The organism is Caldanaerobius polysaccharolyticus DSM 13641 (assembly GCF_000427425.1).
GTDB classification, from domain to species: Bacteria; Bacillota; Thermoanaerobacteria; order Thermoanaerobacterales; family Caldanaerobiaceae; genus Caldanaerobius; species Caldanaerobius polysaccharolyticus.
In genome coordinates this window covers 1,017,099-1,226,319 of record NZ_KE386495.1, presented here as the reverse complement: position 1 = coordinate 1,226,319, position 209,221 = coordinate 1,017,099, and the positions used below count along the sequence as shown (strand labels likewise).

Annotated in this window: 245 protein-coding genes, 2 tRNA genes and 2 pseudogenes (1 of these 249 running past the window's edge); 42 read left to right on the top strand and 207 right to left on the bottom strand. The window is 43.2% G+C overall.

Annotated elements, in window-relative coordinates:
• The first annotated feature begins 314 nt into the window (after nt 1-314).
• A complete protein-coding gene (locus CALPO_RS0112760; RefSeq protein ID WP_026487670.1) occupies nt 315-1,550 on the top strand; it encodes an IS110 family RNA-guided transposase in 1,236 nt (411 codons plus the stop codon).
• Nucleotides 1,551-2,209: 659 nt separating this feature from the next.
• Here the strand turns inward: CALPO_RS0112760 and CALPO_RS14040 are convergent.
• Together CALPO_RS14040 and CALPO_RS14320 are read right to left on the bottom strand one after the other, a co-directional pair.
• Nucleotides 2,210-3,421, bottom strand: a complete 1,212-nt coding sequence (locus tag CALPO_RS14040) for a tyrosine-type recombinase/integrase (RefSeq protein ID WP_051585997.1) — start codon at nt 3,419-3,421, stop codon at nt 2,210-2,212.
• Entirely contained in the window at nt 3,411-4,274 is an 864-nt protein-coding gene (locus tag CALPO_RS14320) for a helix-turn-helix domain-containing protein (RefSeq protein ID WP_051585996.1), read from the bottom strand. Before CALPO_RS14320 ends, CALPO_RS14040 begins: the two co-directional genes overlap by 11 nt.
• On the opposite strand from CALPO_RS14320, the gene CALPO_RS15300 reads away from it, so the two are divergent.
• The 14 genes from CALPO_RS15300 to CALPO_RS14025 all read left to right on the top strand — a co-directional run bounded on the left by CALPO_RS15300 (nt 4,174) and on the right by CALPO_RS14025 (nt 17,605).
• The gene (locus CALPO_RS15300; protein ID WP_156940203.1) at nt 4,174-4,545 is read left to right on the top strand and encodes a helix-turn-helix transcriptional regulator; all 372 of its coding nucleotides are present in this window, start codon (nt 4,174-4,176) and stop codon (nt 4,543-4,545) included. The genes CALPO_RS14320 and CALPO_RS15300 overlap by 101 nt on opposite strands.
• A 105-nt stretch (nt 4,546-4,650) precedes the next feature.
• Nucleotides 4,651-4,905, top strand: coding sequence for a helix-turn-helix transcriptional regulator (locus tag CALPO_RS14030; RefSeq protein ID WP_035172645.1), 255 nt, complete (start codon nt 4,651-4,653; stop codon nt 4,903-4,905).
• Nucleotides 4,889-6,454: a DEAD/DEAH box helicase gene (locus CALPO_RS0112730; RefSeq protein ID WP_026487667.1), complete on the top strand. Its 1,566-nt coding sequence runs from the start codon at nt 4,889-4,891 to the stop codon at nt 6,452-6,454. The genes CALPO_RS14030 and CALPO_RS0112730 overlap by 17 nt, the downstream gene beginning before the upstream one ends.
• A gap of 1 nt (nt 6,455) precedes the next feature.
• Nucleotides 6,456-7,325, top strand: a complete 870-nt coding sequence (locus CALPO_RS0112725) for a PD-(D/E)XK nuclease family protein (protein ID WP_026487666.1) — start codon at nt 6,456-6,458, stop codon at nt 7,323-7,325.
• Nucleotides 7,326-7,329: 4 nt separating this feature from the next.
• Nucleotides 7,330-7,530, top strand: a complete 201-nt coding sequence (locus CALPO_RS0112720; protein ID WP_026487665.1) for a hypothetical protein — start codon at nt 7,330-7,332, stop codon at nt 7,528-7,530.
• Between the two features lie 4 nt (nt 7,531-7,534).
• Nucleotides 7,535-8,290 carry an ATP-binding protein gene (locus CALPO_RS0112715; protein WP_026487664.1) on the top strand — a complete coding sequence of 252 codons (756 nt, stop codon included), beginning with the start codon at nt 7,535-7,537 and terminating at the stop codon, nt 8,288-8,290.
• Complete coding sequence (locus CALPO_RS0112710; protein WP_026487663.1) at nt 8,271-8,705, top strand: DUF669 domain-containing protein; 435 nt, start codon at nt 8,271-8,273, stop codon at nt 8,703-8,705. Before CALPO_RS0112715 ends, CALPO_RS0112710 begins: the two co-directional genes overlap by 20 nt.
• A 78-nt stretch (nt 8,706-8,783) precedes the next feature.
• Nucleotides 8,784-11,192 carry a bifunctional DNA primase/polymerase gene (locus CALPO_RS0112705; protein ID WP_026487662.1) on the top strand — a complete coding sequence of 803 codons (2,409 nt, stop codon included), beginning with the start codon at nt 8,784-8,786 and terminating at the stop codon, nt 11,190-11,192.
• A 192-nt stretch (nt 11,193-11,384) separates the two neighbouring features.
• Complete coding sequence (locus CALPO_RS0112695) at nt 11,385-11,831, top strand: RuvC family protein (RefSeq protein ID WP_156940202.1); 447 nt, start codon at nt 11,385-11,387, stop codon at nt 11,829-11,831.
• A 16-nt stretch (nt 11,832-11,847) separates the two neighbouring features.
• The gene (locus tag CALPO_RS0112690) at nt 11,848-14,145 is read left to right on the top strand and encodes a DNA polymerase (RefSeq protein ID WP_026487659.1); all 2,298 of its coding nucleotides are present in this window, start codon (nt 11,848-11,850) and stop codon (nt 14,143-14,145) included.
• Between the two features lie 16 nt (nt 14,146-14,161).
• Nucleotides 14,162-14,386 carry a hypothetical protein gene (locus CALPO_RS0112685; RefSeq protein ID WP_026487658.1) on the top strand — a complete coding sequence of 75 codons (225 nt, stop codon included), beginning with the start codon at nt 14,162-14,164 and terminating at the stop codon, nt 14,384-14,386.
• 86 nt (nt 14,387-14,472) lie between these two features.
• The gene (locus CALPO_RS0112680; protein WP_026487657.1) at nt 14,473-16,659 is read left to right on the top strand and encodes an adenosylcobalamin-dependent ribonucleoside-diphosphate reductase; all 2,187 of its coding nucleotides are present in this window, start codon (nt 14,473-14,475) and stop codon (nt 16,657-16,659) included.
• A 49-nt stretch (nt 16,660-16,708) separates the two neighbouring features.
• A complete protein-coding gene (dut, locus tag CALPO_RS0112675; protein ID WP_218915190.1) occupies nt 16,709-17,269 on the top strand; it encodes a dUTP diphosphatase in 561 nt (186 codons plus the stop codon).
• A gap of 36 nt (nt 17,270-17,305) precedes the next feature.
• Complete coding sequence (locus CALPO_RS14025; protein ID WP_051585995.1) at nt 17,306-17,605, top strand: nucleotide modification associated domain-containing protein; 300 nt, start codon at nt 17,306-17,308, stop codon at nt 17,603-17,605.
• Nucleotides 17,606-17,656: 51 nt separating this feature from the next.
• On the opposite strand, the gene CALPO_RS0112665 is transcribed toward CALPO_RS14025, so the two are convergent.
• From CALPO_RS0112665 to CALPO_RS0112535, 26 genes are all read right to left on the bottom strand, one after another.
• A complete protein-coding gene (locus CALPO_RS0112665; RefSeq protein WP_026487655.1) occupies nt 17,657-18,673 on the bottom strand; it encodes a stalk domain-containing protein in 1,017 nt (338 codons plus the stop codon).
• Nucleotides 18,674-18,688: 15 nt separating this feature from the next.
• Nucleotides 18,689-19,342, bottom strand: coding sequence for an N-acetylmuramoyl-L-alanine amidase (locus tag CALPO_RS14315; RefSeq protein WP_051585994.1), 654 nt, complete (start codon nt 19,340-19,342; stop codon nt 18,689-18,691).
• Entirely contained in the window at nt 19,323-19,751 is a 429-nt protein-coding gene (locus CALPO_RS0112655) for a phage holin family protein (protein WP_035172644.1), read from the bottom strand. Before CALPO_RS0112655 ends, CALPO_RS14315 begins: the two co-directional genes overlap by 20 nt.
• The gene (locus CALPO_RS14310; RefSeq protein ID WP_084295290.1) at nt 19,744-20,136 is read right to left on the bottom strand and encodes an S-adenosylmethionine decarboxylase family protein; all 393 of its coding nucleotides are present in this window, start codon (nt 20,134-20,136) and stop codon (nt 19,744-19,746) included. Before CALPO_RS14310 ends, CALPO_RS0112655 begins: the two co-directional genes overlap by 8 nt.
• On the bottom strand, nt 20,133-21,449 hold the full coding sequence (locus tag CALPO_RS0112645; RefSeq protein ID WP_026487653.1) for a hypothetical protein: 1,317 nt from the start codon (nt 21,447-21,449) through the stop codon (nt 20,133-20,135). Before CALPO_RS0112645 ends, CALPO_RS14310 begins: the two co-directional genes overlap by 4 nt.
• A gap of 262 nt (nt 21,450-21,711) precedes the next feature.
• Complete coding sequence (locus tag CALPO_RS0112640; protein WP_218915189.1) at nt 21,712-25,452, bottom strand: transglycosylase SLT domain-containing protein; 3,741 nt, start codon at nt 25,450-25,452, stop codon at nt 21,712-21,714.
• Nucleotides 25,453-25,851: 399 nt separating this feature from the next.
• Nucleotides 25,852-27,234 carry a hypothetical protein gene (locus CALPO_RS0112635; RefSeq protein ID WP_026487651.1) on the bottom strand — a complete coding sequence of 461 codons (1,383 nt, stop codon included), beginning with the start codon at nt 27,232-27,234 and terminating at the stop codon, nt 25,852-25,854.
• 15 nt (nt 27,235-27,249) lie between these two features.
• Entirely contained in the window at nt 27,250-27,744 is a 495-nt protein-coding gene (locus tag CALPO_RS0112630) for a hypothetical protein (protein ID WP_156940201.1), read from the bottom strand.
• A 69-nt stretch (nt 27,745-27,813) separates the two neighbouring features.
• Nucleotides 27,814-29,853, bottom strand: coding sequence for a LamG domain-containing protein (locus CALPO_RS0112625; protein WP_169736196.1), 2,040 nt, complete (start codon nt 29,851-29,853; stop codon nt 27,814-27,816).
• Nucleotides 29,854-30,392: 539 nt separating this feature from the next.
• A complete protein-coding gene (locus tag CALPO_RS14525; RefSeq protein ID WP_084295289.1) occupies nt 30,393-30,527 on the bottom strand; it encodes an XkdX family protein in 135 nt (44 codons plus the stop codon).
• Between the two features lie 13 nt (nt 30,528-30,540).
• Complete coding sequence (locus CALPO_RS0112615) at nt 30,541-30,804, bottom strand: hypothetical protein (RefSeq protein WP_026487648.1); 264 nt, start codon at nt 30,802-30,804, stop codon at nt 30,541-30,543.
• 15 nt (nt 30,805-30,819) lie between these two features.
• Nucleotides 30,820-31,794, bottom strand: coding sequence for a hypothetical protein (locus tag CALPO_RS0112610; protein WP_156940200.1), 975 nt, complete (start codon nt 31,792-31,794; stop codon nt 30,820-30,822).
• Nucleotides 31,795-31,988: 194 nt separating this feature from the next.
• Nucleotides 31,989-32,375 (bottom strand): phage tail fiber protein, encoded by a 387-nt coding sequence (locus CALPO_RS0112605; RefSeq protein WP_026487646.1) that lies wholly within the window; start codon nt 32,373-32,375, stop codon nt 31,989-31,991.
• A gap of 23 nt (nt 32,376-32,398) precedes the next feature.
• Nucleotides 32,399-32,845: a hypothetical protein gene (locus CALPO_RS0112600; protein ID WP_026487645.1), complete on the bottom strand. Its 447-nt coding sequence runs from the start codon at nt 32,843-32,845 to the stop codon at nt 32,399-32,401.
• A gap of 1 nt (nt 32,846) precedes the next feature.
• Nucleotides 32,847-33,455: a phage adaptor protein gene (locus CALPO_RS0112595; RefSeq protein ID WP_156940199.1), complete on the bottom strand. Its 609-nt coding sequence runs from the start codon at nt 33,453-33,455 to the stop codon at nt 32,847-32,849.
• Between the two features lie 3 nt (nt 33,456-33,458).
• On the bottom strand, nt 33,459-33,824 hold the full coding sequence (locus tag CALPO_RS0112590) for a hypothetical protein (protein ID WP_026487643.1): 366 nt from the start codon (nt 33,822-33,824) through the stop codon (nt 33,459-33,461).
• Between the two features lie 46 nt (nt 33,825-33,870).
• The gene (locus CALPO_RS0112585) at nt 33,871-35,073 is read right to left on the bottom strand and encodes a phage major capsid protein (protein WP_026487642.1); all 1,203 of its coding nucleotides are present in this window, start codon (nt 35,071-35,073) and stop codon (nt 33,871-33,873) included.
• Between the two features lie 27 nt (nt 35,074-35,100).
• Complete coding sequence (locus CALPO_RS0112580) at nt 35,101-35,877, bottom strand: hypothetical protein (protein ID WP_026487641.1); 777 nt, start codon at nt 35,875-35,877, stop codon at nt 35,101-35,103.
• Nucleotides 35,828-37,666, bottom strand: coding sequence for a portal protein (locus tag CALPO_RS0112575; protein ID WP_026487640.1), 1,839 nt, complete (start codon nt 37,664-37,666; stop codon nt 35,828-35,830). The genes CALPO_RS0112580 and CALPO_RS0112575 overlap by 50 nt, the downstream gene beginning before the upstream one ends.
• Nucleotides 37,667-37,668: 2 nt before the next feature.
• Nucleotides 37,669-38,601 carry a hypothetical protein gene (locus tag CALPO_RS0112570; RefSeq protein ID WP_026487639.1) on the bottom strand — a complete coding sequence of 311 codons (933 nt, stop codon included), beginning with the start codon at nt 38,599-38,601 and terminating at the stop codon, nt 37,669-37,671.
• A gap of 6 nt (nt 38,602-38,607) precedes the next feature.
• Nucleotides 38,608-38,874, bottom strand: a complete 267-nt coding sequence (locus CALPO_RS0112565; RefSeq protein WP_026487638.1) for a hypothetical protein — start codon at nt 38,872-38,874, stop codon at nt 38,608-38,610.
• Nucleotides 38,871-39,134: a hypothetical protein gene (locus CALPO_RS14010; protein ID WP_035172638.1), complete on the bottom strand. Its 264-nt coding sequence runs from the start codon at nt 39,132-39,134 to the stop codon at nt 38,871-38,873. The genes CALPO_RS0112565 and CALPO_RS14010 overlap by 4 nt, the downstream gene beginning before the upstream one ends.
• Nucleotides 39,131-39,322 (bottom strand): hypothetical protein, encoded by a 192-nt coding sequence (locus CALPO_RS14005; RefSeq protein ID WP_035172637.1) that lies wholly within the window; start codon nt 39,320-39,322, stop codon nt 39,131-39,133. Before CALPO_RS14005 ends, CALPO_RS14010 begins: the two co-directional genes overlap by 4 nt.
• Before the next feature lie 539 nt (nt 39,323-39,861).
• Nucleotides 39,862-40,170 carry a hypothetical protein gene (locus CALPO_RS0112545; protein WP_026487636.1) on the bottom strand — a complete coding sequence of 103 codons (309 nt, stop codon included), beginning with the start codon at nt 40,168-40,170 and terminating at the stop codon, nt 39,862-39,864.
• A gap of 19 nt (nt 40,171-40,189) precedes the next feature.
• Complete coding sequence (locus CALPO_RS0112540) at nt 40,190-40,486, bottom strand: BppU family phage baseplate upper protein (RefSeq protein WP_026487635.1); 297 nt, start codon at nt 40,484-40,486, stop codon at nt 40,190-40,192.
• A gap of 6 nt (nt 40,487-40,492) precedes the next feature.
• Complete coding sequence (locus tag CALPO_RS0112535) at nt 40,493-41,872, bottom strand: hypothetical protein (RefSeq protein WP_026487634.1); 1,380 nt, start codon at nt 41,870-41,872, stop codon at nt 40,493-40,495.
• A gap of 25 nt (nt 41,873-41,897) precedes the next feature.
• Here CALPO_RS0112535 and CALPO_RS0112530 point away from each other — a divergent pair, with 25 nt between their 5' ends.
• A complete protein-coding gene (locus CALPO_RS0112530) occupies nt 41,898-42,404 on the top strand; it encodes a hypothetical protein (RefSeq protein ID WP_156940198.1) in 507 nt (168 codons plus the stop codon).
• Nucleotides 42,405-42,458: 54 nt separating this feature from the next.
• On the opposite strand, the gene CALPO_RS15380 is transcribed toward CALPO_RS0112530, so the two are convergent.
• The 6 genes from CALPO_RS15380 to CALPO_RS0112495 all read right to left on the bottom strand — a co-directional run bounded on the left by CALPO_RS15380 (nt 42,459) and on the right by CALPO_RS0112495 (nt 46,750).
• On the bottom strand, nt 42,459-42,833 hold the full coding sequence (locus CALPO_RS15380) for a phage tail fiber protein (RefSeq protein ID WP_035172636.1): 375 nt from the start codon (nt 42,831-42,833) through the stop codon (nt 42,459-42,461).
• Between the two features lie 22 nt (nt 42,834-42,855).
• Complete coding sequence (locus tag CALPO_RS0112520) at nt 42,856-44,205, bottom strand: hypothetical protein (protein ID WP_156940197.1); 1,350 nt, start codon at nt 44,203-44,205, stop codon at nt 42,856-42,858.
• Between the two features lie 346 nt (nt 44,206-44,551).
• Nucleotides 44,552-44,929, bottom strand: a complete 378-nt coding sequence (locus tag CALPO_RS14300; RefSeq protein WP_026487631.1) for a hypothetical protein — start codon at nt 44,927-44,929, stop codon at nt 44,552-44,554.
• Between the two features lie 77 nt (nt 44,930-45,006).
• Nucleotides 45,007-45,813: a hypothetical protein gene (locus CALPO_RS0112510; RefSeq protein WP_156940196.1), complete on the bottom strand. Its 807-nt coding sequence runs from the start codon at nt 45,811-45,813 to the stop codon at nt 45,007-45,009.
• Between the two features lie 285 nt (nt 45,814-46,098).
• A complete protein-coding gene (locus CALPO_RS14730) occupies nt 46,099-46,236 on the bottom strand; it encodes a hypothetical protein (protein WP_156940195.1) in 138 nt (45 codons plus the stop codon).
• Complete coding sequence (locus CALPO_RS0112495) at nt 46,229-46,750, bottom strand: thymidylate synthase ThyX (RefSeq protein ID WP_245589956.1); 522 nt, start codon at nt 46,748-46,750, stop codon at nt 46,229-46,231. The genes CALPO_RS14730 and CALPO_RS0112495 overlap by 8 nt, the downstream gene beginning before the upstream one ends.
• Nucleotides 46,751-47,737: 987 nt before the next feature.
• Between CALPO_RS0112495 and CALPO_RS0112485 the strand changes: the two genes are divergently transcribed.
• From CALPO_RS0112485 to CALPO_RS13970, 14 genes are all read left to right on the top strand, one after another.
• Nucleotides 47,738-47,956, top strand: a complete 219-nt coding sequence (locus tag CALPO_RS0112485; RefSeq protein ID WP_026487626.1) for a hypothetical protein — start codon at nt 47,738-47,740, stop codon at nt 47,954-47,956.
• A 616-nt stretch (nt 47,957-48,572) separates the two neighbouring features.
• Nucleotides 48,573-49,028: a hypothetical protein gene (locus tag CALPO_RS0112470; protein ID WP_026487624.1), complete on the top strand. Its 456-nt coding sequence runs from the start codon at nt 48,573-48,575 to the stop codon at nt 49,026-49,028.
• Nucleotides 49,029-49,205: 177 nt separating this feature from the next.
• Nucleotides 49,206-49,559: a hypothetical protein gene (locus CALPO_RS0112460; RefSeq protein ID WP_026487622.1), complete on the top strand. Its 354-nt coding sequence runs from the start codon at nt 49,206-49,208 to the stop codon at nt 49,557-49,559.
• Nucleotides 49,560-49,586: 27 nt separating this feature from the next.
• Nucleotides 49,587-49,844 (top strand): hypothetical protein, encoded by a 258-nt coding sequence (locus CALPO_RS0112455; protein ID WP_026487621.1) that lies wholly within the window; start codon nt 49,587-49,589, stop codon nt 49,842-49,844.
• Between the two features lie 104 nt (nt 49,845-49,948).
• Complete coding sequence (locus tag CALPO_RS0112450) at nt 49,949-50,143, top strand: hypothetical protein (protein WP_026487620.1); 195 nt, start codon at nt 49,949-49,951, stop codon at nt 50,141-50,143.
• 69 nt (nt 50,144-50,212) lie between these two features.
• The gene (locus CALPO_RS0112445; RefSeq protein WP_026487619.1) at nt 50,213-50,473 is read left to right on the top strand and encodes a hypothetical protein; all 261 of its coding nucleotides are present in this window, start codon (nt 50,213-50,215) and stop codon (nt 50,471-50,473) included.
• 54 nt (nt 50,474-50,527) lie between these two features.
• Complete coding sequence (locus CALPO_RS0112440) at nt 50,528-52,138, top strand: hypothetical protein (RefSeq protein ID WP_026487618.1); 1,611 nt, start codon at nt 50,528-50,530, stop codon at nt 52,136-52,138.
• On the top strand, nt 52,135-53,019 hold the full coding sequence (locus tag CALPO_RS13980; protein WP_051585992.1) for a zinc-binding metallopeptidase family protein: 885 nt from the start codon (nt 52,135-52,137) through the stop codon (nt 53,017-53,019). Before CALPO_RS0112440 ends, CALPO_RS13980 begins: the two co-directional genes overlap by 4 nt.
• The gene (locus tag CALPO_RS13975) at nt 53,009-53,254 is read left to right on the top strand and encodes a hypothetical protein (RefSeq protein WP_035172631.1); all 246 of its coding nucleotides are present in this window, start codon (nt 53,009-53,011) and stop codon (nt 53,252-53,254) included. The genes CALPO_RS13980 and CALPO_RS13975 overlap by 11 nt, the downstream gene beginning before the upstream one ends.
• 15 nt (nt 53,255-53,269) lie before the next feature.
• On the top strand, nt 53,270-53,464 hold the full coding sequence (locus tag CALPO_RS0112425; protein WP_026487617.1) for a hypothetical protein: 195 nt from the start codon (nt 53,270-53,272) through the stop codon (nt 53,462-53,464).
• A gap of 3 nt (nt 53,465-53,467) precedes the next feature.
• A complete protein-coding gene (locus CALPO_RS0112420; RefSeq protein WP_026487616.1) occupies nt 53,468-53,653 on the top strand; it encodes a hypothetical protein in 186 nt (61 codons plus the stop codon).
• A gap of 1 nt (nt 53,654) precedes the next feature.
• Entirely contained in the window at nt 53,655-53,993 is a 339-nt protein-coding gene (locus CALPO_RS0112415; RefSeq protein WP_026487615.1) for a hypothetical protein, read from the top strand.
• A gap of 6 nt (nt 53,994-53,999) precedes the next feature.
• Nucleotides 54,000-54,287, top strand: coding sequence for a hypothetical protein (locus CALPO_RS0112410; protein ID WP_026487614.1), 288 nt, complete (start codon nt 54,000-54,002; stop codon nt 54,285-54,287).
• A 30-nt stretch (nt 54,288-54,317) separates the two neighbouring features.
• The gene (locus CALPO_RS13970; RefSeq protein ID WP_035172628.1) at nt 54,318-54,509 is read left to right on the top strand and encodes a helix-turn-helix domain-containing protein; all 192 of its coding nucleotides are present in this window, start codon (nt 54,318-54,320) and stop codon (nt 54,507-54,509) included.
• A gap of 137 nt (nt 54,510-54,646) precedes the next feature.
• Here the strand turns inward: CALPO_RS13970 and CALPO_RS0112400 are convergent.
• The 7 genes from CALPO_RS0112400 to miaB form a co-directional block, all read right to left on the bottom strand.
• Nucleotides 54,647-54,719, bottom strand: a tRNA-Thr gene (locus tag CALPO_RS0112400).
• Between the two features lie 59 nt (nt 54,720-54,778).
• Entirely contained in the window at nt 54,779-55,216 is a 438-nt protein-coding gene (gene rnhA / locus CALPO_RS0112395) for a ribonuclease HI (protein ID WP_026487613.1), read from the bottom strand.
• Between the two features lie 16 nt (nt 55,217-55,232).
• Nucleotides 55,233-56,036, bottom strand: coding sequence for a pyrroline-5-carboxylate reductase (gene proC / locus CALPO_RS0112390; protein ID WP_035172626.1), 804 nt, complete (start codon nt 56,034-56,036; stop codon nt 55,233-55,235).
• 1 nt (nt 56,037) lies between these two features.
• Nucleotides 56,038-56,295 carry an RNA chaperone Hfq gene (gene hfq, locus CALPO_RS0112385; RefSeq protein WP_026487611.1) on the bottom strand — a complete coding sequence of 86 codons (258 nt, stop codon included), beginning with the start codon at nt 56,293-56,295 and terminating at the stop codon, nt 56,038-56,040.
• 55 nt (nt 56,296-56,350) lie between these two features.
• Nucleotides 56,351-57,292, bottom strand: a complete 942-nt coding sequence (gene miaA / locus CALPO_RS0112380) for a tRNA (adenosine(37)-N6)-dimethylallyltransferase MiaA (RefSeq protein ID WP_026487610.1) — start codon at nt 57,290-57,292, stop codon at nt 56,351-56,353.
• Between the two features lie 10 nt (nt 57,293-57,302).
• Nucleotides 57,303-58,190 carry a DNA mismatch repair MutL family protein gene (locus CALPO_RS13965; RefSeq protein WP_245589973.1) on the bottom strand — a complete coding sequence of 296 codons (888 nt, stop codon included), beginning with the start codon at nt 58,188-58,190 and terminating at the stop codon, nt 57,303-57,305.
• Nucleotides 58,191-58,207: 17 nt separating this feature from the next.
• Nucleotides 58,208-59,197, bottom strand: a complete 990-nt coding sequence (miaB, locus tag CALPO_RS13960) for a tRNA (N6-isopentenyl adenosine(37)-C2)-methylthiotransferase MiaB (RefSeq protein WP_051585991.1) — start codon at nt 59,195-59,197, stop codon at nt 58,208-58,210.
• A gap of 243 nt (nt 59,198-59,440) precedes the next feature.
• Between miaB and CALPO_RS0112365 the strand changes: the two genes are divergently transcribed.
• Nucleotides 59,441-61,279, top strand: a complete 1,839-nt coding sequence (locus CALPO_RS0112365; protein ID WP_026487608.1) for an APC family permease — start codon at nt 59,441-59,443, stop codon at nt 61,277-61,279.
• A 38-nt stretch (nt 61,280-61,317) separates the two neighbouring features.
• On the opposite strand, the gene CALPO_RS0112360 is transcribed toward CALPO_RS0112365, so the two are convergent.
• Nucleotides 61,318-62,277, bottom strand: coding sequence for a cob(I)yrinic acid a,c-diamide adenosyltransferase (locus CALPO_RS0112360; RefSeq protein WP_026487607.1), 960 nt, complete (start codon nt 62,275-62,277; stop codon nt 61,318-61,320).
• Nucleotides 62,278-62,456: 179 nt separating this feature from the next.
• On the opposite strand from CALPO_RS0112360, the gene CALPO_RS0112355 reads away from it, so the two are divergent.
• Nucleotides 62,457-62,987, top strand: coding sequence for a DUF6106 family protein (locus tag CALPO_RS0112355; protein ID WP_026487606.1), 531 nt, complete (start codon nt 62,457-62,459; stop codon nt 62,985-62,987).
• A 9-nt stretch (nt 62,988-62,996) separates the two neighbouring features.
• Here CALPO_RS0112355 and CALPO_RS0112350 read toward each other — a convergent pair whose 3' ends face one another.
• The 109 genes and pseudogenes from CALPO_RS0112350 to CALPO_RS0111810 form a co-directional block, all read right to left on the bottom strand.
• Complete coding sequence (locus tag CALPO_RS0112350) at nt 62,997-63,761, bottom strand: protein-glutamate O-methyltransferase CheR (RefSeq protein WP_322786110.1); 765 nt, start codon at nt 63,759-63,761, stop codon at nt 62,997-62,999.
• A 90-nt stretch (nt 63,762-63,851) separates the two neighbouring features.
• On the bottom strand, nt 63,852-64,226 hold the full coding sequence (gene speD / locus CALPO_RS0112345) for an adenosylmethionine decarboxylase (RefSeq protein WP_026487604.1): 375 nt from the start codon (nt 64,224-64,226) through the stop codon (nt 63,852-63,854).
• A 74-nt stretch (nt 64,227-64,300) separates the two neighbouring features.
• The gene (rpsA, locus tag CALPO_RS13955; protein WP_245589972.1) at nt 64,301-65,317 is read right to left on the bottom strand and encodes a 30S ribosomal protein S1; all 1,017 of its coding nucleotides are present in this window, start codon (nt 65,315-65,317) and stop codon (nt 64,301-64,303) included.
• A 10-nt stretch (nt 65,318-65,327) separates the two neighbouring features.
• Nucleotides 65,328-66,179, bottom strand: a complete 852-nt coding sequence (gene ispH / locus CALPO_RS0112335) for a 4-hydroxy-3-methylbut-2-enyl diphosphate reductase (RefSeq protein ID WP_026487603.1) — start codon at nt 66,177-66,179, stop codon at nt 65,328-65,330.
• Entirely contained in the window at nt 66,160-66,762 is a 603-nt protein-coding gene (locus CALPO_RS0112330) for a lysophospholipid acyltransferase family protein (RefSeq protein ID WP_026487602.1), read from the bottom strand. Before CALPO_RS0112330 ends, ispH begins: the two co-directional genes overlap by 20 nt.
• A gap of 24 nt (nt 66,763-66,786) precedes the next feature.
• Nucleotides 66,787-67,779, bottom strand: a complete 993-nt coding sequence (gene cmk / locus CALPO_RS0112325) for a (d)CMP kinase (RefSeq protein WP_084295285.1) — start codon at nt 67,777-67,779, stop codon at nt 66,787-66,789.
• A 6-nt stretch (nt 67,780-67,785) separates the two neighbouring features.
• A complete protein-coding gene (locus CALPO_RS0112320) occupies nt 67,786-68,202 on the bottom strand; it encodes a hypothetical protein (RefSeq protein WP_026487600.1) in 417 nt (138 codons plus the stop codon).
• Between the two features lie 72 nt (nt 68,203-68,274).
• Nucleotides 68,275-68,886 carry a histidine phosphatase family protein gene (locus tag CALPO_RS0112315; protein WP_026487599.1) on the bottom strand — a complete coding sequence of 204 codons (612 nt, stop codon included), beginning with the start codon at nt 68,884-68,886 and terminating at the stop codon, nt 68,275-68,277.
• Nucleotides 68,879-69,754: a MurR/RpiR family transcriptional regulator gene (locus tag CALPO_RS0112310; RefSeq protein WP_026487598.1), complete on the bottom strand. Its 876-nt coding sequence runs from the start codon at nt 69,752-69,754 to the stop codon at nt 68,879-68,881. The genes CALPO_RS0112315 and CALPO_RS0112310 overlap by 8 nt, the downstream gene beginning before the upstream one ends.
• A 58-nt stretch (nt 69,755-69,812) precedes the next feature.
• The gene (locus CALPO_RS0112305; protein WP_026487597.1) at nt 69,813-69,995 is read right to left on the bottom strand and encodes a YpmA family protein; all 183 of its coding nucleotides are present in this window, start codon (nt 69,993-69,995) and stop codon (nt 69,813-69,815) included.
• Nucleotides 69,996-70,071: 76 nt separating this feature from the next.
• A complete protein-coding gene (locus CALPO_RS0112300) occupies nt 70,072-71,463 on the bottom strand; it encodes an oxaloacetate decarboxylase subunit alpha (protein ID WP_026487596.1) in 1,392 nt (463 codons plus the stop codon).
• A 12-nt stretch (nt 71,464-71,475) separates the two neighbouring features.
• Nucleotides 71,476-72,345: an agmatinase gene (gene speB, locus CALPO_RS0112295; RefSeq protein ID WP_407638227.1), complete on the bottom strand. Its 870-nt coding sequence runs from the start codon at nt 72,343-72,345 to the stop codon at nt 71,476-71,478.
• Nucleotides 72,346-72,350: 5 nt separating this feature from the next.
• A complete protein-coding gene (gene speE, locus CALPO_RS0112290; RefSeq protein ID WP_026487594.1) occupies nt 72,351-73,178 on the bottom strand; it encodes a polyamine aminopropyltransferase in 828 nt (275 codons plus the stop codon).
• Nucleotides 73,179-73,262: 84 nt separating this feature from the next.
• Nucleotides 73,263-73,973, bottom strand: a complete 711-nt coding sequence (locus CALPO_RS0112285; protein ID WP_026487593.1) for a pseudouridine synthase — start codon at nt 73,971-73,973, stop codon at nt 73,263-73,265.
• 43 nt (nt 73,974-74,016) lie between these two features.
• Complete coding sequence (locus CALPO_RS0112280) at nt 74,017-75,297, bottom strand: FAD-dependent oxidoreductase (protein WP_026487592.1); 1,281 nt, start codon at nt 75,295-75,297, stop codon at nt 74,017-74,019.
• Nucleotides 75,290-76,261, bottom strand: a complete 972-nt coding sequence (locus CALPO_RS0112275) for a sulfide/dihydroorotate dehydrogenase-like FAD/NAD-binding protein (protein ID WP_026487591.1) — start codon at nt 76,259-76,261, stop codon at nt 75,290-75,292. Before CALPO_RS0112275 ends, CALPO_RS0112280 begins: the two co-directional genes overlap by 8 nt.
• Before the next feature lie 72 nt (nt 76,262-76,333).
• Complete coding sequence (locus tag CALPO_RS14980; RefSeq protein WP_245589971.1) at nt 76,334-76,729, bottom strand: hypothetical protein; 396 nt, start codon at nt 76,727-76,729, stop codon at nt 76,334-76,336.
• Between the two features lie 27 nt (nt 76,730-76,756).
• A pseudogene (locus CALPO_RS14975) lies at nt 76,757-77,340 on the bottom strand (D-alanyl-D-alanine carboxypeptidase family protein); the annotation flags it as partial.
• A gap of 126 nt (nt 77,341-77,466) precedes the next feature.
• Nucleotides 77,467-77,913 carry a GerW family sporulation protein gene (gene ytfJ / locus CALPO_RS0112265; RefSeq protein ID WP_026487590.1) on the bottom strand — a complete coding sequence of 149 codons (447 nt, stop codon included), beginning with the start codon at nt 77,911-77,913 and terminating at the stop codon, nt 77,467-77,469.
• Nucleotides 77,840-78,523 carry a DUF2953 domain-containing protein gene (locus CALPO_RS0112260; protein WP_026487589.1) on the bottom strand — a complete coding sequence of 228 codons (684 nt, stop codon included), beginning with the start codon at nt 78,521-78,523 and terminating at the stop codon, nt 77,840-77,842. Before CALPO_RS0112260 ends, ytfJ begins: the two co-directional genes overlap by 74 nt.
• A 48-nt stretch (nt 78,524-78,571) precedes the next feature.
• Nucleotides 78,572-79,078, bottom strand: coding sequence for an SMC-Scp complex subunit ScpB (scpB, locus tag CALPO_RS13945; RefSeq protein ID WP_245589970.1), 507 nt, complete (start codon nt 79,076-79,078; stop codon nt 78,572-78,574).
• Complete coding sequence (locus CALPO_RS0112250) at nt 79,068-79,820, bottom strand: segregation and condensation protein A (RefSeq protein WP_051585989.1); 753 nt, start codon at nt 79,818-79,820, stop codon at nt 79,068-79,070. Before CALPO_RS0112250 ends, scpB begins: the two co-directional genes overlap by 11 nt.
• A gap of 11 nt (nt 79,821-79,831) precedes the next feature.
• The gene (locus CALPO_RS0112245) at nt 79,832-80,386 is read right to left on the bottom strand and encodes a site-2 protease family protein (protein ID WP_051586022.1); all 555 of its coding nucleotides are present in this window, start codon (nt 80,384-80,386) and stop codon (nt 79,832-79,834) included.
• A gap of 106 nt (nt 80,387-80,492) precedes the next feature.
• Nucleotides 80,493-80,849 (bottom strand): stage V sporulation protein AE, encoded by a 357-nt coding sequence (gene spoVAE, locus CALPO_RS0112240; protein WP_026487586.1) that lies wholly within the window; start codon nt 80,847-80,849, stop codon nt 80,493-80,495.
• A 7-nt stretch (nt 80,850-80,856) separates the two neighbouring features.
• On the bottom strand, nt 80,857-81,870 hold the full coding sequence (gene spoVAD, locus CALPO_RS0112235; protein ID WP_026487585.1) for a stage V sporulation protein AD: 1,014 nt from the start codon (nt 81,868-81,870) through the stop codon (nt 80,857-80,859).
• 19 nt (nt 81,871-81,889) lie between these two features.
• Nucleotides 81,890-82,345 (bottom strand): stage V sporulation protein AC, encoded by a 456-nt coding sequence (gene spoVAC, locus CALPO_RS0112230; RefSeq protein ID WP_026487584.1) that lies wholly within the window; start codon nt 82,343-82,345, stop codon nt 81,890-81,892.
• A 59-nt stretch (nt 82,346-82,404) separates the two neighbouring features.
• Nucleotides 82,405-82,617 (bottom strand): dodecin family protein, encoded by a 213-nt coding sequence (locus CALPO_RS0112225; RefSeq protein WP_026487583.1) that lies wholly within the window; start codon nt 82,615-82,617, stop codon nt 82,405-82,407.
• Nucleotides 82,618-82,910: 293 nt separating this feature from the next.
• Nucleotides 82,911-83,669, bottom strand: coding sequence for an RNA polymerase sporulation sigma factor SigF (gene sigF / locus CALPO_RS0112215; protein WP_026487582.1), 759 nt, complete (start codon nt 83,667-83,669; stop codon nt 82,911-82,913).
• A gap of 4 nt (nt 83,670-83,673) precedes the next feature.
• Nucleotides 83,674-84,105 (bottom strand): anti-sigma F factor, encoded by a 432-nt coding sequence (gene spoIIAB / locus CALPO_RS0112210; RefSeq protein WP_026487581.1) that lies wholly within the window; start codon nt 84,103-84,105, stop codon nt 83,674-83,676.
• Nucleotides 84,102-84,419: an STAS domain-containing protein gene (locus CALPO_RS0112205; RefSeq protein WP_026487580.1), complete on the bottom strand. Its 318-nt coding sequence runs from the start codon at nt 84,417-84,419 to the stop codon at nt 84,102-84,104. The genes spoIIAB and CALPO_RS0112205 overlap by 4 nt, the downstream gene beginning before the upstream one ends.
• Before the next feature lie 92 nt (nt 84,420-84,511).
• Entirely contained in the window at nt 84,512-85,663 is a 1,152-nt protein-coding gene (locus CALPO_RS0112200; protein ID WP_026487579.1) for a D-alanyl-D-alanine carboxypeptidase family protein, read from the bottom strand.
• Nucleotides 85,664-85,743: 80 nt separating this feature from the next.
• Nucleotides 85,744-86,361 (bottom strand): stage II sporulation protein M, encoded by a 618-nt coding sequence (spoIIM, locus tag CALPO_RS0112195; protein WP_026487578.1) that lies wholly within the window; start codon nt 86,359-86,361, stop codon nt 85,744-85,746.
• A gap of 48 nt (nt 86,362-86,409) precedes the next feature.
• Nucleotides 86,410-87,603, bottom strand: coding sequence for an endonuclease Q family protein (locus tag CALPO_RS0112190; RefSeq protein WP_051585988.1), 1,194 nt, complete (start codon nt 87,601-87,603; stop codon nt 86,410-86,412).
• Nucleotides 87,578-88,105, bottom strand: a complete 528-nt coding sequence (locus CALPO_RS0112185; RefSeq protein ID WP_026487576.1) for an NUDIX hydrolase — start codon at nt 88,103-88,105, stop codon at nt 87,578-87,580. Before CALPO_RS0112185 ends, CALPO_RS0112190 begins: the two co-directional genes overlap by 26 nt.
• Entirely contained in the window at nt 88,106-89,188 is a 1,083-nt protein-coding gene (locus tag CALPO_RS0112180) for a DUF3866 family protein (RefSeq protein ID WP_026487575.1), read from the bottom strand. It abuts the gene before it with no gap.
• Nucleotides 89,189-89,197: 9 nt separating this feature from the next.
• Nucleotides 89,198-89,899 (bottom strand): L,D-transpeptidase family protein, encoded by a 702-nt coding sequence (locus CALPO_RS0112175; protein ID WP_026487574.1) that lies wholly within the window; start codon nt 89,897-89,899, stop codon nt 89,198-89,200.
• Between the two features lie 59 nt (nt 89,900-89,958).
• Nucleotides 89,959-90,759, bottom strand: a complete 801-nt coding sequence (locus CALPO_RS0112170; RefSeq protein WP_051585987.1) for a hypothetical protein — start codon at nt 90,757-90,759, stop codon at nt 89,959-89,961.
• Complete coding sequence (locus CALPO_RS0112165; protein WP_026487572.1) at nt 90,756-91,430, bottom strand: glycosyltransferase family 2 protein; 675 nt, start codon at nt 91,428-91,430, stop codon at nt 90,756-90,758. Before CALPO_RS0112165 ends, CALPO_RS0112170 begins: the two co-directional genes overlap by 4 nt.
• An 8-nt stretch (nt 91,431-91,438) precedes the next feature.
• Nucleotides 91,439-92,332: a copper transporter gene (locus CALPO_RS0112160; protein WP_026487571.1), complete on the bottom strand. Its 894-nt coding sequence runs from the start codon at nt 92,330-92,332 to the stop codon at nt 91,439-91,441.
• 10 nt (nt 92,333-92,342) lie between these two features.
• Nucleotides 92,343-93,464 carry a putative cytokinetic ring protein SteA gene (gene steA / locus CALPO_RS0112155; protein WP_026487570.1) on the bottom strand — a complete coding sequence of 374 codons (1,122 nt, stop codon included), beginning with the start codon at nt 93,462-93,464 and terminating at the stop codon, nt 92,343-92,345.
• A 98-nt stretch (nt 93,465-93,562) separates the two neighbouring features.
• On the bottom strand, nt 93,563-94,495 hold the full coding sequence (locus CALPO_RS0112150; protein ID WP_245589955.1) for a SpoIID/LytB domain-containing protein: 933 nt from the start codon (nt 94,493-94,495) through the stop codon (nt 93,563-93,565).
• Nucleotides 94,496-94,518: 23 nt separating this feature from the next.
• Nucleotides 94,519-95,313: a sporulation transcription factor Spo0A gene (gene spo0A, locus CALPO_RS0112145; protein ID WP_026487568.1), complete on the bottom strand. Its 795-nt coding sequence runs from the start codon at nt 95,311-95,313 to the stop codon at nt 94,519-94,521.
• 74 nt (nt 95,314-95,387) lie between these two features.
• Entirely contained in the window at nt 95,388-96,659 is a 1,272-nt protein-coding gene (spoIVB, locus tag CALPO_RS0112140; RefSeq protein WP_051585985.1) for a SpoIVB peptidase, read from the bottom strand.
• Nucleotides 96,660-96,735: 76 nt separating this feature from the next.
• On the bottom strand, nt 96,736-98,433 hold the full coding sequence (gene recN / locus CALPO_RS0112135) for a DNA repair protein RecN (protein WP_026487566.1): 1,698 nt from the start codon (nt 98,431-98,433) through the stop codon (nt 96,736-96,738).
• 16 nt (nt 98,434-98,449) lie between these two features.
• Entirely contained in the window at nt 98,450-98,899 is a 450-nt protein-coding gene (locus tag CALPO_RS0112130; protein WP_026487565.1) for an arginine repressor, read from the bottom strand.
• A gap of 23 nt (nt 98,900-98,922) precedes the next feature.
• On the bottom strand, nt 98,923-99,738 hold the full coding sequence (locus CALPO_RS0112125) for an NAD(+)/NADH kinase (RefSeq protein ID WP_026487564.1): 816 nt from the start codon (nt 99,736-99,738) through the stop codon (nt 98,923-98,925).
• 14 nt (nt 99,739-99,752) lie between these two features.
• Complete coding sequence (locus CALPO_RS0112120) at nt 99,753-100,547, bottom strand: TlyA family RNA methyltransferase (protein WP_026487563.1); 795 nt, start codon at nt 100,545-100,547, stop codon at nt 99,753-99,755.
• Nucleotides 100,528-102,412: pseudogene (gene dxs / locus CALPO_RS13940) on the bottom strand (1-deoxy-D-xylulose-5-phosphate synthase). The gene CALPO_RS0112120 and the pseudogene dxs overlap by 20 nt, the downstream one beginning before the upstream one ends.
• 13 nt (nt 102,413-102,425) lie before the next feature.
• On the bottom strand, nt 102,426-103,004 hold the full coding sequence (locus CALPO_RS0112110) for a hypothetical protein (protein ID WP_084295282.1): 579 nt from the start codon (nt 103,002-103,004) through the stop codon (nt 102,426-102,428).
• Between the two features lie 194 nt (nt 103,005-103,198).
• Nucleotides 103,199-103,348 carry a hypothetical protein gene (locus CALPO_RS14725; RefSeq protein ID WP_156940192.1) on the bottom strand — a complete coding sequence of 50 codons (150 nt, stop codon included), beginning with the start codon at nt 103,346-103,348 and terminating at the stop codon, nt 103,199-103,201.
• 396 nt (nt 103,349-103,744) lie between these two features.
• Nucleotides 103,745-104,623, bottom strand: coding sequence for a polyprenyl synthetase family protein (locus tag CALPO_RS0112100; RefSeq protein ID WP_026487561.1), 879 nt, complete (start codon nt 104,621-104,623; stop codon nt 103,745-103,747).
• Nucleotides 104,613-104,861, bottom strand: coding sequence for an exodeoxyribonuclease VII small subunit (gene xseB / locus CALPO_RS0112095; protein WP_026487560.1), 249 nt, complete (start codon nt 104,859-104,861; stop codon nt 104,613-104,615). Before xseB ends, CALPO_RS0112100 begins: the two co-directional genes overlap by 11 nt.
• Nucleotides 104,842-106,059: an exodeoxyribonuclease VII large subunit gene (gene xseA, locus CALPO_RS0112090; protein WP_026487559.1), complete on the bottom strand. Its 1,218-nt coding sequence runs from the start codon at nt 106,057-106,059 to the stop codon at nt 104,842-104,844. Before xseA ends, xseB begins: the two co-directional genes overlap by 20 nt.
• On the bottom strand, nt 106,031-106,894 hold the full coding sequence (gene folD / locus CALPO_RS0112085) for a bifunctional methylenetetrahydrofolate dehydrogenase/methenyltetrahydrofolate cyclohydrolase FolD (protein ID WP_026487558.1): 864 nt from the start codon (nt 106,892-106,894) through the stop codon (nt 106,031-106,033). Before folD ends, xseA begins: the two co-directional genes overlap by 29 nt.
• Nucleotides 106,894-107,286 (bottom strand): transcription antitermination factor NusB, encoded by a 393-nt coding sequence (gene nusB / locus CALPO_RS0112080; RefSeq protein WP_026487557.1) that lies wholly within the window; start codon nt 107,284-107,286, stop codon nt 106,894-106,896. The genes folD and nusB overlap by 1 nt, the downstream gene beginning before the upstream one ends.
• 11 nt (nt 107,287-107,297) lie before the next feature.
• Nucleotides 107,298-107,807, bottom strand: a complete 510-nt coding sequence (gene amaP / locus CALPO_RS0112075; protein ID WP_169736195.1) for an alkaline shock response membrane anchor protein AmaP — start codon at nt 107,805-107,807, stop codon at nt 107,298-107,300.
• Between the two features lie 65 nt (nt 107,808-107,872).
• Nucleotides 107,873-108,271 (bottom strand): Asp23/Gls24 family envelope stress response protein, encoded by a 399-nt coding sequence (locus CALPO_RS0112070; RefSeq protein WP_026487555.1) that lies wholly within the window; start codon nt 108,269-108,271, stop codon nt 107,873-107,875.
• A gap of 70 nt (nt 108,272-108,341) precedes the next feature.
• Nucleotides 108,342-108,884 carry a SpoIIIAH-like family protein gene (locus CALPO_RS0112065; protein WP_035172616.1) on the bottom strand — a complete coding sequence of 181 codons (543 nt, stop codon included), beginning with the start codon at nt 108,882-108,884 and terminating at the stop codon, nt 108,342-108,344.
• 43 nt (nt 108,885-108,927) lie between these two features.
• A complete protein-coding gene (locus CALPO_RS0112060; protein WP_026487553.1) occupies nt 108,928-109,494 on the bottom strand; it encodes a hypothetical protein in 567 nt (188 codons plus the stop codon).
• A 23-nt stretch (nt 109,495-109,517) separates the two neighbouring features.
• A complete protein-coding gene (spoIIIAF, locus tag CALPO_RS0112055; protein ID WP_026487552.1) occupies nt 109,518-110,027 on the bottom strand; it encodes a stage III sporulation protein AF in 510 nt (169 codons plus the stop codon).
• A gap of 6 nt (nt 110,028-110,033) precedes the next feature.
• Nucleotides 110,034-111,206 (bottom strand): stage III sporulation protein AE, encoded by a 1,173-nt coding sequence (spoIIIAE, locus tag CALPO_RS0112050; protein WP_026487551.1) that lies wholly within the window; start codon nt 111,204-111,206, stop codon nt 110,034-110,036.
• 10 nt (nt 111,207-111,216) lie between these two features.
• A complete protein-coding gene (spoIIIAD, locus tag CALPO_RS0112045; protein ID WP_026487550.1) occupies nt 111,217-111,603 on the bottom strand; it encodes a stage III sporulation protein AD in 387 nt (128 codons plus the stop codon).
• A 15-nt stretch (nt 111,604-111,618) separates the two neighbouring features.
• On the bottom strand, nt 111,619-111,816 hold the full coding sequence (gene spoIIIAC / locus CALPO_RS0112040) for a stage III sporulation protein AC (RefSeq protein ID WP_026487549.1): 198 nt from the start codon (nt 111,814-111,816) through the stop codon (nt 111,619-111,621).
• Between the two features lie 36 nt (nt 111,817-111,852).
• Nucleotides 111,853-112,368 carry a hypothetical protein gene (locus tag CALPO_RS0112035; protein WP_026487548.1) on the bottom strand — a complete coding sequence of 172 codons (516 nt, stop codon included), beginning with the start codon at nt 112,366-112,368 and terminating at the stop codon, nt 111,853-111,855.
• On the bottom strand, nt 112,365-113,318 hold the full coding sequence (gene spoIIIAA, locus CALPO_RS0112030; protein WP_322786109.1) for a stage III sporulation protein AA: 954 nt from the start codon (nt 113,316-113,318) through the stop codon (nt 112,365-112,367). The genes CALPO_RS0112035 and spoIIIAA overlap by 4 nt, the downstream gene beginning before the upstream one ends.
• A gap of 98 nt (nt 113,319-113,416) precedes the next feature.
• Nucleotides 113,417-113,815: a CD1247 N-terminal domain-containing protein gene (locus CALPO_RS0112025; RefSeq protein ID WP_026487546.1), complete on the bottom strand. Its 399-nt coding sequence runs from the start codon at nt 113,813-113,815 to the stop codon at nt 113,417-113,419.
• A 48-nt stretch (nt 113,816-113,863) separates the two neighbouring features.
• Nucleotides 113,864-114,421 carry an elongation factor P gene (gene efp, locus CALPO_RS0112020; RefSeq protein WP_026487545.1) on the bottom strand — a complete coding sequence of 186 codons (558 nt, stop codon included), beginning with the start codon at nt 114,419-114,421 and terminating at the stop codon, nt 113,864-113,866.
• A gap of 19 nt (nt 114,422-114,440) precedes the next feature.
• Entirely contained in the window at nt 114,441-115,511 is a 1,071-nt protein-coding gene (locus CALPO_RS0112015; protein WP_026487544.1) for a M24 family metallopeptidase, read from the bottom strand.
• Nucleotides 115,492-115,944, bottom strand: a complete 453-nt coding sequence (gene aroQ / locus CALPO_RS0112010) for a type II 3-dehydroquinate dehydratase (RefSeq protein WP_026487543.1) — start codon at nt 115,942-115,944, stop codon at nt 115,492-115,494. Before aroQ ends, CALPO_RS0112015 begins: the two co-directional genes overlap by 20 nt.
• Before the next feature lie 69 nt (nt 115,945-116,013).
• A complete protein-coding gene (locus CALPO_RS0112005) occupies nt 116,014-117,270 on the bottom strand; it encodes a glutamate-5-semialdehyde dehydrogenase (RefSeq protein WP_026487542.1) in 1,257 nt (418 codons plus the stop codon).
• Nucleotides 117,271-117,276: 6 nt separating this feature from the next.
• Nucleotides 117,277-118,398, bottom strand: coding sequence for a glutamate 5-kinase (gene proB / locus CALPO_RS0112000; protein WP_026487541.1), 1,122 nt, complete (start codon nt 118,396-118,398; stop codon nt 117,277-117,279).
• 1 nt (nt 118,399) lies between these two features.
• Nucleotides 118,400-119,263: a TIM barrel protein gene (locus tag CALPO_RS0111995; protein ID WP_026487540.1), complete on the bottom strand. Its 864-nt coding sequence runs from the start codon at nt 119,261-119,263 to the stop codon at nt 118,400-118,402.
• Nucleotides 119,263-119,781 carry a shikimate kinase gene (locus CALPO_RS13935; protein ID WP_051585984.1) on the bottom strand — a complete coding sequence of 173 codons (519 nt, stop codon included), beginning with the start codon at nt 119,779-119,781 and terminating at the stop codon, nt 119,263-119,265. The genes CALPO_RS0111995 and CALPO_RS13935 overlap by 1 nt, the downstream gene beginning before the upstream one ends.
• A 1-nt stretch (nt 119,782) precedes the next feature.
• Entirely contained in the window at nt 119,783-120,322 is a 540-nt protein-coding gene (locus CALPO_RS0111985; protein WP_026487539.1) for a pilus assembly PilX N-terminal domain-containing protein, read from the bottom strand.
• 2 nt (nt 120,323-120,324) lie between these two features.
• Nucleotides 120,325-120,777 carry a prepilin-type N-terminal cleavage/methylation domain-containing protein gene (locus CALPO_RS0111980; RefSeq protein ID WP_026487538.1) on the bottom strand — a complete coding sequence of 151 codons (453 nt, stop codon included), beginning with the start codon at nt 120,775-120,777 and terminating at the stop codon, nt 120,325-120,327.
• Nucleotides 120,774-121,085, bottom strand: coding sequence for a hypothetical protein (locus tag CALPO_RS0111975; RefSeq protein WP_026487537.1), 312 nt, complete (start codon nt 121,083-121,085; stop codon nt 120,774-120,776). The genes CALPO_RS0111980 and CALPO_RS0111975 overlap by 4 nt, the downstream gene beginning before the upstream one ends.
• Before the next feature lie 32 nt (nt 121,086-121,117).
• Nucleotides 121,118-121,543, bottom strand: coding sequence for a pilus assembly FimT family protein (locus CALPO_RS0111970; RefSeq protein ID WP_026487536.1), 426 nt, complete (start codon nt 121,541-121,543; stop codon nt 121,118-121,120).
• A gap of 86 nt (nt 121,544-121,629) precedes the next feature.
• The gene (locus CALPO_RS0111965) at nt 121,630-121,908 is read right to left on the bottom strand and encodes a late competence development ComFB family protein (protein WP_035172612.1); all 279 of its coding nucleotides are present in this window, start codon (nt 121,906-121,908) and stop codon (nt 121,630-121,632) included.
• Between the two features lie 3 nt (nt 121,909-121,911).
• The gene (gene pilO, locus CALPO_RS0111960) at nt 121,912-122,664 is read right to left on the bottom strand and encodes a type 4a pilus biogenesis protein PilO (RefSeq protein WP_026487534.1); all 753 of its coding nucleotides are present in this window, start codon (nt 122,662-122,664) and stop codon (nt 121,912-121,914) included.
• Nucleotides 122,665-122,666: 2 nt separating this feature from the next.
• Complete coding sequence (locus CALPO_RS0111955) at nt 122,667-123,206, bottom strand: PilN domain-containing protein (protein WP_026487533.1); 540 nt, start codon at nt 123,204-123,206, stop codon at nt 122,667-122,669.
• On the bottom strand, nt 123,184-124,134 hold the full coding sequence (gene pilM, locus CALPO_RS0111950) for a pilus assembly protein PilM (RefSeq protein ID WP_026487532.1): 951 nt from the start codon (nt 124,132-124,134) through the stop codon (nt 123,184-123,186). The genes CALPO_RS0111955 and pilM overlap by 23 nt, the downstream gene beginning before the upstream one ends.
• A 12-nt stretch (nt 124,135-124,146) precedes the next feature.
• Nucleotides 124,147-124,611, bottom strand: a complete 465-nt coding sequence (locus tag CALPO_RS0111945) for a hypothetical protein (protein ID WP_156940191.1) — start codon at nt 124,609-124,611, stop codon at nt 124,147-124,149.
• A 51-nt stretch (nt 124,612-124,662) separates the two neighbouring features.
• Nucleotides 124,663-125,109, bottom strand: a complete 447-nt coding sequence (locus CALPO_RS0111940) for a pilus assembly FimT family protein (protein WP_026487530.1) — start codon at nt 125,107-125,109, stop codon at nt 124,663-124,665.
• Nucleotides 125,106-125,849, bottom strand: coding sequence for a type IV pilus modification PilV family protein (locus tag CALPO_RS0111935; protein ID WP_026487529.1), 744 nt, complete (start codon nt 125,847-125,849; stop codon nt 125,106-125,108). The genes CALPO_RS0111940 and CALPO_RS0111935 overlap by 4 nt, the downstream gene beginning before the upstream one ends.
• A 2-nt stretch (nt 125,850-125,851) precedes the next feature.
• Nucleotides 125,852-126,604, bottom strand: a complete 753-nt coding sequence (locus tag CALPO_RS0111930) for a prepilin peptidase (protein ID WP_026487528.1) — start codon at nt 126,602-126,604, stop codon at nt 125,852-125,854.
• 30 nt (nt 126,605-126,634) lie between these two features.
• The gene (locus tag CALPO_RS13930; RefSeq protein ID WP_035172608.1) at nt 126,635-127,060 is read right to left on the bottom strand and encodes a type II secretion system protein; all 426 of its coding nucleotides are present in this window, start codon (nt 127,058-127,060) and stop codon (nt 126,635-126,637) included.
• Nucleotides 127,061-127,079: 19 nt separating this feature from the next.
• A complete protein-coding gene (locus CALPO_RS0111920) occupies nt 127,080-128,282 on the bottom strand; it encodes a type II secretion system F family protein (RefSeq protein ID WP_026487527.1) in 1,203 nt (400 codons plus the stop codon).
• A 5-nt stretch (nt 128,283-128,287) separates the two neighbouring features.
• Nucleotides 128,288-129,349 (bottom strand): type IV pilus twitching motility protein PilT, encoded by a 1,062-nt coding sequence (locus tag CALPO_RS0111915; protein WP_026487526.1) that lies wholly within the window; start codon nt 129,347-129,349, stop codon nt 128,288-128,290.
• Nucleotides 129,350-129,356: 7 nt separating this feature from the next.
• Nucleotides 129,357-131,021, bottom strand: coding sequence for a GspE/PulE family protein (locus CALPO_RS0111910; RefSeq protein ID WP_026487525.1), 1,665 nt, complete (start codon nt 131,019-131,021; stop codon nt 129,357-129,359).
• A 4-nt stretch (nt 131,022-131,025) separates the two neighbouring features.
• Nucleotides 131,026-131,907 carry a shikimate dehydrogenase gene (locus tag CALPO_RS13925; RefSeq protein ID WP_084295277.1) on the bottom strand — a complete coding sequence of 294 codons (882 nt, stop codon included), beginning with the start codon at nt 131,905-131,907 and terminating at the stop codon, nt 131,026-131,028.
• A complete protein-coding gene (locus CALPO_RS13920; protein ID WP_245589954.1) occupies nt 131,891-132,394 on the bottom strand; it encodes a YqeG family HAD IIIA-type phosphatase in 504 nt (167 codons plus the stop codon). The genes CALPO_RS13925 and CALPO_RS13920 overlap by 17 nt, the downstream gene beginning before the upstream one ends.
• Before the next feature lie 47 nt (nt 132,395-132,441).
• Nucleotides 132,442-133,137 carry an RNA polymerase sporulation sigma factor SigK gene (gene sigK / locus CALPO_RS0111895; protein WP_051585982.1) on the bottom strand — a complete coding sequence of 232 codons (696 nt, stop codon included), beginning with the start codon at nt 133,135-133,137 and terminating at the stop codon, nt 132,442-132,444.
• Between the two features lie 67 nt (nt 133,138-133,204).
• The gene (locus CALPO_RS0111890) at nt 133,205-134,803 is read right to left on the bottom strand and encodes a peptidoglycan D,D-transpeptidase FtsI family protein (RefSeq protein ID WP_026487523.1); all 1,599 of its coding nucleotides are present in this window, start codon (nt 134,801-134,803) and stop codon (nt 133,205-133,207) included.
• Between the two features lie 39 nt (nt 134,804-134,842).
• The gene (locus tag CALPO_RS0111885) at nt 134,843-136,069 is read right to left on the bottom strand and encodes a peptidase U32 family protein (protein ID WP_026487522.1); all 1,227 of its coding nucleotides are present in this window, start codon (nt 136,067-136,069) and stop codon (nt 134,843-134,845) included.
• Nucleotides 136,066-137,070 (bottom strand): endolytic transglycosylase MltG, encoded by a 1,005-nt coding sequence (gene mltG / locus CALPO_RS0111880; protein ID WP_051585981.1) that lies wholly within the window; start codon nt 137,068-137,070, stop codon nt 136,066-136,068. The genes CALPO_RS0111885 and mltG overlap by 4 nt, the downstream gene beginning before the upstream one ends.
• A 21-nt stretch (nt 137,071-137,091) precedes the next feature.
• Nucleotides 137,092-137,427, bottom strand: coding sequence for a YlbF family regulator (locus tag CALPO_RS0111875; RefSeq protein ID WP_026487520.1), 336 nt, complete (start codon nt 137,425-137,427; stop codon nt 137,092-137,094).
• Nucleotides 137,428-137,440: 13 nt separating this feature from the next.
• The gene (locus CALPO_RS0111870; RefSeq protein WP_035172813.1) at nt 137,441-139,078 is read right to left on the bottom strand and encodes a ribonuclease J; all 1,638 of its coding nucleotides are present in this window, start codon (nt 139,076-139,078) and stop codon (nt 137,441-137,443) included.
• A gap of 143 nt (nt 139,079-139,221) precedes the next feature.
• Entirely contained in the window at nt 139,222-139,665 is a 444-nt protein-coding gene (locus CALPO_RS0111865; RefSeq protein WP_026487518.1) for a Fur family transcriptional regulator, read from the bottom strand.
• Nucleotides 139,666-139,761: 96 nt separating this feature from the next.
• On the bottom strand, nt 139,762-140,064 hold the full coding sequence (locus tag CALPO_RS0111860) for a DUF1292 domain-containing protein (protein WP_026487517.1): 303 nt from the start codon (nt 140,062-140,064) through the stop codon (nt 139,762-139,764).
• 54 nt (nt 140,065-140,118) lie between these two features.
• Nucleotides 140,119-140,538, bottom strand: a complete 420-nt coding sequence (ruvX, locus tag CALPO_RS0111855) for a Holliday junction resolvase RuvX (RefSeq protein WP_026487516.1) — start codon at nt 140,536-140,538, stop codon at nt 140,119-140,121.
• Between the two features lies 1 nt (nt 140,539).
• Nucleotides 140,540-140,797, bottom strand: coding sequence for an IreB family regulatory phosphoprotein (locus tag CALPO_RS0111850; RefSeq protein ID WP_026487515.1), 258 nt, complete (start codon nt 140,795-140,797; stop codon nt 140,540-140,542).
• Nucleotides 140,798-140,824: 27 nt separating this feature from the next.
• A complete protein-coding gene (gene alaS, locus CALPO_RS0111845) occupies nt 140,825-143,518 on the bottom strand; it encodes an alanine--tRNA ligase (RefSeq protein ID WP_026487514.1) in 2,694 nt (897 codons plus the stop codon).
• A gap of 162 nt (nt 143,519-143,680) precedes the next feature.
• A complete protein-coding gene (locus tag CALPO_RS0111840; protein WP_026487513.1) occupies nt 143,681-144,700 on the bottom strand; it encodes an AI-2E family transporter in 1,020 nt (339 codons plus the stop codon).
• Between the two features lie 54 nt (nt 144,701-144,754).
• Nucleotides 144,755-144,901: a hypothetical protein gene (locus CALPO_RS14720; RefSeq protein ID WP_156940190.1), complete on the bottom strand. Its 147-nt coding sequence runs from the start codon at nt 144,899-144,901 to the stop codon at nt 144,755-144,757.
• Nucleotides 144,891-145,367 (bottom strand): PRC-barrel domain-containing protein, encoded by a 477-nt coding sequence (locus CALPO_RS0111830; RefSeq protein ID WP_026487512.1) that lies wholly within the window; start codon nt 145,365-145,367, stop codon nt 144,891-144,893. The genes CALPO_RS14720 and CALPO_RS0111830 overlap by 11 nt, the downstream gene beginning before the upstream one ends.
• A gap of 70 nt (nt 145,368-145,437) precedes the next feature.
• Nucleotides 145,438-146,523, bottom strand: a complete 1,086-nt coding sequence (gene mnmA / locus CALPO_RS0111825; RefSeq protein ID WP_035172606.1) for a tRNA 2-thiouridine(34) synthase MnmA — start codon at nt 146,521-146,523, stop codon at nt 145,438-145,440.
• Nucleotides 146,523-146,909, bottom strand: a complete 387-nt coding sequence (nifU, locus tag CALPO_RS13915; RefSeq protein WP_051585980.1) for a Fe-S cluster assembly scaffold protein NifU — start codon at nt 146,907-146,909, stop codon at nt 146,523-146,525. Before nifU ends, mnmA begins: the two co-directional genes overlap by 1 nt.
• A gap of 3 nt (nt 146,910-146,912) precedes the next feature.
• A complete protein-coding gene (nifS, locus tag CALPO_RS0111815; RefSeq protein ID WP_026487510.1) occupies nt 146,913-148,088 on the bottom strand; it encodes a cysteine desulfurase NifS in 1,176 nt (391 codons plus the stop codon).
• A gap of 16 nt (nt 148,089-148,104) precedes the next feature.
• Nucleotides 148,105-148,554 carry an RrF2 family transcriptional regulator gene (locus tag CALPO_RS0111810; protein ID WP_026487509.1) on the bottom strand — a complete coding sequence of 150 codons (450 nt, stop codon included), beginning with the start codon at nt 148,552-148,554 and terminating at the stop codon, nt 148,105-148,107.
• 129 nt (nt 148,555-148,683) lie between these two features.
• On the opposite strand from CALPO_RS0111810, the gene CALPO_RS0111805 reads away from it, so the two are divergent.
• Entirely contained in the window at nt 148,684-149,445 is a 762-nt protein-coding gene (locus CALPO_RS0111805; protein ID WP_026487508.1) for a threonine/serine exporter family protein, read from the top strand.
• A 6-nt stretch (nt 149,446-149,451) separates the two neighbouring features.
• Nucleotides 149,452-149,883 (top strand): threonine/serine exporter family protein, encoded by a 432-nt coding sequence (locus CALPO_RS0111800; protein WP_026487507.1) that lies wholly within the window; start codon nt 149,452-149,454, stop codon nt 149,881-149,883.
• Nucleotides 149,884-149,895: 12 nt separating this feature from the next.
• Here the strand turns inward: CALPO_RS0111800 and trxA are convergent, their stop codons facing one another.
• From trxA to CALPO_RS0111680, 25 genes are all read right to left on the bottom strand, one after another.
• The gene (trxA, locus tag CALPO_RS0111795; RefSeq protein WP_026487506.1) at nt 149,896-150,213 is read right to left on the bottom strand and encodes a thioredoxin; all 318 of its coding nucleotides are present in this window, start codon (nt 150,211-150,213) and stop codon (nt 149,896-149,898) included.
• A gap of 57 nt (nt 150,214-150,270) precedes the next feature.
• The gene (locus tag CALPO_RS0111790) at nt 150,271-150,546 is read right to left on the bottom strand and encodes a metal-sensitive transcriptional regulator (protein ID WP_026487505.1); all 276 of its coding nucleotides are present in this window, start codon (nt 150,544-150,546) and stop codon (nt 150,271-150,273) included.
• On the bottom strand, nt 150,543-151,328 hold the full coding sequence (locus CALPO_RS0111785; protein ID WP_026487504.1) for a tRNA threonylcarbamoyladenosine dehydratase: 786 nt from the start codon (nt 151,326-151,328) through the stop codon (nt 150,543-150,545). Before CALPO_RS0111785 ends, CALPO_RS0111790 begins: the two co-directional genes overlap by 4 nt.
• The gene (gene aspS, locus CALPO_RS0111780) at nt 151,325-153,100 is read right to left on the bottom strand and encodes an aspartate--tRNA ligase (RefSeq protein WP_026487503.1); all 1,776 of its coding nucleotides are present in this window, start codon (nt 153,098-153,100) and stop codon (nt 151,325-151,327) included. The genes CALPO_RS0111785 and aspS overlap by 4 nt, the downstream gene beginning before the upstream one ends.
• Nucleotides 153,097-154,374 (bottom strand): histidine--tRNA ligase, encoded by a 1,278-nt coding sequence (gene hisS / locus CALPO_RS0111775; protein WP_026487502.1) that lies wholly within the window; start codon nt 154,372-154,374, stop codon nt 153,097-153,099. Before hisS ends, aspS begins: the two co-directional genes overlap by 4 nt.
• Before the next feature lie 24 nt (nt 154,375-154,398).
• Complete coding sequence (locus CALPO_RS0111770; protein ID WP_026487501.1) at nt 154,399-156,564, bottom strand: RelA/SpoT family protein; 2,166 nt, start codon at nt 156,562-156,564, stop codon at nt 154,399-154,401.
• A gap of 27 nt (nt 156,565-156,591) precedes the next feature.
• A complete protein-coding gene (locus CALPO_RS0111765) occupies nt 156,592-157,119 on the bottom strand; it encodes an adenine phosphoribosyltransferase (RefSeq protein WP_026487500.1) in 528 nt (175 codons plus the stop codon).
• A 43-nt stretch (nt 157,120-157,162) separates the two neighbouring features.
• Nucleotides 157,163-159,508 (bottom strand): single-stranded-DNA-specific exonuclease RecJ, encoded by a 2,346-nt coding sequence (gene recJ / locus CALPO_RS14295; RefSeq protein ID WP_051585979.1) that lies wholly within the window; start codon nt 159,506-159,508, stop codon nt 157,163-157,165.
• 21 nt (nt 159,509-159,529) lie between these two features.
• Nucleotides 159,530-160,360 carry an AarF/UbiB family protein gene (locus CALPO_RS14290; RefSeq protein WP_156940189.1) on the bottom strand — a complete coding sequence of 277 codons (831 nt, stop codon included), beginning with the start codon at nt 160,358-160,360 and terminating at the stop codon, nt 159,530-159,532.
• The gene (locus CALPO_RS14285) at nt 160,302-161,183 is read right to left on the bottom strand and encodes an ABC1 kinase family protein (protein ID WP_051585977.1); all 882 of its coding nucleotides are present in this window, start codon (nt 161,181-161,183) and stop codon (nt 160,302-160,304) included. Before CALPO_RS14285 ends, CALPO_RS14290 begins: the two co-directional genes overlap by 59 nt.
• A gap of 68 nt (nt 161,184-161,251) precedes the next feature.
• Entirely contained in the window at nt 161,252-161,545 is a 294-nt protein-coding gene (locus CALPO_RS0111750; RefSeq protein WP_026487499.1) for a phasin family protein, read from the bottom strand.
• Between the two features lie 13 nt (nt 161,546-161,558).
• Nucleotides 161,559-162,461 (bottom strand): protein translocase subunit SecF, encoded by a 903-nt coding sequence (gene secF / locus CALPO_RS0111745; RefSeq protein WP_245589953.1) that lies wholly within the window; start codon nt 162,459-162,461, stop codon nt 161,559-161,561.
• Nucleotides 162,462-162,473: 12 nt separating this feature from the next.
• A complete protein-coding gene (gene secD / locus CALPO_RS0111740; protein ID WP_026487497.1) occupies nt 162,474-163,709 on the bottom strand; it encodes a protein translocase subunit SecD in 1,236 nt (411 codons plus the stop codon).
• The gene (scfB, locus tag CALPO_RS13900; RefSeq protein WP_035172603.1) at nt 163,699-165,087 is read right to left on the bottom strand and encodes a thioether cross-link-forming SCIFF peptide maturase; all 1,389 of its coding nucleotides are present in this window, start codon (nt 165,085-165,087) and stop codon (nt 163,699-163,701) included. Before scfB ends, secD begins: the two co-directional genes overlap by 11 nt.
• Before the next feature lie 76 nt (nt 165,088-165,163).
• The gene (scfA, locus tag CALPO_RS14520) at nt 165,164-165,310 is read right to left on the bottom strand and encodes a six-cysteine ranthipeptide SCIFF (protein ID WP_084295276.1); all 147 of its coding nucleotides are present in this window, start codon (nt 165,308-165,310) and stop codon (nt 165,164-165,166) included.
• Between the two features lie 51 nt (nt 165,311-165,361).
• Nucleotides 165,362-165,742: a TIGR04086 family membrane protein gene (locus tag CALPO_RS0111725; RefSeq protein ID WP_026487496.1), complete on the bottom strand. Its 381-nt coding sequence runs from the start codon at nt 165,740-165,742 to the stop codon at nt 165,362-165,364.
• Between the two features lie 72 nt (nt 165,743-165,814).
• Complete coding sequence (gene yajC, locus CALPO_RS0111720) at nt 165,815-166,099, bottom strand: preprotein translocase subunit YajC (RefSeq protein ID WP_026487495.1); 285 nt, start codon at nt 166,097-166,099, stop codon at nt 165,815-165,817.
• The gene (tgt, locus tag CALPO_RS0111715; protein ID WP_035172808.1) at nt 166,096-167,223 is read right to left on the bottom strand and encodes a tRNA guanosine(34) transglycosylase Tgt; all 1,128 of its coding nucleotides are present in this window, start codon (nt 167,221-167,223) and stop codon (nt 166,096-166,098) included. Before tgt ends, yajC begins: the two co-directional genes overlap by 4 nt.
• Before the next feature lie 17 nt (nt 167,224-167,240).
• A complete protein-coding gene (gene queA / locus CALPO_RS0111710) occupies nt 167,241-168,266 on the bottom strand; it encodes a tRNA preQ1(34) S-adenosylmethionine ribosyltransferase-isomerase QueA (protein WP_026487493.1) in 1,026 nt (341 codons plus the stop codon).
• Between the two features lie 13 nt (nt 168,267-168,279).
• Nucleotides 168,280-169,911: a SpoIID/LytB domain-containing protein gene (locus CALPO_RS13895; RefSeq protein ID WP_051585976.1), complete on the bottom strand. Its 1,632-nt coding sequence runs from the start codon at nt 169,909-169,911 to the stop codon at nt 168,280-168,282.
• 25 nt (nt 169,912-169,936) lie between these two features.
• Entirely contained in the window at nt 169,937-170,152 is a 216-nt protein-coding gene (locus CALPO_RS0111700) for a DUF2905 domain-containing protein (protein ID WP_026487492.1), read from the bottom strand.
• 1 nt (nt 170,153) lies between these two features.
• Nucleotides 170,154-171,167, bottom strand: a complete 1,014-nt coding sequence (gene ruvB / locus CALPO_RS0111695) for a Holliday junction branch migration DNA helicase RuvB (protein WP_035172601.1) — start codon at nt 171,165-171,167, stop codon at nt 170,154-170,156.
• A 2-nt stretch (nt 171,168-171,169) separates the two neighbouring features.
• Nucleotides 171,170-171,730 carry a Holliday junction branch migration protein RuvA gene (gene ruvA, locus CALPO_RS0111690; protein WP_026487490.1) on the bottom strand — a complete coding sequence of 187 codons (561 nt, stop codon included), beginning with the start codon at nt 171,728-171,730 and terminating at the stop codon, nt 171,170-171,172.
• A 4-nt stretch (nt 171,731-171,734) separates the two neighbouring features.
• Nucleotides 171,735-172,232 (bottom strand): crossover junction endodeoxyribonuclease RuvC, encoded by a 498-nt coding sequence (ruvC, locus tag CALPO_RS0111685; RefSeq protein ID WP_026487489.1) that lies wholly within the window; start codon nt 172,230-172,232, stop codon nt 171,735-171,737.
• A gap of 79 nt (nt 172,233-172,311) precedes the next feature.
• Nucleotides 172,312-172,869 (bottom strand): hypothetical protein, encoded by a 558-nt coding sequence (locus tag CALPO_RS0111680; RefSeq protein ID WP_026487488.1) that lies wholly within the window; start codon nt 172,867-172,869, stop codon nt 172,312-172,314.
• A 123-nt stretch (nt 172,870-172,992) separates the two neighbouring features.
• Here CALPO_RS0111680 and CALPO_RS0111675 point away from each other — a divergent pair, with 123 nt between their 5' ends.
• Complete coding sequence (locus CALPO_RS0111675; RefSeq protein WP_026487487.1) at nt 172,993-173,445, top strand: chemotaxis protein CheW; 453 nt, start codon at nt 172,993-172,995, stop codon at nt 173,443-173,445.
• Here CALPO_RS0111675 and CALPO_RS0111670 read toward each other — a convergent pair whose 3' ends face one another.
• Complete coding sequence (locus tag CALPO_RS0111670; protein ID WP_026487486.1) at nt 173,446-174,189, bottom strand: YebC/PmpR family DNA-binding transcriptional regulator; 744 nt, start codon at nt 174,187-174,189, stop codon at nt 173,446-173,448. It lies immediately after the preceding gene.
• A 144-nt stretch (nt 174,190-174,333) separates the two neighbouring features.
• Between CALPO_RS0111670 and CALPO_RS0111665 the strand changes: the two genes are divergently transcribed.
• Complete coding sequence (locus CALPO_RS0111665) at nt 174,334-174,690, top strand: sulfite exporter TauE/SafE family protein (RefSeq protein WP_026487485.1); 357 nt, start codon at nt 174,334-174,336, stop codon at nt 174,688-174,690.
• The gene (locus tag CALPO_RS0111660) at nt 174,687-175,049 is read left to right on the top strand and encodes a sulfite exporter TauE/SafE family protein (protein WP_026487484.1); all 363 of its coding nucleotides are present in this window, start codon (nt 174,687-174,689) and stop codon (nt 175,047-175,049) included. The genes CALPO_RS0111665 and CALPO_RS0111660 overlap by 4 nt, the downstream gene beginning before the upstream one ends.
• Here CALPO_RS0111660 and CALPO_RS0111655 read toward each other — a convergent pair.
• The 3 genes from CALPO_RS0111655 to CALPO_RS0111645 all read right to left on the bottom strand — a co-directional run bounded on the left by CALPO_RS0111655 (nt 175,041) and on the right by CALPO_RS0111645 (nt 176,574).
• Entirely contained in the window at nt 175,041-175,424 is a 384-nt protein-coding gene (locus CALPO_RS0111655) for a CoA-binding protein (protein WP_407638226.1), read from the bottom strand. The two genes, CALPO_RS0111660 and CALPO_RS0111655, sit on opposite strands and share 9 nt — an antisense overlap.
• A 5-nt stretch (nt 175,425-175,429) precedes the next feature.
• On the bottom strand, nt 175,430-176,059 hold the full coding sequence (locus CALPO_RS0111650) for a YigZ family protein (protein WP_026487482.1): 630 nt from the start codon (nt 176,057-176,059) through the stop codon (nt 175,430-175,432).
• An 83-nt stretch (nt 176,060-176,142) separates the two neighbouring features.
• Nucleotides 176,143-176,574 (bottom strand): NUDIX hydrolase, encoded by a 432-nt coding sequence (locus tag CALPO_RS0111645; protein WP_026487481.1) that lies wholly within the window; start codon nt 176,572-176,574, stop codon nt 176,143-176,145.
• A gap of 168 nt (nt 176,575-176,742) precedes the next feature.
• Here CALPO_RS0111645 and CALPO_RS0111640 point away from each other — a divergent pair, with 168 nt between their 5' ends.
• Nucleotides 176,743-177,222, top strand: a complete 480-nt coding sequence (locus CALPO_RS0111640) for a DUF3189 family protein (protein ID WP_026487480.1) — start codon at nt 176,743-176,745, stop codon at nt 177,220-177,222.
• Nucleotide 177,223: 1 nt separating this feature from the next.
• Here CALPO_RS0111640 and ftcD read toward each other — a convergent pair whose 3' ends face one another.
• The 6 genes from ftcD to CALPO_RS0111610 form a co-directional block, all read right to left on the bottom strand.
• Nucleotides 177,224-178,123 carry a glutamate formimidoyltransferase gene (ftcD, locus tag CALPO_RS0111635; RefSeq protein ID WP_035172600.1) on the bottom strand — a complete coding sequence of 300 codons (900 nt, stop codon included), beginning with the start codon at nt 178,121-178,123 and terminating at the stop codon, nt 177,224-177,226.
• A 42-nt stretch (nt 178,124-178,165) separates the two neighbouring features.
• Nucleotides 178,166-179,566, bottom strand: coding sequence for a dipeptidase PepV (pepV, locus tag CALPO_RS0111630; protein WP_026487478.1), 1,401 nt, complete (start codon nt 179,564-179,566; stop codon nt 178,166-178,168).
• A 77-nt stretch (nt 179,567-179,643) separates the two neighbouring features.
• On the bottom strand, nt 179,644-179,850 hold the full coding sequence (locus CALPO_RS0111625; RefSeq protein ID WP_026487477.1) for a hypothetical protein: 207 nt from the start codon (nt 179,848-179,850) through the stop codon (nt 179,644-179,646).
• Between the two features lie 67 nt (nt 179,851-179,917).
• Nucleotides 179,918-180,778: a DNRLRE domain-containing protein gene (locus CALPO_RS0111620; protein WP_026487476.1), complete on the bottom strand. Its 861-nt coding sequence runs from the start codon at nt 180,776-180,778 to the stop codon at nt 179,918-179,920.
• Nucleotides 180,779-180,783: 5 nt separating this feature from the next.
• Entirely contained in the window at nt 180,784-182,583 is a 1,800-nt protein-coding gene (locus CALPO_RS0111615; RefSeq protein ID WP_156940188.1) for a tetratricopeptide repeat-containing glycosyltransferase family 2 protein, read from the bottom strand.
• A gap of 47 nt (nt 182,584-182,630) precedes the next feature.
• Nucleotides 182,631-183,251, bottom strand: coding sequence for a DUF6385 domain-containing protein (locus tag CALPO_RS0111610; protein ID WP_026487474.1), 621 nt, complete (start codon nt 183,249-183,251; stop codon nt 182,631-182,633).
• Between the two features lie 137 nt (nt 183,252-183,388).
• Here CALPO_RS0111610 and CALPO_RS0111605 point away from each other — a divergent pair, with 137 nt between their 5' ends.
• Nucleotides 183,389-184,942 carry a glycosyltransferase gene (locus CALPO_RS0111605; protein ID WP_026487473.1) on the top strand — a complete coding sequence of 518 codons (1,554 nt, stop codon included), beginning with the start codon at nt 183,389-183,391 and terminating at the stop codon, nt 184,940-184,942.
• A gap of 36 nt (nt 184,943-184,978) precedes the next feature.
• Here the strand turns inward: CALPO_RS0111605 and CALPO_RS0111600 are convergent, their stop codons facing one another.
• The 17 genes from CALPO_RS0111600 to nifV all read right to left on the bottom strand — a co-directional run bounded on the left by CALPO_RS0111600 (nt 184,979) and on the right by nifV (nt 204,140).
• Nucleotides 184,979-185,788 (bottom strand): spore coat protein, encoded by an 810-nt coding sequence (locus CALPO_RS0111600; RefSeq protein WP_026487472.1) that lies wholly within the window; start codon nt 185,786-185,788, stop codon nt 184,979-184,981.
• A gap of 24 nt (nt 185,789-185,812) precedes the next feature.
• Nucleotides 185,813-186,043, bottom strand: a complete 231-nt coding sequence (locus CALPO_RS13890) for a ferritin family protein (protein ID WP_245589951.1) — start codon at nt 186,041-186,043, stop codon at nt 185,813-185,815.
• Nucleotides 186,044-186,137: 94 nt separating this feature from the next.
• The gene (pdxR, locus tag CALPO_RS0111590; RefSeq protein ID WP_035172806.1) at nt 186,138-187,574 is read right to left on the bottom strand and encodes a MocR-like pyridoxine biosynthesis transcription factor PdxR; all 1,437 of its coding nucleotides are present in this window, start codon (nt 187,572-187,574) and stop codon (nt 186,138-186,140) included.
• A 76-nt stretch (nt 187,575-187,650) separates the two neighbouring features.
• Nucleotides 187,651-188,226, bottom strand: coding sequence for an orotate phosphoribosyltransferase (gene pyrE / locus CALPO_RS0111585; protein WP_026487470.1), 576 nt, complete (start codon nt 188,224-188,226; stop codon nt 187,651-187,653).
• A 20-nt stretch (nt 188,227-188,246) separates the two neighbouring features.
• Entirely contained in the window at nt 188,247-189,155 is a 909-nt protein-coding gene (locus CALPO_RS0111580; protein WP_026487469.1) for a dihydroorotate dehydrogenase, read from the bottom strand.
• Complete coding sequence (locus CALPO_RS0111575) at nt 189,151-189,900, bottom strand: dihydroorotate dehydrogenase electron transfer subunit (protein ID WP_026487468.1); 750 nt, start codon at nt 189,898-189,900, stop codon at nt 189,151-189,153. Before CALPO_RS0111575 ends, CALPO_RS0111580 begins: the two co-directional genes overlap by 5 nt.
• On the bottom strand, nt 189,897-193,091 hold the full coding sequence (carB, locus tag CALPO_RS0111570; protein WP_026487467.1) for a carbamoyl-phosphate synthase large subunit: 3,195 nt from the start codon (nt 193,089-193,091) through the stop codon (nt 189,897-189,899). The genes CALPO_RS0111575 and carB overlap by 4 nt, the downstream gene beginning before the upstream one ends.
• Nucleotides 193,076-194,158 carry a carbamoyl phosphate synthase small subunit gene (locus CALPO_RS0111565; RefSeq protein WP_026487466.1) on the bottom strand — a complete coding sequence of 361 codons (1,083 nt, stop codon included), beginning with the start codon at nt 194,156-194,158 and terminating at the stop codon, nt 193,076-193,078. Before CALPO_RS0111565 ends, carB begins: the two co-directional genes overlap by 16 nt.
• A complete protein-coding gene (gene pyrF, locus CALPO_RS0111560; RefSeq protein ID WP_026487465.1) occupies nt 194,158-195,018 on the bottom strand; it encodes an orotidine-5'-phosphate decarboxylase in 861 nt (286 codons plus the stop codon). Before pyrF ends, CALPO_RS0111565 begins: the two co-directional genes overlap by 1 nt.
• Nucleotides 195,012-196,298: a dihydroorotase gene (locus CALPO_RS0111555; RefSeq protein WP_026487464.1), complete on the bottom strand. Its 1,287-nt coding sequence runs from the start codon at nt 196,296-196,298 to the stop codon at nt 195,012-195,014. The genes pyrF and CALPO_RS0111555 overlap by 7 nt, the downstream gene beginning before the upstream one ends.
• Nucleotides 196,282-197,217 (bottom strand): aspartate carbamoyltransferase catalytic subunit, encoded by a 936-nt coding sequence (locus tag CALPO_RS0111550; RefSeq protein WP_026487463.1) that lies wholly within the window; start codon nt 197,215-197,217, stop codon nt 196,282-196,284. The genes CALPO_RS0111555 and CALPO_RS0111550 overlap by 17 nt, the downstream gene beginning before the upstream one ends.
• A gap of 173 nt (nt 197,218-197,390) precedes the next feature.
• Nucleotides 197,391-197,924: a bifunctional pyr operon transcriptional regulator/uracil phosphoribosyltransferase PyrR gene (pyrR, locus tag CALPO_RS0111545; protein ID WP_026487462.1), complete on the bottom strand. Its 534-nt coding sequence runs from the start codon at nt 197,922-197,924 to the stop codon at nt 197,391-197,393.
• A 197-nt stretch (nt 197,925-198,121) separates the two neighbouring features.
• Nucleotides 198,122-199,042, bottom strand: a complete 921-nt coding sequence (locus CALPO_RS0111540) for an AEC family transporter (RefSeq protein ID WP_026487461.1) — start codon at nt 199,040-199,042, stop codon at nt 198,122-198,124.
• Between the two features lie 82 nt (nt 199,043-199,124).
• Nucleotides 199,125-200,777, bottom strand: a complete 1,653-nt coding sequence (locus CALPO_RS0111535) for a nucleoside kinase (RefSeq protein ID WP_156940187.1) — start codon at nt 200,775-200,777, stop codon at nt 199,125-199,127.
• Nucleotides 200,778-200,893: 116 nt separating this feature from the next.
• Nucleotides 200,894-200,967: transfer RNA gene (locus CALPO_RS0111530), tRNA-Val, on the bottom strand.
• Nucleotides 200,968-201,044: 77 nt separating this feature from the next.
• Nucleotides 201,045-202,967 (bottom strand): aconitate hydratase, encoded by a 1,923-nt coding sequence (locus CALPO_RS0111525; RefSeq protein ID WP_026487459.1) that lies wholly within the window; start codon nt 202,965-202,967, stop codon nt 201,045-201,047.
• 18 nt (nt 202,968-202,985) lie between these two features.
• A complete protein-coding gene (nifV, locus tag CALPO_RS0111520) occupies nt 202,986-204,140 on the bottom strand; it encodes a homocitrate synthase (protein WP_026487458.1) in 1,155 nt (384 codons plus the stop codon).
• Nucleotides 204,141-204,424: 284 nt separating this feature from the next.
• On the opposite strand from nifV, the gene CALPO_RS0111515 reads away from it, so the two are divergent.
• On the top strand, nt 204,425-204,937 hold the full coding sequence (locus CALPO_RS0111515) for a hypothetical protein (protein ID WP_026487457.1): 513 nt from the start codon (nt 204,425-204,427) through the stop codon (nt 204,935-204,937).
• 26 nt (nt 204,938-204,963) lie between these two features.
• Here the strand turns inward: CALPO_RS0111515 and CALPO_RS0111510 are convergent, their stop codons facing one another.
• Nucleotides 204,964-205,485, bottom strand: a complete 522-nt coding sequence (locus CALPO_RS0111510; protein ID WP_026487456.1) for a nitroreductase family protein — start codon at nt 205,483-205,485, stop codon at nt 204,964-204,966.
• 207 nt (nt 205,486-205,692) lie between these two features.
• Between CALPO_RS0111510 and CALPO_RS0111505 the strand changes: the two genes are divergently transcribed.
• Nucleotides 205,693-206,691, top strand: coding sequence for an inorganic phosphate transporter (locus CALPO_RS0111505; RefSeq protein WP_026487455.1), 999 nt, complete (start codon nt 205,693-205,695; stop codon nt 206,689-206,691).
• Between the two features lie 14 nt (nt 206,692-206,705).
• On the top strand, nt 206,706-207,320 hold the full coding sequence (locus CALPO_RS0111500; RefSeq protein ID WP_026487454.1) for a DUF47 domain-containing protein: 615 nt from the start codon (nt 206,706-206,708) through the stop codon (nt 207,318-207,320).
• Nucleotides 207,321-207,349: 29 nt separating this feature from the next.
• Here CALPO_RS0111500 and CALPO_RS0111495 read toward each other — a convergent pair whose 3' ends face one another.
• The 3 genes from CALPO_RS0111495 to CALPO_RS0111485 form a co-directional block, all read right to left on the bottom strand.
• Nucleotides 207,350-207,727, bottom strand: a complete 378-nt coding sequence (locus tag CALPO_RS0111495; RefSeq protein ID WP_026487453.1) for a desulfoferrodoxin — start codon at nt 207,725-207,727, stop codon at nt 207,350-207,352.
• 18 nt (nt 207,728-207,745) lie between these two features.
• A complete protein-coding gene (locus tag CALPO_RS0111490) occupies nt 207,746-208,249 on the bottom strand; it encodes a rubrerythrin family protein (protein ID WP_026487452.1) in 504 nt (167 codons plus the stop codon).
• 201 nt (nt 208,250-208,450) lie between these two features.
• A protein-coding gene (locus CALPO_RS0111485; RefSeq protein ID WP_026487451.1) for a YitT family protein crosses the window boundary here: on the bottom strand, nt 208,451-209,221 show its 3' portion. The gene runs 75 nt beyond the window's last position; only the last 771 of its 846 coding nucleotides appear in the window; its start codon lies off the right edge, out of view; the stop codon is at nt 208,451-208,453.

The following is a 209,221-nucleotide window of genomic DNA, read 5'->3' as shown; positions in this document are numbered from 1 at the left end:
TTGTATTGTACTACACGTATTCCCTCTTTCTTCTTCAGGTTGTCTCTGTTAAACTATCTCTAGGATTTGGTTTCAGGGTCGCTCTGAACTCCCCCTGAAGTCCCTCCTGTAGGGTACTTCTCGAAAAAGACTGCACCCCTGTTTAGTTCTAACTCGCTTGCTGTCCATGTCTTACTCTTCCGTATGTGTCAGCATCCATACGGTGTATCCTATGAGTATTGACATAGTTCTGATATCGCGAGGCTGTTTCTCGGTAATCTGTCAGGGATCAACCTGGTACTGGTCTCAAATTTTTTGTGAAAGGAGGAATTTACGTGCCCAGTACTTTATTCGTCGGTATCGACATCAGCAGTCAATCTAATTCTGTTTTCTTTATTGATCAAGATGGCAATAACCTCATTAAGAAGCCTTTTTCGGTTTCTAATGATACCCCAGGTGCTGATTCTATCATCTCTGAGGTGATCTCCCATGCTAAAGCTATTGATGCTTCCTGTGTCAAAATTGGCATGGAAGCTACTTCTCATTATGCATGGCACCTCCATCTCCACCTGGCTTTTTCTCCTGACCTGGCATCTTTTAATCCTAAATTCTTTGTCATGAATCCATCTGTCGTCAGTGGTTTTAAAAAGGCTTATACCCATTTGCCTAAAACTGACGATTTTGATGCCAGAGTCATTGCTGATTGCGTCAGATTCGGTAGGGTAAACCCTACTCCCATGCCTGACTTTAAATATGCAGCCCTACAGCGCCTTACTCGCTTTAGATACCACTTGGTACAGACTATATCCAGTGAAAAGAGCAGAGCTTTAAACCTGCTTTATCTCAAGTTCTCTTCATACAAGGAAGACTGTCCTTTCAGCGACGTCTTTGGCTCAGCATCTACTTCTGTTTTTGATTCTTTTACTCCTGATGAGATCGCTGTTATGCCTATGGAGGAACTTGTTGATTTTGTCTTGAGTCATGGTAACAATAGATTGAGCAATCCTGAAGAAATTGCTAAAACACTTAAATCCGCTGCTAACAGGGCATATCGTCTTAATCCCGACATGTGCGATACTGTTAGCATGACTCTGACCATGACTCTTGAAAATATTAGATTTCTTGAATCTCAGCTTAAAAAACTAAATAAAGAAATCTCTAAACAGCTTAATGCCTTTCGCCAAACTCTGACTACTATTCCAGGCATCGGCGATGTATTAGCCGCAGGCCTTGTGGCTGAGATTGGCGATGTTAAGCGGTTTAAAAACGAATGCGCTGTAGCCAAATTTGCAGGCCTCGTGTGGAACAAATATCAATCTGGCAACTTTAGTGCTGAAGACACCTCTTTAGCTAAGTGCGGCAACCAATATTTGAGGTACTATCTTGTAGAAGCAGCCAATTGCGTAAGGATACACGCAAAAGAGTATGCTGATTTTTACTACAAGAAGTACAATGAGGTTACCAAACACCAGCATAAGAGAGCCCTCGTCTTAACGGCACGTAAGCTTGTGAGACTGGTCTTTGCCTTGCTGAGTAAAGGCCAAATCTACCAACCGGGAGGTAATGGATAGATTTAGCAAATACGTTTAACTAAAGATTGCCAAGTTTCCTTCCATTATTATCCAATATATGGTAGGTTTATTAAGTGTTGCCTTTTTTAGAGTTTTTGAGGCCTTTATTTTTCAAGGTTCCAAAAAATACTACTTGACATTACACCGCTTGTCTTCTATTCCAGTGTGACTTGAGATACCCTATATAAAGATCCTTCATGTCAATGGGTTCTCCGAATTTATCAAGCCACTTTTTACCTTTGAGAGGTATCACCTTCGTATAGTGCCGTATCGTTCCGGTTGAACGAATATCAGTTGTACCTATGTAATAGCTGTTCGTCCATAAACTTTCTTTTCCCGTTAAATTTTTGAGATACGAAAACTTTTCTCTGAGATACTTCATTGTATTGAGAATATCTGGTTTTATCCCTACCCATAGTTTAATTGTAACAAAAATTAAAAAGCGCTGCTCTCATCTCCTCTCCTTTAGGGGATGGGATGATAGCAGCGTTTCTATAAACTTTCGCTAGAAGAATGTCAGAAATCAAGCCATTATTATTTTTTAACATTCCTCCAACCCGCATAAATAGCGAGCTAATGAAGGGACTCGAACCCTTGACCTGCTGATTACGAAATACCTGCCCTAATTTGAAAGCTATACTCCCTATTCCCTCTAAGTATCAATTTTCTGCGGTTTTCGCATGTTCATTTTGCTGTTCTTTGTCGTTTATTTCCGTTGCATTTTCACCATTATTGCAGCGAAATTGCAGCAGCTTTTCTGTTATGTCATTTATTTTACCCATTACCTGACGCTTTAGGCCGGGTAAGACGTGGTGGTAAATTACCTCAGTTGTAGTAGCATCGGCATGGCCTAAAAACTCTTGGGCTATACGCGGTTGAATGTCGGCTTCTAACAACCGGGTGGCAAAGGTGTGTCGCAGTATGTGAGGCGATACACCCTCCAACCCGGTCTTTTTGCATATCGTTTGGAAAGTTCGATTGTAATTGCGGGGATGGATAGGCGTACCCTTGCTGGTTGTAAATACTAGTTCCGGTACTTTATCCCAACCCAATACTGTCGCTGCTTCCTCCTGATGGCGGCGGTGTTCTCGCAACAGTTCCAGTACCGGTTGAGGAACTGGCATAGCGCGTGCACCGCTTTCGGTTTTGGTAGGGTGAATACGGATTTTCCCTCCTATCTCTACCAAGGCTTGACGGATGTAAATGACACCTTTATCAAAGTTTATGTCTTCCCAACGCAGTCCTAGAACCTCTCCGCGACGCATTCCGGTAGTTGCCTCAAGTACAATAGCTGGATAGAGTGAATAGTTCGAGGCGGCTTGAAGAAAGCGCTGCAAGTCTTCCACTTCAAGAGCTTTGGCTTTAGGGGCCTTCCACTTGGGCGCTTCCACCAGCTTGGCTACGTTTTTCGGGATTTTTCGCTCTATGGCAGCTTGCTCTAATGACATATAGAGGACCAAGTGGGCTAAAGTTGCTGTTCGTAAAAGCCCACGTTTATGAAGGTCGGCGTATAGCTCCTGAAGATGGAGAGGAGTAAGCTGCTGTAGTTTGATGTTGCCGATGTGCGGTACGATGTGATTACGAATAGTGTTGGAGTAACACCTATAAGTGCTCTCACTTATAGATGGTTTTTTATAAATGTTCAACCAGGTTTCCAACCATTCGGCCAAGGTTAATTTGTTACGTGGTACAAACTCACCGTGTAAGCGGTCGGCCTGCGCCTCTTGGAGTCTTTGCAGAACTTCTTCCCTGTCCTTCCCTGAGAATGTATATCGCTTTCCATTTACTGTTATCTGCGCTACCCAGCGCCCATCATCGGAGCGCTGATAGATTGAGCCTTCGCCGTGTGTTCTCTTCTTTCTACGACCCATTGCTCCACACCTCGGGTGGCGGCGGTGGTGTGCGCTTCCATACTCCTTTCACTACACCGACTATTTCGGCGTTCATATCTTCCGTGACTTTTATAGGTTTGTAGTTCTTATTTGCTGAATAGAGGTACACTTTACCCTTTATCCGTCTGTAGTATTTAACAACACCTTCCCCACCGTTCAACTTAACAGCTACCAAATCACCATCCTTGGCGGTTGCTTTTGTATCAAGTAACACGTAGTCTCCATCGTTTATTCCCACTTCTATTAGGCTGTCTCCATTGACTTCTAGAGCTACGTTAGCTGGGTGGTCTTCTGGAACGGTTACGATGTCTTTGATGTCGTTAGGGTCAATATCGATTATGTCGAGAGGTCTACCACCGTGGTAGCGTGCAGCTACATGCACAGGGATAACCGGTACAGGACGTAATGGATACAGCTCCATGAACGCTTTAGAAAGATACTGAGTTGTTTTCTTCATTTTGTCTTTTGCATCACTTAGCTCAGCGAGAAGTTCCTCCGTAGGGCCTCTACCGGTACTCAGTTCTTCTCCCAGTTTGCTTACGTGGTTTTGATATTGGCGATATTGTTCTTGGCATTGTCTTATCCTTTCATGAGGAGTAAGGACATCGTTGGGCAATACCTGCTTTAGCTCGTCAAACGGTATATTAAAGAGTTCAGCTATTTTGACCAGCAAATCCCTATCCTTAGGGAGGCGACGACCTTGTTCATAGCCTCCCCAAGTGCGTAAAGGGATGCCTAGTTGCTTAGCTACATCCTCTTGTGTCCAATTTCTTGATTCTCTTAAATTACGTAAAAATGCGCCGAACTGCGGGTATTTAACATCCATATTCATTATTCACCCCCTCTTGACAAGTATTCATCCTCTATGTTATACTACAGGTAGGTGTAGACGAATACTTGAAGGAGGCATACCAATCGTGCGACGGCAAAACCTCCGTGAAGCGCGCAAAGCCAAAGGCTTAACGCAAAGGGAAGCTGCTCAAGCGATAGGTGTTAGTGTCCGCACTTGGATGGCTTGGGAATATGGAGTGCGTACACCTACCTTGTCCAATGCTTTCCGAATAGCTGAACTACTCGGGGTACCATTGGAACGCATATTCTAAGATGACTACGCCTACCTGTAGTATTATCCTTTTCGACTACTACTATACGTCTACATTTTTATTTTGTCAAGGCTTTACCACAATTTTTAGTAGGAGGTGTCCGGTATGCATATACAATTTGCCCAAATGCTGCAAAAAGCACGTTTGAGAAAAGGCTTGTCACAAAGCAGGTTAGCTCAATTGGTAGGGGTTTCTCAGCAGAGTATTTCGGCGTACGAGTGCGGCAGGTCCTGCCCACCTGATATAGCTGTTATCTTTGCCCGTGTACTTGACGACTACAGCTTACTACAGCACTACTGTGCGTCATGCTACGTTGGAAAGGTAGGTGGAGGATGTGCCGAGCTTGCACGTTGCGGATGACGGCAGTTTACTGGTACAAAACGCTTATAACTACAAGGAATACTTGAAACAAATAGGCGCTAAATGGATGCCTGAACTGAAGGCGTGGAGGCTCTCACCATACGTAAGCGTAAGTGAACTTATGGCAATTATGCCAGGTCTGGTTATAGATAACGAAGTGGAAAAAATGATTAAGCATGTAAGCAATCTCAAGAAACTACACTTTGCCTCAACTGCTGAAGTAAAACACCCAGATGGCCTTGACTCGTACCAGCGGGTGGGTGTGCGGTTCCTGGCTGACGCTAAAAGAGCTATTTTAGCTGACGACGTCGGTCTGGGAAAGACTGCACAGGCTATACGGGCGGCTATGGAGGTAGACAGCAAGCATGTGCTGGTGATAACGAAGAAGTCGTTGCTACACAACTGGACCGTTGAAATAAAACGATGGGCAAATAGTGAAGCCTTTACTCTTACCACACAAAACACTCTTCCCTACCCTTCTCCAAAGTTCACTGTGACAAATTATGAGGCTGCGGTTCGCCGCTTGGAAGAACTAAAAATGTGTTCCTTTGATGTACTTATTGTAGACGAAGCGGCTGCTATAAAAAACCGTAGAGCGCAGCGCTCTAGGGCAATACACAAACTCGCTAAGGACATCCCTTATGTATGGCTGTTAACGGCTACACCCATGCCTAACAGTCCTGAGGAAATATGGTCTCTTCTTCACTGTATCCGTCCAGATGTATATTCAAGCTACTGGCGGTTTGTGGAGAAGCACTGCGATTACGACTATAACTTCTTCGGCGGTACCGAGATACACGGGTTAAAGGACCCAAACGCTTTCGCCGAGGAAGTTGCGCCACTTATGCTCAGGCGGGATAAATCGCTGCTGAACTTACCGCCGGTAACACAGGAGACTATATGGCTAACTCTCGACGGTGAGCAGCGGCGAATTTACAAGGATATTCGCGACAAGTTCCTGGCAGTGTTGGACGAAGAGCATATTGTTACTGCACCATCGGTACTGGCACAGCTTACGAGGCTAAGGCAGGTGGTGTGCTCTCCTGCCCTGGTTGGCGGTCCAGATGAGAGCGCGAAAACAGAAGCTCTCTTAGAAATTCTTGAAGACCTTACACCAAAGCACAAGGTTCTTGTATTCACCACCTTTGCAGATTACGTCCGATTGCTACTACCAAAGTTAGAACCATTTGGTGTAGTGGCTATCACTGGAGATACACCTGCCCAAGACAGGACAAAGGCAGTTCAAAAACTGAACAAAGACCCGAATTGCAGAGTGTTTATTGGCACTATCCAAGCAGCTGGCGAAGGTTTAAACCTTCAGGCAGCAGACATTGTAATCTTTCTGAACAAATCATGGACACCTGCGGAAAACGAAATCCAGGCTGTAGGACGTGCGCACCGCCGTGGTCAGGTAAATCCTGTCCACGTTATTAACCTGACTGCTGTAAGAACGATTGACGAATACATTGAGGAGGTTCTGCTGGAGAAAAAACATGCGACCGATGCCGTAGAGCACTTGGCCGAACGATTGCGGAAGGAGGTGTTTTAGGGTGCCAGTATTTGAGCTTCATGCAAGTCAGATAACTACTTACCAAACATGCCCGAGAATGTATCGCTATCAATACGTTGAGCATCTGGTTCCAAAAGTCACCAGCCCGAAACTTTTTCTCGGACGCGCCGGTCATGCAGCACTAGCCGCATACTACAGTGGCAAGGATGCCTTAGCAGCGTACGAAGCTGACATAAACCAACAGCTTGCCCAGATAGAGCCGTACGCTAGTCCTGAAGAGTGGGATGAATTCCAGTCTCAGGCTGAACTGGGGCGTAAACTCATAGAGGCTTATGTACCGTGGGCTAGAGCCAACGATACCTTCCGTGTACTGGCCGTTGAACAGTCTTTTGTTGTTCCTATTTGGGGCGAGAAACGCAGAATATCCAACGCCTACTACGTCGGGACTTTTGACGGCATAGCGGAAGATATATATGGCAATATCTGGCTCATGGAGCACAAGTTCTATAAAAGCGTGGTTAGTGAGACGGTGTTGAGGTTAGACAGTCAAGCAGGCTACTACCTTATGGCAGCTAGTCAATTATACCCGGACCGCAAGGTGGTGGGTGTTATTTATACGATTATCCGAAAGGTAGACCCAGTAAGGGCCAGAGGTGGCATAATACACCGCACAAGGGTACTGCGCAACCAGCATGAGATTGAAGGGCTGCGTTATAGGCTGTACCGCATCTATCGACAAATCAAAACAGATAAACTCTTTATCCCAGCGCCGGGTTTCCATTGCGGTTGGAAGTGCCCCTACAGAGAGCTTTGCGTAGCAGAGGAAGACGGCAGCGACGTGGAAGGCATTAAAGATATGCTTTTCACAACGGGTGAGCCAGCGCCGATCCTTGACGAAGAGGCTGTGTAATAAAATGCCAAAGACTTATTTTGTAGAGATACAGATAAGGTACATCGTTAAGGCGGATAACGAAGAAGAAGCGGTATGTAATGTGCTTTCTAAGGTGAAAAACGACAGCAATCATTTTAGTCCAGATGCTGTTGTAGTTAAGGACATTACAGATACACCGCTTAGTGCAGGGATGTTGTATCACGAACCTCTGAAAGGAGTGTGATTTTATGTCAGAGACTGTATTAACCCCGCCCAAGAAACTGCATCCAAAGATAAAGCTCGCCAGTGAGATGACTTTGTACGTGAAGGCGCTTATATACGGCGAGCCTGGTGCGGGCAAAACCTACCTCGCGTGCACAGCGCCAAACCCGCTAGTGCTGCTTACTGAGTATGACGTATCTAAAGCTACTATGCTAAGGGTACAAAAGGACTTGAATAAGGAAATTGCTGTGTGGCCTGTGGCTGCGTGGAGTGACTTGGAGGAGGCCTTTGAGTTTCTTCAGAGCGGTGAGCATGACTTCCAAACGGTCGTTCTAGACAGCCTCACCGACCTTAACCGCAGACTTACACGCTCAATTGTTGAAACTGCTGTGGAGCGCCGACCATCTCATGACCCCGACGTACCTGAGCAGGGCGACTGGTTCAGGGTCAGCGAGAAGCTGCGCCACATGGTTCGTATGTTCAGGGACCTGCCTATGCATGTTGTTATGACCTGCTTAGTGCAGGATGTCCGTCAGGAAATGCTCAAAGTGCCGCTGGTGCAACCGAGGTCTTTGGCGCTTGAGCTTCCAGGGTTGTTTAACCTGGTGGGTTGTTTGAAGGCCGTCGAAACGGATGACGGCCATGTGAGAAAATTGCTGGTTGAAGCTACGGACACTTACGTAGCTAAAAATCCTGGTGGTGTACTGCCGCCGGTTATTGAAAGCCCAAACTTTACAAAAATCTTTGAGGAGGTATGTGGAAATGCCAAAACTGTTGCTTGATTTTACAAATGTCAATATCGACGAGCCCACGCCGGTGCCAGCCGGTGTGTATGATGCGGTGGTTGATGCAAGCCGCATTGAGCTGCGTAACTCGCAAGCCGGTAATGAGGTGCTTAGTGTACCGTTTGTAATTCAGAATCACCCGGAATATAGCGGTCGTGTGGTTTTCGAGAATTATGCACTTACTGACAAAGCGAAATGGAAACTCGGCCAGTTGCTGAAAGCTGTGGGTTTACTAGATAGCGATAATCCTAAGTTCGTATTAGACACCGACTCGCTACACAACAAACGCGTACGTATCCAGGTGGGTATTGAGGACTACAATGGTCGTCAGCGTAACCGTGTACAGCGTGTTGAAGCACCTAACAACGGCGAGGGCAATAGCAGCTCTGCAAAGAAACTTATAAACTTCTAACTTTAAGGGCGTAGAAGCAGGGTTGGCTCCTCTACCCTGCTTCAGCCCATATGTACATACTGATGGGAGGAGCAGTATATGGTGAAGGAAGTTATTGCACTCTGGCAACGTGGATTTAACGTATTACCGATATTACCAAACACGAAAAAACCTGCTTTAGATACATGGAAAGAGCTTCAGCATCGCCGCGTGACTGAAAAAGAAATTCACTCATGGTGGGGTGCTCACCCCGAATTGGGCGTCGCTATAATCACAGGAGCGATTTCAGGAATTGTTGTGGTAGATGAAGATGTCAAACGAGGCGGTGCTGAAGCGCTTAAAAACTTATCTCTACCGCCTACGCTGACAGTAGTTACGCCATCCGGTGGGCGTCACTACTACTACAAACATCCGGGAGGGTATGTACCAAATCAAACAAATATCCTACCCGGTGTAGATATACGAGGCGATGGTGGTTATGTTGTGGCCCCACCAACAACGTTGGCGAATGGTGGCTACGTGTGGTTAGACCAAAACACACCGATTGCTGACTTTCCTAAATGGTTGTTGGAACTAAGCCCTAGTTCAACTACTAGTGAAAATGAAACCTGGTATGAGGAACTGCTTAAAGGCGTAGCACAAGGAGAGCGAGACAACGCTGCTATTCGCCTTGTTGGACGGTGGGTGCGGCGTGGCTTGAGCGATGAAGAGATTTTAGCCTTACTCTTGGTCTGGAACCGCCGAAACAAACCCCCTATGGGGCAACATCCAGGAGACCCGGATGAAGTCGAATGGGCAAAGACGAAAATAGCCAGTGCCCGCAGGATGGAAGAAGAACGCAAGCAGGCAAAACCGCAGGCCGAAGAGCTAATCGAAAAGCTCAGACAGGCAGAGGACCACCAAGCCAAAATACACCTTGTCCAACAGTTAGGGGTAGCGCTACAGGATTTGGGTGAATTAGAGCGAGAGTATTATTCCGAGCTAGCTCGTAAGGCTGGCGGCTTTACCAAAACTGCTTTGCAAAAAATGCTTCAACAAGCTGCCACCATTAAAGAACCAGAACCCGTCCCCTTGGATGAGCCTCGTCGCCCGTATGTCTTAGCCGCACAGGACTTTTATAAAGGTGTTTTCTATTACGGCATGTGGCTACCGACAAATCCGAGGGCGGTGACGCAAGATGAATATGTTTTTAAACTCATTACGTCTGAAAGAACCCTACTTGACCCACCGAAAGGGGTATCCCCACCACAGATGAACCTCGTACTTAGATGGAGCCTTGATAGGGCTACCCCCTACAATGTGTTTGAATGGCTTCATGGGGAACGTACGGTTGATGCCAGGGAACTTCTTGATGAGCTAACAGCGGTCTTTGATGAGTTTATGTGGTACCCTCAGAAAGACACGTCACTAATTCTTGCATTATGGGTTATGAATTCATACGTTTTTACCTGCTTCGACCGCACCAGCTATTTGGCGCTAACCGGTACAAAACGCTCGGGAAAATCAAGAACACTGGACATCCTCGAAAAACTTTGTTACAACGCCCTTGCTACTGCTAACGTGTCAACTGCTGGACTGGCCAGATCGGTAGGTACGAGCCAGTCCACCGTCCTGGCAGATGAGACTGAACTGATGAATTCGTCGATAGTAGCTCAGGGTGGTGTTGACGACCGCTTGGGTCTTCTGCTCAACAGCTATCAGCGAGGCAGGCTTTATGTACGTGCCGAAGGTGAGAACTACACACCACACGGTTACGACGCTTATGCCCCAAAGGCGTTTGCTACGATGAACCGCCTGCCGGACGCTTTGGTAGACAGGGCCATACCAATCCGGGTGGGCCGTCCACCATTGGGAAGCAAAGTCGGCGATTTGGTTCTGATGGAACAGGAACAGCGCTTCCAGTTGCTTCGTAACAAGCTCTACTTTTTCGGCTTAACATACGCCAAACGCATTGTTGAAAGAGTGAAAGAAGTGCTTGGTATCCTTAGGGACTACGGCATTGTAGACAGAGAAAGGGATATATGGTTGGTTCCGGCAACGATAGCCTATGAAATTGGCGGTATGGACCTTTTAAAAAGGGTCATTGACTACAATAAAGCGTGTTTGCAGGAAAAGCGTGGGCAGGAGCAGAGTTCATACACAGTAGCTGTTATTTGGACCTGCTGGAAGTTGCTGACGAAAGGTGGAGATGATGAAGATACCCAGCCCATCGTACCCAGAGGCAGGGATACACCTGATGGGGCCGCGTGGTATACATCAGGCACCATTCGCGAAATCGTTGCCGAATACATGGGGCTTGACCCAGAGCAGTTATCAACCGAGCGAATAGGGCGCGAGTTAGTAGCAACAGGAATAATTGATAACACATCGGATTACACCATTCGCCTGTGGAACAAAAGGCACAGGGGTGAAAGAGCGTACCTTCTCACTAAGGAACGGGTCACCGAAGCGGCCTTGCGGTACGAAGTTGATGAGGTCGTGCAGCTGTTTGGAGGGATGGAACAATGAAACCCGGTGATTTTCGTGACATGGACCCTTATCGCAGGTTGGCACTGAATATAATTTGGCAGGCCATCAAGGACAAAGACGTAGACTTCTTTTACAGTAGGTGGTTTGAGTTCATCGCGGATGCTCTTGGTTATTCCCCTAGTGGTATGCGTGAGTTGGCTTTAGAAAGGATAAGGGGGTGCAAAAAGAAACATGCGCGTCGCGGGCGTAGACCCAGGGCGGAAGAAAACTGGAATGGTATTGCTGGAGGTAAATGAGAAGGATGTAACCTGCCAATACGCCGTTCAAGCTGAAAGCCTTAACGAAGTGCTGGAATATCTGGATGCTTGGGACCCAGATGTAATAGTAGTGGAAGAATTCCGACTGTACCCCTGGAAATCAAAAGCTTTGGGCTGGGACCCAATGGTACCAAGTCAGATAATAGGCGCTATATATACGTGGTCTTACAGAAGAACACCAGAAAAGGCGATAGTAGTAGAGCAACCGGCTTCAATGCGTAAGATTGGCCAGAAACATACCGGCGAACTTGAAAAAACACCGATGTTCAGAGGACTGCCACATGCGAAGGACGCTTTACGTCACGCCGTGTGGTTTGTCATTACGCATTATCCGAGAAAGTCCTTTGTTGTGAAATTCTGAAAGGGGGAGCTTTGGTATGCAACAACTGATACGAGGAAAAGACGCTTGTCCTGTCGGTGCAAATTGCGATTCATGCGGTCTACGGGAATTTCCGTTCGTACCCGGATACGGCCCTGACACGGCGGAGGTTGTGATTGTCGGCGAAGCTCCCGGCGACACAGAGGTTATGCAGGGCAAGCCATTTGTTGGTAAGGCGGGTCAGCTATTAAGTAAAGTTTTAGAGGAAGCGGAAATTGACAGGACTCAGTGCTATATCACAAATAGCTGCTTGTGCCGACCTATCCCTCACAGAGCACCAAAGGCAGCAGAAATAAAGGCTTGCCGCGAAAGGCTTATAGGTGAAGTTAAGGAAAGATTACCAAAAGTCGTTATAGCGCTAGGTAATGCTGCTGTTTACGCACTCATCGGTAGGGCTAACATAAGCGATGTGCATGGCACGATGAACTGGTGTGCTGATGTTAATGCCTATGTTGTGCCAACATACCATCCTGCGGCCGTTTTAAGAAGCCCGAGCCTATACGTTGACCTTATCAGAGACGTGAAGCGTGCCGCATCATTGCTAACCGAAAAGAAGTACGTAACCGTTAGCCCTGATGTCGAATACGTCACGTTGCATACTTACGACCACATCCTCGAGTTAGTAGAACGACTTAAAAGCGTGTCAGAAGTCGCTATCGACGTTGAAACCGCTAGCAACAGTAAACTGTTGTGTATTGGCTTATCCTGGAAATGCAACACGGCTGTCGTCGTAACACAGGAGGCCTTGGCCGACCCACGAACCGTACCGTTGCTAGATGAAGCACTGAAAGACAAGAAGCTAATCGGCCATAATCTGAAATACGATATTCAGGTGTTGTGGCGTAACGGCTTCACCACGCCTCATGTCGGTGCTGATACCATGCTGATGCACTATACCCTCGATGAACGCCCCGGTGAGCACAAGCTAAAGCCATTGGTAAGACGTTACTTAAATCTCGGTGATTACGATGCACCGATAAAAGAGTATTACTCTCACATGGAAGACTGTCCACCTAATGAGCTGTGGAAGTACAATGCGTACGACGCTGCCAGTACGTTGGCCTTACAAAAAGTCCTGGAACAGGAGCTTGATAGTGATGCTACTTGGCTACTGCACAACATGCTATATCCGGCTGCCAATGTTCTCGCCAGAGTGGAATACACAGGTGTTTTGGTAGACCGTCAATATCTGCAAGAGACGGCTACCAAATTGAAGGCAGAGACACAAGCACTGGAGCAGGAGATGTTCCAACTGGCGGGTAGAGAATTCAATCCGCGTTCACCAAAACAGCTCGTACAGCTACTCTATTATGACCTGAAGCTGCCAATACCAAACGGCAAATACTCTACTGATGAAGAATCTCTCATGGCTGTTCAAGAGTTTCACCCATTGCCTGCCAAGATACTGGAATACCGCGGTAAGGTGAAAATGCTTCGTACGTACGTGGATGCCCTTCTTGAAGCTGCCGATGAAGACGGTCGTGTTCGCACTACGTTCAACCTGCATGGTACTGTTACGGGCAGGCTTTCAAGCAGTAACCCTATCAATTTACAAAACATTCCAAAAACACCAGAAGCAAGAAACTCCTTTATTGCCACGCCGGGATACACCTTGGTTGAAGGCGATTTATCACAAGCAGAAGTAAGAGTTCTGGCATGGTATTGTAAAGACCCGAACTTGATAAAAGCGCTGTCTGAAGGTGGCGATATGCATATAAGAACCGCCAGTATCATGTTCCGCAAAAAGCCGGAAGAGGTTACACCTGAAATGCGTCAGGCAGCAAAGCGCATTACGTTCGGACTCATATATGGCAAAACCGTTGAATCACTTGCAAGAGACCTCGGTATCTCTGTCACAGAGGCACAGGAACTCTATGATAGATTCTTTGCCGCCTTTCCACGTGTTAAAGAATGGATACACGCACAGCAACAACTGGTACTTGCAACTGGTGTAACAACTACACCATTCAGGCGCAAGAGACATTTTGACCTCATAACCGGCGAAAATCGTTCCGAAGTAATGAGACAGGCAGTGAACACACCAATTCAGAGTACGGCAAGCGACATAACGCTGAGTGCCATAATCCGCATAGGTCATCAGCTACAGAACAATCCAAATACCAGAATGCTGTTAACCGTACACGACAGTATTCTCCTTGAGACTAAAGAAGACCCCGTAGAAGTTGCTAGATGGCTCAAACAGGAGATGGTCGGCCATGTACTGGATGGCACCATACCATTTGATGCTGAGGTCAAGATAGGTCAAAGATGGGGATCTCTGGAGGAAGTTAAGTAAAGGAGGGTTAGGAAAAGTGGTACAGTGGTTACGAGTACATGATAAGCTGCTTTTAAACCTCTCCACTATAGCCGCCATAGGTGTAGTTGACTGTGATTGTACTCTGCGAGTGCTTCTGAGCAATGGTAAAGACGTAATTATAGGCTGTTATAAGAGTCCTGAAGAAGCGCGTCAAGCACTGGCATCTTTAACAACGGCTATCATAAGCTCCCGCGAGCAGACCGTTATCAATTTCCAATAAACGGTGTACTACACCAAGGGTGCAGGTTCGATTCCTGCCAGGTGCACTTCGCAAACCAACAAAATTACATGGAGGGATGATTTACTATGCTTCCTGCTTGGAATGAGCAGCGTGAAAAAGTATTTCTTAATCGTTACGCCCTGAAGGATATAAAAGGTAGACCGATTGAGCACACGCCGGAGGAAACGTTCAGACGTGTTGCTAATGCTGTTGGCCAAACTGACGCAGAACGAGAAATGTTTTTTAAGGTAATGAATGAGTGGAAATTCATACCGGGAGGTAGAATTCTCGCCGGTGCTGGTAGCGGACATGAAGTGACGTATTTCAATTGCTATGTCATAGCAGTACGTTCAAATGAACTACACAGGGGCAATGATAGTCGTACCGCAATAATGGATACCATAGCAAAAATGCTTGAAATAAATTCCCGCGGTGGAGGTGTTGGTATCAACTGGAGTACGCTCAGACCGCGTGGAGCTTATGTAAGAGGTGTTGGTGGTATATCGTCAGGCGCCGTTAGTTGGATGTTAGCTGCTGATGGTGTAGCCGACCAGGTTGAACAGGGTGGTAGCCGTAGGGCTGCACTGATGTTTATGCTGTGGGATTGGCATCCGGACATTCTTGAATTCATAGAGGTCAAGAAAGACTTAACCAAGTTAAAACATGCTAACTTATCGGTATGTATATCGGACAGGTTTATGGAAGCTGTAAAAAACGATGAAGACTGGGTATTGGAGTTCCCCGATACGAAGCACCCACGGTACGACTTAGAATGGGACGGCGACCTGGACATGTGGAAAGCTGCTGGCTATCCGACGATAATCTACCGTGAAATACCGGCAAGAGAGCTTTGGAACAAGATAATTACGGCAGCATGGGAAATGGGTGAACCCGGTGTAGTATTCCTTGACAGATACAACAAGCTCTATAACGCTTCGTACTGCTCAAAGATTATTGCCACAAACCCCTGCGGCGAGCTAGGCTTGGAGGAGTACGGAGTTTGCGATTTGGGTTCGGTAAATCTCGTAGCATTTGTTGAAAAGGGTATATTCAACTATGAAGAACTAGCGAAAACGGTCAAAATTGGAGTGCGCTTCCTCGACAATGTAATAGACTTGAATAAATACTTTATACTACAAAATGAAAAGCAAAGTAAAAGGCTACGTCGAATCGGGCTTGGCACTATGGGATTGGCAGACACCTTAATACTGTTAAAGATGAGGTATGGTTCGCCTGAAGCTATAAAGTTTACGGAAAAAGTGTTTGCCACAATCTCCGAAGCTGCCTATGAAGCCTCTATAGAACTTGCCAAAGAACGCGGTGCGTTCCCGGCTTTCCACGCACAGGCTTATCTAAGGTCACCATATGTGCAATCTTTACCGGAACACATACGCAAAGGAATTGCAGAACATGGAATACGTAACGCTACACTACTTACACAAGCACCTACAGGAACAACATCAATTATCGCCGGTGTTAGCTCCGGTATTGAACCGAACTTCGCAAAGGAATACGTAAGAAAAGACCGTATTGGCGAACGCGTAATACGCCACTGGCTTGCAGACTGCCCAGCTTTCGTTTGTGCCCATGAAGTTACACCAGAAGAACACGTTAAAATGCAAGCAGTCGTACAGAAATATGTGGACGCCAGCGTATCCAAAACAGTGAATCTGCCAAACTCCGCAAGCGTGGACGATGTAAAGCGCATATACGAACTGGCCTATGAACTTGGGTGCAAAGGAATTACAGTTTACAGAGATGGCTCTCGTGAGGGTGTTTTGGTAACCGCATCATCGCAGAAGCCACAGCAGCCAGAGCAACCCCAGCAGCAGAAAACAGGTAGACCTGCTACACTACACGGTATAACACAGCGTATAGAAACACCCGTTGGCAGGGCTTACGTAACCGTCAATTTCCTGGACAATAAGCCATTTGAGTTATTTGCTAACATAGGCCGGGCTGGTTCCGATATAGCAGCTTTCACGGAAGCTATAGCACGGTTGATTTCTTTAGCGTTGCGAAGTGGTGTATCTGTTGATGAAATCACAGACCAGCTAATAGGTATCGGTGGAGCGAATTCCGTAGGTTTCGGACCCAACCGTGTAACCTCCGTACCTGACGCAATCGGCAAGGTATTACGTGCTTCAACCAATTATGAACCAAAACAATCACAGGGGCCGATTGTAGACATCTGCCCATCGTGCGGAATGGCAACCCTGGTGTCAGGTGAAGGCTGCAAGACATGTCAAAATTGTGGTTATTCTGCCTGCTAAGGAGTGTGACGCAGTGTTGTTCATTACGTATGCAACACTTATAGTTGCTTTGTTAACAAGTCTTTGCCTTGCATATGTTGCAAATCGCTATCGCCAGGTGAAAGAACATGATGAAGTGTTTGCAGACCTTTTAGAAAGCATTGCTGCAATTGCCAAAGAGACGTACAGGGATTTCAAAGAGCAAAGTGAACTAAAAATAGTGCTAATAGACAAGAATTGTGAACCCGTACGCGCTTATCCAACTGACTCTGGTTTGGACTTGAAGGCACGGTTAGACCACGAAGTTGTTTTGCAGCCCTACGAATGCCTTACCGTACCCGTAGGAATAGCCATAGAACTTCCTCCAGGGTATGAAGGACAAATTAGACCAAGAAGTGGATGGAGTAAAGCAGGACTTTTGGCTGTGTACGGTACGGTGGATAATGGTTATCGTGGAGAGCTCATGGTAACTCTATGTAACGTTGTCAAGACACCTCACGTAATCAGGCCATATGACAGAATTGCCCAGCTTGTGGTTGCGCCGGTGCATATACCAAAATTGGTATATGTCACCACCCTATCTGAAACAGAGCGTGGTAGTCATGGGTTTGGTAGCACTGGTGTGAGCTAAACGGTTAATAATGCACTAAGAAAGGAGTGTTTCAGTATGCCAAAAGAGATTACCACATTCAACCAGGCTGTCGATGCAGTCATGCAGGAGCTGAAAGAGCTCCTGATAGCAAAGCAACATGACTATGGTCCAAATAATATTCTTGAGTTCGGTGAATTCGGTGTGTTGGTGCGATTAAACGACAAGGTTTCGAGGTTAAAACACTTGATAATGGATAAGTTAACGCCGAAAAACGAGTCAATTGAAGACACGTGGAAGGACATTGCTAACTACGCCATAATAGGTATTATGCTACGAAGATGCCTATTTGGTTTCCCACTTGAAAAAGAGCAATAAACGCAAAAAGCCCCTACCAGGGTTTCTCCTGGTAGGGGCTTTTTATTTTTGTTACCAAGGCCTTCTCAGTTCTACTATCCTGTTGGTGGGTTGCCAATTAACTATATAGCCTGCTTGCTCGGCTACAAAACGAACTGGAAGAAGTGTCCTGTCATTCTCTATTTTTGGCGGAACATCAAGCTGTACATATTCACCGTCTACAAAAGCGGTTTTGTTGCCTATCTTTAGCAGTATATGCTTGGCCATTTTCGGTGTGAATGGTAAATCGACACAAGCCCATGCTTCAACGATAAACGGCGTATCTGAGTCAATTCGCCAGTTCCATGCCTGATACGGTATCCAGCAGAAGCCTTTTTGTGCCCATGAAGTTCCCCATGAATTCATCATAAGAACGCCACCAGTATACGGGCCGAGCTTAACGTTATCATCGTACCCGCAGGCTACTATAGCGTGTCCGCCGTATACGTCATTACTGGGTTGTGGAATAAAGTCTTTAGCTTTGACAAAGCTGTCCGTAACTATTACCGCCAGTAATACGGGGCCTTGTTCAACGATGGCACGCTTTACTTCTTCTAAGCTGTAGAGTCGGGCGTATGCGCTTACCTTATACGGTTTAGCTGCCTCGATAATGCACGGGTCAGGCTTTGGTAGATTCCTATCTGCCTTTAATTCATTGTATGGAAATACCTGTTCAGGACAATCTCCATAATCCTGAACAACTTTTAGGGCAACACGCGGATAGGTACCTGGCACACCTGGTACGCCATCAAGCTGCTTTGCCATTTGATAAATAAACCGTGGTGATAAACCGCTTTGTGGCGTATCGTTTTGTTGACGTTCCTGCCATTCCTTAATAGCCCATGTGGCAAAACCGACGCAAGTGCCATACGGCCCTTGGTCTCGTACCGGTGGCATCTCATCTTTGCGGCTAAAAGCAGGCGGTAGAGGCTGTGCGCCAGCAAATACTTTATACCTAAAATCCCTTGGGTCTGGCGGCGAAGGTAACAGACCATATGGTTGTTTATACTGTTCAAGTTTGTTCATAAGTTTGCGCCATTCGTCATACATGCTTATACACCCCATTCATCGTTTTAACATTTTATACAGGTTTAAGACGGTTACAGCCAACTCTGCCCTGGTAGCTGGCTGATCCGGTCGAAAACTTCCATCAGCATAACCGTGCATAATACCTAAATCAAGCACCTCTTTTATTGCCTTCTCTGCCCAGTGTCCGACATAATCTGGATTTTTAGCAGACAGTTCTTTACGTAAATTGCTTATAGAAAAGTTTTTACCAGGACAATCAGTAGCGTAATTTACATTGAAGTGAGAAGGCACTTCTTTATGCCCTATTACGTGGTCAACGGGTATATTAAACCTAGTCATCAAGGAACGACACAAGTTGACAAGGCTCTTCCACTGTTTATCGGTAGGTTGTGTTTCCATAAAGTTACCTACCAGGCAAATGCCAATACTTACCTGGTTTGCACCTAAGGCGTGTGCACCTACCATTTGTAATGGTCTACCTGCTTGCACTTCTCCGTCAGGGCCACCGTTACCGTTAGTTATCACGTAATGATAACCTACGTCAGCCCATCCCCGGGCTTTATGCTCCCGGCGAAAAATCTCCACGTTACCAGAAGAAGTAGCAGAATGGTGAACCACAATCCACTTAATGTCACTTAAATTGCGATAATTACCAGACGATTCTACCATTTCACTTAGTTCCATTGTCATCTGTTGACTCACCCCTCTTCTTTAGCTGCTGTAAGGCGTTCATTATAGCTGGAGGTATTGGTACTCCACACTTGCTCAGGTTTTCTATTATACTCAGTCCTTCGTTGGCCAGATAGAACCAAATAGCAAGACTACGAATTACCTGCTGTCCAAGGAGTTGGTCTAAATAGTACGCAACTCCGATAGGTATGAACAGCAAGACCTTACGCGTTATTCCTTTGAATCCGATGTTACTGTCCAGTCGTTTTTCAAAGTATGCGGCAGCAAGCCCTGTGAGGTAATCAAGCACGACGAAAAGAACCAAAACTTTCAGCGCTGCGTCCCAACCTCCTAAGAAGCCCGTCACCAAACCCCCGATTGTAGCTACGGCATACTTGATGCCCTGCAAGAAATCAGCATAACTAGTCATCAAATCTTACCTCCTTGCGAATATATTTGCCTCTGTTGTAAACGTTAAATACTCTATATGCTGATTGAAGGCGGTGGTCGAGGCTTTGCACCGCCTTTATTGCTAGCTCAGGATTACCGCATGTGTACAGGTCCACACTTACAAAGGCATAGTGTGGCCACGTGTGAATAGCAAGGTGACTTTCCGTCATTGGAACAATCAGCGTAATAACGCTGTCACCTGCATCAGCGCTCCAGCTATCCTTACCAAAGTGACGTGCTGCTGTTTCTATCGGTTTCATACCTGCTTCTTTTACGGCGTCTATTGCCATAGACATAAGCTCACTTATCTTCTTAGGTATATTGTGACAGTCGTAAGCATCAAGTGTTACAAGCACACCCATCATGATAACCACCTCCACGCTGCCAATTGTGGAAACTCTTCCATAGCCCTCAAGCCAATGTCCATACGATACTTTTCATACGGAGTCACAGAAATTTGTGAAATAGTGTCGTACGCCTTTGTTCGGGCCTCTTCTATTGACCAGCCAGAACCAGTAATAACCGCAAGATAACCCATGTCTCCTGCCCCGAGAACCTTGCCATCCTCCCAGCGCGCTTCACCAAGCCACACATGCCTGAGACCGGTTTTGTCCAAGCCATGCACGACTGCTGTCTTATTCCGGGTTGGGTGCTGGTCTGGGAATGTTCCAGTTGCTAAAATCAGTGTGCAGACAAAACCTTCGCGCGTTTTAATAGGTTGTGGGTCTCGCTGAGCCATGCGAATGAGGAACTGCCCTACTGGTTCGTCAAGCAATTCACTTATCGAGTACAGTGTAGGATACCCTGGTCGCCCGATGGTAAACTCTAATGGTACCACCTTGTCGGGGCCAGTCACTATGCAGTTGAGGTCGGCGAAACCGCAATAGCCCCATTCGCGCAGCAGAGGCTCTATCTTGGCAAGTGTCTGTTGAAACAACCGTGCGTTAGGCACCACAATGCCGATTTCTCCCATTTGTCCGGTAGAGCGTCCTAATCCACCGTCCAGCTCCTTCTTTTCCTCCTGATTAAGGTAGCAAAACTCACTTCTGAAGCGCTCACCGTCGAAGAAACTCGTAACAGCAAACTCTACTCCCTTGACAGCCTGCTGAAGTACAAAGTCCACCGGTTTACCTTTCGCAAGCTCCTTCCAGTTTTGCTCCAACCAGTCAAGGAACTCTATCACCTCCTCAGGTTTAAAAAACACACCAGCCAGGTCCCTATCAACCTGGCTGTTATGCTTAATTGCCCATCCGCCACCGTTTTTCTCCACAAAATTTTTGGCTTCTTGGAAGTTTGTAAATCGCTGCAAGGGGACGATAGGTACACCAACCTGCTGCAATATCTCCTGAGCAAACATGCGGTCGTTTTCTAGGCGGGCAACATTGGGGTGCCCACCTAATATGAGCTTATCTGGGTATTTCTCACGAACTTCAAGATACCAATTGCCGCTGGCATAAGCAGTTTCACCCTTTTCCTTCTGGTCAACGTCATCAAAAAAGAGTACGTCGCACCAATCGACGTACTCTCGCCAATCGTCAACTTTCTCTATAAAACCATCACCGCAGTCTTTTTCGCTTTTCTCGTGGATATAATATTTCACCTCATGCCCTTCGGCTAAGAGACGAATTGCCAATCCTATCGTTTCGGCTAAAGCGGAAACAATAAGAAATTTTGCCAATCTATCACCCCCAGAATGTGATATAATCCGTTATAAAGGAGGTGGTGCTACATGAAGTCTAAAATAACCCGTTGGGCACCGCTAGTGCTAGCGTTTATCGCTTATACCAATGATTTGCTGGAACAAGGTAAACGTTACTATACTTACAAAATTGAAGATATAGCGTTTATTGCTATTTTTAATGCCTTGTTACATGCGGCGTACATCTTCGTAATAACGTATTTAATTATTCGACTTGTATTATGGCTAGGTGGAAAGATTTCTAGTAGCCTCTCCAAGGCGTCTGCCCGATACCGGGAATCCTCGAAGGATCACCATACCGAGCCTTGATGTAGCGGATTGCCGCAACCATATTGTGCAACGGGTTGTAAATATCGTTCATGCCCGGTGCCGCATATTCCCTAAATGTGCTGGGTTTAGTTTGCATCAAGCCAGCCGCACCGGAATCAGCATTGATGGCATTTGGATTAAACTGCGACTCTACTTGTGCCAACCAACGTAGATACGGCGCCCAGTCCGAAGACACACCGGCAATCTTTATAGCATTTTGTATTACAGTATTTATCTCATCACTGGTAAGGCGTCTGTTAAATCTACGGTTAACACTGGCGGCGGAGGAAGGTGTAATAGCAGCGGTTCCACCACTGGCTTGTGCCTGCTTCATAGTTTTTATTTGTTCAAGGATTTTCTGTAGTGTTCTCGCTTGCGGTGGCACAGCAGGTAAGTCACCACGTTCGAGCTGTGTGTAATGTTCAATTAAATCTGCTGGCCTTAAAGGACGACCAAGGTATATCCGCAAACGTATCAAGTTCTCGGGTGTTATTACCTTACGAATACGCTGCTTAACATCCTCATTGCTACCGTAAAATAAATCAGGATGCTCGTTGACCAAATCCCATACTTTTTTACTGCTACCTTTAGCTAAAAACTCCAGCAATCTGCGTTTCCATTGATTACTTTGTAGTTCCTTTATTACTTGCTGTGCCATAGCGGCTCTATCCAGCTTTTTTATTTCACTTTCAACAGTTTGTGTTTCTGGAACTTCCACACCAGTTTTACGCAGCTCACTAATCAGCTCATTAACAGCACTCTCAGCTTGCACCTGCTCCCTGGCTTGAGCATAAGGCAAGTCATAAACACTCACCGGGGAAACAAGCCCTTTAAGACTATCCGCAAGCGGGTAGGTAGTGCGCGGTCTATCCTCATCATAGGGCGCTCTCAAAATGCCCTCCACTTCCCATGCTGGTACAAAACGTTTGGCGATATTTGTCAGTAACTCTGTTCCGGTTTTAGCGGCTGGCTCACCGGTCGGGCTTACACCGGTACCAAGCTGAATAAGCGTGGTTATTATTGGGCTAAGGTTGCTGGCAATTTCACGCTGCAAACCCTGAACGCCTTTTTCGGAAAGTGCTCCAGCAAATTGCAGAAGTGTCTGTTGCGGTATCTGCGTTGGTACATAGATGATTTTACCGTCTTTGTCCTGCCCCACAATCAATGCCGTTTGCAGCCAGTACGGTAGCTGGCCGCGGTCAACATCAATGTTGTTTTCCTGCTCAAACCATTGCTGTGTTCTAGCAAACGTAGTGGTGAAAATCGGGTTCTCCAGTGGTCCAAGAACTGCTCGCGGTATAGCGTAACGCATCCATGCGTAGAACGGGAAGATGTGACGCATCACGTTGCGTTCAAAAGACGATAACGCCGAGTAATCAAAGAAGTACCGCTTTACCATTTGAGCCGCTTCCCAAGGTGTATAGCCCCTATCAATGAAATTCAAAAAAGCGCCCATGCGAAAGGCGCTATCCGTTGTCTGACCTATCCAGTTCATCAGTTCCAGGCCGGGAACTTTAGAACCGTATCTTGGAAATATTACGGACTTAATTTTCCCTATAGGAGAGCCAATTCTCTCTAAATACCGTTCCAATTCCTTTACAAATTGTGCAGGTGCTTCTATCACGTTATGGAATACACCTTGTCCTTCCAGGCCGTAACGCTGAAACAAATCTACAAGCTGCTTTTCTTCTTTTGTTTTAGGCGACAGCAAAACCTTTATACCCTTCGCCAAGTAGCCGGGTATTTCATCCGGCTTCATCCCAGCCTGCATGGCCAGTGCGACGTTGCCCATAGTATTATAAACGTGAAATTTAGGCCGCAACGTAGTCACCAGTGGACGGAACACATTCATAACGGCCTGACTTGCTTTGGCTAATGCATTAACAGCGTCGTTGTCGTAAGCAAATATCTTTTGTACCTGTTTGACAGCATCGGCTATTTCAGGATGTGCCGCATAGCCTTTCAACCACGGGAATACCTTACCGATGTCAGCCCAGTCGGCAGGAGCTTCACGCATGGGCACGATTAAATTCCTTGCCTGGAGCCAGTCGGTCATGTGTTTGAGCTGTATAAGCCTCTCAGCCTGAGCACGGTGCGCGGCATCCAAGATACGCACGTCTTCCACAGGGTGCAACCCGGCTTTTTTGAGCTGTCCGATGGTCTCTACCAAACGCTCACGCGTAAAGCCCGGTTTGGCACCCGGAGATGACCTTGCCAGCACCTCTGCCAGTTTGGGAACTACTTGCTTAATCTTCTCCGGCGGGTCGGTAACTATATGCGGCAGGTAACCTTCCAAGAAGAACTTCCAACCTTCTGTCACGTCCTGCAAATCACGCCTGAAGTAACTCGACATCTCTGGACCAAAAGCCTCTTCCAATGCTTGCCTTACACCCTGTTCCGAGGTCTTCCATATATCCGCCACTTTTTCAACAAACGGACGTATCTCGGAAGGCAACTTCTGTAGTATCGCATCTTGCTCTTCCCGTCCTTGTAAAAGTGCCTCAACAGCTTCTCCTGCTTGCCATGCCTTGGATGGGATTTTATACTTTGTGCTTTCCTCTAAAGCACGCCTGCCCGTCGCAGAGGCTTCGGAACCGGCTCTACGTAGCCAGTCAAGAGTCATCCGCTTCGCACGTCCGACGCTTTCCGCTTCTCGTGCTGTAATACCCGGTTTATACGCTACAGTGCCCGGACGAAATGCACGGGCCAATACATTAGTAACCTCACGTACTCCCGGCGTATGACTTACTACATACCTGTATGCCGAACCGATGCCCTTACCGATGCGTTCAATCGGTATAGACACAGGCCCTACAAACAGTCGGTATTCACCGCCGGTTCTCAGCGCTTCCAAGTTAGATGCTAGGCGTTGCATACCGCTTTGTACGGCTTGCTGCACCCGCTTCGCTCGAGCTACGTTTTGCTGAGCCTGACGTAGCTGTTCCAGAATCCGCTCACTTGCTTCTCTTCGCCGTTCAATAGCAGGCAGCTCCGTAGAAATGCTGCGAATCTTCTCAAGTGCCGCGATACGCCCTTGCGGAGACAGACGCCTGGCTTCAACCGCGGCCTGTGCCCAGCGCTCCCGCAACCGCTCTATCAGCTCTGGATATTCTTTGTTAATAAAACGCTCTGCTGTTTTAGCTTGCTTACGCAGTCCCTTAACCGTCTCTTCTGCAAGCCTCTGTTCAGACTTAGCACGCCGCAGGGTTTCATGCAACCGCGTTATACCCTGTTCTGCCCTGCGCGCATACTCTTCAGCCGCTAATGCCCGCTTCCCTTCAGGTAGACGGCGTAACCAAGGTAATATCTTTTCAGCCGTATTAGCTACACGAGCCACTTTGACAAGGTTAGATAAATCGAGAGCCGAGCCGACTCCAATGTCAAGGGCAAATTCCGCTGTCTTTCTGAGCCACCCAGGAAGTCGTTTAGGCATCTCTTCTGCTGATATAACGTGCGGATATTTCTTTTCAGCTTCTTCGGGATGTAAAAAACCTTGTGCAGCAGCTCTCAATGCACGTGTAACCATTTCATGGCTCTTACGTTTTAGCTCTCCACTCGGCTTATTAAGAGCACCTGGCCGGTCAACACCAAGCTCTCTGGCAGCCTTACGCAGTTCACCATAACCGCTGGTTAAGGCGTAATATGGCCGTGATAACTGCCGCAGACCCCACACAACAGCCTGCCAAACTTTACTGCCTATGGTGCGGGGAACTGTTTGCCATAACGGTCGAGTGGCTCGTCTTGCAGGTTGCGGTAAACTCCTACCGACACGTTCCGCTTCACTTTTTAATTTTCCGCTTGCCCGTAATGAACGTATACGCTGCGCCACTTCAGGCGCTATTTGCTTCGCGGGTACCCTCGAGCCAGACTTACGTGCTACATCATAGGCGATGAGCTTTTCCTGTGCCCGTTGTTTGGCGCGAGGAGCTTCTATCATAGTTTTCTCGCGCTTTATAGCCGCACGGCCCTGGGAAGCTCTCAGAGGCTCTACTACGTGTTTTTGCCACAGATTGCGAAGCCATGATTTGATGCGGTTCAGCATAACTGAACGTCACCACCTAAACTAACCTTATCACTGACCTAATATTTGTAGTAACTCGCTTAACCACGCGTCGTTAGATGAGCTGCTAGACGTATTCTTCATTTGAGCCAACTCACGTTCCACTTGCAACTGCCTCTCCAAGTTTTGTCTTTCCGCTTGCAATCTCTTTTCCAGTAACTCACGCTGTAAAGCAGCACTGCTGGCTTGGTCTTCTTTTTCAGCTTGACGCTGGCGCTGCCAATCTTCCAATGCAGCTTGACGCTGACGCTGCCAGTCTTCCAGTGCGGCTTTTCGTTGCCTCTCCCAATCTTCTAAATCCCACTGACGTTGGCGCAGTGTCTCTGCAATCTTCTGAGCTTGCTCGGCAGCCGTCTGACGTAGTTTAGACAGCACATCGAAACCCTGCGCCTGAAGGTCAGACTCAGCCTTAAAGCGGTTTTCTGCCAGACCTGAAGTAAGCGTGTACGCTTCTTTTGCCGCCTGCTGTGCCAACTCTATAGGCTTCAGGTAAGCTGTACCGTACATATCTGCTAAACCAGAAGCATATTTGGTGAGATAGTCCGCGTAGCGCAAAGCGGCATCGTAAGCTCTCTGATGCACGTCGTCAAGCCACTGAGCAAGTATCTTTTGCTCCTCTGTAAGTTCACCTTCCCGCATTTTACGTTCCATTTCTGCTGCTAAACCAGATTGATAAATACCACGGCGATTCATCTCCTCGTTTAACTGTTGCAAATTGTCCTGTAAGTTTTTCTGTAATATCGACAGGGATACTTTTACTGTTTCTGGAACGGTAGTATCAGGCGTCATCAGCTTTTGCAATTGCTGCAAAGCCTGTTGGTAGTATTGCTGATAAGTATTAAGCATAGCTAAAGCAGCATCACCATACTGTTTTGTGAAGTTATTAATCTGGTTCATGTAATCCTTGAGTAACTGGTCTTGGTAAGCATAATGTTTAGAAATTGCCTCTTGCTGTTTTGTCGAATAATCCGACCAAAGTTTTTCCACTTCTGCTAACCCAGTTTCATAAGGAGGGCCAACAACAGATTTAGCAGTTTGCGCTTCCGATGGTGATACATAGGCGCGTCCACCGGCAACAATTGGATTAGTGAACGTATAGGAACCGCCAAAAGGATGTGACACCGTAACCTGCCCTGTCTTAGAATTGTAATTATACTGGTATCCAGCACCCTGTGGTATTGCTTCTCGTACCCACTGGTAACCCGCCTTCTCCATTAAACCCGGTAACACCGAAGAATCGAGGTAGGCCTTGCCACCGCGTAACTGATAATTGCTCGGTGAAATATCGTAAGTCTGCCCCTCTTTTTCAATCTTAATGGGCTGCCCTACACCTTGCCATGTAACTTTATAGCCAGCCTTTTCCAAAGTGCTTCTTAATGGAACATCATAGGCCATTTTGCATACCTCCTTTCACGGTTGCCAAATTAACCTAACCGTCCATGCATAGGCCGTAACGGTTGTGGCACTACTAACCAATGTTACAGTAAGCGCTCCGCTAGTGGTAGGCATTGATAAGGCTGAACCACGCACGACTGTCCACTCCGTAGCTTGGGTGCTTACTTCACCTATCACCGCACCACCAAGTTTCAACTGCACCTTTGCAGTACCTCCACCAGCTTGCTTCATCGCTGCCTCCAGATACCACTTTCCACCGGGGAACTTAATCGGGTCCCACACAAAAAAGCCACCACAGTCCAGAGAGCTGGTTGTACTCGCTGGTTGCGGCGGTAGTACCAACGGAAACGGTATTTCAATCCAGTTTAGTGCAGCCACTGGAGTAGAATGGTCAGCTTTCAGTATCTTGCCACCAGATACAGCGTTGGGAAAGTTATTTTCATCCAGCACGTTAAGTGCAAAAGCCATAGACGTTAAGACACTCACTAACTCCGTACGTAAAGCATCCACCGTCTCCTTTAGGTTAGCGCCACGAGCATACTGTAACGGAGCGAGCAAACCTTCATCGAACCACGCCATCTAGAACACCACCCTTGGCCTGATAGCCTGCTGGAAGTAAGTAAGCACCATACCCAACAGCGTCGGTCCGTTTGCTGTAGCCTGTGGCATAACCAACCGTATACCAACCGTACTGGCTTGAGAGGGGGCATAAACACGATATGCAGAGCTAACCTGTTCAGTGTCTACAGTGAACTCTCTCGGCGGTAGTGGTGAGCCATCCACAACAGCACTCACCTGTACCGTAGTCGGTATTGTTGCGCCACCCAACGCTACGTCAACCCACTTGATACGCTTTGCGATTTCCTCGGAAATAAGTGGTAAATGTGCAGTTTCAACGACCGCCTCAAAAGGCTGACCGGCGTCATCGGCGCCTTCGCCTATGGCATACACATTACCTTTGCGAGAATCCCCAAAGAGATACACCCATTTGCCGCGCTCCCAGTAAATCTGGAAACAAGAAGGATACCAACCCTCCCATACCGTCCAACTCTTATGGCGCATATCGTAGACCAACAGCAAGTCGTTATAGTTGCTGCCAGCCCTGGGTACAGCCACCAGTAACTTCTGGTCATAGTAAAACAGCACCGCTTTTTTCAATGCTCTCTGGTTAAGCTGCTTCCACAATCTGCTAATATCCTCACTGATGAGCATACTGCGCCGCAGGTCGGTAGCCCATACACCTTCACGGTCAACTCGGAACAACCCGTAAGGTGTATCAATGATACCCCAGGGAGAAATAGTGCCGCCTTCACCTACCAGTGAAACTTGAAATGTATCCGGAGAATACCCCTGCAACTGATATACACGGTGCTGCTTCACAATAAGCAGTGTGGACGCAGTGGGCAAAAGCGCCATTATCTCATCGCCGTCGCTCGGGTTGACAGCAATAAAGTTTGTTGCAGGCCAACTGTCTACATTAAGTAGATCACTGAAATACAAGTGCGAAAGCTGTAAAGGAGCTTTGGCCATAAATAAGCGGTTGCGCCATACTGTAACCAATGCTGCTCTGGGGGCAGATGCAATATCGGAAATGGTTTCGCCGTCGAACTTCTTAGGCTGGTCCACACCGTTACATATAACAAGCGTATCGTTAAGCTGTGCAAAGGTATAAGAATCTGACAGCGATAATCCGCCATGAAGTAATTCAGCGGTAGGCATACCTTCAAAACTTGCAACTAAACGATTTACAGCAGGAACAGCCGCTTCGTCCAGTGTTTGTAGGATGAACCTTACCTGTGCATACGGGTTAGGAGGTGCTGTTGAAAAATCACCGTTTATCGTGTCGTACCAGAAAGACCAGTTCTGCCCATCTGGTGAAGTACGCACCTGGCACACCACCGCCGTATGAACAGGAACATTATCTTCCCAGTAAGCCACCAGAGAACTATAATCCGAACTTTCAGGAGCCAGAAGAACAGGCGATTGCCATACTCCCTGTCGCACGGCAGGTACATTAAGGTTACCGTCGAAGTGCAACAGGTAAGTGGTATCCACATCCCATTCTAGCGGTGCTCCAAGCACTCCGGCCTCATGGGCAGCCACGAACTCGGCCACTGTTCTCTTACGAGAGCTAATGCGGAATTCCTCTAAAAGCCCATCCAATGAGTTGGCTTGCGAAGCACTACAGCCCACATAGAAATTAGCCCCAAATTCTAAGTTTGGAGCCTGCTCATTAGAGGCAACTAATTGTCCATCTACAAGCAGCGATACACCGTCAGAATCCCAACCAATACCTATCCATGCACTACCATCAGCAGGTAGTTGTGTAGTGGATGTCATAGTCACAGTAGAAACTCCTGTACCATAGGATACCTGCACTCGACCGTCGGTAGTGATGAATACCACTAGATTCTTGTTTGCAGCCCCTCCGCCGTCGAACAGATAACGAATTGCTGAAGCCGCAACTGAGAATGGTTGTATTACAAACTCCAGAGAACCATGCTGAGCGTAGAGCACGCCCGCAGAAGGTATACGTATACCTTCATTATAAGCCGCCCGTATCGCCACGGCCTGCCCAAAAGAGGCATACTTAACACGGGTACGACCAATGACTCCCATAACAGCCACTACAACTGTCGGCGTAACGAAGCACGTAGCCTGCGATACCGCAGTAGCCGTCACAGCCACCAAGGTGCTAGCCTTGCCATACCATAAAGCAGTCGAGTGGGCCTGCCCTGACATCACCGCTGTAGCATGAGTCGCAGCCAGACAAAGGGCAGTGGAAGCGGCCTGACCTACAACATCTACCAACCCAGCAGAACGAACGTCCCGTATTCGATGGACATGGACCCGCGCTACGGCTCCCACGTTGCAAGAGGCAGATGTGTAGCAATTTACCAGTACGTTGGCAGTAACCTTACACACTACTGCCCCTGTAGCCTCAACATTGCGCAAACAAACGACATAACCTACAGTTGCATTGACCTCTACAACCCCTGAAATTGTGAATATCTGCTGGTTAAATGCACTACTATTGTAAAGTGTTAGGCCGTAGCGCACGTAAACCTACCTCCTTCAAAACAAATAGGCTTTACATCTATTCAATAAAAGCCTGGGCAAAACCAGGCTTATTCCATTTGGAATAAATAAAGTAGCAGCTACTTTTTAGCTGCCACTATTTCGTCGTATTCTGCTTGTGTTATCAGACCCTTTGACAACGCCTGTTGTAACAGTTCTAAAGTAATCCACCCATTCACATAGCACATTTTGAAAAATTGAAAATATACTGACATTTTTCCATACCTCCTATTTTAAAAGTAGTTGAGCGACAGTTTGAGCAAGTGTTTGTACTTGTGCTTTCAAATCTGCATTTTCCAATGCTAATTGTGCGATTGTTTGGGCTGTGATTTCGTCGGGTGTCGGTTGTGGTGCTTGAGGTGGTGCTGTGTCAAAAATCAAATATTTTTCATTTAACAAAATTGCATCCTCAATTAAATATTCACCACGAGCCTCAGCTTCATTTAATAATGTTTCTCTTTCCTCACCTGTGTTATAATTTACTTTTCGCATCCGTTTACCCCTCCCTTAATAACATGCTGGCGCTCGTAAAACACTTACTTGAAGAAAATTAGTCATAGCAAAACCGCCCATAGGGTCTCCAAGTATATACACTTGTATAACATCTCCCACGTTCCATTCTGGAATATCCTCAGTATAATTAACGTATGAGGTACTATTTGTAACTCGCTCTGTTCCAACTGGCGATCCATTTTTGTATATTCTACCGCGAACTGTCCGAGTACTACTACTGCTTGCTAAATTAAATGTAATCCTTAAAGTGCCCGAACATCCGCAAGTAAGTTGGTTTGCCAGAACCCATCCTTGAGAATTGTATCCTTCTACATAATTATTTTTGCTACCAATCGGAACATTCCCTGGTTGCACTGTGACGCTATTTGCTTGCCAAAAAGAAGATGCATGTATACCATCCACCGTATCCGCATCCAGCCCTGAACCTGCTCCGTCGTTATTTTCGCTCCAAACTTTTCGCCAAGGCCCAAAAACATCAGCTCCCGTATCTCTTGCTGAACGTATATATAGATATGCTTCTCCACCATCATTACCCGGCCATGCTTGTAAAATCTGTACACACGATGCTCCACTTGTACCTTTGTAAGAAAAAATTGTTCCGTAAGTTACTGGGTAACCATTATTATACACGATACCTGCCACAAAACCTACAGGCCAAGCTGAAGGTGGTGAAGACGATGGGATATTTATCTTTGCAATCAGGCTAGGAACAGTAAGTATCCCAAACATTGTATCTCCTGCTTTGTTAACTGCGCCAATATCAGCAGGGGTAAGAGCATCACTACCTCCAATGGCGTGAGTACTCTTGTGAACAGAAGGCGGAAAAGTGCTAGGCTTCCCCTGCACGTTATTCCATGTGAGGTCGCTTATACTAGCTATCTCACTGTAAGTTCCAGCGGTCCATCGGTTCTCCACGACAGCACCAATGGAGTGCGTCGTAGCAGTAGTTTCTTCTTGCGCACGCAACACAGTAAACGCCTTCAGAGTGGTGTCAACTGCCGTGACCTCCATTATCTCTGCATCCACAGTGATACGAAACGGCGGACTGGGAAACATAGAAACATCCTGCACATAAATAGTAGTATCACTCGTACCAACTGCCTGTGCTAGTACAGTTCTAGCATTGTTAGCCGCTTTTAAACGTGGCATTTAATGTCACCTCACTATACCATGCTAATTGTCAATTGCCCAACAGGTATTTTTAATTGGTCACCGGCGTCAATGGTCTTGGTTACGTCCAAAGGCATATAGTAGAGTAAGTTACCGCCAGCAGCAGCATCACGTATGCCGATATGAGTTACCGTACCCCAAGAAGCTGTAGCCACAGGGAATACTACATCAGCATTGTTTGTTATCTGCCCACCTGAAGCCACATTGAACGTTATCTGCTGACGGGCATATCCTCCACCAGAAACCTCAGTACCAGTATCCCCTGCACCGGGGTTGCTCGTGTAAAGTGCTACATACACCGTAGTCGGCGGTGTATACGCAACATTCCTCAATGTATGGTCAAGCAGCTTATTCGCCAAGTAAGTGCTTATAGCTGCCATTGTTTTCCCTCCTTAAATCCATATTAAATCCACATTTTATCAAAAGTAGCGGTACCAAGAAACGTAGCCTGAGGTGGTGTATATAACTTTACGTCGCCCGGCGATGATTTGGTGTCAAGGTTGGTGTAAACATCGGTCCGCTCCCAGTCAGCCTGACCGTCGAACTCAAAAATGACATGCGGTTTGTCTTTGTAAAGTGCCGTGCCGGAAGCCATCACCAAGTAGCTGGTACGGTCTGATTTGTACAAAACTCCTATTCCGTTCACCGGCTGGTTACTGAAGTCCTGAGCAAACCTCTTTTTCATTCCTGGCCTCGGTTTCACATGACCATCTAGCGTTAGCATCACGTTCTTGGCTTGCACTAACTGATTGGGTTCTAAAGTAGTCGGTGGTTCCGTGCTCAAACCACCTTCAAAAGTGTTAAATTTTACTGCCGAATATACCGGATAAGGATTCTTCTTCCTCGACATATCAATCCCACCAGTTTCGCTCAATTACGGTAGTGGTTGGGTTCTTCATAGCATCAAGCACCATCCACTCACCACGACGTTGATTGTAATAATCCCACATAACCGAAGCCATCGGGTCATTATCAGACAAGTAACACTGCCATGCTGCATAAGCTACAAGAAGGCTGTCGGCGTCCTCCACCGAAGGAACATCATCGTCAGTTTCCATTGGTATAGGACGTTTCACACCTAACAGAGCTAATTGGCCGCCAACAGAAGGTACCGGATAAAGGTAATACATATCCCCAATAACACAGATTTTTTCAGGAACGCCCACGTCCTGGGAAGCTGGGTAGTCATGGCTAAAGTGTAATTGAACACGCTCCCCATTATAAAGGTCAAAATAAGCATATTTAGGGACAAGCAAATCAATTGGACGATTAACCTGCGAAACACCCGCATCAACTGCATATTCCCAAATGTGCAAGCGACGGGAATCCTTTATAAGGTCCAATTGACCGTCGTTCAAGTAACGCTTTATCGTCTCATCCGACCACCTGTAACCATAGGGGTCGTGCACCTCATCCCTAACCGCTGTTATTAACTGGCGCAGGGTCATATCCATCATCATCACCTACCTGCTCCAGCCAGGATATAATGTTCTGCCAAACCAGCGGAAGTCATCCTGCAAAGCGTAATCCAAGTCACGCCAATACTTTACTTCTTCCTCATCCGCCGCATCTTTTCTGCGACGTAATTGACGTAGAAACTCCTTCCACGGTCTACCGGTGTTGTTAGCCAACCAATAACCATATCTTATATCTCTGATTACTCTTTGGTCCAAGTATGAGAAAGAACCTAGTTCATACTCACCATACAAATCCCGACCCCATACCTCGTACTGCTGGGTATCGGTGTTAAAAAACACCCTAAGATTGGGGTCTATTTCTTTAAGACGTTCAGGTATGTTGTAAACGTGCGTCTTTACTTCCAAGAGCACTTGCTTCACCTCACAACAAAACAAAAAGAGACGCAGGGGTTAAACCCTACGCCTCAGTGATGTTTTTAACCACTGCTGTTAAGTTGCGGTGTATCGTGAGCAGGTTCATATCCCAGATGTATACAGCCTTGTAGGTACGGTCGCCAGCCCATTTGAGGATGCCCTCACCAAGGTCCACCCAACCGGGCTCACCGAGCTGACCGAACTGCAAAGCGCCTTCATCGTTGTTCTCACTCAGTTCCAATGCAAGGAAGTATGCCGTACCTTTCGGGCAGTCAGCGTCTTCAGCAAGGGCCACACCGTTCCAGCTTATTGCCACGAAACCACCGGGGAGCTTAATCTTATCGGAATCTACAGGAATGCGCTTAAAGCTCTCGAGGTAGTTCGCAGCAGCCGTCACAACACCGGGGCTTGCAATTATAAGGTCTACGGTACCACCACGTAAACGAATCTCACGGATAGGCCTCTCAAACAACGGCAGAGACACATCGCCACCGGTCTCATCTACGTAGGCAGCACACCACTCTTCAAAACCCGGTGTAGCAGGGTCAATACCACCAACAGCACCGGTCTTGGACACAATCTTAGCTAGACCGTCGCACTCCTTATTGAATGCGCCATAACGGGTGATAATGTGATTAGCGGTAGTTTGTACTGCGGTACCATCAATTGTAATGTCGGTGTCCTTGGTTACAGCGGTTATCTTTCTCTTCTGTGCCAGTACCGCGCCGTTGGATGGGTCAACTATATCAATCACCATACCAACACGCAGATACTTGGTGCTGTCTACAGGAATGGTATTACCGGCAGAACCCATAGCACCGCAAGTAGCTAACCTACCAGAGCCATCGCCGAAGAGCTGCCTGTTAATGTCCATACGCAAATTACGGGTAAGAGATTCAAACTTGAAGGACTGCAAGTCCTCCCAAACAGCCTCCTTACCCTTACCACCCTGAATAGCACGTATGGAAAGCTGCGCTACCGCGGTCTGCTGAACGGAGAAATACTTCGCACCTGCCGTAATCTCATTGGTAGGCTCGGGCAATGGGTCGTATTCACCGCCAGCACCGATACCTTCGTTAAGACCGAGTTCGACAGGCACATAGTAGTACCTACCGCTCATGTCCACGAAGTCGCTTGACTTCTCCAACTCCTGAAGCAACGCCGTTTTGCGCCATATTTGACGCGCGATAACCGGAGCGTAATGCTCCTTGAGTATGGCTTCATAATATTGGATATTCGATGCCATATCTTACCAAACCCCCTTCTATAATTTTCAAGTTGTTGGTCCACCAGCAATAGCTTCCAGAAATTCTTTAGCACGCCTGCGAGCCTCACGGAAGTTCTTCGGCGGCTCTTGCGTGCCTGCGGGTATTCCACCGCCCTTTGTTTCAACCCGAGGTGCCTGGTTATTCTTGGATTGCTCGATTCTGGCAGCGACCAAGCGGTCAGCTACCGAGCCTTCTCCTTCTTGCAGTTTTTGCATTGCCCACAAGTAAAGTGCTTCTTTTAAAGGCAACCCATCATACTGCAAGGCAATCTGTAAAATTTCTTTATCGTTGAGGTCAGGTAGTATTGGAAAGTGCTCTTTAAGCCTCTCATATTCCTGTTTCGTATCAGCCATTTCCCTCTCCAGAGCCATATCAGCCTGACTCTTTTCGAGCCTGGATAAGCGTCCGTCTAAGACCTGCACAAGCGCCATCAACTCCGGCGGCATACCTCCTCCTGGAGTACCTTGCCCTGCTGCACCCGTTGGCGTTAGCGTAGACGGCGATGAAGTTGGAGTTTCCTTTGCCACCTGTTTCTCACCTCCTCCAAAGAACTCCTCTATCACATCCGCCACCCTGTTTGCCAGGTCAGGGTTGCTCCGCAGAAGACCATACAGGTCTTGTACGAAAGCCATATCTTCGCCACCCGTAGCCACACCACCACCACCATCTACATCATTAGCTACTGGCTCGTTCACAGACCCAGCTGTCGGTTCCTCAGTAGATGGTGCAGCATCACCTTGCGGTGCGGCGCTGTTTATTAGCTCCTTCACGTCCTCCGCCATTTAAATCACCTCCTTCAGGTTGTTGCTGTTGTGCTTGTGTAAGAAACTGTTTGTGCTCTTCAACATGCTTCGCAAACATCTCCTTTACTTTATCCGGTAATTTTTCAAACGCTACCGTCTTACGGTAACGGTTGTGTTCGGTAATATGCACTGCATGATTATGGAAATCTTCTACCTTAACTTCCTGACCTTTGGACATTCTTTCGTTTTCCCGCAGCGCCTGGGAAGTATCAAGTTCTAGGTCAGCAAAAACCTCCTGCATGTTGCCGTAGTCAGTCATTCTTAGCAGGAGGCGCGGGTCAGTCAATATCTGTCTGTCCCACAAGCCGTAAAGCTCTTCTTTAATCTTTGCCTTGGACTTCGGCAACGTGGAGTTGGGCTCAACCTGCACTTCCACATCCGCCGGTATATCGGTTGATTGAAATACTTTTGCTTCATAGGACTGGTTTTCTCCAAGTACATGCACCATCCGAGGCACATCGTAAAACTTCTTCGCAAGCCTCAGCATTTTGGTGAGTGAAGCCCCAATCATACGCTCATATTCCTGTGCCGTAACAGAAGCACGCATCTCCTCCTGTTCCAACAAGTGGCCCATAGCCTCTGCTGAACGCACACCTCTCGGTACCATACCGCGGGAGACTTCAGTAATACCTGATACGCTGTCTACCTCCTGAGCCAGACGCACCAGCAAATTCACTAGTTGAGGTGGATAAGGCTCAGGATTCATCCACGTTATTTTGTCAGCACCTGGAACAAACGGGTTATAGTAAATTATCTCTCCCGGCTCAAACCGGGGCGTTTGAAGCAAAGAATTTACCGGAGCCACCATCGGGGGATTAGACAGTTTGGCTGAACTCTCGATTATGTCGCTCTTGAGCTTATTGTAGAGCACGTTGATTTGACGCAAATGCGTTACTGTGCTATCTCCGTAGAACCTCCCTGGTACTATCAAATACCGTACCATATCGAAAGGTATAGGACATATATCCGCATAAGGATTTTCACCTTCGTAAAGCACCTGATTTTGAACCACCACCGCATACCTGCCACGAGGATACTTCGGATTTGGAATCTCCCAATATTCCTTAACGATTGCTGAAGGTATTGTGCCTTCAACATGACCTTTTTCCGAGATGTCATACCATGCCAAGCCGAGTACATCAGCTGTCTCCGCAGGCACTTTGACACCATACTTCATCTCGATATACTCCACAGGGCGAACCCTTGCGTGTATCACCCAAGACGCTTCACTAATATCTCTTGCAAATGGGTCAACCAATATTTCAAATGGCGAGCAGTAATCCACCATTACTTCACCCAATGTGTGCTTACCATCCTCAAGCTCAACTACATCTCCTGCATCAGGGTCCCAGTATGTCTTTGTAAAACCGGTACCAGTGACCAATGCCCACAGAAGAGCCATAGAATACGTATCCCCCAGCCGGTCGCAATCCCAACGGTAATCCAGGTAGTTACGACACGCCTTTGATTTCAACACCGTCTCCTGGTCCGGCCTGCGGGCCACAACCGTGAACTCTGGCTTGCTTCTCGTTAACCTTGCATATTCTATCCTCACAACCGGAAGTATTAAATTGGTCGTCGCTCTGGGCTTGCGGTTGGACGGTATCCATTCCACCACACGCTGGAAGCCATTATCGTAAGTTACCCACTGCCTATTTGTGTAGAATGCCAGATTGAGTTTCCAGTCCTTCTCGTACTTAATCCTGGCCTGCCGCGCTATGCGGTATTTTTTATTTACTTCGTTAACAATGTTCGGTACCCCAAACACGTTTAATCCCCCTTGTTAAGCCGTTCACGAAGGGTATCCAACCGCAATTGCTTCGGATTCACCCCCGCCCTTGTAAGAAGCAATCTCCATATTGGGTCTGCTGCCATCCATGCAGGCACTGCACCTTGTAACGCCGCTTGGAACTGCGGTCCGGCTAGAAATTGCCTAACGCTCTCATCCTCACGCCCCGTAAGTCTACGGTAATAATCGTAAAGAGCCTCCGCTGTTACCGCAGGAGTTGACGGTAGCGTACCACCCTGCAAAACAAAACCAGAAGCACCTTTGGGAGCTTCTGTCTGAGTGGTCTGCTGTTGTGGCTGTGTCTGTTCAACACCTTCTACCGGAACATTTTCCTGCACAGTCTCCACCTTCGTTTCCTGAGTAGGTAATTGTGGCGGTTGTACATTTTGCAATTGCCTTATCAAATCTGACAAAGCCTGATTTTGCGACTGTAGCTGTGATGACATGCTACTCAAAAACTGATTTTGGTTTTGTAAGCTACTAAGTTGCGATTGCAAGGCATTAATACGAGCTTCGCTAGACTGCATATAATCTTGCAAAAACTGTGCCCACCAGTCAGATGGTGTCGTTTGTTGCTGCTGCTGTGTCTGTGGTGTTGAAAACAATTGTGGATAGTTCTGTTTAAACTGCGCCGCTGCCGCTGGGTCATCCAAAGGTATACCAGCTGCTTCCTTCGTCTTTATGGCTTCAGCATACGCTTCAGGACTGCCAAAGAATAGCGTATGTCCAACAGACCTCGCATAATCAGGACTTACATAAGCCCTATTATTAACTAAACTGTAAGTACCTTTTGGAACTGTAGCAGAATGACCTGTCTTAGGGTCAGAAATCGTTATGTTTCCTGTTTTGTTGTCGTAATTAACTTTATATCCTTGCTTTTCAAAGTAGTCCCTCAAACCAATATTTTGGGCCACAGAGTATCACTCTCCCAAGCGACTCCAATCAAAATCTTCATTGTACTTATGCGCTTGTGCTTGTGCAGTCTGCTCCTGTATTCGAGTAGCCACTTCACCCTGCTTATATTCCACAAAGTCGCGGGCCATAACACGGTCAAGAAGCATCTGACGTTCATCAAAGTAGCGCTTTTCCAGTCGTTCAATGTGTTCCGCATGATACCATTCACGGTAAACTAAAAAAGCCACCACTCCTACCAGAGAGGCAGCCAAAACAACAACGGTGATAGTCATTCACTATCACCACCTTTACAATAGCGCTTATGCGCTATCAAAGCCATCCTGTTCTCGAACTCCCTACCGCATGAGGTGCACTTAAACTCCTCTTTAGCCGTAGCCTCCGTAGTCTCCTTCGGAGTGACACATTCTGCTATCCCATTAGCACATGCCATACAGATGAAATCGAAATTTCCAACCACTATTGCCTTTCCGAATATCGGACCACGACATAGAACGCAGCATCCCATTCCGTTTTCAACAACCTCAAACTTCATTTTTTCTTCTTCCCCCTCAGCTTTCTCATTATTGCAGCTCTACGATGCGGGTCTTTGACTTTCTTAGCTGACTTTCTAGCTTGCGAGTAAGCTATGGCCACGGCCTGGTTTTGAGGATAGTTAGAACGTATCAACTCACGAATATTCTGTTTGATGGTTTCTTCAGAATACCCCTGTTTTAAAGGCATAGTCACTCGCCTCCAGTATTAGCAATGGGTTTACAAAGTTTAGTGACATCCAACAAACCCTTCGTTACCAACCTATGACATATAGCACACAAAGGAACAAGGTTTTCAAGAGCGTTGTTATGAGGGTCTCCATCCAAATGGTGAATATCTATACAAAACTCGTATTCCTCATAACCACAATTAGCACACTTGAAACGAAAGCCTATCGCCCTAAGCCAATTACGTAAGTTACGTGAATGATTATTACCGCGCCTTAGCTTCTGTAAAGTCTTCTGTATTTTTCTACGCTCGCGCTCTGTTTTCGCATGGACCTGCCTACAGTCTTCACTACAATACTTCATGCTCACTCTAGAATTACTAACAACAAAAGTCTTACCGCAACCTGCACACACCTTTTGGATATGTTCATATTGTCCGTGATTCTGACAATAACGCGAGCAATACTTGGCAATGTCCTTACGGTATCGCGGTACATAAAATTCCTTGCCACAAACTAAGCATGTCTTGTAAACACCAGAACGCTGTTTCGCCACGCCGCATCACTCCGCATATCCCACAACGGTAATCGCACCGGACTCGTACCGGCTAACCTTCGGGCGCAAGTAGACTATCGGCTCTACTTCAAACACTACATATCCGGGAGCACTCACCACCGCAACCCTACTACCCGCGCCATTAGCCCTACCACTGTAGGAAAAATAGTCTACACCGTCCAAAGAAGCCTCAAAAACCACATCCGCATGGAACTTACCGGTTATACGCAAAAGCGCTCTCTTCTTATTTGTGCAATCCAAAGCTAATCCCGGTCCATTGGCCATCACGTTATTGAGAAGTACAGAAGCAGCCAACTCTTAACACCTCCTATCATCACTCTAAACGCCCTTCTACAACATCCTCGGCGCGCGAAGTTGTGTACCTTCTACCGTCCTCATACTCTATCCTAATCTCCATAAGCAGCCTACCAGCGCTTTCTAAATCACCATCCTGCACCACGTACTTTACAACCCCACCTGTAGGATTAACAACAATACAATCTCGCTCAAAGGTATTACCACCTAATCTCGCAACCAGAGAAACTTTTTTGACACCGGACAAATTCATAGGTTTTCCTTTGTCGTCCCTAATTGTGAAAACAAGTGCTACTCCAACATCTTTTTCTTTCATACCATATCACTCCTCTAGCGCCGTAACGAAGTAATTTCGCTCCGCGCTAACCGTTGTTGCATAATCACGTTTACCAGTTATTCTTACTCCGTAACCATACTGCCAAACTGCCTTAACGACATAAGTAGCGTGTATAGGAGGAGCAACTACAATACCGTTCACAACCAGGTCTACAGTGCCAAACACTATCACAACGGAAATTAAGAACCGTGACGCATCTGCCAGAATATCGGTCAATCCATCTAAAAATATATACGACAGAGCGTACCTTGTACCATCGCCGGATGTAGAATCTTCGCCAGAAACATAAGTTACAACTACTGCAACACGCAACCCTTGAGGCTCTATTTGAATTGTCACACTTACAGCACTAGCACTATCAGCAATTCGAGTACCATCGTTTACATCTACCACAATTACAACTAAAGACGCAGTACCCGGTGCAATTCTAATACTCTCACTCAAAGCACTACCATCGCATACCAAACCTGAAGAACCAACTGCAACGTATATGCTTATACCAGACATTGACAGATATTCTAGTAACAACGGAGCACCGAGAGTAATACGTATAGAAGTACCTGTCGCACCAAGTTCTCCAAGTACCAGAGAAGCCCCAACAGCAATATATAAGCCTTCTCCTATTGCAGGGCTATCCTCATAGATGTCAGAACCATTTACGGCAATATACAAACCACTTCCATCAATTTCTGTATTACCGTAAACCTCAGGTTCACTAACAGCAATATAAGTACCGCTACCATCCTCAATTACTTCTCCGACGACGTGCGGCGAACCTATAGCAATATACAAAGCAAATGCAGACAAAGCAATAGAGCTGTTTACTGTCGGTAATCCGAGTGTTATACGTATCGACGCTCCGGTAAACTCACCTGTATCGGAAATATCTAAATCTACTTCTGCAATACGTAAAGCGTCACCCGAAAAGTCGCCTTCTTCTATAGTATCCGTAAGACCGAGTACAATACGTACACTAATACCCGTAACAGTACCGTTAACCGAAAGTGTAGGTATACCCAGTGTTATACGTATACTAATACTTGTCACCGTACCGTTCCCAGAAAGTGCGGATACACCAAGTGTAATCCTGATACTGGCACCTGAAACAGCACCGGTACTAGAAATCTGTGTTACACTAACAGCTATATATACAGCATACCCTGACGCAGTACCGGCACCCATTGCAAGTGGTGCACCAAGGGTTATACGAATAGCCACGCTCAACGTCGCAGCTTCGATAGAAAGTGTAGGTGTATCAATAGCAATGTAAATAGCTATGCCGGACAAATCACTTGCACCAGCTGCTGTAGGCCTGCCAAGTGTAATGCGTATGCTAATACTGGAAATACTGCTTGTACCACTCATTGATGGTGCACCAAGGGTTATGCGAATGGCCACGCTAAATGTGGTAGCGCCGACAGAAAGTGTGGGCGCATCAATAGCAATATATATAGCTACGGTAAGCAGGTCGCCTGCACCATTCGTCGTAGGTCTACCTAATGTAATTCGTATACTTACACTCGAAACAGTACCGCTTCCTGTAGTAGATGATAATCCCAACGTAATTCGTATACTGATACTTGTGATACTTCCTCCACCTGTGGTAGACGATATTCCAAGCGTAATTCTTATACAGATACTGGTAATACTTCCTCTACCTGTAGTAGACGATATTCCGATTGTAATACGAATACTTGAACCGCTTAAGGAAGCCGTAAACGTAACATTAGAACCACCGATGGTGATGCGGATGCAAACGGTTGAAATCGTACCAGAACCACCTGTTGTAGATACGGCGATTGTAACGCGTACGCCGGAAACAGATAATGTGCTCCCGCCAGAAGCGTTCACGGAAGCACTAACAGTATTTCCACCGTTATACGTACAGCTACCGTAAGGTAGTCTACCAAAGACCATACCGCATCACCATCCATACAAAACCAGTTTTCAACTATGTCAGTGTAACTGTAAGCGCTCCACTATCAATACGGAATGCGTCACCAGCTTGCAACGTTTTACTCTGTGTTAACTGTCCAGTCCACCATAATGTTCCGCTTGATTGCGCATCCCACAGACCAATGTGTGTTACAGTGCAAGCAGGCATGTTCGTCCACTCAAGTGTTACGTTGTTGCTCGTGCTCTTGCCGCTGGGCGCAGCAAACGTTATGGCCTTTCTAGCGTAACTGCCACCTGAGACTTCGTTTGCTCCTGTATCTCCGGGGTCAGCAGTGTGAAGCGAAATGTACACGGTAGACGGTTGTGTAAAGGCATTGTTCCGCAAAATCATGTTAATTATCTTCTGAGCAGTGCTAGTCGTAAAAGGCATTTAATCCACCTCCAATATTATTTCATGCATAAACACCCAGCTCCGGGTGCTGTCTGCGAAAGTCTCCTCGCCGCCTGCGCCAGGGGTTAGGCTCTTGAGACTGCTCCGTGTTGGGTTGTGCTGACACAGCAGACTGTTGGACTACAGCTATAGCCGGAGCAGCTTCCCGCCTGGCCTGAGCTGCTATGGCCAGTGACATTACGCGGTCGTCCTTAGCTCCCGGCGCGGCACCCATTTGGTCGACCTTATCCGAAAGTTTCACAAACGTAAGCATCTCCTGCAAAGTAGCCCGTTCGTTAATAACAACCTGGCCGTTGCGGAAATCCGCTCTTAAACCATCAATAATCAGCTTCTTGGTCGATTTACTCGTGTGCCAACCTAACTTATCAACCCACTGCTGGGTGGTTCTGTCATAGGTTTTCCTTCTGTACAATGCCATGTAACCCATGTCTCTGAGAGTAGTCACTACCGAAAGCCCATGACCACCGGTTATCTCCACTGCAATGAGGGCATTGTTATACCACTCCCCAAGCAGTTTAAGCTCAACCGCAAAAACGCCCGGCTCCATTATGGCGTGGAAATGCGCCACCTGTTCACCGGTAGCAACGTCAATAACATCGGCACTGGAGTAGTCACCTTCACGCCCTACCACCACACCGGAACCAACATCGGCGCCAATCACGTAAGTCCTTCCTGGTTCAGGTGGCTTGTATACATGCAGCCGTTCCCCAGGCTGTCGTATAAACCTGTGGCCCGGATCAACCAAAAAGCCTTCTGTCGGCGCGATGTTGTTATCATCAAGCTCCTTCATCCTTGCACGTATAGCTTCCGGTGAAAACAGCCTGGCATCGGGCCTGTAAAAAGCGTCTTCCGGCGTAGTTGGATATTCCTGGGAAAATGCTGCATCGTCTCCCATGAAGTCGTTTCGTATAACCCATTCCCGCCATGCTAAGGCTTCCAATGGTATCTTGCCGGATTGCACAAGTGGTGCTAAAGCGTCAGGGATAACAGGCTCATAACCATCGGGTACGGGCATCCTGTATTCCTCATGCTCATACCACGGGAAGAACAGTGGCTCGTAATCTACAAGCCCCTGCGTAGCCTGCGTCCAGAGGTCATAGAAATACCCCGACGGTTCCTTGCCGGTGGACTCAACAAAAACAGCTGTACCTTCATTTTTCGGCACAGCTTCCAAAAGGGCTTTTACAAGCGAGTCTGCATCGGGGTAAAACGCTGCCTCGGATAGATGCAGAAAGTTCAGCGTCTCACCTCGTCCGGGTTCTGCCGACTCCGCCGAGCTAATCCTCAACCCCGAGCCGTTATGTGCAAACTGAACCTCGAACTTTGTGAAATACTCGGGTGCTATACCCACGGCCTGTGCAAACCATGTCGGTAGATTCTTTATCGCATATCGTGTTATCCCGAGAATGTTCCTGGCAGCCTCGCGCTGATGCGCCACAACCAACCCGCGCTTATTGGGTTCACGCAGCAGACGCCACAGGAGATACGTCTCCACAAACGTCGAAACACCCATCTGCCTGGCCTTCAGGATAACCACAAGTACGGGCTTTCCGGCTTTACGCTTTGCCTCAACCTTCTCTAAAAGTTTGCGCTGCGTACTGTTAAGCACGAACGACACCGACCTACCGTGTTTATCCCGTATCCTCACACAGCGCTTCGCAAAATACTCAAAGTCTTCCAGTGCCCACTGTACAGCATTAGTTATCAAGTCTCTTACCATAGTTTCTCAAATCCTCTTCTAACTCAGCAACTTCCTGTGGCGTGATGTTTATCTGAGTGGCCATTATGTTCTGCCCTCTCGCACCGCCTATCATGCCTAACACCTCAAGCAGCGTTCTCGCCGCTCTCACATCGCCAGCCTTTGCCTTATCCGCAAGCGACTCAACCACGCCCGGCATATGCGTTAGAACAGCCAACTCCGTCCGTCGTACACCTAATCGCAAAACCTCTTCAATATCCACCGCCGATAGAAAAACCTCAGCTATATCGAAATTCTCCCTTTCCGCATACAGCCTTTCCACCAACTTTCTGGCCGTTATATCCTCCGGTGACTTTCTCAGCGAAATATCCTCCACGATGTTCACCTCCATAGTGCGTCCAACAGGGGGAGACAGGAGTCGAACCCGCAACACGCGGTTTTGGAGACCGTGAGCTACTCCCCTACATCAGCAGAGCTATTCTTTACCTCCGACCGCCATTTCAGGATTTCCATTATCTCCGAGTCATCTTCGTTACGTGCCATTACAAGTGCTATACCGGCTAAAGCTGTTATATCCGCGTCATCCATCGTGCTGATTGCCTCTTTCAGCAGCCCGAAAACCGTTCTATCCGTTTTATTGCGCCTGAACCTCGGCGCAAACAAATCCGCAGGGTCAAGCCCCGCAATCCTGCATATATCGATTACCGTATCAACCCCGATATACGAGACGGTGTTCCTCCTCGCCTTCAGAAATTCGATAAGCGTTGACGGGCGCAACGGCCTTCCCGCCTTGAGTATTTCAACATATAAATCCCATATATCCATTCCATTTCTCAAAGCCTGAAAAACCAGCCTGTACGGTGCCATTCCGCACCTCGTCGTGTAATATGACTCGTCTATCAAAAACTCCGGCGGAACACCGTTCTCCTGTGCGAACTGGTATATGTCTTTGTACCTCGCGTATGAGGCATTGTCATCTTCCATATACCTGGCGATGGGCATTACCAGGTGGCGCTTAAATCCCTTCCTGTTAACCAGGAACGTGTAGTTCGACCCATCTATTCTGTACATGATTCCCTCTCGCATACGGCGTTCAACCGCATCCCACCCCTCTTTGGGCGGTTTTAAATCTTCAATTGTGTAGCTCTTACCGTACCTTGCCATGTAATCACCTTTCAAACAAGTTTTAACCGGTAAAAATAGAAGCGACTCGAAAAGCGAGTCGCTTCTATCAGTATAAGGAGGGACGCCGGTATGCATATACTCTACGTAGTAGTCAGTATGCATGTTTGAATATTCTATCGTCATTATAACATTTGCAAGTATTCATGTCAATAGTTGAAGACTAGAAATAAATCCTTATGTCAATTCGACGTACCTTTTTCCTTTCATGTTTGCGTCTGCTGTGGTTTCCACCACCCCCGCTGTGAGGTCTACCATTGTAGAGCACGATGGAGGTGCTGTGGAACTTCGGTAGGCACTCCTCCAAGCCCTCGAGAGTGCCTTCATAACGGTATTTACTGAGCTTCCTGAAAATGTCGGACATCAGTCTACTCCTCCCTTCTCGACTTTCCAATCAAATAACCACCTACCAGAACAATCGTCCAGACCATCTCCGCCGCTAACACGAGCGCACGTGTAAAGCGACAACAACAGCAGCACCCATCCAATGGCGTTAGCCATTTTGCTCTATCCTCCTTCCGCACGGCTCAAGCTCATAGCACCTGCCTCGGTAAACGCAGTTCGGAACGCAAACACTTGCAAGTTCGGGATCGACCTTCGCAAGTGCATCAACGAACATCTGCCATGCCTGCCTCGTCTCCGGGGATGCCTTCTTACACAACCGCCTGCGTGAGATGTTGATAATTGCCTGTGCATTTGCAACGCACATATGATTTACAAGCTCCGTTTGCAGGCGGGTGTTCCTGGGCACGTGCGTGATGTCTTCCCTCTGCGTACTCACAAAATGCTCGATACCCACTTTGTGGCGCACGAAATGCACACTTACCCAGTACGGAAGCCCCTCCCACACCCAGCGAACGGTTACCAATCTAATCGGAGAATGCTCCGCCCTGAGCATTTTCAGCTTCCATTCTCTCGACGGCATTTTGTTGAGCAAAGGCTTGCGGCGGGTTACCCTTGCAGCATCAAGAGCCGCTTCCCAACCGGTTACCTCTAGGATTTTGACCGTAGTCAACAAGCATACCCCCTATCGGTACAATGCTTCCATAAAATTACAGGTGCATACTAAAATCCACTTGTAATGGGGCTTTCGTGTACTTCTGCACCTGTAAGGAATTTACAGGTGCATTTCCGGTGCATCGACAAAATTCAGTATTTACACGGGTTTTGATACCCCAATGCACCAGTGCACCAGTACATATGGGACTTATTATATATAAAAATAAAAATTATTATATTTATATAGCACAAAAAAGGGACGGTTCTTCCCCGTCCTCTTGTGCTCCTGTGCACTTTCTAAAAAATTTTCTGCACCTCTTTCTATTTTACTGGTGCACTGGTGCAAAATTCTTTGAAATCCGCTCTACGACTGGGTTTGAGCCATGCACCAGTAATGCACCAGTAATGCACCTGTATGCACTTGGAAATTTACAGGTGCATACTATTTTTTGCAAAAATTGCTATTGGCACTACTTCAAACAACACCTCATCTTCCGACTCCAATTATACACCTTCATTTGCACTACGTCAATAGTTTCTGACGGATTTTTCAAAAATAGCGGAGATATGCACGGAGAAGCCTCCTCTCTCGCCCGTCCGCCGCCACCTGCGGGACGGGATGCCCAAACCAAAGGACGCCAACCAACCCATCCCCAACCCCCCTGGGATAGGGATGCTTGCGAAGCAATAAATAGCATAGCGCGCGTCGACATGGACCATGTGGACCAATGCTTTTTTGACAAAAGAGTCTGTCGTCGCACTATTGCCAACTTACAGAACTTTGTGAATACTCTTGCTTGCCACGTGCAAACACGCATAAGCACGCAAACGCAACAAACGCAAAAATTCTTCAAAAATATGAAAAACTGAGCAATCACGCGAAATAAAGAGCATGAGTGAGAAAAACGCATAAAAACCCTGAAAAATAACGCGAAATGAAGTTTGAATATGCATAAATGAAGATGTATACTTACAGTAGAAGTTGAAGGATGGAGGATGAAGGATGAAGGCAAGAATTGAGATAGCACAAATTGGTAAAAATGACTTTGTCGCTTGCTATATACTGCATGGTAAGCGTCAGTACTTGCAAAAATCCTATCCATCATACAAGGCAGCACGCGATGCAGCATTGAAGGCATACAAGGCTGCGCTTAACAGCCGCTATCGTCGTAATATTTGTGCTTATGTACGTAACCCTGTACCTGTAAAAATTATTCACTAGCTCTTTACTTTACTGCGTGGACGGTTACTACGGTTACGCGCTACTACTTGCAGTTATTAGCTGTGTGGTAGCGGCTGGTAATTGCAAGCACGCGGTTACTGTGGTTACGCGTCCACAACGTGAACCTTGAACCTTGACAATCATTACCAGTTTTGGCCAACTACCACTGGTGAAAACTGGTAAATATGGTGGCTGGTAGGGAGTGTACAATTTGTATACCTTTACCAGTCCGCGAGATGTCCTACCAGTAACTGGTAAAACGTGTTTGCCAGTTACTGCCAAACTGGTAAACGCCATACCAAAAACTGGTAGTGACTATGTCCATGTGTGGATGGACGGCCTAGCAAGCTATGGTAAAGTTTGGCAGACTTTACCAGCTTCTAGAGACCGGCCATAGATGGATAAGGCCGGACGCGCGCGGCAACGCAGCGCGTCTACGATAGCAGCGCTACTATACATACCATACATGCTTAAAGTTAATGGTGCTGCTATCTACAACGCAGCAGCATATGCAGTAATGGACGCGGTTTAGATATCAACTTAACATATAAACCTTGACCAGCGCTAGAATAGCGCTAGAGTACATACCAAAATAAAAATTAATGGAGGGATTTTTATGATGCTAAGTTTAGCAAGCTGTGTAAAGTTTGAAGTGAGGATAGAAGGTAGTTTGACTGGTAGTGACCATACTACTAGTGAGATAACATGGTATCAATGGAGAGATAGCGTCCAGCCGTTCCCTACAAGGGATAGTGTTATGGACGCTATCAAGGCTCTACGCAAAAAGTTCTATCGTGTTGACGTTATAAGATTCAATATTGACATAGCAGAGCCAAAACAAAAAATCGGTGCTAGAAAATTCTTCATCGAGTATATGGACGTTACAAACGAGTATAAAGTTTACGATTACAATACAAGTTTGTTTATATTCGACGTGGACAATGAGAAAACCTATAAGGCCAACACTTTAAATAAAATGTTGGCTAAGACTATCGATGAGTTTATAGCGGTTTTCATGAATGAAACCGCTAAAATGTTACAAACAAATAAAGAGGGGGTTTTAGAATGTTAATAAACTATAAAGAATTGAAAAATCAATACCGGAATGAGGCAATGCCTCTCGGCTCACGCGTAGTAAAAGCTACCGTGAGCCGTAACTATGTAAAGGCCCATTGGTATTATGTAAATACATGCTCGCGCTATGCTCAGCGCGAGCTTAAAAGATTAGTTGAAAGAAGGGGGTTCTGAAATGTTGACTAAAAGGCTTGCTGTATACATACCGTCAAAATGTGGACAGGATGAAATTCCTGCCTCTACTAGGCAATTCTGGTTGAAAACGGCATTGAGGACCTTGGCTGAAATCTATGGTGGCGCTACTACCATAGAAGGCCAAGGGGCTTGGCTCTCTGAAAACGGCGATATAGTGACAGAGCACGTCACTATCGCCTACGCTTACACCGATGAGACGGCGGATGTCTCACCGGTTTATGAATTAGCTAAGCGCCTGTGCAAAGCGCTTAGGCAAGAGGCCGTGGCCGTCGAAATCGGCCACGGCCTTGACTTTGTGACCGCCGCCGATGATACACAATCAGCGGCGGTTTAATTTTTATGGCTGGAGGGGGGTTTTAGAATGTTAGCGCTTAAAGATTATGAAGTTATAGAAGACAAGCTGATTATAGATGTTACATATGCTTTAACAGAGATGGAAAGGTCATCCAAGGAACTATTGGATGCGGTAGCGTTTATTGCAGAGCGCTACTGTGACCTTGAAGTAAAGGCCCTTGTACGAGGCTACAAGTTACTGGTATGGTTAAGGGGTCAAGCCGATGCCGTAAATGGTATACGGTTTGACCTTTTAACATTTCCGGGATTTGGTCGGTATTTATGATATGTCGAATCAGCCTGCAATATGAAGAATGGCTTCAATTTTGTAACCGCTAGCGCCAGCGTATCGCTAGCGGTTTATTTGTATCATAAAGAGGAGGGTAGATGATGAGGATAGTTGTTAAAAATGGCGATGAAGTGATAAATGAAATTGATGCCAATGAATTTATAATTGGATATTCAACTGATAAGGGCATTGGTGTATCCGCCCATGGTGACACCAAGATACTTGAAAGTATTTGCTTCACCGTCATGGTGTCACTGATTGAAGACATGATAATGAACGTCAGAAGAAACAACTAAACTAAATAAATTTGTATCATTTGAGATGTATCGGCTATAGCTCAATAAAATATTTGGAGGGGTGCTGGTATGGACAAAGTTACCATTATGGACTTTGAAGGCAGCTGGCTGTCAGGGCTGGCTACCCTTGTTGTTAAGGATGAGAAGGGCAACGTAAAAAGGATACCCTGCGAGAATGGCCCAACAGTCCGGGCGCTGGCAGAGATGTTCCCGGATGTTATAGGTCCCGGCCATACGGTAAACATGGCAGCGATAAAAGGCAAAAAGATCCGTTACGGTATGGATGATTTTGGTTTAGTCCTCGGTTGGATTTCACCGGCTGAGGACTAAATTTTTGTCTGAGAAAACTGGAGGGGGTCATTATGATTAAAGAGCCACGGTGGGATGTGTTTTGGGATATTTGGGGAAAGGTTACCGGCCTTGTGCCAACTCAAAAAAAGCTGGTTTGAGGATAGGTGGACAAAGGCAAAACAGCAACTTATACATGAGCTATTCGGCGATAGTCTCACATTGGAGGCTACCATAGAAGGCAGTGATACACTGGACACCGAGATGATAGGCAATATGGAACTTCAATGGGCTATTAAAACCCGTGACAGGTGTCGCGAACAGTTTATGTTCGGCGATGATATACTGCAACTGGTGTATTGGTCTTGTGATGCGTTTACTGTAGCACTAACCGCGGAGGAGCTAATGAAAGGACGATGGTTAGATAGTGGGGGTTATGTAGATTTTTACCCTTTCAGAGGCGACAAACTCGACCCGAAACCGCAGAAGGGTATGAAACTTGGCAAGGTGTTTAGGGCCTTCCTGCAAGCCTACTTCAGGCCGGAAGCTGAGAAGGCCGGTCTTGATGATGAGACCATAGGCAACCTAATCGAATGGCTTGTACAGCAGTTCTCTGTACTGCTGGGTGAGCTGCGAAACCAAAAGGTTACGGTAGTAGTATCGTTGGACCCGCTGGACTTCCTGCTGGCTAGCGAGTCCACGACCGGTTGGAGGAGCTGCCATGCGCTGGACGACTGCTACAGGGCCGGTAACATGGCATATATGATGGATGGGTACACGGCTATAGCGTATGCGTATCAGCATACGCATGACTACATGGGTCACGAGCTGCCGCGCAAGTTGTGGCGGCAATGGGTTTTTATAGATGTTGAGCACGGTACGGCCTTCTTCCAAAAGCAGTATCCGTGTGAGCGAGAGCAATTCTCTGCGGTTGCTCGTCGTCTGGTGGCTCATGCCCTGGCTCATAAATGGGGCGTCGAGCCTAACTGGACGGTATCACGTAACCCTGTCGTTAGCATTATTAACGATAGCGGTTTACCATACATTGACCCCACCTCGAGTCTGATAAAACTGAAGGCTGACGGAGTGCAGGTGGCAACGCTTTATATCAGCAAGACGCCGCCGTGCCCGGTGTGCGGCGCGGAGATGGACAACACCGAAGCGCTTGCCTGTTCATCATGCACCGGACTTTGGGAGTGCTACGCGTGCGGTGAAATGTACAACGAAGACGAACTTTACGTTGGCGCCGACGATAACTATTACTGCGAGCGCTGCTGGGATGAAAGATTTATACGCTGCTACCATTGCGACGAGGTAATTTGGGCGGAAGATAGTTATTGCGGCGCCGATGGTGAATACTACTGTGAGGAATGCTGGGAAGACCGGTTCATAACGTGCTATCACTGTGGAGAAACGATTTGGCAGGAAGACGCGCTCGAAGGTGCGGATGGCAATCTGTATTGCCGTGACTGCTGGGAAGACAGATTTGTCACTTGCTATTGCTGCGAAGAAGTAATATGGTGGGATGATGCAATCACCGGGCCATACGGATATGCATATTGCGATGACTGCTTTTATGAATACTTCGTGGAGTGCGCTAATTGCGGAGAGCCGATAGAGCGAGATAAGGCAGTCGTAATCGGCCATAGCCACTACTGCTCAGCCTGTGCAAAGGAAGTCGTACATGAGGAGGTGTGGCCAGCATGATTAGGTTTACAACGTTAGTGAAAGCAACCGCCGAGCAACTGCTAGATAGTTTATTGCCTTCTGAACTGCGTATGCAGGACTACAAACGCATTACACATGATAGCAGCTTCTTGTATGCGCCCGGCGATATTCCCGTGATGTTGGTAGCGCATTTGGATACCGTCCACAAAAAGCCACCAAGGAAAATTTACTACGACCCGGCCGCCAGGGTTTACTGGTCTCCTGACGGCTTGGGCGCTGATGATAGAGCCGGTGTGTATGCCATATTACAGCTACTAAACAGAAAGCTGCGGCCATATGTGCTTTTCACTGATGAGGAAGAGACCGGTGGTGGAGGCGCATGGGAAGCTGTTGAAGTGCTGGACCCTCCGACAGTCAATTTAATAATTGAGCTGGACCGCAAAGGGTCTACCGATGCAGTCTTTTACGATTGCGACAACCCGGAGATGGAGAAGTACATTACCGGCTTTGGTTTTCGGAAGGCCTTCGGTAGTTTTAGCGATATATCCATCCTATGCCCTGAATGGGGCATAGGCGGGGTCAATTTGAGTGTGGGCTTCTACGAGGCCCATACTCGGGTTGAGTATCTTTGTATGAATGAGCTGGAGGATACTATTGAAAGAGTCGTGCAGATTCTTGCGAACCCGCCAGCCGAGAAGTTTGAGTATATCCCTGCTTATTACGACTATGACTGGTATGACGACGAGTGCCCGCTTTGTTTGCAGCCATGCAACGACTTGTATATCATACCAGGTTTTGACAGGTGGCCAGTCTGCGCGGACTGCTTTGAGGAGTTCACCGGCCGAAAGCCGTCCGTGCAGGATAGGGCTTTTCAAAAACTTTTAGATTTTAAGGAGGTAGGCGAAGGCGATGACGTATAACGGCTGGAGTAATAAGTTTACCTGGGACGTGTTTACTTGTCTGACGAATGATGAGGGCCTGTACAAGCAGGCGCTCCAAAGTGTCAAAGAAGGTGGTATTCCAGAACTGCGAGAGTTTGTGAAAGATTATCTCCACCAGCATTCAGATGGGGATACATTCCTCACCGAGCTGATTACAGATGCCCTAGACGATGTGGTTTGGTGGGAAGTTGCTGACGCTTTGCAAAGCCAATGAAAGGAGGTGTGAAGTATGCCAAAATTCCGCAAGAAACCAATCATCGTAGAAGCTATACAAATTACTCGACCAATGACTGTGAAGACTCCAGGAGGCATAATGAGAGGAAATCCGGGTGATTGGCTTATTACTGGAATCAAAGGAGAGCAATACTTCTGCAAGAACGACATCTTTCATCAGACGTACGAGCCGGTTAAGGAGGATGAGTAGCTCATGAAAAATCTTATGGGATTTGAGTACGACCCAACGGCTGGGTATGTGCTTACGCCTGACGGCGTAGGCAAATACATAGGCTACGACAGTAACAGGCAGATTGTTTACGCGGAGATGGACAACAGTTGCGTTGTCGCCTACCCAGCTGACAAGTGTTACATCTGCCAAGATGAAGGGAGGAGCTAAGATGGATAGGAACCGTCTAGCCCGGTTGGCTGTAGAGCTAACGGGCGATTTGTCTAAACTATCAACCGAAGGTTATAAGGTTGAGGAGATACTACAGGTTATGGCAATTATACTTAAAAATGGTATTGTAGAGTTGTCAAAGAAGATTGCCAGGGAATTTGACGAGGATGCAGCCTTGAGAAAGGCTGTGCAGATAGAAGAGTTTATAAGAGAGCAAGACAGTTTAACATTACAGCCGAGGCCAGGGTCGACATTTGAGTGGGTTGTAGGGTTAGCGGAGAACGTCGAGCATGCACTTGCTGTGTTCCTTGAATTAAAGGAAGAATTAGAAAGGAGGTGACAAGCAATGGATGTAAGTTTGTGGGATGTATTTGTCTCTTCACCATTCGTTCCTGAGGCATTTAAGTTTGTAGCAAAAAATGACTTGTCTGACAAGTCACGTGACTTTTGCATGGCTCTCCTTGAGCTTGCTGAGCAAAAGCACGTCCCTGAAAGTGCCTTGGTTGTTGCTCTTGTAATAGCGCTTATGTCGCTCTATCAAGATGCTGTAGAGAGCCTCCCGGACGGTGATTTGGAGAAAAAGATAGTTAAAGCTATTCAGGAGGACATGGAAAAAGAAGAAGCAAGAGAATAAAGCCTTGAAGCGTTTAGGAGGGTTGTTGTTATGGAAAAACCAGTATACTACAAGATAGAGCAAGTGGCGGACATATTAGGTATTCCATCACGTTCGGTATACGATTTAATTTACCAAGGACACTTAAAAGCGGTCAGGGTTGGCCCGCGGCGAATTCGTATTCCGCAGGAGGCACTCCTGAATCTGCCGCCCTGGGAAAAGCGCAACAACAAATCAGCTTAAAGCCGCTGCAATTTTTCGCTGCAAAATCTTGTTTTTCATTCGTTTTTGAGTGAAATTGCAGCGATTTTGCAGCGAAAATAAGCAGCCTTCCCAATCAATAAAATGGGAAGGCTGCTCGAACCCGCTTGAAATGCATGAGCTAATGAAGGGACTCGAACCCTTGACCTGCTGATTACGAATCAGCTGCTCTACCAACTGAGCTACATTAGCGTATAACTTCATAAAACACATTATTAATTATAATATGAAATACGACATTTTTCAAGATGTTATTTCAATTTTCTTATCGCATTGGTCGCTAGTTCATCACACCTATTGTTATATTCATTGTCCGCATGGCCTTTTACTTTAACCCATTTAACGCTATGCTTTGAGCACAAGCTCAAAAGCTCTATCCACAAGTCTTTATTTTCAACAGGTTGCTTATTTGATTTCATCCAGTTTTTCTTTTGCCAATTATCTATCCACTTATTATTAAAGGCATTTACAAGGTAACTGCTATCGCTGTATATCGTCACGTAACAGGATTCTTTTAGCGATTTTAACGCTTCAATAGCTGCTTTTAGCTCCATTCTGTTATTTGTAGTAAAATCTTCACGTCCCATGATCTCCTTTTTGTATCCGTTGTAAATCAATATGGCAGCCCAAGCGCCAGGGCCTGGGTTGCCACTACATGCACCGTCCGTGTATATCGTAACTCGCTTCAAGTGCCATCACCTTTTACTACAATGACTTGGATTTTTCTACACAGGATATAACAGCTTCAATTACAGCTGACCTAAAACCTTTCATCTCCAGTTGCCTTACTGCTTCAATAGTAGTACCTGCCGGAGAACACACCATATCTTTTAATACCCCAGGATGCTTGCCTGTCTTTAAAATCAATGCTGCTGAGCCCATGACAGCTTGAGCAGCTATTTTATACGACATATCCCTTGGCAACCCTGCGTAAACACCCGCATCCGCCAAGGCTTCTATAAACATAAATACGTATGCAGGGCTGCTCCCGCTTATACCCGTAATAGCATCCATATACTTTTCATCCACTTTTACAACTAGGCCCAATGTGTTTAACAAATCGCTGACGTATTCCAGCTCTTCATCGCTGATCGGACCACTTGTGGTCATCGCAATAACACCTTCTCCGATCAGCGCAGGTGTATTGGGCATTAAGCGCACTATTTTGGCATCGTCTTTGACAAATCCCTTTATGTACTTTATACTTCTCCCCGCTACTATTGAAATCAAAATTTTGTTTTTATCAAACTCATCTGCTATTTCATCTAATACCACATCAATAGCGTCAGGCTTCACCGCTATGATCAATATATCAGAAGACTTAACCAATTTGCGAATACTTGCTGCAACATTTACTCTGTATTCATCTTTTACTTTTGTTAATTTTTCTTCAGATATATCGTATACCGAAATATGCTCATTAGAAACCTTCTTTGATTCCACAAACGCCGATAACATGGCAATACCCATATTGCCACAACCGACTATTCCTATTCGCCTGTAAGGCATTTCACTCACTCTTCTCAGCTTTTTCACTACTGGAAAACACGACGTTTTTGGAAGGAGATATCGTAGAAATCGCGTGCTTATATATCAATTGCTGCTGTTTCGCGTCATTCTCCAGTATAATAGTGAAATTATCAAATCCCTTTACAGTTCCCCTCAATTGATAACCACTTATGAGATAGATAGTTACCGGTATGTGTTCTTTCCTTACCTGATTTAGAAATACATCCTGTAAATTTATAGCCTGTTTTATATTATTCATTTAGCAAACCCCCAATTCCTTTTTATAACCATAATATTTGCGTATATCATATATTCTATCTCAAATTGTATTTTTCTGCAACTAATTCTAAAATATTTTTCGTTATTTCTTCTTTACAAGAGAATTGATCCACATAAAACCAGTGAATCCTCTTATCCTTTCTAAACCACGTAAGTTGCCTTTTGGCATATCTGCGGGTATCCCTCTTCAATATCTCTATCGCCTCTTCCAGTGTACATTGTCCCTCCAAATATCTTATAATCTCCTTATATCCCAGCCCTTGCATCGCTATCATATTGTTTTTATAGCCGTTATCGCAAAGCCATTTTATTTCCTCTATGAGACCGTCTTTTATCATTTTATCCACTCTTTCCTCTATTCTCTTGTATAACTTTTGTCTGTCCATTGTTAAACCTATCATAAGGGCATTGTATTCGGGATTAGGCCTGTTTTGAGTGATTTCCTGGTAATAAGATATAGGCTTACCTGTAAGTTTATATACTTCTAACGCCCTTATTATCCTCCTTATATCATTGGGATGAATTCTCTTGTAAGTTATGGGATCTACTTTCTTTAACTTCTCGTACAAGTACTCGTTTCCATACATCTTCGCCTGTTCTTTAAGTTGCTGGCGCAGTTTCCAATCTGCGGTTGACGAAAAATCCATGACGTTTACAATAGAATTGACGTACAGCCCTGTACCTCCTACCACAATGGGCATGTGGTTTCTTTTATATATTTCCTCTATTATCTTTGTAGCCATCTTTTTATACACAGCCACGCTAAACTCTTGATCCGGCGTTACTACATCAATCATAAAATGAGGAACTCTTTTTCGCTCCTGAAGAGAAGGTTTAGCTGTTCCTATATCCATGTACTTATAAACCTGCATAGAATCCGCAGATACTATTTCGCCGTTAATTTTTAAAGCTAAATCAATCGATACCTCTGTTTTTCCCACCGCTGTCGGCCCTACTATTACTATAAGTGGAATCATGTGCTACCTCCTATACGACCCTCTTAAACATCTTTTCAAGATCGTATTTTGTAAACTTTATAATGGTCGGCCGTCCATGAGGACAATTATAGGGATTTTCACAGCTAAACAGTGATTTTATAAGCTCTATAGCTTCCTCCTCTGTTAACGTGTCTTTAGCTTTTACAGCCGCTTTACACGCCTTTTTAAAAAGCATCTCTTCTACAGACGTCCTATTACTTTTATCCGATAAATAAGCTATACACTCCTCAACAAACAGACGTGCCTTGGGTTGATCAAAAAATATAGGTACAGACCTTATAGCTATTGTTTTTTCTCCAAAGTCTTCTATTTCATAACCTAATGTATTAAATAAATCCAAATTCTCCATTACCGTACTTTTTTCGTCATCCTTTAACTCCAAAATAGTAGGAATCAAAAGCCTTTGAGTCTTTATGTTACCGCTTTTAAACTCTCTAACATACTTCTCGTACAATATCCTTTCGTGGGCAGCGTGTTGGTCTATAATGTACAATTCACCATCTTTTACGGCCAGCAAATAAGTAGACATGTACTGTCCTAAATATTTAATGTCATAATCATTACAGATCTCTACACTGTCAAAAATCATGTCTATACTGTGGCTTTCGTATTCACTAGCGCTATTGTTCACCTTACCATCCACATTCGCCTCAGCTATCGCAATAGGGAAAATTCCACTTCTTGTATTAAAGCCGACATTACCGGTAAAAGTGGGAGTGGGGTTTAACGCCTTGGTTAAAGCATTGTACACAGCACTGTATACAGCGTGTTCATCGCTGAATTTTATTTCTAATTTATTAGGATGGACATTGACATCTATCATCTCTGGCTCTACCTCTACGTTCAATATCACCACTGGATAGGTGCCTGTGGTGATATACTGCTTGTACGCCTCTAAAACAGCTGCGTACAGCGCCTTATTTGCAGCATAACGCCTTCTAAATACCTTTCCCTGGTATACATCCTGTTCATAGCCTTTAAAATACGGTTGCTACCTGCCTGAAAAGGCAGATGAAGGTGCTCACAGACCTTTTCGCAATCCCTCATGGCGTATATTAAGTCATCTGTCAAGTCTTTGGGATGGGATGTGGTGAACCTTATCCTCTCAATACCTTCTACCTCGTTGACCATCCTCAGCAAATCCGCAAAAGTCACTTTTTCTTCAAGGCCTCTTCCATAAGAATTTACATTTTGTCCCAAAAGATTTACCTCTTTTATTCCCTGATCAGCCAGCTCTTTTACCTCCCTAATTATATCCGCGGGTCTCCTGCTTCGTTCCCTGCCTCTTACATACGGTACTATACAATAGGTGCAAAAGTTATTGCATCCATAGGTCACATTTACGAAAGCTCTTACCCTATCGATGCGTTTTACCGGAAGATTTTCTACTATTTGTCCATTTTCATCCCATACTTGTATTACAGGATCATCGGACTGTATGGCTTGCAGCAAAAGGTATGGGAATTCATGGATATTATGGGTTCCAAAAACCAGGTCAATAAACGGAAAATTCTCTTTTATCGCGTTAACTGCGCCTTTTTCCTGAACTACACAGCCGCACATCCCCACAATTACATCAGGTTTGCGACGTTTCAGCTCTTTCAGTTGAGATACCCTGCTAAACGCCCTCACCTCGGCGTGTTCTCTCACAGCGCACGTGTTAAAAAGGATGACGTCAGCGTCATCTACATTTTCTGTCTCTTCATATCCCATATCCTCCAACATACCCCTTAGTACCTCTGAATCGTGTTGATTCATTTGGCAACCAAAGGTGTATGTGACATACTTCTTCCTAATCCCTGTTTTTCGATGATACTCTTCATTTATATCTCTTACGCGGTTAATGCTATCTTTAATCTTCTCCATATCCAAAGTGTTTTCCATATATAGCCTCCCACCATATATTACTTGATTTCTGAGAATTTTGCCTTCATTTTATTATATCATCTAAGCATAAAGTATAAAAGCCCTTATAATATTGTGCTCTGTCGAGCAAAATTAAAATAACAAGGCAGTGCAAAGTCAGTCTTGACACAATTTTAAAGGGATATTATACTATCTTCTATGCATAGTTGATATGTTATAAAAGTTTACAGAAGCTTTAAAATTAAAAAGGGGAAGGAAAATATGTTTAGAGTTATAAAAAACATCTTGATCGGGGAGCCTTTACCAAACAAAAAGCTGTCAAAAGAAAAAATACCCGTGTGGAAAGCTCTTGCAATTTTTTCATCAGATGCCCTATCATCAGTGGCATACGGACCCGAGCAGATCATAGTAATATTGACATATGCAGGGCTTACATTATACGGCTTTGCATTGCCTATATCCTTGGCTATCTTAATATTGCTAGCTATCGTGAGTATCTCTTACTCGCAAGTGGTAAGAGCTAATCCGGGCGGCGGCGGTTCTTACTCGGTAGCAAAAAACAATTTAAATGAAACAATGGCGCTGATTGCAGCTGCCTCCCTGTTTATTGACTACACTCTGACTGTGGCAGTTAGCATATCCTCAGGGACAGACGCTATAACATCGGCATTCCCTTTTTTAAAGCCATATCATCTGTTGATTGATTTATTCGTGCTATTCGGGGTGCTTATGCTCATTAACCTGCGCGGCATCCGCGAATCATCTACAGTATTTGTTTTTCCTACGTACGGGTTCGTAGCAGGTATAATCATACTCATAATAACAGGAGTAATTCTTGCATTAACAGGGCATCAACCTATCATACCGCCAGAATCTCTTAGATTTTCTTTTGATGCCGGTGCATTATTTGTCATACTGAGGGCTTTTGCCAGCGGTTGTAGCTCAATGACAGGAGTAGAGGCCATATCCAATGGTGTAACTATGTTCAGACCTCCCGAAGTAGAAAACGCTAGAAAAACTACATTTTTGATGGCTCTTATCCTCGGTTTTATGTTCGGCGGTATTTCGTTTTTAACAGTACACTATCATTTGCTTCCGCAGTCTGGCCAGACCATGCTCTCTCAGCTGGCCTCCATGATTTTTGGGCGTGGATGGATGTACTATTATATACAGATAGCTACGATGTTAATCCTCTATCTGGCAGCTAATACGTCTTTTAATGGTTTGCCCCCCTTGCTGGCACTGCTGGCCAAAGACAATTACATGCCTAGATACCTCGCAGCTCGCGGAGAGCGCTTAGCGTACTCTGGCGGTATTGTTTTGTTGAGCGTTGTATCTGCTCTGTTTATATACGCTTTTAGAGGAAACACCGAACACCTTATTGCATTGTACGCTTTAGGTGTTTTTATCTCATTCACTATTTCTCAGTCTGGAATGGTTATACATTGGAAACGCGAAAAAGGTACCAACTGGCACATAAGGGCAGTCGTCAACGCCATTGGAGCGGTAACAACGGCTATAATAGTAGTTATCATAGGCATTACCAAATTTATTTACGGTGCATGGCTGGTGGTCCTCTTTATACCGTTGTTGATAATCGTATATAGAAAAATCTACAGACACTACAGCGATATACGAGAACAACTAAGGCTTCCAAAAGAACATTACGGCAAAGCAAAAGACATCCCTTTGGGAAAGAATTATGTTATAATGCCCATTTCTGGTGTTAACCGCATGGTAGAAAAAACTTTGGCATACGCCAGGATGATTTCTTCAGACATCACGGTACTCTATATAAGCATCAACAAAGAGGATATAGAGGAAATACGAAAAAAATGGGAACAATGGAATACAGGAATAGAGTTAAAAATAATATATTCTCCATTCCGCACCATTCTAAGACCATTAGCAAACTATATAGCTCATATGCGAAATCACATTGGTCCCCATGATTTTATAACTGTGCTAATTCCTGAGTTTGAGCCAAAAAAACTATGGCACAGGCTTTTGCACAATCAAACCGGCCTGTACTTGCGTACCTATTTTCACCTGAAATACGACGTAGTTATCAGCGTTGTGCCTTTCAAGTTAAAAAAATAAAGGATGCCGACTGTCTGCGACATCCTTTATTTTATCCTTTATTTTCTATCGCCGACTTTTATCAACTCTTCATAAGATAAAGCCACAGCCTTCGCTATCTGCAAATCCTGCTGGGAAGTCCCACCGCTAATACCTATACCGCCTACAACTGTACCGTTGTACTTCAGCGGATAACCTCCTGCAAAAGTGACAATCCTCTGGTTATTAGTGGTGTTAATGCCGTAAAGCGGACCATCTGGTTGAGCCAAATTGCCGATTTCATCTGTGGGCATTCTAAGAGTAGAGGCCGTATAAGCTTTGTCAATCGCAATCCCAATGCTAGCCACTAACGCGCCATCCATGCGCTGTAATGCCAACAGATTTCCCGCCTCGTCGGCTACCGCTGATACAATAGGAATACCCATTTCCTTTGCCAAAGCCTGTGAAATCATTATGAGTTTCAACGCAATCTCAAGATTCAAAAAAATCTCTCTTCCCCCTTCTTTATTATATTCATGGGCGCTTTTTCCACCGTAAACGCAATCAATGTACCGAGCTAACACGTAAAGCAAATCAGACAATCTGTTTAAATATTTTAACATTTCAGGCTGCACTCCGTCTGCCTTTGCTGCCACAGCTTTTCTCTCTGCCCTTCTGACCACTGCCCTGGCAAAATCCATATAAGCTGACCCTAATGTCTTGCCAGGAATTATAAAACCATTTTGTAAAGGTATCTCAGACTGAAACCGATCTATAATATCTTCTATATACTGGATTTTTTCCCAAAGAGGCTTTGTATCGAAACCAGCTACACCTGAACATATATTCTGTATTTCCTTTTGAACGTCTTGTATAATGTCTGCAACTCTATCAGGAGCGTATAACTTGGCTATCCCTAGGGCACAACTGGCTTCATCCATGGAACCTAACAGCTCTATTGTCCCGCTATCCTTGGACAATCTGACATTGCCCCTGATTGATGTTGTGCCATCATCACCTGTTCTTGTGTAAATTTTCATCTCCATCACCCAAATGTGAAATCGTTTTGAACAAACTGTCTGAATTTGATTATATACCTACTATGCGTTTAAGTCAATCGGCTTATGCTCAACGGTGCGAAGAGATTCTAAGAAAAGGTTTGGCCTTTGAACGATAGGTATGGTATAATAATAGTAAAAAAAGAAAGGAGCTAGTCCTAATGGATAACTTTCATGAAGAAGTCGTCAAAAAGAAAAACATGGCGGTAAACAACCTCATATACTACATATCTTACTTTTTCATGATTGTATTCGGGCTAATGTCTTTAAACTTCTTATTTAGCATTTTTGCCCGTTTGAGCATTGCCAGTATTATCGGGACGGTCTTAACTGGTGCAATAACATATGGGTTATACGTCCTGCGAAACAACCAGAAGGTTGAATACGAATATACCTTTACTAATGGTGATATTGATATAGCCAAGGTAATCATGAACAGCAAAAGGGTTCCCATATTATCTACCAATGTAAAGGAATTTGAGATAATAGCACCGGTAAACAGTGAATCTTACAAGAGAATATCTCACAACATAAACAGCTATAAGGTATATAGAGCATACACCAATACCGACAGGCTGTATTACGGTATATTCAATCATAACAGCAAGCGCAGCTTCCTTGTGTTTGAACCCAGCGACCAGCTGCTAAAGCTTTTAAAAATGTACAACCCAAAAAACGTTCAGGTTGAATAAAACTTGGTTTTATTCAACCTTTTTATAAAAAAACGGTCGATATTGTTCTAGTCCAAATCGCCTAGGCATAAAGATCTGTTCTGTGCTGCCTAAAAACAATATACCTCCCTTGTTTAGCGCTTTTGACAACCTATAAAATACCTTTTCCTTTATGTCCTCGTTGAAGTAAATTATCACGTTTCTGCACACAAGTAAATCTATGCCGCTAAGGTACTCGTCCAGTACAAGGTCATGCTTTAAAAAGGAGACATTTTGTTTTATTTCGTCTTTAACTGTGTAACATTCCCCTTTTACTTCAAAATATTTCATGAATTCCGTAGGTACATTCTCAAGGCTTTTAGGTGCATATATGCCAGCCTGCGCTTTTTTTAATGCATTTTCATCTATATCAGAGGCGATTATACGGAATCTTTTAGGATCCACATGTTTTCTTAAAAGCATAGAGATGGAATACGGCTCTTCCCCATTGGAACAAGCCGCACTCCATACTCTGATAAAATCCTTCTTTATCAAAAGCGGGATTATATCTTTTTCCAATACATTCCATTGCTGAGGATTTCTAAAAAATTCTGAGACGTTTATAGTGATATAGTCTATAAACTCATCGTAAGCCACTTTGCTTTCCTTGATAAATCTTAAATAATCGCTGTATTCGCTTAGATCATGGCGAAACATAAGAGTACTTATTCTGCGTTTCATCTGGTTTTCCTTATATGCAGACAGGTCTATCCCCGTCATCTTAAACACCTGTTTTATAAATTCCTCATATAACAAACCAATTTCCCCTTTGAAGCTTGTAACAAAAAAGTCGTGAAGTTTCACGACTATATTCAGAATTTTGGATCTATTATTAAACCCGGTTACTCATAAATTAGCAACCTTTACGGGCTGTTCAAATATTCCTCGCTTAACCTCTGTAGCAGTCATATGCTTGGCATTAAGCTTGTTGGTAAGGAAGTTACATGCATCCCATGGATTGACTTCACTGCCACAAGTGAACACATCAACTGCAGCGTATCCTAATTCCGGCCATGTGTGTATCGTCAGATGTGATTCAGATATTATTACTACACCGCTTACGCCCTGCGGACTGAACTTGTGAAAAGCTACTTCTCTCACTTCAGCACCAGCTCTTAATGCAGATTCAACCATAATTCGCTCTATATTTTCTCGATCGTTTAATATTTCGGCGTCGCAACCGTATATCTCTGCCAAAATATGACGGCCCAAAGCATTCATTCTATATTAATTACCTCCTTCATTTATATTCAATAAGATAAATTTTATCAGATTTTATCTAAAAGTCAAGAGTTTTAAAATTCACTTAACGCCAACCTTATTCGCTTTTTATTTAAATCTATGTTCACTATTTCGACTTTAACCACGTCACCCTCTTTTAAATCATCCCTGCCTTTTAAATACGTTCTGTATATAAGGCCATCTATACCCGGTTCCAATTCCACAAAAGCGCCAAACTGATTTACAGCCACAACTTTACCTGATTTTATATCTCCCACATGGTATTTTTCTCCTGCTTTATCCCATGGGTCTGGAAGCGTCCTCTTAATACTAAGAGCAATCTTCTCTTTTTCTTTGTCTACGCTCAATACGTAAACGTCTACCTTATCGCCTACTTTTAATACATCTGAAGGGTGCTTAATCCTGCCCCATGATATCTCACTGACCCTGAGCAATCCATCTATACCACCTACATCTATAAAGGCGCCATAATCCGTCAGATTTCTCACCACGCCTTTAACGGTCTGTCCTACCTGCAAGCTTTCCAGCGCCTTGGCTTTTCTCTCTTGCGCCACTTCTTTTAAATAATCTCTCCTAGAACCTACAATTCTCCTTTTCTGTTCGTCTATTTCTATTATCTTAATTTCCACAGTTTTCCCCAAAAACTCCTCCAAGTTATCTACATGCCTTAAATCCAGGTGAGATGCGGGTATAAAGCAGCTAAACCCTTTAATGTCAGCCAATACGCCACCTTTTACCACTTTGTACACCTTTGCATTTACAGTACTGTGACTCTCATAATCCTGCTTCAATTGATCCCAAAATTTTACTGAATCAACTCTTTTTTTAGAAGCGAGGACATTGCCGTCTTCATTTTCCACCTTTAAAATCTCTACCTCAAACTTGTCTCCTACTTTGACAATTTCCGTAGGTGACTTATCTAAGTCGTACGACAACTCGCTTTTGGGTACAAACGCATCAGCTTTATAACCTATGTTGAGCACTGCACCTTCATCATTTACCTGAATAACAGTACCCTCCACCACATCTCCTCTTTTAATTTCTTTAAATGTCTTCTCATATTCGTCCATGTAATCCAACTTAATCCCTACCCTTCGCTTGTTTTTCCAACTCATCTACAATTGAGTTTATAATCCAATCCGGTGTCGACGCACCGGCTGTTATACCTATTATATCACTTTTTTCTAATTTGTTTAATGGCAATTGTTCTTTTGATTCAATGTGATATGTCCTCTCACAGTGTTTTCTACACAGATCTGCCAGCTTTTTCGTATTAGAGCTATTTAGACCTCCTATTACTATCATGACATCTACTCTTTTGGCTAAATCCTCAGCCTCTTTCTGGCGCTGGTAAGTGGCATCGCAGATGGTATTAAATGCTACCATGTCTTTTATCTTTGTGCGTAAGACCTGGTTTATATTTTCCCATTTTTCATAAGCCATGGTCGTCTGGGAAACAACACATCCCTTTTCCAAGCAAGGAATTTCTCTGGCTCTTTCTACGCTATCTAATATTATAGCAGTGCCCTCGCACCAGCCGTTTACGCCTTTTACCTCAGGGTGTTGGGGATCACCAACAATTATGATCGTATAGCCTTTCTGATGGTACTCCATAACTATTCTTTGTACCTTCTTTACAAACGGACAAGTCTTATCAAATACCTTACATCCTTTTTGCTGTATTAACCGGTATTCTTTGCTGGAAATACCATGGGTACGTATTATAACGTTACTGCCAGGAGGGATATCGTCTATGGAATTGGCTACTTTTACCCCCATGTTCTCGTAATGCTCTACCACCTGAGGATTGTGTATGATAGGGCCATACGTACAAATCCAACCTATTCTTTGCTCTAACAACTTATCTATAGATTCTATAGCTCTTTTAACCCCGAAACAATATCCTGCTGAATTAGCGACCATTATCTTCATTGGCTTCCTCCTGTAATGCTTTTATCTTGTCCACGACTATCTGGCTTATTTCGCTCAAATATTCGCTATTGTTTTTAACCCCTGTAGGATTCTTTAAATAAAAAGGTCTGCCTATATTTATGATGATCTTATTGAACAACCTGTAGCTGCCAACGATAGCCACCGGTACTACCGGACACGCCGCCTTTATGGATAAAAGCGCTACTCCCGGTTCAGCCCTTTTTAATTCCTGGCTCTTGTTTCTGGTTCCCTCTACAAAAAGCCCCAAGGCTTTACCGTCCTTTAGGATTTTAAGGGCTGTTTTTATGGCCATAAGATCTGCCGTTCCTCTTTTTACAGGGAAAGCTCCTAGCATTTTTAATATCCACCCAAAAACCTTGTTGCGAAATAACTCTTCCTTCGCCATATAAAATATTCTACGCTTTACAAAACACGCTACCAATGGAGGATCCAAATAGCTCATGTGGTTAGGGCAAAGGATAAAAGCTCCTTTTTCAGGGACGTTATCACCACCACGCACTTCCACCCTGAAAAGCATCAAAAACAAAAACTTTACAATAATTTTCGCCATCCCATAAAACATAAGGTAAACACCTACCCTGCAGAGCTATCTCAATAATTCCAGGATTCGCGCCACAACTTCGTCAACTGTCATATCTGAGGCATCTATAACATAAGCGTCATCGGCTTTTTTAAGCGGAGAATGTTCGCGACTTGCATCCTGCTGGTCCCTTTCTGTTATTTGCCTGACTAATTGGTCAAAGTCCATATCAATTCCTTTTCTCTTTAACTCATCGTAACGCCTTTTAGCCCTCACTTCTACAGAAGAGGTGAGATATATTTTTAAATCAGCATCTTTAAGCACGTTGGTACCTATATCCCTTCCTTCCATTACGACGCTTTTGCGCTCCGCTATTTTTTTCTGCAAAGATACCAGTATAGACCTTACCTCAGGTATACTGGCAACGGCAGATACATTCGAAGTCACAGTGCTAGTCCTTATATCATGGGTTACATCCCTTCCATCCAGGTAAACCCTATCGCCTTCCATATGAATTTCCGTAGCTCTTAAAATATCCACTATAGTACCTACGTCGTGAAAATCCACGCCCTTTTCTAACAGCTTTAAAGTAATAGCTCTGTACATCGCTCCTGTATCTACATACATGATGTTAAGCCTTTTTGCCAGTTCTTTTGCCACAGTGCTTTTACCTGCACCTGCTGGACCATCTATAGCTATTTTTAGACCAGATATATCAGGCCTTAATACCTTAGCCTTTTTTAAATAAACATGTTTGATTTCCTTGGGCTCCATGCTTTGAATACGAACCAGCACCCTTATGCATTTCTTCAAGCTCTGCTTTATATCTGCTTCCTGTAGACACATTACCGGTACATCATATCCCAACATTCTCACAGCAGGTGCTGGATACGCATCGTCAAGATCTTTTGTAACCGAAAATAAAATATCTAGGACGTGTGATGGATCCAACTGGTTGGCGCTGATGATCTCACTTAAAAGCGACTTTGTAGCTTCTATTATACAATCCTTCTTATTTTCGTCTACGCTTATCGCTCCTCTTATCGAGTACAAAAACATGCGATGTCACCTCATTTTAATACGGCTTAACACATTTATTCTTTTGCCGAGATTTTTTCTAAACATTTTTTTAGGATACTGAACATTTTCACTCGTATCCACTACCTCTACGACAGTATCTTTGGATGGTTCCAGTTCCACCACATCTCCACTTTCAACAGGCAATAAAAAAATATCATCGCCAAAAGATGCTATTTCCAGGCCGTTGCGGTAAACTTTTACCCTCACGCCCTTTTTTTCGGATTTTATTTTTATCCATCCACTTTTTTTTGTGATCTCTACGCTACTACTCTTCTCAAACTTTGCCACGCTCCCTGATCCCCACCTGGTACCTACCTCGCCGCTGTTGACCCATACGATGGAACAAAATAAAATCACAGCCACAAAGGTCAAAACCACTTCTGTTTTGTCCATCAACTTCATATATATCCTCCACCACGACGTATGATATTTAAGATATATTTATGTAATATCTCAAATATCATACATCATTCGCTAAAATAAATGACAGGTGTCGTTGTACAAGGTGAGCACAGCCTTTCCATCTTTATTTACCTCAAGGACATTGACTGCTGTGTTATGCTGTCTAAATTTATTGTATTTAGAAATATCTATTTCTAACAATCCCAACACCATCAATTTAATAGGTCCTCCGTGACTTACTATTACTATGTTTTGATCATCTTCACAGTCCTTTAAGATCTTTTTTAAACCAGACATCACCCTATGAAGTACACTGTGAAGCATTTCGCCTCCAGGTATCCTCGCGCGATGAGGGCTTTCTCTCCACATCCTGTGCTCCTCTGGAAATCTCCTTTTAATTTCCTCAAAGGTAAGCCCTTCCCACAAACCGAAATTTATCTCTCTAAATTCCTCCATCACGACTACGTCCTTTTTTACCACTTGAGAGATGTAATTAGCCGTCTGTACCGCTCTGCTCAGGTTGCTGGAATATATTCTATCCACACGGCATGAACTCATCCTCCGTGCCAGCTTTATCGCTTGAAGTTTCCCATTTTCGTTTAAAGGTACGTCCACACAGCCCTGAGTCCTATTGTGCAAGTTCCACTCCGTTTCCCCATGCCTTATAAGGTATAATTTACTCATCTTTCGACCCTTCTGCCTTATCCGAATACACGCCGTATTTATCCCATATTTTCTCAAGGTGATCAAAATAAGTGGTTATTGTGCTCTTTTCCCTTAGCCCAACGCTTACTATTAAAGCGTTTATAAGGCTCAACGGTGCCACCAGCGAGTCCACAAATGAAGCGATGTTGCTCTTTGCTATCAACACACAATCAGCGCATTCAGTCAAAGGCGACAGATTGCTATCTGTAATAGCGATGACCTTAGCATTTTTTTCTTTGGCGTATTTGAGCGCATCAATAGTCCTGCGAGAATACCTAGGAAACCCTATTCCTATGACTACGTCACTTTCTCCTACCCTTAATAATTGCTCAAAGATATCGCTAACGCCATAAGATACTACCCTTACGTTGTCCAATATTAAATTAAGGTAAAAGCCCAAAAACTCAGCTAAAGCCGTAGAGCTGCGCAATCCTATTATATATATCCTTCTGGCTTCAAATAAACTGTCGATGACCTTATTAAAAACGTCTATGTCCAGGGCTTCCATAGTAGACTTTATATTTTCCAGATCAGACTTTAATACAAACTCCACAATGTTATTGTTTTTATTGTAATCCTGAGCCAACTCCAACCTTTGAAGCGTCGTGAGCTTCATCTTAACCAGATCCTGAAGGGATTTCTGCAATTCAGGATACCCATCAAAACCGATGGCGTTTGCAAACCTCACTACCGTAGATTCGCTTACATTGATCTTTTTGCCCAATCTAGACGCCGTCATAAACGCAGCTTTATCATAATGATTGAGGATGTACTCCGCAATTAGCTTTTGACTTTTGCTGAACTCAGGGAGGTGTTGCTTTATTCTGTCTATCAAATCCGTATTCACACCTTACCACCTTTTTTGTAAAATTTAGCTCATACAAAAATGATTATAGCATATAATTTTAAGTTTCGTAAATAGAAACAATCAACTCATCGCCATCCAAAGAAATCCCAAAAATGATATTATGGTGCTTCAAAACTTTATTTAAAAAGTCGATGACCTTATACAATTCGCCGTTATATGGAAATCTTTTTTCAGCAATAAGCTCCAGCTTGCCGCTTTTTTCTCCTTTTGATGGATACATTAGATTCGCCTCCGACATCATAATATTTTATAAACAAAGAGTGTTAATGCAAAAGGACATTAACACTCCACCACCCTCACGCAGGATATACCTTTTCTTGAAAATCCACCAGCTCATGGTCAATCCCGTATTTTTTCGCCTGCCTTTGCTTAAAGAAATTCAACGCTACCTGCGGAAACATGGCATAAGAAAGCACATCTTCTTCCTGTTCCAGATAAGCAGCCACTTCCTTTTTAAACTCTTCCATCTGCGGTTTTAGTAAATCAGCAGGCCTTACCGTTATTACCTCTTCGTCTCCTATTATCTTTTTCTTTATCTCGTCAGATACAGGCACAGGTGGTCTCCCGTACAGTCCTCTGACGTAATCCTTTATCTCTTTAGGCACCACCTTGTACCTCTCACCGGTAAGGATATTTATCGTAGCCTGAGTTCCTACCATTTGGCTAGTAGGGGTAACCAACGGCGGATACCCTAAATCTTCTCTAACCCTTGGCACTTCTTTTAAAACTTCTTCGTACTTATCTAAAGCATTCTGCTGTTTGAGCTGTGAAACGAGATTGGAAATCATACCCCCAGGTATCTGGTATTTAAACGCCCTGGTATCCACCTCTGTGGTCATTATAGCGCCTCTTTTAATGTGATCTTCCCTCACCTTTTTAAAATACTCAGCTATTTTATTTAATAGATCTAAATCTAACCCCGTATCGTAAGGCGTACCCTGAAGTGTAGCTACCAGGGGCTCGGTAGCCGGCTGAGAAGTTCCCAAAGCGAGAGGAGAGATAGCTGTATCAACCACGTCAACACCTGCTTCAATTGCCTTTAAATACGTCATGTCTGCCACACCAGTGGTATAATGGCTGTGAAGTTGAATGGGTAAGTTTACAACCTCTTTCATCCTCTTTACCAGTTCATAGGCGGTGTAAGGAGTGAGAAGCCCTGCCATATCTTTTATACATATAGAGTCGCACCCCATGTCTTCCAGTTTTTTAGCCATGTCTACATACGTATCTATGTTATGAACGGGGCTTAACGTGTAAACCACAGTGCCTTGAGCATGTCCATTGTTTTTCTTAGTGGCTTTTACAGCAACTTCTAAATTTCTCAAGTCGTTTAAAGCGTCAAATATCCTTATTATATCAATGCCGTTGTCAATGGCCTTTGCCACAAAAGCTTCTACCACGTCATCTGGGTAATGCCTGTAACCTAAAAGGTTTTGCCCCCTTAGCAGCATCTGCAATTTAGTATTTTTTATTCTATCCCTAAGCTTTCTCAACCTCTCCCACGGATCCTCATTTAAAAACCTCATACACGCATCAAAGGTGGCTCCTCCCCACATCTCCAGCGAAAAGTAACCGACCTTGTCCAACATCTCTGCAACTGGAAGCATTTCATCCGTTGTCATCCTCGTAGCCAGAAGCGATTGGTGCGCATCCCTCAACACCGTCTCTGTTATCATAACTCTGGCCATTAAAATCCCTCCCTACATAAACGATAAGATGGCCTCCCGTATGATCTTTGCAGCCAGGATGGACGTAATATCAGAACAATCGTTAATAGGAGAAACTTCTACCAAGTCAAAACCGATTACGTCACATTCTTTAAGCAAATGTATGGCCTTGAACATCTCTCGAGAATCTACACCACCAGGTTCGGGGGTACCTGTTCCTGGAGCAAAGGCAGGATCTACCACATCTATATCTAAGGTAATATAGATCGGCCTTTTTTTCAAGTCGCCTAATACGCTCTTTAAAGGCTGGTACACGTCAAATAAAAACATGTGAGAGCATTCCCTGGCGTATTCAAACTCTTCTCTTATTCCAGACCGAATTCCAAAATGGTATATATTTGAAGGACTCACATATTTTTCAACTAACCTTAAGACGTTGGCATGGGAATACTTTTCACCAAAAAACTCTTCTCTTAAATCCGCATGGGCATCAAAATGTAATACCAGCATCTCATCTCCGTATTTCTTATAAGCTTCTTCTATCACTGGAACGCTCATAAGATGTTCGCCTCCAATAAATAGAGGCTTTTTCCCGTCTTCAAATACCTCCCTAGCAGCCTCTCTAATTATGTCCATACTCTTTTCCACATTGCCAAAAGGCAAGACCAAATCCCCGCAATCGCAGTATTTTTTATCGTGAAGGTACTTATCCGTATACACGCTGTACTCTTCCAGCCCGTAAGACATTTCCCGTATTCTCTGAGCGCCAAACCTTGAGCCAGGCTTAAAGCTTACAGTGTAGTCAAAAGGCACACCTATTATAGCTATCTCGCACTCTTCATAATCGTCAATACTGCCTATGAATTTACCACTGGATACGAGATCAAAAGGAAATCTTTTCATTATCATTACCTCTCATCAACCAATTGTTTTACAAAATTGGGTAACACAAAGGCGCTCCTGTGTATTTCTGGGGAATAATACTTGGTCTCCATCTCATCAAAATGCTCCACCTGTAGCGGATCGTACTTTTTTGAACCCAAAGTAAAAGTCCACAATCCACCAGGATATGTAGGTACGGTAGCCAGGTAAAGCCTTACGATGGGAAACAGATTTTTTAAGTCATTATGTATATTTTTGATCAATGCCGTATTGTAAAAAGGGGATTCGGTTTGCGCCACAAAAATTCCGTCATCTTTTAACGCATCATATACCATTTTATAAAACTGACCTGAAAACAGACCCACAGCCGGACCAATAGGATCGGTAGAGTCCACGATGATTACGTCAAATTCGTTTTTGTGCTCCTGAATGTACTTAATGCCGTCGCATATCTGCACATCTGCTCTTTCGTCGTCCAACGCGCAGCTTATAGCCGGCAAAAACCTTTTGCTAACCTCCACAACCATTCTGTCAATTTCTGCTAGGGTGGCTTTTTTTACCGACTTGTGCTTTAGCACCTCTCTTATGGCACCCCCATCGCCACCTCCAATTACCAAAACTCTTTCAGGGTTGGCGTGGGTATTCAGCGCTACATGGGTTATCATTTCATGGTACACGAATTCGTCTTTCTCTGTGGTCTGTATTATATCATCCAGCGCCAGCAAAGTCCCGTATTGAGCTGTTTTATAAACAGCTACTTCTTGATAATCAGATCTTGCCGAATAAAGCGTCTCTAGAACCCTCACTGAAATCTTTTGATCTTTCGTTTGACTTTCTGAAAACCACAGTTCCATATAACCTCTCTCCTTGTACCTATCCTTTGTTTATTATCTCAATTTCATTACTTAATCTATTATAGCAAAAAAAAAGGCTCTTTACTATAATTTGCACAGATATTCAATCTCTTCGCTGGACAAAAACCTCCACTGGCCTTGTTTCAAATCTCCTAATGAAATTTCTCCTATGGCCGTCCGCTCAAGGGAAACAACAGGATGTCCAATAGATTCACACATCTTCCTTACTTGCCTATTCTTACCTTCATGTATTTTTATCTCCACCTGACAGCTATTTTTGAAAACATCCAGGACTTTTATCTCCGCAGGAGATGTAACGTAGTTTTCGATTCTAAGTCCAGACCTAAATTTTTCCAAGTCCCCTTCATCAGGTACGCCCTTCAAGACCGCTAGATATGTTTTGGGGACTTCGTGTTTGGGGTGGGTAAGCTTATACGCAAGCTCTCCATCATTGGTCAAAATCAACAGACCTGACGTGTCGTAATCCAGCCTCCCTACAGGATAAATTCTCTCCTGTGTGTAATCTACCAGGTCTATCACAGTAGGTCTTCCAAACTGGTCCTTTACCGACGTTATATATCCAACAGGTTTGTTTAACATAATATAAACTTTCTTACCAGAAGGCTTTATTACCCTGCCGTCGACCTGGACTACGTCCACGTCAGGATCTACCTTCACCCCCATATCTGTTACCACGCGGCCATTTACGCTTACATGTCCTGACTTTATAAGCTCTTCGCATTTCCTTCTGGATGCAACTCCTGATCTTGCCATGTACTTTTGTAATCTTTCTATCATGATCAACCTCTTCTGCAATATAATCCTTTTTCGGAATTAATTATACCAATTTTTCCTTATATATATCAAGCAATCCTACTCTTTTTATACGCCTTCTGATCTCCTCTACGTCGATAGTGTATAATCCCCTTTCCTTCATTCTCTCAAAGAACACCGATCCAGCAAAGGTGTAACGCATTTTTAAACCTTCACGGGTCTTTATGCTCTCATTGGCAAAGGCTATTAGATCGCCTATAGCCGTATTTCGCGGTAATTCCAACAGAGGCATCCCCATTGCTAGCCTGACGCTGTTATGACCGGCCAAGCTACCTGTGGCCATAGCCTCAGTATGGCCAACAAAAAGCCCGGATTTTTCCCCTGCGCACAGCAGATTGTCCACTCCTATAACCTTCATACAATTGTTCCTGGGCGCCATGGATAGGTACCTTATTGAATTGCCTTTGCCTCCTGAATAAGGATCCTCATAACGTGCCCTTTCTAATCCTGGAATTTTTCTGAGTTTTTCTAATGGGTAAAAAGGTGTCATGAGTTTTGCATGACCTGTATCAAGCAATACCACGTTTTGCGCGTATTCCGGCAGAGCGTATTGCTGGCAAACTTTAAGATCCAATTTGCCCATGTTGACGTCTTCTCTGGGCACGGGGAGTACCACAACCCCATCTTTATCCAATTTTTCTCTGATCTCCTCGCTCAGCGAATCTTTATTTAACTTGCACGAACCGCTAAAGGCCCCGTATACCTCATCACCCCTCATCCCCAATATATCCTCTACTCCTGCTCTGTAACTTATACTTACCCGCGGTCCAAAAGAAGGACACCTCAGTATGCACATAGAGCATCCGTTACCGTATTTTAAACAATTGCCCATAGGACCCGTAGACCCCGTGGTCTCAATAAAGACATCACCTTCTACGGTGGATTCATCTTCTAACACGATGGCCTTTATGCTTCTACCTTCCATATCCACATCTACAGCTCTGGTCATAAGGCGGATATCTACGCCCTTTTCTATTAACATTTTTCTGACCATAGGCTCTACTTTCGTGATATCGTACAGGCTGGCATGCTGGTGGCCGGGAAAATTCACGTTTACGTGCCTCGCCGCCGAATCCGTTATATCAATCAACTCCTCAGCGCCCAGAGCTTTTATCTCTTCGGCCCCTGTGTACCTTCCGTTGTTCCTCATTATACCTCCTACCAAACCTAGTCCGGTAAGCATATCGGTTTTCTCTAACAAAACGACGTCGGCTCCCGCTTTTCTAGCTGTCAGAGCAGCGGCGCAACCTGCCCAACCTCCTCCAATTACCACAACTTTAACCATTTAAAACACCCCTCTCCACCAGCTTTCTTGGATCTACCTGCACCTTACACGTCTTAACAACGGTCCCTTCTAATACCACTCCACAGCTGCCGCATATACCTTCGCCGCAGCACAAGGTCTGATTATTTGACACCGCTAACATCACCTTGGGATTGTAGACATCGATATAGTTCAATACATTAAGATGTTGTTCGTCAGACCCACCGCTGTATACAAGGCGCAAGTCTTGATCTGAAATTAAATTTCGCAAGAGCTGTTGTCCTGGAAAGGATAAAAGGTCCACGTTGTATATTCTGCTGCAGTAAGGATTTATTATATCAGATACAATATCTTTCTCGATTTTACCCGGATCTACAATGACCGTAATATCGTTGTGCTGTTGAGCCAACTTTTTTATCAAGAGAACGCCTGGCGCCTGGGCAATACCCCTTAAAATTACAAGGGCTTTTTGATCTTTCAAGGACTTTATATACTTTAACCCAAAAAGACCATTCCTGTACGGCCCCCTAATAACCACTTTCTTTAAATCTCTGTTTAAAACCTTTGTCTTGGGGCCGAGGATCTGAACAGCGATTTTAACTGAGTTTTTCCCTGGATCGGAATCCATTACAGAAATAGGAGTGTCGAAATACGCAAGCATGCCTTCAGGCCTCACAAAAATGTAGGAACCCGGTTGAGAGAGTTCCCTCGACAATGTGCTATTTACGCTTAATTCCATAATAAAAGCGATGTCACAAACCGGGACAACAGAAATTACATCAGACACGTATGTAATTCTCCTGTCCCTGATTTTATATCTATTCCAAGCGTATTCTTGGTATATACACACTCCTCTCCAGTTACAATCGCAAAAGTCTTTTCCTTGTAAGTGAGAACACGTAAGGCATTCGCCTATTTCTGCTAAATAGCAAGGACAATGTTCAGTGCCTGCATCCACACATTCAAGGCGTTTCAACGCATTCACCTCCATGAGCACCTCTAATTACTATGTTATGAATGCGTTGACTTTTTGTTACAAAAAAAGCCCTGATAAGGACTAGATTATGCTCTTTAAAATACCTATAAGATTCGATTTATCCTCATCTATGGACTCAGAAGCCAAAAGATCTACCAATGCTATCCTCTTTTCCCCTACATATATAGCTGCATATCCTAATTTCGTCCCCTTATATATAGGCGCGTAAAAATAAGCAGGTACCATAAACTTAATTTTGAGAGTAGAGAACTCATTGTCTCCAACAGGCAAATAAACATCCGATGAAGCTGTTAATGATATGCGCTGTTGTCTGCCATTGTATACAGGTAAGACCTTTAACACATCGCCTTTAGATACAATCTTTCTGTATTTAAAATTTTCAAATCCGTAGTTTAAAAGGTTTTCTGTATCTTTCCAATCGTTGGGGTCGTTGAGAGTGACTACGATCAATTGCATGCCGTCCCTAGTAGCAGATGTAACAAGGCACCTGCCTGCTTTCCTGGTATAGCCTGTCTTTACCCCATCAGCGCCTGGATATATCCATAACATCTTATTATGGTTGGAAAAATATCTTTTTTCAACGCCACTAGATGATATCGTCTTAGTTTTAGTTGATACGATCTTAGAAAAAATCGGGTTTCTTAATGCATACGCCGTTATCAACGCTAGATCTTTAGCAGTGGTAAAATGATCTTCGATGCCCGAATCCAGGCCGTGGGGATTGTTGAAATGGGTATCATATGCCCCTATGCTCAAGGCCTTGGCATTCATCATGTGCACAAAATTATCCAAACTTCCTCCTATATGCTCTGCCACAGCAATGGCCGCATCATTTCCCGATTCCAGCATCACCCCATATATCAGGTCTTCCAGTTTTATTTTTCCCCTGGCTTTAAATAAATTTTAGAGCCTTCCACGTATACAGCCTTATGAGATACACTGACGGTATCGTCCAACCTACCTTTTTCAACAGCCAGTATAGCAGTCATTATCTTGGTGGTGCTAGCCATAGGGAGTCTTAAATCCTCGTTTTTTGCATATAGTATCCTCCTTGTACTGGCCTCCATTACCACCGCCGCTTTTGCGCTTATCTCAGGGGGAGTCTGAACTGCTTGTACTGGGCCACAATTAAAAAACACCTGAAATAAGGCAATTAGAGCAAAAATAAATCCTAGCCTTTTCATCAAATCACCCTATTGAGAAACACCAGGGGAAGCCGCAGTATTGTTTTTAGATTTCAAAAAGCTCTGTACATCATCCATTAATTCAGGTATCAAGTCGATAACTTTATCTAACGTTACATTGGTATCAACGGGCAATAATTTTATCTGACCTTGACCTACCACCAGGAATGCCACAGGTCTAATGGTGACCCCTGCACCACTACCCCCAGCAAAAGGCTTGGAAGCACTGCCTTTATCAGATCCCTCTTGCTCTGGGCTATCTTTAGGTTCTTTCTTTTTCTTGATCTCATACTCACCGCCCCCTGCAGCGTAGCCAAAGCTTAATTTTGACACAGGTATTATTACTGATCCATCAGGGGTTTCCACGGGATCTCCCACTATTTTATTGACATCTACTATATCCTTTAAGCTTTCCATGGTCGTCTTCATCAAACCATCCATTGGATGTTCGCTCATAGCTCATACCTCCTAATAATATCAAAAAGCTTCCGATAATAATTTGAGCTAATCTCGTCGCAATTATACTCGTGATGGACAATTCAAAGTTTAAACGCCCAAAGTCCGGTTTAATAGAAATCAAAGGCATATCTGTAAACTTGATGTACGAGGAAGCACAAGCCAGAAAAGAATTTATAAGGGCATACAGGGCTCCTGTGACAATAGCAGTCATAGCGGCATCGCGAAGCCCTACAGAGGCTGATAGCTCAAATTTTTTCACCGTTACATTCTCTAATATGTAATCTATACCTCTGCGGTATTTAAATCTAAAAGCAACTATGTCTTTTATTATCTTCCTTATTTTATCATAGCTAAATTGCTTTTTATCGCTTTTGTTGAGTAAAATAGGGAACACGTATCTTAAAATGATATTATACCTTAAGCCCTTATGATCTTTTTGGGCCAATAGATCCACATAGTCTATTTCAACCCTTAGCACCTTTATGTAATACACGTCTATGGAGATCTTTACTAAATCATCGTCTCCTAATCTCATCAGCGTCAGGTTAAACCTTAAAGGTGCAAAAATGATGGCAATGAGTACCAATAAAACCACGAGAACATACAAAATAAAGTCCTCCTTTCATAAAGAAAGTATGGACTTTATTTTGTATAATTATTCTAATGCTTTTAAATCCTCAATGCTTTTTAAATTAAAACACCTTAAAAATTCGTCAGTGGTACCATACACTATAGGATGGCCTATGGAATCAAGCCTATCCACTTCCGCAATAAGCCCCCTTTCCAACAGCGTAGCAATAGCTTTGTCGCTGCGCACTCCCCTTATCTCCTCTATCTGTTGCCTTGTCACAGGTTGGTTATAAGCTACGATCGCCAGCACCTCCAGTGCAGCCTGGGACAAATCCAATTCCCGCTCTATGCTAAAGAAGTCCGCTACACAATCGTGAACCCGCGGACTTGTGCCCATTTGATAGCCATCGTCTACCTTTGATATAATGATGCCCCGTTTGTTTACCTCAGCTTCTTCATTTATACTTTCTACGATGGACTCCAGGTGCTTCTCGTCTATTGAAAAATAATTGGTCAGTTCCTCCTTCCTTACTTTAGAGCCTGACAAAAACAAAATCGCCTCTATCGCTCCTTTTATTTCCTCATCTGTCACCTTCAACCACACCCTTCAAAACGATATCGCCGAAGTTTTTCTTTTGGAAAGCATATATCTGTCTCAGTCTGAGCATCTCCAACACAGCCAAAAAGTAAGCGATAATCTCACTTCTCTCACGGGATATATCCATTAGATAATAAAACGTTATGGTCTTTCTTATGCATATAATCCGCTTTAAAAACTCTATCTTTTCCTCAATATTTATAGGTTTCATAGCTTTTATGTGATTATGCGCTATCCTCCGCTGAATCGCGCTGTTTTGTTTTTCTCTAACGAGCTTTGCATAAGCGCCTGTAAGCTTTTTTAAAGGGATTTCCTTTAGTTTAAATCTAATCATTTGAAAATCATTCATCAAAACAGGACTATTTCTATAAAAAGACCTCTGGGCTTCATAATTGCCGGCCAGCTTTTGAGCACGGGCTTTATACTTTTTATACTCCACTAACCTTTGCCGTAAGATTTCCTGAGGATCTGTTTCATCAATGCTCAACTGTTTATCTTGGATTTGCCTCTTGGGAAGGAGGCTCTCTGACTTTAACTTCAAAAGCGTAGATGCCATAACTAAAAAGTCGCTAGCCACATCCATATTTATGGAATCCATATTCTTTATGTACTCAAGGTACTGATCTGCTATGCTGTTAATTGAAATATGGGCGATATCAACCTTTGATTTCTCTATCAAATATACCAGCAGATCCAGTGGCCCTTCAAAGTCATCTAATTTGACTATATAATTCACTTCCAACACCTTCATATCGCCGTTATAATAGACCTTAACCAGAGATCAAGAAGATTAACCAATGGATTCATTATCCTTGAGATCATCCCTGTAAACAGCAAGATCAATAAAATTATTTGACCCACGTTCTCATATTGTGTAAAGGCATAAGAATACCTATAAGGCAGCAAAGAGTACAACACTTTTGAGCCGTCAAGAGGAGGAACCGGGATGATATTAAAAACAGCCAGCACCACATTGTAAATGTATAGCTGGTATAAAATAGGGCCTAAAATAGCTACATTATACCCTCCTATGTTTATCAACAAAAGGCTTACAAAAGCCATAATGACATTGGAAAGAGGCCCTGCTGCCGCTGTGAGGAGTTCACCCTTTTTCGCGTCTTTATAGTATATGGGATTTATCATCACAGGTTTAGCCCATCCAAAACCGACAATCCACAGGGCAAGAAAACCCACTGGATCGATATGGGCCAGGGGATTTAATGTGAGGCGCCCCTGGACTTTTGGAGTGGGGTCGCCCAACTTGTACGAAACCAACCCATGAGCGTATTCATGAAACGACATCGCCAGCAAAAGCGCAGGTATTCGGTATAAATATACTAAAATATCCACAAAATTCCCTCACCTTGTCTTTAAGTACTATTTATTATACAATCTACACTCCTATAAATCAAGGCTTTGTCTTTGGTTTAAACAAAATACCAAAAAGATACCCGAAAACCACAGCAGCACCCAAGCCACCAGCACCGGCTTGAAATCCGCCTGTAAATATCCCTATTATACCCTGCTCTTTGACGGCCTTTAATGTGCCCTGTACGAGAGAATGCCCAAAGCCAGTCAAGGGAATCGTAGCGCCTGCCCCTGCGAAATCTACTAGTTTTTGGTAAATACCCAATCCGCTCAGGATTGCCCCTGTCACTACGTACATGACCAGTACCCTCGCAGACGTCAATTTAGTTTTATCTATAAGTATTTGAGCTATGGCGCATATAATGCCGCCTACAATAAAAGCTTTAAGATAACTCACTTTTACCTCACCCCATCTCAATTGTCACGGCATGAGCGATTCCCGGTATAGATTCCCCCTGCTGACTGCTGGTAGGAGAAAGCAGTGCTCCAGTAGCCATAAATAGAACCCTCTTGAACGTACCCTTTTTCATTTCAGTAAAAATGTAACCATTGAGAACCGCTGCCGAGCACCCGCAGCCACTGCCGCCTGCATGGGTATCTTGCTTTTCACAGTCGTATATCTCAATTCCGCAATCCGTATAGATTTCGCTTATATCTATACCGTCCTTTTTTAAAAGCTCCAGCGTCAATTCCTTACCTACCTTGGCTAGATCCCCCGTTATAATCAAATCATAATCCTTCGGTCCAAATCCGGTGTCACTAAAATGTGCTTTAATAGTATCCACAGCGGCCGGAGCCATCGCAGCTCCCATATTATTGGCATCCTTTATACCTAAATCCATTACCCTTCCAGTAGTGACATACGTTATATAAGGCCCATCGCCTGTAGAACAAAGCACAGTGGCTCCTGCTCCTGTAACTGTCCATTGGGCTGTCAGCGGTCTTTGGGTGCCTAATTCCAGTGGAAATCTGTACTGCCTTTCTGCCGAGGAAAAGTGACTGGATGTAGCTGCGATCACGTAATCCGCAAATCCTCCATCTATGAGCAACGCTCCAAGGCTCAGCGATTCGCTCATAGTAGAACACGCCCCATACAAACCTATATAGGGAATTTGGTACTGTCTTGCGGTAAAACTAGAGGATATGATCTGATTTAAAAGATCCCCGGCAAGGAGATAATCCACATCTCCCACTGTGATTTTTGCTTTTTGCATTGCCAACATTATAGCCTGCTGTAATATCTTGCATTCAGCTTTTTCCCAACTGTTCTCACCTACGTAATCGTCCTGCAGTATTTGATCAAAATATTCCTTAAGTGGTCCTTCTCCTTCTTTTGGGCCGACTACCGATGCGTACGCTAGCACAGAAGGCGGATTTTGTAACTTAACCGTCTGCCTTCCTATCTTCTTTACAGCCATTTGCATCACCTCTTATTGCTTACCTAGCAAAAAGATAATATATCAATCCCACCGCTGCCGATGTTATGACGCCAAATACGATAACAGGCCCTGCAATCAAAAACATCTTGGCTCCCACTCCCATCACTAGACCCTCTCTTCTAAACTCCATAGCAGGAGAGACTACTGAATTAGCAAAGCCTGTTATAGGAACAACAGATCCGGCTCCTGCTACTTTCCCCAGCAGGTCATACCATCCAAGGCCTGTAAAAAAAGCGCCTAAAAACACCATAATTATCGCTACAGGTGTACCCGCTTCTTTAGGGCTTATCCCTTTAGACACAAAATAGTTTAAAAAGACCTGCCCAAGAACACATATCAAACCGCCCACGATAAACGCCCACACTATATTTTTCAATAAAGTGGGCTTAGGTTCTTTTTGGTTAACAAGCTTCTGGTATTCTTTCTGATCTACAACCTGTTGCGTCCTGTCCATCGCAAAAATGCACCTCCAGAAAAACTGAACAACAATGAGCACCTGTGAGGTGCTCTCAGTTACAGGTTATTGCCATCAACCCTGTACGCTATTTCTATATTGGCCTTATACTCCACTATTTTGCCGTCTTTGACATTTGCCGTCTGGTTTTTTATTTCAATGCCTGAGATGTTCTTTACGGTTTTTGACGCTTCCTGAACCGCCTTGTGTATAGCATCATCCCAACTGATGGTTGAATCGCCCACGATGTTAAGCACGTTAACCACAGCCATTTCAATACCTCCCTTATAATGCATTACATCTATATGTTTTGCCCTAGCGGCAAAAACTATTCGCAGGTGATATTTGAAAAATAAAAGAGGACTATCGACACTTAACACCTTCGATAATCCTCTGCCATTACCAGCCTAGCTTTTTCAGGAATTTTATCCGCAGATTTATTGGTGTAATACAGCCAGGTAGTAGTGCCTATTAATGCTATCAATAAAATTATAACAAGAGATTTCCAATTAAAATTTTTCATACCGATCACCTCTGGGTTTATTATGGGGCGTTCAACCGTTTTTTATACAAAATAGTCAGAATTAGCGCTAAGTTCTTTCCTCAATTTAGATAAAATCTTTTTTTCTAATCGTGAAACCTGTACCTGAGAAATCCCCAATGCAGCCGCAATTTCCACCTGCGTTTTTTCCTGAAAATACCTCATTATAATCAAATTTTTCTCGTATTCATCTAGAGAGTTCAGCACGTCTTTCAAGGCTATTCTCTCCACGATACTTTCATCAACCCGGTCATTGCTGACCAGCGTGTCCATTAACACCTTGGACTCATCCTCGTTCACGTAATCGTATAAGTAATCCACTGATGAGCTAGAATCTATAGCCATGATAACATCGTCCACAGGAAGTCTTAATTCATCCGCTATCTCGTTTACAGTAGGCTCTCTGTTAAGTTTTTTTGTTAAACTATCCCTTACGTACTTTACTTTTGTAGACGTCTCCTTTAAAGAACGGCTGACCTTTATCATTCCGTCATCCCTTAAAAAGCGCTTTATTTCTCCCATAATTATAGGAACAGCATATGTAGAAAATTTTACGTTATAACTGCAGTCAAACTTTTTTATAGCTTTTATAAGCCCTACACAACCGATTTGAACTAAATCCTCTGCTTCGTAACCTCTGTTCAAAAACCTCTTTACAATGCTCCACACCAGCGCCATATTATTGTTGACAATTACTTCTTGAGCCTTCTCATCGCCGTTCTGGGCTTTTTTTAAATATTCCCTTAAGACATCATCGGGCATCACCGAGGAACTGTCGGACATCCTATCAACTCCTCTTGATCCTCTTAGTCATAACCACTTTGGTCCCCTTGCCTAGCTCAGAATACACATCAAGGCTATCCATAAATGTCTCCATAATGGTAAATCCCATACCCGAACGTTCCAGTTCTGGCTTTGTAGTAAAAAGCGGCTTCCTCGCTTCTTCCACGTTTTCTATTCCCTTTCCCTCATCTATAACCTCTATCTCTACCGTGTCATCGTCCAACAGCCTCGCGTTCATTTTAATATAACCGCTCTTCCCCTCATAGCCGTGTATTATAGAATTAGTAACAGCTTCTGAAACCGCTGTTTTGATGTCAGCAAGTTCTTCAATAGTAGGATCCAGCTGAGACACAAACGCAGCAATAACTATTCGAGCAAAAGCCTCATTTTGAGATTTGCTCATAAATTCTATCTTCATCTCGTTTTTTACGCTCATTTGAGTTCCCCCTTGTCTTTTATAACTTTTAAAAGGCCAGAGATGCTAAAAACCTTTCTCACCTGCGGACTTAGATTAGCTACAGACAAACCCACTCCCTGCGACTTCAACAATTTATACCTTCCTATCAAAGCTCCGATCCCAGAGCTATCCATAAAGCTCAGATTTTTTAAATCCAATATCACCTCATTATATTTTTTGCCTTTTACATTTTCATCAAATTTCTCTTTGAAGACCTCTGATGTGTGGTGGTCCAGTTCGCCATTTAGTGACACAAGTAGCACATTATCTCGTTCATCAAAATTCAGTACCATTACACGCTTCCCTCCTCATGAATAATATTCTACGCCGATATGTATTTTCCTGCTATTAATGTAAAAAATCTCTCATTACAATGAGAGATTTTTTACAACCACTTATTTAGTATGCGGATATAATAGTCCACAACGCCCGCTTTCTTCACTGATTGGCCGGCTATTATAGGCAATCTTGAAACCTCCACGCCGCTCTTGTACACGATTATTTCACCCAATTTCTGCCCTTTTTTTACCGGCGCTACAACCTTTTGAGGTAGCACTATTTTCTTTTTTATGCTTTCATCTTCACCTTTTCTGATAAGTACGCTCAAATCATCGGACGCCACCGCTTGGATTTCACTGGCAAGCCCTTTTTCCACCTTTAACCGCCGTATAACCTGTCCTTTACCTGCTACCTGATAAGACTTATAGCTGGCGAATCCATAGTCCAACAACCTTGAAGCCTCGTCAAATCTCCGCTTGGAATCAGGGGCTCCAAATACAACGGATATCAACCTCATCCCGTCGCGCAAAGCAGTAGCCGCTAGGCAAAACCCCGCTTCGTTGGTAGAACCCGTTTTTATCCCATCAGCTCCCCTGTAAAACCGAACCAGTTTGTTCGTATTGGCAAGGCCAAACTCACCTTTTCTTAAAGTATCCAAGTATATCTTTGTCCACTTTAAAACCCCAGGGTGCTTTGTAATCAGCTCTCTGGATATAACAGCCACATCGTACGCACTCGTATAATGATCTTTGGCCGGAAGCCCTGTGCTGTTTACAAAATGGGTATCCTTAAGCCCCAGCTCCTTTGCCTTTTTATTCATCATTTTTACAAACATCTCTTCGGTACCCGCGATGTACTCTGCCAACGCCACTGTGGCATCATTGCCCGATGCTATAGCTATAGCCTTCATCAAGTCGTCTACAGACATCTCCTCACCAGGGGCAAGGTAAACTTGAGATCCACCCATGCTACTGGCCCGTTCGCTGGCAGTCACCATATCGGTGACCTTTATTCTACCGGAATCAATCGCTTCCATGAAAAGCAACATGCTCATTATCTTAGTAATGCTGGCCGGAGGCAATCTCTTATGAGCGTTGTATTCGTACAGAACCTTGCCGCTAGCTGCATCCATTAAAACAGCGGCTTTAGAGGTTAACTTAAAGTCAGGCACGTCTTGTTGAGCAAAAGCAGGTTGCAAAAGGTTGAAAAACAGCATTCCCACAAGGGCAATTGTGAATACAATCTTCCTGAACTTCATTGAACTTCCTCCTAACTTTTATCTTTCAATAATTATATTGCCCTTGCGATTCAAATTTATTTATAATATCCCTAAATATTTCAAAGAGCAAACTTTACGAGCAGTGGAACCAAATAAGCCTCTACAAAAGAACCTATAACTATAAACCCTATGATGAGCATAGAGGTTATAGTATAGCGAGCAAAACCTTCTCTATACCTGCTAAAATGCGCCCTTTTATTTTTTACAATGCGAGAAGAAAACAGAATTCCATTTACGCTCAACATGATAAAGCCGGGAACGATAAAAACGTTCTGTGGAAATACAGCAACGCTGGAAATGGCAATGCCTTTTAAATACAAACCCTCTATTAAAAAACCCACCGTGTAACCTATTAAAAAACCTTTAAAAAGAAGCAATATTATTATAATAGGAACACCTAATATCGTCGCACCTGATACCCAGAATACGAGAGACATAATGAGGTTATTTTGCAAAGAGATCTTCAATATCTGATGGCTGTCCATGTTTTGAGCTTTAAAAGCCTGCATAAAACTATTGAAATACTGGATCAGGTCTTTCTTTTGGCCCTCATCCAGAGCTTTTATGGAAAAACTGCCTGTCGCAATGCCAATAGCCAAGCAAATTACACATATAACATATAAAACACTATGCCTTCTCACACTGTTTCTAATTTCGTTCCCTAGTTTTTTAGGCAATCCTCTCATCCTCCCGGAATATAGGGCTCTATATTAATATATGCCGGCTTATACGCTTATATGACCATAAATACCTCCACCCCCAGCTTTTACAGTTGACAGTCCGTTTCTAACCTTTATTATATTTTCTGCTGCTTTACTCCCAGCGACTCCCTTTAACTCTTCAAAAGTCGCCATGTATAAAATATACAATTCGCTGCGAAAATGCCTCAGCAACTTTTCCTGCGTTACCTTGCCAATGCCGGGAATAAATTCTAAGGGAACATTATAAATATAAGGAGGACGAGAAAGCGGGTGAACTACATCCTGATCCCTAATAGCCATCAATCGGTCAAAAACGCCTATCACCACGTGGCTGCTGCCGCACTTGTCACACTGATATTTAGGCGGCATGCCCTCCACAACGCTATGGCAATCCATACAATAAGTCCTGTGGTATTTTCCTAATTTAGGATTAAGGCCAAAATTGCCTAATACACATCTTCCATTGCGGTTTTGCAATGCCATGACCAGTTCGCTAAAATCCGGCTTATTCATTTTTAACACATTAAACTCCCTGCCAATTTTGTTCAAGGAATGGGCGTCTGAATTGCTCAAAAAGGCCTTAGTGTTCAGCTCTTTTATCATATCGGCCATATCGGCATCCGCGCTTAGCCCCAGCTCCACAGCGTAAATCTCGTCAAAGTACTTTGCTAATATCTTCTTTAAAGAATGGGTACAGCTGCCGTAAAAGCTTTTAAAAGGCGTAAAGACATGGGCAGGGACAAAAATGCCTCCCCCATCTAAGGTCGCCTTTACAAGATCTGCTAAAGGCATATGGCATCTGGGGGTACTTATGTTCAAGTTTTTGATATACTTGCCTATACGCGATGCAAAGGACATTATACGGTCCAGATCGGGAAAAAAGCATAAGCAGTGAGCCACTCCCTCGCCTGCTGCCACTTCTAACTCACATCCCGGAATTATCGTTATGCCATCCCACTGCAAGCCTCCGCCGGGAAGCTCAAGGATATACTCTTTCTGTATCAACTCGCTTATTTCACTCAAGACCGGAGGCGCAAGGCAATCCACTATGCCTACTATATCTACGCCTTTCCTCTCTTGACACTCTTTTATTATATTTTTAAACGTAAGACTGGGAGAACCGGTTACCTTTACGGCCTTTCCGTTGCTACTCCCTATGTGCACATGGAGATCGGCAGAGTAACCGCTGATATTATATTCCGGCCACTCTAATGGCATAGTCCACACCTATTATCGTTTTTGCGTCTTTAAACTGTCCTCTTTTAAGCATCTCAAGCGCCTCCTGCAATTTCACCCGTTCCACCTTTATTAATTCGTCGTCGTCGGGATTCATCTCACCTTTTTTTAAATCCGTGGCATAATACAAAAACATCCTTTCATTGGAAAACCCTGGCGTCGAATAAAAATCACACACGTACTGCCACCTATCAGCGCTATAACCGGTCTCCTCTTTTAATTCTCTTTTAGCGCATTCTAGAGGATCTTCATCTTCCAACTTGCCTGCAGGTATTTCCAGCAATTCACCTTCAACGGCTTTTCTGTACTGTCTCACCATAATAAGATCCTCTCCGTCTACTGCCACAATGGCTACAGCTCCTTTGTGCTCGATAATCTCCCGCGAGGAAGTCCTGCCGTTCTCCAGCTGGACCTCGTCTACCCTAAGGTTCAATATTGTCCCCTTGTATATATACTTTGAGTTAATAGTAACTTCTTCAAACACCTATTTACCCTCCTTTATGTTTTTTACAGCTTCCAGCGCCACAGCCGCACAAGCATTAAAAAAGTCAGGCTCTTCCTCGTACCCCCTTCCCATGGTGGCAAACGTATAGCGATAGCGGTTGTTGGCCTCTTTTAGAAAAGACCCATCCTGAATAATTATATCGTGCTTGCTATCTATGTGGTTTTCTTTAATCTGCCAAAGTACGTAATCCATCTTGCTCTTTTCCATCTCCGGTATAACCACTTTGCAGCGGGTCTTCGCCACATCCCGCAAAACGGTTATGGTGTGATGGCTTATCCCTCTATGCCGTGAACGCGGATCTTTAAACTGAATGCGTGGTATCAAATAAGGTATCCCACCCAAGGTGTTCACTGCATCTATTATATGCCCTTGCTCTATACCCGAAAAGCCAAATTTTGTGCCGGTTCCGGCTATACCAGGCCCCATAGCCACCAAAGCAATGTCGGATCGAGAGACAGCATACGCTGTTATAAGCCCTGTGTATATATTTATCGCTTCGTAATCCCCCCCGAAAGCATTTCCCACTGTTATAGTGGCGGTTAGCATGCCGTCACTCTTTAATCTTCTCACCGCATTACTGAAGTTCAAAGGTAGAGCAGCTCCATCGGTCATTATATATGCGATTCTAACCTGCTCATTTATGTACTTTAAAGCGACACACGATGGAGCGACCATGCTATGGAGTTCTCCTATTATCACAGGCATCCCCTTAAGATTAACAACCCTATTAAACACGTCGTGATACTCACTTTGCTGTTCTTCCACGGCCATCACCTTCACCTGCACAGGCGTATACCGGACCTTCATGATATGACCTTTGCCCTCCGCATCTCTCTCGGGACTGCTACAATTACCCATGACAAAATGGTACCCACCTGATCCCAGCCCTAACTCTACAGCCGTGGTATTTAAGATCACCGTATCTCCAGGCATAACATCCCCTGTTAGCTTGCTGTAATTAACCGCTTTGCACTCACTTCCACCTACATCCACCGTCAATATAGATAGAGTTTCATCCACCCTATTTATTTTCAAAATCCTTCCTAACTTTATGCTAATCATCCACCCACCTCATTCGTACGGGATTATATTTAAAGCCTTATATGTATCCTCATCAATAAAGTGGTTATAGGGTATTTTCTTATCCTTTTTAAATCTCAATAAAGCCTCTTTCAAATCATCTTCGTATATTCCATCAATGGGCCCTTTATAATACCCTAATCGCTTAAGCCTTATCTGCACTTGCATTATTGCCGAATTCCTATCGCCGGGTCCAAATTCCTTATAACCGTGCCCTAGGGGACCATAGGGACCACCGACTATAACCACTACCGTGCCCAAATCCACGCGAGAGTAAAGATCTTCTACATCGGCATTCCTCATCCTGAAACAGCCATGGGATGCAGCCCAACCTATTGAACCAGGCTTATTTGTCCCGTGTATCCCGTATTGCCCGAAAGGCACATTTAATCCCATCCAGCGTGTTCCAAACCCTCCTCCCCAGCTATCTTTGTGCACTATTTTAAACGAGCCCACAGGAGAAGGGGTTTCTGGCTTTCCTACGGCAATGGGATAACTCTTTACAATTCTGTTAGATCGGGCGTCTATCAGATAAAGGGTGAATTCATCTATATCTATGAGTATCATATAGCTATTGTCTTTAGAAGACTCTACCTTTGCACGGTTATTAAAAATAGAGATAAAGCCTGTAGCATAAAAAGCGATGGCAATTAAAAGCACCAGTGGAATCGCCCATTTACTAAACGCCTTCATCTTTAAGCCCCCTTAAAGATTCCTATATTATTTTACAGCTAAGGGGGATCTAAATAGACCTATCGCCGGCCCAGTTCATCAAAAAATTTTAACACACGACTTTTTTCGATTAACCTGGTTATAGAATACTTTTCTGCTATCACGTGAATTAAAATCAGTAACAGCGTAATCCCCAATCTTATATTGAAATTTAAAGAAACCGCCGTAAACGCACCCAATGCCGCCCCCAGCAAATTGGATCCTGTATCTCCCAGCATCCCACGGGCTTTTATATCTAACGGAAAATAAACCAAGATAAAACCTACAATAGGAAGCAGCAACCCTGCGTACCTATACGCAAACACGCTCTCTATTATAAATACCAGCGCAAAAAACTTGATGGCTCTTCCCGGCCTCAAATCCAATAAGTTCAGGGTATTGGTAAACAACGATATAAGCACTGTGTTCAGCAGAATGTCTGTATATGTACTGGAGAAAATCGCAGATACAAAAAACGCTGTAAAAAACCCTACTATAGCTTTTAACCCACCTGTTGTCAGACGGCCGCCCAAAAGCTCCCTGATGTGCCCTTTAAAACCTTTTACATCTTTTTGTCCCACCAAGTCATCCAGCAGACCTACCAATGCCATAAAAACAGCGCTTAACGTTATAGCTATAATCCTAACATCTTTTAAAAAAAGGTACAAAATGGCTTGTAACAATACGATCACAGGAATTGCCGCAATCCCCATAGCTGTAGGTATATTTACGCCTTTGTAATTAGGGCAGGTACACTTCAGCTCCACCAGCATTTTCTCTACCAAAGGCACAAAAAAATAGGACATCAGCATACTTGCCGCCAACACAACAAAAAAAATCATTTGCGCCACGACCCTTTCGCCTTTTTAAGCAGCGTTATGAGTATATCTTTAAACTGCCTTCCTCTGTGCAAAAAGCCTTTTAAATCCCTTGAAGTTTCATTGTGGAACATATTAACTTCCACCTCTTTTATCCGATATCCTCTGCGAAGAACATCTATGGTCATGCCGACCTCTATACCAAATCCAGGGGAAAACGGCAATATATCCTTTATCACATCCCTTTTAAAAGCCCTCTGACCTGATAACACGCTGTGTACGTATTGACCTGTTAGAATCCTTACCCCATACCTGGATAATGCCTTTACCAGCCCAAATCCTCCTCTTTTAGTGCTAGCAGGGAATCGGGCAATGACCACATCTGCTTCTCCCTTTGCGATGGGCTCAATAAGTTTTATAACCTCCGCGGCACTCGCCCTTAGATCTGCGTCAAGCAATACTATGACATCGCCTCTGGCGTGCTTTATCCCTTCCTCTAAAGCTTTACCTTTGCCCCTATTATACACCATATCTACTACCTTTACGCCTTCGTTTTTGGCGACATCAGAAGTACCATCCGAAGATCCGTCGTTTATCACTATTAACTCGCAATCAATCGCGCTTTTTACGCCCTTAATAGTATCCGCTATGCGCTTTTCTTCATTGTAAGCAGGTATTAAAACACTTACATCCACTTTCTCACCTACTTTGCCGTTGTCGGTATATCAGGCAACAACCCTGAAGTCGCTGATTTTTTTATGCCGTAATTACCCGGTTCTCCTTTTATAGCAAAAACCAAAGCCGTCTTGCCGTAGACCAAATCCACGCTGTCCACTGTAGAAAGCCTTACTTTTTTGTAATAGTCTATATAGGAAAATGCCACATCTGACCTCTCTACACCGACGATGGGTACATTTTGTTGTCTCAACAACTTGATCAGAGGGATATCTATTATATCTGGATAATTAGTTTTCTGCAAACTGCCGCCGCAAATTATCACGTAATCAGGAGGAACATCAAAGTTCCCCGAAAAATCTATTACGCCTTCATTTTTTAAAAAACTCATCGCGTTTATATCAGGCTTTTTGGTAAGGGCCTGGCTGATTTTCTCTAATACGTATTGCACCACTTTATCTTGGGATATATTCTCCCCTTTAACGGCCGCGTAATTGACGATTTGTTGTTTTTTTACGTCATCGTTTAAAAGCACATAAGGATATACGTCTACTTCACTGATCACGTTTCCGCCGGCGCTTTTTATGACATTTTTTACGCCGCTGTATATATAGTCGCTATTGGTTTCAATTATAGCCACATTCAAATCTTTTAACTTCCCATCGATCAGGCTTGGGTACACGGTGTTTATATACAAATCGTCGTTTTTTAAACGGGCATTGAGGTCTTTTATCTGGTTTTTGAGATTATTGTTTTCAACAGAAAATTGGTTAAATCTCTTCTCTAGCTCGTTGATCAGGGAATCCTGCTGATGTACAAATATATCCTGTCCGTCTAGCATAAATCCGATATAAATCCCGATGCCAAGAGCTATAAAAATTGCCGCAATGGTTATGACGTAATACTTCAAGTTTATAAACATTTAAACCCTCCTAAAGGCCAAAAATCAATTTAACTCTCAAAGCTATAATTCTCAGCAGCTGCTTCATAGGCGCAGATACCATACTCACTATAACTATGGGGAATAAAGCCGAAAGTAAAAGCCCTATTATATAACTCAATTTTAAATTGCCCCTGTATAATTTGTTAACACCTTTGGCGTCCACCAGTTTCGAGCCTATTTTCAATCTTACCAAAAAAGTACTGGCCATACCCTTTCTGCCTTTTTCTAAAAAATCAATCATGCTGGAATGGCTTCCCACCGCCACTATTAAATCTGCGCCCTTTTCAAAAGCCAGTAACATGGCGATATCTTCGCTGGTACCTGGAGCCGCAAATACATGAGCTTCTAAACCCAGGCTCTTTACCCTCTTAAGCCCCGGTGCCCTGCCATCAGGATAAGCGTGGACCACTATTTCCCTAGCCGACAATAGCCCTCTGTCGCTTATACTGTCCATATCTCCCACCACGATGTCAGGCTTAAAACCAAACTCCAGCAATGCATCAGCTCCGCCATCTACTCCAATTAAAACGGGTTTTACTTCCTGAATATACGCTCTTATTGTCATCAAATCCTCTTTGTATTCCTTTCCCCTTACTACTACCAACACGTGCCTGTTTCGTATGCGCGTCTTGATGGCAGGCATGGGTAAATTCTCGGTTATAAAATACTTTTCCTTTTTGGCGTATTCCAGCGTGTTCTCTATGAATTTGTCCAGTTCTTCTTCCAGATTCCTTTGGGCCTCCTGTTGCATATAGCTTATCACATCGCCTGTAAGAACCATCCCTTTGGCAATCACGTTGCCGTTACGGTGCACTTCATTGTCAATAATTTCAATCTCATCTCCGTTTTTTACCGCATTAAATATACCAGGGCCCACGTCGTCCAACATGTAAATCCCTGCTTTAAACAGTATCTGAGGTCCTTGATTGGGGTATTTGCCTGATATAAACCTGCTGGCGTTTACAACGGCCTTCACTTTTGCATTCACTAAAGACTCTGCAGCCACTTCATCCAAATCGCAATGGTCTATTATAGCTATTTCCCCTGGTCTTATCCTTTTGACTAGATTTTTCGTCTTTTTGTCTAATTGGGCTTTTGCTTTTATATACATATTAATTTTATTTCCTCCATAGTTAATAATCAATTAAATTATACCACAAATAAAAAGTCGATAAAATAACAATTAAAAAATAGAACCATATAATGGTTCTATTTCCACAACTTTTTTATCTCAATACCTTTAAAGTAATATTTTATTATATCTTCGGCAGATACTCCTCTTTTCGCCATAGTATTGGCACCCCACTGCGACATCCCTACTCCATGTCCCCATCCCTTGCCGGATACGACGAAACCATCGCTTGTAGGTTTTATATCGGTTATAAGAGTTGACCTAAACTTATCCGGGTTAAGCGCCATTCGCAGCTGGGGACCACTTACTGTCACATTGCCTATCTTAAAAAGCTCCGCTCTTCCTGAAGGTCCTTTTTTAGCTATTTCAAAGGAACTGATCTCGCTCACTTTATAACCCAAGGTTTGCAATGCGTTTATCAACTCCTGCCTGCTAAAGCTATTTTTCCAGCTTACCACGCTTTTGTCCGCTGCTGGGTAGTCTTTTACCACCGTCAGGTAAGGTGTTGGCTCCTTTGTAAAATTCAACCCTTCTTTCGCCGTTGCAGTCCTACCACCTGAATAAGAATGAAAATACGCGTTGATATAATTTCCCTTATAGGTTATGACCTCCCCCCTTGTTGCTCTTACAGCCTTTCTGATATTATCGTTGATATTGGCAGGATTGTATGCCTGAAATTCCTTGGGATCTGTACTGGCATCAGTATTGTGGGAAGTTTTACCCTGTGACATCTTCTTTAACGTAAACGTCCGCGCTATAATAGCTTGGGCCTCTAAAACCTGCTGCGGCCAGTAATTTTTAACCTCTCCTCCTACAACCCCCAGGATGTAATCCTCAATCTTCATGTTTTCTACCCTGTTTTCATTGGCTATATAAACAGATATGGTGGGCTCCGGCTTGTACCTCTGTGGTACAATAGGCTTTTTCTTAGCCGTAGTACAGGATACCAGACCGCTCAGGAGAAACACCAACAAGGCTAAAGAAAACAATCTCTTACGAATTTTTAACACCTCCTGAGCTTATTTTAACACCATCACCCCGCTTTATTCATGCTGAGCTGAAGTCTCATCCTATCAGCAAGCAACGCTATAAATTGAGAGTTAGTCGGTTTGCCTTTGTACTCGTCTATCGTGCGGCCAAAAATCTCATTTAAAGTCTCCAATTTTCCATGGTTCCAGGCTACTTCTATTGCGTGCCTTATCGCCCTTTCAACCCTGCTGGGCGTTGTATTGTATTTGAGCGCGATCCGCGGGTATAGTTTTTTAGTTATAGCACCTATCATATCCATGTCATTTACCACCATACATATAGCATCTCTTATATACAAATAGCCTTTTATATGAGCAGGTATCCCTATCTCATTGATGATCTCCGTAATCTGGGCTTCCAACCGTATTTGATCGATATCAGATTTAAATCCATCCGATTGGCTTTTTACCGGGCCGTCAAGAGGCAACATAAAAATCTCTTTTATCCTCTTGTAAAGCGTATTAAGGTCAAAAGGCTTGAGGATATAATAGTCTACATTTAAGTTTATAGCCATTTGCGTTATCCTTTCTTGACCTACTGCCGAGAGCACTATGATCTTTGGCGATTTGGCCAATTTAAGGGTCTTTAACGATTCTAGTACCCCCAGTCCATCTAAATATGGCATTATTATATCCAGCAAAACAATATCGGGGTTATGTTCTTTGATCAATTTGATGGCTTGATTTCCATCATTGGCTATGCCCACCACGTCTACGTCTTCTACGTTGTTAAAGTAATCAGCTAAAATAGAACAAAATTCCTTATTATCGTCTACTATCAATAACCTGATCAATTTAATCCTCCCTCAAACCAATTTTTACTTTTTCAATTATTCTACATAAAAGTCAAAAATCCTCCTTATTTTACCATAAATTATTTTCTATCAGCCTCCCTAATCATCCACTCAATATAAATACCGTAACCCCTCGTAGGGTCATTTATAAAAACATGGGTAACTGCGCCTACAAGCCGGTTATCCTGGATTATAGGGCTTCCGCTCATCCCTTGAACAATACCTCCTGTGCGCTTTAACAAATACGGATCGGTTATTTTTATGATCATACTCTTGGGATTAGGCTGATCCTGTTTTACTACTTTTTGAATCTGTATATCGTACTCCCCCACCTTATCCCCTTCAATAGTAGTCAATATCTTGGCCGGACCTGGTTTTACCTGTGATTGATACCCTATAGGATACAATCTTTTAATCGATGGACTGGCGTACAATGTTCCATAAATGCCGTATTTAGTATTTTTTTCTATTTTGCCTATGGTATCTTCGCCTTCGACAAATATGCCTTTAATCTCCCCTGGCCTACTTTTGTATCCTTGTTTGACGGATGTAATATGAGCGCGCATAATATCTCCATCGCTTATAGAAAGCATCTGTCCTGTATCTACATCCGTTATAGGATGTCCCAAAGCCCCAAATCTATTGTTTTCCGGATCTATAAAAGTAAGAGTTCCTATTCCAGAAGTGTGATCCCTTACCCACAGCCCTAATTTGTACTCGCCATCATCCCTTGACTTTACAGGGTTTACCTTTAATTGTATCACACGCTGGTCCCTCTGAACTTGCAGCGATAATGTTTTACCTTCTTTTTTGCTTAAGAGGTCTACAATGCTATCGCTGTCTTTTATATCCTGGTTGTCTATCTTCAAAAGGGTATCACCCACTCTCACCCCTGCTTCTTTACCAGGGCAGCGCGCTTTCCCCGTAGGATCAGTGATGTCTGAAAAACCCACCACAATAACCCCTTTTGTATTAATCCTCACGCCTATAGACTCTCCCCCAGCGATCACGTACTTTCTGGGCACCACATCTAGCGTCACGTTTTTAACAGGGATTAAGCCCAGCAGCTTAAAGTTCATTATAGCCTTTCCGACATCTTCTGCCTTTACGCTAAAGCGAGATAAAAAAGGCACATACTTATATCTCTCTGACAAATCATTTATTTTTATAATGCCATCTTTATTGGCTCTTATATTTACAGAAATGGGAAAACCTATGTTTAACTTAAATTCCTCTCCCTTGAATACTATCTGATGAACAGGTAATTGCACAAAGTTTTTTATTAGCGGCGAATTGTTTATTGCCAATATAAAAATAATTATAACGGTACAGGCAATTTTTCTAAAACGCATAAATACCACTCTCCTCATAGGCTTACAAATATAAAATGTCCCTCCGGAGTGGTATTTATACTTATAAAAAAAGAGCTCATTGAGCTATTTTTTCCTTCAATTTAATCGCGTTAGCTATCATCTCTTTTGAATGGGAAAGCGCAAGAGGCGTGATATTATCGCCGCTTATTATCCTAGAAATCTCTCTGATTCGCCCTTTATCATCTAATTTTTCCACCTTTATGTGCGTTCTCCCTTTTTCTACGGCCTTTTGAATGTAATAGTGAGTATCAGCCATACTGGCTATTTGCGGCATATGGGTAATACAAATAACCTGTCTCTTTAAAGACAGCTCTAAAATCTTTTCCGCCACAACCTGAACGGTCTGCCCACTTATCCCGGTATCTATCTCGTCAAAAATAAGGGTGTCTATACCATCTGCCTCAGCAAATACCTTCTTAAACGCCAGCATTATTCTGGACATCTCTCCGCCCGACACAACTTTAGCCAGCGGTTTTAAAGGTTCGCCGGGATTGGTGCTTATCATAAATTCAACGCCATCTACACCATTCTCCGACAATTCCCTCGGGTTTATGCGCACTTTAAATATCACACCTTTTATGCCCAACTGGTCCAACTCGGCAGACACTGCCTTTTCCATCTGGCTCGCCACTTTTTCCCTCATCCTGGACAGATCTGAACATCGCCGTAACAGCTCTTCATATATCTCTGATCTCTGCCGCTGCATTTGTTCCAATATTTGAATATTGTTTTCAATTCTGTTTATTTTTGACTGCAATTCTGATCGGTATTCAATCAGCTGCTCTACGCTCCTGCCATATTTGCGCTTTAAATCAGAGAGGATGTGAAGCCTTTCCTCTACTTCATTTAATTTTTCAGGATCAAAGTTCAGGTTTTCCATGTATTTCCGCACGCATTCACACACGTCTTGTATTTGATAATACGAATCGTTTAAGTATTTTATTATACCCTGTATATCCCCATCGTACTGAGATATATCCTCTAATTTTTCTATAGCTTCTCCCAAACCTTCTAAAATGCTCAGGCCGTTTTTATTGTCGTATAATAAGGAGTAAACGTTAAAAAGAGCTTCGTATATCTTTTCAGCGTTATTCATGATTTTTCTCGCCTTTAAAAGCTCTTCCTCTTCTCCTTCTTTTAAATTGGCAGCGGCGATTTCATTTAACTGATACCTTATAAACTCCTCTTCCAACGGATTATTGCCCTCGTCTTTTAACTTCTCTATTTCCCGATCTATCTGCACGTATGTTCGGTAGACCTTACTTACTTCTTCCTTTAACGCCTTCAGCGGTTCTCCTCCAAATGAATCCAGAAGCCCTTGATAAGTCGATTCGTCAAATAACACCTGGTACTCATTTTGACCGTGGATATCCACAAGTCTGTGGGCAATGCGCTTCAAAATAGAAACATTAACAGTTTTGTGGTTTATCCTACACACACTTCGTCCATTGGACGCAAGTTCTCTGCACAATATTATTAGATCATCTTCCCCCTCAAGCAATCCCATGCTCCTTAATTCATCGCCGATCTCGCTATCTTTTCTTATCTCAAACACAGCTTCAACCTCTGCCTTTTCGCAACCTGCCCTTATCATTTCCTTATCCGCTCTGCCCCCTAGCACTAGGCTCAAGGCTTCGATAATTATGGATTTACCAGCACCTGATTCACCTGTTATTATATTTAAACCTCTGTCAAAGTACACTTCTATATTGTCGATCAACGCAAAATTTTTAATTGAAAGGGAAACGAGCATGGACATCACCTTTACATTACTTTATAAGGCTTTTAAACCTGGCCAGGATTTCGCTTACGTTTTGAGAATCTCTTACCAACACAAATATCGTGTCATCTCCAGCTAATGTGCCCACGATATCTTTAAAATTCAAAGCATCTATCGCCGCAGCAGCTGCCATAGCAGTACCAGATAAAGTCTTTAGAACGACGATGTTTCCCGCATAGTCAACAGATACCAGCGACTGGGAAAGCAGGGTAAACAACTTATTACTTACATCCTCTTCTGTTTTATTAAGCGAAGCATACCGGTATTTGCCATTGTTATCCATAACCTTTACCAATCTGAGATCTTTAATGTCCCTAGATATAGTAGCCTGGGTCACATTAAAACCGCTTTTTCTCAACTCTTCAACAAGCTCATCTTGGGTCTCAATAGGCTTTTTCTCAATCAACTCAAGTATTTTAGCATGCCTAGTTAACTTCATCTACACATTTCCTCCCAAAGCTATTACTGGTTTCTCTCAGACAATTTGCTTCTCAACACCTCAAAAAATGGCCTTTTTTCTATCCTTATAAGCTTGCTCTGGTATTTTGACCTATTAATGGTCACCACATCTCCTTTTGTCAACTTGTAACCAATTTGTCCATCTATTGTAAGCATAATATCCAAATTGCTGTCCAAAATGTCTACGTCTATCCGCGAATCAGCAGACACTATTATAGACCTGTTGTGTAAAGAATGAGGGCATATAGGCGTTACGATGATCAGCGGTACATCAGGTCTTACAATAGGCCCACCTGCTGACAGAGAATAAGCCGTTGAACCAGTGGGGCTGGATATTATTAAACCATCAGCTGAATAGGTGTTGACGAACTCTCCGTCTACGTAAGTTTTTAAACGTATAACTCTGGAAAAAGCGCCCCTTGTAATCACCACGTCGTTAAGGGAATGGTACTCCTGCAATATGCGACCTTTTCGCATCAGCTTGCACTCCAGCATCATCCTGCTGTCAATGGTATAATTGCCTTCAATAGCCATTTTTAGCGACCTATACATGTCCTTTAGCTCTACCTCTGCAAGAAAGCCCAGACGCCCCATATTTATACCTAAAATAGGTTTCTCAAATACCGATGCCTTTCTCGCTACGTTGAGAATGGTACCATCTCCACCGAGAACTACGATGAAATCGGATTTTAAATAGAGACTTTCGTCGTCGGCTGTTATTACAAGACAGCCTTCCTTTTGCAACCAGTTTATGCACGACATTGTTATCTTGCCGTCTTTGTCTTTTTGGCTATTTGCCACAATCCCTACCCTTTTCATCTGCACCTTCCTAACTATAGATTAGCGTGAGCATCTCTGACCACATCTTTTACCATTTTATCGACATCTACAGAACCCTCACCTTTTTTAAGGTGAATAAAAAACTCTATGTTGCCTTGAGAGCCCTTTATAGGCGAATACGTCACATTTGCCAATGTCAATCGATTGGCTAACGCCTCCTCAATTACGCTTTTAAGCACATCCTCGTGAATTTTCGCATCTTTTATTACCCCTCTTTTACCCACCAAATACGGCCCTGCCTCAAATTGGGGCTTTACCAGGGATATTATATCGCCGTTCACAATGAAATCAGAAATTACCGGGATTATCTTTTTCACAGATATAAACGATACATCAATAGTCACTATATCTATTGTCTCTGGAATATCCCCTTTTTTTAAATACCTGGCGTTGACGCCCTCCATACAGACAACCCGCTCATCATCCCTCAGTTTGCCGTCCAATTGACCACGACCGGCGTCAATAGCGTAAACCTTTCTCGCTCCATTTTTTAACAGGCAATGGGTAAAACCGCCGGTAGAAGCGCCGATGTCCATAGCAACCTTGCCCGCCACCGAAACGCCAAACACCTTAAGGGCTCTTTCAAGCTTAATGCCACCTCTGCTCACGTATGGAATAACATCCCCTTTTATCATTATGTTGGCACCATCATCTACTTTTTCCCCAGGTTTATCGCATACAACGCCGTTTACATATACATTTCCAGCTTTTATATTGTATCGAGCTCTTTCTCTGGACTCATAAAATCCCTGGTAAACCAGCACAAGATCAAGCCTCATTTTCCCCATAGTAAGGTCTCCTGCTTATAAATTCCCAAATAGAATTGGCTATGGATTGTGCATCCATGCCGTAATGTTTAAAAACATCATCCACACTCCCATGGCATATAAACTCATCAGGCCAGCCTATTATCTTGGTAGGTATACCATAAAGGCAACTATCGCTCATCAGCTGCAATATGTTGCTTCCCATACCTCCTATCCTTACATTGTCCTCTACTGTGACCAGCTTTCCTGTTTTCAAAACCGAGGATATTATAGTATCTCTATCTAGAGGCTTAATAACGCGAGCGTTGATCAACTCAGCTTCAATGCCTTTCTGTTTCAAGAGTTTTACAGCTTTCGCCGAAATGCCAACCATTCGACCTTCAGCTACAATGGTTACGTCGTGGCCTTTATGCAGTATCTCAGATCGCCCGTCAAACTCCTCCTTTCCTTCTATTACGCCATGGCAATAGCCCCGGGGATACCTTATAGCCACAGGTGCGTCTAATGCCAGAGCGTATTTTAACATAGCCGATAATTCTGCACCATCTTTAGGGGATAACACGGTGAGATTGGGGATATGGCTAAAGTAAGACAGATCAAATACACCGTTGTGAGTTTCCCCGTCCTCTCCCACCACTCCAGCTCTATCCACAGCAAAAACCACTGGCAACCTTTGAAGGCATATATCGTGTATTATCTGATCGTATCCCCTCTGTAAGAAAGTAGAATAGACAGCAAATACCGGCTTAAGGCCAGCCGCCGCCATTCCACCAGCCAACGTAACAGCGTGCTGTTCTGCTATACCCACATCGAAGAATCTATCGGGAAATTCGATTTTAAACCTGCTCAAACCTGTGCCGTAAGGCATAGCTGCGGTTATTGCCACAATTCGTTTGTCCTTTCTAGCAAGATCTACCAGAGTCTCTCCAAACACCTGAGAATACGTCTTGCCTTCTGCTATTATTTTGCAGTTGCCCGATTCTATATCAAAAGGCTCTATTCCATGGTAATGCTCAGGGTCGTTTTCTGCCTTTTTATAGTCCTTTCCCTTTTTTGGTGATAACATGCACCAATACAGGGCTTTTCACCATCTTCGCGGCGTTTAAAACCTCTCTTAGAGCCGAGATGTCGTGACCATCTATAGGTCCAAAATACGTAAAGCCGAGGTTTTCAAAAATCATTCCGGGCACCAATAGCGACTTCACGCTGTTTTTAAACCTGTTAAGGGTAGTTGACAACATAGGGCCTATCTCAGGTATCCTATTTAATACCTTTTCTATATCCGACTTCATCTTAAAATAAGCCGGATCCGTCCGCAATTTACTCAAATACATAGATAAACTGCCTACATTGCGGGATATAGACATCTCGTTATCGTTCAATATGACCATCAACTGCGTCTTGGTACGTCCTGCGTCGTTAAGGGCTTCAAAAGCCATACCGCCCGTTAAAGCCCCATCGCCTATTACAGCTACTACGTAGTAATTCTCCCCTTTTAAATTTCTAGCTCTCGCCATACCCAAAGCCGCAGATATCGATGTGGAACTATGTCCTGTTCCAAAGCAATCGTACAGGCTCTCAGCGATCTTAGGGTATCCACTTAAACCGCCTATTTGACGCAAAGATGCAAATTTATCCCGTCTTCCTGTGAGGATCTTGTGCACATACGACTGATGCCCCACATCCCATATTATCTTATCGACAGGTGCATTAAAGACCGAGTGAATGGCAATGGTAAGCTCCACCACTCCCAGGTTTGACGCTAAATGCCCTCCTGTCACTGATATGCTCTTGATCAAAAAATCCCTTATCTCATCAGCCAGTTGCACTAACTCCGCATCGCTGAGTTTTTTTAAATCCTCAGGTGTATTGATTTTTTCCAGCATTAATACGACCTCTTTACTTCTTATTTTTCTTATTTTTAAATAATTCTATTTTAAGATAGCGCGATAACCAATATAGAAATTTACCAACCAACAATATTATATCATTACTCTGGTTTACAGCAATATTTTTTTCCGCTGCTTTCAGCCCAATTGTAGTGGCCGCCACAATACTACTCAAAAGAGCGCTCATAATGGCCCTATCCACATTTACTTTCCCGGACAGCTTAAGAAGTATTATACCCAGAATAGTACCGCTCAGGATGTTGCATATATCTCCCATTATATCATTGCAAAAGTTAGAGACCACCCCGGCATTTCGTATCAGTTTTATCGCATGCCTCGCTCCTGCCACCTTATTTGAGGCCATTGAATGAAAAGGTTTTTCATCGGCTGCTGCCGCAGCTATCCCTATGATATCAAATACGACGCCTAAAAAAATCACAACTAGCAATAAAATAAAAGCCATGAGCAAGCCTGCTTCACTGAGTAAAACCTCAGACACAGATCCTAAACCCATAGCTGTCACAAAGCTTATAATTACAGCCGTAAAGGTCCACTTTATGTTTACCTTTGGCTTTTTACTGTTAGCCAAAGCATACACTCCTCACATCAAGCATTAAAATCAAGGTATGTATAAGCGTGGAAGTGGCAACATGCCAGATAAATTTTGCAGCTTAGGTCCAGTAGGATTTCCCAAATGGGTACCTCTTTGTCGCCAAAAAGGCGGTTTCCCTTTAAACCCATTTCTATCATGTCGCCAGTGATAGGACTGGATTGCCACTAAGACTACACTGTAATCTCTGACATGCCACCTGTTCGGTACAGTCTAGGAGCTTTCCTCCACAGCCTGACCCAATCCCTAGCCTCTTTTGCAAAAAGGGTTTCGATGGGCAAAAATTTTACCCTTAGGCCGTCGAGGTAAAATTCGAACCCCATCTCTACCCTTTCTACTCAAGGCAGGCTACACTGCTCACAGCTTTTACACCGCGAAACAGGTTCAACACTAAGCCGTGACGCCCAATGCATCACGCACTTAGGCCTCCACGGAAACAGGGTCATCGCCCACATGCCTTTGTGGATCGCCCCATTTCCTATCTCCCAGCACCAGCTCCCAACTGGGCGTTGGCAGCCAGCACAAGGAGCTTCATCGATATGCCCTTGACGGATTTTTAGGCCCGTCTTCAGGATTGGCAGAGCTGACTAGAATACTGCGCCACTTCCACTTCACATGAGAACATGTTGTCTAAATTATATCACAGGAACTAAACCCAATCAAACTTTGCCCGGATGAGAACGCAGAATTATGAAAGAGCTTTCACGACCATTATCAAGCTACGCTCTTCTTTTCGAAAGGAATACGACAAAATCGCGAAAAAACGCCGACTTTTCGCCGAAAATCTCCAACGCTTTCACAGCCATTTTAGTATATTCCTCTACCAACTGTGTTGCCCTGCTCAAGCCGTATATAGATACAAAGGTACACTTGCCGTTCTTAGCATCACTGCCCACAGGCTTGCCCATCTGGTTTTGGTCTCCTACCACATCCAGAATATCATCCATAATCTGAAATGCCAACCCCAGATACTCCGCATACCTCTCCAAAGCCTCTAGTTGTTCATCGTCGGCACCACCCATTATAGCACCTGACAGGACAGATGCTTTTATCAAGGCACCCGTTTTGTGTTCGTGCATGTAATACATGGTCTTCTCGTCAATGGTTTTGCCTTGCTGGATGATATCTACAACCTGCCCTCCTATCATACCTTCGGTACCGGCAGCCCTTGCAATCACATCTATGGCCTTGAGAGTTTTAAGCTCTCCGCTCTCCAGAGCATAGCGATTTAAAACGGCAAAAGCATGGGTCAAAAGGGCATCGCCTGCTAAAAGGGCTATAGCGTCTCCATATACCTTGTGATTTGTAGGTTTACCTCGCCTGAAGTCGTCGTTGTCCATAGCAGGCAGGTCATCGTGTATAAGGGAATATGTATGGATCATCTCGATAGCACATGCAATAGGCAACGCGTCGGCATAATCCCCTTTAATCATCTCGCAGGCTTTCAGACATAAAATAGGGCGTATTCGTTTACCCCCTGCAAAGAGGCTGTATCTCATGGACTGATGGATTATCTGGGGATATACGCTTTCGCCCGGAAGGTACCCGTCTAAAGCCTTATCTACAATATCTATATACTTCCTCAGCTCATCTATCATTCTTACCCTCTCCAAATGGTTTTTCAGAAAAAGTTCCATCTATATCTTTGGCCAGTATAGAAATCTTTCCACTGGCCTCGTTTAATTTTTCAGTACAAATCCGGGACAGCTGTATCCCTTCTTGAAAAAGGGAAAGGGTATCTTCTAAAGTCAAATTACCGCCTTCTAATTTTTTTACGATTTCCTCCAATTTCTTTAACGCTTCCTCAAAGCTCAAATTAAGCCCGTTCTCGCTCATTTAAGAACACTTCCTTTACAACGCACGATGCTTCACCATCATAAAAGGTTAGATACACTTCGTTGTCTACTTCAATTCCGCCAGCTGACATCACCTTTCGCCCATCCACCGTGTGCACCATGGCATATCCTCTGTTTAAGATAGCCTTAGGGTTTAAAGCTTCTAGCTTAGCCGCCAATTGTCTAAACTCCGCATCTTTAACCTTTATCTGTTTTTCAGCCAAATCGAACAAACGCCTGGTGCTATACATGAGCTGGATTCTTCTGCCGGATAAGACCTCCAGAGGATGAGAAAAAATCCTGTTGTGTACAACGCTATTTAATTCCTTTGTTTTCGCATCTAAAATCGTCCCCGTAGCCAACATAAGCCTCCTTTTAAGGCCATCAAGTCTTGCGCTTATATCAAGAAGCGATGGAACTACTATTTCCGCCGCTGCCGAAGGAGTTGGAGCCCTTTTGTCTGCCACAAAATCCGAAATAGTATAATCAGTCTCGTGTCCTATCGCAGATACTACAGGTATTCTAGAGTTGTATATAGCTTCTGCAACTACCTCCTCATTAAACGCCCAGAGCTCCTCGATGGAGCCGCCACCTCTTGCCAGTATTATGACATCTACATCTTTCCGTTGGTTTACAATGTCAATAGCCTCTGCTATTTCCTCTGCAGCCATCTCACCCTGAACCCTCACCGGAAATACCAGCAGATCGATTAAAGGATTTCTTCTTTTGGATATAGTTATAATGTCGTACAGCACAGAACCAGCCAATGAAGTTATGACACATATTTTATTAGAAAAAAACGGCAGTGGCTTTTTGTTTTTTTCGTCAAACATGCCTTTTTTGTAGAGTTTTTCCTTGAGCTTTTGAAATGCCACATACAGTTCTCCTGATCCATCCAGCTTTACGTCAGATACATTTAAATACAATTTCCCCTCTTTTTCATAAAAATAAGCTCTAGCAGAAACAGTAACCTGCATACCGTCCTGAGGAGTAAAAGCAAGGCATTTCAAGGCTTCATTGAACATAATGCAGTTGATGCTGCTAAACGAATCCTTAAGAGTAAAAAATGCCGTTCCCGATGCTATCTGAAAATTTGATATTTCGCCCTTTACGCTCAATCTCCCCAGTATAACGTCTGAAGAGATCAATCTCTTTATGTACGCTGTAACTTCACTGACTGTCAGTATTTTTAAGTACATGTCTCTTATATGCCTCCAAGGTATTCTCCAAAAGCATGGCTATGGTCATAGGTCCCACTCCGCCTGGAACGGGAGTTATCCAAGATACCTTATCTACCATTTCCTCGTAATCACAGTCTCCGTACAACTTGCCATCGACTTTGGATGTCCCCGCATCGATAACCACAGCGCCTTCTTTTACCATGTCCTTTTTTATCATATGAGGTTTACCCACAGCAGAAACCAGAATGTCTGCCTTTGACGTATACTCAGCCAGATTTTCCGTCTTGGAATGGCACACAGTAACTGTGGCGTTCTCTCTTAACAAAAGAGCTGCCACAGGCTTGCCTACAATATTGCTCCTCCCCACCACCACCGCATGCCTGCCACGGATCTGTATGCCATACTCTTTCAATAGCCTTATGATGCCTTTAGGCGTACACGGTTCAAAACCCTTTATACCTAAATGCAGCTTTCCAAAGTTGACTGGACTAAAACCATCTACGTCTTTGTCTTCATTTATATTTTCGTTCACAATATGTTCATTTAATCCATTGGGAAGAGGCAGCTGTACTAAAATCCCGTCTATTTTCTCGTCTTCATTTAAAGCGCCGATATTGTCCAGCAATTCTGCCTCGCTTATATCAGCAGGCAATAGTAGCTTTTTCGAGTACATGCCCACCTGCCTACACGCCTTTTCTTTCATATTGACGTAAAGTTGCGAAGCAGGATCATCCCCTACCAGTACCACAGCCAACCCTGGAGGTCTTTTACCCATCTGGACAATCCTTTGCACCTCTTCTTTAATACATGCCCTTATCTTTTTAGCCAGCGCTTGTCCATCTAATACCTGCATCACAATCCTCCTTCTCCCCTTACATAACCTCCCAATACCCCGTTGACAAATTGAGAAGATCTCTCAGTGCTGTACTTCTTAGCCAGCTCTACGGCTTCATTTATAGTAATCGAAGGGGGAATAGACCCTGCCTGAATTTCGTAAATTGAATACCTTAATATGGCCAGATCTACTTTGTTCATGCGATCGGTATTCCAATCCTTCGCATATCGATTTATTATTTCATCTAGCCGTTGCTTATTTTCGTATACGCCTTTTACGGTCTCCTTTATGTATTCCTCTTCCTCACCGCAATCCTTCACTTTGCTCAATACGTCCTCTGCCGTGGTTTCTCTTAAATCCAGCTCGTAAAGTAACTTCAATATCATTTCCCTAGCGTTCTTACGTGTCATACCTCATCTCCTCATTCCACTTTGTGCCTCAAAAAAGCCGCTACATTTTCTACTTTTACCTTAATGGCTGCTACTTTAATGCCTGAATTTCGCTCTACGAATTCTATAACCTGTTTTTGTAACTTCTCCGACAACTCTGGAATGACCACATCTCTGGCCACTATGATACTAATATAATACACCACCTGGTTTTTGACAATATGCGCCTTAACTTTTGCCTCTTTTACATCTTTCAATTCATTTATCACACTTTTAGCCAAGTTTTCCAGAGTAACTATCGACAAAGCTATTTCCCCATGCTCCGTCAGCATAACCACCGATTCCACGTCTTTACCAGACGCGCTCATTAAAAGCAAAAAAAGGCTGACCAGCAAATAAACTGCGCTTCCCACTACAACGTACTTATAATCAAATCTAATCCAATCCACTAACCTGCCTTGAGGAATCAACAAAACGCCTAAAGCTATAATTAATATGCTGACTATGTAAATTACCGACAAAACTTTTGATACTAACTTCAAATCACAACCTTCCCTTCCATATAACCACATTCAAATTAACCCTCTGATCAATCAGAGGGTTAATTCTATTTTGAACCAGCGTATTCGTCTGACTTTGCGCTCCTGTTGTCCATGTTGATGCCCTGCACGTGAATGTTAACCTCTACCACTTTCAAACCTGTCATGGACTCTAAGGCTTTCTTAACGTTCTCCTGAACCTTCCACGCCACATCGGGTATCCTCACGCCGTACTCTACGATGATGTACAAATCCACGCTGGTTTCTTTTTCTCCTACCTCTACTTTTACACCTTTAGAAAAATTCTTCTTGCCCAGCATCTCTGTAATGCCATTTACGACTCCCCCGCTCATTCCAGCCACGCCTTCAATCTCGGTAGCTGCCAGCCCGGCGATCACGCTGACTACTTCATCAGCTATTTTTATCGTACCGTATTCACTGGTATGCTCTGGTACCATTTCCTCCATTTTCATGCCCTCCTTTTGTTTATATATATATATATTATATCAACTCTCCTCTCAATTAGCAAATATTAGTTCAACTTTTGCGCTTGATTATATGTATTTGATCCACAGATAACCCCGTTTCGCGGGTGACAATATCCTGTATCTGGGCAACACTGGCAGCCGTAAGCTGCTGGCTGGAATCTACCAGCACGTTTACTGATTTATCATCTACAAATACCAACACGTCTTTAAATCCTTTAGCTTTAATCAAGTTCTCTATGGTCATTTCTTTATTGGCCTGCTCTGTCAACTTTATGATCTCCGCCTGGGCCTTATCCCTGTTTTCTTTAGACGTCTTTTCGTTGTCCACGATTTCCTTTAAATTAGCTATGCTCTCGCTTCTGGTCCTCTCCCTGTCCTGCCGGTAATCGGTAAACACATCTGCACTAGATGTAGCGGCCTTATCCGTCACACCGGCAGAGGTATTAGTCTCGTTGAGCATTTGCGTCACGCTCTTATCTTTCCCTGCGGTATTGGTCATGGAGTTGTTTTTGCCGTACTGGTAATCCATGATTACCGCTATGGCCAGCAATACTACCAGAGCGATTAACGCTATCGTGCGTTTGCTTTTCATAAATGATCCCTCCAATTTTTTTAATTTCTCATACATAATTATATTATTTACCCGCCACTACCATTACTTTATATGCAGGTATACCCAGGGCCACCTGCACCATGCTGGAGAGTTTATACAAAAAATCGGAATCATCTGGTCCATTTACGACTACCAACACCCCCTTAACTTCTGGCGCGGTTTCGCTCAATACCACAGGCTGATTTCCTGACGAGGTATTAACAGTGACAGTCTTTTTGTCGCTGGAGTATTCCGTTATGGTGCGGCTTCCACCCTGGCTATCCTTTTCTTCGGTAATCCTCTTGGACTCGCTGTTGTCCACGGCCGGTACCATAGTTCCTTTATCCGATGCCAGCATTACCATAACCTTAACCTCTTTTACCCCTTTTACATTAGACAGCATATCCTCCAATTTTTTTTCTAACTCATCTTCATATCCTGAATTCAGGCTAGCTGTTTTATTCAAATCTGTTTTCGTCGCATTCTTACCGCCACTTTCCCCTCTAGTAAAAAAACTACCAGCTATAATCAGTATCACGCCTATCAAAGCAAACACAATCAGATTTTCCATTTTTCTATCGTATTTCATAAACCTCAGTAATCCATTCAAATACACCACCTCTTATCTCTTGTTTAATTTTCCAATATACTTATATTCTCTACCGGCAAATTATATACTAATGAAATATCGTTTTTAATGTCACGCACTTTATCACCGCTGCCGTGGAAGGCCCACCGGTCAAAAACGATACTTATTCGGTTTATAGAGTACATACTCTGTTTGCTCCCTACTGACAATTCTATTGCTTTTGCGTTAAGCCCGTACTTATCTCTGATGTAATCGGATATTTGTCTGGCCAGATTGTCTTTGTATGCCTTTATTATGATTTCCTCCTGTTTTTTCTGGATATCAGACACATCATAATAAAAACCTGTTTTAGGCCCTTGCGCCAATTGAATATTAAACCCTTTTTGAGACATCACAAATCCCAATACAGGTTCAATTATGGAAATCATAACTATCATCCCCACTGTCAGGTCTATGTACTTTTTGTATTTATTATCAGGGAGGAGCAAGTCCACCACTGTAATAAAGATCACCAACATAATAATACCTGTGATCCACGACTTTAAAAACTCCATAATAAATCACACCCTTAAAAAACTGGTAGCAGCCAGCAAAATAGCCAGGGATATAAAGAACATCACCGCTACAACCACGACGCAGCTTATCATAAGCACTAAAGAACCGGCTACTCCTTCTAAACCTTTTACCACTTTATCATCAGTGATAGGCTGTATAAAAGCTGCTGAAATTTTAAGTATGACAAGCAACGCGAACATCTTTACCAAAGGGTAAATGGCAATAAACACTACGGCAAGCATCCCCACCACGCCTATGCTGTTTTTTAAGATAACCATATACCTGAGGATAGCATCAACGGTATCCGATATGACCCCCCCTACCACTGGAATAAACTTATCCGTAGCGAATTTTGCCGTCTTTATAGCCGCATTATCTACAAAAGGCGATGTCACGCCTTCCACAGTCAGTACACCTACTAACATAAGGGGCAACAGCACAATTACCGTGGTTATAATATTTTTCATAAAACTTATGCACCTGTCAATCTGTACCTTTGTGTTTAAATTACTGACAAGGGATAGGACAGATACCCAGTATATAAGCGGCATAATATAATCTCTTATAATAGCGCTGATCCCTTCCACAGAAAAAGCTATTATAGGGCTGAAAGCGGCAACCGACACGGTAGAGCCTGAGGACACCATAGCCGCAAAAAGGGTTGGCATAAGAGCTTGCATAAAATTTACCATTTGATCGATGGCTTTTTTACCCACATCCATAGAGGCCTTAAAGCTATTTAAAAGCAATATTATGATGACCATATAAGTAGCTAAAAAAGCAATTTGACCTATGGCTTCCCCATCAAAACTGTGTTGGAGGTTTACAAGCAAAGCGCATATAACGCTTAAAGCGATAATCTGAGCCAGAAGCTTTGCATTTAAAGATATCTCTCTAAACACCATCTTAATTCCACCGCTTAGTACTTGGTTTATATCAATAATATTTTTGCCGTTTATAACATCGTATATTAATTCCTTGATATTTAATCTAGGCATATCGCTATTCACGCTGTTTATTTCATTCAGTATCTGCTGCACGCTGTCTACATTTAAAGCGCTTTCTTGTTGTTCTATTATATCATTCTGCACATCGGCAGCATAAGCAGGCCTAATCTCGCATATAGCGATTAAAACATAAAAAAATATAAGCCCTATGATAGCTATTTTTCTCCTCACGCTTTCACCTTCATCCCATGATCTTCAAAACTATATCCACCAGCGCTGTAACCACAGGCAAGGCCTGGAGAAGGATAAGCACCTTCCCTCCAAATTCCACCCGTGATGCTATACTGTTTTCATCAGCATCTTTTAATATTTGAGCGGTAAATTCTGTGATATAAGCAATACCTACTATTTTCAGTATGATACCCAGATACAGCCTGTCCACGTGCGCTTTCTCGGATAAGCTTTTTAATACGTCAAAAACCGGCAACAGCTTATCCACGGCGAATATGAATATTATTACCCCAGTCACCAGAGCTATCATCATGGACAGCTCAGGTTTTTGATCTTTTAATATAATAGATAACAACGCGGCTACAAGCCCTAACATGACAATCTGTACGATATTCATCTCAGAATCCCCTGATCAGTATAAATTAAAGATGCTTTTTACCGTGGTAAACAACTGGTTTATGAGGGATATTACCATCATAAGCACTACCACTATACCGGCCAGCGTCACCATCATCGCCTGTTCCTCACGCCCCGAATGAGTCAATATCATGTTTAGCACAGAAACCAGTATGCCTATAGCAGCTATTTTAAATATTAAGTCTATGTTCACATGGAACACCCCTTTACCTTTATCTACGCGTGTAGCTTATATCAGCAATATGACGATAATAGCTCCACTTAAAAAACCTATTTCTTTAAACACCTTTTCATTTTTTTCCTTTAACTTTAAAGCCACCTCTTCCTGTCTTGAAATCTCGCTTAAAGCCAGTTTAAAAGACCTTACCTGGTTTTCTACGTCAGTGCAACCCAGATTGTTGGCCAGATGTTCTATTATCTTAATATCTTCTCTGTCCAAAGGCAGATTTGCCTCGTCCAAAGCCCTTATAAAAGCCTGTCCTATAGAGCAGTTTTCCTCGTTTTCCAGTACGGCCACAACACCTCTAAAAATAGGAGCAACATCTTTGCTGGCTATTGCAGCGGTGTTAACAAAGGCTTCAGGCAAAGGCGTATGGACGTAAACTATCTGGGACATTAAGTATTCAAGGCATCTGTGTATATCTTTAAGCGATGACAGTCTTAGCTTGTAATTTCGAGCTAGCACCATTCCCATAAGAGTAGTGGAAAATAAGACGATTATACTTCCTATCAGCTTTAGTATCACTTTTTCACCTCCAACCTCCTCGGCCCTACGTAAATGGGATCGCCTTTACCGTCAAATATACCCTCCAGCGTACCTGTTCCTAACCTCGAAGAAAGGATGATGTATCTATCAAAAAGCGCGTTTTCAAATACACCTCTTAAAGCAGGTCTACTTTTCACATCATCTACACCATAGCCGTGTACCGATGTAATTATAGATACCCCTGCCTTTAAGCATTCACATATAGCCTTTATGTCACCATCTCCTCCTATCTCATCTGTGATTATGACCGCAGGAGACATAGCCCTGATCATCAGCATTATACCCACGTCTTTGGGACATCCATCTAAGACATCCGTGTTTGGTCCCACATCTCTTTGAGGCACGCCGTTGTGGCAACCGGCGATCTCTGATCTCTCATCTACAATCCCCACATTAAACCCCATCCAGCTGATATTCCTTCCTATATCTCTCAGCAAAGTGGTTTTGCCACATCGCGGCGGAGATACGATTAACGTGTTCTTTATCCGGCCTGATGCCATTATATAACGCATAAGATTTTCAGCTATACCGCGAAATTCTTTTGTAATCCGCACATTGACACACGATATATATTTTTGCGTTTTTATTTGGCCTCCATCCATAATCACTTTTCCCGTTAAGCCTACGCGATGCCCTCCTCTTATAGTTATAAAGCCGTTTTTAAGTTCGTCTTCAAAGGCGTATATAGAATAGTTTGATATAAGTTGAACAATTGTTTCTATATCTTTGCGCTCTACTATGTATGCCTCTTGAGCGCTTACCACATGACCTGAGCTATCCAGGTGATATATACGGTTACCGGCGCAAACAGAAATGGGCCTGCCTTCCCTAAGCCTTATCTCTTCTATATCTTCCAGATCTACTCCATATATCCTCAACAATATCTCTCTTATATTTCTGGGAAGTGAAGCCATGATTTCCTCCCACACAACTTGTCCTCCTTTCACTAAAATTTATATTATCCCCTCGTACCTTTTATGACATAAAAAAAGAGAACCCTTTTTAGGATTCTCTCTTAACCGATATATCACTTTTTACTATCCTCTCCATAATCGTCGTCTTGTGTTTCTTCCAAGTCCTTTACGTATATAGTTTCGTTACAATTGGGACATACGATCTCCCCATCATCGTCCTCAAAGATATCGTCATCTACGTACACAGTCTCATGGCAATTGGGGCATTCTACCTCCACGTAATCCTCATCGTCATCAAAAAGCTCGTTTTCTACATCTGCCAGATCGTCATCAATGCTATCCACGTAATCCTTTAAATCAGAGTAACTGTTTTCCAGCTCGTTGTAAGCATCAGCGAACTCTTCCAACGTATCAATAATGGCATTTATGATCTTTTCTTCCTTCGTCCCTTCCATGCCGAGACCTTCTGCCAGCCCCCGCAGGTACGAGACCCTTTCGTTCAAGTAACTCACATCAAACCCTCCTTTTCTCAGATTTATTATCGGCATCTACAGGCGATCCTATACCCGTTCGATGTACTCTCCTGTCCTGGTGTCGATCTTTATCACATCGCCTACATCCACAAACAGAGGAACCTGTATAACTGCACCTGTTTCCACTTTAGCCGGCTTAGAGCCACCTGTAGCTGTATCCCCTTTGAAACCCGGTTCTGTTTCCACAACTTCCAGCTCTACAAAAGTAGGAGGTTCTACTGAAAAAACCTTACCCTTATAGGATTTAACCGTGGCTATCATATTCTCTTTTAAAAATTTCATAGCGTCCTCCACCACGTCTCTGCTCAAAGGAAGCTGCTCGTAGGTCTCGGTATCCATGAAATAGTAAAAAGTACCATCATTGTAAAGGTACTGCATATCCTTTCTCTCTATATGGGCCTCTTCCACCTTCTCAGTAGGGTTAAAGGTTCTCTCTATGACAGCACCTGTCACAACGTTTTTTATCCTTGTCCTGACAAACGCCGCGCCTTTACCCGGCTTTACGTGCTGGAAATCCACCACCGTGTAAATTTGCCCGTCTAACTCTATCGTAACTCCTTTTTTAAAATCGCCTGCTGATATCATACGTTAATCCCTCCGCGTTTTATAATATCGTAAGTTTTTTATCTGATTTAGTTATATCTGTTATCCCTTTTTTCTCTATAAACACCATATCCTCTATTCTTACTCCAAACCTACCGGGTATGTATACGCCAGGTTCTACGGTCACTACCATGCCAGGCAACAACAAACCTTCGGATCGTGGCCCCATGCTTGGCTCTTCGTGAATTTCCAAACCCACGCCATGTCCCAGGCTGTGGCCAAAGTAAGTGCCATAACCCGCTTCCTTAATTACGTCCCTGGCTATCGCATCAGCATCCCTTAAAGCCATATTTGGCTTAATCCTGTCAATAGCAGCTGTCTGGGCAGCGAGTACCGTCTCGTACACCTTTTTCATCTCACTGTCCACATCTCCAACAGCTACTGTCCTTGTCATATCAGAACAATAGCCCTCAACAACGCATCCAAAATCCAGTGTAACAAACTCCCCTCTTTTTATTTCTTTATCCGTAGGCTGACCGTGGGGTAACGAGCCATTTGCACCGCTTACCACTATTGTGGAAAAGGACATACCTGAAGCGCCGTTTTTCTTTATGAAGTACTCCAGCTCTGCGGCAATATCCCTCTCTTTGACTCCTGGCTTTATCAAGCCGCATATATGCTCAAAGGCTCTATCTGCTATCTCCTGAGCTTTTTTTATCGACGCCAATTCGCCTTCATCTTTCTTAGCCCTCATGTCGCTTATATAGTCATCTATACCCCTAAAATCTCCTTTAAATCTCTCCTTTAATTTGTGGTACAGATTTACCGACATATATTTTTCCTCTATGCCCACTTTTGATGATCCCAGATTTGCGACTTGCTCCGCCATAAAGTCATCCAATGGATAACCGTGTTCCTCAATTTTAATTCCATGGATGACTTCTTTCTGTGCCTGCTCGATGTACCTGAAATCAGTATAGAGGACCGCCTGGGATCCATTTAAAATTACAAAGCCCGCATCCCCTGTAAAGCCCGTTAAATACCTTATATTTACAGGCTTTAAAATTAAAGCTGCTTCCAAACCTTCCTTTTTTATTTTTTCACGCAATTTTTTAATTCTTTCCGTTTTCATCACTCCATTTCAATCCAAAATACTGCAGCGCCAGTATGTAGCTGTACGCTCCAAACCCCGCTATTTGCCCCACGCATACAGGAGACAAAACCGATTTGTGCCTGAATTCCTCCCTGGAGTATACGTTGGACATGTGAACCTCAATACATGGAATATCCACAGACTTTATAGCATCTCTTATAGCGTAGCTGTAATGGGTATAAGCCCCTGCATTGATTATGATGCCGTCCATCCTGTTGTAACAGCTTTGAATTATATCCACGATATTACCTTCACTGTTGGATTGGGCGATGTCAACGGCAATACCTAATTTTTCCCCATAAGCTGTAATTTTCTGATTAATGTCCTCAAGGCCCTCACTGCCGTAGACGCTTTTTTCCCTTATACCCGTAAAGTTCAGATTAGGACCGTGTATAACCTGTACTCGCCTCATATACATACCCCATTTTCAAAAAATCTACCGCATTTGAAGTATACCACATTAAGCCGATTTTGGCCAGTATCACCTTCTTATTTGACCTGTACCCAGTACAATGTACTTGTAAGTGGTCAGTTCTTTTAAGCCCATAGGCCCTCTTGCGTGAAGTTTTTGCGTGCTTATACCTATTTCAGCGCCAAAGCCAAACTGATTACCGTCTGTAAACCTCGTGGAAGCATTGACGTAAACCGCCGCCGCGTCCACCTGCTCTAAAAACTTTTTCGCTTTACTATAATTCTGTGTCACTATCGCCTCAGAATGCTTGGTCCCATATTTATATATGTGCTCTATGGCTTCATCAATATCCCTTACGACCTTAACCGCCAGTATGAGGTCCAGGTATTCTGTAGCCCAATCTTCCTCTGTAGCTGATACCACATCGGGACAAATCGCCCTTGTTTTTTCACAACCGCGAATTTCTACGCCTGCCCTTTTAAACCGTTCCACCATAGGCGGCAAGAATTCCTTGGCGATCTTTTCATTGACCAGCAATGTCTCCATGGCATTGCACACACCAGGCCGCTGAACTTTTGCATTAAATGCTATCTCTTCTGCCATCTTTAAATCCGCTTCATCGTCCACATACGTATGGCAATTGCCCACGCCAGTTTCAATTACAGGTACCGTGGCGTTTTGCACAACGGTCTTTATCAACCCCGCTCCTCCTCTGGGTATGAGCACGTCCAGATATTCATTCATCTTCATAAATTGATTGACAACTTCTCTCTCAGTATTCTCTATGAGCTGTACACACCCTTGAGGAGCGCCGGCACTGTACGCCGCTTTAGAGATTATGTCCACAATTACCTTGTTGGATTCAATGGCCTCAGAACCACCTCTTAAAACCACACAATTGCCCGCTTTAATGCACAGGCCGGCAGCATCTACCGTGACATTGGGACGGGCCTCGTAAATTATACCCACTACACCTAAAGGAACCCTTATCCTACCTATTGTCAACCCATTGGGCCTCTTCCACATGCCGTCTATCTCCCCTACGGGGTCGCTTAAATTAATTAATTCCTTTAAACCATCTGCCATGTCCTGTACCCTTTTACTATTCAAAGTTAACCTGTCTATAAGCGCGCTGGAAAGCCTTTTTTGCTTGGCTCTCTCTACATCGCGGCCATTGGCTTCCAATATAGAATCCATGTTGTCTATCAATGATTGTGCCATCTTCAAAAGCACTTCATTTTTTTTATCCGAAGGCAAAGCCCCCATCTTTCTAGATGCTTCTTTTGCCATGGCGCATTTTTCTCGCAATTCTTCAAACACAGCCATCCCTCCTCAACAGGTTATTACCATATTATCCCTGTGTATCACTTCGTCGCAGTTCTTTCTGCCTAAAATCTCTTTTATTCTATCCGAAGTGTACCCCATGATCTTTCTTACCTCAGATGCCGAAAATTTCACTATACCTCTAGCTATTTCATCTCCATCCTCATTGTATACCGATACCGTATCTCCCTCATTAAAATCCCCTTCTACTTCTTTTATGCCACACGCCAGAAGGCTTTTCCCCCAATTTACTATAGCTTCCTCTGCACCTCTGTCCACAATTAACTTTCCGTTGCTAACAGAACTAAAAGCAATCCATATACCTTTGGTATTCAGTTTGCGCTTGGAAGCCTTAAAAAGCGTACCTACCAGTTCTCCTTTGGCAATGCTGTTTAAAACAAAGTCCTTACGGCTATTGGCTATTATCGTCTCCACTCCAGAGGCAGTAGCTATACGAGCAGCTCTCAATTTAGTTCGCATACCACCGGTACCATAACCGCTTACGCTTTCGCCAGCTGCCGAGCGCATCTCATCGGTTATACTTTCAACTATCGGTATGAGTTTAGCGTCACTGTGCAGATGAGGGTCTTTATCGTAAAGCCCCTCTATATCCGACAAAATGACCAGCAAATCAGCCCCTATAAGGCTTGCTACCATGGCCGACAAGGTGTCGTTGTCGCCAAATCGCAGCCTCAATTCTTCAACTGCCACTGTATCGTTTTCATTGATTATGGGTATAACCCCGTACTCAAAAAGCTTTGACATGGTATTTATAAAGTTTATGCACCTTTTTCTCACCCCCAGATCGTCGCGGGTCAGCAATATCTGTGCAACGCTCAAGCCATACTCACTAAATAGCTTTTCGTATATGTGCATAAGTATACCCTGTCCCACTGCTGCCACCGCTTGTTTTTCAGGGATAGACCTGGGCTTTTGATTAAGGTGAAGCCTTGTCATCCCAGCTCCTACAGCTCCCGATGTGACAAGGGAGATATCAATGCCGGCATTTCTGATGTCTGCTATTTGCCTCACCAATTTCTCAATGGTCTCGATGTCCAGCTTTCCGTTTTCGTGGGTCAACGAACTGGTGCCGACCTTAACCACTATTTTTTTATATCTTTCGCTGTACATTTTAACCCCTCTGACTCAATTTGTTTAAATAAATTCTTTTAAGCTGCAAGGCGTCCTCTGCCATCATACCTTTAGATTCACATATGACAGTAGGTTGCAGCTTGCGCTCCACCAGCAGTTCTGCTAGCGGTTCAAACTCAGGTCCGTACTGGACATCTTTGAGATTCCAGTGCCTGCTTTCCCCTCCACTGGTAAATTCAATCCTGCTAAAATGCACGTGGAAAGACGATGCCCTTTCATCCTTTAAAGAGGATTCCAACGCATCCAATATCCTGGCGTAATCCTCCTTGCCTTTAATCGCACCTTCCCCTCTGGCATGTATGTGCCCAAAATCTATCGTAGGAATAAGTCTTTTATCTAAAGAACACAACTCTATAATTTCATCCACGGTCCCCAGCTGATTTTTTTTACCCATGGTCTCAGGGCACAGCGATATATGGCCAAGCCCAAGCTTATCAATTTCCTCTAAGGCTTCCGCCAGGACTTTTTTGGCCATTTCAATCGCCTCTCTTCTGTCCTTCTTACCCGGCACCCCTGGGTGGACCACCACGCGGTTAGCACCCATCCAATCGGCCGCAATAACGCTGTTGATTATATAATTTATGGAATTTCGCCTTTTGTCCTGATCGGGTGTAGCTAGATTGATGTAATAAGGCGCATGAACTGAAATGGTTATTTGCTGAACCCTAGCGTTTTCACCTAATGCCCTCGCCGTGGCTTCTTTTATCCTTATTCCCCTCCCAAAAGAGTATTCATAGGCGTCAAGCCCCATATCCCGCAACCATGCAGGCATTTCCAGAGAGGATTTATGTCCTTGCTGGTAAAAAATATCGGAATTTCCCGATGGCCCAAATTTTATAGTCATCATTTTCTCCTTTCCACTTTGACAAGGGTTCTTCTGATCTCCTCTGCCACAATCTTTGAATCCTTGCCATCTATTGATATACAAAAATCGCAGTTCTTTTCATACAAATGATGCCTTTTGCTCAGCAGCTCTTTGACGGTCTCATAAGGATTGCTGGTATTGAGCAGCGGTCTTTCTTTGCTGTTTCCGATATGAGCCATAATAGTTTCAGGAGATCCCATAAGGTAGAACACCGCGCCGTTTTTTTTCAGGCAGCCAATGTTGTCCTCGTTCAGAACAGCTCCACCGCCCAGCGATATGACACACCTGTCAACTTTGGAAATATCCCGAATAACCTGGCTTTCTATACGCCTAAAATGGCCTTCACCAAATTTCTCAAATATTTCAGGGATGCTCATCCCCGTCTTTCTAACCACAAGGTCATCAGTATCGATAAACCGCCATTTCAACATGGAAGAGAGAATACGACCTGTCGTGGTCTTGCCACATCCCATAAAACCAATTAAAATCGCGTTCAAATCAATACACCTTGCCCCACCTAAAGATTTTAGCCCTGACCGCAAGAGAACCATCCTCTACATTTAGCTGGATAATGCCGTTATAAACGGAGTTGCTCTTATTGTACATCCCTTTTACCTGTAAAAACAGAATGTGAGGTAAACCCACATCAGGATTATAATCATAGTACTCCAATCTCTCCACTTTGTATTTACCTGAATAACTGTATATATAAATCCAATCCCGGGGTATTTCCTCACACCAATTACTCATATAGCCAAGGACAATGCTATAAACTTCCGGTTTCGTCAATACGCGGCCTTGAACTTCCCGCTCGCTCTTTATTGCCTGTACCATGCTGTTTAATAAATCTACAGCCTGGTTCATAGCGGACCTCATAACTTCCATACCTGATTCCGCAGCGTATGTGGCAATCATTTCTTGGGCGCTGTAAAGCGCCATGGTATACTCCTGAGAAGACATAGCACTTAACGCGGTAACATAAAGCAATGCTACCGCCATAACTAAAATCGCTGCAATTGTAACCCATCCCCGTTCCACAGTCAATCACCATTATTATACATTAATTTTATTGTGGATGACAACACTTTATTTCTGACCTTAATGTACATCACAAGTTTATCTCCATCCAAATTAACATGAAAATCCTCTACGCCATGAGCTAATTCAACTCCATTAGCTCTAGAATGCATATTAATAACCTTTTCATGAGGTACATAATAAATATCCACCTCAGGTGTATTATTATCATATTTCAGCAAGACGATTTTTTTCCCTCCGTCTTTCACCAATACCTTGTCTGCATCGTTAACCCTTTTGATCTCGCTTATTATCCTGTGCATAGCATACCGCAAATTTTGTTGAGCCTCTATCTCCTCATTAAACCGCACGTAATTATAATAAGAAAAAGAGAAAATGTAAAATACCAGCATTAAAGCCATCGAAAGCAAGGCAAGAGATAATACCAGTTCTATAAGAGTAAAACCTCTATTCACTGCTCCCACTTCCTGACGTAAGTAACCAACCTAAAATAGCGGGAACTATCTGACTTTAGCCGTACCACTACTTCTATGGCCCTTAAATCCTCAGGCAAATCAGGTGGCACAAGTTCGTCGACAATCACATCGTAAAGATCATTGTATGGCGATAAATCAGGGGCTTTGTGGGATTTATACGATTCTACTACGGTTTGAGCTATATAAGCCATCTCTGTTCGCAACTCTGAATCCGCTACATTTTTTCTAATATCCTGGTATAAATACAGAAGAGAAGCGCTGAATATACCCACTAAAAATATGGACAACAATACATCTATGAGGACATTGCCCTTCTGATTTATTTTACCATCACCCTTCCCGTCACAGGCCTTATGGTTAAAACAGCTATCCTGTCTTTATACAAAAGCTTCAAAGTGCAGCCGGCTCCGTAAACCCCTTTGGGTGTACCGTTGCCGTCAAATTCTATTGTGTTAGAGCCTGATATCACACTTAGTTTCACACCATAAGGCAGGGATACAGTTTTAATTACGTAAACTCCTCTACTTATGCTATAGCTCCTGCTTGAAAAAATAATTCTGTGATTCGTATTGGTATAATCAGACAATTGTTGACAATACCTGATATCGCTTACAAGCATACGCTGAGCTATTCTAAACCTGACATCACCTATTTTTACTGCGTAAGGGAGAGAGGTCGACACCACTACGGCAAAAATCGCCAAAGTACATATCAGCTCAATCAATGTAAATCCTTTTTTTGACAAAACAAATCCCTCCGTTTATGTAAATTCGACACAAACAGAGGGATTTCCTTCAAGTTCATAAAAATCGTACCAGTATAAACCCGTATTTACAATCCAACTACGTCATGTCTAGGATTTTTAGAGACGCACTCAGCAGCTTTGACTATCTCAGAAATTATATCAGCTTCAAACTGCTGTTTTAACATATTGACCTTAGCATATACCTCTCCTATAGGCGTGACGACGTAATGGGGTTTTAGGTTGTTCAAAGCCAGAGCCGCAATGTCCATTTTACATTTATCGCATTTACACACGTCAATATCTCTTAAAACATCGTCTATCATTCCCATCACTAGATCTTCCATGTAGTTTCTGATTTTCAACATTTCTTACCTCCCCCCATTTTGTTTTTTGCCAATACTATCTATGAGCTGATTTATAGTGTCCTTTAATTGCCCCGTCACGCTCTCATCTACCTGCCCTGTTGCGGTTTGGCCGCCCACCGCTTTCGAAGATCCCTTCTGGGCAGGTCCGAGCAAAGGTTTAAAGGGATCGCCCTTTCCATTATACATTTTCAACTTACCAGCTGCAAAAGAATCTTTTATATAATATATGCTAATATCCAGAATGGCATTAATACTATTTTCTGACCTGGACAAAGATACGTCCTTTATTGTAGCGAGCCTTTTTGAGTTCTGTACCAATGTCATAAAATTTATAAGGGCCTGATAACTGCCAGTGGCGTCTACTACTATAGGATACTCTTTATATCCGCCGGCTTTATTTTCCCGTTGCTGACCTGATTCCCGCTGCTGGTCAAATTGTATGGACTTGATGTCAACCCCAGAGCTCCTGGCCCATTTATACATCTGCACCGCAAAATCTTCTGCGTTTAGGTATTCAGGTATATATTCATTGTACGCCGCCAACTGGTCCTCGTACTTCTTTACAGAAGTCATGATATTGGATGGATTTAAACCCTTTGCACTAGCGCCGTACTCTTGTTCAGCAGATGCGTAAACGGCTTTTAACTGGCTTATCCTGGACCATTTAGGATAGACGATATACTGATAGTATAAAGCCAAAGCGGCCACAACGATCAAAGCTGCAATTAGCCTCTTTTCTCTATCCGTCAGTTTCATATCTACTTCACCTTAAACTGTATATTTATGACAAAGGACAACAGCCCGCTGCTCTCTTCCTGTATAAGCGCGGGTTTTATATCGTAAATATAATCCAGGGATTTAAGATTTTTTATAAAAAGCGCTATATCATCTTCAGACTTGGCTTCTCCGGCTATTTTCATCCCTCTGGCATCTGCAGCCAGGTTTACAATAGAAAGGTTCGCGGGAGTAGATATGGCAATATCGTTTAGCAAGCCAGGCCAGTCAAATCTAGATTTTCTTATCCTATCTACTGAACCCTTCAATACAGTAATGCTGTCCTGTAATTCTTTAATCCTCGAGATGCCTTTTACCATATCGCTTCTCTCTTTTGCGCTGGCATATAATGATCGAATCTTGCTCTCGTACACCGATTCCATCTTGGCCATTTGCACGTATACACCCGTAATAACCACAAAAAATAAGATCACAAGCAATAACCTTGCGATGTTCTTTTTCCTGCGAGCATCCGCGATGTAAACTTCTTCCGGAAGCAGGTTAATGTCCTTTATGGGAATCACCTCTCAAAGCCGCACCTAATGCAGCCAGCATATACTTCATATCGCCTTCTAGCACTTCTGTCTTTACGTCAAAATAATTTCCAAGTAACCCTTCCAGTCCTTTCAGGTTTGACAGGCCACCACTTATGTATATACTGGAGACATCGTTCCTCCAGTGAATGGAATAATAATTGAAAATCCCGTCAATTTCCCTTATGACGCCGTCAAAAAAGCCTACAATATGGTCTGTATTAAAACTACCGTCCTGGATTTTATCCTCAGCGGTCTTTAAATCCATGTTGTACTTGTTAGCCAATAACAACGCCACGTTTTCGCAGCCAAAAGGCAATTCCCTGTAAAAACCATAGGATCCATTGTCGGCAATTAACACCTTAGTGCGGCTACTGCCCATATCTATAAACGCCGTAGGCCCGTCTATAGGGAGTTTAAAATAATTTAAGGCTTTTATAACAGCATTGGGGAAAATGTCAATAGCTTTAACCTTCATGCCAATGCGCGAAGAGAGATCTACATAGCCTTCCACCACAGCCCGTGGGCAAGCCACTAAAAGAACCCTCAATCCCTTATCTCCTTCTCCCAATACCTTGTAGTCCACCACATAATCTGAGAATAACACAGGTATATACTTGCTGGCCTCGAACTTTACAGCGCTTTTTAATTCCACTTCATCTATCCTAGGCATATATATTTCCCTTATAATGATATCAGCACAGGACAGCGAAAAACACAGCTGACCCATAATTTTATTTTTTTTGAAGAAATCTTTAAAAGCAGAAGATAACCTGTCCCCGTCAATTATACGCCCATCGTTTATACAGTTGTCTGGCGTAGGTAGCGTGTGATAAGTATACCTGTCCTTTTTTAATATCACTATCTTGGTGAATTTAGAACCGATATCTATGCCGATATTAGATGACAAAAACGCCATTTTTTCTCCCCTTCACAGGTTCTTAAATACCTTATCGTTATAAACACCTTTAATAACTTTCCATGCCTGTACCGATGGATAACCTGAAGTATCATTTACATTCCACATAAGTTTGGCGTAAGCCGTATACACCTGATTTCCCGCATGCCCTTCTGACGCAATAGCCACGTACCACACCTTATCCTTATCAACATCTTTGCCCTTATCAACATCGATTGCTTTTAAAATAAAATAACTGTCTCTGTCCAAACTTATCTCACGGGATACATAACTATTCAATATTTTTTGCAAATCCTTTTTTTGTCCGTTGTTATTGCCTCCATTCTCGTCATTTAAGATGTTATCAACTACAGCTTTTATATATTCAATGCCGCTTTCAGCTGCGTAAACAGCTGACAGATAGTCATAATCTCTCTTCAATTTATAGCCATGGCTTAACACCATCCACCAAACTGATAATCCCACTATCGATAGCACAAAAAAACGACTATTACTGATATAAGCGAAGATCCTTTTTGATTCACTCAATCACCTTCGCAAGACGACAGATGTCGTCAGTGTATAATATCGGTGGGTTCCTTTGCCGGTTATGACAATGTTTACTGTCCTTGCATCGGCGCCAATGCCTACATAGAAACTGGCTATATTTCTCGCCACAATGCGCCCATTTTTATATACCTTTAAGGTGCTTTTATCATACGTGTACTCACTATTCCCCGCTCTCAGTTGGATAAAACCTGAATCATCTTTTACCACATCTACATCGTTCACACTTCTTATATCCTCTACGACGCTGTTCATTAAATCCTCTATCTGCATTTTAACCTGCGCCTCGCTGCCCAACGCTCTGAAACTCAACAAACCGTACCCAAAAAAAGAAGCCACCAGAAAAAACACCACGCTCACCAGCGACAGGATTACTATCAACTCTACCAGCGTAAAACCTTTCTGTTTAAGAATAACTCTCGCACTCATGAAAACCACGCATTCCATTTATTTCTCATATCATCGAGAAGTTGTGCCAGTCTTTTAACAATTTCCCAATCGGTGCCTTTTAAACCGTAAGTTTTTTCAACTTCACTGGCCAAGTCAGCATTTTTAACCACACCTTTATAATCCACACCGTAAAATTTATCGTGCAACACACCCATAATGTACTCATAAGCTCTTTTAAAGTCAGGTATAACCAGGCCAAAAATTACCTTTTTTGCAAATACGGTATAGGCAAGATACACCATCAGCATCATTATAAATGCGGTGTTAAAAGTATCTGTGTGGTCTTTAAGCCAGCTGTAAAAGCCATCTTCCCTTGGGTTCCCATCTTGTCCACCGCCGTCCCCAGGGGACTCATAAGATACATCTTTTGTCGTATACGCTGTAAGCACCACAGATCTACCGGGGGCTTTTTCTGGATATACTTTAACCTCTACCTTCTTTAATCCTGCAACATCGCCCACATCAGAGGAATTTACGTCAACGCGATACCCTTTAGGTGGTTGGTAGCCTTCTGATATCTTTCCTGCCATCACATCTTCCATGACAGATTGGGCTGCATTTAACACCTCAACTTTAGACCACGACGTTTGTTCTGTAAAATAAGCCTGATTTAATAACCTCAATATAGGCACCATTATTATGCCCAGTATGCCGATGGCGACCACCAGTTCCAGCAGCGTAAAGCCCCTTTGACCGCCGTAATACAGCCTCGGTTTCACATTCACCACCCTCTTATAAGGGCCGCATACCAGTTTACGATCTGATACCCGAATAAAATCGATACAAATGCGCCTATCGATATAAAGGGCCCAAAGGGAATGTAGTCTTTGTGCCCTTTTATCCTAAAGGCCATTAAAATAAGGCTTACCACCGCACCTATGACAAAGGATAAAAACAATGTGGCCAGGACCAGCTTCCAGTCCACGTACAAGGCTATAACGCCCATGAGCTTAGCATCGCCCATGCCCATGCTTCCCGTTATGAGGACAATAGCCAAAAGCAATCCAAACCCCAGCAAAATTCCCAGGAGGTAATCGTACACGCCCGCCGAATCCATCAACCTGTACACAATACCCCCTATAAAACCCACTGCCAGGATTTTATCGGGTATCACCATAAATTCCGCGTCTATAAACGACAGCGATATCAGCTCGCACACGAGTAAGGCTTTGAAAAGCCCTTCTACAGATATTCCAAACCTCCACATCAAAAGCACAAAGGAAAGCCCTGTAATCAACTCAACAGCTATGTATCTCACTGGTATCCTGCTGCCGCAATGAGAGCACCTGCCGCGAAGCAAAATATAACTTGCGACAGGCACCAGCTCATAAGCTTTAAGCCTTTTGCCGCAGCAGGGGCAATGGGAAGGGGGGGATACAATAGACTGATTTCTCGGCACGCGGTATATGATTACGTTTAGAAAGCTGCCTACAACAGCGCCGAGTATAAATGCAAATGTATAAAATACATACATGATTGCCTCCTGTGGTTATTGAGAAGTACTTTAATTTGAAGTGTTTATTATATCTACGGTTCTTGTTACCTCATTATTACTACCCCATGAAACTGTTATATTTGCTGTGTTACCGTCGCTACTTTTGTCAACTCTAACACTAAACGATCCTCCTGACTGAGGTGTGGGTACATTCTCTAAGTAACCATTGCTTTCTAACACTGATAATTGTAATTGTCCGGTAGTTATATTATTATCATCCATACTCTCATCCAGTACATACCTTGCCGCTGCATCTGCTATAATTTGAGCTGTGGCTGCGTCTGCTTTTTCTTTAGCTTTGTTCAAAGTTCCCAAATAGCGCGGCGCGGCAATTGCGGCCAATATGCCCAGTATGGCAATAACCACGATAAGCTCTACCAGCGTAAAGCCACCCTGTCCGCGGCTCTTTTTTGCTAAAGCCTTCCATATACTCACGCTTTTCACCTCCTTTCTCTTAAAATTTGATGGTATTGTACATCTGAAACATGGGCATGGCGATAGATATGACTATAAAGCCTACTACCACCGCCAGGACGATTATGATAATAGGCTCCAGCATAGTGGTCATCTGGGATACCGCCGTATCCACCTCGCCGTCAAAAAAATCAGCGGTCTTTTCCAGCAGGCTGTCCAGCATTCCCGATTCTTCCCCTACAGCTATCATTTGTATGACCATAGGCTGAAATACGCCTACAGACTCCAGCGGCTTTGAAAGGCCCTGCCCTTGCCTCATCCCTTCCTCAGCTTTTTTAAGCCTCTCGGCTACTACAGCGTTTCCCACTACTTTTTCCACCACCTGCATGGCCTGGATAACAGGTATGCCACTGGCCAGCAATACGCCCAGCGTTCGCGTAAATCGGGACGTTATGACTTTACGGGTTAAATTGCCGAATATAGGTGCCCTAAGTTTTATCCAGTCAAAGGCGCGTTTCCCCTTGGGCGTCTTTATGTACCTGTACAACGACATAGCAATGAGAAATACAAGGGCAAAAATGTAATACCAAAAATGGCCGAAAAGAAAGCTTATAAAAAGAAGTATTCTCGTAGGAGTAGGTAGATTTACTCCCGCATTAGTGAACATGCTTATAAACGTGGGAAGGACGTAAGAAACCAAAAATATCACCACTACCACGGCGGCCAAAGAAACTATAGCAGGATACGTAAGTGCCGTCTTTATTTTTTGATTTGTAGCATTTTCCTTTTCAAAATAAACGGCCATCCGCTCCAAAACCATGTCAAGTCTTCCGCTTACTTCACCAGCTTCCACCATGTTTATCATTATTTCTGGAAACACCTGTTGTGTCTTCATGGACTCCGAAAGGCTTTTGCCCTTCTGTACGTCTTCGTAAATCTGAGAGAGAACATCTTTTAACTTCCTGCTTGTCGTCTGCTGGCGCAAGATATCAAAGCATTGAGCTATGGATATACCTGCGTTTAAAAGGGTGGAAAACTGCCTGCACAATACGGCCAGATCAGAGACCTTTACTCTGTAAAACTCCACCGCCGCGTTCCTTTTTTCGGCTACCTCTTTTATTTCTACAGGGTATATATTTTTTTCCTGAACGCTTCTTACCGCATCCCTATAGCCGTCCGCATCGATAACGCCAGAAACCAGTAAACCCTCGGCATCCCGTGCCTTGAAAAAATAGCGAGGCATCTTGGTCACCTTCTGTCTACCAGCATCAGCATATTTTCAGGTTCTATGGCGTACATCTGGGCTTCTTCCAACGTTATTATACCATTTCTATACAAGTTTGCAATACTTGAATCCATGGTGTGCATGCCATACCTTGCCCCTGTTTGCACCGAGGATTGGATCTGAAATGTTTTGCCTTCCCTTATGAGGTTTCTTATAGCCGGCGTAGCCACCATAATTTCTGTAGCCAGAACCCTCCTCTTTCCATCGGCACTCCTTAAAAGCTGCTGGGATATAACCCCTTCTAATACCATTGAAAGCTGGACCCTTATCTGTTGCTGCTGATGGGGAGGAAAGACATCCACGATCCTGTCGATGGTCTTAGCCGCTCCTATAGTATGTAATGTAGACAAAACCAGATGACCTGTCTCGGCTGCGGTCAACGCTATCTGCATGGACTCTAAATCCCTCATCTCACCAACCAGTATGACGTCAGGGTCTTCTCTTAAAGCAGCCCTCAGCGCACTGGCAAATGATGCGCTGTCATAGCCTATCTCTCTCTGGTTCACTATGCTCCTCTTGTGTTTATGAAGGTACTCTATAGGGTCTTCCAGCGTAAGTATATGGCACTCCCTGTTGCTGTTTATCAAATCGATCATCGCCGCCAACGTGGTAGATTTGCCGCTACCAGTGGGACCTGTGACCAGGATAAGCCCCCTCGTCTTCATCGCCAGATCCTTCACGATAGCCGGCAACCCCAATTCATCTATAGATGGCACGTTTAAAGCTAACGCCCTTATAGCGAGGCTAAAAGTACCTCTCTGCTTATACGCGTTTATCCTGAATCGTCCAACGCCGTGAAGGGAATATGAGAAGTCGAACTCTCCTCTTTGCTTTAAAATGCCATACTGTTCATTAGACATAAGCTGCTGCACAAACGACTCGGTGTCCTCAGGCTTTACAGCTGGATAATCAGTTCTAACGAGGTTTCCATTTATCCTTAATACAGGCGGCATGCCTACAGTGATATGAATATCAGATGCCTTTCTTTGCACAGCTTCTACCAGGAGATCGGTTATAGCGACCATATAAGATCTATTCCTCCATATACGTTATTCTCAACATTTCATCCACAGTGGTAAGTCCTTCTAACACTTTTTGCCGCGCGCTTTGCCTCAATAAGACCATCCCTTGCTCTATAGCCATCGCTCTTATGGCGTCTACAGACGCCTTCATGTTGATTTGCTCCCTTATTTCCCTAGACACAGGCATGATCTCAAATACCGCCAGCCTTCCCCTGTAACCTGTTTTGTTGCACACAGTGCACCCTCTTCCTCTATAAAGGGTAAGTTCTTCATCCACATCATAGCCTAACAGGCGCTTCTCGACTTCACTAGCTTTATAAGCGTATTTGCAAGCTTCGCACACCTTTCTCATCAGCCTTTGGGCTATAACACCTACGAGAGAGGCTGATACCAGGTACGGCTCAACCCCCATGTCTATAAGCCTGACTACAGAACCAGGCGCGTCGTTGGTGTGCAATGTGGATAAAACAAGATGCCCTGTTATAGCCGACCTTACGGCGATCTGAGCCGTCTCCGCATCTCTTATCTCGCCGATCATTATTATGTCAGGATCCTGGCGCAATATAGACCTTAATGCAGCTGCAAAAGTAAGGCCAGCTTTTTCGTTAACCTGTACCTGATTTACCCCTGGCAACACGTATTCCACAGGATCTTCCACGGTGATGATGTTCTTATCAGGGGTATTTATCTCCCGCAGCATGGTGTAAAGGGTTGTAGTCTTGCCGCTGCCCGTAGGACCTGTCACCAAGATTATCCCGTGAGAGCTCTTTGCAAATCTGTCAAACAAGATAAGCTCCCGGGAATCCAGGCCTAATTCATGTTTAGATACCAGAAAGCTACTGCGATCCAAAAGCCTCAACACGGCCTTTTCTCCAAATACCGTAGGGAGCACCGACACCCTGATATCCATTTCCTTTCCGTCTACATTGAGCTCTATCCTGCCATCTTGAGGGAGCCTTCGCTCAGCTATATTTAAATTGCTCATTATCTTTATACGGGTTATAACGGGACCGTGAATGCTTTTGTGAGCACTCATGTTTTCTATGAGCTGGCCGTCAATCCTGAACCTCACCCTCATGTCATCGCTGGAAGGCTCAATGTGTATATCCGAGGCCTGGCTTCTTACGGCCTGTTCTATTATAGAATTGACCAATCTAACAGCAGGGGCGTTGTCCACCTCGTCGTTTTGCTCTTGAAAACCCCCAGTGTATTCGCTGTCAAAATCATTTACGGCCTTTTCTACTTCCTCTGGCTCGTAATACTTCTTGATGGCCTCAGTTATATCCGCTTCCGTAGCTATCATAGGAATCACATTTAACCCGGTGATAAGCTTTACGTCGTCAATGGCCAGGATGTCCATAGGATCGCTCATGGCCACGTATATATTGCTTTCATCCTTTTTTACAGCTATAAGCATATCTCGCTTTGCTATGTCTTCCGGGATGGTGAGCACAGCTTCTTTATCGATGTAATAGCGCTTTAAGTCTACATGGGGTATACCCAGTTGGAATTCCAGTATCTCTATGAGTTTATCTTCAGTTATATATCCCATCTCCGAAAGCACTTTGCCCAGGCGCTTACCCGTCTTTTCCTGTACCTTTAACGCTTCCTGTAGCTCATCACGCGTAACTATTCCGCTTTCAATAAGGATATCCCCCAGCCTTCTCCTTCCCATGGGCTCACTCCTCTGTTACATTATGTATACTATTCGACATTTTAAGAGGAATTCCTTCTTTTTCGAGGAAAGAAGTTATAATATTCTCAGGTACGTCAACGCCCGTCCATATTTTTAAAGACTCTATAGCCTGCCCTACCAGCATCTCTATCCCGTAAATCACGCCACAACCTTTTTGCTTTGCCATTCTTATAAGTTTAGTCTCGTGAGGGTTATAGACGATATCGTACACCGTATGCACCCCCGTTGGAATAATGTCCACTGGGCACTCGTCCACCCTGGGCCACATGCCTACAGAGGTAGTATTGACCAGCAACTGTCCTCTATAATTTTTTATATTATCCAGCGCATCAGCGCAAACGCAGCAATCGGCGGCGAGGGACCTGATGTGGTTTGCCAGCGATGCAGCGTTGTCATAAGTTCTGTTTAAGATATTTATGCGGCCAACTCCATTTAAAGCCAGAGCGGTGCATATAGCCCTTGAAGCCCCTCCTGATCCCAGTACAATAGCTTCATCAACACGTAGGCCTCGTTTTTTAATGGCATTTATAAAACCGCTGCTATCCGTATTGTATCCCCTAAGCCGTCCATTGTCGTTGACCACGGTGTTAACCGCCCCAATCAGCCTGGCGCTTTCATCGACCTCATCCAGGTAGTTCATAATGTCCTGTTTATGAGGAATTGTCACATTGAATCCCGCCAGACCAATGGCCTTAAAACCTCTAACAGCTTCTCCTAATCGTTCAGGAGGCACATCAAAGCATAGATAAACAGCATTTATATCAGCGTACTCAAAAGCGAAATTGTGTATGGCCGGCGATATGCTGTGCTTCACAGGGTGCCCTATTACTCCGTACACCTTTGTCATGCTATTTATTTTTTTCATCCTTCGTCCTCCTCGCCCTATCTCTAAATTTTTTTTCAATCCTTCTTACAAATTTCGTCCAGAAAAATTCATTATCAGATATAGGGTCCACAAGTATAGTGTACATACCCAACCGGTTGCCGCCCAGAATGTCCGTAAATATCTGATCCCCTATCACAGCTATATTTTTTGCAGAACAATTAAAGTAGCGAATGGCTTTTTTATACGCAAATTTCAGCGGCTTTCTCGCCTTCCATATGACATAACAGCTGAGGTCTTTATTGAACTCCTCTACCCTCCCCTTGGTGTTATTAGATATGAGGCAGACTTTAAACCCTTCATTTCTCAACCTGTTTATCCACAAATATGCATTTTCATCGGGGAACTTGTCCGACCATGGGACAAGGGTATTGTCAATATCGATAATAACAGCCTTTATCCCCATTTCTTTTAAATGATCAAGATCAATATCCTTAAAGCTCGCGTAATATTCATCAGGATACAGCAAAATCACCACTCTCCACGATTACATTATATATAAAAAAGTAGCGCCCTTCAACGGCTGCTACCTGGCATTAACTCTTTTAACAATTTTTTGAGGGCTTTTTTCTCTATTCTAGAGACATAAGACCTGGATATTCCCAGAAGCCTGGCGATCTCCATCTGGGTTTTAACGCCCATGTTGGTCAAGCCGTATCTGAGCTCTATTACCAGCCTTTCTCTGTTTTTAAGCGCTGTGTTTATTTTGTCTTTTAATTTTTTTATCTGCAGCTTGGTTTCCACCTCGTTGCATACGCTATCAGGATCTGCCACAGGTATTATGTCTATAAGCGAAATCTCGTTGCCCTCTTTGTCCACTCCGATAGGGTCCTGCAGTGAAATCTCATTTTTTTCTTTCTTATTGGATCGGAGGTACATCAAAAGTTCGTTCTCTATACACCGGGAAGCGTATGTGGCCAACCTCACTCCTTTGCTGTCGTTAAACGTCGTTATAGCTTTTATAAGACCTATGGTGCCTATAGATATTAAATCATCGCTATCTATTCCCGTATTAGAATACTTTTTCACAATATGAGCCACAAGCCTAAGGTTTCTCTCAATGAGTATGTTCTTAGCTTCCTCATCTCCGCCAAGATACTTCCTTATATAGCGCTCTTCCTCTTCTGCGCTCAAAGGCTGGGGAAAAGAACTGGTAGTGGTAACGTAACCGGATAGAAAAAATACAAAAGCCATAAAGCCAATGCTTATCATGGCTGCACCCCCACAATAGGTTACGTTACATCATATGAAACCCCGCGGAGGTGCGTGCTAGTCCATTTTATCTTATCTTTAAAATATTTTCAGCGATTTCTTTAAACACAGGAGCGGCTTTTGCGCCCCCTTCTCCTCCCTTTTCCGCTAATACCACTATGGAATACCGTGGCTCATTGTACGGGACATACCCTGCAAACCATCCATGGGAAACCCCGTCTATACCGGTTTCAGCTGTACCTGTTTTGCCAGCGCTACCCTGGGGTATTTCCGCGTTTTTACCTGTCCCTTCTGTCACCACTCCTCTTAACATTCGCTGCAGTTCTTTCGCTGTGCTCACTGATACAACCCTGTACGATTTGCTCTCCCCTTCTCTTCTCACCCAATTGCCCTGTTCATCCACTAAGCCCTGTAATACAGTAGGTATATGCCTAACGCCGTCATCAGCTATGGTAGCCATCATGTCAGCTACCTGAAGGGGCGTTACAGCAAGCACGCCCTGGCCAATAGAAAGATTACCTATGCCAGCTCCCGCCACATCTTTATACCCTGGGATACGGCCACTGCTCTCTTCTGCAAAACCAACTTCCTTACGCCCAAAGCCAAATTTTTTTGCCATCTCTATAATGCTCTTACCTCCTACCTTCTGCCCTATCTTTATGAAAGTGGTGTTGCAGGACACAGCAAAAGCTGTGGCCATGTCCACAGGTCCATGGGTTTTGCTTTTATAACATGGGTAAGAAACCCCATTTACTTTCACACTGCCCGTACAATAAAAAATTTCACCCTCTTTTACTGCGTGATCTTCTATCGCCGCAGCGGCTACCACCGTCTTAAAAACCGAACCCAAGGGATACGCCGCAATGGCTTTGTTTATAAGCGCTCCGTTACCATTCCTCAAATACCCGGTTATACTCAATGGCGAAAAATTTGGCCTACTCGCCATAGCCAGTATCTGTCCTGATTTGACATCCACTACCACTGCTGCTCCATCTATGTGATATTTATCCATGGCTTCTTCTACTATTTTTTGAATGTGATAGTCAATAGTGGTCTTAACGCCATATGCCTTTCGCTTTACGCCCACCACGGCGTATTGCGCGCCCAGCCCTTTTATGGCCTTTAAATTTCCACCTGAAAAGAGCACGTATTCAATTTGTCCTCCCGAATTCAGCACATTATCATAGGCCCTCTCAATTCCGTAAACCCCTTTATGTATTGACGGATTTAAATAGCCGATTAAATGAGAGGCTATACTTTCATCAGAATACCTGGATGGTATCGTAGCCAGGTATATCCCGTCTTCTTCTAAGCTTTCATCCGCCTGCTTTGCAGGGAGAACAAAAGCTGTACCGCCAAGCATATTTTTTAAACTGGCGATATCGTAATCTGTCACACGGGATAAATCGTAAGCGGCCTTGCTTTTATCCCGCACCATGTCTGGAAAGATAACCGCTAAATGCGATGAATCTCTTTCTGTCAGCGGAATCATGTTCCTGTCGTATATAGTACCCCTGTAATCGCCTAAATAAACGCTTCTGGCCCGCTGGTTGACAGACAACCGGGAATAAACATCGCTTTTAGCTATCTGAATATACCCAAAACGCACTACCAGCAATAATGTCAAACACAACACAATCGTGAAGAAGTTTTTTATCCTTCTCAAAAAAATCACCCGATCTATTTTTTACATTAAAAGATCGGGTTATACCTTTTTTCTCCTCAGTATATCATAGGGCTTTACCCTGTGTTCAACTTTTATTTTAAACACCTGCTGAGGATGAGGCGCTACATCTATTTCTCTGCCCTCTTCATCGTACATTTCCTCTATGACTTGCTCAAAATATTCCCTATACGGCCCTATTATTTCCACTCTGTCCCCTTTAAAGACTCGATTTCTCTGCTGGACAACAGCCATCTTCGTATTTTCATCGTAATCTATAACTACTCCCACAAAATCGTAATTTCTCACGTAGTTACTGCTTTCATAATTCTGAGAGCTCTCAGGCTTACTAAGGTAAAAAGCCGTGGTAAATTCCCTGTAGCTGGCTTTTTTTAGCTCTTCCAGCCACTGTCCTTTAAACCTGTATGTCCTGGGATCTTTGAAATACTCATCTATAGCTTTTCTATACGCGCCGACTACCGTAGCTACATAATAAGCCGATTTATTTCTGCCCTCAATTTTAAAGCTCTCTATACCCGCTTCAACCATCTCCGGAATATGCTCAATCATGCATAGGTCCTTAGAGTTTAAAATATAAGTTCCCCTCTCATCTTCCTCAATAGGAAAGTACTGACCCGGACGTTTTTGCTCACACAACGCGTAACCCCATCGACATGGATGAGCGCACTCGCCTCTATTGGCATCTCGCCCAGCCATGTACATGCTGAGAAGACATCTGCCCGAATAGGATATGCACATAGCGCCGTGTACAAAGGCTTCAATTTCCAAATCTTCAGGGGTGTTTCTAGCAATGTACCCTATTTCTTTTAAAGAAAGCTCCCTCGCCATAATGATCCTCTTCACCCCCTGCCTGTACCAGAAAAGAGCACTCCACAGATTCACCGTGTTCGCCTGAGTGCTCAGGTGAATATCCATATTCGGAGCCCAATCTTTAACCATCACCATGACGCCGGGATCAGACACTATCACAGCATCAGCGCCGCTATCCCGCAAAAAAAGCACGTATTCCTTTAGCCCCTTGAAATCATCGTTGTGGGGAATGATATTTAAGGTTATATACGCTTTTTTTCGCTTGTCGTGAAGGTACTGAATACCCTTCCTTATCTCCTCCAGGCTAAAACCCACGCCAGACCTCAGCCCAAATCTATTTTCGCCAAAGTAAACCGCATCAGCGCCGTATTCAGCAGCCACTATCAGCCTTTCCATATCACCGGCAGGCGCCAAAAGCTCTACTTTACTTTTTTTCATCGCCTTACACTACCTCTTATCTGTTGAATCGCCTGTAAATGCTGGTTATAATCCTTCGAAAAGGCGTGGGTACCATCGCCACGGGCTACATAATAGTAGTAATCTGTCTGAGCTGGATTGAGGGCTGCCTTAAAAGATTTTAATCCCGGATTGCCTATAGGGCCAATGGGAAGCCCTTTGACATAATAGGTATTATAAGGCGATTTGACAGCGAGGTCTTGAGTCGTTATTTTGTCCTTTTGCACCCCCAGTGCGTAAAGGACCGTAGCGTCAATTTGCAGCTTCATTCCCTTGTTAAGCCTGTTGTATATCACGCTAGCAATTAAAGGCCTGTCTATGTCAACCCTGGCCTCTTTTTCTATCATAGACGCTATAATCACCGCCTTGTCCAAAGATATCTGCGCACCATGAGTGCTATACTCCTTTACTACCACGTCATTAAACCTTTTTAACATCATATCTATTATCTGGTGTTCTGTCATCTGCCTTTTCACAAAATAGGTATCTGGAAACAGATACCCTTCCAAGCGATTGGGGCGATCAGGAGGTATTTCTTTTAAAAAAGGATAATCAAAACGGCCATTTCTGCACTCTTCCAAAAACTTGGCGCCATTCCACCCTTGTTGAGACAGCTCATCAGCGATTTGCCTTATGTTATAACCTTCTGGAATGGTCAGCTTTATATACTCATCCACATTGCTTCCCTTTGAAAGGACGTTAACCAAATCATAATAGGGCATGTCTAATTTCAGCCTGTATTTACCCGCTTTTAACTTATCGCCTTTCCCGTTAACTTTTAAATACAGCATAAAAAAAAATTCGCTTTTTACAACACCCTTTTCTTTTAAGATTCTGGCTATGCCTGAAGAAGCTGTATTATCAGGTATAATTACATCCACGCTTTTGTCGCTGCTGCCAGCAGGCACACTGCTATTGACGTAATACGCTATAGCTATTAAAAATGCTACAGCAAACAGGTATAACGCATATCTTTTGCGCATAGCCAGAACCTCCCTGATAGTTTAAATCTTAACCCCTTCCAGGGCATCGCCGATTATCTTGTACATATCGGCGATCAGCGTGCTAAAAGAATATTCCGCCTGCAGGTATTCGCTTAAGTCCATGTTTATGGAAAGAACGCGGTAGAGGTTTTGCAGCTGTTTCAACTCTTCATCAGCCTTTTCGCCCATCATCTGTTTTGTCTGGTAATTCAACTGCTTTTGGTGAAAATCTTTGAGCATCTCCTTGTTTTTAGGATTTGCCTCTATTCTCTTCTTCGCCTCTACCAGCCTCTTATACTCTTCGCTGTTTTTAATGGCAGAGGCAAGGGCGTAAGCTGCATCGTAAACATTCTGCACAAACCATACCTCCTCATATCTCCATAATAATAGGCAATATCATGGGCTTTCGCGCGGTTTTCTCAAACAAGAATTTACTTACTCCATTTTTTATCTCAGACTTAATGGTAGCCCATTCCGTGAAATTGTTGTTTAAACACTCATCAAGGGATCTTTTGACCACTTTTTTTATTTCTTCCATCAGATCTTCCGATTCCCTTACGTACACAAATCCCCTGGATATTATATCAGGACCTGCTATAACAGAGCCGCTGTCCTTTGAGATAGTGACAACCACTACAAGAAGGCCGTCTTGAGACAAATGCTTGCGATCCCTTAATACAATATTTCCCACGTCTCCTACGCCAAATCCATCCACAAGCACCCTTCCCGCTGTTACAGTACCAGCTATCCTGCCTGAATCCCTGGTAAACTCCAGAACATAGCCATTATCAGCTATGAATATGTTCTCCGGAGGCATACCCAGGCTCTCGGCCAATTTCGCATGCTGCTTTAAATGCCTGTACTCTCCATGCACCGGCACAAAGAACTTGGGCCTGACCAGCGTATGAATCAACTTCAACTCTTCCTGACATGCATGTCCGGACACATGCACATCCGCTAAAGCCTCATACACCACTTCGGCGCCCTTTTTAAACAGCTGATTTATAACCCTGGACACGGTCTTCTCATTGCCCGGTATGGGATCTGCAGATATTATCACCAGATCCCCCGGCACTATATCAACTAACCTGTGCTCAGAAAAAGCCATACGGGTAAGGGCTGACATAGGCTCTCCCTGACTTCCCGTAGTGAGAATGACCACTTTATCATGGGGTAACTTTATGGCATCCTCTAGACCTACCATTATGTCTCCAGGTAAGTTCAAGTATCCCAGATCCACAGCCACATTTATGACATTTACCATGCTCCTGCCGCTGACTGCCAATTTCCTGCCATATTTATACGTGGCATTGATAACCTGTTGAATGCGGTGAACGTTGGACGCAAAGGTAGCAATGAGTATCCTCCCTTTTGCACCGCCAAATATATCGTTCAGCGTCTCACCCACCGTCTTTTCCGATAGCGTATAGCCGCTTCTCTCGATGTTAGTGCTATCCGCCAGCATCACCAGTACGCCTTTTTTCCCTAGCTCAGCAAACCTGTGTAAATCCATCTGTTTGCCGTCAATAGGCGTATAATCCACTTTGAAATCACTGGTGTGCACCACCACACCGATGGGGGTGTGAATCGCTAAAGCCACCGAATCCGCTATGCTATGGGTTGTCCTTATGAACTCCACCTTAAAATTACCTAATTCTATACATTCCCCTGGGTTAACGCTTATCAGCTTGGAATCTCTTAACAACCCTTGCTCCTTTAATCTGGTTTCTACTATGCCTATAGTTAAACGGGTACCATAAACAGGAACATTTAACTGTTTTAAGACATAGGGTAAAGCTCCTATATGGTCTTCATGCCCATGGGTAAGTATGATAGCCTTTACTTTATCCTGATTCTTTAATAAATACGAAATATCGGGTATAACCAGATCAACCCCCAACATCTCGTCGTCAGGAAAAGCCAAGCCACAGTCCACTACTATTATCTCATCTTTATACTCGTAAACTGTCATATTTTTTCCGATCTCATTTAAACCACCTAATGGCATGATTTTTATCTTGGAATTTTTTACAGGCACTATTTCTCTCCTTTCTCAATCCGTTCATAAGCCGATCCAACACCGCTATTACTATTATACTTTATTATGATACCCAGTTCAAGCAAAAGAAAAGCCAAAGATAAACCCTGAGGTTAGCTCTTTGACCGACAATTTTTACAATAACCGAAAAATCTCACGTTGTGATCAACAATCTCAAAATCTTTGCTCTCCTCTATCCTCTTTTCAAGATCTTCCAGCAGATCTTCTTCCACCTCATATATCGACCCGCATTTGAGGCAGATAAGATGGTGGTGTTGATGATCTTCTTTGTTTTGATACAGTTCATATCTGCTTCTTCCATCGTCAAAATTCAATTTGTAGATTATCCCCAGCTGTTCAAACAACTGAACCGTCCTGTACACTGTGGCAAGTCCAATTTCTGGATACTTTTTCTTCACCTGTTCAAAGATATCTTCGATTGATAGATGTTTATCGATATTTTCGATTATGGTATCAAGAATAACTCGGCGCTGAGTGGTCAGCTTGTAACCTTTTCGTTTTAACTGGTCTTTTAAATCACTAATTAAGGAATTCAATACTATCACCTTTACGCTATAATTATTTAATAACAGTTTATGCTCAAGGTATCTTTTTGTCAATATCAAAAAACAGTATACCTGAAGGTATACTGCTTAATCTTCTTCCTCTTCCTCTTCTTCGTCATCACCGTAGTCATCCGACTGCCTACTGAGCTCTTCATACGCTTCAGCAACCGCGTTAAACTCATCGTCATCTTCTATACCCACAAAGACATCTTCGCCGTTTTCATCCTGTTCCACGCGCAATATATAAGCGTCGTCAGTGTCTTCATTTACAGGTGTTACGATCACGTAGGTATTGTCGTCCACATCCAGTGAAGCTATGAGTTCAAACTCTACTTCATTGCCTTCTTCGTCAAATAGCACTATTGTCTCCATTTCATTCATGTCATCCATAATATCACCTCATCGCAAATTATAATGCTATTTTATACCATCCCAAATTATATGTCAATAACGTTTTTTGCGGTTGTCCAGATAAGACTGCAATATCAACACAGCTGCCATTTTATCAATGACTTTTTTTCTCTTTTTCCTGCTCACGTCAGAACTGACCAGCAATTTTTCCGCCTCCAACGTAGTCAGTCGTTCATCGTAAAATTCACATTCTATGCCCAATCCATCTTTTAATTTCTCGGCAAAGCTGATGACACTTCTTGCCCTCTCCCCTATAGTATTATTCATGTTTTTAGGCATTCCTATTACAATCAACCCAACATTATACTTCGCTACAATCTCTTTTATGTTCTCAATGTCCTTTTGAATATTGATCCTCCTAAGGGTCATTATCCCCTGGGCTGTTAAGCCCAGGGGATCGGAAACAGCCAATCCAATGGTCTTATCGCCGACATCCATGCCCAATACCCTCATGTCAGTCTCCCACATATTTTCTTACCAGTTCTTCTAAAATGTCGTCTCTCTCTAATCGCCTTATGAGGCTGCGGGCATTCTTATGATTGGTTATATATGTAGGGTCACCGGAAAGCAGGTATCCCACTATTTGATTTATGGGATTATATCCTTTCTCTTTTAAGGCGTTGTAAACCTCAAAGAGGATCTCCCGCGCCTCGTTTACTTCCTCGCGGTTAACCTTAAATTTTGCGGTCTGCTGTTCCCTGTTATCATTCACCTAAACCCACTCTCCTTTTAAAAAGGGTTAAGCTCCTAGCTGAGCCTCTATTAGCCTTTTTGCCGCTTCCAGCGCCTGATCTACTTTAGATACATCTTTTCCTCCTGCCTGAGCCATGTTGGGCCTGCCTCCGCCTCCTCCACCCGTGATCTTAGCTGCTTCTCGCAGTATATTGCCAGCGTGTATTCCTTTTTCTACCATATCCTTTGTAGCCATCCCTATAAAGTTCACCCTATTATTATCTATTCCTGCAAGGACAATAACGCAACTTGAGAGTTTTTCTCTGATGGCGTCTCCCAAGGACTTTAACCCTTCAATACCTGAATTTTCTATTTTAGCTATGACTACCTTGGCACCAGCAACGTCTTGAGCCTTTTCTATTATAGTGGTAGAGTACATGGATGCTATTCTATCACTTAAAGCCATTTTTTCTTTTTCCAGCGCTTTAACCTGTTCTGTAAGCTCCACAATCTTATTTAAAAGCCCTTTGGAGTCATTTATCTTTAAGATTTTCAAAGCTTCTTTCACCATTTTATCCTGATCGTTAAAATAAGCCAACGCGCTCTTTCCTGTCAACGCTTCAATGCGCCTTACTCCTGCTCCCACACTGGTCTCCGAAACAATTTTAAACATCCCTATCTGAGAAGTGTTTCTGACGTGAGTTCCACCGCAAAATTCCTTGCTGAAGTTTCCAATGCTGACCACCCTTACAATGTCGCCGTACTTCTCGTCAAAAAGAGCAATGGCTCCAGACCTTCTGGCTTCCTCCAAAGGCAACTCGTCCACATAGACTTCTATACCCTCGTATATCCTGTTGTTGACCTCATTTTGGATCTTTTCCAGCATATCTTCACTTACCTGCTCAAAATGGGTAAAATCAAACCTCAATCTATCAGGCCCTACATATGAACCCGATTGATGCACGTGCTCACCTAACAGGTCTCTCAACACTTTATGCAGAATATGGGTAGCTGTATGATTTTTCGCGGTACTTTCTCTCCTGTCCCCATCGATTTTGCACACCACGCTATCTCCCACATAGGCCTTGCCTCTTATTATGCGCCCTTTATGCAGTATTTTATTGCCCCCAAATTTGACCGTATTCTGAACTTCAAATTCCATAGCATCATTGAACAAAACACCTGCATCCCCTACTTGCCCACCGCTTTCGGCATAAAAAGGCGTCACATCCAGTATCAGCCCTGCTTCTTGCCCTTTTTCAATACTGCTTACCGAGGCACCGTTCGCCAAAATGCCCACTATTTTAGCTTCTACCTCCCATTGGTCATATCCCACAAACTGGGTTTCAATCCCTTTAAACTGTTCACCGACGCTCTCTACAGACCACAGGGAAGCATCAGATATAGCATGGGCTCTTGCCCTTTCCTTTTGTTCCTCCATCAGCTCATCAAAGCTTTTCTCATCTACAACAAGGCCTTTTTCTGCTAAAATCTCTTTGGTTAAATCCAGAGGAAATCCATATGTATCATAAAGCTTAAAGGCTCTCTCCCCTGAAAGCGTGGTCTCTCCGCAATTTAACATTTCCGCTATAAACTCGTCCAGTATTCTCAATCCCTGTTCAATAGTGGAAGCAAATCGCTCTTCCTCTCTTTTTACAACGTTTTTTATGTAATCGCTTTTGCCAACCAATTCCCTATAGTTTCCTTTATATTGCTCTATAACCTTCTGGCAAACCTTGTATAAGAAAGGCTCATTTAGGCCCAATATGCGCCCGTGGCGAGCCGCCCTCCTCACAATCCTCCTCAACACGTAACCTCTGCCTTCATTAGAAGGCAGTATACCGTCAGAGACCATAAACGTCATACTTCTTACGTGATCAGTAATCACCCTCAGCGAAACGTCCTTCATTGGGTCTTTGCCGTATTCCACGCCTACCATTTGGCACACATAATCCATTATCGCCTTTATTACATCTACCTCAAATATAGAATCCACATCCTGCAGTATTACTGCCATCCTCTCAAGGCCCATACCTGTATCTATATTGGGCTTGGGCAAAGGATTGTAGTTGCCGTTTTCATCCTTATCGTACTGGGAAAAAACCAGATTCCAAAACTCTAGAAATCTATCGCAATCTTCGCACAATTTTTCATCAACGGCAAAGCCGTCTTTGCACTCACCGCCTTGGAACAAAAAGCAATAGGCATTGCCGCACTTCCCCTTGTCCGCACCACGGTCGTAATAAATCTCAGAACAGGGACCGCAGGGACCTGTACCTATCTCCCAAAAGTTATCTTCTTTTCCTCTTCTTATAATCCTGTCTGCAGGTACACCCACTACCTCATGCCATATGTTAAAAGCCTCGTCGTCATCCTGATATATAGTCACCCATAGCCTGTCTTTAGGAAGTCTATATACCTCGGTAACCAGTTCCCAGGCCCATGGAATAACTTCTCTTTTAAAATAATCTCCAAAGGAAAAATTACCCAACATCTCAAAAAACGTCCCGTGTCGGGCTGTTTTACCCACCCTATCTATATCGGGAGTCCTTATGCATTTCTGACAGGTGGTAATCCGCCTTCTAGGAGGGATCTCTTTACCCGTAAAATACGGCTTTAAGGGTGCCATTCCGGAATTTATCAGCAAAAGGCTTTTGTCATTTTTAGGTATCAACGAAAAGCTTGGAAGCCTTAGATGACCTTTAGATTCAAAAAAAGACAGATACAACTCTCTAATCTCATTCATCGACAGTTTGTCCATATCGCTCCTGGTTCTAAAAGGTGACGGTTGTAAAATCCATGGCCTTCCTTTTACCAGGATTCCTCCTTTCGACAAAAATTACCCTTTCGGGCACATTAAAGGAAGACCTTACCTTATAAATTTCTCAATCCCTTTTTATGTAGTTTATTATATCACATATGTTCAAATCGTGTCCATGTTATCCACTATATAATTTAATATAACCTTTAAGGCAGCCGTTACAGGTACTGAAAAAAGCATACCCCACATGCCGAAAAATTCTTCGCCAACCAAAAGAGAAAATATAACCACCACAGGATGCAACCCCACATTTTCTCCCACAATCCTAGGAGACAATATACCGCCTTCTATTTGGTGTACTATTAAGAATACAATTAAAGCTGACAAAGCTTTGTAAGGAGATTGAACCAGCCCTACCGCTACAGCCAACCCTCCGCTTATAATCGGACCTAGATAAGGCACTATGTTAAACACTCCAGCGATTATCCCGATGATAATGGCAAAATTCAAACCTATAGCATAAAGGCTTATAGACGTCACCACAGCTACAAATAGCGCCACCAGCAACTGTCCGTTTATAAAACCTTTTATCACTCTGTCGATATCCAAAAGCAATTTTCTAATCGTCTCTCTATACCTTCCTGGGAAAAGCATTAAAAAGTGCCTGGACAAATAGCGGGAATCTTTTAGTATATAAAAGGCTATTATCGGCGATAAGATGAAACTTACGCTCTGGCGCATAAAGGATATGGTACTTTTTATAATGCCACTCATAACCGCAAAAATCTGGTTGTTAATATCGCCTATGTTGTCTATTATCGCAGACTCAACCTGCGGTGGCATATAAGCTGAATACCTTCTGTGTATTATCCTTTCAACATCGCTTAGCCACTGAAGGTAATAAGGCAACAACGTACCAGCCTGAGATAATTCACCTAATACCAGCGGAAACACGTAATACACGATAACCGCAATAATCAACGCAATAATACCGTACACTATAATGATTGCTTTTACTCGTGTAAATTTTCTTTCTGTCAACCAGTTTACAACAGGCATCAGTATATAAGCTGCGATAGCAGCTACTATAAACGGAGCTAACACCTTCTTTATTTTTACTCTATAAACAAAAATAAATATGATCGACAATACCAGAAATGCTGCAAGCACATATCTCCTCATACAATCACCCTATTATGTACGGCATAAAAAGCTACAGGCTTTTTATGCCAGCGATTATACCTTGACAATTTTTTTCATAGCTTTAAAAGCCTTTTCGGCCATATCCTTTTTGAAACTTTTGTCCATTTTTTTCATACTTCTGTTAGCGAGGTAAGTTATAAGCCCTCCGATTAAAATACCCCTTATAAATTTACCGTCCATTACCATTACCTCCTTCATGGCTTTCCTCCACAAAAGCCTCATTTTTTTCAATAAAATTTCGCCCTTTGAGTATATCGCTTATTAAACCGTCGCTTACTATATAGCCTTTTACAAGGTTGCTGTCCACATCTACTACCGTATCACTTATTATACCCAGTTCTCTGCCGTAAAAATCTCTTACGCTACTCCCTATAAGATGAGAATTCTGGTTCACTAACATGTCATGGTATTTATCCGCATCTTTCATCGCTTTTTCGGATTTTATGACGATGCGGTCCTTGCCGACGTCGGCTACGTCGTTTGCCATTAAAATCTTTAAATTCTTAAATACACTTCCACTGCTCACCACGTAAGCTGCGATACTCCCTTTAGAAGGTTCATACACTATATCTTTTATATAGCCAACCTTTTTGCCCGTCTCCCTGCAATACACCGCTATATTTAAAAGCGAAGAAGCTTTTATCATAAATATACCTCACCTTCAATTTTATTTTTTCTCTTTAAAAACAAAAAATGCACCTTCACAAGGTGCATTCTCAGGGGTTTCTTGTTATAATTCCCCCTCCTACCAATATATCACCATCGTAAAACACCACAGCCTGTCCAGGTGTGATAGCCCTTTGAGGTTCCTTAAACTTTACCTTTACCTTGTCATTTTCAATAGGAAAGATGGTAGCAGGTGCCTCCTTCGCCGTATACCTTATTTTAGCGTTAACCTCCATCGCCCTCTCCAATCTCTCAAAAGGTATGAAATTTAAATCCTTTGCAAACAACTCGTCGCCATATACGTCCTCTTCTTCACCGACAACTACTACGTTTTCTTCAGGTATTATATCAACCACGTACAACGGCCTACCTGCAGATATACCAAGACCTCTGCGCTGACCTATGGTGTAATGGGCGATGCCTTTATGCCTTCCTAGCACGTTACCCTTTGTATCCACAAAATAACCGCTCTTCACACAATCAGGCTTTTGCTCTTCAATGAATCTGCCGTAATCATCATCAGGTACAAAGCATATCTCCTGGCTCTCAGGTTTAGTTGCTACAGGCAATTTCAGACTACTAGCTATCTCCCTTATCTGGGACTTGGTATAGTAGCCTAAAGGCATGAGGGTATGCTTTAGCTGCTCCTGAGTAAAACTATAAAGTACGTAAGTCTGATCTTTTTTCTGGTCCACAGCTTTTTTAAGGAGGTACCTCCCCAACCCATCGTCGTACTCTATCTTAGCGTAATGGCCTGTAGCCACATAGTCAGCTCCTATTGAACGCGCCCTATGCAGCAGCGCTTCAAATTTTATAAATCGGTTACACGCAATGCACGGGTTGGGGGTGTTGCCATGAATGTACTCGTCTACAAAATAGTCGATTACTTTTTCTTTAAAAATGTCCTTAAAATTCAACACGTAATAAGGTATGCCCAACATACTGGCTACCCTGCGGGCATCTTCCACTGCTGACAAAGAGCAACAACCGCCTTCGTGAAGCACTTTTTCTTCATCCTCGTCAGGCCATATCTGCATGGTCACGCCTATGACTTCATAGCCTTCCTTTTGCAATAAATACGCAGCGACAGAGCTATCCACTCCGCCGCTCATTCCTAAAACAACCTTTTTCGCCATCACTCCACCTGCTTGTTAATGCCGTGCTTTTTATAATAATCTTCTATGGCTCCTTTTACGGCCTCCTCTGCCAGAACAGAACAGTGCATCTTCACAGGAGGCAGCCCATCTAAGGCCTCTGCCACTGCTTTATTAGTCAGCTTTAACGCTTCCTCTATAGACTTTCCCTTTATCATCTCAGTAGCCATACTGCTTGTCGCCACTGCAGCGCCACATCCGAATGTCTTAAATTTAGCGTCCACTATTATCCCGTCTTTTATTTTGAGGTAGATTTTCATTATATCGCCACAGACAGGGTTTCCTACCTCAAATACCCCATCGGCGTCAGGTATTTCGCCAACATTTCTAGGATTCATAAAATGATCCATGACTTTTTCACTGTACATATATCATTTCCCCTCTCTCACTTTTTCGTATAATGGAGACATCTCTCTTAACCTTGACACGATATCAGGTAAAACCTCCAGAACATAGTCAATGTCCTCTTCGCTGTTCTGCTCGCCTATAGAAAACCTCAAGGAGCCGTGGGCCAGTTCATGGGGTAACCCCATCGCCAGCAAGACATGAGATGGATCTAACGAGCCGGAGGTACACGCAGAACCACTGGAGGCACATATTCCTTTCATATCCAAGCTTAAAAGCATGGATTCGCCTTCTACGTATTCCACTGATATGTTCACATTGCCCGGAAGCCTTTTTTCCGGATGGCCATTTAGTTTTACGTGGTCTATCTTGCTTAACAGGCCGTCTATAAGCTTATTTCTCAGCCGCGTTAATTTTTTCATGTTTTCATCAAGGTTTTGAGTCGCCAGCTCTATGGCCTTTCCCAGCCCAACTATTGCTGCTACGTTTTCAGTACCTGCCCTTCGGCCTTTTTCCTGAGCTCCACCGTGCATGTACGGATGTATCTTCACGCCTTTTCTCATATAAAGAGCACCTATACCCTTAGGACCGTAAAATTTATGACCTGACAGCGACAGCATATCGCAATTGATTTCTTTTACATCCACGGGTATATGGCCCACTGCTTGTACCGCATCGGTATGGAACAGTATACCCCGTTCCTTCGCTATCTGCCCAATTTCAGCCACAGGCTCAATAGTGCCTACTTCGTTATTGGCGTACATAACAGAGATAAGGATAGTCTTATCGGTTATCGCCTTTTTTAATTCTTCCACGTCTACAAGGCCGTACTCATCCACCGGAAGGTACGTCACCTCATAGCCTTGCTTTTTAAGGTATTCACAGGTATGAAGTACCGCATGGTGCTCTATGGACGTGGTTATTATGTGGTTGCCTTTCTCCCTCATAGCATAAGCCGCAGCCTTGATAGCCCAGTTATCAGACTCAGTGCCTCCGCTGGTAAAGTAAATCTCAGCGGGGTCAGCTCCCAGCGCCTTTGCAACCCTATCTCTGGCTTTATCTAAAGCTTCTCTCGCTTCCCTGCCATAGGAATAAAGGGTCGAGGCATTTCCGAATTTCTCTGTGAAATACGGCAACATCTCCTCCAACACTTCTTTTTTAACCGGTGTCGTCGCGGCATTATCAAGATAAACTCTATTCATAAGTAAGCCTCCTCAATTATATATAATACATGTACGAATCCTTAACATTCATCTTACTGTAATCATCTACCATGTCCTTTAGAGTTATAGAATCCACTACCTTATTTAAGCTGTCCTTTATCTTTTTCCATACCAGTCTGGAAACGCAAAAGTCCGCTCGGCTGCACTCTATCTCTTCGCCGTCAATTACACACTCTACTGGAGCCAAAGGACCTTCCAGCGCTCTTAAAATGTCACCTACCGTTATTTTATCAGGCTCCATAGCCAGCGTATATCCCCCTTGAGCTCCTCTAGTGCTTTTCACAAGGCCGGCTTTTTTCAGCACAGCTATCAGCTGTTCTAGATAGTGCTCTGATATCTCCTGCTTCTCTGCTATAGTCTTTAAAGCTACAGGACCTTCGCCATAGCTTAAAGCTAATTCAAACATGGCTCTGAGCCCGTACTGGCCTTTTGTAGAAAGTCTCATACTGCACCTCCAACAATTCCTAGCTACATACTAGGATATCCATAAATAATTTAGCATATGCATAAACCAATGTCAAGTATCACTATATTTCAATATCTAATTATGCTAAAATAATAACAGGTGAGGCAAATGGAATCAAAAAAAGTGCTGAAAATGGCTGTATGCGCCGGTGAAATGATGTTAAAATCGGGAGCCGAAACATACAGGGTAGAAGACACCATAAAGAGGATATGTACAAGCGGAGGAATACCCCATCCAGAAAGCTTTGTAACTCCCACAGGGATTTTTGTATCCGTAGAAGATACCAGCGGCGAAGTAATATCCGTTATCAAGCGCATTGACAACAGGTCCATTGATTTAAATAAAGTATCCCTTATCAATGATTTTTCGAGGCAACTGGCAAGCAAAAAGATTACAGCGGAGGAAGGCTTTGCTATTCTGGATGAAATTAAAAAAACTAAAAAATACCCCATGGCGATTAGAACGCTATGCGGTGGAATAGGATCTGCTTTCTTTACCCTGGTCTTCGGCGGAACATACATGGACTCGCTAGCTACGCTGATTATAGCCACTGCCGTAGAGTACATATTGCTACTTTTGGACAGATACAACCTCTCCCTTTTCTTCACCAACATACTGGGTGGCTTTATCACAGCTATTATGACAATTGTCCTGGTAAATGCGGGATTAGGGCACAACATCGACAGGATTATAATCGGCGCCGTTATGATTATGGTACCAGGGGTAGCTCTTACCAATGCCATCAGAGATACTATTTCCGGCGATCTGGTTTCGGGATCTTCCAGAGCAGCAGAAGCACTGGTTATAGCAATCGGCGTGGCAGCAGGTATAGGTACGATTTTAAATGTTTACATCAGATTCTGGAGGTAGCAAGTCATGCTAGAGCAAATCGCCTACGCCTTCTTTGCTACAATTTCTTTTGCTGTAGTGTTCAATGTGCCGAGGGATGAACTGATAAGCAACGGGATATGTGGTGCACTGGGATGGCTGTGTTACTTAGCATTCTACAAGTTAAGCGGTTCAAAGGTGATGGCATCATTTATAGCCTCAATAATCGTAGCTATAGCCGGCGAAGTATATGCCAGGCTCCATAAAAAGCCTGTTACCATGTTCATCATACCGGCTCTCATCATGTTGGTGCCAGGGGCAGGATGTTATTACACAATGATCTCAATCTTACAACAGAAGTATAAAGAGGCGGTAAGTTACGGAATAGAGACAGGGACAATTGCGCTGGCCATAGCAGCAGGCTTGCTTCTTGTAAGCTCTTTTGTGAAAATCCTTAAACTTTACAAAAAAGCGGGATAAATCATCCCGCTTTTATAGAGCTTTTTCAACAAAAGCTTGAAATTCTTTTTTTGGCCTAGCACCTATTATTTTATCAAAAATCTGGCCATCCTTAAATAATATTATAGTGGGTATGCTCATAACCCCATATCTCTGGGCCAAACCTCTCTGTTCGTCTACATTTACCTTTCCTACCTTAACTCTTCCATCGTAATCCTCTGCCAGCTCATCAATAATCGGAGATACCATCCTGCACGGCCCACACCACGCGGCCCAAAAATCCACCAAAACAGGCTTATCTGACTTTAAAACTTCTTGTTCAAAATTGTCTGCTGTCAATTCCACTACCATATTTCATCACCCGGCTAAAGTCACCCCTTGCCAGGTACTACCTCCTTTCACAATAAGTTATTTCATAAATTTAATAAATGTATCTACCAGTTCATCTACCTTTTCCTTTCGCTCCTCGGCGCCCATGGCATTGATCACACAACCCATCGCATGGCTTTTAAGTATTATAGAGCCTACCTTGTTTATAGCCGATCTCACTGCTGCAATCTGCACTAACACGTCCACGCAATACTTTTCCTCTTCAATCATCTTCTGAATTCCTTTGATTTGGCCTTCTATTTTCTTCAGACGCTTTATAAGATCTTCTTTTTGCTCCTTGTAAGATGCACTCACTTATTAACATCTCCTCGCATCTTATTATAACCTATAATGTCCTTTATAACCTCACCGGCTATTATAAAACCCATAACAGGCGGAACAAAGGAAACACTGCCTGGGATTTGCCTCCTCAGCGCACATCTTCCCTTGCTTTTATCAGGACATATACAATGGCTTTTACACGTCGCGATATTGTATATATCAGGTTTTATGGGTTCTTCTTCAGAGTAAACCACTTTTAGAGACTTTACGCCTCTCTTTCTCAATTCATATCTCATGACCTTTGCCAGGGGGCATATCTTGGTTTCAAATATGTCCGCTACTTTCAATTTCGTAGGATCCAGTTTATTCCCTGCCCCCATGGCGCTGATTATGGGAATATTTAACTGCTTGCATCTCACCACCAGGTCTACCTTGGCCGTAACCGTGTCCACTGCGTCCACTACGTAATCGTAGTCAACTGAGATCATCTTGTCTGCGTTATCAGGAAGGTAAAACTCTTTAAATGTCACCACCTGAGCATTAGGATTTATATCCATCACCCGCTGGGCCATAACTTCAACCTTAGGTTGGCCTACAGTCTTTCTGGTAGCGTGGATTTGCCTGTTTATATTGGTAAGGCAAATATCATCATCGTCGATTAGCACTAATTTTCCAACACCAGACCTAGCTAGGGCCTCCACCACGTAGGACCCTACGCCACCAATTCCAAACACAGCCACAGTGCTTTTATAAAGCTTCTCCATGGCCTCAGGCCCCAGCAACAACTCCGTCCTGGAAAAAGCATGCTGTCTCATAGATCCAGTTTAACGTGCAGCTCCCTTAATTGCTTCGCATCCACGGGTGATGGGGCTCCTGTCAGCAGGCATGAGCCGTTTTGAGTCTTAGGAAATGCGATGACATCCCTTATGTTATCCGTACCTGTAAGGAGCATTATCAATCTATCAAAACCATAAGCCAGTCCACCGTGGGGAGGTGCACCATACTTGAACGCTTCCATTAAAAATCCAAACCTTTCCCAGGCGGATTCACGAGTAAATCCCAATACCTTAAACATTTTTTCCTGAATTTCCGTCGAATGTATCCTTATGCTTCCTCCTCCTAATTCAACGCCATTTAATATTATATCGTAAGCCTTGGCGCGAGCTTTTTGAGGCTCTGTATCCAGAAGCGGGATGTCCTCATCTTTAGGAGCTGTGAAAGGGTGATGCATAGCAGTATATCTGTGTTCTTCTTCATCCCATTCCAGCAATGGGAAGTCCACAACCCATAAGAACTTGTAATCATCCTTTTTCATTAAATCCAATTTTTTGCCAAGGTACAACCTAAGCCTACCTAGCACATCAAAAACCACCGAATCCTCATCGGCCACCATAAGCAAAAGATCCCCTGTCTTGGCGTCTAGCCTTCTGATTATGCCGCTTATCTCATCCTCGCTGAGGAATTTGAGAATTGGCGACTTAGGGCCTTCTGAATCCATTGCTATCCACGCTAACCCTTTTGCGCCAAAGTCCTTAGCGAGATCCACCAGCGCGTCAATCTCTCTTCTGCTAAACCTCTGAGCACACCCTTCAGCGTTTATCGCTCTAACGCTGCCCTTTGATAGCGCTGACCTGAAGACATTAAAGTTCGTGTTTTGCAGTATATCAGAAAGGTCCTTTAGCTCCATTCCAAATCTCATATCGGGTTTGTCACTGCCAAATCTGGCCATCGCTTCGTGATAAGTCAACCTCAAAAATGGCGCCTTAATGTCGACACCCAAGACCTCGCCAAAGATCCTCTTTAATAGCCCCTCATTTATTTCCATCACGTCATCTTCTTCTACAAAGGACATCTCCATGTCGATTTGAGTGAAATCAGGTTGCCTATCGGCTCTTAAGTCCTCATCTCTGAAACACCTGGCGATCTGAAAATACCTGTCACACCCTGATATCATCAAAAGCTGCTTAAACAACTGTGGAGACTGAGGAAGCGCATAAAATGTACCAGGTTGCAACCGGCTGGGCACCAAAAAATCACGGGCACCTTCAGGGGTGCTCTTGGTCAAATAAGGTGTCTCAATTTCCAAAAAACCGTTGCTAATCAAATAATCTCTTACTATTTTCGCAACCCTGCTCCTGGTAGCAATGTAATTTTGCATCCTAGGCCTTCTTAAATCCAGGTATCGGTATTTTAACCTTATGGATTCTGATACGTTAACATCGTCCTCTATTAAAAAGGGAGGAGTTTCAGATGTACTCAAGATTTTCAGCTCTTTGGCCCTGATCTCAATGGTCCCCGTAGGGATATTGGGATTATACGTGTCTTCATCTCTTTTTACCACATCTCCTACTATAGCCAGCACATACTCATTTCGCACCTTTTCTGCTTTTTCAAAGACATCTCCTGAGGATTGATCAAAAACCACCTGCACGATACCCGTCCTGTCTCTGAGATCTATAAATATTAAACCGCCAAGGTCCCTTCTCCTCTGTACCCATCCCATAACCACTACTTTACAGCCAACTTCGCTTTCAGTCAACAACCCACACATATGGGTCCTCTTCAGACCACTTAGCAGTTCACTCATCCTCGTTCCTCCTTTTTCAGCGCATTCGAAAGTACTTCAACCAGTTCGCTAAAAGGCACTTCTTGTTGCTCACCTGTAGCCATATCTCGCAATAAAGCAGTATTCCTATTAAGCTCGTCTCCTCCCACGATCAACGCGTACTTTGCGTGGACTTTATCAGCGTACTTCAACTGTGCCCTCGTACTTCTACCCAAATAGTCTTTATCACAAGATATACCATTGTCTCTTAATTTCTTTACTATACTGTAAACAACGTCCTCTGTTTCATCTCCTATGCTAACTGCAAATACGTCTACGCAGTCGTTACGGGGAACGGGTACATTCTGGGCCTTTACAGCCAGGACAATGCGCTCCAATCCCATAGCAAAACCTACACCTGGCATGTCGGGCCCGCCGCACTCCTTGACAAGGCCATCATATCTTCCTCCACCGCATACAGCGCCTTGAGCTCCTATATCTTCTGATACAATCTCAAAAGCTGTCTTTGTATAGTAGTCAAGGCCCCTTACGATTGATGGATCCACCTGGTATTCAATACCTAAAACGTCTAATTTGCTTTGAAGCCTGCTGAAATGAGATTTACAGTCATCGCACAGGTAGTCCAGTATTACAGGTACATAGGCAAATTGGGCTCTGCACGAAGGGTTCTTGCAATCAAGAACCCTCAGTGGGTTTTTTTCATACCTCTTTTTGCAATTATCACACAATTTATCCAATCGCTGTTCTAAATAGTCTTTAAGAGCGCTATTATAATCAGGCCGACACCTATTGCAGCCGATGCTATTTATTTTAAGCTTGAGGCCTTTTAAACCGATTTTGCTCAGAATACTGACAGCCATATCTATAATCTCTGCGTCAAGGGAAGGATCCTCAGCGCCAAAAACCTCTACCCCAAACTGGTGAAATTCTCTCATCCTCCCGGCCTGTGGCCTTTCATATCTAAAAGCGGAAATAATGTAATAAAGCTTCGTAGGCTGAGGATTATCCGTCAATTTATTCTGTATAAACGCCCGCACTACCGAAGCTGTTCCTTCAGGTCTTAAGGTTATGCTCCTACCACCTTTATCCTCAAAGGTGTACATCTCCTTTTGCACTATATCTGTAGTGTCTCCTACACCCCTTTGAAACAGCTCTGTGTGCTCAAATGTAGGCGTTCTTATCTCTTTATATCCATATATGCTTGCTACTTCCCTGACCACCTTCTCTATATATTGCCATATATATACTTCGTCTGGCAATATATCCTTTGTTCCTCTCGGAGCCGTCGTCAGCATGTTAACACCTCTCCTGTACTATAATCATGCGGTATTTATCCTGTAGACGTCAATTATCCCTGTCAGCAATTTAATCTTGTTTATAAGCCTATCCAGATCCTCTTTTGTATTGACCTCCACTGTCAAGCTTATGGACGCTATATTATCCTTACCTGCCCTAGCGTTTAATGCCTTGACCGAGGTCTTGGCTTCCGACAGGATATTTGTGACATCTGTAAGAAGTCCATACCGGTCCTGGGATATTATCTGTATATCAGCAGGGAACCTGTTGCCCGTATTGATGGCCCACTCGACTTCTACTAACCTGTTGCTGTCCAAAGAGCTGCTTATGATGTTGACGCAATCCTTTCGGTGTATCGTCACACCCCGCCCGCGGGTTACGTAACCCACTATTTCATCGCCTGGAACAGGGCTACAGCATTTTGCAAACTTGATCATTATATTATCTGTTCCCTTTACCTTTACCCCTGTCTCACTCTTTCTCTTGGTTTCCTTCCGCTTTACATCTGAAATTTCCGCGTTGGACTCTGGAACGGTTTGTTGGCCCTCGATTTTAAGTTCTTCTTTTATCCTCACTACGATCTGAGAAGGGGTTATGGACCCTATACCAACCGCTGCGTACATCTCATCCATGTTTTTAAAGCTCAATTTTTTTAAAATTACATCGTACACCTCATCTTTTATAGCGTACTGGCTTATACCTTGCCTCTTTAGCTCCTTCTCCACAAGGTTTTTTCCTTTTTCAATGTTCTCTTCCCGCTGCTCTTTCTTAAACCACTGATTGATCTTGCTCTTGGCTTGAGGACTTTTCACAATTTTGAGCCAATCACGGCTGGGCCCATGGTTTTTATTTGGAGATACCATGATCTCCACGATGTCTCCTGTTTTTAAAACCGTGTCCAGCGGTACAATTTTACCATTGATCTTGGCTCCCACGCACCTATGTCCTATGTCGGTGTGGATCATGTAAGCAAAATCTATGGGCGTAGAACCGTTGGGAAGGTTTATAACATCTCCTTTAGGAGTGAATACAAAGACCTCATCGGTAAAGAGGTCTATCTTTAGGGTTTCCATAAACTCCCTGGCATCTTTTAACTCCCTTTGCCATTCCAACAACTGCCTCAGCCAAGCCAGTTTTTCGTCAAAATCATCCTGAGAACTTCTACCTTCTTTGTATTTCCAGTGGGCAGCTATACCGTATTCCGCCGTCCTATGCATCTCCCATGTCCTGATCTGAACCTCAAAGACCTGTCCTTTTAAACCAATTACAGTGGTGTGAAGGGATTGGTACATATTAGGCTTGGGCATGGCGATATAATCCTTAAACCTTCCAGGGATGGGTTTCCACAAGGTATGCACAATACCTAAAACTCCGTAGCAGTCTTTAACGGTATTAACTATAACCCTTATGGCAGTCAGGTCAAAAATCTGTTCAAAGGTCTTGTTTTGCAACTTCATCTTCTTATATATGCTGTAAAAATGTTTTGGCCTTCCGTCGATCTCAGCTTCAATGCCCATGTTGTTAAGCTTCGTCTTTAATACATCTATTATGTTTGAAATAAAAGCTTCTCGTTCTTTCCTCTTCTGGGCAATCTTATTTACCAAGTCGTAGTAACCTTCAGGATCTATATAACGCAGCGATAGATCCTCTAGTTCCCACTGTATTTTAGATATGCCCAAGCGATGGGCTATCGGCGCATAAATCTCCAGTGTTTCTTTTGACTTTTCCAGCTGCTTGTCAGGAGGCAAAAATTTAAGAGTCCTCATGTTGTGAAGTCTATCCGCCAACTTGATAAGTATAACCCTTATATCTTTTGCCATAGCCACCAGCATCTTGCGCATATTTTCAGCTTGCTGTTCTTCCTTAGTCTTGTACTCTATCTTGCTCAATTTTGTCACGCCGTCAATAAGATCTGCCACTTCCTCACCAAACTCGCTTTTTATATCTTCATAGGTGTAAGGCGTATCCTCAATAACATCATGCAATATACCGGCAACTATGGTGTTTATATCCAGTTGAAGATCGGCCAAAATCTCCGCCACAGCCAGCGGATGCACCAGATATGGTTCTCCGGATATCCGCGTCTGACCCGAATGGGCTTTTTTACCAAATTCATAAGCTTTTTTGACAAACTCCACATCTTCTTCGCTGGAATACAACTTTATTTTGTCAATAATATCGTCTAACATAACTATCACCTGACTGCCAATGCCCTCTCAATAGGGATATTGAATTAAGGAAATAACATCGTAACCTCTTAGCGTCTCTCTTCCTCCCAGCTCGGTGAGCTCAATTAAAAACATGAGCCCTGCTATTTTACCTCCTAATTCTTCCACCAGCTTCACCGCCGTTATTATCGTGCCTCCTGTGGCCAGAAGGTCATCTACAATAAGCACCTTTTGACCGGGTTTAATTGCATCCTTGTGCAGTTCCATAGCGTCAAACCCGTACTCCAGCTGGTATTCTTTCCTTATCTTTTCAGCAGGCAATTTACCTGGTTTACGTATAGGCACGAAGCCAACGCCCAGCTGATAAGCCAAAGGCGCACCTACAATGAATCCTCGGGCTTCCGGTCCCACTATGAGGTCGATGTCTTTATCTGCACATCTCTTGGCCATTTCATTTATAACATATTTAAAAGCCTCACCGTCTTTTACCACAGTGGTGATGTCTTTAAAACTGATTCCCGCTCTTGGGAAATCCGGTATAATTCTTATCATGTCCTTTACAGTTGATAAGTCCATCTAAACCCTCCTAGACATACACATTTTAATATATACGATATTATTATACAATATTTTTTGATGTAAAGAAATCTTCTACATTATCTCTTATCTTGAGAAGCTTTATGTACAATGGAGAATCACTTAAATCGACTTTCTCCAACTTGTGGATTTTATAGTAGACTCCATTGCTCTTTTTTGCAGTGTCAATTAAACCCAGATCTTCTAATACGCAGACGCATAAGTCCACCTTAAGGGGATTTTTGTTCAAAGCCTTTATTATATCTTTACTGGAAATCTCACGGTGGAAGCGCTTTATACACATGTACACGTCTTCCAGATCACTTCTATCCGGTATCATATCATAAATGTCTTCGCCGTACAACAATTTTCCTCCGGGTTCATCGACAATATACACATTGCAATTCCTATAATGAGTAGTATAGTAATCACCACTGTACAGAATTACATTGCGAAATCTACTGGTATCTAACCGCATATAATCGGGATTGATCAAAAGGATATTATCCCTATCATCGTCGATAAACCTAAAACACAAACCTATATGTTCCAATATATCGCTAAACCTCTTCATAAAGCCGATCAATTGCCTAAAACTGTACATGATTATAAGGCAAGAGCCTTCTTTTAAAAGCAGATCCACTTTATTCTCATCGATTGCCGTAGGCGCAACTGTTAACTTTTTTGAATCTCCCACCAGAAGCTTATCTTCTAACAGCATATCCTTAAAAGTGCTCAAATACTCCGCGTAAAATCTGGTCATTTGCCTTTTGGAATACCCTACGTCGATCAAGTTAAGCTGCAGATTAACCTGATCGTTCCATCTATTTACATCAAAGTGGCAAACTACGTCGACATAATCGCCAGGTTTGACATCTTTTGCCAATTCACCCATCAGAAACCCTATCGCCTCAATTTCTTTACCTCTATCGCTTAAAAGCCTAAGCTTGACGTGTTTATCATTGCTCAAATTTCGCACTTCACTTACTTTCAAATCTTTGCACAGAAAAACCGGCTTTTGATTTCCTAACCCGTAAGGCTCGAGGAGGGTTAATTCTTCTGCCAGATTTACATCGTAATATTCATCAGTAAGCATAAAGTCTACATCTACTTCAGGAACTTTATGCTCTGGCCTTAAAACACCTTTTGCGTAAAAATTTATCTGTTCTTTAAACTTCTCTAAATTGTCGCGCCTTAGCGTCAACCCTGCAGCCATATCGTGCCCGCCGTATTTCTCTATATACTGCTCACAGGCTTTAAGGGCATGGTATATGTTAAAATACTTTATGCTCCTGCAAGAACCTTTACCTACATCTCCTGATAGGGATATAAGGATACACGGCCTGTTATAAGAATTCACCAGCTTTGAAGCCACGATGCCTATAACACCTTCGTGCCACCCCTCCTTAGCTAAAACGATCACATCCGGAAGGGGATAGCCTTTTAACATATCCACCGCCTGCTGGTAAATTTCATTTTCAACGCTCTGCCTTTGGTTATTTAAGCGGTTTAACTCCACGGCTATCTCTCTCGCTTCATCTGCGTCCTCAACCAACAACAATTTAAGAGCGAGCTCTGGGTTTGACATCCTACCTGCAGCATTTAGCCTTGGCCCTATCTTAAAAGCTACATCTTCAGAGCGTATACACCCTGTTATGCCAGATACTTCCACAAGAGCCGATATCCCTGGATCTTTTACGGTATTCATCACTTCCAAACCCAGTTTAGCTATAACCCTGTTCTCGTCTATCAAAGGGACAATATCAGAGATAGTACCCAGCATAGCGTACTGAATGAAATCCTCCAAGGAATAACCTAAAGCCATCGCTAGCTTTAGCGCAATGCCCGCTCCCGAATAATATTTAAACCCTGATGTGTCATCCTCCCTTTTAGGATTAACGATACAGCACGCCTCTGGCAAAACAGGGCCGCACGTGTGATGATCAGTTATAACCACATCAACGCCATTATTATTGGCGTACCTAACCTCTTCCAAAGCTGTGACTCCACAGTCTACAGTGATGATCAGTTTAACGCCGCAATTTATCAGATATTTTACAGCTTCTACATTTAAACCATAGCCTTCATCAAGCCTGTCAGGTATGTAATACATCACATCTGCATTCAAAGCTCTTAACGCCTTATACACTATAGCCGTAGCGGTTATCCCATCCACGTCGTAATCACCGTACACCGCAATCTTTTCTCGCCGCCTTACACTCTCCTTTATTCTTGCTACAGCCCTATCCATGTCTTTAATATCAAAAGGGTTTTTTATCATGTCTCTGGTTACATTGAGCTGGATACCTCTTTTTTTGGCAATTTGCATTGCGGCAGAACGTTCAGACAGCGTATCACAGCCAATCCAACGATATTTTCTTTTAAGCATAAGATCATTCCTTTTGCTCCTTTATTTTTTCAGCCAGCTGCTTACGATTATGGAACCTATGAGCCACAGGCCTATTACAACTGCTATAAAATAACCTACGATGCCGAGCAGCGGCATACCCCATAATCTAGGCCCTGTTTTTAACTGTAGCGCGAAGGAAGAGCCAATTATAAGAGCCGATGCGATAATGCTCAACGACAACCTGTTAGCCGAACTTTTTATATCGCTTCTCATTTTATCTACATCGCTATACCTAATCTCAACGCTTATATCCCCTCTGTCCCATTTCTTCAGAAGGTCGTATACAATATAAGGAAATTTGTAAGTCAAACGCAACAGCTTCTTCATCTCCGGTATGCTTTCATCGATGTGTTCAAGGATATTTAATTCTCTTTTAAATTTGCGCACAGAATAATCCCTTATAAGCGTGGATATATTAAAATCAGGGTCTAAAACCTTGCCTACGCCTTCGATGGTTATCAACGCCTTGAATAACATGGTGAAATCAGGAGGCAAAACGATTTTATTTTTATAAATTATCCTCATAAGGTGATTCACCATGTCTTTTACGTTTACGTCTTTTATAGAAGCTCCATAATAAAAATCCACGATATCCCTTAAATCCCTCTTTAAAGATAAAATATCGGTTTTAGGGCCAATACAACCCATTTCCTCAAATTCTTCCACCATGAAATCCAAGTCGTTTTTTGCAAACCCGTCAAAAAGATTGTATAAAAATTTCCTTTGTATTCTATCCATTTTCCCTACGGTGCCAAAATCTATATACGCTATCTTATCGCTGCTCAAAGCCATAATGTTTCCAGGATGGGGATCTCCGTGAAAAAAAGCCAAAATCAATGACCTGCTCTAGAAAACTATTGGCACCAATGCGGGCGATTTTCTTAACATCCCAATGTCTTCTCTTTATCTGCTCCACGTCTTTTACGCTTATACCCTCGATAAACTCCATGGTGAGGACCTTTTTAGTGGTGTACTCCCAGTAAACCTTAGGGATAACCACATGGCTGCCGTAAAAAGAGGACTTATAAAGGTTGCGAAATTTCTGGGCATTTCTGGCTTCTAATGTGTAATCCAGTTCTCTCTTCAAGGCAGTAGACAGCTCCAAAACCACTTCGGCAAAGGATACAGGTCTGTTTTTTATCCTTTCATCTAACAAGCGGGCGATCTCCGCCAGAATGCTCATATCGCTTTCTATCATGGTGTCCAGATTAGGACGTTGAATCTTCACTACCACCTTTTCCCCGGTGGACTTCAACCTTGCTACATAAACTTGACCTATGGATGCAGAGGCAATAGGATTTTCACCAAACCACTCGAAGACATCCTCAAATTTATATCCCAGTTCACTTTCAAAAGTCTTTTTAGCATCGTTAAAGTCAAAGGGCATGGCGCTGTCTTGAAGTTTCGCCAGTTCGTTGGCTATGTCTTCCGGTATCAAATCAGTCCTTAGGCTTATCATCTGACCCAACTTTATAAACGTAGGGCCTAATTCTTCCAGGGTATTTTTTATTCTAACAGGCAAAGGCACATCGTCTTTTAGTAGCTTTCTCCCTTTGACCTTAACCCCTAAGTTATTTAACAACACGTATAAACCGTTTTTTGCTAGTATTTGCACAATTTCTCGGTATCTTCGCGCATTTCTTTTGTTTAACAATTAAGAACACCCCAAAAAAATTAATGATAATAATATCTCGATGATATTATTACCATTAATTTTAAAATTTACTGATTTTGTTCTATTCGCTTCTCTAAGGCCTCCACTCTTTGCTTTAACTCTTCAAATTCGCTGCGCGTCACCACATTAGAAGATTTTATCAGTTTTTCAATTTCTTCAGATATCCTTTCTTTTAATTTCTGGCTCTGCTCTTCTGCCGACTTCATCATCCTGTTTACAAAGGCGTTTTCATCGTTCTTAGCGATCTCCCCACGTTTCACTAACTCACTGGCGATTTCCTGTGCCTTGTCTTTGGTCAGCGAGACCAGCCCGATTCCTGCCAGCATTATATCTTTTAACATAGCCATCCCTCCTTTAATTTGTTTTATATGATGCCCTCTTTGAAACCTCCCTATTCTTAAGTATATACCATATAGGGCTTGCTATGAAAATAGAAGAATAACCTCCGCTCACAATCCCTATAAGAAGTGGCAGGACAAATTCCCTTATCGGCGGCCCGCCGAAGAAGTATAAGGCCACCAGCGTTATTATAACAGTCAACAACGTATTTATAGACCTGGCTAACGTTTCCATTATACTCTTATCCGCTATCACATCGTACTTTTCTCTTCTCATGATCTTCAGGTTGTCTCTTATCCTGTCAAATATAACTATCGTGTCATTTATAGAATAACCCAGGACTGTAAGCATAGCAGCAACAAAAGGCGTATTTATCGGTATGTTCAAAATAGCATAGGCAGCATAAAGTATTAATAAATCATGAAGCAAAGCCAGAACAGCCGCCACACCAAACTTAAATTCAAATCTTATGGTTATATACACTAGCATCAAAATAGACGCCACAACAACAGCTAGTATAGCCTGATTTCTCAATGTAATTCCCATAGAAGGACCTACTTTGGTTGTAGAAAGTGGTTCGCTTTCAGGCAAATTAAATTTTTCTTTCAAATTCTGGAACAGAGTTACCCTTTCCTGATCAGAAAGGCTTCTGGTTTTTATCTGCGCCACATTAGGGTTGTTGCCTACTTGCTGGACATAGCTCTCCTTTAAAAGGTTCATGCTGCTCAAGACATCGTTAATCTGTTTCACCAAGGCCTTATCTACAGGCTTGTGAAAATCTATTTGCATCAGCGTGCCGCCAGCAAAATCAACACCGTAATTTATTCCACCGTGCAGCGCTGTGAATATAAAGCCCACCAGGATTATGGCTAAGGATATACCAAACCATATATTCCTCTTCGCTATAAAGATTCCCACGGTTATACCCCCTTATGCACCGTATAACTTTAGATTATTGGTAATATTGACATTTACAAGCATCTTCAACAACAACCTAGTAAGTGTAATGGCCGTAAACATGCTGACCAACACACCTATGACGAGGGTAACTGCAAAGCCTTTTATGGTACCTGACCCAAGATAAAACAACACGATACCCGCAATAATGGTAGTTAAATTGGCATCAAATACCGTCCAGAAAGCTTTGGCAAAACCCGCATCTATAGCAGATCTCAGCGATTTACCATTTCGCAGCTCCTCTTTAACCCTCTCAAAGATGATTATATTAGCGTCCACTGCCATACCTATAGACAGTATAATACCGGCCATACCAGGCAATGTCAACGTAGCATGTATGAGAGCTAATATAATCAGTGTTATGACGGTGTATATTATCAATGCGAGGTCAGCGATAAAACCAGGCAGTCTGTAATAAGCGATCATAAATAACATGACGATGATTATACCGTATAATCCAGCCATTAAGCTCTCTCTCATAGAATCCATTCCCAGTGTAGGCCCTATCGCCCTTACCTCCTCGGCTTTGAGGGGAACAGGCAAGGCACCTGACCTTATAAGTGTTGCCAGTTTTGACGCTTCATCAAAAGATTTAGATCCTGTTATTACCGCATTGCCATCGGTTATATGGGCCTGCACCACAGGATTTGATATCATTTTATTGTCCAGGTATATAGCTATAGGCTTCCCTAAAAATTTTTGCGTGGCATCTGAAAAAAGCTTGGTCCCTTTGACGTTAAAGGATAGCGTGACCACTGGCTCCTCCACGCCTGTACTGGTTACCTGCATCTCAGCCTTTGATGTCTTAACCTCCGCACCTGTCAATATGGTCTTACCATCAGGTCCCACAAAGCGCAACTGCGCCGTCTGTCCCAACGTCTTTATGGCAGCTTCAGGGTCCTTTATTCCCGGCAGCTGGACCATTATCGCGTTGCTGCCCAAAGGCGTAATCACCGGTTCCGTCACGCCCAGCATGTCCACCCTGTTTCTGATAACAGCTATAGCCCTGTTTATCGTATCCGAATCGACTTTACCCTGGGCCACAAGGGTCGCGTAAACGCCGCCCTTAAAATCAAGTCCTAATTTTATGTAATCCTGAACAGGTTTTACGTTTAAACTGCCAATCTTTACTCCAAACGCTGTAGCCAACGAAACCACCGCGATTAAAGCGACCGCTAAAAGAAATTTCAAACCATTTTTATAGTTCATTGGTGTCTGCCTCCTTCGCATACAAATTCTCATTTGACAAAACCGCTTTGATCATAAGCGCACACTCAAGCCTTATTTTAAGGATTTCACAGCTTAAGCGATGTGGAACATCCAAACTACCGCTAAACTGATGTGCACTGGCATGACATCCACCGCTGCAAAAATACCTTGCCCAGCATATTCTGCATCGAGACTTCGTATAAATATTTGTCTTCATGAATTTAAGCTGCATATCCCTGTCAAGCTCTTTTCTTATGACATTTCCCATTTTATATTTATTTATACCCACAAATTGATGGCATGGATAAATATCGCCATCAGGGGTTACCGCCAGATACTCATTACCGGCTCCACAGCCCTTTATCCTCTTTTGCAGACATGGCCCTTCATCTAAATCCACATTGAAATGAAAAAAAATAAATGGCTTTCCTTCTCTATACCTTTTTATATATTCATGCGCTAAAAACCTATACTGATCCCTTATAACAGGAAGGTCTTGCTCCTGCAACGCATAATCCGCATCTTCTGGTGCTACAACAGGTTCCACAGACACCCTGTCTATGCCCAGATCTACCATATGTAAGACGTCCTGGGCAAAGTCAAGGTTATAGCGCGTATAAGTCCCTCGCACATAATACTCCTTTTCTTTTCTCATCTGGACCATTTTTAATATCTTATCCACTATGCAACCATAGCTGCCACTGCCGTCTTTCAGAATTCTCATCCTGTCGTTGACTTCAGGTCTGCCGTCAAGGCTTAGCACTACGTTGTAGAAGTTTTCATTTATATATTCCATATTTTTATCATCCAGTAAAATAGCATTGGTGGTCAATGTAAAATTTATAGACTTGCCCTCTTTATCAGCTTTATCTCTTCCATATTCCACGATTTCTTTTATCACATCAAAATTCATCATAGGTTCCCCGCCAAACATATCCACCTCAAGGTGACGGCGGGAAGCCGAATGGGCTATTAAAAAGTCTATGGCTTTTTTGCCTACCTCAGAGCTCATCAACTTTCTTTGGCCTTTAAAATTCCCCGTGGACGCAAAACAGTACTTACACCTTAAATTACAATCATGGGCTACGTTTAGGCACAGCGACTTAACTACAGGTTCCCCATAAGGTAAATCTTCACCCTCATAAGGATCTGGCGCAAAAAGTGTGCCATTGTCCTTAAGGGCCGCTAGCTCTTCATATGCCTCTATTATATCACGCTCTCCATAAATGTGGTTTAGGTCCTTAATAGCATCATCTACTGATTTGTCATCCACGTAATCCAACAGCCGGTAAGACAAATCGTCTAAAGCCAAAAGCAAGCTGCTGTTTACATCCAAAGCTATCTTACTGCCGTCAATCTCAAATTTATGAATACCCAAGCTTCCTCTCTCCTTGCACAGACTACATACACAAATAGCAGTAATAATGTACCATTATTACTGCTTTTCTACAATATTATTTGTTATGTAAGCAAACCTGATTTGCCACCGTACACGAAGTCTTGCAAGCCGACTGGCACGATGACTGGCATTCACCGCATCCATACCTTCTCACATCGCCATATACTACTCTGCCTTTGTTTATGATCTTCACGTGTTTCACGTTGATTCCTCCTTTCCTGATAAATTATAGCACATCAATTATCTCTTGTCATCACAAGTTTATTCCAATCATCCCTCCTAAAGCCCCAGACACAGCGCATATAGCCAGATTAGAAAGAAACAAACCTGCTGTCATATCACCAAATACCATGGCGTTTAGCAACAAAAGCACTAAGGCATAACATACCCCCGTCAGAGTACCGTTTAACCAGCCCATATTCTGGGCAATTTTAGCAGCTACAATACCAGCGATAAATACGCTTATAGCCATGATTACAGATATGAATATAGGCACGGTGGACTCTGAAACAGGCGTATACGCAAGCACCAACGCATAAATCAAGAATGACACAAGAGATAAAATCAGCCCCAATACCGTTGCCTTTATTATACCCCTTACGCCAATCATGCTCTCGCGCTGAACCTTTGCCATAAAAATCCTCCTATCTACTCGGTGTTTTACTAAAATCTATGACAGGAGGATGGTTTTATGACAAAATTTAGATCAGTCTTTTATGGTCAATACTTTACCTACCGCCCATTTGGCAATTTTGAGCCTTACTTTGTCGGCCCCCACCTCTATCGTTAGGGTATCATCTTTTATATTAAGCACCTTGCCATAAATACCGCTTTTAGTGATAATCTCATCACCAGGCTTGAGAGAATCAAGCATCTTCTTTTCTCTTTTATCCCTGCGCTGTTGCGGTAAAATGAGAAACAAGTAAAATATCGCTACAAACAGCAAAAGTTGCACTACTACAGCCACCGCAGCTCCTGCTTGTTGCGTCATGCCTCTTCCCCCCTTTCATAACCATACTTTGTAAAAAACTCTTTTTTAAAATCCAGCAATCTGTCTTCTTTTATAGCCTGTCTTATATTCTCCATCAGCTTTATTAAAAAGCGCAGGTTGTGAATCGTCGCAAGCCTGGCTGCAAGGATTTCCCCGGCTTTAAATAGGTGCCTTATATAAGCTCTGGAAAAATTTTTACAGGCATAGCAATCGCACTCCTCATCCAACGGCCTGAAATCCTCCGCGTACTCCGCATTCCTTATAACCAGTTTACCGCGGCTTGTCATAACAGTGCCATTCCTTGCAATCCTCGTAGGTAAAACACAATCAAACATGTCGATACCCCTTATAACACCTTCTATAAGGGCATCGGGACTGCCCACTCCCATGAGATATCGGGGTTTATCATAGGGCAATAAAGGAGTCGTATACTCCAACACCTCGTACATGACTTCTTTCTCTTCACCTACGCTTAATCCTCCAACAGCATATCCTGGAAAGTCCAGCTCTACCGTCCTCTTAGCGCTCTCCACCCTCAGATCTCTGTAGGTTCCTCCTTGTACAATCCCAAACAAAGCCTGGTCATCAGGGCGCCCATGGGCCTCTTTACACCTTTTAGCCCAGCACAGCGTTAACTCCATGGATCTTTTTACGTACTCGTAATCCGCTGGATATGGCACGCATTCATCAAGGGCCATGATTATATCTGCTCCAAGGGCATTCTGTATTTTCATATTGTCCTCAGGAGTAATAAAATGCCTTGAGCCGTCAAGGTGCGATGTAAATTCAACGCCTTCTTCAGATATACTCCTCAGCTTGTTCAGGCTGAAAATCTGAAAGCCCCCACTATCTGTCAGAACAGAACCCTTCCATCCCATGAATCTGTGTAGTCCCCCTGCCTTTTCTATAAGCCTATGGCCTGGCCTTAAATACAGGTGATACGTATTAGAAAGTATTATCTTCGCTCCTATTTCTTCTAATTCATCAGGGGTCATCGCCTTTACCGTAGCTTGAGTGCCCACAGGCATGAAAACAGGTGTCTCTACAATGCCATGGGACGTCTTGAGATAGCCTAATCGTGCCATCGTATTTTTTTCTTGCTTTTGCACTTCAAACGTCAGCAAAAACCCTTCATCCTTTCTCAAATAATCAACATAGCATCTCCAAAACTGTAAAACCTATATCTTTCCTTTATAGCCTCATGATAAGCTCTCATAACGTTATCGTAGCCCGCAAAAGCGGACACCAACATTATCAAGGTGGATTCAGGTAGGTGAAAATTGGTTATTAAGCCATCCACTGCTTTAAATTTGTGCCCTGGATATATAAATATATCAGTCCAACCTGAGCCGCTGTGTACCACTCCGCTATCGTCAGTTACGGTCTCTAAAGTTCTCACAGATGTAGTCCCTACAGCTACAATTCGGCCACCTTTCCTTCTAGCATTGTTTAATACCTGCGCCGCCTCGTCGGTAACGATGTAAAATTCCGAATGCATCCGATGGTCTTCTACCTTCTCTACTCTTACGGGCCTAAACGTGCCCAACCCCACGTGCAATGTTATAAATACTATATTTACTCCCTTTTTTTCTATAATATCCAACAGCTCATTGGTAAAATGAAGCCCTGCGGTAGGTGCGGCAGCAGAACCCTCATGCTTGGAGTAAACCGTTTGGTAGCGCTCCTTATCGTCCAAAGACTTCTTTATGTACGGAGGAAGCGGCATTTTACCTAATTGATCCAGTATTTCTTCAAACACCCCTTGATAAAAGAATCTTACTACTCTCCCTCCTGCCTCAGTAACATCCAAGACCTCTGCTTCCAGTTCTCCATTGCCGAACACAAACCTCGCTCCAATTTTCGCTCTGCGCCCTGGTTTCACCAACACTTCCCACGTATCCATAGATAGCTTTCTCAGAAGCAGGAACTCCATAGTGCCTTGTGTGTCCTTTTTATGGCCTATAAGCCTGGCAGGAATTACCCTCGTGTCATTTAATACCAGGCAATCCCCAGGGTTTAAAAAGTTCACCACATCCCTGAATACCCTATGCTCTATGCTTCCATCGTCCCTGTGGAGGACCATCATCCTTGAGCTATCTCTCTGCTTTAATGGTTCCTGAGCTATCAACTCCTCTGGCAAGTCGTAATAAAAATCGTGTACGTTCATTTCACTATCTCCTTTACAGCGACTTATCGTTTAAAGTGTCATAGACGGTGATACCCGTGTAATAATATTTTAATATATCCACGAAATTCTTGCCAGCCTTTTCGGCAAGGCCTCTAGCGCCATACTGGCTCATACCCACGCCATGCCCATAGCCGCTGCCAACAAATGTAAAACTGTCAGGTACGCTTTGTACTCCATTGCTGGCGTTAAGCTGGCTAAGCCCTGATGCGCTTATTACAAAAGGCCTTTCTGATGCCATCCCTACTGTTGAATCACCCTTTAGGACATAAAGGCTTTGGGTTTTTTTAGAGACGACGTTGCTGCCGTTGGACACCCATATAGTACCCAAGCCACCAGGCTCACCTAAAACATCTATGCTTTTTATCATCGCGCTTTTCAAGTTAAACACATTTCTTATTTCCTGTTCTCCTTGCAGCGTATATTTACCTTTTGTACCTGTTACTTCTACCGACAAAGCCCTTCCCGATGGGCTTTTATTTATAACCTCTATACTCAAAATATCGCCTATGTCAACAGATTGATCCCTAAGTATATCCTTCAACTGAGCCTGAGAATACGTAACTTTCCAATTATCAAGGCTCTCAGTGTACCCCATGGAATATGGGTCTGGCACTGCTTTTAAATAAGGCTGAGGGTACTTAAATACATTTTCGCTGCTTTCAGTATACCCTCCGCTGTGGGAGGAAAACAGCGCACTGATCACCTTTCCGCCGTACGTAAGCACAATCCCCTTGGTTGCGTCAACAGCCTTGGTCGCATTGGGGTTTTCACCAGCGTACTTGCCACCACCGTAAGCATATCCTTTGTACTCCTGACTGCTAACATCATCGGTAACATCAAAGCCGTACTTAGCATACTTAGAGCTTAAGCAATTAGCAACAGCATAACTTCTGGCTGCTACAGCCTGGGCTTTTAATGCCTCTTGGGGCCACGACGATGGCATTTCAGAGGGAACAACGCTGTACAGGTACTGCTCCAATGGGAGGTTGTTTATCACTGTCATATCGCTCCCCTCTTGCCTGTAAAACCACAGCTCACCCCTGTACGTCACATCGTTGTCCAGCTCAATAAAACCGTTAGATGGCCTCGCTACCAGTTTATCTGTTTTTATCGTAAGTTTTTGATCAGCCATTACGTAAATGGCCTTTTGCGGGACAACCACTGTCAGGTTCTGGTTTCCCAAAACTTTTTGCAAATTACTAGCGGCAGAATCGGCTTCCGCCTTACTGGAATATTCCCCTGTAACCACTGAATAATTACCGTCGTACATCAAAAATCCATTTACGTTTTTCCCCTTGAGTTCATTTATATACGTAATCCCTTTGTTTAAATCATCTCCAAAGCTGGCTAGAAGTATGTGATAATCATCGTCTTTTTTTACTGTAGCCTTTTGTCCTTGGCTTCCCGTATAAACCGGCACAAAGGTCGTCCCATTGTAGAAGCCGTAAGTTATAGCGCCTTTGGTAAATACCTGCGCTGCACCTACTGCGCTGTTCCCGTATTTTAAGCCTACCCGTATGTACTCAGGTATTTTTGCCTGGGTGTCAGCCGATGCTGTCTCTACCATTGCTGAAGACATAAAAACAACTGCTATCGCCATTAAAAAAAGCGCAAATTTCTTCACGGGAAATCCCCCTTTGTCTCTTTAATCAACGTCTGAATATTAAGTTTAATATAACCGTCAAAATAATGCTCAACAAAATTCCTGATACCACAGGGAAATAAAATGTGAAATTGCCCTTTCTTATTAAAATATCTCCCGGCAATGCTCCAAAACCTAATTTTCTGCCTACTAAAAAAATAACACCTAGTGCGATAAATATCACACCTATGAATATAAGACTTTTTCCAAAGCCTTCGTACATACTAGCCGCACACCTCCTTTTGAACAGGTGCTATTTTTAAGTGCTCTAGAGCCAGCGAAGTAACCGTTCTCCCTCTTGACGTCCGCTTTATAAACCCTATCTGCATAAGATACGGCTCATATACCTCTTCGATGGTACCAGCATCTTCTCCAATAGAAGCCGCAAGGGTCTCAAGGCCCACAGGACCACCTCCAAATTTTACAGCAATGGTTCGCAGCAACAACCTGTCCACACTGTCAAGTCCTAAGCTGTCGATATCCAGCATATCTAATGCCTCTATCGCTATTTCCTGGGTAATATTACCATTTGATCTCACCTGTGCAAAATCCCTTACGCGCTTTAACAACCTGTTGGCGATCCTCGGCGTACCCCTTGAGCGCATCGCGATTTCTTGAGCCGCTTTATCGTCAATTTCTACGCCCAGTATACCCGCAGACCTCTTGACGATCTTATAAAGGTCCTCACTGGCATAATAGTCAAGTCTGCTTATTACTCCAAACCTATCCCTTAAGGGTGATGTCAAAAGCCCTGTCCTAGTCGTTGCACCTATAAGCGTAAACCTAGGAAGGTCAATCCTGATGGATCGAGCACTAGGCCCTTTGCCTATGATTATATCCAGCACGAAATCTTCCATAGCAGGATATAATATTTCCTCCACCGCTCGATTTAACCTATGAATCTCATCTATAAACAGGATGTCATTTTCCCGCATATTGGTCAAAATTGCAGCGAGATCTCCTGCTCTTTCTATGGCAGGTCCTGATGTCACTCTAATGCCTACGCCCATTTCATTGGCGATAACATTGGCCAACGTAGTTTTACCTAATCCCGGAGGCCCATAGAGCAATACGTGATCCAATGGTTCACTTCTCGCCTTCGCCGCTCTTATATATATTGACAGCAATTCTTTAACCTTGGCCTGACCTATGTATTCACTAAGATACTTTGGCCTCAAGCTGCACTCAATATTTACATCCTCATTGTCCAGCTCACCAGCGAGTATCCTTTGTCCCATCCTCAGCTCAACTCCTTTAATGCCATTTTTATAGCATCATCGATGTCAAGGCCTTCTATCTTTTTCAGCACCCTGGAGATCTCGTCTTTGCTGTACCCCAATGCCATTAACGCCTGAACCACATCTGAGGTTTTATCTTCTATAAATGATACTCCCAGTTCTTCTTTATTGACCCTATCTTTTAACTCCACAATCAACCTCTGAGCTGTTTTTTTCCCAACTCCTGGTACACTCATTATAGAAGTAAAATCTCCTGTTGCAATAAACGCCAGCATTTGCGATGGCGTGTACTTAGAGAGGATATTTAAAGCTACTTTAGGCCCGATACCTGACACAGAAATAAGGCTTTTGAAGACTTTCCTTTCATTTCTATCGTAAAAGCCAAAAAGCCTCATCTCATTTTCCCTCAGATACAGGTAAACGTACAATTTTGTGGTATCGCCAACTTTTATCTCCTTTGACGTAATGCTGGAGACAAATAGGCGATACCCCACCCCTGATGCCTCAACTACCACGCTTTCATCATCAACTTCTATTACCTTGCCTTTTATGTAATCCAACATTACCCTATACCCCAACATCATATTTTGAGCACGGCCCCACGCTATGGCAATGGCACACAGCTACTGCTAAAGCATCGGCTACATCATCGGGCTTTGGTATGTCCCTCAAATTTAACAAGGCCCTAACCATAAGCTGTACCTGTACTTTTTCAGCTCTTCCATATCCCACCACCGCTTGCTTAACCTGCAATGGGGTGTACTCGTACACATTCAAGTTCTTTTGAGCAGCCGCCACAATAGCTACTCCTCTCGCTTCACCTATCACTATAGCGGTTTTGGCATTTTTATTAAAAAAAAGCTCCTCTACTGCAAAAGCATCAGGTCTGTACTTGTCGATGAGCTCGCTCAACCTCTCATATATCTCTTTAAGCCTATTAGCTAAATCCATGTCAGAAGGTGTCGTTATTGCTCCGTAATCTATGACACTGAAATGGTTGTATTCGTGATTTATGATACCGTAACCCAGTATAGCAAGGCCTGGGTCCACTCCCATAACAATCATTCACAAATCTCCTTCCCTTTTAATTTTAACATTAAAGGGGAGCTTTGACAACAAAAATAATAACACGCGTTAGCGTGTTTTAAGTGCTCAAATCAGAAAGTACCCTGCTGACATCGTCTTCAGAGTCCACTACTATATTTTCTATCAATCTCTTTTGTTGTTTTTCATTTAATGAACCGTAGAATATATCGGTCTTTTGTATCTCTTGCAACCCCTTATCCGCGTCGTTTTTAAATACACCTACATAACCGTCTCTATCTATCTTTATGATAAAATGGTCCGGACAATAACCCTCAGCAGTTCTGTAAAACACGGCCATTTGGCTGTCAAAACTCTGTAATTGCCATTTTTTATCGTATTTGCCTTTAAGTTGTTCTTCATTCATCCCTACTTCGTCAACGCTGGCATTTCGCTTCACAGTCTTTACATGTCCGCATGCCATGTATTCGGTCTTAAAGACCATCTGCGTTGCGGGCGATATCATCCCCTGTGTCATAGCCTGTCTTTCAGGTTTTTTTTCCAAAGCAATTCTATCATTGACGTTTTTAGATATATTTACGTAGTATCCATACCCAAATCCCAATATCAAAAAGCCTATATACATAATCAATAGCGGGGCTGTAAAAAATTTTCTCATAATTATATTACCTCCACTTATATATATTACCAATTTATTGTTAATTATACATTTTTTTATAAAGGTTTTTTCAATAAAATATCGAAATATATATTAAAAATAAAGAATCAAGGAGTGCTATATATGGAAAAACAGGTCATTGTATTCAAACTAAATGATTACGAATTTATGGCAGATATAATGGACGTCGTAGAAATAGTAAATTACAGAGAACCTACGTATGTCCCCAATGCCCCATCGTTTGTCTCGGGGATCATAGAAAACCGCGGAGTTATCGTACCTATAATAGATTTAAAAAAGAGATTTAACCTCAAAGACTTTTCAAATCCTAGCACTGACAAAAAGATCGCCATCATCCAGGTAGATAGCATAATGGCCGGGTTAGTAGTAGATGACATAACTGAAATAATCGTGATAGACAGCGAAGAAATAAAAGACGTCCCTGATATTGTAAAAGAAATTGACAAAAAATATATCATCGGGTCGCTAGAATACAAAGACAGGTTGATTTTAGTCTTTAACCTCAGAGAAGTGCTGTCAAAAGAAGAAAAGGAAATGCTAAAGGAGATAGGATAATCATCCTATCTCCATGTCTTCTGTTATTTCTAAATTGTGGTACACATTTTGCACATCGTCGTGATCGTCCAGGTTTTCAATGAGGTTTAACGCCTTCTTGGCCTGCTCGCCTTCAAGCTTTACCGTGTTTTGTGGTATGAGGGATATCTCTGCGGATGTAATCTTGTAACCGCTCTGCTCTAGCGCCTCTTTAACCTGGTACAACTCCGACGGGTCTGTTATTATTTCGTAATCCTCGTCTTCTGCCGAGAAGTCTTCGGCACCAGCGTCAATAGCTTTGAGCATCAGCTCATCGCCATCTACCCCATCGCCTTTCCCAACAGAAATAATTCCTTTTCGTGTAAACATCCACGACACACATCCCGTAGCACCCAGACTGCCGCCTCCCCTGTCAAAGAGATGCCTCATCTCGCTGGCAGTCCTGTTTTTGTTGTCAGTAAGCGCTTCAACGATGATGGCTACCCCTCCGGGTCCATAACCTTCGTAAATTATGTTCTCATAATTTACGCCCTCTAATTCCCCTGTACCTCTTTTAATAGCCCTTGTAATATTATCATTAGGCATATTAGCAGCCTTGGCCTTTTCAATAGCGTCTCTGAGCCTGCTATTGGCCTCCGGATTTCCTCCGCCTTCTTTTGCTGCCATTATTATCTCTTTAGCCAATTTTGTAAACAATTTGCCCTTTTGAGCATCTGTTTTCTCTTTTTTATGCTTTATATTTGCCCACTTAGAATGACCAGACATATATAAAAACCTCCTCATCACCTTATCAAATGACAAGTTACATTTTATCATACTATACCCTGAGTGTAAACTCGTCGAGCTTTGACTGCTTAAGGTATACGGTGTCGTTTGCTGTAAATAATAATAGAAAGGTGATAATGGCATATGAAAAAAACAGCAGGATTAATAACCTTAGGCTTTATAACAGGAATCCTAAATGGCCTCTTTGGATCAGGAGGAGGTACCATTGTTGTGCCTGCTCTTGTATTTTTATTTCTCATAGAAGATCATAAAGCTCATGCCTCAGCAATAGCCGTAATCCTGCCCCTTACGATCATCAGCTCGTTTATCTATATAGAAAAAGGGGTATACGATATTCCCCTAACTATTAAAGTGGGACTTGGTACCGTACTTGGCGGATACATTGGAGCGAGGCTATTAAATAAATTGTCTTCAAGTTTATTAAAAAAGATCTTTGGCGCCTTTATGATAATAGCAGCCTTAAGGATGTGGTTCTCTTGATATTTTTTATAATAGGAATTTTATCCGGTATAGTAGGCGGAATGGGAATAGGTGGCGGCACTATACTCATCCCTGCATTAAACGTATTTAGCGGTATAGACCAGCATTACGCCCAGAGCGTTAACCTTATAGCTTTTATACCCATGGCTATTTCAGCCTTAATAAGCCATTACAAAAACCGCAACCTGCTGTTTTCAGTAATAGCCGCATTAATTCCCGGCGGCGTAATCGGAAGCATTTTAGGATCATGTATAGCAGTAAGCCTTTCGTCACACCTGCTTAAAAAGATGTTTTCGATATTTTTACTGTTTATGGGGATTTATGAGATACTTTACAAAAACAATAAAAAATCACCTTGATTGAAGGAGAACGCAGGCGCCGTATATAGCCTTTAACCCTTTTGACTCCGCAGCATTTACAAGTTCAGGACTTTCTGCACCAGGTTGGAACCAGATGTACTCCACTCCCAGTTCTCCTGCTTCATCTACATACTGCTTTCCAAACTTAGGTGCCACAACCATATTTACAACCTGCGGTACTACTGGCAAAAATCTAAGGCTCTGATAGCACTTATCTCCCTCTACATCTGTATATAACGGATTTACAGGGTAAACTTGATACCCTTTATCTTTTAAACTTTTGTAGACTTTATACCCATACTTTTCTTTTTTGGGGCTTACTCCTACCACTGCCCATATCTTTTTCTCCAATGCGTCCTCTATATAACTCTGCACGTGCATCACCCCACTTCGCAGTAATCATAACCATCTATTTCTATTTGAGCCCTGCCGTCTGTCATCTCTAAAATATCCTGCCTTAACTGATCTATTCTTTCATCAGGCACTAAAACGCAAAACGTAACGTTATCTGCGTACTGAACATCGGCGACCTTTATTTTTCGCTTTACAATATAGTTTTGCACCTTTCCCCACGGGGAGTAATCCAGTTTTACACAAACCCTCGCGTGCAAAACCTTTTTAACTATCCCAGCAGCATCCAGGGCAATTTTCGCGCCCTTAGCATAAGCCCTTATGAGACCCCCTGCTCCCAGCAATATACCCCCAAAATAGCGGGTAACAACCACTGTCACATATATTAATTTTTCCCTCTTTATAACTTCCAAAACAGGCATTCCAGCAGTGCCTGAGGGTTCACCGTCATCGTTAAACCGCTGAATCTCGCCACCATTACCTAAAACATAAGCGTATACATTATGAGTCGCATCGCGATGTCGCTGTTTTACGCTCTCTATAAACAGCCGAGCAGTTGTTTCATCAGGGGTATATTTAGCGTGCCCAATAAAGCGCGATTTATTTATGGTGATCTCTGCTATTCCTTCATCTCTCACCGTCATGAATTCATCTAGCATACAAAAACCCCTGCTTAATTATATAATAAAAAAAAAGGCGTTACAAGATAAAACGCACCACAGCAAACCTTAAAGGCAAAAAGTCATTTGGTCAATTGAAGCATTATATCCCTATATTTTCTGTAAGATAAATTCACTAGCGATTTATCCTGGCTGTAAGTTATTTTAAGCAACGCTTCGTCAATAGGGTAAAACCCTCCATCAGAAAATCCATCTTCTCTGCTTATGTTAAAAGACTGGTCATCTGTTACCATGATATACCATACGATCTCGTTGCACACAGGGATTTGCCTAGTAATAGAAAAGAATTCATAACTTGTTTCACCAGCAGATGAGATAATCTTCAGGTTTTTTAAGCCAGTTTCTTCTCTAACTCGCCTTAATGCTACATCTACGGCAAGTTCGCCATTTCTAATTACACCCTTGGGCAGTACCCACTCGTTTTTCTCGTTTTTTAATAGAAAAACGCTATCCCCCCTAAAAACAACTCCTCCCGCACAATTGCGCTTTAACACAGTTTAACACACCTTTCTACCTTTATTTATAATTATAATATTCTCTGTGCACTTAAAAATTCCTTCAAAAACTTTATGAATACTTAACGAATTTAAATTTTTATGAATAGTCACAAATGAATAAGCGATCGCTAATGGCCAACAATAATTATGAGGTGATATCTAGATATGATAATACTCTACCATTGCTATGGAGGAAGTCATAGCTCCATTATCGCCTGCTGGATACACTTAAACAAGCTACCAATGGACAGCGTACCCGACAGAAAACACATTGAAAGCCTCCCTCTATTTGACCAACTGACATCACAGGATTACGGGAGAATAATGAAAATAGGTACGGATGAATTTGGTAATACCATCTGCTCCATGGGCGTAAAAAATCAAAAGGATATGATAATACCTGCGCTAAAAGACCTTTACTATGAAATTTATAAAAACACCGATGGATTTCTGGATGTAGATACCTCCCATGCCGTCAACCTAACTATGAAAATAGGCGGGTTTATTTCCCGCACATTGAAGTTGACGGCATTAGGCAGGCCTATTGTGGCTTTAGGCTCAATAAAGGCTTATAAAAATATAGCACGCATCGTAGAAAACACAAAAAAATTGGAACAACAGGCAACAAAGCAAACTACATCGTAGATCATTCGTACAGCCTTGTCTCTAGTATCTTACTTTCGTCAAAGTTATCCAGTTGCATGTAATATTTTGCGCTGTCCACGATGGCCTTGAGGGGTACAAGGCCAACTATTTCTGTGCTCACCACCGAAACCCCATAGCGCTTTGCTTCAACCTTAATAAGCTCTAAGGCGCGATATATAGGAGTATTTTCGTAATCAACCAGATTCATGGATACCTGAACCATGCCGCTTTTATTAAGTTTCATCCCTAGCGCCTTAACACCCCTCAATCCCCCGCTAATGTTCCTTACAGCCCTAGCTATTTGCCGTGCGATTTTTATATCATCAGTATTTAAATTTACATTAAAGGCTATAAGAGGCTTCCTTACGCCAACTGCCGTAACCCCGCTTTTTACATTTACTTCGCTGGGGCCAAAGTCAGGCGTCCACTGGGGACTTTTTATTTTATCAAAAAAGCCCTCGTACTGGCCTTTTCTTATCTCAGAAAGATCCACTCTCTCAAGCCTCGTAGCAGCGTATCCGTACAGATAAACAGGTACGAAAAGCTCTTTCCCTATCAGCTCACCTAATCTCTTTGCCAATTGCACGCATTCCTGTACTGATACATTTGAAATAGGTATAAAAGGGACAACATCAGCTGCTCCCATTCGGGGATGCTCTCCCGTATGTTTAGACATATCTATAAGTTGAACCGCAACCTTACAGGCATTAAAAGCCGCCTTTACTACGGCCTCCGGCTTGCCCACAAAGGTATATACGCTCCTGTTGTGATCTGGATCTCCTGAATAATCCAGCAACTTAACATCATCTGTAGCTTTAATGGCGCTTGCTATCGCATCCATAACATCCTTATTTCTCCCTTCACTAAAGTTGGGAACACATTCAACTACCTTCTCTGCCACCAGCTCATTCTCCTCCTTATGTCACAGTATGCCATCATTATATCAGATATTACACAATTCGTATATGGCCATAGAATATATCTTGACCAGTTTAATCAGGTGATCAACATCTATATATTCATCCCGTTGATGAGCCAGCTCTACTCCTCCCGGAAACACGGGGCCGAAAGCCACAAAATTTTTAAAAGCCCTGGCATACGTCCCCCCTCCTATAGCAATAGGCATGCTGACATCATCGCCGGTAGCTTTTCTGTAGACATCCATTAATTTTTTTGTAAGCTCACTATCCGTCGATACATACAGCGGTTCAAAGCCATTTAAATACGTGTATTTAAATCTGGATGGCAGCTGCTCTTTAATAATCCCCTCAACCACATCCTTTCGACTAGTAACAGGGTACCTTATATTTATTTCTGCATAACCTCTTTTATCATCAATGTGCATTACCCCTACATTATAAGTCAAACCGCCGGAGATGTCATCGCGGATGTCAAGGCCCATGCTCTTGCCTGTGTAATCCATTCCCACTTTTTCTGCAAAATGAGTTATGTACTGATACACATCGTCTTTGGCAAAATCCAACCTGTACAGGATCATTATAAGCTGCATAATCGCATTAACACCTTTTTCCGGTGTGCTTCCATGGGCAGCTACTCCATAGGATTTTATTATTATTCCGCCGTCGTCTTCCGATAGTTTTATGTTTACACTATCCTCACTAGCTATTCTCATAATCAACATTTTTGTGTAATCCTTCTTTGTCGGCTCTACCCACAAGTACGCTTCGCAATAGTCAGGCACCATGTTGGCAGCGCTACCGCCACTTAGGCGCTTTAATTCCACATATCCCTCTTTGCGATTTTCAAAATCCATCTCTATTTTGCACGTCAATATCCCTTTCTCCGCGTAGATCAGCGGGAAATTAGCATCGGGTGTAAATCCTAAATCCGGATACCGATCGTGGCCCTTGTAGTAATCTATATCCCCCCAACCCGTTTCCTCATTAGTACCAAAAATAATCCTCACCTTTCTTTTAAGGGAAACACCGGAATCCTTAACGGCCTTTAAAGCGTAAAGCGAAGCTATGGCAGGCCCTTTGTCGTCTATTGCACCTCTTCCGTATATCCTGTTATCGTGTATCTCTCCTCCATAAGGTGGATATGTCCAGCCACTTCCTTCAGGTACCACATCAAGATGCGCTAAAATGCCTACCATCTCATCGCCTTCGCCGTACTGAGCGTACCCCGCATAACCATCCAGATTTTTAACTTCAAAGCCCATTTTCTCGGCAAGGCTCAAAACATAATCCAGAGAAAGCTTAACACCTTCACCAAAAGGAGCTCCTGGCATTGGATTGCCTTTTACGCTCTTGTATCTCAATATTTCTTGAGTAGACTTTATTATATCCGCTGCCATATCATCTATCAACTTATCAAAAGTCATCGCAATACCTCCATATAATTTGATAGTCTTAATTTTATTTTATCACTTTTTTACGGCAATAAAAAAGGGGATGGCCTTTAAGTCTGGTCCAACCCCGTCAGTACCTGGTCAAACAGGTTTATCCTGCACTTTTGCTTTCGCACATCCCACTGCTTACATATAGCGCAGCTTCTGTCGCCATTGGCCAATGTATCCTTTAAATCAACCGCAGAGTAAAGGGAATCATCCCTGGCAAAACCAGGGCAATTCATTCCCACAGCATTTAATTGTTCTTTTGTTGCCATGTTATAACCTCCCTTTGGTACTTTATTTTTATTTTGCCATACTCATAAAAATAAATTCATGAAAAATTCAAACATGAGATTGATACCAAATGGTAATATTTGTTTGCTCACCATTGTTAAGGGATTTATACGATAATCTAGAATAGTGAGCGTAGATGTAAGGAACAAGGGCTTTCATTTCCCCTGATAATACCACAACAGATTCACTACCATCAAGCCAATTTTGTCCATCAGGGCTTATCTGCAGTTTAACTTTAGCTGGATTCATACCGTTGTTTTTGATAAAAAATGTGTACATGCTCATCTCTGAGGTATTGTATACATTACCCCCAGCATATGAATCCGATGTAACTACTGTTTGTGTATCAGAATGCTTTAATCTCCCGTAGAGGGAAAAAAGGTTAGTAGCCTCGTAGGTTATGGTAAGCGATGGTCTTTTAGATATATCAGCGTATTCACGGGTTGCTATGATTTTTGCTTCAAAATTTCTGGTCTCTAAAGATCTGAGCATCACACCATAATTGGGATACAATCCCGTGTACCAACCCTTAACCAGGTTTGTGACATCCCAAGAATACGCTCCGATACTAAAAAGGTTTACTGAACCGCCAAATGTATTGTTGTCTATAGTAGGCCCATTGACCCAATTAACAGTGTACTCATTCCAATCCTGCATTACCCTATACGGAGTAACCACATCGATTATACTGGAATTGTAAATTGAAACCACATTTAACGTCATAACAGCACTTGTTATGCTTACTCCTTCAGGAATTGACGTTATATCGAATTGAATTAATGCCCTTAGCGTTGAAAAATTATCGTATCTTCCCACTCCCATATTATCCAAGCTGCCATAATTTGTAGTAGGATGCTGAGAATTTATCTGAGCGTCCTTACTTGACGACGGTATAACCAACGTGGGCATATAAATCACCCCATGGATATCCTGTTTAGCAAATCCAATGCTTCACAATCATAGACGTTGAACAATTTCATAGACCTTAATATTTCATCCTCTGCATGGCGCTTAAAACCGTACTTATAATACAATTTTCCCAATCTCAGAAGAACCGTGTTATCCTCTATCAAATTTAAAAGATTCAAGGCAGCCTCAAATATGTCAAATTCCTCCAGGTACAGAAGTTTGTCGAGGATATCAAATATTATATCCGCGTATTTCTTTGAATCACTGGCATCATCGCTTAACAATTGCGGATGCCTATGCCCTAACAAATCTCTTAACCTTTGAAAAACGCTGTAGTGCTTTGGCCATATTTTCTTACAGGCTTCCACGACTGAATCATCGCTTCTGCCCTTGATCAAGTCCATCAACATAAGATCAGGTATTAACATATTATAGTAAATACTCTCACGGTTTACCAGCTTCCATATGCTATATGCTTCATCCAGGCGCTTAAGATTAAAGAGGCATTTGCCGCATAAATAGTATATTTCGTCGTTGCCCATATTGTTATTTATCAATCGATTAATATATTCCAGACATATATCGTACCTTTTTTGCCTCAAAAAGATGCTTATCAAAAGTGATAAATCTTTGAAATCTTCCAAGTTTAGTATGCGCTCAAAGGTATTCCTGGCTTCCGATATCCCTTTGGTCTTTACGAGAATATGGCACATTTTATAAAGAGGTTCTGTGAAAGAATTATTTTGTTTATAAGCTTGCTCAAAATGAGCGTAAGCTTCATCGTAATCTTCTAATTCAAGATACAGCTCACCTAAAGCATGATGTGCTCTAAAACTACCTACCCCCATTATGAATCCTATTTCTAAAGGCGCTTCTCCCATTTCAATACATCTTTTAAATAGCCTTTCCGCTATGGTATACCTTTTATTTACATGATGTATATACCCTCCTAAAAACACTAGGTCTGTTAAACTGGGATAGTCTTTTAAACCCACATCGATAATATTTAAAGCCTCATCGTACCTCTTAAGTTCGCTGTAACACAATACCATCCTAACATAGAGCTTAGATAAATAACCGGTTTTTTCACGGGTATTTTTAAGGGATAACGCGTATTCATTGAGGGCTTTTTCGTAGTCGCACAGGGCGAAGTATTCATTGCCCATGTTAAACCTCATAAAAGCATCAAAAGGATTTTTCTCCAAAACTTTCCTTATAATTCGCATATTTCTCTCCCGCTTATCTTTTATAGCCACCTCATCGTCGAGATAGCCATAATGATAAACCTTTATATCAGCGTTAATAAGCTTTGCATCAGGTTTTACCTTTTGTATGACCGCAGCTATCTGCTCGTGTATAGGATACACAAATCTATACTCAGGCCTGTTCCTCATGAGCCTAAAATTCATGTTCAAAGCCGCTTCTACTCCCGGGGATTTTCCCACGTAATTTATCGTCTTAAAAAAATAGCCTTCTACACCGTCAATTAAAAGGTCCTTTATTTTTCTTTTATCTTCACAGTCTAATTCATCATCAGCGTCCATAAAAAGTATCCACTTGCCTCTGGCTTTTTCAATTGACACATTTCTCGCTTCGCTAAAATCATCGTGCCATTGTACGCTAAAAACCCGCGCCCCATACCTTTGCGCCACTTTAATGGTATTGTCCGTAGAACCCGTATCCACTATTATTATCTCATCCACGATATCCTTTACGCTATCAAGACACCTTGGTAAATTGGCCTCTTCATTTTTTACAATCATGCACAGGCTTATTAAAGGGCGTTCACTCATATATACACTCACCACTCTTCCCTGCTATAGAAAGGGTGCACCCAGGTGCACCCTTTAATTTAAGTCTGAGCGTTGTAGTAAAAAACAGCCGTTACAGTCGCTGTACCAGCATCATAGTAAAGCCTGGTGTAATTTAAGAACCTCTGCGCTACCAGTGTCGTAGCCGACCCTGGAGTAACACTTATTTCTCCGCTGGGATCATCGATAAAATATTCTTCAGCTGTTGTGGGACTTATCTGAAGCTTTACAGACAGAGCAGCGGCGCCAGTATTATACACGTAGTAGGTGTACATCCTCTTTTGCGAAGTATCTTCGAGGAGCAACGTCCCTGTACCCGTAACATTGTTAATAGATGCAGTTGCTGAAGTAAACACCCTGCCTGAGAGGATATTTGAAACCGTATCTGTGGCAGGAGAAAGCGACCTTATATTAATGGTATTTGTAATGTTGGCGTTTACTGTTTCAACAATACTCTGTACAGATACCATATCAGTGGTATATGATAAAGGCCTTATATCAAAACTGGTAGCTGTTACGGTTACAGAGGCATTCTGGACTATCGTTTGAAGGCTGCCATTGGCATCCGTTAAAAGCGCCGTGACGGTGCCACCAGCCGTCTGGCCGTGTACAAGAGTTTTTAACTGATCAGCCACAGGATTAAAAACTATATTATTAGGCATACAATCCCCCCAAATCATGAATTGCTGTAAAATATATAATACTTTAACTAATATATATATATTCTTTAAACATATAATTGTGACGTAATTTTAATGATATATCCGCATATATTAGATAAAGAAAGGAAGTGAAATAAATGAACAGGGTATTACTGGGTAGCCCGGTAAAGCAAGATTATGCCATTTTAAAAGAATTCCTGGAGTCCATAAATAACTTGGAGACAGAGGAAATAGAATTAGACATAATGTTTATAGACGACAATGATGATACAAAATCAAAGCGATTATTGAAGAATTACAGGAAAAATGGCTGTCGTATCATCGTAAAGCCTTCCGAGAACAGCATCTCATACAGCAAGGATGATACAACCCACTATTGGAATCATCAACTTATACGCAAAGTAGCGGCATTTAAAAACGCCATTATAGCATACGCAAAAGAAAACCACTACGACTACCTTTTTTTAGTGGATTCAGATCTCTACCTACATCCCATGACTTTAAAACAACTTATTTTATCAAAAAAAGACATAATCTCAGAAATTTTTTGGACCAAATGGACCCCCGATTCCATCGAACTGCCTCAGGTATGGCTTGAAGACAATTACAGATTGTATGCCAGAAAGAAAGGAGAAATACTTTCGCAAGAAGAGGTAAACAAAAGGACTTTTGATTTTCTGAACATACTTCAAAAGCCAGGGGTATACAGAGTAGGAGGGCTGGGAGCATGTACACTTATAAGCAAAAAAGCAATCAATGCCGGTATATCCTTTGATGAAATATACAATATATCTTTTGAAGGAGAAGACAGGCACTTCTGCATACGGGCAGTTGCCCTTGGTTTTGAGCTATTTGTAGACACCCATTGGCCATCATTTCACATGTACAGAGATAGCGACCTTGAGGAATTAAAATGGTATAAAGACACCTTAAACAAGGTAAATGGCAGATATAACTACATCGTGCTCCCCAACAAAAGGCGGATTAATGTCAATCAAAACAGCCTTACACTGGCAATGACAGTCAAAGACGAAGCCAGCAGGTATTTAACCGACGTATTAAAAGTAGCATCAAAAATCGCCGACAAAGCCGTAATCGTAGATGACGCCAGTAATGATAACACAAGGGAAGTTTTTCAAAAATTTTTTGAAGGAAAGGAATTGATTTACATCGTAAATGAGACATCCATGTTCAATAATGAAGTAAAACTCAGAAAAAAGCTGTGGGAGTCGGTAATAGCCACCAACCCCGATTGGATTTTATGCCTTGACGCCGATGAAATCATAGAAGATAAAATCGTGGAACACATTAAAAACATAATTAACCAGCCTTATTACGATGTAATGTGTTTCAGAATATACGATTTCTGGGATGAAAAGCACTACCGAGAAGACATGTACTGGAATGCCCATACAAAATACTGGCCGTTTCTCCTAAGATATCAGCCGCAATTTAATTACGTTTGGAAAGAAACACCTCTTCACTGCGGCAGATTTCCTTCCAACATATTTGAACAACCTCACGCCATAGCCGACATAAGGGTAAAACACATGGGGTGGTCCAAGGCGGAGGACAGAATTAAAAAGTATCAAAGGTATATGGAATTAGACAGAGGAGGTAAATACGGTATATTAGAGCAATACGCATCCATATTAGATGCAAACCCTTCGCTAAAAGAATGGATAGAATAAGGCTCCAATCAGCCTGGAGCCTTATCGCTTTTTAGACTATATTGAATTTCTCACAATGTTTTGAATGTTATCCTGCATCTGTTTTTCTACATTGGTCATATAGCCAGCTGTACCTGCCTGTGCTGTCATACCAGCTTGCTGCTGGGGCTGATTTTGAGAAAATTGTTTATAGCTACTGCCTTTCCCCGACGTCATATAACCAGGCTGTCCAGCTCCAAGAGCCTGCCCGCCTTGAATCGCCCTCTGATAGCTGCTCTCCATCGGTGATCTTCCCTGGTATGTTGTATTGGATTGATTGGCTGTGGTACCGGTCTTGTAACCTGACGCGTACTCCCCTTCCATTTCAGTCCAGTATCCAGCCATTGGGCCACCCTGTGCTCCCGTACCTGTATTTATATCGGTCATTCGATTGACCGTTTGCTGAATGTTGGACCTCATTACCTGCTCCACTGAACCCGCAGGCGTATAACCACTCGAACTTGTCATCGGCATACCATATGTACCGGTTTGTTGTCCGCCATACTGTGCCGCTGTGCTATAGCCTCCTGCCTGCGCGTACTGAGGTGTTTGCTGGTAGCCACCTCCCATTATCTGGTTTTGGACATTGGTAAATTGCGCCTGGGTCGACCTTAAATCATTGGGGTTCACCATATAAGGCCTATACCAGCCTTTTCGGTTCATGGTGTTCCAGAAAACCATTTGATTTTCATGTTCATCGTTTAATATGCTCATCATGTCCTGCTTTACATTGACATCAGAGCATTCAGATGCAGCGTAGTTGTAAGCACTTTCAATCCATTTTTGCGATACAACGCAATCAGTTATTATATCTTTGTCTGATAACATTTACTTACCTCCTTTTCTTAATATTCAATACATTTTTTGCGCCATATAACCCTGACCATACTGGCCTTGTGCAGCTGCGCTATTGATATGTCTCATAAGCGTATTGAAGTGGTTTACATGCTTTTGCGCTATATTGTTGCACTCATCCCTGATCTCAGGATCACTGCATTGGCTGGCATATGCTCGAAACTTTTTAATCAATAGCTCTTCGTTACCCAGTTGATCCTGCAAAACGAGCAGCTCCCTCTCTGTCACATTCATCCCTCCTCGTTTTTATTTTGTTTTTATTTTTTCCTGTCAGCTGAATATTATTCGAAAAATATCATTTAAATAAGTGTTGAAAACAGGTCTATATAAGAGGCATAATTTTATTTTCAGATTCACCGGTCAGCTCTTTAATAGACTCTCCAAGCATGTCTATGCCTCTATTTATCTCCTCCCGGGAGAGGGATGCAAAGCTCAACCTGAAATGAGTATCATCATTGTAATCAGGGTAAAAAAGGCTTCCAGGGGCGATAAGCAGGTTGTTTCTGAGGCATATACTGTAAAAGACTACAGACGAATACCCTTCTGGCAACTGCAGCCACAAATACAAACCACCACGGGGTTTCTCAAATTGAATTTCTTTTATAAGTTTTAACTTTTCACACACGTACATCATTTGAGAACGGTATATCTTTTTTATATACTCGAGGTTCTTTTTCCAAAGGCCTTTGCGCAAAAACAGGTCAAAAGCCCTTTGAGTCAGACCTGCCGTAGAAATATCCGTTATATGCTTGGCTGCAATTACCTCACCGCTTAATTTCTGAGGCAAAGAGAGAAAAGCCAGTCTTAAACCTGGCATAAATATTTTGGAAAAGCTTTTAAGATATATCACATATCCCCCATCGTCGTATGACTTTATGGGTCTTATGCCTTGGTCGGAATAATCTAAATCGTTCAGGTAATCATCTTCTAAAATATACGTATCATACTTTTTCGCCAGCTCCAACAGTTTTATTTTGTTCTCTTCTGAATAACAATAGCCTGTGGGGTTTTGAAATCCAGGCATCACGTATATAAACGCAGGTCTTTTGCTTCTGAGCCTATCCTGCAAAACATCCAGATCAATGCCGTCTCTGCGCAAAGGTATACCTATTATATTGGCACCCCTTGACTTAAATGCAGCTATAGCTCCGTTATACGTTGGACTTTCTACAAATACACAATCTCCATACCTTAACATGGCCTTGGACAGTATATCTATACCCTGCTGGCCTCCTGATATAACCTGTATATCATCTGGAGATGTTTTAATCCCGTACAGTTTTAGAAAATCCGATATCGATTCCCTTAAAGGCCTGAACCCTTTGCTTTCCTGATAGCTAAAAGCTAAACCTCCATCTCTATCTAACACTTCATTTATGATATTTTTAAAGTCTTCTACGGGAAACAGGTCAGGAGCAGGAGTTGCACTAGCAAAATTTATCATACCTGGTGTCACAACCAGCTGTCCCTGGTCTAAAAGCTTTAGTTTATCGATAATCTCCCTGCTTTTTTTGCTCTGATCTGCCACATACGTGCCGCTTCCCACCCTAGTATAGACGTATCCATTGGATTCTAAGAATCTGTAAGCGCTGGCCACTGTAGCAGTGTTTACATCCAAAAATTCCGCAAGCTTGCGCACCGGTGGAAGCTTAAATCCCTTTTGTATTTTGCTTTCCTCTATTAGCCGAATTATCTGATCTACAAGCTGCATATAAAGAGGTTGTGAACTCTCTTTATCTAAATTGAGCTGTTTAAACACCTCCAAAGCAGTATCCCTCTTTCGTGTAAAAATCTCACCACAATTATATCACTCCTCTTGTTCTACTCCAAGGCACTCATCTGAGGTTCCTGCTCCCCGGCTTGACCAGAGGTAAGCCCTGCTTGCAAAGAGGACAGTTCTGAGCCTCATAAGATTTAACATCCAGCACGATAACAGGTACGAACTTTACTCCAAAGTTCACCTCTCCATTACTCCTATCCACAAGAGAACCCACGCCTATCACATTGCCACCGTAATCTTTCACGATTTGGATAACCTCTTTAACCGAACCACCAGTAGTGGTCACATCCTCCACCACAAGGACGTTTTCGCCTTCTTTGATCTCAAATCCGCGCCTCAACGTCATGATGCCATTTTCCCTTTCGGCAAAAATTGACCTCACGCCCAGCTCCTTTCCCACCTCGTAGGCAAACACAATACCTCCTATAGCTGGTCCGACAACCACGTCGATTTTCTCTCCTTTAAAAGAATCCGCCAGATGCCTTGAGAGCATCTCACAGTATAATGGATACTGAAAAACACGGGCGCATTGGATATACCTATCGCTATGCCTGCCAGAGGTCAGTAGAAAGTGTCCCTCTAACATAGCACCAGTTTTCCTCAATATTTCTAATACCTTTTCCTTTTCCATTTTTTATCTCCTTTCTTATATTAAATCTCTAATGCACCTATGATCTCCCTTACGTCTTTGATATTATGCCTTTGCATGTAATCCCATATACCATCAATAACGTCAATAACTGCAGTGGGATTTACAAGGTTAGCGGTGCCCACTGCCACAGCGGTAGCACCTGCCAGCATAAATTCCACCGCGTCAATTCCCGTCATTATCCCACCCATACCGATTATAGGCACATTCCTTACAGCCCTATAGACCTCATACACCATTCTGAGGGCTATGGGTTTTATCGCAGGGCCTGACAGGCCTCCCGTCACATTTCTTAATACAGGCCTTCTGGATTCTGCATCAATGGCCATACCCGAAAGGGTATTTATAAGGGAGAGGCCATCGGCCCCACCATAACACGCCGCTAAAGCACAATCCACGATACTGGTGACATTAGGTGACAGCTTTACAATCACAGCTTTTTTACTGCGTTCTTTTACCTCACGGGTAATTTCCTCTATTACAGCGGGATCTAATCCAAAAGCCATACCGCCTTGTTTCACATTGGGGCAGGATATATTTATCTCAAAAGCTGACACCGGAAGGTCGTTTAGCTTTTCTACTACCTGACAATATTCCTGGATGCTATTGCCAGCTACGTTTACGATAATAGGTATGCGGTATTTTATCAGTTCCGGCAGTTCTTCTCTTATAAACGCCTCAACTCCCGGATTTTGCAACCCCACGCTGTTCAGTATTCCAGAAGGGGTTTCGGCAATTCTCGGAGGGGGATTGCCCTCTCTCGGCTGCAACGTCACAGCTTTTACCGTAATAGCTCCCAGACGGTTTAAATCTACATACCTGGCGTACTCTACACCGTGTCCAAAGGTCCCCGACGCCGTGGTAACAGGGTTTTTCATCTTTACCCCTGCTACCTCTACCTCCATGTTAATCATCAAAAATCACCTCATCTGCTGTAAACACAGGTCCATCTGCACACACCCTTTTGTAATGCCAGCTCTCTCCTGATGTTATCTTACAGGAGCAGACAAGGCATGCCCCTATTCCACAACCCATGCGCTCTTCCAGAGAAATCTCACAGGGTATACGGTAACGCTGCGATAAAGCTCTTATGCTCTTTAACATTCCCACAGGTCCACAAGCATATATGATGTCAGGTGTAAATTCGCACTGTTTTAAATAACCCTCTACCAGTTCAGTGATAAGCCCTTTATAATCGTATTCCCCTGATTCTATGGACACAATAGGGCTATTAAATTCGTCCAAAAGAAAAAGCTGGTTTTTATACCCCAAAAAAATCCGGGCTTTCTCTCCCAGGGTTTTAGCTAGATATACCATTGGAGCTATACCCAGTCCTCCCCCTACAACCAATGCTTTGTCTTTCACCTTATCTACATCAAATCCCCTTCCTAAAGGCCCTATTACGTCGATCTCATCCCCGGGTTTAAGCTGAGAAAGTGCTCGTGTCCCAGCGCCTCTTATCTGGTATACGATGTATACCACATCGCCTATCACATCGCTTACGCTGAAAGGCCTTCTCAATATATGGGAAGTGTCATTTACTTTTACGTGTACAAATTGACCGGGGCTTGCAGACCTGGCAATATCAGCGCAGCTAAAAGCCAGCCTATATATATCCCTGGCAATCAAATTATTAAAGAGCACTCTGCACGTCAATTTACAGCACCTTCGCTCTCCAAGGCATATACGCTTAGCATGCCCAAATCCATCTTAGACTTTATACACCTCAGTAGCCCAAACGCCGTATCTACAGAGGTAATACACGGAATAGATAGCTTTATGGCCTTGCTTCTTATATGGTATCCATCTCTCATAGGCTCCCTACCCCTGGTAGGCGTATTTATGACAACCTGTATCATCCCCTGCTCCATAAGGTCAATTATATTAGGATGTCCATCTTCCAGCTTTGATACCACCTGGGCTTTTATCCCATTTTTATTTAAAAACTCAGCTGTCCCTCTTGTAGCCATTATGTTAAATCCCAGCATAGCAAACTCCTTGGCCAGTTCTGTTATCTCCCTTTTGTCCACATCCGCCACCGTTATAAGCACGTTCCCTCTTTGAGGAATATTTATGCCCGCTGCGCTCATGCCTTTGTACAACGCTTGTGTAAAATCCGGCGATACCCCTAAAACTTCACCAGTAGACTTCATTTCAGGACCCAAGGCTACCTCCACTAGCGGCAATTTTTGAAAAGAAAACACCGGCACCTTAACAGCATATTTGCCGCTTTTTTTGTACAACCCTGTACCATATCCCATATCTGCTATCTTTTTGCCCATAGCCGCTCTTGTGGCAAGTTCTATCATAGGAACGCCAGTCACCTTGCTTATATACGGAACTGTCCTGCTGGACCTGGGGTTTACCTCTATTACATACAGTTCATCCTCATATATAACGTACTGCACGTTTATAAGGCCTTTAACGTTTAACACCCTGGACAGCTTAAGGGTATGGTCTGCGATTTTATCCACCATTTCCTGACTTATCGTTATCGCAGGGTATATCGATACACTGTCGCCTGAATGGATGCCTGCCCGCTCCAAGTGCTCCATTATCCCGGGTATCAATACGTCTTCTCCATCAGATATAGCGTCTACTTCCACTTCTTTTCCCATAAGGTATTTGTCGATTAGTATGGGGAATTCATCAGAGATGTTAAGAGCGGCCTTTACGTATTTGCTCAAATCTTCATCTGAATAAACTATCTGCATCCCTTGGCCACCCAACACATACGATGGCCTGACCAAAACAGGATAACCCAGCTCGCCGGCTGTCTTTAAAGCTTCTTTTAACCCCACGACTCCTTTGCCCTTGGGGCGCTTCATGTCCAATAACTCCAAAAGGTCGTCAAACTTATCCCTATCCTCAGCCCTGTCTATGCTGTCGGGACTCGTGCCCAATACCTTGATCCCTAGCTTAGCAAGGGCATTTGCCAATTTTATAGCCGTCTGACCTCCAAACTGTACCAATACCCCTTCAGGTTTTTCCTTTTGAATGACAGCCAATACATCCTCTACCGTCAACGGCTCAAAGTACAGCCTATCAGATGTGTCAAAATCCGTGCTGACGGTTTCAGGGTTATTGTTTATGACCACCGCTTCATACCCCATCTTTTTCAATGCCCATATAGAATGTACAAGGCAGTAATCAAATTCTATACCCTGTCCTATTCTTATGGGTCCAGAACCTATAGCTACCACTTTAGGCTTGTCTGAATGAGATACCTCGTCAACCCCATCGTAAGTAGAGTAATAATAAGGTGATGTTGCTTCAAACTCTGCCGCACATGTGTCCACCATTTTATAAGAAGGCAAGATACCATACCGTATCCTCATTTTCCTTACCTCATCCTCTGTTATACCTTTTAACCTCGCAATAGCTTTATCTGAAAATCCCTTTTTCTTAGCCTTCAAAAGCAAATCCTTACTTATGTCCGAGGAAACCAATTCCCTCTCCATCGTTATAATATTAGATATCTTACTGAGGAAAAACATATCTATATGGGTTATGCGATGTATTTCATCAATAGATACCCCTTTTCTCATAGCCTCTGCCACTGCAAATATCCTCTCATCGTCTTTCTTTTTGACTTTTGCGATAATCTCATCTCTAGAAAGCTCAGCCATATCTTTTTGCCACAGGTGATCCACTCCTATTTCCAGAGACCTTATTCCTTTCAATAAAGCGGACTCAAAAGACGTACCTATTGCCATCACCTCGCCTGTAGCTTTCATCTGCGTGCCTAATTTCCTGTCAGCGCTGCAGAACTTGTCAAAGGGCCACCTAGGTATTTTTACTACTACGTAGTCTATGGACGGCTCAAAACACGCGTAAGTCTTGCCGGTAACCCCATTTTTTATCTGATCAAGGCTGTACCCTAAAGCTATTTTCGCGGCCACTTTCGCGATAGGATAACCGGTAGCCTTAGAAGCCAAGGCGCTGGAACGGCTAACCCGCGGATTCACCTCTATGACGTAGTACTCAAAGCTTTCTGGATTGAGGGCAAATTGCACATTGCAGCCCCCTTCTATCTTTAAAGCATCGATTATTTTAAGGGCTGCCCGTCTTAGCATCTGGTACTCTTTATCCGACAACGTCTGTGAAGGAGCCACCACTATGCTGTCACCGGTATGAATACCTACAGGGTCAATGTTCTCCATATTGCAGACCGTTATACAATTGCCTTTGCCATCCCTCATAACCTCATACTCGATTTCTTTCCACCCGTATACGCTTTTTTCTATGAGCACCTGATGGGTTCTGCTGTATTGTAAACCTGAAGACGCTATTTCCCTCAGCTGTCTTTCATCCCACGCAATTCCACCTCCTGTCCCGCCGAGGGTATAGGCAGGCCTTACTATAACAGGGTAACCTATCTCTGTGGCTACTTTTACAGCGCTATCCACATCATTGGCCACATGACTGGGAAGCACAGGTTCTCCGATTTCCATCATGGCTTTGCGAAATTCATCCCTATCCTCTGCTTTTTTAATGGATTCAAGCGTTGTCCCCATAAGTTCCACATTGTACTGGCGAAGAAACCCTGATTCTGCCAACTCTACAGCCAAATTCAACCCCGTCTGACCACCTAAGGTTGGCAACAATCCCTCAGGCCTTTCTCTCGCTATAATGTTCTTTATCACTTCTAGCTTTAAAGGCTCTATATACACCCTATCGGCTATGTCCGGATCAGTCATTATAGTAGCTGGATTGCTGTTTACCAGCACAACTTCCACACCTTCTTCTTTGAGAGAGCGGCAGGCTTGAGTTCCTGAATAGTCAAATTCCGCCGCCTGCCCTATTACTATGGGACCTGATCCTATTACCATCACTTTTCTGTACATATACCGCCCTCCTCTTTCACCATATTTATAAATTCATCAAAAAGGAATGATGTATCGCAAGGACCAGGCGACGCCTCAGGATGAAATTGTACGCTGTATACTGGTAATTTTTTATGCCTAATCCCTTCTATCGTGCCATCATTTGCGTTTAGGTGCGTTATCTCTACTTCTTCTGGCAAGCTCTCAGGCACAACGGCATACCCATGGTTTTGGGACGTTATATAAGTCCTGCCATTTCTTAAATCCTTCACAGGATGATTACATCCCCTGTGTCCGTACTTTAGCTTGGCGGTATCACACCCAAGAGCCAAGGATAGTATCTGGTGACCCAGGCATATGCCAAAAATAGGTACCTTGCCTATAATCTTTTTCACCTCCGTCACCGCATAATTCGCATCTTTAGGGTCACCGGGACCATTGGACAATAAAACTCCTTCCGGCGCTATGCTCATGATATCAGAGGCTTTGCTGGTAGCAGGAAATACCGTTATATCCGCTCCCTTCAGTTTTAGGCTCTCAATTATATTAGCTTTTAAACCATAATCTACCACCGCTACTTTAGGTCCCTTCCCTGGTATGCGGTAAACCTCTTTTGCCGTCACATATTTCACGTGATCCTTTTCAATATAGTCTTTCAGGAAGCTAAGCTTTTTCCCCATATCGGTGATTTCCGATGTTATCATGGCCATCATAGTGCCTTTTTCCCTTATAACTTTGGTAATCGCTCTGGTATCAACGCCTTGAATGCCCACTATATCATTGACTTTAAGGTATTCATCAAGGGTGTACTTACACCTGAAATTACTGGGTTTCTCACAGGCTTCTCTTACTACAAAACCCCTCACATGAGGTCTATAAGACTGAAAATCCTCCTCGTTTATGCCGTAATTGCCTATGAGGGGGTATGTCATGGTGACGATCTGGCCGTAATAAGACGGATCTGTAAGCACTTCCTGATAACCCGTCATGCCCGTGTTAAAAACCACCTCACCCGCAACTTCACCGCGGGAGCCAATGTACTCCCCCTCAAAATACATGCCATTTTCCAGCAAAAGATACGCCCGCACTACAAAACACCTCCCGTCGCTCTGTTGAGATCATCTCTCATTTTTATAACCTCAAACCTTATACCCTCTTCAGCAGCCATCTCGGGATGCTTTTTATACGCCAAAAGCACTGCTCTAGACGAATTTACTATGGCACCCAAACCACCCTTGTGAAAAGCCATTGCCGCATCATTAGCTGTAGCGCCTTGGACTCCGTATCCAGGTACCAGTATATAAGCATGGGGCATTAATTCTCTCAACCTTTTCGCCTCGTCAGGATATGTGGCGCCAACTACTGCTCCCACAAAGGAATAACCTCTTTTGCCTATATAATCCTTACCCCACTGATCTACTTTTAAGGCCACATGTTCGTATACCGGCCGCCCTTCTGAAATAAGATCTTGAATATCAGCAGAAGAGGCGTTGGAGGTCTTCGTCAAAACAAATATTCCTTTATCGTATTTCAAACAATCTTCTATAAAAGGCCTTACAGCGTCGTAACCCATATAGGGATTTACCGTTACAAAATCTATATAAGCCCTTGTAAGAAAAGCCTTAGAATAAGCAGCTGCGGTAGATGATATGTCACCTCTTTTTACATCAGCAATGACGTACAGCCCTTTTTGTTTGGCGTACTCAGAAGTTTTATAAAAAAGCTCTACACCCGCTGCTCCATACTGTTCGTACATAGCTATTTGAATTTTGATCACCGCCACAATATCCCATACCGCATCGATTACCATTTTATTAAACCGCCACATCGAATCTACAGGATCGCCATTTTTCATCCCATCAGGCACGTATTCGTACTGGGTGTCAAGCCCTACCGCAAGACAATTGCCTTTTGATTCTATAGCGTGGATAAGATCGTCCATTAACATACAATTCCTCCTTCGCTGTCGTAAACCACTTTACCACTTACCATGGTCATTTTAATAACGCCCTTTAAAGCCCTTCCATCAAAAGGAGTATTTTTGCCTTTGGAATAAAACTTATTTTTATCCACCACATACTCTTTTTCAGGATCAATAACAACTATATCGGCGACAGCTCCTTCTTTTATATAACCCCTGTCTAATCCCAGAATCTTTGCAGGATTTGTCGACATAAGCCTGACTACATCCTTATAATCGATATATCCTTTCTTAACCAGGTACGAATTCACCACTGAAAACGCCGTTTCCAATCCTGATATACCAAATGCGGCTTTGGCGTATTCCACGCTTTTATCCTGTATACCATGAGGGGCATGATCTGTAGCGATGCAGTCAATGGTTCCATCTTTAAGCCCTTCTACCAAGGCTTCTATATCATCCTCGGTGCGCAGCGGCGGATTGACTTTGGTATCTGTATTGTAGCCATCGACTTCCACATCAGTAAGCGAGATATGATGAGGCGTAACCTCTGCTGTTATTCTAGCACCTAATTTCTTGGCCCATCTGATGACATCTACAGAACCTCTCGTACTTACGTGAGCCACGTGAAGCCTTGCTCCCGTATGCAAAGCCAGAATAGCATCCCTCGATACCATCACCTCTTCCGCTTCAGCAGGTATGCCTTTCAGGCCCAACAGCGTTGACATATAACCTGCGTTCATGACTCCATCTCCTGCTATGTTCAAATCCTCACAATGGGATATAACCAGCATATTCCACATATTAGCATAAGACATCGCTCTTCTCATAAGCCCTGAGTTCATCACTGATTTGCCATCGTCAGACAATGCAATAGCGCCATTTTCCTTCAGTTCCCCAACCTCTGAAAGCTCTTCTCCTTTCAATCCCTTTGTTATGCAACCAATAGGCAGTACATTTACCACGCCCTCTTTTTGGGCCTTAGACAGGATGTATTCCAATACCACCTTATTGTCCACCACCGGATTGGTATTAGGCATGCACGCTATTGTGGTAAACCCGCCGTGGGCTGCTGCCATAGTACCTGTCCTGATAGTTTCTTTGTATTCATAACCGGGATCCCTCAGGTGGCAGTGCATGTCTACAAAGCCTGGCATAATCAATAATCCCATGGCGTTAAAAGTCAACGCATCTTTATCCTCTATACCTTCACCTATAGCCGTTATCCGGTCTCCCTCTATCAGGAGATCGCAAACCCTCTCTTCATCGCAATTTACGATCCTGCCTGCTTTAAACAATATTTTCATAGGATATACCCCTTTCAGACAGCAACGTAAGCAATGCCATACGCACAGCCACTCCATTGGTTACTTGCTCCTCAGCAGTACATACCCTCTCATCGGCGATTTCATACGATATCTCAATTCCCCTGTTCATAGGGCCCGGATGCATCAAAATAGCCCCATCAGCTGCTAAAGCCATTCTCTTCTCGTCAATGCCGTACATCCTGTAAAACTCTCTCAACGACGGAAACAAACCGCTTTTTTGCCTTTCCAGCTGAATTCGCAAAGCCATAACCACGTCAACGCCTTTTACAGCTTCATCGGCATCGCTATAAACTTCCACCCCCAGCTTATCTAAGCCAGGTGGTATAAGAGTAGAAGGCCCGGCAACTCTTACGTTCATTCCCATTTTTTTCATTCCAAATATGTTAGAACGTGCTACCCTGCTGTGGAGCACATCGCCTACAATAGCTACCGTAAGCCCTTTTAGCCGCCCCTTTTTCTCCATGATCGTAAGCATATCTAAAAGGGCCTGAGTGGGATGCTCATTTATACCATCCCCGGCATTTATAACGCTGGCCTTTACTTCCCTTGCGACAATGCCGGGAGCGCCTGTCATAGAATGCCTTATGGCGATGAGGTCAACCCCCATGCTGTCTAAAGTCCTCGCCGTGTCGATTAGCGATTCCCCTTTAGCTACGCTGCTCGTAGCTGTTTCTATACACACCACATTGGCACCTAGATATTTCCCTGCCAATTCAAAAGATGTTCTCGTCCTCGTGCTAGGTTCGTAAAAGAGAGTAACCATGGTTTTACCTTTTAAAGTAGACGCAACGTCTTTTCTGTACTTTAAAGCTTTTTTCATATCCAAAGCCAGCTCTAAAATTTCCTCTATCTCCCTTGATGTCAAAAACCTCAAACCCAGAAGATCTTTTCTCAACACAGCAATTACCTCCCTTTTCCATTTACCTTAAACTCACCTAAGGGCACAAAAAAATGGGATAGAACGACCTATTCTATCCCATTTCTCTTCTTACTTTCACCATAATAAAATTCCTCCCTTCTATATAGGGAGTCTCGCTCCCTTTATTAGCCTCACAGGACTAATTTAAAAGGTCATTCCTCTATAAGAACTCTATTTTCATTGTCAACTTCACTTACTCTGACAGATATCAACTCGGTTCTGGACGTAGGAACATTCTTGCCCACAAAGTCGGCTTTTATAGGCAATTCCCTGTGACCCCTGTCAATCAGGATGGCCAGCTGTATTGCCTTAGGTCTGCCCAGGCGTATAATGGCGTCCATCGCAGCTCTTACGGTCCTACCTGTATACAGGACATCATCTACCAGAACACAGATCTTCCCTTTTACATCAAAGGGAAATTCAGGTTTACTTACAATAGGCTGCTCCGCCAATGCGCTGAGGTCATCGCGATACAACGTGATATCCAGTTCCCCTACGGGTACTTCTTTCCCTTCTATCTGGGCTATCGCCATAGCAATTCTTCTGGCTAAAGGTACCCCTCTCCTCTTTATGCCTATGAGCACCAGGTTATCCACGCCCTTATTGCGCTCTATTATTTCATGGGCGATCCTCACCAGCGCCCGTCTCATGGCATTTTCATCCATTATCTCGGCCTTTATCCTCAACTCTATACCTCCGCAAAAAACCCCCCAACCCGACAGGCTGAGAGGTTTCTATATTGTAAATCTTATTCGCTAAAATCTATACAGCTACGCTGAATAACACCTTGCCAACCTCTCAGGGTTGAATTAAAGGCCTTCTTATTTACTGTGAATATTATATACTATTATTGTTGGTTTTGCAATACAAATCGCACATATTTTTATCGCCACAACAACATTATCGCCATCATGAAAATTATGCTAAACATGATCGTAACTGTCACCAGCACCGACGAAAGTTTTACATTTAACCCCCTATCTATGGAATATATTACAGCCACCATCGGAGTAGGCAAAAGAGCCCCTATGGTGAGAATTTTAACCAAAAGCGATTTGGTGCTAAATGCCAGGATTACAAACAGAAGCAGTAGCAACCCCGGCAAAAATTTTACAAACACCCCTATTGCCAGCGCTTTGAGCTCATCTCTGCTTAACTTAAAATCCAAAAAATAGCCTATGGTAAACAGCGCTAAAACGCCATTAGGCACAGCCAGCTGGGATATCATTTCTTTCAATAATTCAGGAAATTGAATACCCGTTATATTGATAAAGATAGATAAAACGTATATATCCAATGGAAAAAAACACAACACTTTTTTTATTATCGCGGAAAAATTAATCTTTTCCCCCTCTGAAGCTAAAAAAGAAATACCATATGCTAAACCGAATACGATAAATGAGTTTCCCATGTCAAACATAGCCATAGTGATTAAGCCTTTATTGCCATAAACCTGCTGTATGAAAGGAAAAGCAAACAGCCCCACGTTGTACCCGCAGATGGAAATTATCAGCGTCCATTTTGTCTTAGAGTCGAGATGTACTTTTCTAACTAAGATATAGCCAAGAACAAAAGTAAAGATGCCAAGAAAAATACTTATTAATGGCAAGATAAAAAACTGAGCATACAATTTAGAATTTAAAAATACATTTATAATGGTGGCAGGTAATGTGACATACAATATAAATTTACTCAAAACATCGCCAGCACCTTCAGGTAAAAGCTTTAATCGCTTGATTAAATAACCTAAAAATATAACGGACAAATTTGAAAATATCTTTTCCGCTATCGCCAGTTGATTCAAACCTTCTTCCCCCTGACCCGATTAGTAAACAGCTTAATTATACTACGCCAAGGGGAATATTACAACAAAGAATAATCAGCCGTCAAAAAAAGCAGCTATTACCTATGAATTCCCTCAATATAGAATTAGCAGGTATATCCTGCTCATCACGTATAGGCCTTATATAACTTAATATATCCAGCAGATACTGGGCCATGTAAAAAACACCAGAAGACCTCTTAACTTTAAGCAGCAGAGGCTCAGCGTACTTTTTCAATACCCCTAATTCATAAACGAGAGCTGAATTGAACATGACATCAGCTTCCTCCTGATAAGGAAATATGTTTTTTTCTTCCCCTCTTCTCACCGAGCTCCACATCTCCAGTGTCTTCTCAGCATCAGTGGCCCTGAACATATAGTCCCTTACTATGCGCCTGACAAGTCTGGAATCGGTAGTTGGTATCCTGTTATGGTCATCCAGATTTAATTGCGTGAGCGCGCTTATATATATCTTAAACTTGCGGTCTTTAGGTATCGCCGATGTAAGCCTTTCATTTAATCCGTGGATACCTTCAATTATAATCGGCTGATCTTTGTCAATCTTTACTTTTCTACCGTATTGTATTCTGCTTCCAGTAGCGAAATCGTACTTTGGTAAAACCACCTCTTCTCCCTGTATCAGTTGAGCTAGCTGTTCGTTAAACAGTTCCAAATCCAGGGCCTCGATATTTTCAAAATCATACTTGCCGTTCTCATCTTTAGGAATCATACCAGATGGCAGAAAATAATCATCCAATGAAATAGATATAGGCCTTAAACCATTGACCCTTAACTGAATGTAAAGCCTCTGAGCAAAAGTGGTCTTACCAGAAGATGAAGGCCCTGCTATCAGTATAAGCCTTACATTATCCCTGTTTTTACTTACCAAATCGGCAATCTGCGCAATTTTCTTTTCGTGCAATGCCTCAGCTATCCTTATAATTTCCTTGATGTCACCCGATTCTATGAGCTCGTTTAATGAGGACACATAATCAACCCTCATTATCCTGCCCCACTTTTCCGTTTCCTGGTATATGGCCGCCAGCTTATGTTGATCCACAAACTCTGCTACATTTTTAGGATCAGACATATCAGGAAACATTATGATAACACCAGGCAAATAAAATTTAAGATCAAACACCTTCAAATAACCTGTATGAGGTGCTAAAATGCCATAAAAATAATCGTAATAACCGTTAAGTCTATAAAGGTACATTTTTTCGTCAGTGCTATACTTTAGCAGCTTTACCTTTTCTGGCTGGCCTTGCTGGTTAAAGATATCTATGGCCTGCTTTATAGACACCTTTATTCTCTCAAAAGGCATATTTTTAGAGACAATTTCATCCATCTTGCGCTTTATAAGTGCCACATCGCTTTTATTCAGCGAGTGATCCTTATGAACTTCACAGTACAAACCTTTGCCCAATGAATGCTCTATTGTAACCCTTGCCTCTGGAAATAATTCGCGCACAGCCCTGATAAATACAAAGCTCATGCTCCTCCTGTATACTTTCATACCCTCTTCACTTTTTATGTCAACCGCACCAACACAACAATCGCGGTGGAGCTTATAATTTAAATCCACAAGTTTATTGTCCACAAGGCCTGCTATAATCATGTTTTCATCATAAACCTTCCCTTTAAAAAAATCTAACAACAAGGTGTTCTCTGGACATTGGTACGTTTTGCCGTTAAACTTCACCTTTATATCCTTCAACTAAATCCCTCCTTAACCGCTGGACTCTATTATTATATGAAAATATAAATAAAAAAACCACCAAAACAAAAATTCCGGCACCTAACGCAGTGCCGGAACCTTCTCATCAATAAGCGTGGGGTTAACAGGGCTCGAACCTGTGACCTCCACGATGTCAACGTGGCGCTCTAACCAGCTGGGCTATAACCCCATTCTTAACGACAAAATCATTATATAAAAAATAACTGACATTGTCAAGAAAAAAATAAAAGGCATATGAACATATGCCTAAGATAAAGACGTGTAATTGAGTAACCCCCCTGCTATCAAGACCTCTCTGTTTCTATCCGACACATCTAAATTAACCAATATTTCTTTTCCCCTTGTCACGTTTTTTATAACTATATCTCCTTTAGACTTCACCTGTTCAATAGCGTTCTCCAATATCAGGACATCTCCCTTAGATATTTCATCATAATCGCTTTCGTTTACAAAAGTCAGAGGAAGTATTCCATTATTTATTAAATTCGCCTTGTGAATCCTGGCAAAAGACTTCGCCAGTACGAATTTAATTCCCAGGTACAACGGCACCAGCGCCGCATGTTCACGGCTAGAACCCTGCCCATAATTTGCACCGCCTACGATAAAACCACCATTGTTAGCTTTTGCCCTTTTTGAGAAATCAGGGTCTACCCCTTCAAAGCAATGTTCCGCCAGTTTAGGGATATTTGATCTGAACGGCAAAAGCCTGGCATTGGACGGCATTATGTGGTCCGTGGTTATATTATCCCCTACTTTTAACAGCACCTGACCCTCTAACCTATCCGGTAACGGCTGGTGAGATGGGAAAGGCTTAATATTTGGTCCGCGGACTACTGTCACATCATCAGGGTTTTCAGCTGGTGGTATTATCATGTTATCGTTAATATCAAATTTCTCAGGAAAACTCACATGAATCTCTTCGCCTAATACCCTGGGGTCTTTTATGCAACCGTATATCGCCGCAACAGCTGCTACTTCGGGACTGGCAAGATACACCTTTGCGCTCTTAGTGCCACTTCTACCTTCAAAGTTTCTGTTAAATGTCCTGACAGATACCGCATTAGAAGCCGGAGCCTGACCCATGCCAATACACGGGCCACACGCACACTCCAATACCCTCGCCCCAGCCGATATCATGTCTGCTAGCGCTCCATTCTTGGCCAGCATCTGGAATACCTGCCTAGACCCCGGTGAAATGACCAGTGAAACATCAGGATGCACCGTTTTTCCCTTTAATATCGCAGCAACTTTCATCATGTCCATATAAGATGAATTAGTACAACTGCCTATTGCTACCTGGTCTACTTTTAACCCTTCTATTTCCTTTACCTTAACTACATTATCAGGGCTATGGGGCTGTGCAATCAAAGGCTCTAAACTATCAAGGTATATATCTATTACTTCGTCGTATTCAGCATCTTCATCTGCACTTATAGGCTTCCAATCTTCTATGCGACCTTGAGCAGATAAAAATTCCCTTGTAACCTCATCGCTAGGGAAAACAGAAGTGGTGGCTCCTAATTCAGCTCCCATATTGGCAATAGTGGCCCTCTCCGGTACCGTGAGGCTTTTTACGCCTTCGCCGGAATACTCAATTACCTTGCCTACGCCACCTTTTACCGTAAGCCTTCTTAACAGTTCTAAAATAACGTCTTTTGCAGATACCCACGGGCCCAGGGAACCGTGTAACCTTACATTAACTACTCGCGGCATTGTTAAATAATACGGGCCACCGCCCATCGCTACGGCAACATCCAATCCCCCTGCACCTATAGCGAGCATTCCCAACGCACCATTGGTAGGCGTATGGCTATCAGATCCTAATAAGGTTTCACCAGGCACCCCAAATCTTTCAAGGTGCACCTGATGGCATATACCATTACCGGGCCTGGAAAAGTAGATACCGTGCTTGGCTGCTACTGTTTGAATGTACTTGTGATCATCAGCGTTTTCAAAACCTTCCTGTAACATGTTATGGTCTACATATGCTACAGAAAGCTTTGTCTTAACGCGGGGTATGCCCATCGCCTCAAACTGAAGGTAGGCCATGGTCCCTGTGGAATCCTGTGTCAGAGTCTGATCGATTTTAATAGCAATTTCATGACCTGGAACCATAACTCCTGATACCAAGTGTTCTTTAAGTATTTTTTGAACTATATTGTAACCCACCACAATCCTCCTTAACGCTTATTGTGCCTTCATACCTTCCTTTTCACTCATGTAATCCTCATAAATGTAGACCAATTCTTTGTCAAAAAGCGACCTCTTCAATGAGACTGCCGCTGCTCTAACCTTTGCAAGTAAATCCCTAGCTGTCGTCTCATCGATTTCAATTCCGTACTCAGCAAATTTTTTCCTGATCGCCGCAGTACCTGAATGTTTCCCTATTACAATCTGCCTTTCCAGGCCCACCTCACTGGGATCAAACACCTCATATGTTCGAGGATCTTTTATGGTACCGTCAGCGTGAATGCCTGACTCGTGGGCAAACATATTGGAACCCACTATGGCTTTCCACGCAGGTATCTGCCTACCTGATGCCATGGCTACGTACTCGGAAATCTCCCTAAACCTCCTGGTGTCTATCTTCAAATCAATCCCTTCTACGTACTTTAGGGCCATTACCACTTCTTCCAAAGCAGCGTTACCTGCCCTCTCGCCCAAGCCATTTACAGTCACACCCACGTAATTAGCACCAGCCATAATTCCTGCAATAGCATTCGCCGTAGCCATTCCAAAATCATTGTGGGTATGCATTTCAATATCTATATCAACATTATCTTTTAAAAACTTAATTTTGTCAAATGTTTTAAAAGGATCCAATATACCTACGGTATCGCAGAAACGCAATCTATCAGCACCAGCTTCTTTAGCTGCTTTTGCAAATTCGAGTAAAAACTCAGGATCTGTCCTTGAAGCATCTTCAGCGTTAACAGAGACATACATTCCCTGTTTTTTAGCGTATTCAGTAGCCTGTACCATACTCTCTATTACCCATTCTCTGCTTTTCTGAAGCTTATATTTTATATGTATGTCAGAAGTAGAGATAGATATTGCTACAGCGTCGACGCCGCAGTCAACTGATTCTTGAATGTCTTTTATAACAGCTCTATTCCACGCCATAATGCTCGCCTTCAGTCCAGCTTTAACAATAGACTTTATAGCGTCTTTTTCATCTCCACCCATCGCCGGAATGCCCACTTCCAATTGATCCACGCCTATTTCATCTAAGAATTTTGCAATCCTTATCTTCTCGTTATTGGCAAAAACCACACCTGCCGTTTGTTCGCCGTCTCTAAGGGTAGTGTCCACAAGGTAAATGTTCCTGGAAATATCCGGCATAATTCTCCATATCCCCCTTTTTATAATTTTAGAATAATTTTATGCTATCAAATTAAGTTTGTCAATACATCTATGAATAATTTTTTATCAAACTTGCAAATTTGCACTATCCCATAAATATTTAACTTTGTAAAAATCCTTGTTTATACAGTTTTTCAGCCAAAATACTAATAAAAATGTATGGAATTAACTCCGCAATCTGAAAAATTTATTTTTCAACTTTCATTTTTCTGAACTCGCATATTTAAGTCAGTCTTAAAAAATAATACAAATGAGGTGATAATATGAGCGTTTTTGATGAAATAAAAGAATTAATAGAAAATCTTAAACAATCTGAAATAGAAAAAGACAAAGCCAATGAAGAGATGAAAAAAGTAATAAAAACGTGTATAAAAGAAATCGTAGATATTTTCCTCGAATTATCTGATTACATCAAAACAGACAATATTATCATAAGAAGCTATATGGGCAAAATATTTGAAATCGGCAAAGGTATTGTGGTATTTGATAAATCTATAGAAGAGAAAATAGTACTGAGACTGGACCGCAAACTTTATTACTACAAGGTGGTAAACGAGGAATTAGTTGAAATACCTTTGCACGAAGAAAACTTAACAGAATATGTATCCATTGATGCGTTATTTGACAGCGTAAAAACTACTTTGATACGCAGTATAAACAAAAATCGGCAGCAAATATTAAATTACCGAAGCCTTACAGCTAAAATCAACAGGTACACCTCGGAACTATCGGATATAGTAAAAAAGCATATCGAGCCACCCGATAGCGCTCCTTAATGCAACCCCTCAGAGGCCACCTACTTTCAATTAAATCCGTTGTAAGATGCGATGTCATCTAACTCTTTTCTCAATCGAGTATTAGGTACCTCAGCAGGGTAACCTAACGGAGTAACCACTACAACTTCGTAATTTTCAGGTATGTGCAACAATTGCTTTATAGGCCCTGCTTCAAACCATCCTATTATGCACGTGCCCAATCCTTCATCCGCAGCAGCTAATACCAGATTCTCCATAGCAAGTCCCAGATCAAACATAAAGTATTCCTTTCCATCGTGAATACCGGAATCATGCCTCTTCGCACATACCACGATGTCTACGGGAGCATCCACATAGCATGACTTATTGGGGTTATTGTTCATCGCTTCTCCTAATTTTAATCTTAACTCAGGATCGGTCACCACTATAAATCGCCAGCACTGTTTGTTTGCCCAAGAAGGGGCTAACCGTGCAGCATTTAATACCTTTCTTATTGACTCCTCAGGCACAGGCTTATTAACGTATTTTCTAACACTTCTCCTCTTCTCAATGACATCAAAAAGTTCCAATTTTACCACCTCTCAAATAAGTCGGTTATATCATTGTAACATGTTTATTCATAATTATTTTATCAATCTTACCAGAGTATTTCAATCTTTTAACACCACCTGTCTTTTTCAGGATTGTCATCTACTTATCATAAATACCCTGCAGAATATTGACAAGTAGCTTTATATATTCTATTATATAGAGAAAACTCAATAAACGGTGGATTGATGGAATTGTTTTATATACTATCCTTAGCAGTATTTGTTCATATTTTTATCACGGGATTTCACGATGAAGGGAATCTCATTGCTACCATAATTTCATCAAGATCTATAAAAGCCCGTACAGCTTTTGCACTGGCGGCATTTTCTCAGTTTTTAGGTACTTTTTTTCTGGGTACATCAGTGGCTTCTACCATAGGGAAATCCATAATTAAACAAGATTTCCTCTTCAAAGATCCAAATAAATTACAACTTATGCTCTTAGCAGTCATATTAAGTACCATCACGTGGAACGTCATTACTTGGTATTTAGAGATACCTACCAGTTCTTCTCACGCTTTAATAGGCGGACTGCTGGGCCCTTTTTTTGTAGAATATGGACTTAAAGCCATCAATATCACCGGTGTAATGACAAAGGTCATACTCCCTCTGTTTTTATCGCCTATTATAGGGTTTTTTGTAGGCTATACGATAATGGGTATAAGTGTAACTGTGTTGCGCGGATACGGACCCGGTGTAAACAAATTACTTAAAAGGTTACAATTTTTAACCATTTTTTTGCTTAACAGCAGCCAAGGAACCAATGACGCCCAAAAAGGGATGGGAATCATTGCTATAGCCATATTACAGGCAAATACGGTAAAAAACTTTAGCATCCCTTTATGGATCAAGTTAATATCGGCATTGATGATATCCACAGGTCTTGTGCTAGGAGGATTAAAAATGGTCAAAAGTGTGGGCGCAAGGATATATAAAGTCAAGCCTCTGCACTCTTTCAATGCTCAACTGGCATCAATTATCGTGATAGTCCCTTCCAATATGATAGGAGCTCCTATTAGTGGAACTCAGATAATCAACACCTCAATAATGGGCGTAGGAGCAAAAGAAAGACCTAATGGCGTAAGGTGGTATTTTGTGAAGAGCATGATGATAGCCTGGATTGTCACCATTCCCTTTTCCTTTATAATGTCTGTTATACTCTACTTAATAATGCGCAGCATATAAACGGAGGTATAAATATGCGTTTCCTTAAAAACCTTTTTTCCGAAAAGGCAGACTTTTACCAATTGCTTCAGGAACAAAGCCAGTTGACACTCGAAGGTGTAGTATCACTGCAAAAATACCTTGAAACAGCTGCTAAAGAAGACGGAGACAAGGTAACAAAGCTGGAAAAGGCAGCTGACCGCAAAAGACAACAAGTAATAGATGAGTTGGATAAGACATTTATAACCCCTATTGAAAGAGAAGATATTTTTGCTCTTTCAGGTGCTATAGATGAAATACTGGACTACTGTGATACCACTGTAAAAGAAATGGAAGTATATGAAATCAGCCCTACTAGTGAATTAAAGACAATGGTTGAAACCATAAGAAAGGGTACAGAATTGATCAACCAATCCCTTTACAATATGGATAAAAATAAAAAAGAGGCTATGAGGTTTGCCGTTGGAGCAAAAAAATACGAAAATGAAATTGAAAACCTCTACAGAAAATACGTCGCAGAACTGCTCAAAGGCGACGATATAAAGTACATTTTAAAAATGAGGGAAATTTACAGGCATTTGAGCAATTGCGCAGACAAAATAAGCCTTGCCGGTGATATCCTCGGCCATATACTCATTAAGATGATATAAAAAAGGAAACCCTGTAGCAGGGCTTCCTTTTATGATTTCCACAATCCGTGAAGATTGCAATACGACCTTGCCCTTATATCAGTGGCGTCTTTTACCTCAAAACGCGCTTCAGGTAAATCTCCAGGCTTTAAATTCTTCCTGTAAATTTTGCCGTCAACGTAAAGCTCAATAAACTGGATATAGTGGTCCTCTTGCATGGGGTGTGAAACACTTCCCACTTTAACCGTCACCACGTCGCCATCTCTTTCTATAACAGGTACATGTTTTTCTTTGCCGGTATCCCCTGATTTTTCCTGAAGCAGCTCCATAGAAGCGTTGCAACACACCAAAGAGCCTCCGCCTGCCACCAGTACTTCAACTATATTTCCGCATTTACTACACTTGTATATCTGACCTGCCTCTACCATAATAATCCCCTCTTACCTTTAAAATTCTTTAAACATCTCTCTCTTGGCACCGCAAACTGGGCATTTATCCGGCGCTTCGCCTACCACAGTGTAACCGCACACAGGGCATATATAAACCTTTCCTATGTTTATATCCTGACCTTTTGCAGCAGCTTCCCTAGCATCTGAATACAGTTTTTCATGTATCTTTTCCGCCTCTAAAGCGTAGTGAATGCTCTTTAAAGCATCCTTTTCACTCTGTAAATTTGCCACCGCATCATAGGCAGGATACATCTCGTTTACTTCAAAATTCTCTCCACCGATAGCTTTACTCAAATTATCCTTGGTATCCCCTAATTCTCCCAGGGTCTTAAAGTGATTTGTCGCATGTACCTGCTCTGCATAGGCAATGGCTTTAAACAGCCTCGCTATGTTAGGCATCCCTTCTTTTTCAGCCTTTTCAGAAAAAATCAGATACCTCATGTGAGCTTGGCTTTCACCTGCAAAAGCATTGGTGAGATTTGCTTTTGTCATTTCTCTCATCAATATTACCTCCCTAAATAATTCTTTATGTAATATTATTTTTATATTTTTCATTTATTATTATATAAAACATTTATCAATTTGTAAAGTATTTTTCTTTAATAATCATTATATTTTATTTTACCGCTTTTAGGCAAAAATAAAAACCGCTGCTTTATCTTATTCCCTAAAAATTATAGATATTTCGCAGCGATTTTATCCCTATATTTTATTAAACCCTTCTCCGATAACATCATATGCATCAAGTATAACCACAAAAGCTCTATCATCCAGCTCTCTTACAATATCCCTCAGTTTTGCTACCTGGCTTTTGTCCACAACGCACATTACAACATCTCTGTGGTGGCCTGAAAATGCTCCTGTACCTTCCAGTAAAGTTGCACCCCTATCCAATTCTTTCATTATTTTAGAGATTATCTCCTTATGCCTTTTTGAGATTATAAGCGCTACCCTATTGGTGGTTATACCTTCTTGAATGATGTCTATAAGCTTTATCGCTAAAAACTCTGCTGCTAGCGCATACATGGCCTTTTCAGGGTTAAATATGATACCAGCTATAGCTATTATCACAAAGTCGATTATAAGCAATAAGCGGCCAACAGTTAGGGTTTTTATGTATTTATGTAATACCATAGCTGCCAAGTCCGTGCCTCCGGTGGTAGCATGGTATTTTATCACCAGCCCTAAGCCCAGACCCATAATTAATCCTCCATAAACAGCAGCGAGGATAGAATCGTTAGTAAGTGGTCTGATACCTGACGTCAAATCTATTAGCACGCCCAACAAAATAGTAGCGTAAAATGTCTTCACGCCAAACCTGGCGCCTAATACCTTTATAGCTATCAAAAATAACGGCACATTTATAATTATCGTAAGGGTACCTGTAGGCAATCCCGTAAGATAATTGATCTCTATGGCCAACCCACTGACACCGCCGGGAGCTATCTGATTGGGTTGCAGGAAAAGATTTAA

What these genes read in the sequence shown, in the direction of transcription:
- CALPO_RS14040 (WP_051585997.1), bottom strand. Translation starts at nt 3,421, where the DNA reads ATGGGTCGTAGAAAGAAGAGAACACACGGCGAAGGCTCAATCTATCAG.
- CALPO_RS15300 (WP_156940203.1), top strand. Translation starts at nt 4,174, where the DNA reads ATGCCTAGTTGCTTAGCTACATCCTCTTGTGTCCAATTTCTTGATTCT.
- CALPO_RS14320 (WP_051585996.1), bottom strand. Translation starts at nt 4,274, where the DNA reads ATGAATATGGATGTTAAATACCCGCAGTTCGGCGCATTTTTACGTAAT.
- CALPO_RS14030 (WP_035172645.1), top strand. Translation starts at nt 4,651, where the DNA reads ATGCATATACAATTTGCCCAAATGCTGCAAAAAGCACGTTTGAGAAAA.
- CALPO_RS0112720 (WP_026487665.1), top strand. Translation starts at nt 7,330, where the DNA reads ATGCCAAAGACTTATTTTGTAGAGATACAGATAAGGTACATCGTTAAG.
- CALPO_RS0112715 (WP_026487664.1), top strand. Translation starts at nt 7,535, where the DNA reads ATGTCAGAGACTGTATTAACCCCGCCCAAGAAACTGCATCCAAAGATA.
- CALPO_RS0112710 (WP_026487663.1), top strand. Translation starts at nt 8,271, where the DNA reads ATGCCAAAACTGTTGCTTGATTTTACAAATGTCAATATCGACGAGCCC.
- CALPO_RS0112705 (WP_026487662.1), top strand. Translation starts at nt 8,784, where the DNA reads ATGGTGAAGGAAGTTATTGCACTCTGGCAACGTGGATTTAACGTATTA.
- CALPO_RS0112695 (WP_156940202.1), top strand. Translation starts at nt 11,385, where the DNA reads ATGCGCGTCGCGGGCGTAGACCCAGGGCGGAAGAAAACTGGAATGGTA.
- CALPO_RS0112690 (WP_026487659.1), top strand. Translation starts at nt 11,848, where the DNA reads ATGCAACAACTGATACGAGGAAAAGACGCTTGTCCTGTCGGTGCAAAT.
- CALPO_RS0112680 (WP_026487657.1), top strand. Translation starts at nt 14,473, where the DNA reads ATGCTTCCTGCTTGGAATGAGCAGCGTGAAAAAGTATTTCTTAATCGT.
- CALPO_RS14025 (WP_051585995.1), top strand. Translation starts at nt 17,306, where the DNA reads ATGCCAAAAGAGATTACCACATTCAACCAGGCTGTCGATGCAGTCATG.
- CALPO_RS0112665 (WP_026487655.1), bottom strand. Translation starts at nt 18,673, where the DNA reads ATGTATGACGAATGGCGCAAACTTATGAACAAACTTGAACAGTATAAA.
- CALPO_RS14315 (WP_051585994.1), bottom strand. Translation starts at nt 19,342, where the DNA reads ATGACAATGGAACTAAGTGAAATGGTAGAATCGTCTGGTAATTATCGC.
- CALPO_RS0112655 (WP_035172644.1), bottom strand. Translation starts at nt 19,751, where the DNA reads ATGACTAGTTATGCTGATTTCTTGCAGGGCATCAAGTATGCCGTAGCT.
- CALPO_RS14310 (WP_084295290.1), bottom strand. Translation starts at nt 20,136, where the DNA reads ATGATGGGTGTGCTTGTAACACTTGATGCTTACGACTGTCACAATATA.
- CALPO_RS0112635 (WP_026487651.1), bottom strand. Translation starts at nt 27,234, where the DNA reads ATGGCCTATGATGTTCCATTAAGAAGCACTTTGGAAAAGGCTGGCTAT.
- CALPO_RS0112625 (WP_169736196.1), bottom strand. Translation starts at nt 29,853, where the DNA reads ATGGGAGTCATTGGTCGTACCCGTGTTAAGTATGCCTCTTTTGGGCAG.
- CALPO_RS14525 (WP_084295289.1), bottom strand. Translation starts at nt 30,527, where the DNA reads ATGTCAGTATATTTTCAATTTTTCAAAATGTGCTATGTGAATGGGTGG.
- CALPO_RS0112615 (WP_026487648.1), bottom strand. Translation starts at nt 30,804, where the DNA reads ATGCGAAAAGTAAATTATAACACAGGTGAGGAAAGAGAAACATTATTA.
- CALPO_RS0112605 (WP_026487646.1), bottom strand. Translation starts at nt 32,375, where the DNA reads ATGGCAGCTATAAGCACTTACTTGGCGAATAAGCTGCTTGACCATACA.
- CALPO_RS0112600 (WP_026487645.1), bottom strand. Translation starts at nt 32,845, where the DNA reads ATGTCGAGGAAGAAGAATCCTTATCCGGTATATTCGGCAGTAAAATTT.
- CALPO_RS0112595 (WP_156940199.1), bottom strand. Translation starts at nt 33,455, where the DNA reads ATGATGATGGATATGACCCTGCGCCAGTTAATAACAGCGGTTAGGGAT.
- CALPO_RS0112585 (WP_026487642.1), bottom strand. Translation starts at nt 35,073, where the DNA reads ATGGCATCGAATATCCAATATTATGAAGCCATACTCAAGGAGCATTAC.
- CALPO_RS0112580 (WP_026487641.1), bottom strand. Translation starts at nt 35,877, where the DNA reads ATGGCGGAGGACGTGAAGGAGCTAATAAACAGCGCCGCACCGCAAGGT.
- CALPO_RS0112565 (WP_026487638.1), bottom strand. Translation starts at nt 38,874, where the DNA reads ATGACTATCACCGTTGTTGTTTTGGCTGCCTCTCTGGTAGGAGTGGTG.
- CALPO_RS14010 (WP_035172638.1), bottom strand. Translation starts at nt 39,134, where the DNA reads ATGAAGTTTGAGGTTGTTGAAAACGGAATGGGATGCTGCGTTCTATGT.
- CALPO_RS14005 (WP_035172637.1), bottom strand. Translation starts at nt 39,322, where the DNA reads ATGCCTTTAAAACAGGGGTATTCTGAAGAAACCATCAAACAGAATATT.
- CALPO_RS0112540 (WP_026487635.1), bottom strand. Translation starts at nt 40,486, where the DNA reads ATGAAAGAAAAAGATGTTGGAGTAGCACTTGTTTTCACAATTAGGGAC.
- CALPO_RS0112535 (WP_026487634.1), bottom strand. Translation starts at nt 41,872, where the DNA reads ATGAGTGGTACAAGCAGTATTTCCAGTATTAGCATACGCATTACACTT.
- CALPO_RS0112530 (WP_156940198.1), top strand. Translation starts at nt 41,898, where the DNA reads ATGGCCACGCTAAATGTGGTAGCGCCGACAGAAAGTGTGGGCGCATCA.
- CALPO_RS15380 (WP_035172636.1), bottom strand. Translation starts at nt 42,833, where the DNA reads ATGCCTTTTACGACTAGCACTGCTCAGAAGATAATTAACATGATTTTG.
- CALPO_RS0112510 (WP_156940196.1), bottom strand. Translation starts at nt 45,813, where the DNA reads ATGCATACCGGCGTCCCTCCTTATACTGATAGAAGCGACTCGCTTTTC.
- CALPO_RS14730 (WP_156940195.1), bottom strand. Translation starts at nt 46,236, where the DNA reads ATGGCTAACGCCATTGGATGGGTGCTGCTGTTGTTGTCGCTTTACACG.
- CALPO_RS0112485 (WP_026487626.1), top strand. Translation starts at nt 47,738, where the DNA reads ATGAAGGCAAGAATTGAGATAGCACAAATTGGTAAAAATGACTTTGTC.
- CALPO_RS0112470 (WP_026487624.1), top strand. Translation starts at nt 48,573, where the DNA reads ATGATGCTAAGTTTAGCAAGCTGTGTAAAGTTTGAAGTGAGGATAGAA.
- CALPO_RS0112460 (WP_026487622.1), top strand. Translation starts at nt 49,206, where the DNA reads ATGTTGACTAAAAGGCTTGCTGTATACATACCGTCAAAATGTGGACAG.
- CALPO_RS0112455 (WP_026487621.1), top strand. Translation starts at nt 49,587, where the DNA reads ATGTTAGCGCTTAAAGATTATGAAGTTATAGAAGACAAGCTGATTATA.
- CALPO_RS0112450 (WP_026487620.1), top strand. Translation starts at nt 49,949, where the DNA reads ATGAGGATAGTTGTTAAAAATGGCGATGAAGTGATAAATGAAATTGAT.
- CALPO_RS0112445 (WP_026487619.1), top strand. Translation starts at nt 50,213, where the DNA reads ATGGACAAAGTTACCATTATGGACTTTGAAGGCAGCTGGCTGTCAGGG.
- CALPO_RS0112440 (WP_026487618.1), top strand. Translation starts at nt 50,528, where the DNA reads ATGTGTTTTGGGATATTTGGGGAAAGGTTACCGGCCTTGTGCCAACTC.
- CALPO_RS13980 (WP_051585992.1), top strand. Translation starts at nt 52,135, where the DNA reads ATGATTAGGTTTACAACGTTAGTGAAAGCAACCGCCGAGCAACTGCTA.
- CALPO_RS13975 (WP_035172631.1), top strand. Translation starts at nt 53,009, where the DNA reads ATGACGTATAACGGCTGGAGTAATAAGTTTACCTGGGACGTGTTTACT.
- CALPO_RS0112425 (WP_026487617.1), top strand. Translation starts at nt 53,270, where the DNA reads ATGCCAAAATTCCGCAAGAAACCAATCATCGTAGAAGCTATACAAATT.
- CALPO_RS0112420 (WP_026487616.1), top strand. Translation starts at nt 53,468, where the DNA reads ATGAAAAATCTTATGGGATTTGAGTACGACCCAACGGCTGGGTATGTG.
- CALPO_RS0112415 (WP_026487615.1), top strand. Translation starts at nt 53,655, where the DNA reads ATGGATAGGAACCGTCTAGCCCGGTTGGCTGTAGAGCTAACGGGCGAT.
- CALPO_RS0112410 (WP_026487614.1), top strand. Translation starts at nt 54,000, where the DNA reads ATGGATGTAAGTTTGTGGGATGTATTTGTCTCTTCACCATTCGTTCCT.
- CALPO_RS13970 (WP_035172628.1), top strand. Translation starts at nt 54,318, where the DNA reads ATGGAAAAACCAGTATACTACAAGATAGAGCAAGTGGCGGACATATTA.
- proC (WP_035172626.1), bottom strand. Translation starts at nt 56,036, where the DNA reads ATGCCTTACAGGCGAATAGGAATAGTCGGTTGTGGCAATATGGGTATT.
- hfq (WP_026487611.1), bottom strand. Translation starts at nt 56,295, where the DNA reads ATGAATAATATAAAACAGGCTATAAATTTACAGGATGTATTTCTAAAT.
- miaA (WP_026487610.1), bottom strand. Translation starts at nt 57,292, where the DNA reads ATGATTCCACTTATAGTAATAGTAGGGCCGACAGCGGTGGGAAAAACA.
- miaB (WP_051585991.1), bottom strand. Translation starts at nt 59,197, where the DNA reads ATGGAAAACACTTTGGATATGGAGAAGATTAAAGATAGCATTAACCGC.
- CALPO_RS0112365 (WP_026487608.1), top strand. Translation starts at nt 59,441, where the DNA reads ATGTTTAGAGTTATAAAAAACATCTTGATCGGGGAGCCTTTACCAAAC.
- CALPO_RS0112360 (WP_026487607.1), bottom strand. Translation starts at nt 62,277, where the DNA reads ATGAAAATTTACACAAGAACAGGTGATGATGGCACAACATCAATCAGG.
- CALPO_RS0112355 (WP_026487606.1), top strand. Translation starts at nt 62,457, where the DNA reads ATGGATAACTTTCATGAAGAAGTCGTCAAAAAGAAAAACATGGCGGTA.
- speD (WP_026487604.1), bottom strand. Translation starts at nt 64,226, where the DNA reads ATGAATGCTTTGGGCCGTCATATTTTGGCAGAGATATACGGTTGCGAC.
- rpsA (WP_245589972.1), bottom strand. Translation starts at nt 65,317, where the DNA reads ATGGACGAATATGAGAAGACATTTAAAGAAATTAAAAGAGGAGATGTG.
- ispH (WP_026487603.1), bottom strand. Translation starts at nt 66,179, where the DNA reads ATGAAGATAATGGTCGCTAATTCAGCAGGATATTGTTTCGGGGTTAAA.
- CALPO_RS0112330 (WP_026487602.1), bottom strand. Translation starts at nt 66,762, where the DNA reads ATGTTTTATGGGATGGCGAAAATTATTGTAAAGTTTTTGTTTTTGATG.
- cmk (WP_084295285.1), bottom strand. Translation starts at nt 67,779, where the DNA reads ATGTTTTTGTACTCGATAAGAGGAGCGATAAGCGTAGACGAAAATAAG.
- CALPO_RS0112320 (WP_026487600.1), bottom strand. Translation starts at nt 68,202, where the DNA reads ATGAAGTTGATGGACAAAACAGAAGTGGTTTTGACCTTTGTGGCTGTG.
- CALPO_RS0112315 (WP_026487599.1), bottom strand. Translation starts at nt 68,886, where the DNA reads ATGAGTAAATTATACCTTATAAGGCATGGGGAAACGGAGTGGAACTTG.
- CALPO_RS0112305 (WP_026487597.1), bottom strand. Translation starts at nt 69,995, where the DNA reads ATGTATCCATCAAAAGGAGAAAAAAGCGGCAAGCTGGAGCTTATTGCT.
- CALPO_RS0112300 (WP_026487596.1), bottom strand. Translation starts at nt 71,463, where the DNA reads ATGGCCAGAGTTATGATAACAGAGACGGTGTTGAGGGATGCGCACCAA.
- speB (WP_407638227.1), bottom strand. Translation starts at nt 72,345, where the DNA reads ATGAAAAGATTTCCTTTTGATCTCGTATCCAGTGGTAAATTCATAGGC.
- speE (WP_026487594.1), bottom strand. Translation starts at nt 73,178, where the DNA reads ATGGAACTGTGGTTTTCAGAAAGTCAAACGAAAGATCAAAAGATTTCA.
- CALPO_RS0112280 (WP_026487592.1), bottom strand. Translation starts at nt 75,297, where the DNA reads ATGGTTAAAGTTGTGGTAATTGGAGGAGGTTGGGCAGGTTGCGCCGCT.
- CALPO_RS14980 (WP_245589971.1), bottom strand. Translation starts at nt 76,729, where the DNA reads ATGCAATTGATCGTAGTCACTCTCAACGACCCCAACGATTGGAAAGAT.
- ytfJ (WP_026487590.1), bottom strand. Translation starts at nt 77,913, where the DNA reads ATGAGCGAACATCCAATGGATGGTTTGATGAAGACGACCATGGAAAGC.
- CALPO_RS0112245 (WP_051586022.1), bottom strand. Translation starts at nt 80,386, where the DNA reads ATGTCGTTTCATGAATACGCTCATGGGTTGGTTTCGTACAAGTTGGGC.
- spoVAD (WP_026487585.1), bottom strand. Translation starts at nt 81,870, where the DNA reads ATGGCTGTAAAGAAGATAGGAAGGCAGACGGTTAAGTTACAAAATCCG.
- spoVAC (WP_026487584.1), bottom strand. Translation starts at nt 82,345, where the DNA reads ATGGACAGGACGCAACAGGTTGTAGATCAGAAAGAATACCAGAAGCTT.
- CALPO_RS0112225 (WP_026487583.1), bottom strand. Translation starts at nt 82,617, where the DNA reads ATGGCTGTGGTTAACGTGCTTAACATCGTGGGCGATTCAACCATCAGT.
- sigF (WP_026487582.1), bottom strand. Translation starts at nt 83,669, where the DNA reads ATGTCCGACAGTTCCTCGGTGATGCCCGATGATGTCTTAAGGGAATAT.
- spoIIAB (WP_026487581.1), bottom strand. Translation starts at nt 84,105, where the DNA reads ATGAGCGTAAAAAACGAGATGAAGATAGAATTTATGAGCAAATCTCAA.
- CALPO_RS0112205 (WP_026487580.1), bottom strand. Translation starts at nt 84,419, where the DNA reads ATGGTACTGAATTTTGATGAACGAGATAATGTGCTACTTGTGTCACTA.
- CALPO_RS0112200 (WP_026487579.1), bottom strand. Translation starts at nt 85,663, where the DNA reads ATGAAGTTCAGGAAGATTGTATTCACAATTGCCCTTGTGGGAATGCTG.
- CALPO_RS0112190 (WP_051585988.1), bottom strand. Translation starts at nt 87,603, where the DNA reads ATGCCATTAGAGTGGCCGGAATATAATATCAGCGGTTACTCTGCCGAT.
- CALPO_RS0112180 (WP_026487575.1), bottom strand. Translation starts at nt 89,188, where the DNA reads ATGATTAGCATAAAGTTAGGAAGGATTTTGAAAATAAATAGGGTGGAT.
- CALPO_RS0112175 (WP_026487574.1), bottom strand. Translation starts at nt 89,899, where the DNA reads ATGAAGGCGTTTAGTAAATGGGCGATTCCACTGGTGCTTTTAATTGCC.
- CALPO_RS0112170 (WP_051585987.1), bottom strand. Translation starts at nt 90,759, where the DNA reads ATGATTTTTTTTGTTGTGTTGGCGGCAAGTATGCTGATGTCCTATTTT.
- CALPO_RS0112160 (WP_026487571.1), bottom strand. Translation starts at nt 92,332, where the DNA reads ATGTTTATAAACTTGAAGTATTACGTCATAACCATTGCGGCAATTTTT.
- steA (WP_026487570.1), bottom strand. Translation starts at nt 93,464, where the DNA reads ATGTATATAAAAGCAAAAGCCCAATTAGACAAAAAGACGAAAAATCTA.
- spoIVB (WP_051585985.1), bottom strand. Translation starts at nt 96,659, where the DNA reads ATGCGTTTTAGAAAAATTGCCTGTACCGTTATAATTATTTTTATATTG.
- recN (WP_026487566.1), bottom strand. Translation starts at nt 98,433, where the DNA reads ATGCTCGTTTCCCTTTCAATTAAAAATTTTGCGTTGATCGACAATATA.
- CALPO_RS0112130 (WP_026487565.1), bottom strand. Translation starts at nt 98,899, where the DNA reads ATGAAGTTAACTAGGCATGCTAAAATACTTGAGTTGATTGAGAAAAAG.
- CALPO_RS0112125 (WP_026487564.1), bottom strand. Translation starts at nt 99,738, where the DNA reads ATGAAAAGGGTAGGGATTGTGGCAAATAGCCAAAAAGACAAAGACGGC.
- CALPO_RS0112120 (WP_026487563.1), bottom strand. Translation starts at nt 100,547, where the DNA reads ATGGGGAAAATGAGGCTTGATCTTGTGCTGGTTTACCAGGGATTTTAT.
- CALPO_RS14725 (WP_156940192.1), bottom strand. Translation starts at nt 103,348, where the DNA reads ATGGGGTTCGAATTTTACCTCGACGGCCTAAGGGTAAAATTTTTGCCC.
- CALPO_RS0112100 (WP_026487561.1), bottom strand. Translation starts at nt 104,623, where the DNA reads ATGATAGATGAGCTGAGGAAGTATATAGATATTGTAGATAAGGCTTTA.
- xseB (WP_026487560.1), bottom strand. Translation starts at nt 104,861, where the DNA reads ATGAGCGAGAACGGGCTTAATTTGAGCTTTGAGGAAGCGTTAAAGAAA.
- xseA (WP_026487559.1), bottom strand. Translation starts at nt 106,059, where the DNA reads ATGTACTTAAAAATACTGACAGTCAGTGAAGTTACAGCGTACATAAAG.
- folD (WP_026487558.1), bottom strand. Translation starts at nt 106,894, where the DNA reads ATGCAGGTATTAGATGGACAAGCGCTGGCTAAAAAGATAAGGGCATGT.
- nusB (WP_026487557.1), bottom strand. Translation starts at nt 107,286, where the DNA reads ATGACACGTAAGAACGCTAGGGAAATGATATTGAAGTTACTTTACGAG.
- CALPO_RS0112070 (WP_026487555.1), bottom strand. Translation starts at nt 108,271, where the DNA reads ATGGAGGAAATGGTACCAGAGCATACCAGTGAATACGGTACGATAAAA.
- CALPO_RS0112065 (WP_035172616.1), bottom strand. Translation starts at nt 108,884, where the DNA reads ATGAAAAGCAAACGCACGATAGCGTTAATCGCTCTGGTAGTATTGCTG.
- spoIIIAF (WP_026487552.1), bottom strand. Translation starts at nt 110,027, where the DNA reads ATGGAGTTTTTAAAGTCGTGGATCACAGGTATTATTATGTTGGTGATC.
- spoIIIAD (WP_026487550.1), bottom strand. Translation starts at nt 111,603, where the DNA reads ATGAATATCGTACAGATTGTCATGTTAGGGCTTGTAGCCGCGTTGTTA.
- efp (WP_026487545.1), bottom strand. Translation starts at nt 114,421, where the DNA reads ATGATATCAGCAGGCGATTTTAAAAAAGGAGTTACGATAGAGTTAGAC.
- CALPO_RS0112015 (WP_026487544.1), bottom strand. Translation starts at nt 115,511, where the DNA reads ATGAAAACGGAAAGAATTAAAAAATTGCGTGAAAAAATAAAAAAGGAA.
- aroQ (WP_026487543.1), bottom strand. Translation starts at nt 115,944, where the DNA reads ATGAGGCGAGTACAGGTTATACACGGTCCTAATCTGAACTTTACGGGT.
- CALPO_RS0112005 (WP_026487542.1), bottom strand. Translation starts at nt 117,270, where the DNA reads ATGGCTGTGTTTGAAGAATTGCGAGAAAAATGCGCCATGGCAAAAGAA.
- proB (WP_026487541.1), bottom strand. Translation starts at nt 118,398, where the DNA reads ATGTACAGCGAAAGATATAAAAAAATAGTGGTTAAGGTCGGCACCAGT.
- CALPO_RS0111995 (WP_026487540.1), bottom strand. Translation starts at nt 119,263, where the DNA reads ATGACTATAAAATTTGGGCCATCGGGAAATTCCGATATTTTTTACCAG.
- CALPO_RS0111965 (WP_035172612.1), bottom strand. Translation starts at nt 121,908, where the DNA reads ATGTTGAAAATCAGAAACTACATGGAAGATCTAGTGATGGGAATGATA.
- pilO (WP_026487534.1), bottom strand. Translation starts at nt 122,664, where the DNA reads ATGAAACTGACGGATAGAGAAAAGAGGCTAATTGCAGCTTTGATCGTT.
- pilM (WP_026487532.1), bottom strand. Translation starts at nt 124,134, where the DNA reads ATGGCGTTTTTGTCATCTAATATCGGCATAGATATCGGTTCTAAATTC.
- CALPO_RS0111940 (WP_026487530.1), bottom strand. Translation starts at nt 125,109, where the DNA reads ATGAGTGCGAGAGTTATTCTTAAACAGAAAGGTTTTACGCTGGTAGAG.
- CALPO_RS0111930 (WP_026487528.1), bottom strand. Translation starts at nt 126,604, where the DNA reads ATGTATGTATTTTATACATTTGCATTTATACTCGGCGCTGTTGTAGGC.
- CALPO_RS0111920 (WP_026487527.1), bottom strand. Translation starts at nt 128,282, where the DNA reads ATGCCTCGCTATTTTTTCAAGGCACGGGATGCCGAGGGTTTACTGGTT.
- CALPO_RS0111915 (WP_026487526.1), bottom strand. Translation starts at nt 129,349, where the DNA reads ATGGTCGCTATAACCGATCTCCTGGTAGAAGCTGTGCAAAGAAAGGCA.
- CALPO_RS0111910 (WP_026487525.1), bottom strand. Translation starts at nt 131,021, where the DNA reads ATGGGAAGGAGAAGGCTGGGGGATATCCTTATTGAAAGCGGAATAGTT.
- CALPO_RS13925 (WP_084295277.1), bottom strand. Translation starts at nt 131,907, where the DNA reads ATGAAAAAAATAAATAGCATGACAAAGGTGTACGGAGTAATAGGGCAC.
- sigK (WP_051585982.1), bottom strand. Translation starts at nt 133,137, where the DNA reads ATGATAAGCATTGGCTTTATGGCTTTTGTATTTTTTCTATCCGGTTAC.
- CALPO_RS0111885 (WP_026487522.1), bottom strand. Translation starts at nt 136,069, where the DNA reads ATGAAAAAAAGTAAAGTAGAGCTTTTGGCGCCTGCCGGTGATATGGAA.
- mltG (WP_051585981.1), bottom strand. Translation starts at nt 137,070, where the DNA reads ATGCGCAAAAGATATGCGTTATACCTGTTTGCTGTAGCATTTTTAATA.
- CALPO_RS0111870 (WP_035172813.1), bottom strand. Translation starts at nt 139,078, where the DNA reads ATGCCATTAGGTGGTTTAAATGAGATCGGAAAAAATATGACAGTTTAC.
- CALPO_RS0111860 (WP_026487517.1), bottom strand. Translation starts at nt 140,064, where the DNA reads ATGGATGACATGAATGAAATGGAGACAATAGTGCTATTTGACGAAGAA.
- ruvX (WP_026487516.1), bottom strand. Translation starts at nt 140,538, where the DNA reads ATGAGGGTATTGGGCATGGATGTCGGCGATAAGACCATTGGATTGGCT.
- alaS (WP_026487514.1), bottom strand. Translation starts at nt 143,518, where the DNA reads ATGGACAAACTGTCGATGAATGAGATTAGAGAGTTGTATCTGTCTTTT.
- CALPO_RS0111840 (WP_026487513.1), bottom strand. Translation starts at nt 144,700, where the DNA reads ATGAGGAGATATGTGCTTGCAGCATTTCTGGTATTGTCGATCATATTT.
- CALPO_RS14720 (WP_156940190.1), bottom strand. Translation starts at nt 144,901, where the DNA reads ATGGACGGTAAATTTATAAGGGGTATTTTAATCGGAGGGCTTATAACT.
- CALPO_RS0111830 (WP_026487512.1), bottom strand. Translation starts at nt 145,367, where the DNA reads ATGATAAAAGCTTCTTCGCTTTTAAATATAGCGGTGTATTGCAGGGAG.
- mnmA (WP_035172606.1), bottom strand. Translation starts at nt 146,523, where the DNA reads ATGGCGAAAAAGGTTGTTTTAGGAATGAGCGGCGGAGTGGATAGCTCT.
- nifU (WP_051585980.1), bottom strand. Translation starts at nt 146,909, where the DNA reads ATGTACAGTGAAAAAGTCATGGATCATTTTATGAATCCTAGAAATGTT.
- nifS (WP_026487510.1), bottom strand. Translation starts at nt 148,088, where the DNA reads ATGAATAGAGTTTATCTTGATAATGCCGCGACGACACCGGTTAAAAAA.
- CALPO_RS0111810 (WP_026487509.1), bottom strand. Translation starts at nt 148,554, where the DNA reads ATGAGACTTTCTACAAAAGGCCAGTACGGGCTCAGAGCCATGTTTGAA.
- CALPO_RS0111805 (WP_026487508.1), top strand. Translation starts at nt 148,684, where the DNA reads ATGGAATCAAAAAAAGTGCTGAAAATGGCTGTATGCGCCGGTGAAATG.
- CALPO_RS0111800 (WP_026487507.1), top strand. Translation starts at nt 149,452, where the DNA reads ATGCTAGAGCAAATCGCCTACGCCTTCTTTGCTACAATTTCTTTTGCT.
- trxA (WP_026487506.1), bottom strand. Translation starts at nt 150,213, where the DNA reads ATGGTAGTGGAATTGACAGCAGACAATTTTGAACAAGAAGTTTTAAAG.
- CALPO_RS0111785 (WP_026487504.1), bottom strand. Translation starts at nt 151,328, where the DNA reads ATGAGACAGCATGCTTTTTCCAGGACGGAGTTGTTGCTGGGGCCTGAG.
- aspS (WP_026487503.1), bottom strand. Translation starts at nt 153,100, where the DNA reads ATGAGTGAACTGCTAAGTGGTCTGAAGAGGACCCATATGTGTGGGTTG.
- hisS (WP_026487502.1), bottom strand. Translation starts at nt 154,374, where the DNA reads ATGCTGACGACGGCTCCGAGAGGAACAAAGGATATATTGCCAGACGAA.
- CALPO_RS0111770 (WP_026487501.1), bottom strand. Translation starts at nt 156,564, where the DNA reads ATGTTAGACGATATTATTGACAAAATAAAGTTGTATTCCAGCGAAGAA.
- CALPO_RS0111765 (WP_026487500.1), bottom strand. Translation starts at nt 157,119, where the DNA reads ATGGACTTATCAACTGTAAAGGACATGATAAGAATTATACCGGATTTC.
- recJ (WP_051585979.1), bottom strand. Translation starts at nt 159,508, where the DNA reads ATGCTTAAAAGAAAATATCGTTGGATTGGCTGTGATACGCTGTCTGAA.
- CALPO_RS0111750 (WP_026487499.1), bottom strand. Translation starts at nt 161,545, where the DNA reads ATGTTAAAAGATATAATGCTGGCAGGAATCGGGCTGGTCTCGCTGACC.
- secD (WP_026487497.1), bottom strand. Translation starts at nt 163,709, where the DNA reads ATGAACTATAAAAATGGTTTGAAATTTCTTTTAGCGGTCGCTTTAATC.
- CALPO_RS0111725 (WP_026487496.1), bottom strand. Translation starts at nt 165,742, where the DNA reads ATGGCAAAGGTTCAGCGCGAGAGCATGATTGGCGTAAGGGGTATAATA.
- yajC (WP_026487495.1), bottom strand. Translation starts at nt 166,099, where the DNA reads ATGACGCAACAAGCAGGAGCTGCGGTGGCTGTAGTAGTGCAACTTTTG.
- queA (WP_026487493.1), bottom strand. Translation starts at nt 168,266, where the DNA reads ATGAACGTACACGATTTTTATTACGACTTGCCAGAGGAGTTGATAGCT.
- CALPO_RS0111700 (WP_026487492.1), bottom strand. Translation starts at nt 170,152, where the DNA reads ATGTACGAAGGCTTTGGAAAAAGTCTTATATTCATAGGTGTGATATTT.
- ruvB (WP_035172601.1), bottom strand. Translation starts at nt 171,167, where the DNA reads ATGGGACAAAGGATACTCGCTGGTGAGCTGGACAATGAGGATGTAAAT.
- ruvA (WP_026487490.1), bottom strand. Translation starts at nt 171,730, where the DNA reads ATGTTGGATTACATAAAAGGCAAGGTAATAGAAGTTGATGATGAAAGC.
- ruvC (WP_026487489.1), bottom strand. Translation starts at nt 172,232, where the DNA reads ATGATTGTTATGGGAGTGGACCCAGGCCTTGCTATACTGGGTTACGGT.
- CALPO_RS0111680 (WP_026487488.1), bottom strand. Translation starts at nt 172,869, where the DNA reads ATGAGAAAATTTTTTACAGCCCCGCTATTGATTATGTATATAGGCTTT.
- CALPO_RS0111675 (WP_026487487.1), top strand. Translation starts at nt 172,993, where the DNA reads ATGGAAAAACAGGTCATTGTATTCAAACTAAATGATTACGAATTTATG.
- CALPO_RS0111670 (WP_026487486.1), bottom strand. Translation starts at nt 174,189, where the DNA reads ATGTCTGGTCATTCTAAGTGGGCAAATATAAAGCATAAAAAAGAGAAA.
- CALPO_RS0111665 (WP_026487485.1), top strand. Translation starts at nt 174,334, where the DNA reads ATGAAAAAAACAGCAGGATTAATAACCTTAGGCTTTATAACAGGAATC.
- CALPO_RS0111650 (WP_026487482.1), bottom strand. Translation starts at nt 176,059, where the DNA reads ATGCTAGATGAATTCATGACGGTGAGAGATGAAGGAATAGCAGAGATC.
- CALPO_RS0111640 (WP_026487480.1), top strand. Translation starts at nt 176,743, where the DNA reads ATGATAATACTCTACCATTGCTATGGAGGAAGTCATAGCTCCATTATC.
- pepV (WP_026487478.1), bottom strand. Translation starts at nt 179,566, where the DNA reads ATGACTTTTGATAAGTTGATAGATGATATGGCAGCGGATATAATAAAG.
- CALPO_RS0111625 (WP_026487477.1), bottom strand. Translation starts at nt 179,850, where the DNA reads ATGGCAACAAAAGAACAATTAAATGCTGTGGGAATGAATTGCCCTGGT.
- CALPO_RS0111620 (WP_026487476.1), bottom strand. Translation starts at nt 180,778, where the DNA reads ATGCCCACGTTGGTTATACCGTCGTCAAGTAAGGACGCTCAGATAAAT.
- CALPO_RS0111610 (WP_026487474.1), bottom strand. Translation starts at nt 183,251, where the DNA reads ATGCCTAATAATATAGTTTTTAATCCTGTGGCTGATCAGTTAAAAACT.
- CALPO_RS0111605 (WP_026487473.1), top strand. Translation starts at nt 183,389, where the DNA reads ATGAACAGGGTATTACTGGGTAGCCCGGTAAAGCAAGATTATGCCATT.
- CALPO_RS0111600 (WP_026487472.1), bottom strand. Translation starts at nt 185,788, where the DNA reads ATGTTATCAGACAAAGATATAATAACTGATTGCGTTGTATCGCAAAAA.
- pyrE (WP_026487470.1), bottom strand. Translation starts at nt 188,226, where the DNA reads ATGGAAAAGGAAAAGGTATTAGAAATATTGAGGAAAACTGGTGCTATG.
- carB (WP_026487467.1), bottom strand. Translation starts at nt 193,091, where the DNA reads ATGTACAGAAAAGTGATGGTAATAGGATCAGGTCCCATAGTAATAGGG.
- pyrF (WP_026487465.1), bottom strand. Translation starts at nt 195,018, where the DNA reads ATGTTAATGGACGATCTTATCCACGCTATAGAATCAAAAGGCAATTGT.
- CALPO_RS0111555 (WP_026487464.1), bottom strand. Translation starts at nt 196,298, where the DNA reads ATGAAAATATTGTTTAAAGCAGGCAGGATCGTAAATTGCGATGAAGAG.
- nifV (WP_026487458.1), bottom strand. Translation starts at nt 204,140, where the DNA reads ATGCCGGATATTTCCAGGAACATTTACCTTGTGGACACTACCCTTAGA.
- CALPO_RS0111515 (WP_026487457.1), top strand. Translation starts at nt 204,425, where the DNA reads ATGAGCGTTTTTGATGAAATAAAAGAATTAATAGAAAATCTTAAACAA.
- CALPO_RS0111505 (WP_026487455.1), top strand. Translation starts at nt 205,693, where the DNA reads ATGGAATTGTTTTATATACTATCCTTAGCAGTATTTGTTCATATTTTT.
- CALPO_RS0111500 (WP_026487454.1), top strand. Translation starts at nt 206,706, where the DNA reads ATGCGTTTCCTTAAAAACCTTTTTTCCGAAAAGGCAGACTTTTACCAA.
- CALPO_RS0111495 (WP_026487453.1), bottom strand. Translation starts at nt 207,727, where the DNA reads ATGGTAGAGGCAGGTCAGATATACAAGTGTAGTAAATGCGGAAATATA.
- CALPO_RS0111490 (WP_026487452.1), bottom strand. Translation starts at nt 208,249, where the DNA reads ATGAGAGAAATGACAAAAGCAAATCTCACCAATGCTTTTGCAGGTGAA.